The following is a 230686-nucleotide window of genomic DNA, read 5'->3' on the forward strand; positions in this document are numbered from 1 at the left end:
ATGCATGATGCTGCGGTCATCGCCTTGACGGATAAAACAAATTATCGGAGCTCACTCATGAAGTCGATTCGATCTCTTCTGCTCATCGGCCTGCTGCAGGTTGCGACCGCAACCGCCGCGTTTGCGGCGGACGGCCTCGCGCAGGTCAAATCCGCCGGCGTGTTCAAGATCGGCACAGAGGGCACGTACGCGCCGTTCTCGTTTCATGACGCGTCCGGGCAACTGACGGGCTTCGACGTCGAGATCGGCCGCGAAATCGCGAAGCGCATGGGCGTGAAGCCGGAGTTCGTCGAAGGAAAGTGGGACGGCCTGATTGCCGGTCTCGACGTGAACCGCTACGACGCGGTGATCAACGAAGTCGCGATTACCGACGCGCGCAAGGTCAAATACGACTTCTCCGACCCGTATATCGTGTCGCACGCGGCGCTGATCGTCCGTTCGGACAATACGACGATCAAATCGTTCGACGACCTGAAGGGCAAGAAGTCGGCCAATACGCTCACGAGCAATTTCGGCAAACTCGCGGCCGCGCACGGCGCGGAAGTCGTGCCGGTGCAGGGTTTCAACGAGTCGATCGATCTGCTGACCTCGGGGCGCGTCGATGCAACCGTCAACGATTCGCTGTCGTTCCTCGACTTCAAGAAGCACAAGCCGGACGCGAAGGTGAAGATTGCCGCGATCGACACGGGCGAGCAAAGCGACAAGTCCGCCGTGCTGATCCGCAAGGGCAATCCTGAACTGAAAGCCGCCATCGACAAGGCACTGCGCGATATGAAGGCCGACGGCACATATGCGAAGATCTCCGACAAGTACTTCGGCAAAGACGTCTCGCAATGAGCGCGACTGCGTACACGCCTGATCGCTTTGACGCCGCATTGACAACACGAATCACGCGAGCCTGAATCATGCCTGCCTGGCTGCATCTGATGGGGCAGTCCTTGTGGCCCCTCCTGTACGCGGGCCTCGTCTTCACCGTGCCGCTGACGCTTGTTTCGTTCGCGCTCGGGTTGACGCTCGCGTTTATCGTCGCGCTGGTGCGACTGTTCGGGCCGCCGTGGGCCGTCGCCATCGTGCGCTTCTACGTCTGGCTGATCCGCGGGTCGCCGCTGCTCGTGCAACTGTTCGTGATTTTCTACGGCTTGCCGAACGTCGGCATCGTGCTCGATCCGTTGACGGCGGCGATTATCGGCTTTTCGCTCAATGTCGGCGCGTACAATTCGGAAGTGATCCGCGGCGTCATCGAGTCGATTCCGAAAGGGCAGTGGGAAGCGTCGTATTCGATCGGTATGACGCGCGGCCAGGCATTATGGCGCGTGATCCTGCCGCAGGCGGCGCGCGTTGCGCTGCCGCCGCTGTCGAACTCGTTTATCTCGCTTGTCAAAGATACGTCGCTCGCGGCCGTGCTGACGGTGCCGGAGATCTTCCAGGCAGCGCAACGGATCGCGTCCGTCACCTATGAACCGCTGATCCTCTATACGGAAGCCGCGCTGATCTATCTCGTGTTCAGTTCGGTGCTGTCTTCCGCGCAGGTGCACCTCGAACGCAGGTTCGCGCGGCATGCGCTTTTCCAGTCGAGCAGCTGATGATCCGTCTCGAGAAAATCGACAAGTATTTTGGCAGCCATCGTGTGCTTTCCGCTGTCGACCTCGCGCTCGAACCGGGCAGCGTCACGGCGCTGATCGGTCCGTCGGGCAGCGGCAAGAGCACTTTGCTGCGCTGCGTGAACCTGCTTGAAATTCCGGAGGCAGGCACGCTCGAGCTCGGCGATCTGCGCGTCGAATTCAGCCGCGCGACGAAGCCGCCGCGCGACACCGTGCTTGCGATTCGCCGTCGCACGGGCATGGTGTTTCAGAATTTCCAGCTGTTTCCGCACCGGACCGTGCTCGAGAACGTGATGGAAGGGCTCGTCACTGTGCAGAAGTGGGACGTCGAACGCGCGCGTGCGCGGGCGCAGGAACTGCTCGCGAAAGTCGGGATCGCGCACAAGGCGGACGCGTGGCCAACCACGTTATCGGGCGGCCAGCAGCAGCGTGTCGCGATTGCGCGCGCGCTTGCGCCGTCGCCCGACGTACTGTTGTGCGACGAGCCGACCTCGGCGCTCGATCCTGGTCTTGCGGCGGAAGTCGTCGAGGTGCTGCGCCAGCTCGCGCAGGAAGGGATGACGATGCTGATGGCGACGCACGACCTGCGCCTTGCGGCATCGATCTCGCGCGATGTGCTATTTCTCAGCAACGGCGTCGTCGTGGAGGCGGGTCCGTCGCGCGAGATCTTCACGCGGCCGCGCGAGAAGGAGACGGCGAACTTTGTCTCGACGCTGACGCAAAGCTTGCCCGACGCGTGGGCAAATTGATGGGGGGAGTGCGCGGTCGACTGTGCGGCTGCTTGCGGCGGTCGCCGGCCGCCGGCCGCCGGTTACCGACGGCCGGCGTCGCGAAGGTCCGGCCGGCTCCAGGCTACAATGCCCCGCAGATCAAGAACGGACGAGTTATGAACACCCGCGTTTTCACCGTTGTATCGTCTGCTGCGGCGCTTGCGCTGTTCGCCGGTTGCACCGTCTACAAGAACACTGCGGCCTGCGAAGACACGATGCGCAGCGCGGCCGCCGATCGGGCGGCCTCGGAAACGCTGAAGATCAGCCATGCAGGCGCCGGTATTCACGGCAGCCGGGTGGTGGTCGAAGGTGCGTTCGAAAGCATGGTGCCGGCCTCGTCGGTCGCGGCGATCACGGCGGCGTGGGCAAGGCCGCCTGCGTCGGACGCAGCGGAGGCTTCCGGGCCCTCCGCTGCGTGGCAGCCTTCGGCTGTGGCAACGCGTCCGGGTGCTTCTGCGACGGCATCGGCGCAGAGGTCGACCGCCGGGGCCGCGCCGCGGACATCGGCCGATGTGCAACCGTCCACATCGACGCCCACGTCGGCCGGCATGGCCGGCGTTCTTGCGCCGACGTTCGCGTCCTCGCAGGAGCAGACAGCGGCGGCCAGTCAGAAGCCGACCTCGCGTGCGTCGAAGAAACCGGTCAAGCTCGCCATTCCCGCAGCGATCGAATGCAGATTCGATGGCCAGAATCTCACGTCGTTCAAATGGCTCTCGCCGGGTAGACTCGTCAGTCATACCGATGGCGACAAGGCCCAGTCGGACTGAGTACCGGGCCGCACGGGACGCGCTCCTTTACCCTTACCCGCCTCAATCGTTTCGCGGCAGACGCCAACGCACTTGCAGCTCCATTCATCGTCAGCCGTTGCTATCGCATTGCAACATGCGTATTGGCATGATTTGCGTGCGCGCGTGCGGTCCAGTGCTACGATTTCCAGTGTCGCAAAGCGGGGGGTCATTATGGACGGCTATATCAGGCACCAGATCGAAGGCGCATCGGTCGACATCGATGTTGTACCCGTCGCGCCGCATGGCTTCTGCGCACGCTTCCGGATTTTCCGCGATGCGTCCGACGAGCCCGAATGGCATCAGGTGCATGTGTCGGGCTCGGTGTTCAATACAGCCGCAGCGGCTGAAGAGGCGGCGCGGTCGATGGCGCTCGAGAAGGTGCTGGCGCGTGGCAATGGGTAGCGTAGCGCTGTGTGCCATGCCGCTAAGCCGTTAAGCCGTTAAGCCACGCGACGTTGGCGCTGCTTTTGCCCCGCTAGCGCCGGCTCGCAACGTTTCCATCCGCTGCGCTTCCACCAGTCGCAACACGCGCTCGCCGAATAGCGACGCATCGCCTTCGTAATACCGTTCGACCGCTTTCGTTTCGATCAAGCGTGCGCGCAGCGCTTCGCGCTCGCCATGTCCGTCGATCATCCTGACGGCGGCGTTCACGTAGTCGTCGACGCACGCGGCGACGGTCCACGCCGGCATGTCCGCACGTGCGAAGAGTGCGCCGTCGATGCGCTCGAACACTTCTGTTCCCGTGACGCAGACGCCTGGCACGCCGAGCGTGAACGCGTCGACGATGCCGTTCGTGTTGCCGAACGGGAACGGGCTCAGAAACATATCCGCGCGATGAATGCGCGCAAGATAATCGGCGTACGCGTGAAAGCCGTGCACGATCGCGCCCGGCAGTGCGAGCGCGATGATCCGGCGCATATGTTCGAGCAGCAGACCGTGCCGCGCGCCCGTCATCAGATGAAACTGCACCGGCGTTTGCGCACGCTGTTGAATCCGACGGCATGCTTCGAAGAAGCGCGGATTGAGCTTCATCTGGCTCGCCGTGACAACGATATCGAGCGTGTCGCGCCGCGCGGGCACGGCGGGCGCGACCGGCGGCAGCGCACTCGATGCAACATACGGCTGAGCGTTGCGCGGCAACGTCAGCAGTGTTTCGCTGAAGCAGTGCGGGTCGCCAACAAAGTCCTCCTCCACGCTCACATAGTCGATGCGCGCCGAGTGCGTCGTTGCCGGGTGGCCGAGCGCCGCGATCTGCAGCGGCGCCACGCGTAGATTCGACATGAAAACGGTCAACACGAACATGCCGACGCTCGGCATATAGAGCACGTCGGCCTGTTCCGCTTGCGCGAAATCGCGCACCGTCTTCAGGCATTCGCCGATGTAGTCCGGCTCCCTCAGCTCGATAAAGCGATCGAAGAGCGCGCGGCCGGTTTCGTCGACCGCGTAGCCGAAGCCGAATCCGACGACTTCGAAATACGCGCGTGCGGCAGCGAGCGTGCGCGAATGGGTCCGGTAAATCGAATGCGCGCTGCCGAACCACTCGAGCACGACGATCATGAGCGGCTTTTTTCGCTGCTTGCGTCGAGCGGCGCGGGTGGCGTCCGGTTCGGGCAGGACGCCCGGGAACTCGAGGTCGGCGAGCCCGAGTTCGTCGAGCTTGCGGCGCACGAGCACATTGATCTCCGCCTTGATCGCATGCCGGCGCGGCGTATCGGCGTAGCTGCAATACATGTACGCGTTATGCAGTACGCCCGTGGGTAGCGCATCGAGGTCGCCAATTTGCGCCAGCTTGCCCGGCAACCATTCGAGCAGCGCCTCGCGTTTGCCGTGCGCGCTCGCGGAGCCCTGGAACTCGGCCGCTAGTAATGCGAGCGCAAGACTTGCGGCAGCAATCGGATGGCGCGACCAGACGTCGTCGAGTTCGAGCGTCAGGTCCGATTCGCTCGAATAAAGCAGGCAGAGTTTCTCGAGTGAGCTTCGCGCGGCGCTCGACATGTGCGCGGCAGGACTGCCTTGCCACGCTCGGTAGAGAGAACGCGCGAGATGGTCGGCATTGCCGGGCGGCGTTGCCGCGAAAAGCGAACCGATCCGCGCGTGCGTCGACATCAGCGCCTCGATGACCGGGGCGGGTGGACGAAACGAAGCATCGGCGAAGAGCACGGTAATGGCCGTCGCGGCGCGCGCACAGAAGCGCTGCTGCTGCAACGCTTCCGGTAAATCTGCGAGACCCGACGCGCGGAAATCGTCATCGAGTTCGCCGCGCTTTTGCTGGAGCAGCGCAAGCAGCGCGATCAGTTGTTCGGTTGCCTTGTCGTGATCGTGCGTATAGACGCATTGCTCGAAGTCGTCGAGCAGGAAAGTGGTTCGCATCGGGATCGCCAGAAATTTTGCATCGCTAAATTGTATGGGAACACCGTTGGCGGCTCGTCAGAAAAGTTTGCTACCGACATCATTTTGAGAGTTTTCTTGTATCGAAACATTCCGAATCTTTGTAGGATTCACCTGCTGTCGACGTAAGCGAACGTGTCAGACCACATGGTGGCGCCGTCGGAGCGATCAGGTGTGTTGATCAGGGCGTCGATCCGGTAAGTTGACCGGCTGCGTTGACAGTTCGAAGCGGGGTGGGTGTGACGAAGCAGCGAGGAAAGTAGTTCTTGAAGTTGCCGGTGTCATCAATTTAATTCGACATCCATATTAATAAGCGGGCGTGAATCGAAAATCCTGGCGGTTGAAGCCGGCAGGTCGGCGTTCGCCCGGTTCAGTCGGTCATTTACGAGTATCAGGCTAGAGATGAAGAACAGACGATATGTCACGCGTGCGCGCGACAAATATGCATCGGTGGTGGGTGGCGAGCGCAGTGCGCGGCGTTGGCGGTTGCGACCGCCCGCGGGCAAGGCACGGCTGGCGGTGCTTGCGGTCGGTGTCGGGGCGGCTTCGTTTGCGCATGCGGCGGGGTCGGCCGATGCGGCCGAAGCGCGCGAAGTGGACGGCGTGCCGCTTCAGACGATGCAGCAGCTTTCCGCACCGCAGCCCGCGCTGCCGTTGCGTGCCGCCATGCTCGCCGCGGCGCCGGTCACCAACTACATTTCGGTCAGCGCGAATACCACGCCGGGCGCGCCGACACATGCATCCGACGATCTGAACGCGATGGCGGTCGGCCCGACCTCGGCGGCTTCCGGTATCAACGCGACCGCGTTTGGCGCGGGCGCGTTCGCGGCGCGCAGTTATTCGACGGCGGTCGGTTCGGGCGCGGGTGCATTGGGACTGCGCTCGACCGCGATCGGCACGAGCGCGACCACGGGTTTCGACGCGGACGGCGCGGTCGCGATCGGTTATATGGCGCGCGGCGACGGCGCTGCGACGCTCGCGATGGGCTCGGAGGCGACGGCGTCGGGCGTGCAGTCGGTCGCGCTCGGATCGAGCGCGGTTGCCTTTGCGGACGCGGCGCTCGCGCTAGGCGCCAACACGCTGGCAACCAGCACGGGCAGCGTCGCGCTCGGCGCGAACTCGTTCGCAGACCGGCAGGACGCGGTGTCGGTCGGCAATGCGAAACTGCAGCGGCAAATCGTCAACGTGGCCGCGGGCACGTCCGATACCGATGTCGTCAACATCGCGCAGTTGAAGGGCGTCGTGACGGCGCTCGGCAGCGGCGCCGCGGTGAACGCGGACGGCAGCGTGTCCTTGCCAGCCTACGGCGTCGGCGGCATGGTCTATTACACGGTCGGCGATGCCTTGAAGAATCTCGATGGGCGCGTCAAGGCGAATACGGTCCGTATCGACGATCTGACCAGCGTGGTGAATAACATCACGGGCGGAACCACCACGGCCGTTCGATACTTCCGCGCGAATTCGGCGTCGAGCGATGCAGCGGCAACGGGCGTCGAAGCGGTCGCCATCGGTGGCAATGCACGCGCGACGGCGGATGGGTCGATCGCGCTCGGCGCGAACTCGACTGCGGACCGCGAGAACGTCGTGTCGATCGGTTCGGCCGGGTACGAGCGTCAGATCGCGAACGTGGCGGCGGGTGTCGCCGATACCGACGCGGTCAACGTGGCCCAGCTGAACAGCGCGATCAGCCAGGTCATCATCAACGACCAGCCGCGCGCGGCGAGCCCGTTCGTCGCCGTGAACGGCAATGCGGCGACCGAAGCCGCGCAGGCGAGCGGCACGCGTGCCGCGGCGCTTGGCGCCAACGCGTCGGCAAATGGCGAAGCGGCGCTTGCGTTCGGTGCGAATGCGAGCGCGACCGGCGACACGGCGAGTGCGATCGGCGCTCAAGCGGTCGCGAAAGGCAACGGTGCATCGGCATTCGGCTGGAACAGCGCCGCCTCCGCCGACGGCGCGGTTGCGCTCGGCGCCGGGTCGGTTGCCGATCGTGCGAATGCGGTGTCGGTCGGCAGCGCGGGCGCCGAGCGGCAGATCACGAACGTCGCACCGGGCACGCGCGGCACCGACGCGGTCAATCTCGATCAGTTGAATGCCTCGTTCAACCAGGCGAACCAGGCGCTCAACGACCTTGACCGCAGCACGCGCAAAGGCATCGCTTCGGCGTCCGCGCTGCAGATCGTCACGCCGTATCTGCCCGGGCGCACGACACTCAATGCGGGTGTTGCCGCCTATCGCGGCCAGGCGGCGCTCGCGATCGGCGTGTCGCGCTGGAGCGAGAAGGGCACGTTCAACGTCAACGCGGGCGTTGCTTCGTCAGGCGGCAACAGCACGATTGTCCGCGCGGGAGTCGGCATCGTCATTGGAGACTGACGCGCCGCGCTCAGCCGTCGAAGCAAAACCAGATCAATGAACGAGTGCCGTGCGTGCGGAATTTTGCCGGATGCACGCGCGGCGCGTATGCCTAAGGGAACGAAATGAAGCAATGGGTCGTCGTTGCGGCCGCGCTCGCCGCCTTTTCAGGGTGCACGAGCGAGGTGGCGCGCGAAAAGCTCGCTATTCGCGATCCGTCGGTCGCGCAGGGCGGATTCGGCACGCCGCAAGACGCCGCGGCGGGCGCAGCAGTCAAACAATGGACCGACACGTACACGCCGATCAAGCGCCACGGCGCGACGCTCGATACGTTGCAGACGAGGCTCGACCGGCTCGGGACGAAGAAAGATTCGTACGCAGGCGCGAAGGCGCAATGCTGGATCGACACGGGCAAAGAGGCCTTCGCGGCGCATGACGAATGGGGCTTCGTCGAGGAATCGATCGGCGAAGCCGCGGCGCTGATCGGCGGGCTCGAATCGGGCACAGGCGCGGGCACGGGCATGGGCCATGGCAGGGCAGCCGAAACGCAACATTTGCGCACCTCGGTACCGGTGCGCCCGGATCTATGGGAGCAACTGAATGCGCTAAAGGCCGATAGCCGTTTCGCCGCGTGCATACCGGCGCAGAGGCGGGCCGCGTGTGCGGAAGTCGAATTGACGCGCGCCGGACATGACGCATGGACGCGCGCTTTCGCGACCGCACAGCAGCGTGCCGACCAGCTGCAAACTCCTTTGCGCGAAGCCGGACAGGCGCTCGCCGCGTGTACCGTCGCGCGACCGGTGCCGCACGAGTCCGAAGTCATTTCGCTGTCGGCCGACGCGCTGTTCGACTTCGGCCGCGGCGATCTCGCGGCGATCAGCGACGAAGGGCGCCGGCAACTCGACCGGGTCGCGGTGCGTCTGCGCGCGCTCGACACGATCGAGCGGGTCGTCGTCTCGGGATACACGGACAGGCTCGGCCCGGACGGCTACAACCTGCGTCTGTCGTGGCTGCGCGCCGATACGGTGCGGCGCTATCTGGTCGACAGCGGCGTGGCCGTGCCGATCGATGCGCGTGGTCTCGGCAAAGCACAGCCGGGTACTACGTGCACCATGCGCGATCGCGCGGCGTTGATCGATTGCCTTGCGCGCGACCGGCGTGTGGAGATTCGTGTCGTCGGCGCGCAGTCGAGGGGGCTGCAAGCCGGCTAACCCACGCGCCGCGATTCAGAAGGCGCTTCAGAAGGCGTAATACGGCCCGTCGCCCGCGGCCGTCGCGCGCGCTTCGATCGCGGTATAGACACGCCGTCCGAAGAAGAATGGCAGCCCCCAGTCGAACATCGTGTTCGACGGCCCCGCGAGGTTGTCGAATGCGTTGTTCGTGCTGGCAAGCAGCGCCTGCGCGTTGCCGACCGGAAACGATAGCGTGATTGCGGCGCCGTCGGTGCCGGTCATCGTGGCGCTCAGCGTCGCACCGGACGGCGGGCAGTACCACAGTCCGCATTGGGCCAGCGTCGTAGCGAAGAACATGCCGTTCGAGCCGCTGTCGATGAAGCTGTTCGGCCAGGTCTGTCCGTCCGCGCTGGTGACGATGCGGCCGGTTTGCGTGTTGGTTCGGATGACGGTCGCGCCGCCGAGCGTGTTGTTTGCCTGTGTGCCGATACCGAAAATCAGCTGGCCCGTGACGGACTGCGCACCCGCGTCCGGTATCGCGGGCAACTCGATGATCACGCCGTTATTGTTTTCCGCGAAGTCGGCCACCGGGTTGCCCACTTGCGAGGTGAGCGGTTGCGAGCCTGGCGTGCAGGTGCCGCCGGACACGCAGGTGTAGTACCAGCGCGGCAGCGCGTTGCGCGTGCATGCGCTGCCGCAGTCGGTGCTGAACAGGCCGATGCCGAGAATGCCGTTCACGCGCAGCGTCGCCGGCGACATCATCGGCGGGCCGGAATTCGCGCAGTCGGTGGGAACGGCCGGCAACGTAGGATCGGCGATCACCTGAATCGGCAGCGCGGCGGCGATTTGCCCCGCCATCCGCACGTCCGCGGTTCGCACCGCACCCCACGTATAACCGCTGCCGAACACGCCGCACGAGCCGCTTATCGTGCCGGCGCCCGCCGCACCGCCGGCGCCGGCGACGGCCGGCAAGTCGAGCGAGGCCGGGAGGGCGGACGCCAGGATGCGCAGTCCGCTTGATCCGGTGTCGACCTGCACATTGTCGATCGTCGCGCAGTCGTTGGTCGACGGCGCGCAGACCGTGACGCTCGTCGTCAACATGTTGCGCGTGCGGGTCGGCAACGCGTTGACCGCGATCGGCTGCACGTTCGGCGTGCTCGACTGCGGGATCGCGGGCGGCGACGATGGCGGGGCGGGCGGCGCCGGGTCGGCGGCCGGGTTGCCGTTCCCCGCCGCGACAGGCGGCTGTCCGCTGTCCGCGCCACCACCGCCGCCACATCCGGCTAGCGCGGCCGCCGAAACAACGACCATCGCCATCACGACGCTGTGCGTGGCAAGCCCGGCAACGAGGACCAGTTTCGCGTAACGGACCTGCAAATGGTGGAGGACGAGACCGGGGTAAAGATGAAGAGCATTTCGCGTGTCCACGAGCATTCTCCTTCATTGCAAATCCGAGGGGGAAATGCCGGGGGGGATCACCGCCGGCAGCCATGCACGACCCACGTAACTGCGCATTTGCCCGCCGGAATCGACGATCACGTCGGGCTGCACGACGCGCGACGCATGCAGGCTCGCTCGCGAGCCGGCAAGCTCGGCCGCTTTCGCGCGATAAGATCCGCTGTACCGGCCGAGCAACCCGTCGAGATTCGGCATCGTCGGGCCTTCCCACGTGTAGGCGAAGATCAGTCCGTCGCCGGTTGCGTATTCGTGGATCGTCGTGCCGCCTTCGTCGGTCCACGCGCGTATCCGGATGCTGGCGTCGGCCAGACGATTCGCGACGGCCGCGCTGCCGGCCTGCGCGGTGGCAGGCATCGTGCCGCCGAGTTGCGCGCGGGCGGGCGCCGCGATCAGGAATGCCGTCGAACCAGCCGCGAGCACGACGCCGCGGCGCATGATGCGCAGAGTTATCGCGAAATTCATTTGGCTAGGTTTCCTAACTTTATGGGGACCGTTAATTCAAGATAGCACCGCGGTTGTCCGGCCCATCAACCGCGCGGGATAATGCGCGGCTTCAATCTCAAAATTAGGTATGCGGCGCGCCCGAAATTTCCAGACAAAACAATAGACTTATCTCAAATTCGATGGTTTGCTCGAATGTCGGCGAAAACCTTGCCGAGTGTTAAATTCCGGTGCAAGTGCGCGCCGAACGCGAGCCGGTCAACCCGGTTTTTGCCATCGGGGTCGCCGGACCGGTAAAATAGCGGGTTGATCCACGGATACTGCCGTGGCGTAGCGGAAGGATTCCCCGAACATGACTGATCTTCGTCTCACCAAGCGGTTTGCAGCATTGCTGATGGCAGGCGGTCTGGTCGCCGGCTGCGGCACGTCGTCGCCGACCAAAATCGACTACAAAAGCGACCAGAAATCGAAGGAAGTGTCGCTGGCCGTCCCGCCGAACATGATCGACGAGACCGCCGATCAGCGTTCGCTGCCGCCGCAAAGCGGCCAGACGTCCCTGTCCGCGCTGCAGCAGGTGCAAAGCTCGGCGCCGCCCGATACGGCGGTCGTGCCGGCCGTCTCCAACATGCATATCCAGCGCGACGGCACCGAAAGCTGGCTCGTTGTCGATAACGAATCGCCCGATCAGGTGTGGCCGCAAGTGCGCCGCTTCTGGCAGGAACAGGGCTTTCTGCTGGTCGTCGACGACCGTAAGCGCAACGTGATGGAAACGGACTGGAACGAAACGCATCCGGCGATCAACGACGGTCTGATCCGCAGCACGCTCACGAAAGCGCTCGGCAATTCGTATGTGACCGCCGAGCGCAACAAGTACCGCACGCGTCTCGAGGCGGCGCCGAACGGCGGCACGTATGTATTCGTGAGCCAGAAGGGGCTGCGCGAACAGCTGACCGGCGCGAACAACGATTCGAGCACGTGGGCCGTGAAGCCGAACGATCCGGCGCTCGAAGCCGAATACCTGAAGCGTCTGATGGCGTCGCTCGTGCAGGCACAGGCGCGCGCGAACCCGTCCGGCACGGCGGGCGGCGGCGAGATCCAGAATGTCGCGCTGTCGCCGGCCGGCTCGCAAACCGCGCCCGGCGCCGCGTCGATCGCAAGCCCGACCGGTGCGAACTCCGCTGCTGCGGCCACGGCCGCGCAAAACGTCGCGCTGGCCGCGCAAACGCCGACGGCCGAAGAACGCGCGGCGAACGGCGCCGCCAGTGCCGGTCCGAGCGCGCAGTACTCGAACGCCGAACTGATGCTCGGCGAACCGTACGATCGCGCGTGGTTGCGCGTCGGCCTCGCGCTCGATCGCAGCAACTTCACGGTCGACGATCGCGACCGTACGAAGGGCATCTACTTCGTGCGCTACGTCGATCCGAAAGACATGAGCTCCGCCGAGCAGGGCTTCTGGAGCCAGGTTTTCCATGGCCGCAAGGAGAAAGTCGCAAAGCAATATCGCGTGAACGTGCGTGCGATTACGCCAAACCAGACGCGTGTTGCCGTTATCGACGACAAGGGCACGGTCGACACGTCGTCGCAGGCGAAGCAGATCATGTCGCTGATGGTCGACCAGCTGCACTGATTGCCGCGATTACTTATCGGCACGGGCCGCCGCAATGGCGGTCCGCAGAAAGCACAAAGCCGCGAGACGATATTCGTCTTCGCGGCTTTTTTGTTTGCGGCTCCTCTTTCCCGGCGCCGTATGCGCCGCCGGTGCATCGAATCAATGTTTATCGCCGGCTGCGGCTGCGGCGCCTGCGGCGTTTCTGCCAGCGCGTGCACCTGAACCCGGAATGCGCTTGACGACACCGGTCGCAAGCGCGGTGCCGACGAGTATCACCGCGCAGCCCGCGAGCATGCCGGCCGACACGCGCTCGCCGAGAAAGAGGGCGCCCCACAAGATGCCGAACACCGGAATCACGAACGTCACGGTGATCGCGCGCGCGGGACCGGCGACCGCGATCAGATGGAAGAACAGCATATAGGCGATACCGGTGCAGCCGATGCCGAGCCCGAGTATCGATGCCCACGCGTGCAGCGTAACCGGTGCCGCCGGCCATTGTGCGATTGCGAACGGCAGCAGCACGATGGTCGCGCCGATCATCGTGCCGGCTGCGACGCTCAACGCGTCGACGCCCATCAGATGCCGCTTCGTATAGCTCGCGGCGATGCCGTACAAGAGCGTCGCGCCGAGCGCCGCGGCGGCGGCGAGCGCCGTCGTCGCGGGCGTGGCGGCCGTGCCCGCGCCGGGCGCGACGATCTGATCCCAGACCAGCATCAGCACACCGGCAAAGCCAATCGCGAGGCCGACGCTGCGCAGTACGTCGAGCCGATCCTTGAGCCACGCGAACGCGACGAGCGCGCCCCATAGCGGCGTCGTCGCATTGATGACCGACGTCACGCCGGCGCAGAGCGTGAGCTCGGCATAGGCGAACAGGCAAAACGGCGCGGCTGAATTGAGCACGCCGACCACGGCGAGCGGCCACGCACGCTGCCTGAGCGTATCGATCGACGCACGCAACGGCCGCCGGATAATCAGTACGACGACGAGAAACAATGCACCGATGCCGACGCGCAGCGCCATCAACGGCGCCACGCCGAAATCGGCCACGCCGATGCGAATAAACAGAAACGATGCGCCCCATAGCGCGGCGAGGATCGACAGTTGAACGATATTGACTGGAGTCATGGGCGGGACGTCGCGCGCAGTTGAGTCGAGACGCGCACGCATGGTATCACCGGCTGTAAGCGCGACGGTTCACGACGCAATGAAATAGCAAGAAACAGGAAGGGGAATGGAAGTAAATGACGCGCACTGCGCGCGGCACGGCGCATATGAAAGCGGGCGGCGCTTTGGCGGCGCCGCCCGTCAGGCGATCACTTCGGACAACCGCGCGCGGGGCGCGGTCTGCTGCGATCAATCGATCAATCGATCCAATCGATCAATGCGGAATCATCCCTTGCAGGTAATTCTGCTGCAGCCAGACAAGAATGCCGAGCACGATCGTGAGGACGATGGAGTGCTTGAAGGTCTTCGCGAAGACGACGCCTTCCTTGCCTTTCAGTTCCGTTGTCGCGACACCGGTCGAGATGTTTTGCGGCGAAATCATCTTGCCCATCACGCCGCCCGACGAGTTGGTCGCGGCCATCAGCACCGGATGCAGCCCCAGCTGATTGGCGGCGACGACCTGCAGGTTGCCGAACAGCGCATTGCCTGACGTATCGCTGCCCGACAGGAACACCGCGACCCAGCCGAGGAACGCCGACACGAGCGGGAAGAACGCGCCGACCGACGCAACGCCGAGACCCAGCGTGTAGTTGAGGCCCGAGTAGTTCATCAGATACGCGAGACCGACGATCGTCGCGACCGTGAAGATCGCGATGCGCGTCTGCACCCACGTGTCGACGACTGCGCGGCCGAACTCCGACGGCTTCAGGCCGACGACGAACGACGTGATGATCGCCGCGACGAGAATCGCGGTGCCGGTCGCGAGCGGCTGGAAGTCCCAGATGGCGCCATACGGCTGGTTATACAGCGTGATGTAGACCGCCTTGTCGAGACCCGGCCACGGCACCTTGACGTCGCCGATCAGGAAGACCTTCGCGACGGTCCAGATGATCACGACGGCCGAGACGATCAGCCACGGATACCAGCCCTGAATGCCGCTGATCTCGCTGCGCACTTCGCTCGCGCGATCGACGTTGATCGCGAATTCCGGATCGGGCGCGGGGCGCCAGACACGCAGAAAGAGGATCGTGATGACGAGCGACACGAGCGACGACAACACGTCGGTCAGGCTGTAGTTGATGTAGTTCGACGTGACGAACTGCGTCAGCGCAAAGCTGCCACCGGCCACCAGCAGCACCGGCCAGATCGCGGCCATCTTGCGGAAGCCCGCATACACGGCCATCACATAGAACGGCAGCAGAAACGCGAAGAACGGCAACTGACGGCCGACCATCTTGCCGAGCGTATCGGCAGGCAGGTGCGTGACTGCGCCGAGCACCGTGATCGGTACGCCGAGCGCGCCGAAGGCGACGGGCGCGGTGTTGAAGATCAGCGTGAAGGTCAGCGCTTCGAGCGTCGGGAAGCCCATCATGATGAGCAGCGAGCTGGTGATCGCGATCGGCGTGCCGAAGCCCGAGATGCCTTCGAGCAGCGCGCCGAACGAGAAGCCGATCACGACGAGCACGATGCGCCGGTCGTTGGGCAGGTGATCGATCATCCACATCCGGAAAGCCGCGAAGCGGCCCGAGCGCACCGCGATGTTGTACAGCAGGATCGCGGTGACCACGATCCACATCACGGGCCAGACGGCGAACACGGCGCCCGCGACGACAGAATTGATCGCGAGCCCGACCGGAAACTGCCACACGAAGATCGCGACCACGAGGCCGACGATCAGGCCCGCGAGCGAGGCTTGCCATGCGGGGCGGCGAGCCCAGCCGAGCAGGATGAGTACGACGATGATGGGTAGAGCGGCAACGATGAACGACGGGAACAGCGAATTACCAATAGGCGTCAACAGCTGGTGAAACATCACGTCTCCTTCTTTGTTGTTCGACTCGACATGGCTCTGGCTTTACCGCGCATCGCATGGCGAATCGAGGGCGAGCAGTACGGATGAAGATGGCGCCGCGCGAACGCGGTTCCCCTTTTTTAAGCAGGCGTAGCAGTGGCAACCGCAAGGATAGAGCGCGCGCGAATGCAGTCAATAGGGAAACAACCTCGAAACGCGCGTCGACCTCGCGAAGTTCGCCAGAAGAGGTCAACACTTCACGTCGACCACTATTCCTTCGTAATGAAAATGAATGGTTAACGCGGGGCATTTGGAAGGGTGCGTGCCGTGCCGCCAGCATCGGCTAGTGATGATGGCCATAGTGACCATAGTGGCCGTAATGACCGTAGAAGCCGAAGTTGAGCGACACGCCCGGTCCCCACCAGCCTGGGCCGCCGTAGCCGTACGGCGGATAGTATGCGGGATAAGCAGGATAAACGGGATAGTAGGCGGGTGCAGCCACGACGGGCGCGGGCGCATACGCAGGCGCATAAGCTGCAGCGGGCGGTGCCGCTTGCGGGGCCTCTTGTGCGTTCGGATCGAACTGCGAACTGGCCGCCTGGTCGTCGGGGCCGGCAGGTGCAGCGTATGGGTGATTTGATTGGTCGCCTTGCGCGACGTCCGGTGCGCCTTGCGCCGGCTCTTGCGTTGCATAAGGAGCAGGATAGGGCGCTGCGCCGTAATAACCGTATGGATAGGGGCCGACGTAATAGCAGCCCGATAAGACCGATAAGCCGAAGGCGATAGCAGTGGCGCCGCTCACGCGAGCCGCGGCGGATGAGTGGTTCATGACGTGCTCCTGATACGGCCTCGCGACGCCATGCCGCCATGGCGCGCGTTCGAACGATGCGAGGAGCTTACGCCAGCGATGCAACGCGCGCGTTGCAAAGCGGTTACCGCATATTTCACAGCGTTGCAAAACATCGCGACGCGTCACTTGACGCGTCACTCGCTTCGCACGCTCGCGCAGCGGATTGCGGACCTGCTGGTGGACCGTTGTCGCCGATGTTTACAGGTTACTTGCCCACTTCGTGACCGATCAGGCCGCCAGCCGCAGCACCGCCGACCGTCGACAGACCCGTGCCGCCGATAGCCGCGCCGGCCGCCGCGCCGACACCGGCGCCGACCGCGGTATCGCGACCCTGGCGCGACATGCCGCCGCACGCCGACAGCCCCGCGACGAAAACCGCGATCACCGTACACGCTCCGATTCGCTGCAACGCTTTCATGATCTCTCTCCTTATTCTTGAGCGGGCCGGCTACGAGCCTTCCGTAGCGCTTCAACCCTTACGCATCATGGTATCGCCGCGCGCGGTTTCGATTTGTATGGGCTTGTCAGCAAAGTGTCCGTTCGGTAATCAAATGTTTCGTTGCGGCCCGAATCTTGCAGCGATCCCGAAGCCGGGCCGCATCGGACGCAAAAAACCCGCGCGTGCGCAAAGCACGGCGGGCTTGGCTTCACGCGCATCAGGCAAAGTTTGCGTGATGCGCGAGCGTGATGGCTTACGAGAAGGCGCTTTTACTGCCGCCGATAAATCTCGGCGCCGCTCTTCACGAATTCGACGGCCTTCACTTCCATGCCTTTGCGCAGCGCTTCGTCGTCGCTGACCCCCTGTTGCGCGGCGAACTCGCGCACGTCCTGCGTGATTTTCATCGAGCAGAAGTGAGGGCCGCACATCGAACAGAAGTGCGCGACTTTAGCGGAGTCTTTCGGCAAGGTTTCATCGTGGAATTCGCGCGCCTTGTCCGGATCGAGACCGAGGTTGAACTGATCTTCCCAGCGGAATTCGAAGCGCGCCTTCGAAAGCGCGTTGTCGCGCACCTGCGCGCCCGGATGGCCTTTTGCCAGATCGGCTGCGTGCGCCGCGAGCTTGTACGTGATGATGCCTTCCTTCACGTCGTCCTTGTTCGGCAGGCCCAGGTGTTCCTTCGGCGTGACGTAGCACAGCATCGCGGTGCCGAACCAGCCGATCATCGCCGCGCCGATGCCAGACGTGATGTGGTCGTAGCCCGGTGCGATATCGGTCGTGAGCGGTCCGAGCGTGTAGAACGGCGCTTCCTTGCACCAGTCGAGCTGCAGGTCCATGTTCTCCTTGATCAGCTGCATCGGCACATGGCCCGGACCTTCGATCATCGTCTGCACGTCGTGCTTCCACGCGATCTGCGTGAGTTCGCCGAGCGTCTTCAGCTCGCCGAGCTGGGCTTCGTCGTTCGCGTCGTAGATCGAGCCGGGGCGCAGGCCGTCGCCGAGCGAGAAGCTCACGTCGTACGCTTTCATGATTTCGCAGATGTCCTCGAAGTGCTCATAGAGGAACGACTCGCGATGATGCGCAAGGCACCACTTCGCCATGATCGAGCCGCCGCGCGACACGATGCCGGTCATGCGGTTCGCCGTGAGCGGCACGTATTGCAGGCGCACGCCCGCATGAATCGTGAAGTAGTCGACGCCCTGTTCGGCCTGCTCGATCAGCGTGTCGCGGAAGATTTCCCACGTCAGGTCCTCGGCCTTGCCGTTGACCTTCTCGAGCGCCTGGTAGATCGGCACCGTGCCGATCGGCACCGGGCTATTGCGGATGATCCATTCGCGCGTCTCATGAATGTGCTTGCCGGTCGACAGATCCATGACCGTGTCGCCGCCCCAGCGGATCGCCCACGTCATCTTGTCGACTTCCTCGCCGATCGACGAGGTGACAGCCGAATTGCCGATATTCGCGTTGACCTTCACGAGGAAGTTGCGGCCGATGATCATCGGCTCGCTTTCCGGGTGATTGATGTTGGCCGGAATGATCGCGCGGCCGCGCGCGACTTCTTCGCGCACGAACTCGGGCGTGATTTCATTCAGTGCATTCGCGCCGGACGCCGCTGCGCCGAATGCCGCCGCGCCGAACGCCTGGCCCGGATGCTGGCGGCCCATCATGTCGGCCAGCTTCGCGCCGGTCGGGCCGCTCGTACGCAGGCTCTCGATATATTCGGCGCGCCGCTGGTTCTCGCGAATCGCGATGTATTCCATCTCGGGCGTGACAATGCCTTTCCTTGCATAGTGCATTTGCGACACGTTCGCGCCGGCCGCCGCGCGGCGCGGCGTGCGGTGCAGCCCCGGGAAGCGCAGTTGCGCGGTGGCCGGGTCGGCTGCGCGCTCGCGGCCGTAATCGCTCGACAGACCGTCGAGCGACACGGTGTCGCCGCGCGCTTCGATCCAGCGCTGGCGCAGCGCAGGCAGGCCCGCGCGGATGTCGATGCGCGCGTCGGGGTCCGTGTACGGGCCCGACGTGTCGTAGACGTAGATCGGCGGATTCTTCTCGCCGCCGAAGCCGGTCGGCGTGTCGGCTTGCGTAATTTCGCGCATCGGCACGCGAATATCGGGCTGCGACCCGGTGACGTAGACCTTGCGCGAATTCGGCAGCGGCTCGACGGCAGCTGCATCGACATGCGCTTCGGCGGAAATGAATTTCGGGTTGGCGTTCACGTGGCTCTCCTGTGGCGGACCGCTTCTGGTTGCGCTACACGGGAGACGAGAGGAAGTGGGACGGGTTCGCGAGAGGCTTGCAACTGAGGGGCGAAACCCGAACGCTTCCCTGCGCTGGCATTATCCAGATCAGGTTCAAAGGGTATTTCTCACCCACGCTACGCGATATTGTCTGCGGAACCGGTTAGCGATGCGCTTACTGGGCACTTACTGCGCGATTCACCCGAACAGTTCGCCCCAACAATCAGGCCGGATTCAGCGGACAACGATGCGTAACGCAGGACCCCCGCGTTAGCAGCGGACAAGATAACCTGGCTCGGTGCTGCTTGGCAACCTGTCGATACAGGGGTTAGTCGCCCCATACCTTTGTACGGCTGGCACGCGCCGCGTCGACTACTAAAATCTTGACAGGCACGTCGAAGATACCGGGGCACTTCGCCCTCCCTCCTGATCGGCGTGTTTCATCCCGAAGAAAAAATTTCGTGCGCGGCTGTCATATCGGCGGCGGCGCTTCGACAAACGTCCATCAACTGAATAACGGAGTCTGTCATGCAACCTTTCGCGAAGCTTGCCGCCCGGCCGGGCGATCCGCAAGCCCCCGCCGATGCGGATGCCGCGCCACCGCCCGCCGCGGGTTCGCGCACGATTCACCCGCGCTGGGTCCGCGTCGGGCACTGGCTCAATGCGCTTGCCGCGATTGTCATGATGCTGTCGGGCTGGCGCATCTACGACGCGTCGCCGGTATTTCACGGCTTCGTGATTCCGACGAACCTGACCCTGGGCGGCTGGCTCGGCGGCGCGCTGCAGTGGCACTTCGCGGGCATGTGGCTGCTCGTGTTCAACGGCATCGTCTATCTCGCGCTGAACATTGCGAGCGGACGTCTGCTGCGCAAGTTCTTTCCGCTGTCGCCGCGCGCAATCCTGCGCGACTTCATCGCTGCGCTGACCGGCAAGCTATCGCACGCGGACCTCTCGCATTACAACGCGGTGCAGAAGTTCGCGTATCTGTTCGTGATCTGCGATCTGATCGTGCTCGTGCTGTCGGGGCTCGCAATCTGGAAGTCGGTGCAATTTCCGCTGTTGCGCGATCTGATGGGCGGCTACGACAACGCGCGCGTCGTGCACTTCTGCGCGATGGCGCTGATGGCGGCATTTATCGTCGTGCACCTCGCGATGGTGGCGCTCGTGCCGCGCTCGCTGATCGCCATGCTGCGTGGTCGCTGAGAAGAACAGGAGAAGGTGATGAACGACAAACTCAAACCCGCAAGCAAACTCGACCGCCAGTCCATTTTGCAGGATGCGCAACGCGAACTCACGATGCCGTCGCGGCGCCTCTTCGGCAGGCAGTTGCTGACGTTGGGCGGCCTGTCGATGCTGACCGGCTGTTCGCTGACCGACGACGATTCGGTCAACAAGTTTCTCATGGCGGTGTCGCGGCTCAACGATAGCGCGCAGGCGTTGCTGTTCAGCCCGACGCAGCTTGCGCCGACCTACACGGAGGCGCAGATCACGCGGCCGTTCCCGTTCAATGCGTACTACGGCATCGACCAGGTGCCGCACGTCGACGAAGCGACGTACCGTCTGCAATTGAGCGGCCTCGTCACCGGCAAGCGGACGTGGACGTTGCCCGAACTCGTCGCGCTGCCGCACGAGGAACAGATCACGCGGCATATCTGCGTGGAAGGCTGGAGCGCGATCGGCCGCTGGGGCGGCACCTCGTTCGGCGATTTCCTCAAGCGCGTCGGCGCCGATACGAGCGCGAAGTACGTCGGCTTCAAATGCGCGGACGACTACTACGAAAGCATCGATATGCCGACCGCGCTGCATCCGCAGACGCTGCTCACGTTCGACTACGACGGCGAGCGTCTGCCCGCCAGATACGGCTTCCCGATGAAGCTGCGGATGCCGACCAAGCTCGGCTACAAGAACCCGAAGCACATCGTCGAGATTTTCGTCACGAATAAGTACCCCGGCGGCTACTGGAGCGACCAGGGGTACAACTGGTTCGGAGGCAGCTGATGCGCGTCATTGCTCGCGCGATGGCTTGCAGCAGCAGCCTCGGAAGGCACCCGGCAACGCCGGTTCATGGAAGTACACACACACGGAGTCAAGCATGAAGAAATTCGCAATGGCAGCAATGGCAGCAGCCTTCCTCGTAACGGGCACGGCCGCTTTCGCACAGGCAAGCGGCGCGATGTCGAACGATGCAATGTCGAAGGATTCGATGTCGAAGGATGCAATGTCCCACGACAAGATGTCGAAGGACTCGATGTCGAAGGATGCGATGTCCCACGACAAGATGGCCAAGTCGGGCTCGAAAGACAAAATGAAGCACGACAGCATGAAGAAGGGCGACGCGATGAGCCACGAAGCGTCGGGTGCGATGAGCCAGTAAGCGACCGGGCAACCGGAGGCGGAGCAGCGCGTCGGGGGCGGCACGGCGCGCGAACGTTTCGTTACGATTGCGCCGCCACGATTTCGCCGGCAAGTGGAGCGGTTACTGCATAATTGCGGGGCGTCGTTTTACAGCGCCCATCTACCGCTCCACTGCCATGCGTTTCCGCCCCGTCCGTCTTGCCGCCGCCGCGCCCGTTTGCGCGGCGTGCCCCGCCGTATTGCTGCCCGACCATCGTGGTCCGGAGCGAGCGACGACCGGCAGCGGCAGGCGGCGTCCATGCGCGTAAATCTGCCTGCGCGCTTCCCATTCCGTTTGCCGGGATCGAGAGGCGGCCGCATTGCGCTTGCGCTCGCGGTCGTCTATCTGGTCTGGGGCTCGACCTATCTGTGCGTGCACGTCGCGCTCGGTTCGTTTCCGCCCCTTCTGATGTCGGGCCTGCGAAACTTTTTCGCCGGCATCGGCCTTTTCGTCTTCGCGATCCGTCGGCGCCCGTCGCCGCCGAGCCTCGAGCAGGTGCGCAATGCGGCGCTGGTCGGCACGATGCTCGTCGGGCTGTCGAGCGGCATGCTCGCCTACGGCATGCGCACGGTCGGCACCGGCACGGCGGCCGTGATGGTCGCGACGGTGCCGCTGTTCGCCACCGTGATCGCCGCGGTGGCGGGGCGCCGCATCGCGCGCGGCGAGTGGTTCGCGGTCGGCCTCGGGCTGATCGGCATCATGATCCTCAGTCATGGCGATACGTCGCCGGGCTCGGCGGGCGGCAGCCTCGCGATTCTTTGCGGCGCGCTCTTCTGGGCAGGCGGTGCGCATCTGGCCGGTCGCCTGACGCTGCCGTCCGATCTGTTTCTGTCGACCGCGTTGCAGATCGGTCTGGGCGGGGCGATTTCGACGTTCGTCGCGTGGGTATCCGGCGAGCGGATGCTCGAACTGCACTTCGGCCCGCTGGTCGCGTTCCTCTATCTGATGCTCGTCGGCACGATGGCCGCGTACGTTGCGTACGGTTATCTGATCCGCCACACGAGTCCGATCATCGCGAGCAGCTGCATGTACGTGAATCCGCTCGTCGCGGTCGCGCTCGGCGCGCTGTTGCTGGCCGAGCCCGTCACGCGCTCGACGGTGATTGCGACCGTCGTCATTCTCGCGAGCGTCGGGCTTGCGTTCTGGTTCGACTACCGGCGGCGTCCGCGCGCATGAACGCGCCGCCGCGCACACGCCGTCCCGCACGTCCCGGGTCGTTCCTGCTCGCTCCACTTACTCCGCGCGACGTGACATCCGCTGCCACACGGTAACGGCTGCACATGCGCGTGTAACGTTGGCCATTCCCGGCCGGCGCTGGCGTGGTACGCCGCCTCGCAGCAAACATCTCCGATGAAGACCTCTAAACATCGGATGTCCTTTCTCTGACAGGTCACCTTTGATGTTTGCAGTGCGTATCGCTTTCGCACGGCACACCGTTTGCTGAATGCGCTCCGTCCAAACGACGCGGACAGCGACGAACGACGCAACGGCGTTCGCCGCCGCCCGTGACCAAGGGACAGGAAAGGCATGCCGCTGTTTGGAAGGCCCGCTGCGTCGACAACGACAACCGGAAGCGCAGCGCGTCTGCGGCAAGCCGCATATCAATGGGCGAGGACACGCCCGATATCAGAGAGGTGGCAAATGAAGCTCATCCGTACGATCGCGGCACTGGCTAGTGCGGCATCCTTGTTGACGGCTTGCGGCGGGGGTAGCGACGCGAGCAAGGAACTCGGTTTGACCAATCCCGAGATGCGTTTCGTGCACGCGATCGCGGGCGGTCCGGCGGTCGATTTCCTTGTCAATGGCGCCGCGTTGCAGACGAACATCAACTACAAGGGAGTCACCAATTTTGCAAACGTGAATACCGGCCAGACGGTGGTCGGCTATTCGTTGACGGGAAGCATGACCGCGCTGGCGAGCGGCACCTTCCCCGACGTTGCGAAGGGCCATGAGTACACGGTGCTGGCCGTGCCGGGTTTGACCGCGCCCGACATCGGCCTGATCGACGATCCGTTCGACAAGGGGCTCCTGTCGAATAGCGCGCGCGTGCGTGCGTACAACGCGACGGTCAACGCGCAGAACGTCGACTTCTATATCGTTGCGCAAGGGACGAACATCAACACAGTGGGCCCGACGCTGTCGGCCGTGTCGTTCAAGAACGCCGTTCCTCCGTCCGGCCAGGACTCGGTTTATATCGACGGCGGCACCTATGTGCTGATTGCGACGACGGCCAGCACGAAGACGGTCATCTTCCAGTCGGCTCCGTTCTCGCTGTCGAACAACGCGGACTGGCTCCTGACGACGGTGCCGATCGCCGGCACGCTGAGCCAGCTGCTGCCGAACCAGATCGACGTGCTCGTCGCGCAAGGCGGCAATACATCGCAGCCGGCCGTGCTGCTGACCAACACGTTGACGGGACAATAACGACGCGGCTTCAGGGAGGAGCTGTCGAGGCGGCCCGCGTCACGCGGGCCGCTTTTTTTGAGGACGGGTCAGGAACGTGGCGGCGCACACCCGCTGGCTGCGAGTGGACGCCGCCAGCTACGGAATTACTCCTTCGCCTTGTCGGCGGAGTTGGTGATGGCCTGGCCGCCCTTCGAGATATCCTGGCCGGCGCCGGAGACCGTATTGCATGCAGAGAGCGTGGCCGTGCCTGCCGCCACGAACAGAAGCAAAGCGATGAGTCGAGCCATGAGTCTTCCCCTTATAAGGATGCACGATGGATTCGCGCGCGCCGCTCGACGACCGAGCGAGCGCGCGTTCATTCGACCCGGCTCAGGACAGCAGCCGATCCGGTCTGATTTCACGGCTAGCAAGCGGCGTTCCTGCCCTCGTGAAGATTGTTCGGTGCCTTGTCGCAACGCGGGTCCGATCCGTGCTAACGACCATGATGTCAATCAATTGACCAGAGGAGGGATCCATCATGCTGAAGTGGGCGCTGTTCTTCGCTGTCGTGGCCGTGATTGCCGGGTTGCTGGGATTTACCGGCGTGGCGGCGGGCGCGGCGGCGATCGCGAAGATTCTGTTCATCGTGTTCGTGATTCTGTGCGTTGTGTTTCTCGTACTTGGCTTCGTCGTGACGAAGAAGATCGTCGATTAGCGACGGACGTCGCCGGACAAGCACGCATCGTTGAAAAGGGAGCGTCGCCATGCTGCATTACGCACTCGTATTCTTCGTGATCGCGATCATTGCCGCAGTGTTCGGATTTACCGGCATTGCGGCGGGCGCGGCCGAAATCGCAAAAATTCTGTTCTACATCTTCCTGGTGGTGTTCGTCGTCACGCTGTTGCTCGGCGTGTTCCGAACGTAGCCGAAGCAACTTTCCTATAAACGCGGCGGCACGCATGCGCGTACCGCCACAATCCCCACCCATCGCATAAGGAGCCGATAAATGTCGAACTCATCTGAAGCCCAGGGCAGCGCAGCGAAAGGCCCGTTCGTGATGGACCTCGAAAGAATCCGCGCCCAGGCGCGTCAGGATATGGACGACGGTCCGGTCACGCAAACCTACAAGGCCGATCGCGAAACCGTGCTCAAGCTGTTGAACGGCGCGCTTGCGACGGAAATCGTTTGCACGCTGCGCTACAAGCGCCACTATTTCATGGCGAAGGGCATCAATTCGGAAGGGGTCGCGCAGGAGTTTCTCGAGCACGCCAACGAAGAGCAGCAGCACGCGGACCAGCTCGCCGCGCGCATCGTGCAGCTCGGCGGCGAGCCGGACTTCGCACCCGACAGCCTGACCGCGCGCTCGCACTCGGAATACAAGGAAGGCGCCGACCTCAAGGACATGATTCGCGAGAACCTCGTCGCCGAGCGGATCGCGATCGATACGTATCGCGAGATCGTGCGCTATCTCGGCGACGCCGATACGACGACGCGCCGCATTTTCGAGGAAATTCTCGCGGTCGAGGAAGAGCACGCGGACGATATGGCGGACCTGCTCTCGAGCCGCTGAGCGCGCCGCGGCGGACGCAACGTGCTCGCGCGAGAACAACGCGGCCGCGTTGCGTCTGCACTTGTTGCAGCGATCAACCTTTTTGCAGGCACTTTTTGCAACGTGGCCGCGACGCGATTGCGATGTGATCGCGTGTTGATCTGGTCGTGGTTGCGCGCCGTTATCGCGACGCGGCCGCCACCTTGCGCCCGGTGCGCTGATGATTCCACGCGGCGAGGCCCGTGAAGAGCAGTCCCGCGATGCTCACGCCGACCCAGCCGAAGCGCGGCCACACGAGCGCTGCCGCCAGCGAGCCGAGCGAGCCGCCGATGAAGTACACGACCATATAAACGGTATTCACGCGGCTGCGCGCCTCGGGCTTGAGCGCATAGATGCGCGACTGGTTCGAGATCTGCGCGGCCTGCACGCCGATGTCGAGCACGATCACGCCGATCACGAGCCCCACGAGGCTCGAGCCCGACAGTGCGAATACGACGAACGATATCGCGCAAAGCCCGATCGACAGCGTGACGACCGCGCGCGGACCGCGACGGTCCGCCGATTTGCCGGCGAGCGGCGCAGCCAGCGCACCGGCCGCGCCGACGATGCCGAACAGGCCCGCCGCCTGCGGCCCGAGATGGAACGGCGGGCCGGCGAGCAGCAGCGCGAGCGTCGACCAGAATGCGCTGAAGCCCGCGAACAGCGACGCGCCCGTGAGTGCCGCTTCGCGCAGTCCGCGCAGTTCGACGGTCAGATGCCACATCGATGCGAGCAGCTGGCCGTACGGCAGCGTCGAGGTCGGCTTGCTGTGCGGCAGGCGCATGACGATCACGGCCGCGAGCGCGATCAGCACGACGATCGACACGCCGAACACCGTGCGCCAGCCGAAATACTCCGCGATGAAACCCGCTGCCGTACGGGCGAGCAGGATGCCGAGCAGCAGCCCGCTCATCACGATGCCGACCGCCTGGCCGCGCGCCGAGGGTGGCGCGATCTCGGCCGCGAACGGCACGGCCTGCTGCGCGATCGTCGCGAGAATGCCGATTGCGAGACTGGCGGCGACGAGTATCGAAAGCGTCGGCGCGAACGTCGCGCACAGCAGCGCGATGCACATGCCGGCGGTTTGCAGCAGGATCAGCGCACGCCGATCGAAACGGTCGCCGAGCGGCGCGAGCAGCAGCATGCCGGCCGCATAGCCGAGTTGCGTCGAGGCCGGCACGACGCCGACCCATTCGGCGCTATGCGGATACGACTTGCGGAAGTCGTCGAGCAGAGGCTGGTTGTAGTAGATGTTCGCGACCGAGATACCGGCGATGGTCGCGAGAAGCAGCAGCAGGCCGCCTGGCGAACGATCGGACGGTCCGGAGCTTTCGGAAGTGGACATGAGGTGCGGCTGATGGTTGAAACGGCGGAGCGCCTCGTGGCGAGGCGCCTCGATCGCACGTGCCCGATCGGGACGCGCCTGGCGAGGCCGATGATACCCGACAGACGTCGATCGCGCAGCGACGGGAAGGGAGTGAGGAAGCGCCGCGTATCGACGCCGGGCGTGGGGCGTGTCAAGGCCCCGCGCGTGGGCAGCAGTCTTCAGTCGATCAGCGCACCGGCGGGCTCATGGAACGGATACGGGCCGTCGCCCGCATCGACATACGCATGATGCGTGACGAGCCCCGTCGCCGCGTCGTACCGATGCAGCGCGAAAGCCGGCGCTTCCATGCGGAACGCGGACGGCCCGTCGTCGCGCAGATCGAGCGCGACCTGATGCGCAGGCGCCGGCACTGCCGACGCGATCGTGCCGGCAAAGCGCGCGAACATCGGCCGGTGCACATGTCCGCAGATCACGCGTTCGACGTTCGGATGGCGTGCGATCAACGCTTCGAATGCACGGGCGGCCACCGGATCGAGGCGCACACGATCCATATGACCGATGCCGGACACGAACGGCGGATGATGGAGCGCGACGATTACCGCTTTGTCGCGTGCCGCGTCGAGTTGCCGTTCGAGCCACGCGAGGCGCGCCGCGCACAACGTGCCGCCGCTCGCGCCGGGCACGATCGAATCGAGCGCGAGCACACGCAGCGCGCCGACGTCCACCACGTACTGCACGAACTCGCCGCCTTCGAAGAGCTCGCGTCGTTCGCTAAACACCGTGCGCAGCGCGGCGCGGTCGTCGTGATTGCCGACCAGCAGGTAACAGGCAATCTGCAGCGGCGCGAGCAGCGTTTTCAGGTGCTCGTACTGTTCGACGTCGCCTTGGTCGACGAGGTCGCCGGTCACGATCACGGCGTCCGGGCGCGGCTCGAGCGCATTGAGCGCCGCGATGCAGCGGCTGAAATACGCGGCGGTGTCGACGCGGCGGTAAGCGAGCGCGCCGGGGCGTTTGATATGCAGGTCGCTGATCTGGGCTAGCAGCATGAGAGTCTCGGACGGTTCAGAAAAGGGGCGAGGGTCGTCACGGCGGGCGGCGCGTCTCGTTCACGATAGCGCAATCAGCGCATCCTGCGCGATCGAGATGCCGACGGTCGTGCCGCGGGCCAGCTCGACGCGGCCCGCGACATCGACGATCAATGCGTCGGGTGCCGCATCGCGAATCGTGAGCCGCGTGCGTTCGCCGAGAAACGCAGCGTGCTCGACGACGCCGCGCAGCGGCGCGGTCGATGGATCGGCAAGCCATGCGTCTTCGGGGCGAAAGAACACTTCGTGGGTATCGCTATCGCGTGCATCGCCGGGTGCCTGACTGTTTCGCGCAGTCTGCGCAGCGCGCGGCTCGGGCACGCGTAACGCGCCGCCGCGCGTCGTCAGCACACCGTCGCGCCACGCACCGGCCACGCGGTTGATCGTGCCGATAAACTGCGCGACCGCGCGATTGGCCGGACGATAGTAGATGTCGCGCGGCGCGCCGATCTGTTCGATGCGTCCTTCGCTCATCACGACGATGCGGTCGCCGAGTTCCATCGCTTCGGCCTGATCGTGCGTCACGTAGACGGTCGTGATGCCGAGTTCGCGCAACAGCGCATTCATCTCGCCGCGCAGCGCATCGCGCAGCCGCGCATCGAGCGCGGTCAACGGCTCGTCGAGCAGCAGCACGCGCGGTTGCGGCGCGAGCGCGCGGGCGAGGGCGACGCGCTGGCGCTGGCCGCCCGAAAGCTGGTCGACGGGCTTGTCCGCATGGTCGGTGAGCCGCATCATCGCGAGCAGTTCGTCGACGCGGCGCCGCGTTTCGTGAGCGGCGACGCGCCGGATCCTGAGCCCGTAGCCGACATTGCCGCGCACCGTCAGGTTTGGAAACAGCGCGTAGTTCTGAAACACCATGCCGACTGCGCGTTTTTCGATCGGCAGCGCGGTGACGTCGTCGTTGCCGAAGCGGACGCGGCCGCCTGGGTCCGGCGTTTCGAGCCCGGCGATCAGCCTTAGCGTCGTGGTCTTGCCGCAGCCCGACGGGCCGAGCAGCACGAGCGTCTCGCCGGCGCCGATCTGCAATTCGAGCGGCTCGAGCACGCGCGTGCCCCGAAACGTCTTCGCGCAGTTCGACACGGTGATGGAGACAGGGGCGAGCTTCATGATGGGGTTGAGTCGTCTGCGTAATCGGAGCGCGAAGAGCGCGCCGGCGTTGTGGCTGCGACTGCGGTGTTCGCGGTTTGCGTCGCGCGGCGCGGGCCGGTCGCGTCGACGCCGAGCCATTGCATCGCGACGAGCAGCGGCATCGTCATGATGAAAAACAGAATGGTGTACGCACTGCCGATTTCGATGCGCATCGACGCGTAGGTATCGGCGAGGCCGACCGGCAGCGTTTTCGTGTCGGGCGTGTGCAGCATCCACGTGAGGTTGAATTCGCCGATCGACAGCGTGAGCACCGCGAGCGCGCCCGCGACGATGCCCGGTCGGATATTCGGCAGCACGATTGTCACGAAGCGCTGCGTGAAGGTCGCGCCGAGGCTTGCCGCACCTTCTTCGAGCGTGCGCAGTCCGGTGCCCGCACAGACGGCGGCGACCGCGCGCACCATGAACGGCAGCGTGAACACGACATGGCCGACGACGATAAACGCCGCGCTCATGCGAAACGCAGTGAAGCCGCCGTAGACGACGAGCAGCGCGAGCGCCGACGCAAGCCCGGGCAATGCCACGGGCAGGACGAGCAGCTCTTCGACGACGCGCGCAAAGCGCGTGTTGCTGCGCGCGAGCGCATAGCCGGCCGGCACGCCCGTGATCAGCGTGATGGCGAGCGTGGCCGCCGCGACTTCGAGAGACAGGAATACCGACGCGTGATACTGCGTCCACACCTCGCCGAGCCAGCGCAAAGTGAGTCCGCTCGCAATACCGCGAAAGTAATTGACGGTCAGGCCCGCGATCACCGACATCACGATCGGCACGATCAGGAATGCGCACAGCGCGAGCGTGACGAGCCATTGGCCCGCCGCGAGCCAGCCGCGCAGCGATGGCCACGCGAGCACGCGGCGGCGTGGCTGCGCGCATGCCTGCGCGCGTGCCTGTTCGCGTACGTTTTGCGTGCCCGGTTCGGCGTGCTGTCGCAACTCGGGCGCCGTATTCATGGGCGGGCGCTCGTCTTCGTGCGCGCGCGCCATCATGCGGTGGCCGCGACGGCCGAGCCCGTCGCGCTGCGTGCCGCTGCGAGCACCGCCCACGTGACGATGCCGAGCATGATCGACAGGCCCGCGGCCGTGACCATGTTCGCGCTCAGGGTGAACTGCGTGTAGATCGTCATCGGCAGCACGTCGATGTCGGTGGCGAGCGTGAAGGCGGTGCCGAACGCGCCCATCGAGGTCGCGAAGCATACGGCGCCTGCCGCGATCAGCCCTGGCGCAAGCGCGGGCAGCACGATGTCGCACATGATCCGCCACGGCGATGCGCCCAGTGAGCGTGCCGCTTCTTCGAGCGACGCATCGAGCCTGGTTGCCGACGCCATGACGGTGACGATCACGCGCGGAATCGAGAAGTACAGATAGCCGATGAAAAGGCCCGCCATCGAATAGGCGAACACCCAGCGCTCGCCGGTCAGTTTCATCGACAGCGTGCCGATCAGGCCTTGCCGTCCCGCCAGCATGATCACCATAAAGCCGACGACGACGCCCGGAAACGCCAGCGGAAAAGTGAGCAGCGCGAGCAGCGTGCGTTTGCCGGCGAACTCGCGGCGCGCGAGCAGCAGGCCGGCGATGACCGATAGAACGAGCGTGGCGACCGTCACGGCCGCCGACAGCACGACGGTTTCGCCGAGGCTTTGCATATAGCGCGCGTTGGTCAGCAGCGCCTTGTACGTCGCAAACGGCCGGCCGTTGCCGCTCAGCTGCACGAGCGCGGCGATCGGCAGCAGCCAGAATGCGATGAACACCGACAGCGCCGGCGCAACGAATGCCATGCGCCAAAGCCGCGGGAACGTGATGTCGTTCAATGCATCACCTGCAGATATTGCTCGCCGAAGCTTTGCTGCTTGCCGGCCATTTTCGCGAAATCGACGGCTTTGGCGCGCGCGTAGTCGCTTGCGGGCAGGAATCTGCTTGCCGCATCGGCGCTGATTTCGTTCGCCCGCACCGGGCGCAGATAGGCGTTCGCCCACCGCTTCTGCCCTTCGTCGGATAACACGAAGTCGAGCACCTTCTTGCCGTTCGCGTCGTGCGGCGCGCCCTTCACGAGACTCATCACGTACGGCACGGAGATCGTGCCTTCCTGCGGAATGACGAACTCGACGTTCGCATGGTCCTTGTATTTCGCGCGATACGCGTCGAAGTCGTAGTCGAGCAGGATCGGAATTTCGCCCGACAGAACGCGCGCATAGGCGGTTTGCTTCGGCACGATCGGATCGTTGGCCTTGAGCTTGCGGAACCAGTCGAGGCCCGGCTTGAAGTTATCGAAACTGCCGCCGAGCGCCTCGTTCACGGCGACTGCTCCCGCATAGCCGACGAACGCGCTCGACGGATCGAGATAACCGATCATGCCTTTGTATTCGGGTTTCAGCAGATCGGCCCATGAGCGCGGCACGGGCTTGCCTTCGAGCGCGTCCTTGTTGACAAAAAAGCCGAGCGTGCCCGAATGGATCGCGAACCAGTAGCCTTGCGGGTCCTTCATGTTCGCGGGGATGTCGTTCCAGTGCGCGGGTTTGTACGGCTGGATCACGCCCTTGTCTTTCGCCTGGAACGCCGACGATACGCCGAGATAGACGACGTCCGCGACCGGGCTCTTTGCTTCGGCGATCAGTTGCGCGATGGCCTGGCCCGAGTTCTTGTTGTCGAACGGCACGCGGATGCCGGTCGATTGCCGGATCGCCTTGATCTGGCTCGCCCAGTCGGCCCATTCAGGGGGGCAGTTGTAGCAGATGGCGGTTTCTTCCGCGTGCGCGAGCGGAACGGCGCTCAGTGTGCCGAGTATGCCGAACGCGCCGAGTGCGGCGAGTGTCGCAGCGGCTGCACGACGGGACGCAAGACGGGAAGCGAGCGCGGCGGCGGTGCGGCGTCGCCGGGCGAACGGACGCAGCAGCCTGTCGATGATCATGCGGCGATGCGGATTCACAGCGTTTCTCCAAGGCGGTGGAATGGGAGTCGGCGAGTCGGGGGCGTGGCGAAGCGCCAGCGCGGCCTGGTGTTTGACTGCTAGGTCGGGTGAAACGGCGTCACCGGGGCGCCGTATGCGTTGCGTCGAACGCGCGCATCGTCGACACCGTATCGACGCTGTTCGAAATCGCTGCGATCGTTGCGCCTTCGCGCAGCGTGTGCGGCAAGGTCAGCGACAGCGAGGCGTCCGTGTATGTGCCGTCGAGCCGCCCGATCAGACGCCGCCACGCGGAGCAGCCGATCTCGCGATTCGGCGAGCCGATGCTGGCGAGCGGCGGCGCGAGCAGCTCGCCCATTGCGAGGCCGTCGAAGCCGAGAATCGACATGTCGCGCGGCACGTCGAAGCGCGCGCGGCGCAGGCCGCGCATCACGACCATGGCGAGCAGATCGTTGCTGCAGAAGAGGGCGGTCGGGCGGTGCGCGCCGGTCAGATGCGCGAGCACCGACGGCGCGAGTTCGTCGGCGTTGAAGTCGATCTCGAGCGCCGGCGCCGGCGCGAGGCCGGCCTGCTGCATGGCCTGCGTGTAGCCGAGGTGGCGCAGCCGGGCGCGATCCGACGCGGCGAGCGTGCCGGCCAGCATCAGGACGCGCCGATGGCCGTGCGCGATCAGCATGCGCACGCCTTCGAACGCCGCGAGCCGGTTATCGACCGACACCGACGGACGGCGCACCGTATCGTTGTGCATCAGCACGTAGAGCATGCCGGAACGGTCGAGTTCGTCGAGCAGCGGGTGGGTATCGGCGTCCGCGACGGTCAGGATCAGCCCCTCGACGCGCTGCTCGCGCAGCGTCTCGATCGCGTGACGTTCGCGCTCGGCGTCGTACTGCGTGGTCATCAGCATGAGGCGGTAGCCTTGAGCCGCGGCGAGCTCGTCGATGCCTTGCAGACATTCGGCGAAGACCGGATTCGCGAGCGTCGGCAGGACGACGCCGATCAGGCGGTTGCGCTCGCCGCGCAACTGGCGGCCGAGCGGACTCGGGCGAAAGTCGAGCGCCTCGATCGACTGACGGACTTTTTCGAGCGTTACCGGGTTGACGGTGTGCGGCGCGTTGATGGCGCGCGAGACCGTGGCGATCGAAAAGCCCGCATGCGCAGCGACATCCTTGATGGTCGGAGTCATTGTGTCGGCCCGGTTTCGTGTAAACGTTTTCGTCGCGCATTATCGGCAACGAATATGACGGTACCGTGACGTACAAAAGGCCGACACGCCGTTTTGGTGAGGCTCGCCGGGCGGTGGTAGAATCCGGTCCGCCCTTGCCGGGGTGATGAAATTGGTAAACATAGCGGACTTAAATGATTGAGTGCCTGGTCGGAAACGGCCGGTGCAGAACCCCTCAAATTCGGCGAAACCCCTGGACGGCTTATCGAGCATGAGCTTCCGCGGCAACGCCGAGCCAAGCCCGCCGCCGCTCACGAGGCGAACGCGCGGAAGGTGTAGAGACTAGACGGGGGGCGCCTAAGGCGGCACGCAGCTCGATGCTGCGCTTCGCGGCGATGGCGAAGGCATAGTCCAGCGCACGAACGGCAATACCGCCCGGTATGCGCCGGCGTCGAAAGACGTGGTGTGAAGAAAATCCGCCGCTTAACGGCTTGCCGGTTCGAGTCCGGTCCCCGGCACCACCCCATCTCCCAACAGTTCCCAGGATCTACCGGAAAACACGCCAGATAATGGTCCCGTGTACAATGGGCGAAACCGTTGTGTATGAGCATTTGACTTCATTTTGGGGTTGAAATGCCGTTATAGCGGGACTACGTACATCACATTCCACCGGAGAGCAGCTATGAACACCAAGGACACGAAGAAGACTTCCGTCTCTGGTTCCGCTCGTCCGATGATTGCTCCGAAGAATGTCGTTCGCGTTGACACCGAAGCGGATCGTCGTACGGTCGTTGCCGCAGCTCGGGCAGTTATCCAGGAGCATCGGGACGTCATCAAAGCGCTGGCAAAGCGCTGACTTGTGCTCGACGCCGCTTTCGTTCTGCAAATTCACGACGAGATTCTGCTTGAAGAGCCAGGCCTCGCCGGTTTCTCCGGCCGAGGCTTTGACGGCTTGCAAAGCACGTTGGCCCGCATTGACAATTGGGCACAATATGCCGGTTTGAACGATGTGTTTGGCATTGCGGCGATGTATGGCGTCGCGATTGCACGAGGTCACGTTTTCAACGACGCGAACAAACGTACGGCCTTGGTCTCTGCCTTGACCTACCTCAGGCTTCAGGGAATCACTGTCGACCGGGATGCGCGACTTGAGGAAATTATGGTCCGGGTCGCCGAAGGGACGATAGGGTTGGAGCGATTCGCGGAAATACTCTGGTTGATCGCCCTTGGGGACGATGATTTCGATCCCCTCGATTGAGGATGATCCGCGTGCCGTATCTTGGTTTGGGAGGGCCTCCTCCTCACTTGATGCGTCCGACCTGCACCGGGTTTGCGCCCATCGCGCCGAGCCGTATCTTCCCCGTGATGTGACGGCACGTCACGAAACACGAAGCGGTTTCCTCGCGCGCGCGGCACTCGAGGCATTGGCGCACGCGTAGCAGGCCGATGCCGAACCCGGCCCGAGCCCGCTGCGGCGGGCTTTTTCCATTTTGCGCAACCCCCTCAAGCCTCGCCCCCAATCTGCCGATATCGTCAGGCAAGCACCAGCGGTTCGCCCACCGTGGCGGCCCGCGGTATCCGGAAACCACCCCTCCGATCACCTTACATGTCGACTCCTATCAGCGGCAGTACCGTTCCCGGGTTGCTGGGCGCACTCGATCCTCAGGACCAGTCCGCCAACGCAAACCGGACCAAAGCCAGCCAGGCGGGCACGGCGTCCGATGCCGGCTCGCTCGCGGCCGCCGCGCTTGCCGCTGCGATGCAGGCGGCCGCAAGCGTAGGTCAGCTTGCACAGGCCTTCGGACAAGCGGCGCAAGGCGCAACGACGGTCGACCCGTCGACCGGCCTGCGCGAAGTATCGGCGACGTCGAACGCCCAGCTGGGCTCGGCGCTCGACCAGTTTCTCGTGCAAAACGGCTTCAGCCAGCAGCAGGCCGACGCGGCCAGCAAAAGCTTCGTCGAGCAGTTGCAGAAGGGCGGTCCGGTCGACCTGAACGCGAGCTTCGACGAATCGACGACGGTCGCGACGGCAGTCTCGTCGAGCTACGGCTCGACGACGATGTCGGCGTCGTCGGTTGCGGTCAACGAGCGCTCGGGCTCGGTTTCGATCGACTTCGATCCGACAACCGGCAAACTGTCGATTTCGCTGAAGGAGCAACAGATCAGCTCGGTCACGTCGGTCACCGAAATTTCGGGGCCGGGCGCTGCGGCATTGCCGATCCTCGCGCTGCAGGCGCCGACCGGCATCCTGAATCTGCTGCCGGGCCACGCCGGACGCGGCAACGGCGACGGCAATGACGCAACGAACGATCAGAACCCCGCCACGCTGCCCACCGGCGCCAACAACAGCACGGCCAACGAGGCAGCCCAGGTGTTGAGCCAGTTGCTCGCCGCGCTCGCGCGTCCGACGCTGCACGGCACCGAGGACGCGTCGAACCGGCTGAGCCAGGCGAACCGGGACAAGGGCTCGGGAACGGGCAGTGCGGACGGCGCGGACGGTGCGAACGGTGCGGGCGAAACGAACGATGCGCCGTCGTCTGCCGGTCAAGCCGCTGACGAAGCCATCTCGGTGACGATCGGCTTCACGCAGGCCGTGTCGATCTCGCTGCTCGATCTGAACGGTCATGGGACGACGATCTTCCGGCGGCCGGATGGCAACACGGGCGCGATGTCGTTCGAGCCGACGCACGTCGTCGCAAGCTGAGCCCAGCTACGCGCGGCGCGATGCGTTCGCGCCGTGCATCACCACAAATCGCTTCTGCTCGCGGCAGTCGCGCCCGCCCGCAACGTGCGCAATTGCCAGTCGCCAGTTGCTCGCCATTCGTCTAAAGTAGCCGCTCCATCGTGCCGTCGTTCGCACGATCGACCCCAAAAAACAACCCAACAGAGGAGCGCAGACCATGCAACTGATCGGCATGCTCGATTCCCCGTTCGTCCGTCGCGTTGCGATCTCGCTTGCGATGTACGGCATCCCGTACGAGCACCGCGCGCTTTCGGTGTTTCGGCACTTCGACGAATTTGCGAACACGAACCCCGCCGTCAAGGCGCCCACGCTCATCACCGACGACGGCACGACGTTGACCGACTCGACGCTGATCCTCGACTACCTCGAGCGCATGGCCGCGCCCGAGCGGCGGCTGATGCCTGACGACCTCGGCGCGCGCGCGAAAGCACTGCATCTGATCGGCTTCGCGCTCGCCGCATGTGAAAAGACCATGCACTCCGTCTACGAAAACATGCTGCGGCCCGAAGAGAAACGCCATGAGCCGTGGCTCGAGCGCGTGCAGCGGCAGTTGCATGGCGCATATGGTCAGCTGGAAGCGGCGCTCGCCGCGGGCAATGGGGGCAATCACAGCGAGGCTGACCAAAGTGGACCGAAATGCGATGCATGGCTCATCGGCGAGCGGATGATGCAGCCCGACATCACGGTTGCGATCGCGTGGCGGTTCACGCAGTACATGTTGCCGGGCGTCGTCGATCCGGCCCGTTATCCGGCGCTCGCCGCGTTTTCGGCCCGCGCCGAAGCGTTGCCGGTGTTCATCGATACGCCGCTCGAATAGCGGCGTCCACCGAACCGCCACGCTCGATGCCGTAACCCGGTGCGGTGCGGTGCGGTGCGGTGCGGTGCGGCCGCGTGCCGGGATTGTTGTCTCTCATTGACAAGTGACTTCGCCCTGGCGGCATTTATCCACAGGGCGCCCATCTCTAAAATTGCTTCCATGGAAACGTAGCTTGGCGGCGCGCTCGGGGGTGTGAGGGCTCCGCGCTTTGGGAGCAGTCATGAAAACCTTGATCGAGCGGCAGATCTACCATCCGGCAGTGGTGCTGCCGATGTTGTCGCTGATGCAAATGATGGTGTCGACCGACTTCAATCTTGGCCAGGTTGGCGTACTCGTCGCGACCAATGGGGCGCGCGCCGCACTGCAGCGCTCGCGCGAGCTGATGTGTCAGATGGTCTGCCATGGCGACGAAGAACGGGCGCATTGAATCGGCAACGTTCCAGGTAACAGCAGAGGTTTCGCAAAAGTCGCTAATCGAGCCGCAACAAGGGTCGAGACTGGCGAGCGCATGACGCGCCGCCGCCACGCAAACCGGGCGCATGTCGCCCGGTTTGCTTTTTGTTGCACGCTTCTGGCACGGGGCTCTGCCCCGCCGCGGGCGCTGCCATCGCGAGGCTGGCGTAAGATGACCGATCCTCGACCGCGCTTGGGAGATCCGCCATGCCACAGCATTTCGACGCAATCGTGATCGGTACAGGACAAGGCGGTTCGCCGCTTGCGGTACGGCTCGGCAAGAGCGGCCGCAAGACCGCCATTGTCGAGCGCGAACTATTCGGCGGCACCTGCGTGAACGTCGGTTGCACGCCGACCAAGGCTTATGTCGCGAGCGCGCGCGCCGCGCATGTGGCGCGCAACGCCGCTGCATACGGCGTGCACGTGAGCGGCGATGTGACGGTCGATCTCGCCGAGGTGAAGGCGCGCAAGGATCGCATCATCGGCCAGTCGCGCACCGGCGTCGAGAAGTGGCTGCGCTCGACGCAAAACGTGTCGGTGTTCAACGGCCATGCACGGTTTACCGGCCCGCATCGAATCTCGATTGCCGATCATGAAGGCCGCATCGTCGACGCACTCAGTGCGGACGAATTTTTTCTGAACACCGGCACACGTCCGGTCATTCCGCGCATCGACGGGCTCGAGCGGATCCGTTACTTCACGAACTCGTCGCTGCTCGATCTGACCGAGCTGCCCGAGCATCTCGTGATTGTCGGCGCGAGCTATATCGCGCTCGAGTTCGCGCAGGTGTTTCGCCGCTTCGGCAGCCGCGTCACGGTGCTCGCGCGCGGCGAGCGCGTGTTGTCGCGCGAAGATGCGGACTTCTCGGACGCCGTGCAAAAGGTGCTCGCGCGCGAGGGCATCGCGTTTCGTTTTAGTTCGGAGCCTGTGCGCATCGAGCCGCTCGATGGCGACGGTGCGACGGCTGCGCGCGTGTCGTGTGCTTCCGGTATTCCCGTGGAAGGATCGCATCTGCTGTTCGCAACGGGCCGCCGGCCGAACACCGACGATCTCGGCCTCGATGCCGCCGGGGTCCACGTGGACGGGCACGGCACGATTCCGGTCGACGGCCAGTTGCGCACGAATGTGCCCGGCATCTGGGCGATCGGCGACGTCAACGGCCGCGGCGCATTCACGCACACCTCCTACGACGATTTCCAGATCGTCGCGGCGAATCTGCTCGATAACGGCCAGCGCAGCGCCGACGACCGCATCATGGCGTACGCGGTGTTCGTCGACCCGCCGCTCGCGCGTGTCGGTCTATCGGAAACGGAGGTTCGCCGGTCGGGTCGCGCAGCGCTGATCTCGACGATGCCGATGACGCGCGTCGGCCGCGCGCGCGAGCGCGGCGAGACCGACGGCTTCATGAAGGTGCTCGTCGATGCGCAGACGAAACAGATTCTCGGCGCGACGATTCTCGGCATCGAAGGCGACGAGGCGATTCACACGATCATCGACATCATGACGGCGCGCGCGCCGTATCCGACGCTGCAATTCGCGGTGCACATCCACCCGACGATCAGCGAGCTCGTGCCGACGCTGCTCGACGGTTTGAAGTCGCTCGAGTAAGGCGCGCTCGCATGACATCCGCCGCAAAGGAGCCGCTGCCCGCCACCGCAGCGGGCAATCTGTTCGGCGCGGTCGAACCGGGTCCGCTCGAGCATGTCGACGTGCTCGTCGAGCGCGGCGACCTGACGGTCGAGCGCATCGTGTCGATGGCGCATGCGAGTGCACCGGACTTCTGGTACGACAGCCCGCGCGAAGAATGGGTCGTGCTGCTCAGCGGCGCGGCTGCGCTCGAGTTCGAGCATGGCGAAGCACTGCACGAGATGCGGCCCGGCGACTATATCCGCATCGAGGCGCATCGCCGGCATCGCGTCGCGTGGACGCATCCCGCTCAGCCGTCCGTGTGGCTGGCCGTTCACTACGGCGCGGCGGCGTCCATGCTCGAACCCGAGGTCGACAAGTTGCCGGATGATCGCTGATAATCGGCCGCAGCGCGCCTGCTTGCCGCGCATACACCGTCGTCATCGAATCGATCAACAAGGAAACCGGCAGATGGGCAAAGGGCGTATCGAAGCGTTCAGCGACGGCGTGATCGCCATCATCATCACGATCATGGTGCTCGAACTCAAGGTGCCCGAAGGGTTCGATCTCGAGTCGCTGCGCCCCGTCGTGCCGGTGTTCTGCGCGTATGTGCTGAGCTTTATCTACGTCGGCATCTACTGGAACAACCATCACCATATGTTCCATACCGTGCAGAAGGTCAACGGCGCGACGCTATGGGCCAATCTGCATCTGCTGTTCTGGCTGTCGCTGCTGCCTGCGGTCACGCACTGGCTCGGCGAAAGTCATCTGGCCGCGTGGCCGACCGCGTTCTATGGCCTCGTGCTGTTCATGTCGGCGATCGCGTATTTCATTCTTGCGCACGTGATGATTCGCCAGCACGGTCCCGACTCGACGCTTGCCCGTGCGCTCGGCAGCGACAGGAAAGGCAAGCTTTCCGTGGTGCTGTATCTGGCGGGCGTCGTGTTCGCGTTCGTGCTGCCTTCGGTGTCGGCTGCGCTGTACACGCTCACCGCGGCGATCTGGCTCGTACCCGACCGGCGCATCGAACACGTGCTCAAGGAGGAGTGAAGGGCGATGGGTGCGACGTCTTCCGTCGGTTCGAAAGCGGCTCGCATCGGCCTCATTTCCGATACGCATAACCTCGTGCGGCCCGAGGCGCTGCGGCATCTCGAAGGTTGCGACGCCATCGTTCATGCGGGCGACATCTGCGAGCCCGCGGTGCTCGACGCATTGCGCGCAATCGCGCCGCTCACGGCCGTGCGCGGCAACAACGACATCGGCGCATGGGCCGCGGCGTTGCCGACGCACGCAACGCTCACGGTGCAGGACGTGACGATTCTCGTCGTGCACGATATCGCCGATGTCGGCAAGAACGTACAGCGCGACGGCGTGCGCATCGTCGTCACCGGCCATTCTCACAAGCCGCTGATCGACGAGCGCGACGGCGTGTTGTACGTGAACCCCGGTAGCGCCGGACCAAGACGTTTCAAACTGCCCATCTCCGCCGGCCTGCTGCTGATCGATGGTGCACGGGTACGTGCGACGCTGCATACGTTGATTGCCTGACGGCATCGCTTCGCAAGCGCGCGAAGGCGCGTTGATCTCGCGATTGCCCGTCCCCCGTCTCTCTCAGGCGTGCGCAAAGCATTTCGTTCCGCGGCACGACCCTTGCTAAATCTGCTTGTCAGGAAGCATCGGCACGCGCGGCATCCCCGTCGCGCGCGCATGCGCTTTGCAGGTTTCATTTAACAACTGCGCGGCCTGGCAATGCCAGGCGAGGGATAAGCGCAAAGGGAGGAGCCGTGATCCAGCGACCGATTTCCATGTTGATGGCCGGACTCGTCGCGGCAGGCGCGACGATGGGCGCGGCGACGAGCGCGATCGCGCAAGGCGCGCCGCAGTCGGTAACGGAACGGCGCGTCGACGTCGTTCAGACGGGGCAAGGTTTTCGCGCGTCGAAGCTGTCCGGCGCGACCGTGTACAACCGCGACAAGGATCGCATCGGCACGATCGACGACCTGATTCTCTCGCCATCGGATCGCAATGCGTTCGCGATCCTGTCCGTGGGCGGCTTTCTCGGAATGGGCAAGCACTACGTCGCGATACCGTTTAGCAGCCTGCAAATCAGCGACAAACAGGTCATGCTGCCCGATGCGACGAAGCAGTCGATCGAGGCGCTACCCGAATTCAAATACGCGCCGGACTGAACGCCGGCGCGCCTTCGAGCCTTAATCAGGCCCGCACGGCAGCCGTGGCCGCATAGGCTTCGTCGAGTTCTTCGGCCTCGCGCTGGCCGCGCAGCACCGCATGCGCTTCGGCGCGCGTCGCGACGCACGGCGCCGAGCCGAGCAGCGGCTTCTTCGCGGTCTCGCGCAACGCGACCACCGACACGATGCCGATCAGCGACGCGCCCATCAGGTAGTACGCGGGCATCATCAGATTGCCCGTGTGCTCGACGAGCCACGCCGCGACGAGCGGCGTCGTGCCGCCGAACAGCGACACCGACACGTTGAAGCCGATGGCGAGCGCGCCATAGCGGATTCTCGTCGGGAACAGCGCGGGCAGTGCCGACGGCATGACGCCGGTGAACGTCGAGAGCAGCGCGCCGAGAATCAGCAGCCCGGTAAAAACCGGCAGCACCGTACCCACGCGGATCAGCAGCAGCGCGGGCGCCGCCAGCACGAACAGGCCCACGCAGCCGAACAGCATCACGGGCTTGCGGCCGATCGCGTCCGACAGACGGCCGGCGAAGAGCGTCATCGGCATCATCAGCACCATCACGAGCAGCACGAGGAACAGGCCGTGCGTTTCGTTGAAGTGCAGCGTTGCCGACAGATAGCTCGGCAGATAGGACAGCGCCATATAGTCGGTCACGTTGAAGATCAGCACGAGACCCACGCACAGCAGCAGCGGCTTCCATTGCTGCGCGAGCAGCTCGCGCAGCGTCTGTGTCGGACGCGACTTTTCTTCGGCCTCGCGTGCTTCGGCTTCTTTCCTGAACGCCGGCGTTTCTTCGAGCTTCAGACGGATATAGAGGCCGACGAGCCCGAGCGGACCCGCGATCATGAACGGCACGCGCCAGCCCCACGACAGCAACGCGTCCTGCGACAGCGTCGCCGTCAGCACCGCAACGGTGCCCGCGCCGAGGATATAGCCGACCAGCGTGCCGAATTCGAGGAAGCTGCCCATGAAGCCGCGCCGCCGGTCGGTCGAAAACTCGGCGATGAAGGTGGCTGCGCCGCCGTATTCGCCGCCCGTCGAAAAGCCTTGCACGAGGCGCGCGACGAGCAGCAACACGGGCGCCATCACGCCGATCGACGTATAGCTCGGAATCAGGCCGATCGCGAACGTGCCGACCGCCATCATGATCATCGTCATCGCGAGTACGCGCTGGCGCCCGATGCGGTCGCCCAGAGGGCCGAACACCATGCCGCCGATCGGCCGCACGAGAAAGGCGGCTGCGAACGTGCCGAAGGTGGCGATCAGCTGTGCGGACGGGCTGCTGGACGGAAAGAACACTTTGCCGAGCGTGACGGCGATGTAGCTGTACACGCCGAAGTCGAACCATTCCATGGCGTTGCCGAGCGCCATGGCGCCGACGGCACGTTTGAGAAGGCTGTTGTCGACGATCGTGATGTCGTCGAGCGAAAGACGGTTGTCGTTATTGTTGTGTCGCCAGAAGCCGTTGCTGGAAGCGGTCAAGGTGAAAATCTCCAATGACTGCGGCCGAACGCCGATGCGTTGAGCCACGGGTGCTGGGAAAAGTGCGGTTTCGTCGACGGCCTGGTACCGGTTCCCGTGGATCCGGGCCTGATGTGCGGCGGGCGCAAAAAGTAGAACGCCCCGTGCGTCGCGGGTCGTCGCGAAAGTGCACTCGGTTGGGTACTGCTGCAGGTTTGCATCGCGTCGCGGTAAACCGCAGACCCGCGTAGCGGGCGCAGATGCAGGATGGCGTGGGCAATCGGGCGGTTTGCCGCGATTGCTTGCGCCGGTTGAAGGGCTGGCGGCGACGCTCAGCCTTCCGTTGAAAACGATTCGCTACCGGGAGCGGACAGTGCGGCGCGCGTGCGCGAGAAAGATCCGCGCAAAAGATCCGCGCAAAAGATCCGATTAAACCGGTTTGAATGGCGAAATGCAGGTAAGTTGCCGTTAAAACGATGAACATGTTAGCACGATAACAGAGGATCGTGCAAACGCCTTGCCCCATAAGGCCCGTCGGAAGGCGCTCTATCCCTTGCCGGGCGGGGGATACGGCTTATTTTCGAGACCTCGTCCGGAGAGAAGGTCAGCGCACGGCGTGCGGCTAAAAAACAAAAAAAATCCGCGCAAAAAAGCGCGGATTTCGGGGCCTGCAGCGTGTAGTTTTTAGCGTTGATCTTAGCCCTGCGACGGCGGCACGTAGCCCGACGCCTGATCGGCGCCTTCACCGAAAAAGAATTTTTCGGTCTGCTTCATCAGATACTGGCGCGCGCGCGGGTCGGCCATATTGAGGCGATTTTCGTTGATCAGCATCGTCTGCTGCTTGAGCCACGCCTGCCACGCTTCCTTCGACACGTTCTCATAGATCCGCTTGCCGAGTTCGCCGGGTAGCGGCGGGAAATCGAGGCCTTCGGCTTCCTTGCCGAGCTTCGTGCATTGAACCATGCGAGCCATACTGTGCTTCTCCTGAAAAATAGGGGGCGGTCGCGGTTGCGCTCACAGCTGCTTCATCAGCACGAGCGACTTGCGTTGCCAGTTGTAGAGACGGCGACGGTCTTCGGGCAGGTCGTCCACCGTGGCCTTCACGAAGCCGCGCTTCAGGAACCAGTGTTCGGTGCGCGTGGTGAGCACGAAGATGCGCGTCAGTCCGCGCGCCCGCGCGCGTTGCTCGATGCGGCGCAACAGCCGTTCCCCGTCGCCGGAATTTTGCGCTTCGGGCGCGACCGTCAGGCACGCCATCTCGCCGATGCGTTCCTGCGTGTACGGGTAGAGCGCCGCGCATCCGAACAGCACGCCATCGTGCTCGATCACCGAGAAGTGGTCGATGTCGCGCTCGATCTGATGCCGGCCGCGCCGCACGAGCGTGCCGTCGGTCTCGAGCGGCTCGATCAGCGTGAGGATGCCGCCCACGTCGTCAGGGCTCGCTTCGCGCAGGCTCTCGAGGTTCTCGTACGAGATCATCGTGCCGACGCCGTCGTGCAGGAACAGTTCGAGCAGCAGGCTGCCGTCGAGCGCGTACGGAATGATGTGCGCGCGCACGACGCCGCCGCGGCACGCACGAATCGAGTGCTTCAGATAGAAGCCCGCATCGCCTTGCACCTGGCCGCTTTCCTGCAGCTTGTACGCGTCGTCGAGCGACAGTTCGCGGATCAGTTCGCCGCCTTCGAACAGGCCATCGGTTTCGGTCAGGAACACGAGCTTGTCGGCGCGTAGCGCAATGGCCGCGGCCGAGGCGACGTCTTCCATCGCGAGGTTGAACGCCTCGCCGGTCGGCGAGAAGCCGAGCGGCGACAGCAGCACGAGCTTGCGGCTTGCAAGCGAATGGCGGATCGACTCGGCATCGATCTTGCGCACGACGCCCGTATGCTGGAAATCGACACCGTCGAGAATGCCGACCGGCCGCGCGGTCACGAAATTGCCCGACACGACGCTAATGTGCGCATGCGCCATCGGCGTATTCGGCAAGCCCTGGCTGATCGCGGCTTCGATATCGAGGCGTACTTCGCCAGCCGCTTCCTTCGCCGATTCGAGGGCGCGCGCATCGGTAATGCGCATACCCTGCGAGAATTCGGATTGCACGCCGTGCAGGCTCATTTGCTCTTCGACCTGCGGGCGCGAACCGTGCACGAGCACGATCTGAATGCCCATCGCCTGCAGCAGCGCGATATCGGACACCAGCGCGTTGAGCAGCCCCTGATGCACCACCTCGCCGCCGAAGCCGACCACGAACGTCTTGTTGTGGAACGCGTGGATGTACGGGGCGACCGAGCGCATCCAGTCGACGAATTGCGCGTGCTGCACGGGACTTGCGATCGCGCCGCCGGTGGCGACCGGTGCGCTCGCGGAGGCGGGGAGAAGGTCGGTTTGGGAATTCATGCCCGGGATTATAATGCGCCCCCATGTCGAATGTACCCAAAAGTCCTGCCGCGGATGACGTGAAAACCACGCCTGAGCGAGGGCCCGAGAAGTTGCCTGACACACCGGGCAAAAACGTTGGCGAAAGCGTTGGCAGAAGCGCTGGCGACAGCGCTGGCACAAGCACTGGCAACAGCGCTGGCGAAAGCGATCGCGACAGCGTGGCCCAACCCGCTGGCAAACCCGGCAGCGCAGCGGCGCATGCCGGCGGCGCCGGGCGGGAAGGCGCGCGGCGCGACGATGCGCGCCCGCAGCAGCAGCGGCGCACGCCCGAACAGCAGCAACGCCGCGCAGCGCAGCCGCCGCGCTCGCCCGACGGCTCGCGCGAGTCGGAACAGTCGGGCGAGTCGCGCGCAGCGCGTCCTGCACGTCCGCCGCGCGCGCCGCGCGTCGTCGAACCGAATCCGATCCCGCCGGTTACGTTCCCCGAAGCCTTGCCCGTATCGGGCCGGCGCGACGAGATCGCGCGTGCGATCGCCGGCCATCAGGTCGTGATCGTGAGCGGCGAAACGGGCTCGGGCAAGACGACCCAGTTGCCGAAAATCTGCCTCGCGCTCGGGCGCGGGCTCGGCGCCGGCGGCAGCGGTCTGATCGGCCACACGCAGCCGCGCCGGATCGCGGCGTCGGCGACGGGCCGGCGCATTGCCGAGGAACTCGGCACGCCGTTCGGCGAAGTGGTCGGCTACAAGGTGCGTTTCACCGACAATCTCGCGCCGGGCGCGTCGGTCAAACTGATGACGGACGGCATCCTGCTTGCCGAAACGCAGACCGACCCGCTGCTCAAGGCCTACGACACGCTGATCATCGACGAGGCCCACGAGCGCAGCCTCAACATCGACTTTCTGCTCGGCTATCTGAAGGAGATCCTGCCGAAGCGGCCGGATCTGAAACTGATCGTCACGTCCGCCACGATCGATGCGGAGCGCTTCGCGCGTCACTTCGGCAGCGACGCGAAGCCCGCGCCGGTGATCGAGGTCAGCGGGCGCCTCTATCCGGTCGAGCTCCGTTATCGGCCGGTCGTCGAGGAAAGCGCGGCGGTGAAGTCCGCGCAAGGCACGCCGTTGCGCGGCGACCGCCCGGAGCGCCCGAAGTCCCAGCGCGAGACCGATCGCGATCTGATCGACGCGATTGTCGATGCGGCCGACGAACTGTGTCGCGAAGGCCCGGGCGACGTGCTCGTGTTCCTGCCCGGCGAGCGCGAGATTCGCGACGCGGCCGAGGCGCTGCGCAAGCATCATCCGCCGCATACGGAAATCCTGCCGTTGTTCGCGCGGCTGTCCGCGGCCGAGCAGGAGCGCGTGTTCCGGCCGTCGAACGCGCGCCGCATCGTGCTCGCGACCAACGTCGCCGAAACTTCGCTGACGGTGCCCGGCATCCGCTACGTGATCGATACGGGTCTTGCGCGCGTGAAGCGCTATTCGTATCGCAACAAGGTCGAGCAGCTGCAGGTCGAGCCGATTTCGCAGGCGGCCGCGAATCAGCGCGCGGGCCGCTGCGGGCGCGTCGCGGACGGCATCTGCATACGTCTTTACGACGAAGCCGACTTCGCCGCGCGCCCGCGTTTCACCGACCCGGAAATCCTGCGGTCGTCGCTTGCGGCAGTGATCTTGCGGATGAAGTCGCTGCATCTGACCGCGATCGAGACGTTTCCGTTTATCGAGCCGCCGCCCGGACGCGCGATCGCCGACGGCTATCAGTTGCTCAACGAACTCGGCGCCGTCGACGACGACAATGCGCTGACGCCTCTTGGCCGCGAGCTTGCGCGGCTGCCGCTCGACCCGCGCGTCGGCCGCATGATTCTTGCCGCGCGCGACCAGCAGGCGCTGCGCGAAGTGCTGATCATCGCGAGCGCGCTGTCGGTGCAGGACCCGCGCGACCGGCCGATCGAGGCGCAGGAGCAGGCCGACCAGGCGCATCGGCGCTTTGCCGACGAGCGTTCGGAGTTTCTGCAGTGGCCGAAGATCTGGGCGTGGTTCGACGAAGCGATCGCGCACAAGAAATCGAACCGGCAACTGGCCGACGCGTGCCGCGCGAACTTCCTGTCGCATCTGCGGCTGCGCGAGTGGCGCGACGTACACTCGCAATTGCTGACCGTCGTGCGCGAGCATGGCTGGCGGTTGAACGAATCGGACGCGACATTCGAGCAGATCCACCTTGCGTTGCTGACAGGCCTGCTCGGCAATATCGGCCTGAAGGCCGACGACGAACCGTATTACCTCGGCGCGCGCGGCATCAAGTTCTATCTGTGGCCGGGGTCTGCGCTCGCGAAGAAAGCGGGGCGCTGGGTGATGGCCGCGGAGCTGGTCGAGACGAGCCGGCTCTTCGCGCGCGGCATCGCGAAGATCGAGCCCGAGTGGGTCGAAAAAATCGGCGCGCATCTGCTGAAGAAGTCGCTGTCCGAGCCGCATTGGGAGAAGCGCGCGGCGCAGGTCAGCGCGTTCGAGCGCGCGATGCTGTATGGGCTGACGATCTACCATCGGCGGCGCGTGAGCTTCGGCAGGCAGGATCCGGCGCGCGCGCGGGAGCTGTTTATTCGCGGCGCGTTCGTCGAAGGCGAGTTCGATACGAAGCTTGCGTTCTTTGCGCATAACCGCAAGCTGTTGGCCGAGATCGAGCAGCTCGAACACAAGTCGCGCCGCCAGGATGTGCTCGTCGACGACGAACTGATCTTCGGGTTCTACGACGAGGTGATTCCGCAGGGTATCTATACGGGCGCCGCATTCGAGCGCTGGTATCGCGACGAGGTCAGGAAAAGCGGCCAGGCAGAAGACAGGCTGCGGCTGCTGTATCTGTCGCGCGACGATCTGATGCGCCATGAAGCGGCCGGCGTGACAACCGACCTGTTCCCGAAGCGGTTGACGATGGCCGGCATCGAAATGGCGCTTACGTATCACTTCGAGCCCGGCTCGCCGCGCGACGGCGTGACGCTCGCGGTGCCGCTTTATGCATTGAATCAGGTCGATGCGCGACGTGCCGAATGGCTCGTACGCGGTATGGTGAAAGAGAAGGCGCAACTGCTGCTGAAGTCGCTGCCGCAGAAGCTGCGGCGTCATGTCGTGCCGTTGCCGCACTACGCGGCCGGCTTCGCGGAGCGCACGAGCGACGGCGCGCGCTTCGGCGCGGGTAGCCTGATCGACGCGCTGATTGCCGACGTGCGCGGCGAGACGCAGGTCGCGTTGAAGCAGTCGGACTTCAAGCTCGAGACCTTGCCCGCGCATCTGTTCATGAACTTCAAGGTGATCGACGAGCACGGGCGGCAGCTCGCGATGGGGCGCAATCTCGCGCAACTGCGCGCCGAGCTTGGCGGCGAGGCGCAGCAGCAGTTCCAGAAGCTGGCGGCGAGCGCGACGCTTGTCGATCAGGCGGGCGATGCGTTGGGGCGAGGCGCTGACGTGCATGGAGCGCGTGGGGCGAGCGCTGGTGCTGGCGTTCGTGCCGGTTCAGGCGCTTCGGGCGCTGCGGGCGTTGGCGCGGGTGCGTCGGCCGCGGCACGCGGCGGCGCTGGCAGTGCTGCGCATACAGTGCCGCCGGGCGCGGTCGCTGCGCCTGCCACCGCGCTCTACGAAAACCTCACAACGTGGAATTTCGGCAAGCTGCCCGAACTGCTCGAGATACGCCGTCGCGGACAGACGCTGTTCGGCTATCCGGCGCTCGTCGATCGCGGCACGCATTGCGACGTCGAAGTGTTCGATTCGCCCGACGAAGCGGCGCGGATTCATCGCGCGGGCTTACGGCGCCTGTTCGCGCTGCAATTGCGCGAGCCGATCAAATACCTCGAAAAGAATCTGCCGGGCCTGCGCGAAATGGCGATGCAGTTTATGGCGCGCGCGACGCAGGAAGAGCTGCGCGATCAACTGGTCGATACCGCGCTCGACCGCGCGTGTCTGCAAGACCCGCTTCCCGACGACGACGCGAGCTTTCACGCGCGACGCGACGAGGGCCGCAGCCGCCTTACGTTGCTCGCTCAGGAAATCTCGCGGCTCGTCGGGCAAATTCTCGGCGAATACACGACGGTGCTGAAAAAGCTCGCGCAGGCGAAGCCGTTTGCGGCCGCGTATGCGGACATGCAGAGCCAGCTCGATGCGCTGATCGGCAAGCGATTCGTGGTCGACACGCCGTACACGCAGTTGACGCATTTCCCGCGTTATCTGAAAGGAATCGGCTTGCGCATCGACAAGCTGAAAGCCGACCCGGCGCGCGATGCGCGTCAGTTCGCGGAATTCGCGCCGCTCGCGCAGCACTATCAGCGCGCGCTTGCGCAACGCGGCGGCGTCATGGACGCGCGGCTCGCCGAGTTTCGCTGGCTGCTCGAAGAACTACGCGTGTCGCTATTCGCTCAGGAATTGCGTACGCCGATGCCGGTTTCGGTGAAGCGGCTGTATAAGGTGTGGGAGTCGATGCAGCGGTGATAGGGCCGCTTGTGTATCGTACGAAACAGGCGAACCGGGCGGGCGCGCTGCGGCGAGCGAGTCGCTGGATGTAGATGCGCACCACGAGGCGCGCGAAGCGAAGCGCGGGAGGGTCATGCATGCTCAAGCGCAAAAAGGACGCGACACCGATGGATCCCGACATCGGCATCGCGCCAAAAGATGCAGGCACATGGGGACATGCCTGCATCCGTCCCACTAGTTCAGAGAGAGGCGCGCGCTTAAAAATGCGCGCCCGCGCCGAGCGCCGCACCGACTTCGCCACGCGAACTTGCGGTGCCTTGCACGCTGTACGCCCATTGGCCCGTTTCCGATAACTGCGACACGCCGAACGCCAATGCGGACTGCCCGCCGTATGAACCGCCTGCCATTGCCACCATGCCGCGACCCGGCAGTACGGCGCGCGGCAAGGCGGCGACCGCGAGCGCGGCCGCTGCGCCGCCGTACGCGTCGCGCCGTACCGAGCGAAGCTTGTCGTCGGTATAGCGGTTGGCTGCCGCGAGAGAGCCGCTCGTTGTCTGATTCAACTGGTTCAGGTTGACGGCGTCGGTGCCCTCCGTTGCGGGCGCGACGTGCGTGATGTGCCGCTCGTTGCCATCCGTGCCGATCGATACGCTGTTCGCGCGGTCCGCGACCGAACCGTAGCCGAGTGCGATCGCGTTGTCGGCGCTCGCCTGAGACGTCGCACCGAGTGCGAGCGCGTGGTTGCCGGTTGCGAGCGCACTTGCGCCGAGCGCGATGGATTGCGCGGCTGCGGCGTGCGCGCTCGCTCCGACAGCGACCGAATGCGCGCCGCCGGCTCGGGCTGTTTCGCTTGCGGCGTCGCCCGCGGCGTCGAAGAGCGGGTTGCTTCCCGCGCTGCCGCCATTCACCGACGCATTGCCGATCGCATCGGCGAGCATCGTCGAAAGCTGGCCGAGGTTGACCGCGTCGTGCGCGTCGCGCGCGTCGGCGACGTTGTGGATCTGCGTGCCGCCGCCGTCGGGACTGCCGGCGAGCGCGACGCCGCTGCGGTCGACGGAGCCGTCCGCGTTGGAACTGTAGCTGAGCGTGTTCGCGAGTTGCGCGGCCGTGGCGTCGATCTTGCCGTCTAGCGCCCTGAGTTGCGCGACGTTGACCGCGTCGAGATCCGCCGCGCCGGCAGCGACTCCGCTGATCGTGCGTGTGCCGACGTTGAGTTCGCCTGCCGACGTCTGCGGCGCGGACAGCCCATACGCCAGATAGCCTGCGCGTGCCCCGATCGTCGTCCCCGAGCCCGCGCCGAGTGCGATGCTGTTCTCGTGCATCGCGATCGCGTTGTGGCCGACGGCCAGCGACGCGCGCGCACTGGCGCTGGCATAAGCGCCGATCGCGACCGCCTGGTTGGCTGCATGAGAGAGCGCGCCGACGGCGACGCCGTCGGCATCCGGGGCACCCGCGAAATTGCCGAGCGCCGTCGCGTGCGTGCCGTTCGCGGCGGCATTCATGCCGAAAGCCGTCGCGCCCGCTTGCGTGGCGCTCGCGGACGTGCCGACCGCGGTGGCGTCTTCGCCGGCATTGGCCGACGCGCCAGCTGCCAGCGCGCGCTCGCCGATGGCCTGCGCCTCGCTGCCGAACGCGACTGCCCGTTCGCCCGAAGCCGCGGCGCGGCCGCCGAGCGCGATTGCTTCGCGCCCCGATGCGTTCGACAGGTGGCCCGCGGCCAGCGCATCTCGATTCGTCGCGCCCGCACCGCTACCGAGCGCAACGGCGCCCATGCCGTCGGCCCTCGATGACGCGCCGAATGCCGATGACGTATCGCCGGTCGCGGCCGAGTACGCACCGATGGCGGTTGACAACAGCCCGGCATGAGCCTGCAGGCCGCCGGCGAATGCGCCCGTGGCGGTTGCCAGTGTCTGGTTGCCAAGTGCGATCGCGTCGGTGCCGAATGTACTGCTGCCGCTGCCGACCGCGATGCCGCCGCTAGCCGCGACGCCGGCGCCGTAACCGAGCGCGATCGATTGCACGCCGAGCGCATGCGCGCCTGCGCCGGCCGCGAGCGCCTTCGTGCCGAACAGCACGGTGACCGCGTCGCTCGGGTTTTGCAGCCCGTCGGCATCGAAGTAGTACTGCGCGGCCGGAATGCTGGCGCGCGCAATGGGCGCCGCGGTCACGGCGACGAGACTCGCGAGCGCAAGCTGAGCAAAGATGAGAATGCGCGGCGCACACCGATGCGCGTGTGCGATTTCCGATGATGGGATTAAAGAACGGTGCAGGCTCTTTATCAAGTCGTTCAACTCTGATTTACGCATATCGCTCATGCCTCCAGAAACGCCAGGATGGGCTCGGCCAGCACGCAGACCGTTTGTGCCGTGCGTGTGCCTTGTGCCTGAACTGGCGGGTGATTCGGAAGAGCGATTTTCGAGTAATCCGCGTGGCTCGGGATATGAGTAAACTCTTAAAACCGCACTGGCCAAAAGTAATAGGACAGTCCTTTTAATTCGAAGATTACGGCCGCGCATTTAGGACGATTATCGATCGATTGACGGCGGCTAAATAAAATCCGATTTAAAGGGCGGAAAATTGCGGTATCGAGCGGATTCGCTTCGGAAAACCAGCAGGCGAAACTCAATACTTCTGTGTTCCAGCTGCTGCGCGCAAGGTGTTGCGGCGGTGCGCCGCAATCGGAAATTCCTGCGCTCCGTCAACCGTTTCAACGCGCAAACGTTCTACAATGGCGGCTGTCTTCAGTAGTGAGTCTTCATGCGCAAATTTTCCTTCTCCGGCTTGATCGGCACGTTCCCGGCGAGCGCGGCATTGGCCGCGGCGGCAGTTTTCTTCTCCCCGGGGGTTCACGCGAATAACGTCATCGTGCTCAATTCCGGCGAAGCGACGCTGAGCCTGATCGACGAGGCGACGCACCAGGTCGTCGAAACGGTGCCGACCGGCAAGGAACCGCACCACCTGATGGCGACGCCGGACAATACGTCGCTGATCGTCGCGAACTCGGTCTCGAATAATCTGCTGTTCGTCGATCCGAAGTCGGGCAAGGTGCAGCGCTGGGTCGAGGGCATCGAGGATCCTTACCAGATTGGCTTCTCTCCGAACCGCAAGTGGCTCGTCACGACGGGCCTGCGTCTGGACCGGCTCGATATCTATCACTACGACGGCCATAACCTCGCGCTCGCGCAGCGTCTGCCGCTCGCGGTCATGCCGAGCCATATTGCGTTCTCGGCCGACAGCAAGACGGTGTTCGTCACGCTGCAGGTGTCCGGCGAACTCGCCGCGGTCGATCTGGCCACGCAGACCGTGAAGTGGAAAATGAAAGTCGGCAAGGTGCCGGCGGGCCTCTGGATGACGCCCGGCGACAAATACCTGCTCGTCGGCATGACCGGCGCCGATTACGTTGCCGTGGTCGACTGGAAGAACCAGAAGGTCGTGAAGACCATTCCCACGGGCAAGGGCGCGCACAACTTCCGCTCGCTTGCGGACGGCCGGCACGTCGCGGTGTCGAACCGTGTCGCGAACACGATCAGCATCATCGACGAAGAATCGCTCACGAACGTCGGCGACATCACCGGCCTGCTGCCGGGTCCCGACGACATGGAACTTTCCTCGGATAAACGCTATCTCTGGGTAACGTTCCGCTTTGCGAAGCACGTCGGCATTATCGATCTGACGCAGCGTAAGCTGATTCAGACGATCGCCGTCGGTCGTTCTCCGCACGGCATCTATTTCTACGACCGCGCGCCGGTCACCGCACCGAACGGCGCGTAATGCGGCATACGGCAACGTGCGGCGCAGGTCACGGCAACGGCACAACGGGTTCGACGAACAGCGGGCATCATGTTCCATCTGATCTTCTCCACGCTCGATAACGCAGTGTCCACGCTGCAGACCGCGCTGTACGAAAGCGTCGTGCAGCCGCTGCTGTTTCACTTCGGCCTGATGGATTACGACGAAGACACGTACGACAGCCTGTACTGGGTCATCGTCGGCGTGTTCGAGGTGCTCGCGATGTATGCGGTGCTGCGGCCGCTCGAAGCGTTGCGCCCGGTCGAGCAGTGGGAAAACCGCAAGGCGGTGCGCGTCGATGTGCTGTACACATGGATCGCGAAGCTCGGCATCCTGAACCTGTTTTTCTTCTTCGCGCTGCAGCCATGGTTCGACGCAGTGCAAGGCTGGCTGCGGCTGCACAACATCGCGAACATCGAAATCGACAATCTGTGGCCGGGCGTCACGACCATTCCGATCGTCACGTTCGTCATTTATCTGCTGGTGCTCGATTTCGCGGGCTACTGGTATCACCGCTGGGAACATCGGTTCGGCGTCTGGTGGGAACTGCATGCAGTGCATCACAGCCAGCGCCAGATGTCGCTATGGTCCGACGACCGCAACCATCTGCTCGACGATCTGCTGCAGGCGTGTTTTTTCGCACTGATCGCGCTGTTTATCGGCGTGCCGCCGTCGCAATTCGTCGTGCTCGTCGCAATCACGAATCTCGCGCAAAGCGTGCAGCACGCGAACATTCGCCTGTACTTCGGCTGGCTCGGCGAGCGCCTGCTCGTCAGCCCGACGTTCCATCGCCGTCATCACGCGATCGGCTACGGCCACGAAGGCCTCAAGTACGGATGCAACTTCGGTGTGCTGTTCCCGTGGTGGGACATGATGTTCGGCAGTGCGTCGTGGAACCGCGAGATGGAGCCGACCGGCATTCGCGATCAGCTCGACGGCCACCGCTACGGCGATGGTTTCGTCACGCAGCATTGGCTTGCATTCGTGCGCATCGCAAGACGCCTCGCGCCGAAGCGGCGTGCGTCGCCGGGTAATGACGCTGCGGCGCTCTGAGCGTCCCGTTTTTCCTTCTGAAGCAGGCAGCGGGGAGCCGCCAGTAGCTCCCGCACGCGCCAACCGCCGCCGTACGAGGGCGGCATCGCCGAATGCGTTCCGGCACCGGCAGTTTCCGCCAGTCTGCCGCGTGGTTTATCCTGTCTACGTTTCGCACCGCTCGCTGGACTGCTTTGCACCGTTTGCCGTCCCGCTTGTTACAGCGTTCATTCCCAACATTTCTTTCACCGGCACCCGCTCGCATGAATGACCTGTTGCGCTCGTTCGGACGCGCGCTCGCAAGCGTGCTCCACCCGCGCATGCTCTGGCTGACTCTGGCGCCGTTCCTCGCGGCGGCCGTGGTCTGGGGCGCGATCCTGTGGTTTTCGTGGCAGACGCTGATCGGCGCAACGCGCGGTTGGCTCGACAGCTGGTCGTTTACGACCACGCTCTACCATCTGTTCGACTGGGCCGGCTTTTCCTCGCTGCACGCGGTCGTCGCGCCGTTTATCGTGGTCGCGATCGCGATTCCGCTGATCGTCGTCACCGTGCTGCTGCTGATCGCAACGCTATCGATGCCGGCCGTCATCAAGCATCTGGCCGCGCGGCAGTTCGCGGGCCTCGAAATGCGGCATGGCGGCACCTGGTACGGCAGTCTCGCGCATTCGCTGTGGACTACGTTCGTCTGTCTCGTCGTGCTGATCGTCACGCTGCCGCTGTGGCTCATCCCGCCGTTTTTCGCGTTGATTCCGCCGCTGTTGTGGGGCTGGCTCACGTATCGCGTGATGACCTACGATGCGCTCGCATTGCATGCGAGCCGCGACGAAAGGCGTATTCTCGTGCGGCGGCACCGGCTTCCGCTGCTGCTGATCGGCGTCGCGAGCGGTCTGCTCGGTTCGCTGCCGACGCTGCTGTGGGCATCGTCGGTATGGCTGATCGTGCTGTTTCCGGTGATGACCGCGGCGACGATCTGGATCTACGCGTTCATCCTCGTTTTTTCGGCGCTGTGGTTCGGCTACTACTGTTTGCGCGCGCTGCAGCGTCTGCGTGCGGAAGAGCAGGGGCCGCGCGGCACCGCGCCGGTTCCTTACTGATGCGGCAATTCAATTCGTGCATTTCATCCTGGCGAGGCGGCAATGGCATTTGGCGTGATCATCATCGGCGACGAAATCCTGTCGGGCAGACGGATCGATAAACATCTGCCGAAGGTCATCGAACTTCTGAAGGCGCGCGGTCTGTCGCTCGACTGGGCCGAATATGTCGGCGACGACCCCGCGCGCATTACGGCGACGCTGCGCCGTACCTTTGCGAGCGGCGACATCGTTTTCTCGACGGGCGGCATCGGCGCGACGCCTGACGACCATACGCGTCAGTGCGCGGCCGCCGCACTCGCCGTGCCGCTCGAACTGCATCCGCAGGCCGCCGACCTGATACGCGAGCGGATTCGCGAGATGCATCCTGCCGATGCGCCGCAGCCCGTCGATTACACATCGCCCGAGAACCTGCACCGGTTGAACATGGGCACCTATCCGCGCGGCGCGTCGATCATTCCAAACGGCTACAACAAGATTCCGGGCTTCTCGATTCGCGACCATCATTTCGTGCCCGGCTTCCCGGTGATGGCGTGGCCGATGATCGAATGGGTGCTCGACACGAAATACGCGCATCTGCATCACGCGACGCCGCATGCGGAGAAATCGCTGCTTGTGTTCGAGTTGCCGGAGTCGACCGTAACGCCGTTGATGGAGAAGATCGAGCGCGACTTCCCCGGCGTGCGCGTGTTCAGCCTGCCGAGCGTCGGCGATGCGGAGCGCGGCGGCGTCTATGCGCGGCGCCATATCGATCTGGGCGTGAAGGGGGAGCCTGAGGCGGTCGCGGCGGCCTTCGTCAAATTGCGCGAAGGCGTGCATCTGCTAGGCGGCGATATTGTCGAACCGGACGCGGCTACGGTGTCGGCGAAGCCGCAACGTTGAGCTTTAACGCAGGCGTGTGCGGCGATTGAACCCACACGCCTGCGATGCGCTTCCGAAGAAGCGCACCGGCTTCAGTTCGTGGAACCGATCGAAGCTCAAGCGCCGATCCACGGCAGGCCGCGGAAGCACCAGCCCGACACGGTTTTTCTGTGCCCCTGGCTGTCCTTGTCGCCTTCGAAACCCTCCAGCAGGTCCATCGCCTTCGTGAAGCCGGCCTGCGTAGCAGCAACGGCCGCGAGCTTCGAGCGCGCGGCACTGCGGCACAGCAGCAGCACGGGCGTATCGGGCGTTGCGACCTGACGCAACTGATCGAGAAATTCGGCGTTCGGCACGCCACCGGGATAGCGCGTCCATTCGACATGCGCATACTGGCCGTCGCCAACGAGCGGCCTGCCGACCCAGTCGAGCTCCGCGCGCGTACGCACGTCGACGAGACGTGTGCGCGGATCCAGTTCGAGGAGCTCGAAAGCCTCGGCCGGCGACAGCGCGCCCGCGTAGGGCAACTGATTATCGATGCGGCGCTTTTCGGCCTGTACGTATAACTGCTCGAGCGTGGTCATGACAGCGAGTCTCCTTTGGACCAAAGGATCATTCTAGCGCGCGACGCATCGGACGCGGGTAGTTGCCCGTTGTCGATCCTGAGGGGCGGACGTTGTCTGGGGTGTTGTCATGGTCACTGCATCGCTATTCAGGGAAATCGCGACGAGTGCTCCATAGAGGTGCAAAATTGCACCATTGCACCAAATAAAGGCTCTCATGGAAGGGTGATATCGATATTGCACGTAATTGGTGCATACGCCGAAGCGAAGCGTCATCGCAGTTCCCGCAAAACGTGCGACGATTCACGGCGGCGAGACGGGGCAACCGCGTTCCGCGCGCCACTGGAACGACGGTGGCATGGAAGCTGCTTTTATCCGGCCCGTTCGACCCGAAGCACGTCGAATTAAAGCGACTAACCCTGTAGACGCGGGGCAGCGGGTCAGCTAGATTGGGCGGCGGCTAAAACCGCCGAATTCGTTAATCAGGAGATAGGTTATGAGTAAATCCGTGGCCGACGTCATGCAACTCGTCAAGGACGAGGACGTCAAGTTTGTCGACTTCCGTTTCACCGACACGCGCGGCAAGGAACAGCACGTCTCGGTGCCGGTGTCGGCATTCGACGACGACAAGTTCGAAAGCGGCCATGCGTTCGACGGTTCCTCGATTGCCGGCTGGAAGGGGATCGAAGCATCGGACATGCTGCTCGTGCCGGATCCGGACACGGCGTTCGTCGACCCGTTCTACGAAGAATCGACGCTGGTGCTGACCTGCGACGTGATCGAGCCGTCGGACGGCAAGGGCTATGAACGCGACCCGCGCTCGCTGGCCAAGCGCGCTGAAGCCTATCTGAAGAGCACGGGCCTCGGCGACACGGCGTTCTTCGGTCCGGAACCCGAGTTCTTTATTTTCGACTCGGTGCAGTGGAGCTCCGATATGTCGGGCTGCTTCGTGAAGATCGGCTCGGAAGAAGCGCCGTGGTCGTCGGCGAAGGAATTCGAAGGCGGCAACACCGGTCACCGTCCGGGCCCGAAGGGCGGCTACTTCCCGGTCGCGCCGGTCGACACGTTCCAGGACATGCGCTCGGAAATGTGTCTGCTGCTCGAGCAGATCGGCATTCCGGTCGAAGTGCACCACCACGAAGTGGCGGGGCAGGGCCAGAACGAAATCGGCACGAAGTTCTCGACGCTCGTGCAGCGCGCCGACTGGACGCAGAAGCTCAAGTACATCGTGCACAACGTCGCGCACACGTACGGCAAGACGGCGACCTTCATGCCGAAGCCGGTGGTCGGCGACAACGGCTCGGGCATGCACGTGCACCAGTCGATCTGGAAGGACGGCCAGAACCTGTTCGCAGGCAACGGCTATGCGGGCCTGTCGGAGTTCGCGCTGTTCTACATCGGCGGCGTCATCAAGCACGCCCGCGCGCTGAACGCGATCTCGAACCCGACGACGAACTCGTACAAGCGTCTCGTGCCGCACTTCGAAGCACCGGTGAAGCTCGCCTACTCGGCGCGTAACCGTTCGGCCTCGATCCGCATTCCGCACGTGAGCAATCCGAAGGGCCGCCGTATCGAAACGCGTTTCCCGGATCCGATGGCGAACCCGTACCTGCTGTTCTCGGCGCTGATGATGGCGGGTCTCGACGGCGTGCAGAACAAGATTCACCCGGGCGAAGCGGCTGACAAGAACCTGTACGACCTGCCGCCGGAAGAGGATGCAAAGATCCCGACGGTGTGTGCCGGCCTCGACCAGGCGCTCGAAGCGCTCGACAAGGACCGCGAGTTCCTGACGCGCGGCGGTGTGTTCACGGATGCGATGCTCGACGCTTACATGGAACTGAAGGAAGCGGAACTGCAGCGCGTGCGCATGACCACGCACCCGGTCGAATTCGAACTGTACTACTCGCTGTAAGCGGCGATGCGCTTCGCCGCGGCTGGCGAAGCGCGCGTCCCTCGTTCGCGATTCGAAGGACCCAAGGGACGGCACCGCCGTCCCTTTTTTGTTGGACCATGCGTAACGTTTGCGGCGCACGAGGCGTGCGCTTGTTCATCGTCTCATCACCGCTGGACTGCAAGATGGTACTGAAGAATCTGATCAAGGCAAGGAAAGGGCACGGCCAGGGCGAGCCGCTGTCGGACGACGTGCAGCTTGTCGAGTCCGGACTGCTGCCGGGCTTCGAAGCATTGCCGACGGTCGTGCTGGTGCTGGAAAAACGCACGCTGCGCGTGGCGTTTGCCAACCCCTCGGCCGAATCGATGCTCGAGATGTCGCGCCGGCAGCTCACGCAGATGGCATGGCACGACGTGTTTTCGAATGCCGACGAATTGATGGAGACGATCGCGGCCATCGCCGACCATCGCTTCAATGCGACGCATCTCGACGCCGTGCTCGAGCGGCCCGGTCGCGAGCCGCTGCATGTGCATGCGGTCGTCGGCTTTCTCGAAAGCGCGCAGGAGTACGTGCTGCTCGAGCTGTTCGAAAACGAGCGGCATTTGCGCACCGACCGTGAAGAGCGCATTCACGATCTGACGTCGGTGAACAAGCAGCTGATCCGCAATCTCGCGCATGAGATCAAGAATCCGCTCGGCGGCATTCGCGGTGCCGCGCAACTGCTCGAATTCGAGCTCGGCGCGCGCGAGCGCGACGAATTGCGCGAGTACACGCAGGTCGTGATCAAGGAGTCGGACCGGCTGCAGACGCTCGTCGACAGGTTGCTCGAGCCGCACCGGCATCCGCATATCGTCGGCGATGTCAATATCCACGAGGTATGCGAGCGCGTGCGCGCGGTGATTCTGGCCGAGTTTCCGCGTGGCCTGACGGTGGTGCGCGACTACGACGTGAGCGTGCCGGACCTGCGCGGCGACAAGGAGCAGTTGATCCAGGCCGTGCTGAACATCGTGCGCAATGCGGCGCAGGCGCTGCATGAACGCATCTCGCAAGGCGACGCGCGCATTGAATTGTGCACGCGCATCGCGCGCAAGGTAACGATTGCGAAACGGCTGTGCAAGTTGGCACTGGACTTGCATATCGTTGATAACGGGCCGGGCATTCCCGAAGACATCCGTGACCGCATTTTCTATCCGCTCGTGTCGGGGCGCGAGGACGGCAGCGGTCTTGGATTGACACTCGCGCAGACTTTCGTGCAACAGCACGAAGGGCTGATCGAAGTGGAAAGCCGCCCGGGCCATACCGAGTTTCAGATTTTGCTGCCGCTCGACTGCTAACCCTTAATGTGCCACACACGCGGCGCCACAGGCAGCGCCACAAGCGCACCGCGCGTCGACGCCGGATGTGGCGCGCATCACGAGACTTCTGACGACCTATATGAAGCCGATCTGGATAGTAGACGACGACCAATCGATCCGCTGGGTACTTGAAAAAGCGCTCGCGCGCGAAAACTTCGCGACGCGCAGCTTTGCGAATGTGCGCGAGGCGGCGGGCGCACTCGATCACGACAGTCCGCAGGTGCTCGTCTCCGATATCCGGATGCCGGGCGGCTCCGGGCTCGAGTTGCTGCAGACCGTGCGCGATCGCGTGCCCGGCCTGCCGGTCATCATCATGACTGCGTTTTCCGATCTCGATAGCGCCGTGGCCGCGTTTCAGGGCGGTGCGTTCGAGTATCTCGCGAAGCCGTTCGACGTCGACAAGGCGGTCGAGCTGATCCGGCGCGCCGTCGACGAAAGCATGCGCGGCGAGCAGACGTGGGACGAACGCGTCGCGGAAGCGCCGGAGATGCTGGGTCAGGCGCCGGCGATGCAGGATATGTTCCGCGCGATCGGCCGACTGTCGCATTCGGCGGCGACCGTGCTCATTACCGGCGAATCAGGCACCGGTAAGGAACTCGTTGCGCGTGCGTTGCACCGGCATAGCCCACGCGCGAGCGGACCGTTTATCGCGTTGAACACCGCGGCGATTCCAAAAGATCTGCTGGAATCCGAACTATTCGGCCACGAGCGCGGCGCGTTCACGGGCGCGCAGGCGATGCGCCAGGGACGCTTCGAGCAGGCCGAGAACGGCACGCTGTTTCTCGACGAAATCGGCGATATGCCGTTCGATTTGCAAACGCGCCTGTTGCGCGTACTGTCCGATGGGCAGTTCTATCGCGTCGGTGGGCATAACCCGTTGCGCGCGAACGTGCGCGTGATTGCGGCGACCCATCAGAATCTCGAAGCGCGCGTGCGGCAAGGGTTGTTCCGCGAGGACTTGTATCATCGGCTCAATGTGATCCGGTTGCGGCTGCCGGCATTGCGCGAGCGCAGCGAGGACATTCCGCTTCTGACGCGCCATTTCCTGCAGAAGAGCGCGCGCGATCTCGGTGTGGAGCCCAAGCGCGTATCGGACGAGGCGCTTGCTTATCTGACCTCGCTGCCTTTTCCGGGCAACGTACGGCAACTCGAGAATCTCGCGAACTGGCTGACCGTGATGGCGCCGGCGCAGACCATCGAGATCAAGGATTTGCCGCCCGATCTCGTGTCGACGCAACAGATGCCCGTCGATGCCGCGAGTGTCATCGCGGCAGGCGCCGGCGGTGTGGATATGGCGGCGGTCAATGGCGCGGGTTCGACGGGCGCTGCGTTGGCGGCTGGCGGCGTGGTGCTTGCGCCGGGCGTCGCATCGGCCGCCGTGCCGTCGACGGCGAGCGCATGGGAAGGCGGCTTGCGGACCGAAGTCGCCCGGCTGCTGCGCGAGAACTCGCCCGATGTGATGGACGAATTGTCGCGCCGCTTCGAGGCCGCGGTGATTCGCGAAGCGCTCGATTTCACGCGTGGGCGGAAAGTGGAAGCGGCGGAGCGCTTGGGCATCGGCCGCAATACGATTACGCGCAAGATTCAGGAGTTGAATCTCGAACCTTGATGGTTGTTGGACTCTTGGGTTCGCGAGAGACTTGGCAGTTCGATGAAAACGGCTCGACGGCTGATTGCCGCCGGGCCGTTTTTCATTCGGTGAGCGCGACGACCGGTGCGTGATCGGACGGCTGGTCCCATTTGCGCGGCGTCTTGTCGACGTCGCAGTGCGTGCAGCTTTCGGCGAGCGGCTTCGACAGCAGGATATGGTCGATGCGCAAGCCCGCGTTGCGCCGGAACGCGAGCATCCGGTAGTCCCACCACGTGAAGGTCTTTTCAGGCTGATCGAACAGGCGGAACGAATCGACGAGGCCGAGTTCGATCAGACGCGCGAAGCCGGCGCGTTCCTCGGGCGACACGAGGTTCTGGCCTTCCCACGCTTTCGGGTCGTGCACGTCGCGGTCTTCGGGCGCGATGTTGTAGTCGCCGAGCAGCGCGAGCTTCGGATACTGCGCGAGCTCATTCGCAAGCCAGCTGTGCATCGCTTCGAGCCAGCGCAGCTTGTACGCGAATTTCTCGGTGCCCGGCGCCTGGCCATTCGGGAAATACGCGCTGATCACGCGGATGCCTTCGATCGTCGCGGCGATCACGCGCTGCTGCGGATCTTCGAAACCGGGGATATTGCGCACGACGCTGACATCGTCCACCTGCAGACCGTTTCGCACGAGAATGCCGACGCCGTTGTACGTCTTCTGGCCGGCGAACCAGCTGCGATAGCCCTTTTCCTCGAGTTCGGCGCGCGGAAATTTTTCGTCGGGGAGCTTCAGTTCCTGAAGACAGAGCACGTCGGTCTGGCTCAGTTCGAGCCAGTCGATGACGTGCTGCTGGCGGACCTTCAAGGAGTTCACGTTCCAGGTGGCAATCTTCATGAGATGTCCAAGGTGTTGATGCGTAGACGATGTGGCATTTTACTTGGCAGGCGTATACGGATCGGTATTTCGATTCTACGAGAGATACTTGCGGGTTTAGCTCTTAGCTGCTTGCACGCTCATGCGAGCTCAGCAATGGGATAGTCAGTCCAGATCTGCATCACGTGGTCTCGAGCAGGTCGACGCATTCGAGCGGAGAGGTTCTATCAATGACCGCGAGGGCCATATTTGCCTTTGCGACAAGTTCGAGCGGCCTGAGTCCCTGTTCGTAGTGGCCGTGGGTAATTCGGTCCATGCCTGCTCCAGCGAGCTTGGCGACCGTGCGCAGGCTCGCGTGCAGGGCAACACTGTCCAGCCGGCCGCCATGGAGGATGAGGTTGCGTTGTCGGTACAGGCGGTGAAACGATTCCGCGATCAGGTCTTTGATCGTCTGTAATTCTGGATATGGGTTCAGCAGCAACTTTTTCATCCGTGCAACGGCCGCTTGATCCGCGACAGAGGGCATCCGGGGCATCCGATTTTCAAGGATCATTCTGGCCAACACGCGCGACCGTTCCCGGTTTGCCTCGATGCCAGCCAGTTCTGCACACTCGGCGGGGAAGATTCGCTCTGCGCGTCGCGATAGTGCCGTGAGCTCGGCGCGCGGGAAGGAGCAGGTTACGAGCGTTGCCAGATTGTCCGCTGCCGAAGCCCTGTCGTTGGGATCGGCAAGCAGGCCTTCGATCGCACCCCAACCTCCCGCTATCGCGGCAGGCGGAGAACTGTCTTCCAGGTGGGCGAGCAGTTCCAGGGCAGCGTCAACGTCCTGGCTCACATCGCTGGCGAAAATACGGTCGCTTCGAAATAGCTCGCTCACCGCGACGCCGCGCGAATTGGCTTTCGTGGAGAACTCCCCTGTACTACCCCGCACCCAGACACTGGGGAGGAGGTCGAGCGGTTTGCCCGTGGCGAGCAGGGCTCGGGCCGAATACCGGTCGGATTCATTGCGCGCAGCGTTCGCTGCTCCGATTTCATCTCTGGCCGTCACCGTAAGGATCATCGCCGCCGCTGCTCGCACGCCGGTCGTGTCGAAACCATTCTGTCTTAACCATTCGGTTACAGCCGCCGCTCTCAACCATGGCGTGCGCGCGACATCGTTCAATCTCGGCATGCTTTTGACGGCGATCAGCACTTCAAACGCGCGAGGCGGGCTCGATCGGATCAGTCCTTGGAGTTCTTCGCAGAGCTCTGCGAGGGTGATGGGCTGAGGTGCGTCGCGTCGGCTCGCGATCCAGTCGTGCAAAAATCGAGCGGAGAATCCGACATCGAGCAAATGGGCGCCAGCGTGACGGGCAAAGTGTTCGGGTCGGAAATCATCGCTTGCGACGGCGCCTGCCCAGCGGGACAGGTAATTCGAAGATACACGCTGGCACAGCTCGCGGATGGTGAAATGAGCGACACCCTCCGGCCGCGGAACCTGCCGAACTTGCTCCGTGAGCAGTTGCTTTTCGGCAGCCGCAAAGGCCGGATGTGTGCCAACGCGCTTCTGCAATGAGGAGGCGATACGCTTGACGGATCCCTCGCTCAGATGCCCCTGCTTCATGACCGTGCATGCTTCGAACAGTTCGTCCATGGCTAGCACCGTGCCGATTCCCCAAAGTGACCGGTACCAGTGTTTTTGCTCGGAGAAGAACTCGTGCAAGCGTGCAAATGCGATCTGCTGAGCTGGATTGACAAGGTTGAGCATGCAATTTAAGATGATGGCTCGGTCAACAGAAGTGTTGATCCATCGTCTAGTGGGGCGCGACCCGATCGAAAGCGACAATCATAGATTGTTTAATGCGAACGGCTCAAGCCCCCAGTTGTTGAAAGCCCCGCTATTGGCGGGGCTTTTTTTTGCCTCATCGAATTTGCGCTGACATCACCTGGTGACTGACTGGCGTCGCTCGCGTGTTGATGATGAGAGCATGGCGATGTCTCCGTACGCTGACGGGGCGATGTGGAGCGTGTGCGTCCGACTGCTGTCGCGGCCTGGTCTGGGGGCCGCAACCAGAAGGGCGGTTAGGCGGAGCCCCATATTGGGTGGGCCTCTGGTGGCCGGGATTTTCTACCGGGGTTGATGTGTCTTGCGCTCGAAGGTCCGCATAGCGCACGAGACGTGCTTATCACTTTGATCGTTACGACGTTGACCGCTGCGGCAGTTCGCGAGGCCGGTTCTTTGCCGCTTACAATCCCGTGCGCGGCTCGAACGGACGCGCCGCATGATGCGCGACTTCCTCGAGATATGGCCTGAGCGCGGCGCTGAAGATCGTCTTCTGCTGGTCGGAGAGTCCGCTATAGAACGTGAGCCATGCTTTTGCCGATTGCTCGGGTAACGGCGCGTCTTGCGCGACGACGTTTTCGTGCGCCGCATGTAAAGCGGAAAGATCGAGAATCGGCTGCTGCAGGAGCGTTTCTTCGCGAGCCTGCATTTGATCGGCGTTCATGCGTTCGGCGGCGTGCGTTTCGCGCATCGCGTCGACGGCGGTCTGCCACTGAACTTCCTGGGTTGCGCTCAGGTTTAACTGGTCGTGCAATTGCCGCAGATTAAACGGGGCGACTGCAGGCTGTTGGCTGATCGCGCAGCCGGTGGGTTCGGCTTGCGCGTAAGCCTGGCCGACGCTGAACACGAATGCTGTGGCGGCGACCGCAAGAAAGCGCATGGTTTGCTTGAACATGATCGAGTCCCTTGTCATTGAAGTTATGGTGCCGGTGGGTGTGCGCGCCGTACGCAGCAGTGTTCGAGTGGATTGGCTGCAGCGCGTAATGGCATTCTTATCGCGCGGAGTTAGCCGAAAATTAGGCGGCCGGGGCAGGGCGGAGAGGGATGTTGTCGACACGCTGACGCCTGCTGTCTGTCACGCCTACGCGAAAACTCTGAAATAAATTTGACGGATTGCAGACGCGTTCAGTACAATCCGTTTCCTCTGACGCGGGGTGGAGCAGTCTGGCAGCTCGTCGGGCTCATAACCCGAAGGTCACAGGTTCAAATCCTGTCCCCGCAACCAACACCTGGTAAGGCGCTTCGTCGGTTTGCGCATCTGTCGAAGATGCCAAATTTTGTTGTTAGGACAAACCGAGGACAATCGCGGCGCGTTTGACGCAAAGCTACACCGAATCTGGAACCCGCTACGGCGGGTTTTTTGTTGTCCGTTCGTTTCGTGTAGTCGTTTGTTGTGCCCGTTAACCATCGGGTATCCTGAACAAGTCCGCGGCGTAAGAGATGTCCTATGGGAGTAATCGATCGTGCGGGATTCTTCGGGACGGCCTCGAATCCGTCTGTAGGGGGATTCATCAAAATGGGTAGGTATTTTCTGAAAAGATATTTGCCCTCGCGTTTTGCCTGCACAAGTGAACACTCCCGAGCGTGCCGCTCGTATACTCCAGACGCCGCCGAAACATTGGGCGGCGCAGGCTTGGCGGCCTGACTGTGTACCCGCACGCCTGCGCACGCAGGCTGTGCGCTTGCCTCTGCGCGTCCGCTTTTCCAACGGGCGGGCCGTGGTGGGGAGACCTTCGGGTCTGCCGGTTTGGTACACACTGGTCCGCCAACCCCGTCATCGTGCCCGCTCACCAATCTCGCCGAATGGTCGCGGGCTTCCCTTTGACAGCGGAGGACGCACCATGAGCGAACCCATCAAGAACCTATCCATCGCCGAGCTTTTGACGCGCAACGCGTCCCTGCACGAAGCGGGAAAATCGGCGCTCGAAGCAATCCAGCGTCACCAGAGCGACCTCCGAATTCTCGGCGCACTCGGGCGCGCGATCGCATGCGAAGCAACGAACGCGCTCGACCGGCCGCTATTGGCGATTGCGCTCAACGACGCGATCGCTCGCGCAGAAATGGACATTGATAGCGAAGTCACGGTACTCGAAAGCTGTCTTGGACATGAGGCCGTCGGTGTCGAACGAATCGACGTGTATGCAACCACCCGTCACTGAGCGAACACGAAGACAGCAATGAAGAAAACGCAATCCTTGAAGAGAGCCTGCAAGCAGTCGCGTACACGTGAACGCTACGCACGGCTCGCAATCTCATCGTTGAATCGCTGCAACCGCTCAGTCGAACAGTTCCGCGCGATTTCCGCGCTGGTCGCGACGGTCGTGCGTCACCCTGCCGTCACTGACGACGAGCGCCGCGCCGAACATACCGTCCTGTCTTTGCTGATGGAGACGGTAGAGGCATACGAGCGCGAGGCCGAAATGTATCGCGAACGGGTCGCTGACGTGGCGACGGACGCGCGCAATCTGCCCGGCGCGCGCGTGAGCGCGGATCAGGCATTGCTGCAAATGGAGACGGCTGAGTTGCCCGTGCGACGCGAGCTGCGCGAAGCGACATCGTGTAAGCGTTCTGCCTGCAATTCGCGCTCTCAAACCCGCAAATCAGTCAAAATCCGCTCTGCCAGAAAATCGACGGGCGGCCTTGCCGACCGCGCACTGCGCGCGAGGATGACTTCGAGTTCCGGGAGCGGCGGCAGACCTTCTGCCTCTCCGGGTTGCACGAGGTGATTCGGCACGCTGCACCTTGCGAGCGGCGCAACCGCGAGACCCGCTTCGACCATGCTGAACAATCCGAGCAAACTCGGACTCTCGTAGGACATCCGGTAGCGAATGCCAGCCTGCTGCAAGGCCGCGGTTGCATGCGCGCGGGCAGCGCTGCCTTGCTCGAATACCGCGATCGGCAGCGGGCGTTCCTTCCACACCTGCTGCTTGCCGCGTGCCGCCGCGGCCCAGACCATCGGCTCAAAGCGAATGAATTCACCGGATACGCCTCGCGCTTTCGTAAAGCAGGCGAGATCTAGCGTATTGTCCTTGAGCAGCGGAACAAGCCCGCTGCTCGGCAGACCGATCACACGGATTTCCACCCGCGGATGCGCAATCGCGAACTTCCGCAAAACGCTGGGCAGCAGCGACGACGCATAGTCATCGGGCACGCCGATCGTGACGCGCCCGCGCACCTCCGGACGAACCACGGACGCCCACGCTTCCTCGCGCATAGCGAGCATTTGCCGGCCATAGTCGGCGAGCGTGCGGCCCTCCTGCGTCATGACGACATCGCGCGTGGTGCGCGTGAAAAGCGGCTTGCCGAGCGTTTGCTCGATTGCCTTGATCTGCATGCTGACCGCCGACGGCGATCGATGCACCGATTGCGCCGCGCCGACGAACGAGCCCGTATCCGCCACCGCCACGACCATTTCCAGCACATCGAGATCGAGCTTTTTCATCATTCAGAAAATCTGAGGAATGTGCTCAGTTTAATCCGTTTTACTTGGGTGTCGATTGGCCGGATACTCACATCGCGATCGATCGCAGTATGGAGAAGCAAAATGGGAACGATGACCGAATTCCTGACCGTCGGCGGCATGCTGGCTGTGACGCCCGGCCCGAATATGGTCTACGTGATGTCGCGCTCAGTCGGACAAGGCCCGAGGGCAGGGCTGATATCGCTTGGCGGCGTCATGCTTGGCTATCTGTTCTATATGTTCGGCGCGGCGTTTGGGATTACCGCGCTGTTCGTCGCCATTCCCGGTGCGTGTCGTGTCCTTGCTGCCTGCGGCGCGCTTTACCTGCTTTATCTCGCGTGGCAGGCTCTGAGGCCAGGTGGCCGCTCGCCATTGCAGATCGCTGAAGTTCAGATTGAAGGACCGCATCGCCTGTTTGCGATGGGCGCGGCTACTAGTTTGCTGAATCCGAAACTCGCGCTGATTTTTCTGTCGTTGCTGCCGCAATTTATCGATTACCAGACAGGTAGTGTGCTGCGGCAGTCGCTGGTGCTCGGTGGCGCGCTGATTACCGCATTTGCTTCGGTTAACGCATTGGTTGCCGTGTCGTCGGGCAGCGTCGCGGGATTGATCGCGAGCCGGCCGCGATGGCTGCTTGCGCAGCGTTGGGTAATGGGCATCATGCTCGGGCTGCTCGGTGCGAAGATGGGTATCGATGCGTGGCATTGGGCTGCGCCGGTGTAAGCGACGCCGTCTCTTCACAGCGCTGCGATCAATGTTTCGTGACTCCTGTGTCCGCCGCATTCTGCGCAGTGCCTTTCCGGGCCGCCATCCGAACCATTCTTCCAATCACCTGGCCCGCACGGACACCTCCGAAAAATTCCACGTCCAGCGTCGCATCTAGTTCAGCATGATGGGCAATATTCTCTAAGAGTCCGATAAGCGTCATACGGTCTTCAGAAGAGATATGTTCGTCCGCGATTGCGCGAGCCAATGCGGCGAGCCGCGTAAACTGCTCGACATGCCGATGTCCGGCAATGAGCGCGCTATCGACGATGCGTTCGAGAAGCACAACGCGCGTGTCCTGCTGCGATTGCGTGGCGGTCTGTGGCGATGTGTCGATCGTCATCGGCTGATCTCCTTGGGCTAAATACAGGTACTCACCGCCTGGCGATGGGTGTGGGGCACATGCTTCAACATGCCGACGCAGTATATCTCATCGATACGTGATCCTTATCAACCGGTCGATGCAAAAGTAGAAGCCCTGGCTGCCGACGAGTCTACCGGTTTTGTATCGCCCAATCCACCGCCGCTTGCGCATGCAGGGCAGTCGTGTCGAAGACCGGCAACGACGAGTCTTCCTGTTTGATCAGGAGCGTGATCTCCGTGCACCCGAGAATCACGGCCTGGGCGCCTCGTGCGGCCATCGCGTCGATCGCATGCTGATAGATGCCGCGTGACGGTGCACCGATCACGCCGTGGCACAGTTCGTCATAGATGATTCGATGGACCTCGCGTCGTCCATCGTCATCGGGAACGAGCGTATCGAGGCCGAACCGCTCGCGTAATCGCCCTGCGTAGAACGGCTGCTCCATCGTGTATCGCGTGCCAAGCAGGCCGACGCGTTCGATGCCTGCCGCGCGCAGCGCGGCCGCCGTCGGATCGGCGATATGCAGGAAAGGCACGTCGATCGCGCGTTCGATGGACTCGTACACGCGATGCATCGTATTCGTCGCAAGTATCACGATGTCGGCGCCGCCGCGCGCGAGGCGTTGCGCGGCATCGGCCATCTGTTCGCCGAGCCTGTCCCAGGCGCCCGCGCGCTGATCGGCTTCGATCGAAGCGAAATCCACGCTCAGCATCAGGCTGCGGGCGTTGTGATGGCCGCCAAGCCTTGCCTTCGCATGGCGGTTCAGCAGCCGGTAGTATTCAGCCGATGACTCCCAGCTCATGCCACCGATCACGCCAATTGTCTTCATCGTCGTTGTGAGCGCCAGTGCGCGTCGTAGTGGTGATCAGCGGCGAGTATAGGCCGCGGCAGTGCGGTCGCAGCGGTACGGATCGAACGCTTTTCGCCGGTACGCCGGGCGAAAAATTCGTCGTACGTCGCTTGATTAAACTACTGTGGTTTTGTACAGTATCAACACTTTGAACCCGCCCGATGCCTCGCTGCCGCCCGCGTCGCCTGCTCGCAAAATCATCCATTGCGATTGCGACTGCTTTTACGCGTCGGTCGAGATGCGGGACGATCCATCGCTGCGCGGTCGCCCGCTCGCGGTAGGCGGCCGTCCCGAACAGCGCGGCGTCGTCGCCACGTGCAACTACGAAGCGCGGCGTTTCGGTGTGCATTCAGCGATGTCCTCGGCGCTCGCATTGCGCAAGTGCCCGGATCTGCTGATCCTGCCGACGGCGATGGAGAAGTACCGCGTCGCGTCGCGGCAGATCATGGCGATCTATCGCGATTACACCGCCGATGTCGAACCGCTGTCGCTCGACGAAGCGTATCTCGACGTCACGCGCACCGATCGGTGCAAGGGCAGCGCCACGCTGATGGCCGAAGAAATCCGCGAACGCGTGCGCGAGACGGTTGGCGTCACCGTGTCGGCGGGCGTTGCGCCGAACAAGTTCGTCGCAAAGATCGCGTCGGACTGGAACAAGCCCGACGGCTTGTATGTCGTGCGCCCGTCGGAAGTGGACGCGTTCGTCGCCGCGCTGCCGGTGCGCAAGATTTTCGGCGTGGGCAAGGTCACGGCTGCGAAGCTCGAAAAGCTTGGCCTGACCACGTGCGCGCAGTTGCGCGATTGGCCGCTCGTCGATCTGCATCGGCATTTCGGCGTGTTCGGCAAGCGTCTGTACGAACTGTCGCGCGGCATCGACGACCGCCCGGTGCGCGCGCATCAGGAGCGCAAGTCGATCAGCGTCGAAACCACGTACGTGACCGATCTGCGCACGCTCGATGAATGCATGAACGAACTGCGTGACCTGGCCGGGCAACTCGATGCGCGCATCGAGCGAGCCAGCGCAGCGGCGGCGGTGCGCAAGCTGTTCGTGAAGATTCGCTTTGCCGATTTCCAGCGCACGACAGTCGAGTGCGTCGGCAATGTCACGCATCTGCCTACGTTGCTCGCGTTGCTCGAAAAAGGCTTCGCACGGCGCAGCAGGCCGGTGCGGCTGCTCGGCGTTGGCGTCCGGTTGGAGGAGGCTACGCTGCAGAAGCGTGGCCAGTTCGATCTCTTCGATGTCGATATGGCCGACGAACCGACCGACGACCTGGACCACGATCCGGCCGACGAAATTCTCGAAGCCGATATGCATTCCGATTCACTGCCCGACACTTGATCCATCCTCGTTATCGGCACGCTCGGGCTGAATCTCTCCCCATGCTTTTTTGCCGCCGATAGAATCGATGAACACCAGAAGTGCAATCGCGTCACTCGCATCGGAGACCGTATGGACCTGATCATTCGTCGCGCGGTATTGCCGCGCAGCGCGGCACGCAGTGCGCAAAGCACAGCACCGGTCGATATCGGCATCGAAGGGGAGCGGATCGTTGCAGTCGAACCGCACATCGGCGCGCAGGCGCGCGAGGAAATCGATGCAGACGGTTCGCTCGTCACGCCACCGTTCGTCGACGCGCACTTCCATATGGACGCGACGTTGTCGTACGGCTTGCCGCGCGTCAATGCGTCCGGCACTTTGCTCGAAGGCATCGCGCTATGGGGCGAACTGAAGCCGCAGCTTACGCAGGAGGCGCTTGTCGAGCGCGCGTTGCAGTACTGCGATTGGGCCGTCGCGCGTGGCCTGCTTGCGATCCGCACGCATGTCGATGTTTGCGACGAGCGTCTGCTGGCAGTCGAGGCGTTGCTCGAAGTCAGGCGCCGCGTCGCGCCGTACATGCAGTTGCAGCTGGTTGCGTTCCCGCAGGACGGCTTGCTGCGCAGCCCGCGCGCCTTCGACAACATGAAGCGTGCGATCGGCCTTGGCGTCGACGTCGTCGGCGGCATCCCGCACTTCGAGCGGACCATGGCCGATGGCGCCGAATCGGTCCGCATGCTGTGCGAGTTCGCCGCGCAACAGGGCTTACGCGTCGACATGCATTGCGACGAGTCCGACGATCCGCTGTCGCGTCATATCGAAACGCTTGCGGCACAGACGCATCGTCTCGGGCTGCACGGCCGTGTCGCCGGCTCGCATCTGACTTCGATGCATTCGATGGACAACTACTACGTCAGCAAACTGCTGCCGTTGATGCGCGAAGCGGGTGTCGCCGCGATCGCGAATCCGCTGATCAATATCACGCTCCAGGGACGCGCCGATACGTATCCGAAGCGGCGCGGCATGACGCGCGTGCCGGAGATGCTGGCCGCGGGCATCGACGTGGCGTTCGGTCACGACTGCGTGATGGACCCGTGGTACAGCCTCGGCTCGGGCGATATGCTCGAAGTCGCGCATATGGGACTGCACGTCGCGCAAATGACCGGGCTCGATGCGATGCGCGCATGCTTTGACGCGGTGACGTTCAACGCCGCCCGCATTCTCGGTCTGGACGGCTACGGCATCGCACCGGGCTGCGCCGCGAATTGTGTGATGCTCGACGCGCGTGACGAAGTCGAGGCGATACGCTTGCGTGCCGCGCGTCTTGCGGTGGTGAGCCGCGGCAAGGTGGTGAGCCGCGCTCCGGCGGCGCGTGCGGCACTGGCGCTTGAAGGGCGTCCGCAGCAGGTCGATTTCAAACTGTATCGCCGATAAGAAACCGGGGCATTGCAGAACACTGCAATGCCCCGGTTTCCACTGCTCGAACAGTCGTGCCGGGCGTCAGATCCCGACGCGAACTCACGGAATCAACGCGCCGCAGGCTGCTCGGTCATCCCGTTATGACGCAACAGCGCATCGATATTCGGCTCGCGTCCGCGGAACGCCTTGAACGATTCCATCGCGGGCCGGCTGCCGCCCACTTCGAGAATCTCGCGCCGATAGCGCGTGCCGGTATCGGCGTCGAGCACGCTGCTGTCGGACGCTTGCGCGGCTTCTTCGAACGCCGCATACGCATCGGCCGACAGCACTTCGGCCCACTTGTAGCTGTAGTACCCGGCCGCGTAACCGCCCGCGAAGATATGGCTGAACGTGTTCGGCCAGCGCGAGAACGACGCCTGTGGAATGACATGGAACTGCTCGTTGATCTCGCGTGCGAGATCGTTCGCGCTCTTGGGACCGGCCGGGTCGAAGTCCACGTGCAGCTTCATGTCGAACATCGAGAACACGATCTGCCGCAGCGTGCCCAAGCCGCTCTGGAAATTCTTCGCGGCGAGCATCTTGTCGAACAGCGCGCGCGGCAGCGATGCGGCGGTATCGACGTGAGACGTCATGTCGTTGAGCACGTCCCATTCCCAGCAAAAGTTTTCCATGAACTGCGACGGCAGTTCGACGGCATCCCACTCGACACCGTTGATACCCGACACGCCCAGTTCGTCGACGCGCGTCAGCATGTGATGCAGGCCGTGGCCGAACTCGTGGAACAGCGTGATCACCTCGTCGTGCGTGAAGCAGGCAGGCTTGCCGCCGACCGGCGCCGAGAAATTGCAGGTGAGGTAAGCGACCGGCGTTTGCACGGGACCGCGCACCGGCTTGCGGCGCGTGCGCGCATCGTCCATCCATGCGCCGCCGCGCTTGCCTTCGCGCGCATACAGATCGAGATAGAACTGCGCGACGAGTCCGCCATCCGAATTTTCGACGCGGAAGAAGCGCACGTCCGGATGCCACGTCGTCGCCTCGTCGCGCCGGATGCGCACGCCGAACAAGGTCTCGGTGACCTTGAACAGACCTTTGAGCACCGCGTCTTCAGGGAAGTATTGTTTGACCTCGTTTTCCGAGAACGAGTAGCGCTTCTGCCGTAGCCGTTCCGATGCGAAGGCCATGTCCCACGGTTGCATGTCGGCGAGGCCGAGTTCGCTGGCCGCGAATTCGCGCAGCTCTTTCCAGTCCTGTTCCGCATGCGGACGCGCGCGTTTCGCGAGGTCTTCGAGGAAGGCCATGACCTGCGCCGGCGATTCCGCCATTTTCGGCGCAAGCGACACTTCCGCGAAGTTGCGATAGCCGAGCATCTTCGCTTCTTCGGCGCGCAGCTTCAGGTGCTCGGCGACGTTGGCCGTGTTGTCCCAGTCCGGGTTGCCGTTGCCGTACTGCGGACCGAGCTCGGACGCGCGCGTCACGTACGCGCGGTACATCGCTTCGCGCATCGGCCGGTGCTCCGCATATTGCATGACCGGAAAGTACGACGGGAAGTGCAGCGTGAACTTCCAGCCGGTCTTGCCGTCGCGCTCAGCGGCTTCGCGTGCGGCGGCAATCGTGTCTTCGGGCAGACCCGCGAGTTCCTCCGCAGACTCCGCGAGATACGCGTATGCGTTGGTCGCGTCGAGCACGTGGTCGGAAAACGCCTTCGACAATGCCGCCTGCCGTTCCTGCAACTCCGCGAAACGCGGCTTCTGGTCTTCGGGCAACTCGGCGCCGGACAAACGGAAATCGCGCAGTGCGTTCTCGAGAATCTTTTTGCGCTCGCTGGTCAGCACCGCATAGTCGCCGCTCGTGGCGATCGCCTTGTACTTCTCGTACAGCGCAAGGTTCTGTCCGACGCTCGACCAGAATTCGGTCACGCGCGGCAGGTTTTCGCCATAGACGGCGCGCAGTTCCGGCGTATCCGCAACCGCGTTCAGATGGCCGATCACCCCCCATGCGCGCGATAACGGTTCGGTTGCGCGTTCGACCGGTTCGACGATGTCGGCCCACGATGCCGGTGTCGCGGGTTCGCTCGCACGGTCGACGGCGGCCGTTGCGTTGGCAAGCAGCACGTCGAGCGCGGGCGTCACGTGTTCAGGGCGGATCTCGCCGAAACGCGGCAGATCGGTGAAATCGAGGAGCGGATTGTCGGATGTCGATTGGGTAGTGGACATGGTGCTTCCTGTCTGTCGCGTGATGTTGAAGAGGCTCAAACCTTGACGCTTGCAGGGCGCAGTCGCGCCCCGTTATTCGACTATGGGGGCGACGCCTGCCGTTTCCAGTCCGCGGCTGCCGGACGTAGCAGAAAGATTCGAAAGCGCGGCGAGCGGGCACAGGGCGCCTTCGGACCAAACTCAAGGATACGCATATTTGCACTGCAACGTGACGGAACGGCCTCGATCCTGCGTGCGCTGCTGCACGATGCCGCGGTGAATGGCATGGTGATATCCGCGTGCGCCGCGCAGGCTGGCCGGGGCTGTGCGAGCTTTGCGAGGGGGCTGCGACCGATGCGCCCCGACGCGCCCCGCCCACATTGGCGTTACTGCTTGCCCGCCGCGCGCTCGGCTGCTTCGATCGTATTGACGAGCAGCATCGTGATCGTCATCGGCCCGACGCCGCCCGGCACCGGCGTCAGGTAGCCGGCCACTTCCTTGACGCCGGCGAAATCGACGTCGCCGCAGAGTTTGCCCGCGTCATCGCGATTCATGCCGACGTCGATCACGGCTGCGCCCGGCTTCACCATATCGGCGGTCAGAATATTGCGGATACCGGTCGCGACGACTACGACATCGGCTTCGCGCGTATGCGCGCCGATATCGCGCGTCTTGCTGTGGCAGATCGTCACGGTGGCGCCCGCGTCGAGCAGCAAAAGCGCCATCGGCTTGCCGACGATATTCGAGCGGCCGATCACGACCGCATTCGCGCCCTTCAGCGAAATGCCGTACGCGTCGAACATTTTCATGATGCCGTATGGCGTGCACGGCCTGAACAGCGGTTTGCCCGTCATCAAAGCGCCCGCGTTCGCAACGTGAAAACCGTCGACGTCTTTTTCCGGCGCGATCGCTTCGATCACCTTGTGGCTGTCGATATGCGAGGGCAACGGCAGTTGCACGAGAATGCCGTGAATCTTCGGGTCGCGGTTCAGTTCGTCGATGCGCGCGAGCAGGTCGGCTTCGGACATCGTCGATGGATAGCGGTCGTACGACGAGTGAAAGCCGTTGTCCTGGCAAGCCTTCACCTTGTTGCGAACATAGACCTCGCTGGCCGGATTGTCGCCGACGAGCACGACCGCGAGGCCCGGTTGATGGCCTCGCGCAGTCAGCGCGGCGGCGCGCGATGCGACATCGGCGCGCAGAGTCTTCGAAAGGGCGGTGCCGTCGATCAGGGTGGCTGTCATGGTCGTTGGGAATGGGCAGTTTGGAAAGCGGGTGCGGCTGATGGACCGACTCGGCCAGCCGGCGCTTGCGGCCGCGAGCGAGGCGCATCGTGTGATTCGCTCGCGGCGCGTCGATCATTGTCGCGGCCGACCGCCATCGTCGCCGCATTGTCGACGTGGGGATGTATGCCTGAACCCGTCGCTGGCGGCATCGCCTGACGGCATCGCGAAAGAGCGCCGAAGCAGTCGCACGAAAACATACGCGGCGCAGAAAACTGCGCCGCGATTTCACTTCGCCATTATACCGTCGCTGCTTTATGCCGCCCTGGAGACGGCGCTCGAGGCGCCGCTCGAGGAACGTCGACGCGCGTTCAGGGCTGCGCCGGCTGCCACGACGGATCGGGATCGTACGTGCGGATCGCTTCGACCGCACTCGCCGTGCGCGGTCCGAGATCCTTCTGGTACACCTGTCCGTCCTGGTTGACGATAAAGCTCATCACGCCGGTCTTGCCATACTCGGCGGGCCACGCAACGAGCGCGAAGCCCTTCTTCAGCACACCGTCCTGCAGATAGCTCTGGGCACCGTCGTTCGCATGCGCGCCCTGGGCGCTGAGAATGCGGAAGTGGTAGCCGTGATAGGCCTCGCCTGGTGCGATATGCCGCTGCATCGTGGCGGCGAGCGGACCAAGCGGGCTTTCCGTTTCGCCGGGAGCCGTGTCCCAGTACAACCCGTCGTGCTGGCCCGGCGAGCTGATGAACTTCTGCGCGTAGTGCTGCGTGAGGTTCCGGTAGTCGTTCTGCGCATCGACGTAGGCGAGCGACGTCAGAATCGCCGAGCGCTCGTCGCGGCCGATCCGGCGCGTGAGCATTTCGTCGGTTGCGGCGGGCGTGTTGAAGCGCCAGCCGCCTGCGACTTTCTCGAGCGGAATCGGCAGCGTCCAGCCGCCGTCGCCGACTTCGACGTGCGCGCTCGGGCGGCCGTTGCGCGAGGCCGGATCGGCGACGATCCTATGGCCTTTCGCCCACTGGCCGAGAAACGCGTAGACATCGTCTTCGCCGATGTCGGTGGTCGGAATGAAGCGCGGATAGTTATTCCCGAGCACATGCTTCATCGCCGTGTGATCGTTCGTCGCGAGCGCATTGGCGAATGCCTCGGCGGCTGCTTCAGCGGTCGGATAAACGGCCTGAGCACGCACGGCAGGCGAGAGGCACAGCAGTGTGGCCGCGACGATCAGCGTGGCGGCCGCGCCGCGCGCGACATGTGCAACGGCGTGACGGTGCGATGCCGCGCGCGGCGCGAGGCTTGATGCGCGTTGCGAGCGTGATACGTGAGAGCGGGTCATATTGGGCTCCTTGTCGAATGATCAGCGGCCACGGCCGAAGTGGCGTCCACCGCCGCCTCCGAAACCGCCTTGTCTTCCGCCACCATTAAATCCGCCGCCTCCTTCGAAGCCCCCTTCGAAGCCGCCACGCGACGCGCCGCCGCCCTGGAAGCCGCGTGCACCGCCGCCATTCGCGCCGGGGCGATTCGCGTTGGCCTGCTGACCCGCGCCGCCGGCGCCCATGCGTGCGCCGCTGTTATTCGCGAGCGATGCGCGGCTTGCCTGCCCGCGTTGCATGTCCGAGCGCGCGGTGCCCGCGTCGCCGGCGCCGCGCAGCGCGTTATCGCGATTCACGTTCTGCGCGCTGTTGCGAATGTTGCCGGTGCTCTCGCCGCCGCTGCGGATGTTGTTGACGCGTTGGCTCGCCGTTCCGCTGAGGTTTTGGCCAGTGCGGTTCTGTAATGTCTGCTCGGCCTGCTGGCGCGATGCGTCGCGGCCGCGATAGGCATCGCGCTGCGCGGCCAGATTCGAGTTGTTGAGGTTCGCGCTGTTGAAATTCGCGCTGCGGTTGATATTCGCGTTCGTGCGATTGATGCTCTCGTTGCGATTCCAGTTCGCCGTCGTCGTGTTCGCGTTGATCCGGTTATTGACGTTGATGTTGTTGTACCGATTGACGTTGATGTTCACGTCATGGTTGTTCCAGTTGAAACCGCCCCAAAGCGAATTCGCGACCGCGACGCCGGCGCCGAACGCGAGGCCCGTCGCGAAGCCCGTCGCGATCGCGTAGCCGGGCGGTGGCGGCACGTAGACGGGCGGATAGGCAGGGTAGGGCCACGCGCCGTAGACGACGGTCGGGTTATACGTCGGCACGTAAACCACTTGCGGATTGGCCGGCACGATCTGAATCGTGCTTTGCTCGACGATCACCTTCTGCTGCTCGGTCGTTTTCAGATTGCCCGCTTGCTGCGCCTGTTTGCGCAGGCGCTGGACCGAATCCATCACATCGTTCGGCTGTGCGAGAAACGCATTGCCCAGTTGCGTGACCCAGTCGGGTTTCGATGCCATCGTCGCGAGCACCTGAGGGAATGCAACGAGCGATTGCACGCTCGGGTCCCACGGTTCCGACGCGACCGCCTTGACGGCGTTGTCGCCATGTTCCTGCGAATTGGCCTTCGACCATTGCGCGGCATCCTGAATCTGCTGCGGGAAGGTGGCGGCCATCAGTACCTGGGCGAGCAGTGCATCGGGGTAGAGCGCGATCGGCGCAGTCAGCGAATCGAGTTGCTGGTTCGAGATTTTTGCCGCCGTTTGCGCGAGCGCAGCGCCGGATATCGCCATGCCGGCGATGCCGGTCATGAGCGGTGCGCCGGCGAGCGCGGCGCACATGAGCAGTTCGCATTGACGTGTTCGGGAACGTTTCATGTTCATGTCCTCCTTGCGTGATCACGAAGAAGCGGACGTTGAAGCGGAAAGCGACGCTGTGTATATGAGCCAGATGCTGCGGAGCAAGATACTGTAGAGCGAGGTGCTGCGGCGTGATGCCGGTCGATCATGAGGCATTCCTGACGATGAGGGAACATTTAAAAGTAGGGCCCAAAGGCAGCACTGTCAATGAATACGGCACCATGTTTTACGTTCCGCGTGTCGAATCGCAGTGGCGTTCGTCCATGCTGCTCGTATCCGTTGCGCATCTGTCAAACAACGTGTCGATGCGATGCGCACTATGTTTGGATAGCTAATGAATTGGCGCGCATCTGACGAAAAGAGGCGGCGCAAAAGAAAAGCGGGCTCATGGCCCGCTTCGTTACCGCGAAAAAGTGTGGAACGACTAACGCATCGGCATGCGTTACTGCGCCTGCTGCGGCTTGTTCGACAGCGCGAGACGCAGCAGGTCCGCGACGGTATTCACATTGAGCTTTTCCATGATGTTCGCCCGGTGCGCTTCGACCGTCTTGATGCTGATGCCGAGATCGTCGGCGATCTGCTTGTTGAGACGCCCGGCGATGATCCGCTCGAGCACCTGATGCTCGCGCGCGGTGAGCTTGCCGAGGCGCTCGGCGGCCGCGCGCTGCTGCTGCACGCTGGTGCTTTCGCTGCGCGCCTTGTCGAGCATCCGCTCGACGAGCTTGCGCAGTTCCGCTTCGTCGAACGGTTTCTCGATGAAGTCCATCGCGCCTTTTTTCATTGTCGAGACGGCCATCGGGACGTCGCCATGACCCGTCACGAAGATGATCGGCAGCAACGTGTTGTCTGCGATCAGCCGCTCCTGCAGTTCAAGCCCGCTCATGCCCGACATCCGCACGTCGAGAATCAGACACGCGATTTGCCCCGGGTGCTGGTGCGGCTGCCACGCCTCGATGAACTGTTCTGCGCTCGAAAAACACTGCACGCGATAACCGTTCGCTTCCAGCAGCCAGCGCAGCGAGTCTCGCACCGCCTCGTCGTCGTCGACGACAAAAACGGTTTCCTGTGTGGTGACTGGGGTGTTCATAGCTCTCCCGTAACGGTTTGTGGTGTCGGCGCCTCGCGCCCGCCGTTGCTCGGGCCGTCGGGTTCGCCGATGGGCAGACTGCAGTGGAAAGTGGCACCGGTGATGTGGCCGTCCGCTTCGACGTTGTTCACCACCCACAGGCGGCCGCGGTGAGACTCGATAATCGAGCGGCAGATATTGAGGCCCATGCCCATGCCGTCCGACTTCGTGCTGTAAAACGGTTCGAACAGATGCTCGGCGGTCGCTTCGTCGACGCCGGGACCCTGGTCGACGACGCTGATGCACACATTGCCCGCCTCGAGCCGCGCGATCACGCGAATCACGGGATCGACGGCATCGGGCCGCGCATCGTGCATCGCTTCGGCGCCGTTCTTCAGCAGGTTCACGAGCACCTGCTCGATCAGCACCGGATCGACATAGATGACAGGCAGTCGCGAGCGGATATCGGTAACGATGCGAATGCGGCGCTTGCGTGCCTCGAGTTCGGCCAGCCCGACCGCATCCGCGACGATATCGGCGACGCGGGTCGCCTGGCGCTTCGGTTCGCTGCGTTTCACGAATTCACGGATCCGCTTGATGATCATGCCGGCCCGTACGGCCTGCTGCGCCGTCTTTTCGAGCACCGGCAGCAGATTGTCGGGAGTTGTCCGCCCCGATTTAACCAGCGCAACCGCGCCAGAGCAATAGTTGTTGATCGCGGCGAGCGGCTGGTTCAACTCGTGCGCGAGCGACGATGCCATTTCGCCCATCGTCATCAGGCGGCTCGTGAACTGCAGTTTCTCGTCCTGCTGGCGCGCGAGTTCCTGCGCCTGCTTGCGCGTGGTGATGTCGGTGGCGATCTGCATCTGCGCAAGGTGGCCGTCGACCCACTGAATATACTGGCGCCGCACTTCGAACCACTTCTGTATGCCCTGCACATACACTTCCTGCGCATCGGCCGTGCTTTCGGTCAGCGCGGCGGCGGGCAGCCCCGCGTAGGTGTCTACCATATCGATCGAATCGGACGACGCCTGCGAACTGTCGAAACCGCCGCCGCCGGCCAGCTCGAGGTGACCGTCGGGGCGAATGCCGAACAGGTGCCGGTAATAGCGGTTCGCGAACAGCAGTTCGGCTTCGTCGGCGGCGAGCACGGACACCGCGGCATCGAGGCTTTCGAGCACCGTCGTGAAGCGTTCGTGCGCGGCGGCCAGTTCCTCGCGCGCGCGCTTCGGTTCGGTGATGTCGGTCATCGACGACATCCAGCCGGTCTGCCGCCCGGAGCTGTCGATCAGCGGCGAGACGTACAGCCGTGCATGAAACAGCGATCCGTCCTTGCGCCGCACGCGCAATTCGAAACCCGACGACGGCGCCTTGCCGCGCAAGGTCATGTCGAGCTGGCGCTGCATCTCCGGATACGAATCGCGCGGCCAGTACGGGAATGGCGCGGTCTTGCCGACCAGATCGATCTCGTCCCAGCCTGTCATCCGGCAGAACGCCGGATTCACGTGCGTGATGCGGCCGTGCATATCGAGCACGCGCATGCCGATCAGCACCGAGTTTTCCATCGCGCGCCGGAAGAACGCTTCCGCGTAGAGCGCCTGTTGCGCCTCGAAGCGCTGCCGCGTGTGTTTCCACAAGCTCCACAGGCTCCACAACACGAAGCACGACAGGCCCGCGACGAGCCACACGAGCGTGTTGTTCGTGAAGTTCGTCATCTGCGGGTACGCGTAGACGCGCACCGAGATACCCTGGCCCGGCGGATCGAGCGGCAGATCGTAGTACGCGTCGCGCGGCAGGCGCGGGCGCGTCGAGGTCGTGGCGAGCTCGCGGTTGTTGACGTCGATGATCGAGATCTTGTACTTCGCGGACAGCTCGGGCGGGATGTCGCGCTTCAACATGCCTTCGACCGAGAACACCGCGGCGATGCTGCCGAGAAACTCGCGGTCGCGGTAAACAGGCGTCTGCAGCGTGATATAGCCATTGCCGAGATCGTCGTAGAGCAGCGGCGAATACACCTGGCGGCGCGTCGTGCGTGCTTCGTTGAACGCGGCTTTGACGGCCTCGTCCATCTGCTGCTCGTTCGGTTTGGCGAGGCGCTGGCCGAGCACCGGCAGCGGCGTGTTGGGCCAGCGCGGCTGCGATTCGGACGTGTACCAGTTCATGTAGAGGATCTCGGGATGCCCCTGCATGATGTCGGCGGTGGAAACCTGGAACGAGTGCGGGTCCGCGCGACCCGTGACGAGGTCGCGCGCGAGCGCCTGAATCTGCTCCTGCGCGCCCGTCATCGACAGGCGGATCTGCTGCTGTGCCCACGCCACGTTGCGGTACAGCGTGTCTTCCTGCTGCTGCTGCTCGCGCCGGTTGAGACTCCACAAAATGAGGCTCATCACCACGAGGAACACGAGGATCGACAGCAGCGGCGTCAGCAAATAGGAATTCGACCACCACGGTCCGTGGTGCCAGCGGGACGGCGACGTATCCGCCGGCGAACCGGACGGCCGCGCCGAGCGTGCGAAAAGCCGATCGGTCAACATGGACCGCATTGTAGCGCAGCAGGTCCGTACGAAATCGCGCAGAAAAGCGGCGAAAGTCACATTAACGGGAGCAAACTAGATCACGTACCAGCAGATGGGCAGTCAAATCAGGGTGCGCCGCAACAATTTTCCGCATTATGAGAAAGCATCTCGCAATTCGAAAATTTTGTTGCGTGGACCTCGTGGGCATCATTAAAATCGGCCGAAACTGCCGCGGCCGTGCCTCGTCCGCGTCGTCCACTCACACGAGCGTTCCTCTATATCCAGGAGACGAGCATGTCCGCTGTACCCGATGAAGTACTGAAATATGTTGCTGCCTCGCAGGACGACAACGATCCGCAAGAAACGGCTGAATGGCTCGAAGCGCTCGATGGCGTGATTTCTGCTGTGGGCCCGAACCGTGCTCACTATTTGATCGAAAAGCAGATCGAATTCGCGCGCGTGCACGGCGAACATCTGCCGTTTTCGGCCAACACCCCCTACATCAACACGATCCCGGTTGCGAATCAGGCGAAGATTCCCGGCGACCAGGACATCGAACACCGGATCCGCTCGTACACGCGCTGGAACGCGATGGCGATGGTGCTGCGCGCGGGCAAGGACACCAACGTCGGCGGCCATATCGCTTCATTCGCCTCGGCGGCCACGCTGTACGACGTCGGCTTCAACCATTTCTGGCATGCGCCGTCCGCCGATCACGGCGGCGACCTCGTGTTCGTGCAAGGCCATTCGTCGCCGGGCGTCTATGCGCGCGCGTTCCTGCTGGGCCGGCTATCGGAGAAGCAGGTCGACAACTTCCGCCAGGAAGTAGGCGGCGAGGGCATCTCGTCGTATCCGCACCCGTGGCTGATGCCGGACTTCTGGCAATTCCCGACCGTGTCGATGGGCCTCGGTCCGATCATGGCGATCTATCAGGCGCGCTTCATGAAGTACCTGCAGGCGCGCGGCATCGCGAAGACCGAAGGCCGCAAGGTCTGGGCGTTCCTCGGCGACGGCGAAACCGATGAGCCGGAATCGCTCGGCGCAATCGGCATGGCCGGCCGCGAGCGGCTCGACAACCTCGTATTCGTGATCAACTGCAATCTGCAGCGTTTGGACGGCCCGGTGCGCGGCAATGGCAAGATCATCCAGGAACTCGAAAGCGAATTCCGCGGCGCGGGCTGGAACGTGATCAAGGTCGTCTGGGGCAGCCGTTGGGATGCGCTGTTCGCACGCGACAAGTCGGGCGCGCTGATGCGCCGGATGATGGAAGTCGTCGACGGCGAATATCAGACGTATAAGTCGGAGTCGGGCGCCTTCGTGCGCGAGCACTTCTTCAACACGCCGGAACTGAAGGCGCTCGTCGCGGACTGGTCCGACGACGACATCTGGAATCTGAACCGCGGCGGCCACGACCCGCACAAGATCTTCGCGGCCTACAAGGCGGCGACCGAGGCGAAGAACCAGCCGACCGTGATCCTCGCGAAGACGATCAAGGGCTACGGGATGGGCGAAGCCGGCCAGGCGATGAACATCACGCACCAGCAGAAGAAGATGCAGGTGGAAGCGCTGAAGCAGTTCCGCGACCAGTTCCGCCTGCCGATCCCGGACGAAGAGATCGCGCACATTCCGTATCTGACGTTCGAAGAAGGCTCGAAGGAACTCGAGTACATGCGCGCGCGCCGCCAGGAGCTCGGCGGTTATCTGCCGGCGCGCCGCCAGAAGGCGGAGTCGCTGCCGGTGCCGGAACTGTCGGTGTTCGAGCCGCTGCTGAAGGGCACCGGCGAAGGCCGCGAGATCTCGACGACGATGGCGTTCGTGCGGATCCTGAACATCCTGCTGAAGGACAAGACGCTCGGCAAGCGCGTCGTGCCGATCGTGCCGGACGAGTCGCGCACCTTCGGCATGGAGGGTCTGTTCCGCCAGATCGGCATCTGGAATCAGGACGGTCAGAAGTATGTGCCGGAAGACTCCGACCAGCTGATGTTCTACAAGGAATCGGAAACCGGCCAGATCCTGCAGGAAGGGATCAACGAAGCAGGCGGCATGTCGGACTGGATCGCGGCGGCGACGTCGTACTCGACGCACAACGAGATCATGATCCCGTTCTACATCTACTATTCGATGTTCGGCTTCCAGCGCATCGGCGATCTCGCATGGGCCGCCGGCGACATGCGCTCGCGCGGTTTCCTGCTCGGCGGCACGGCGGGCCGCACGACGCTGAACGGCGAAGGTCTGCAACACGAAGACGGGCACTCGCTGCTGTGGGCGTCGTCGATTCCGAACTGCATCAGCTACGATCCGACCTTCGGCTACGAGCTCGCGGTGATCATTCAGGACGGCCTGCGCCGGATGGTGCAGGAGCAGGAGGACGTGTTCTATTACCTGACGGTGATGAACGAGAACTACGAGCATCCTGCGATTCCGCAGGGTGACGCCGTGGCGTCGGACATCATCAAGGGCATGTACGCGTTCCGCAAGGCCGACGGTGACGCCGCATCGGGCAAGAATGCGCCGCGCGTGCAACTGATGGGCGCGGGCACGATCTTCAACGAAGTGATCGCCGCCGCCGACCTGCTGAAGAACGACTGGGGCGTCGCGGCCGACCTGTGGAGCGTGCCGAGCTTCACAGAACTCGCGCGCGAAGGCCATGAAGTGCAGCGCTGGAACCTGCTGCATCCGACCGAAGAGAAGAAGCTCTCGCACGTCGAGAAGCTGCTCAAGGATGCGAAGGGCCCGGTGATCGCATCGACCGATTACGTGCGCGCGCTGAGCGAGCAGATCCGCGCCTTCGTACCGCAACGCTACGTCGTGCTCGGCACCGACGGCTTCGGCCGTTCGGACACGCGCGAGCAACTGCGCCACTTCTTCGAAGTCGACCGCTACTGGGTGACCGTGGCCGCGCTGAATGCGCTTGCCGATGAGGGTACGATTGAGCGCAAGGTCGTGGCCGACGCGCTGAAGAAGTACAACCTCGACCCGTCCAAACCCAATCCGATGACCGTCTAACTCGTCGCCCCCCCGGCGACGTCGTGCGCACTCCGCTTTCGATGCCGGGCGGAGTGCGCTCGGCCCTGGAGACACAAAACAAATGAGCCAAGCGATCGAAGTCAAGGTGCCGGACATCGGCGATTACAAGGACGTTCCTGTAATCGAGGTGCTGGTGAAGGCGGGTGATACCGTCGAGAAAGAGCAGTCGTTGGTGACGCTGGAATCCGACAAGGCGACGATGGATGTGCCGAGTCCGGTGTCCGGCGTCGTCAAGGAAATCAAGGTCAAGGTCGGCGATAACGTATCGGAAGGTACGCTGATCGTCGTGGTCGACGGTGAAGGCGCGGGCGCTGCGCCGTCGAAGGCTCCTGCGCAAGCTCAGGCTAACGGCGCGGCCGCGCCTGCTGCGCAAGCCGCTGCTGCGGCTGCCGCACCCGCCGCTGCGCCTGCTGCTGCACCGGCCGCTGCAAGCGGTGGCGGCGTGCAGGAAGTGAAGGTGCCCGATATCGGCGACTACAAGGATGTGCCGGTCATCGAAATTGCCGTCAAGGTCGGCGATCGCGTCGAGAAGGAACAGTCGCTGATCACGCTGGAATCGGACAAGGCGACGATGGATGTGCCGAGCCCCGCTGCCGGTGTCGTCAAGGAAGTCAAGGTCAAGGTCGGCGATAACGTGTCCGAAGGCACGGTCATCGTGCTGATCGAAGGCGCTGGCGGGGCGGCTCCTGCGCCTGCTGCCGCCGCGCCGCAGAAACCGGTCGAAGCGCCGTCCGACGCGCCGCAAAAGCCGGCCGCCGCACCTGCTGCCGCGCAGCCGTCCGCGCTGGCGCAGGCGCCGGTGATTCCGGCCGGCGAGGGCGGTGCGTACCGGCCGAGCCATGCGTCGCCGTCGGTGCGCAAATTCGCGCGAGAACTCGGCGTCGACGTCGCGCGCGTGCAGGGCACCGGCCCCAAAGGGCGCGTCACGCAGGATGACGTGACCGCGTTCGTGAAGGGCGTGATGACGGGCGAGCGCGCCGCGCCGGCTGCTGCCGCCGGCGCACCGGCAGGCGGCGGTGAGCTGAACCTGCTGCCGTGGCCGAAGATCGATTTCACGAAGTTCGGCCCGATCGACCCGAAGCCGCTGTCGCGCATCAAGAAGATTTCGGGCGCGAACCTGCATCGCAACTGGGTCATGATTCCGCACGTCACGAACAACGACGAAGCGGATATTACGGAGCTCGAAGCGTTGCGCGTGCAACTGAACAAGGAAAACGAAAAGGCGGGCGTGAAGTTCACGATGCTCGCGTTCGTGATCAAGGCAGTCGTCGCCGCGCTGAAGAAATTCCCGACCTTCAATACGAGCCTCGACGGCGACAACCTCGTCTACAAGCAGTATTTCCATATCGGCTTTGCGGCCGATACGCCGAACGGTCTCGTCGTGCCGGTGATCCGCGATGCGGACAAGAAGGGTCTTGTCGATATCGCGAAGGAAATGACGGAACTGTCGAAGCTCGCGCGCGACGGCAAGCTCAAGCCCGAGCAGATGCAGGGCGGCTCGTTCTCGATTTCGTCGCTGGGCGGCATCGGCGGCACGCATTTCACGCCGATCATCAACGCACCCGAAGTCGCGATTCTCGGTTTGTCGCGCAGCTTCATGAAGCCGGTGTGGGACGGCAAGCAGTTCGTGCCGCGTCTGACGCTGCCGCTGTCGCTGTCGTACGACCATCGCGTGATCGACGGCGCGGAAGCGGCGCGCTTTAACGCGTATCTGAGTTCGATCCTCGGCGACTTCCGGCGGGTCATTCTTTGATTTTTGCGGCGCGCGGCGTGAGCCTGATTATCGGGCTCATGCCGATGCCGTTGAACCTGGTCTGCGCACCCTATCGATCGGACAAGCGTCGTTCCAGCGTTGGGCGGCGCCTGTTTTTTCGTTGACTGATCGCCACCGGTTCATCGGCTGTGCCGCAATCCCTCATCAACACGGCAACAAGAGAAGGGGACACTCATGAGTCTCGTCGAAGTTAAGGTGCCGGACATCGGCGATTTCAAGGACGTCGATGTCATTGAAGTCAATATCAAGCCGGGCGACGTCATCGAAAAAGAACAGGCGCTGATGACGCTCGAGTCCGACAAGGCATCGATCGAGGTGCCGAGCGACACCGCGGGCACCGTCAAGGAAGTACGCGTGAAGGCGGGCGACAAGGTGTCGGAAGGCACGGTGATCGCGACCGTCGAAACGTCGGGCGAAGCGGCACCCGCAAAAGAAGAAGCCAAGCCTGCGAAGGAATCCGCGAAAGAGCCTGCCAAAGCGGCGGCGCCTGCCGCCGCGGCACAACCGGCCGCGCAGCCCGCGGCGCAATCGGCCCCGAAACAACCGGCGGCGGCTCCGCAAGCGGGCAGCTTCTCCGGCACGGCCGATATCGAATGCGATATGGTCGTGCTCGGCTCGGGCCCCGGCGGTTACTCCGCTGCGTTCCGCGCGGCCGATCTCGGCATGAAAACCGTGCTCGTCGAGCGTTACGCGACGCTTGGCGGCGTCTGTCTGAACGTCGGCTGCATTCCGTCGAAGGCGCTGCTGCATACCGCGCTCGTGATCGACGAGGCCGCGGCGCTCGGCGCACATGGCATCACGTTCGCGAAGCCGCAAGTCGATCTCGACAAGCTGCGCGAGTTCAAATCGGGCGTCGTCAAGAAGCTGACCGGCGGTCTCGGCGGCATGGCGAAGGCGCGCAAGGTCGAAGTGGTGACGGGCGTCGGCGCCTTCGTCGATCCGCATCATATGGAAGTGCAGACCGAAGGCGGCAAGAAGGTCGTCAAGTTCAAGAACGCGATTATTGCGGCCGGTTCGCAGGCCGTGAAGCTGCCGTTCATTCCCGGAGATCCGCGCGTCATCGATTCGACCGGCGCACTCGAACTGCGCCAGATTCCGCAACGCATGCTCGTGATCGGCGGCGGTATTATCGGCCTCGAAATGGCGACCGTGTATTCGACGCTCGGCGCGCAGATCGATGTCGTCGAAATGCTCGACGGTCTCATGATGGGCGCGGACCGCGATCTCGTGAAGGTGTGGGAGAAGTTCAACAGCAAGCGTTTCGCAAACGTGATGCTGAAGACGAAAACCACCGCGGCCGAGGCGAAACAGGACGGCATCTACGTGACGTTCGAAGGCGAGAAGGCGCCGGCCGAGCCGCAGCGTTACGACCTCGTGCTCGTCGCGGTCGGCCGCAGCCCGAACGGCAAGAAGATCGGCGCCGACAAGGCTGGCGTTGCGGTAACGGATCGCGGCTTTATTGAGGTCGACAAGCAGATGCGCACGAATGTGCCGCACATCTACGCGATCGGCGACATCGTCGGTCAGCCGATGCTCGCGCACAAGGCGGTGCATGAAGGTCACGTGGCGGCCGAAGCCGCGCACGGCGAAAAGGCCTACTTCGACGCGTTGCAGATTCCGTCGGTCGCCTATACGGACCCGGAAGTCGCATGGGCCGGCAAGACCGAAGACCAGTGCAAGGCCGAAGGCATCAAGTACGGCAAGGCCGTGTTCCCGTGGGCGGCGTCGGGCCGCGCGATCGCCAATGGCCGCGACGAAGGCTTTACGAAGCTGATCTTCGACGAGCAAACGCATCGTGTGATCGGCGGCGGTATCGTCGGTCTGAATGCAGGCGACCTGATCAGCGAAGTGTGTCTCGCCGTCGAGATGGGTGCCGACGCAACCGATATCGGCAAGACGATTCATCCGCACCCGACGCTCGGCGAGTCGATCGGTATGGCGGCCGAGTTGTACGAAGGCGTTTGCACGGATTTGCCGCCGCAGCGCAAGAAGTAACAGGGCAAGCGGGCGTGCGTCGCCGTTTGGCGGCGCACGGGCGCGACAAATCTACGCGAGTAAAAACAGATCGGCGCGCTCCTGCGAAAGCAGGGCGCGCCGACTTTTTGCGTTGGCAGCCGCGAAGGACGGGACTCAAACGCGGGACGACCCCAGCGCGCGACCCAACTGCGCAAAAAAATCCCGGCCGGAGCCGGGGATAACGATACGCTGTTTCACGTATCGGAGCGTCTCGCCGCGACAACGGAGTCTGCGCGGCGCTGATGCCTGCCGATCAACGAACCCTTCGTTGACTCGCAGCCGCGCTGGGCCGTCTGTGTTCGTTTCGCTGAACCTTGATGGACCGGCGCGTCGTTCGAAGCCCGATGCGTTGAAACCGAAACTGAATCTGCTGACGCGTGCTGCGCCTCCAAGCTTCAGGCGCAGCAGTCCTGCCTGCGATGCGCTCGAAGAGCGTCTTAAGCAGCAGCTGCCTTCTTCGTCGCCGAAGCCTGACGCGACACTTGCGCGGCAGCTTGCGAAGCGGCCTTCGATGCAGCGGTAGCGGCCGCATTGAAGTTGCTTTCCGCGATTTCGACCGCTTGCTTCGTGGCCTTGTGGACCGTTTCGTACGTCGTGTTCGCGGCAGTGATTGCCGACTTGATCACGGCGACGGCAGTTTCCGAACCGGCCGGCGCGTTCTTCGCAACGTTGTCGACGAGTGCCTGCACCTTGCGGTTCTGCTCTTCGTATTGCGCTTCAGCGACGCGGGCGAACTCGGCCTGCGTAGCCGATGCGATTTCATACAGATGACGGCCGTACGACAGCACCTTTTCGGCGACCGGCTGCGTGAGGCTTGCTTGCAGCGCGAGCAGTTCTTGCGCGTCCTTCACCGACAGCGCGCGCTGTGCATTTTCCTGATTTTCCGCAAGCGTCGACTTGACGACTTGCAGGTTCAGTTCGACCAGCTTCTCGACGCCTTCGAATGCCTTGTTCGTGAGGCCGAAGAGGGTTTCGAGATTGGCTTTCTGGGCTGCAGCGAATTGCTCAGGGGTCAGCAGAGTCATGTTTACGCTCCTGAAGTACCGGTCCGTCTGGCGCGGACCGAGTTGGGTTAATCATTTCCGGGATCGGACCTTCCGCAAGACATATGGGCCGATCGAAGCGTTGCGCCGCGCCGCTCAAAGAAACGAGGCATTGTGCGCCGCAACAATGGTTCCCATTTTAGGACAGTGCCTAACCTTGTCAAGTATTTTTTGTGCATCGCACAATGCTGATAATTTATCGAGAAAACAATACGTTATGAAGCATTTATGGAGTTGCGAAATCGCATGCTTATTGAGTCGATGCACCGTAATGGCGTTCCTTTCTTGTGATGTTTAACGCAAACCTGTGAGGTTTCGTGAGCTACCTAACAAACTTCGGTAGCCGCGCTAGAATCGCGGCGTAAACTAAAACTGTCGCGGAACGTTAAATCGCTATCCCGGTCGAACGCGCGATGCGCCGGTCTGCAGTCGTTGCTGAAGAGCGGGTTTGACGGCCTGACAGGGCGCTCGCGCGCCGCCGGTTGCACACAAGGCGCTTTGCGTTGATGCGCCGCGTGCGGGCTTCGCGACCGTCATTCCCTGATCAAGTCCCTGCGTGAACCTGCCGTTATGCGAGGAAATCGTTTTCAGCATGACGGCGCCGATCGTTCGCCCCGGTGATTGATGTTTTCGATGAAGATCGTGTCAACCATTGGTTAATAGCAATCGAGGCTTACAACTCGGTTTAAAGAGTGTCGATAAGTGCTTAAATTTGCTAATTTTTCGTTGATTCACTACACTGGCGGACAATTCCCTGCCGCCTTACCCCCAGAACACTAATGAAAACCGACATGTTTTCGTCACTGAAAGTGATGCACGGCGCGGCGCTGACTACTGCGCTGTCGGTGGCCGCGTCGATGGTTATCGCAGCGGCATCGGCATTGCCGGTCGACGCCTTTGCTGCGTCGACCACCGCGTCGGCGAAGTCCGAGAAGTCCGCAAAAGCCACGAAGAAATCGAAGAAGCCGGCACAGCCGGCCGCGAAGGTTTCGAGCCGCGAATCGGCGAAGGGCGCCAAAGTCGCCGCCGCGAAGCGCGGCGGCGAGGGCGACGCGCCGCGCGCTGTCTCGAAGAAAAAGCGCGTGAGCTACACGATGAACGGCCGTCATCACTCGGTGGTCCGCCGCGTCGCATTCGAACCGCGCTCGCCGACGGCGGGTCAGGCGTTCGGCCTGCATGAATCGCCCGAAGGCGTCGCGTTGCGCTCGACGGTCGCGTATGTGGTCGACCAGAACTCGTCCGAGCCGCTCTTCGACAAGAACTCGCGCGCGGTCGTGCCGATCGCGTCGATCACGAAGCTGATGACCGCGATGGTCGTGCTCGATTCGAAAGAGCCGATGACCGAACAGATCGAAGTCACCGACGAAGATCGCGATTACGAGAAGAACACGGGCTCGCGCCTGTCCGTGGGTTCGGTGCTGTCGCGTGAGGACATGCTGCATATCGCGCTGATGGCGTCGGAAAACCGCGCGGCTGCCGCGTTGTCGCGCTACTACCCGGGCGGCCGTCCCGCGTTCATGGCGGCGATGAATGCGAAGGCGAAGCAGCTCGGCATGGTCGATACGCACTTCGAAAATCCGACCGGGCTCACGAGCCAGAACGTGTCGACTGCGCGCGATCTCGTGAAGATGGTCAATGCCGCGTATCAGTACCCGTTGATCCGCCGCTTCTCGACCGACCGCAGCTACGAGGTCTATACGGGCAAGCGCACGCTCGCGTACAACAGCACGAACGCGCTCATACGCAACCCGTCGTGGGATATCGGTTTGCAGAAGACGGGCTTTATCAACGAAGCGGGTGAATGCCTCGTGATGCAGGCGACGATCGACAATCGCCCGATGATCATGGTGTTGCTCGACTCGGCCGGCAAGTATTCGCGCTTTGCCGATGCGACGCGTTTGCGCACGTGGATCGACAACGGCGGCGAGCAGCGCGTGACGAGCGCGGATGCAAACGGCGCAGGGACCTGATCGGACGCCTGGTACGCGCGACAGGTAGTGGACACCGCAAGCAAAAAGCCCCGCTGAAATGCCGCGGGGCTTTTTTACATTGGTACGGCGGCGATCAGCGATACAGTGGCGATAGAGAGGCGTCGTTTTGCCGCATGGACCGAGACGCCGGCGTTCAGGCGTCTGGACGCTCCTGCGCCCGAACCTCTTTTACGCCGATCGCGCAGCCGCGTCCGGTTGCGCTGCTTCCGGTTGATAGCCGAGCGACTCGGAGATCACGAGCGCGGTCTTGCTGACCTGATTCAGCCACGAATCCTGCAGCCGGTCTGCCGGCGCGGACAGCGACAACCCGGCAACCAGCCTGCCTGTGTCGTCATAAATGCCGGCCGCGATGCAGCGCACGCCGAGTTCGAGTTCCTCGTTATCTCGCGCGCACGACTGCTGCCGCACGTGCGTGAGTTCGCGTTCGAGCTTCGCGAGGTCGGTGATGCTGTTTTGCGTATGGCCCGAAAGTCCGGTGCGCGTCGCATAGGCGCGCACGCGTGCCGCTTCGTCGGCGGCGAGAAACAGCTTGCCGACCGATGTCAGATGCAACGGCGCGCGGCCGCCGATTGCGCGGACCACCTGCATGCCCGAGCGCTCCGAATAGGCACGCTCGATATAGACGATTTCATCGCCCTGGCGTACCGACAGGTTGACCGTCTGGCCAGTCAGCCGATGCAGCTCGCGCATCGGCATCAGCGCCGCGTCGCGTACCGACAGCCGCGCCTTCACGAGGTTGCCGAGCTCGAGCAGCCGCATGCCGAGCCGGTAGGTACCGGGATCGGAACGGTCGACGAGGCGGCACGTGACCATATCGTTGAGAATACGGTGCGCAGTCGACGGGTGCAGCTCGGTGCGTTGCGCGAGTTCTTTCAGGCTGACCGGGTCGCTGTGCGCGGCGAGCGCGTCCAGCAGGCGCATCATGCGCTCGATCACCTGGATCGAGGTTTTGGGATCCGGGTTCGTATCGCTCATGGGGGACAAATCGATGACACGTCACACGACGGAAAATCGATTGTATCTCGTATGGTGAAAAAAGCGAACGGCGTCTGCGGTTTCGCGCGGACCGGTTTTTGCGTCGACCAGGGGCGTCACGCGTTGGTATCGTTTCGGAAACGTCGCATAATCGGGGACGTTTCCCCGGAGGAGGACTCATGCGAGTCGGATTTTTCGTCACCTGCCTGATCGACCTGATGCGCCCGGAAATCGGTTTCTCGGCGATCAAGCTGATCGAGCGTGCCGGTTTTGAAGTCGTCGTGCCGCCCGCGCAAACCTGCTGCGGACAGCCGGCGTACAACTCGGGCGAGCGCGGCATCGCGCGCGACCTCGCCGAGAAGATGCTGCGCGAGTTCGAACAGTTCGATTATGTCGTCGTGCCGTCGGGTTCGTGCGGCGGCATGATTCGCGCGCACTATGGCGATCTGTTCGGCAATGACCCCGAATTGATGGGACGTTTCGCGCGTCTGCGCGCGAAGGTGTACGAGCTGACCGATTTCCTCGTGACTGTCGCGAAAGTCGAGCTCGGTCCCGGCGAATTCACGGGACCGGTGACGTACCACGATTCATGTGCGGGGCTGCGCGAACTCGGCGTCAAAGCCCAGCCGCGTGCGCTGCTCGCGCAGGCCGGCGTGCAGGTTGCCGAGATGAAGGGTTGCGAGCACTGCTGCGGCTTCGGCGGCACGTTCGCGGTCAAGTACGGCGATATTTCGACGGCGATCGTCGACGAGAAGTGCGACAACATCCATGCGAGCGGGACCAATGCAGTCGTGCTCGGCGACCTCGGCTGCATGCTGAACATCGAAGGGCGCTTGCGCCGCACCGGCGATACGACGACGCGTGTGCTGCACATCGCCCAGGTGCTCGCCGGCGACGCGTAATTCACGCGCGGCGAGGCGCGGCGACGCGCGGCCCGCACGCGCTCCGACACGCGACGCGTGCTACTTTCATTCAGGATCCGGATCCAACACACCGCCATGCAAGTTCAATCGATGCACTTCAAGGCGCGCGCGGGCCAAAAGCTCGCCGACCAGCGCCTGCAGCAGAATCTGACGAAGCTCTCGACGAGAATCGTCGCGGCGCGCGCGCAGGTGATGACCGAGATCGACTTTCAGGCGACGCGCACGTCGCTGAAGGAGCGCCGCAATCGCGCGCTCGACAATCTCGATGTCTGGCTCGACACCTTCGAGCGCGAAGCGACGCGGCGCGGCGTGACCGTGCTGTACGCGGAGACCACACAGGACGCGGCGAAGCTCGTTGCCGACATCGCGCGCAAGCACGACGTGAAGAAGGTGATCAAGTCGAAGTCGATGGTCTCCGAAGAAATGCGCCTGAACGAAGTGCTCGGCAAGATGGGCGTGCAGTCGGTTGAAACCGATCTTGGCGAATACATCCTGCAGATCAATAACAACGAGCCGCCGAGCCACATCATCATGCCGGTGATCCACAAGGATAAGGAGGAGATCGCGGACCTGTTTGCGAAGACGCACAACAAGCCGCGGCTCACCGAAATCCCGCAGATGACGCGCGAGGCGCGCGAAACGCTGCGTCCGCATTTCATGTCGGCGGACATGGGCGTGACCGGCGCGAATTTCGTGATCGCCGAAACCGGCTCGATCGCCGTCGTGACGAACGAGGGCAACGAAGGGATGTGCACGGTGATGCCGCGCGTGCACGTTGCCGTGACCGGCATCGAGAAGGTGCTGCCGACGCTCGAGGATCTGGCCACCGCGCTGCGTCTGCTGCCGCGCTCGGCAACGGCCCAGTCGATGACGAACTACGTTTCGCTGCTGACGGGTCCGCGTCGTCCCGGCGACCAGGACGGGCCGGAGCATATGTATGTGGTGCTCGTCGACGGCGGGCGCACGGGGCTCATCGGCGGCGACTTCCAGGAGATGCTGCGCTGCATTCGCTGCGGCGCGTGCATGAATCACTGCCCCGTCTATCAGAAGGTGGGCGGCCATGCGTACGGCTGGGTTTATCCGGGGCCGATGGGGTCGGTGCTGACGCCAAGCTATGTCGGCATCGACAAGGCGCTCGATTTGCCGCAGGCGGCCACACTGTGCGGCGAGTGCAATAGCGTGTGCCCGGTCGGCATTCCGCTGTCCGACTTGCTGCGCAAGCTGCGCGAGAGACAGGTCGAGCGCCATTTGCGCCCGTGGCGCGAACGGTTTGGACTCGCCCTGTGGGGCTACTTCGCGCTGCATCCGGCCGCTTACGCGCTATTGACGAAGCTCGCCGTGCGCGTACTCGAGAAGGTCGGCGGCGAGCAGCGTTCGATCGGTCGACTGCCGTTTGGCGGCGGCTGGACCAATACGCGCGACATGCCCGCGCCGGTCGGCAGAACGTTTCGCGAACTGTACGCAGCGCAGCGCAGCCATCGGGGGTGAAGCCCGGTCGCGCGCCGGCCACCGGTCAGTGATTGGTCATGCGCGAGCCGTTGTTCGGCGAGACATTGACAGCCGGTGCGGCAGGCGCGCGCCCACCGCCGCGCGGCCCCTGCGGCGGCGGATGTCCGCCGCCGCCTCCCGCAGCAGGACCGCCGCCTCCGCCCGCATGTGGCGGCGGTGGGTTATTCGGCGGCGGACGTCCGCCGCCGCCGTGCCAGTTCCGTCCGTTATTCCAGTCGCCGCGATAGCCGCGCCCCCAGTACGGATCGCGCGATCCCGAATACCCGCCGAAGCCCAGATAAACGTTCGGCGGCGGGGCCGGCGCATAGCCGTAGCCATATGGAGGGTAGCCGCCGTAGCCATCGTAGCCGTCGTATACGCCGCCGTCGTAGCCATAGCCGCTGTAGCCGACCGGTGCGTTCGACGGATAGACCGCGCAGCCGCCGCATAGAGCGGCAACGGCAATGGCCGGGAGCAGGTAAAGGGAGGTGCGCGGTTTCATCGGATCAGTTCGCTTAACGATGCAGGGCAGATGCAAGTAAAGCTATCCTCCCACTTTGCATCGTTACCTTTGTATGTGTTTGTAAGGATTCCTTTCGCTGCTGGACTCAACGTGGAACATTCTCTTTACGTTGACATATCGCGCCGCATTGTTCGCGCCAGCAGAACGGTCTATTCCGCAGGGGTGGGTTTTTCCTGATGGTGGCCTTATCTATAATCTCAATCGGGCGAAGTGGGCTAATAGCCTGCAGCCTTGATCCATGGAGAGAACGCCATCATGAAAAAGACAATATCGATGTACTGGCCCCTGGCGATCGTTTTGCCGCTCGCAGCGGCCGCATTCCTGCACCTGTGCAGCAGTGCCGTGAAGCACGCGAGCACGGCGCCGCTTGCCGCAAGCGAAGTAACCGCCGAACTGGCGCGCACGGTGTCGTACGGATTCGTCGGCGACGACGAGGCGGCGTCGGCGCAGCCGATGCGCGCGAACGTCACGCTGCAGTCCCAGCCGCTGTAAGCCGTTCCGGCGCGACAACCCGATGAAAACGATCTCCGTATGCTTCGTCTGTCTCGGCAATATCTGCCGCTCGCCGACTGCAGAGGGCGTCATGCGATACGAGCTGGCCGAGGCGAAGCTGTCGGACCGCGTGACGGTCGATTCGGCCGGCACCGGGAACTGGCACATCGGCGAAGCACCGGACGAGCGCGCCCAGCTGGCGGCGCGCGGGCGTGGTTACGATCTGTCGCAATTGCGCGGCCGCCAGATCGCGGCCGCCGACTTCGAGCGTTTCGACCTGCTGATTGCGATGGACGATGCAAATGTCGCGGCATTGAACCGGATCTGTCCCCCGGCCTATCGCGACAAGATTCGTTTGCTGATGGAATTTGCGCCGCAAGGCGACGCGCGTGAAGTCGCCGATCCCTATTTCGGTGGGGCGAACGGCTTCGAGACCGTGCTGGATCAGTGCGAGTCGGCGTGCCGAGGGCTCGTCGCGGCGCTGCGCGTCCAGCTGCAGGTCGTCTGAGCGTCTGAGCGCCATCCGGCCGAACTTTGAAGCGCGCCCGAAAGCCGGAAGCCCGCCGCGGCGGCGGAACACGGCGCTTCGGCCCCAAAATTTTTAAGTAATTGGACAAAATTGAGACGGGATACTTGACTAAATAGCTCATGTATTTATACTTGAGCAAACTTGTCGAGAATTGCGGTTCCCACACATCATGAGACTCACCACGAAAGGCCGTTTCGCCGTTACGGCGATGATTGACCTGGCGCTGCGCCAGGAGCAGGGCCCGGTGACGCTTGCAGGTATTAGCCAGCGCCAGCACATTTCCCTGTCGTATCTCGAGCAGTTGTTCGGGAAGCTGCGCCGTCACGAGATCGTCGAATCCGTGCGCGGTCCCGGCGGCGGTTACAACCTCGCGCGGCGCGCGGAAGACGTCACGGTGGCGGACATCATCATCGCCGTCGACGAGCCGCTCGATGCCACGCAATGCGGCGGCAAGGGCACGTGCGAAGGCACGAAGCAGCGCGACGGCCACTGCATGACGCACGAGCTGTGGTCCACGCTGAACCAGAAGATGGTCGAATACCTCGATTCGGTGTCGCTGAAAGATCTGGTCGATCAGCAGCGCGCGCGCGAAGCAACGCCGGCCACCGTGCTGCGCGACAGGCGTTCGGAGGCCGCTGCGGTCGAGCCGACGCGGGTCCTGCCGAAAGGTCCGAATTCTGTTTTCAATATGGCTGGTTCCTGAGCGTGACGCAGGGCACCGCGACAAGGACGCATGAATAGCGTCCCGCGGCGTCCTCGCGCAAGAACCCAGTAGCCAAAAGCAACGATGTCCCCGGAGCGATTGATGAAAAACGACATTCCCCACCTGCCCATTTACATGGACTACAGCGCGACGACGCCCGTCGATCCGCGTGTGGTGGACAAGATGATCCCGTATCTGCGCGAGCAGTTCGGCAACCCTGCATCGCGCAGCCACGCATACGGCTGGGACGCGGAGCATGCAGTCGAGGAAGCGCGCGAGAACGTCGCCGCGCTCGTCAACGCGGACCCGCGCGAAATCATCTGGACGTCGGGCGCGACCGAATCGGACAACCTCGCGATCAAGGGTGCCGCGCACTTCTGCAAGGGCAAGGGCAAGCACATCATCACGGTGAAGACCGAGCACAAGGCCGTGCTCGACACGTGCCGCGAGCTCGAGCGCGAAGGTTATGAAGTCACCTATCTGGACGTGAAGGACGACGGCCTGATCGACATCGAAGTTTTCAAGGCTGCGCTGCGCCCCGACACGATTCTCGTGTCGGTGATGCACGTGAACAACGAGATCGGCGTGATTCAGGATATCGCGACGATCGGCGAAATCTGCCGCGAAAAAGGCATCATTTTCCACGTCGATGCCGCGCAGGCTACGGGCAAGGTCGAAATCGACCTGCAGAAGCTGAAGGTGGACCTGATGTCGTTTTCGGCGCACAAGACGTACGGCCCGAAGGGCATCGGCGCGCTGTACGTGCGCCGCAAGCCGCGCGTGCGCATCGAAGCGCAGATGCACGGCGGCGGCCACGAACGCGGCATGCGCTCGGGCACGCTGGCAACGCACCAGATCGTCGGCATGGGCGAGGCGTTCCGTATCGCGCGCGAAGAAATGGCGACGGAGAACGAGCGCATTCGCATGCTGCGCGACCGTCTGCTGCGCGGCCTGTCGCAAATCGAGGAAGTGTATGTGAACGGCGACATGGAAAGCCGTGTGCCGCACAACCTGAACATCAGCTTCAACTTCGTCGAAGGCGAGTCGCTGATCATGGCGGTGAAGGATGTGGCAGTGTCGTCGGGTTCGGCGTGCACGTCCGCGTCGCTCGAACCGTCGTACGTGCTGCGCGCCCTGGGCCGCAACGACGAGCTCGCGCATAGCTCGATCCGTTTCACGGTTGGCCGTTTCACGACCGAGCAGGACGTCGATTACGTGATCAACCTGCTCAATACGAAGATCGCGAAACTGCGCGACCTGTCGCCGCTGTGGGAAATGCATAAGGACGGCGTCGATCTGTCGACGATTCAGTGGGCTGCGCACTGAGGTGCGGCAAACGCGCGCCCGAAACGCGTGTCGGAAAAATAAACGCCGGAACGATCGCTGCGAGCGCACGCGAAACCGGCGGCTTGAAACGAATCAAGGAGTGTAAACATGGCTTATAGCGACAAGGTTCTGGACCACTACGAAAACCCGCGCAACGTCGGCTCCTTCTCGAAGGACGACGATGCGGTCGGCACCGGCATGGTTGGCGCGCCGGCATGCGGCGATGTGATGAAGCTGCAGATTCGCGTCGGCGCGGATGGCGTGATCGAGGACGCGAAGTTCAAGACCTATGGTTGCGGCTCCGCGATCGCATCGAGTTCGCTCGTTACCGAATGGGTGAAGGGCAAGACGCTCGACCAGGCGCTCGAGATCAAGAACACGCAGATTGCCGAAGAGCTGGCGCTGCCGCCGGTCAAGATTCACTGCTCGATTCTCGCGGAAGACGCGATCAAGGCGGCCGTCGCCGACTACAAGCACCGTCATGGCGGCGAAGCCGGCGAAAGCGCGGCGCCCGCGGGCGACAAGCAGGCGGCTTGAGATTCGGGATCAAGACTCAAGGTTTGAATGCAGGCAGGTCGCAGCGCGTCGCCTGGCAAGGTCAGGTTAACGCGGCAGGTAACGTCGCAAGCAACGCGCTGCGCAAAGAGAAACGCTATGGCAATTACGTTGACCGAAAAAGCAGCACAACATGTGCAGAAGTATCTTAGCCGGCGCGGCAAGGGCGTCGGGCTGCGAGTCGGCGTGCGCACGACCGGCTGCTCGGGCCTTGCGTACAAGCTCGAGTACGTCGATGAACTCGCGCCCGAAGACGAAGTGTTCGAATGCAACGGCGTGAAGGTCGTCGTGGATCCGAAGAGCCTCGCGTATATCGACGGCACCGAGCTCGACTTCGCGCGCGAAGGGTTGAACGAAGGCTTCAAGTTCAACAATCCGAACGCCAAGGACGAGTGCGGCTGCGGCGAATCGTTCCGCGTGTAAGCGGACCGGTAGGATCGAAAAGGCGGCCTGTGCCGCCTTTTTTCAATTCGACGGACAAAGTATTTTGATGGCATCGCTCAACGACAGTCACTTCGATCTGTTCCATTTGCCTGCGCAATTTGCACTCGACACGCAGGCGCTCGACGACGCGTACCGCACCGTGCAGGCGCAGGTGCATCCTGACCGCTTCGCCGCGGCCGGCGACGCGCAAAAGCGCATCGCGATGCAATGGGCCACGCGTGCGAACGAGGCGTACCGGACGCTGCGCGATCCGTTGAAGCGCGCGACCTACCTGTTGTCGTTGCGCGGCATCGATGTCGGCGCCGAAAACAACACGGCCATGGAGCCGGCGTTCCTGATGCAGCAAATGGAATGGCGCGAGCGCATCGAAGACGCGGCAGCCGCGAAGAACGTCGACGAACTCGATGCCTTGCTTGCCGAACTGCGCGACGAAGAGCGCGTGCGCTTCACGAAACTCGCCGCGCTGCTCGACAGCGGCTCCGACCAGGCGGCGAGCGAAGCGGTGCGGCAGTTGATGTTTATCGAGCGCGTCGCGTCGGAAATCGACTCACAGATCGGCAAGCTCGAAGATTGAGCGTGGCCGCGCAGCGATGAACCGAACTCGCGTACTGAAATGATCGACTCAAGTGACGAAGCGGCAGGCGCAACAAATAACCCTTAAGCCCATCGTCTCGACATCCCGCAAACACCAATAATCGAGCACGGGGCGCAACGTTCCCCGAAGAAGACACCAGATGGCTTTACTGCAAATCTCTGAACCCGGCATGGCGCCCGCGCCGCACCAGCGGCGTCTCGCGGTCGGTATCGATCTTGGCACGACCAATTCTCTCGTCGCCGCTGTGCGCAGTGGTGTGCCCGATGTATTGCCCGATGAGGAAGGCCACGCGCTGTTGCCTTCGGTGGTCCGTTATCTGCAGAACGGCGGCCGCCGGATCGGCCGCGCGGCGAAGGCCGAAGCGGCGACCGATCCGCGCAACACGATCGTGTCGGTGAAGCGCTTCATGGGGCGCGGCAAGAGCGAAGTAGAGGGCGCCGAGAACGCGCCGTACGACTTCGTCGACGCGCCCGGCATGGTGCAGATCCGTACGATCGATGGCGTGAAGAGCCCGGTCGAGGTGTCGGCCGAGATTCTCGCGACGCTGCGTCAGCGCGCCGAGGATACGCTCGGCGACGAACTCGTCGGCGCGGTGATCACCGTGCCCGCGTATTTCGACGAGGCGCAGCGCCAGGCCACGAAGGACGCCGCGCGCCTCGCCGGCCTCAATGTGCTGCGCCTGCTCAACGAACCGACCGCCGCGGCGATCGCATACGGGCTCGATAACGGCGCCGAAGGGCTTTACGCCGTGTTCGATCTTGGCGGCGGCACGTTCGACCTGTCGATCCTGAAGCTGACCAAGGGCGTGTTCGAAGTGCTCGCCGCTGGCGGCGATTCCGCATTGGGCGGCGACGACTTCGACCATGCGTTGTTCCGTCACGTGCTCGCGCAAGCGGGCGTCGCGCGCGACACGCTCACGCCCGAGGACGTCCGCCTGTTACTCGACACCGTGCGTTCGACGAAGGAAGCGCTGTCGGGCGCGGCGCAGGCGAAAGTCGACGTCGCGTTGGCGAGCGGCGTGCGCATCGATCAGACGATCGAAGAATCGACGTTTGCTGCAATCACCGAATCTCTCGTGCAGCGCACGCTCGGTCCGACACGCAAAGCGCTGCGCGACGCGAAAGTGACGCCGGCCGACATCAAGGGCGTCGTGCTCGTCGGCGGCGCAACGCGCATGCCGGTGATCCGCCGCGCGGTCGAATCGTTCTTCGGCCAGCCGCCGCTCATCAATCTCGATCCGGATCAGGTCGTCGCGCTCGGCGCCGCGATCCAGGCCGATCTGCTCGCCGGCAACCGCGGCGCCGATGGCGACGAATGGCTGTTGCTCGATGTGATTCCGCTGTCGCTCGGCGTCGAAACGATGGGCGGCCTGACCGAAAAGATCATTCCGCGCAATTCGACGATTCCGGTCGCGCGCGCGCAGGACTTCACGACGTTCAAGGACGGCCAGACCGCGATGGCGATTCATGTCGTACAAGGCGAGCGCGAGCTCGTCTCGGATTGCCGGTCGCTCGCGCGCTTCGAGCTGCGCGGCATTCCGCCGATGGCGGCGGGCGCGGCGCGGATTCGCGTGACCTATCAGGTCGACGCGGACGGGCTGTTGTCGGTATTCGCGCGCGAGCAGCATTCGGGCGTCGAGGCGTCGGTTGTCGTCAAGCCGTCGTACGGTCTCGCCGACGATGACATCGCGCGCATGCTCGAAGACAGCTTCAGCGCCGCCGAAGTCGATATGCGCGCCCGTGCGCTGCGTGAAGCACAAGTGGAGGCGCAGCGTCTGGTCGAAGCGACCGACGCGGCGCTGGCCGCCGACGCCGATCTGCTCGACGCAGACGAGCGCGGCGCTCTCGATACGCTGCTCGCCGCGCTGCGCAACGTCGCGCCAGGCAACGACGCGGACGCGATCGAAGCGGCGACCAAAGCGCTGGCCGCCGGCACCGATGAATTCGCGGCGCGCCGGATGGACAAGGGCATTCGCCGGGCGCTCGCGGGCCGCAAGCTCGACGAGATCTGAACCTCGCGCGACATCACGAGGCGCGTGCGAAAATCGCCCGCGCTGTCAGTAAAATAACGAAGCTGCTGCCGGGCGGCATCCGGGTGCGAAGCTCGCTGAGCACGCAAAGCCGAACGGCGTCAAACGGAATCTCTATGCCTCAAATCGTTGTATTGCCTCACGTCGAACTGTGCCCCGAGGGCGCGGTCATCGACGCCGTGCCCGGCAAAAGCATTTGCGACACGCTGCTCGAGAACGGCATCGAAATCGAGCATGCGTGCGAGAAGTCATGCGCGTGCACGACATGTCATGTGATCGTGCGCGAGGGCTTCGATGCGCTCGAGCCGTCGGAGGAAGCCGAAGACGACCTGCTCGACAAGGCGTGGGGGCTCGAACGCGAGTCGCGGCTGTCGTGTCAGGCGATCGTGCCGGAAAACGACGACCTCGTCGTCGAGATTCCGCGCTACTCGATCAATCACGCGAAGGAAAATCACTAACAGGAGCATGCAGCCATGAAGTGGACCGATACGCAGGACATCGCGATGGCGTTGACGGACAAGCACCCGGATATCGATCCGCAGCAGGTGCGGTTCACGGATCTGCATCGCTGGGTGATGGAACTCGACGGTTTCGACGACGACCCGAACCGCTCGAACGAGAAGATTCTCGAAGCGATTCAGGCGGCGTGGATCGAGGACGCCGATTACTGACCGGCGCCCCGGTCCGCGCCGGTAAGACGTAACGCGCCGACACGCGCGAGGCAAATAAAAAGGCGATTCCCATGGGAATCGCCTTTTTGCATGGAGGCGGCTTGACCGGCTAACCCGCGACCAGCGTACCGTTCTCGATTCGTACGCGCTCGCCTTGCTGGAACGGCGGCGGCTGATGATACGTGAAGTAGCGGATATGGCCGTTTTCCATGCGCACCCGTACCGAGTAGCTCGTGGTCGTGCGCAGATGCTTTTCGACCGAGTTGCCGGCGAAACCACCGCCAAGCGCGCCGAGCACGGTCATCGCGGTCCGTCCGCCGCCGCTGCCGAACTGGTTGCCGATCACGCCGCCCGCGACTGCGCCGCCGACCGCGCCGATACCCGTGCCGTGGCCTTCCTGGCGGACTTCCGAAATGGCGATCACCGTGCCGCAACTCGAACACACGGCGGGGCGGGGCGCCGGTTGCGGCGGTGCGTACTGTTGCGGCTGCGGCTGCGTTTGTGGCTGAGGCACCGGTTGCTGCCCGTATTGAGGCTGAGCTGGCGGCTGGGCCGGAGCAGGCGCCGGCTCGGCTTGTTGCGCGGCCTGCTGTTGCTGCTGCGCATACTGCGCCGGATTGGCCTGCTGCGCGGTATCGACGACGGGTTGCGAAGCGATTTGCGCGGATTGCGTCTGATTCGATTGCGCGCTGTCGCCCGACGCTTTCGGGAACAGGCCCGTGATGGCGGCCGTGGCCGCGAGGCTGGCGACGATAACCGCGCCCGCTGCGGTAGCGATCAGCGGATGCAAGCGGCGCGGTGACGAAGATGGTGTGTTGTTCGGGTTGTCCATGTTTGTCCTCCGTCTTGGGCAGAGTCGACCATTGATGATGCGTACAGTGTCCGACAACCGCCCGCAGGCATGGTTTCAATTTGTAACGTGTTCTGTATCGAATGAACGGCCGCATAGCGTGCATCCAATGCAGCGTCTGCCGCGTCGCCGCACTTCTTACCGATAGTTACAATCGATCAGCAAGCGATGCACAAAAGACAACGCCCGCCCAGGCGTCAAAGCCACAGGCGGGCGTTTCGCTATGCCGCAGTCGTGCCGCAGTCGTGAAAGCGCGCGTTCAGTCTTCGCGCCGCAGATGCGGGAAGAGAATCACGTCGCGAATGCTCGGGCTGTCGGTGATCAGCATCACGAGCCGGTCGATGCCGATGCCGCAGCCGCCGGTCGGCGGCATGCCGTATTCGAGCGCGCGAATATAGTCGGCATCGTAGTACATCGCTTCCTCGTCGCCGGCGTCCTTCTGATCGACCTGTTTGCGAAAACGCGCCGCCTGGTCCTCGGGGTCGTTGAGCTCCGAGAAACCGTTGGCGATTTCGCGGCCGGTGATGAACAGCTCGAAGCGCTCCGTAATGCCTTCGACCGAATCCGACGCGCGCGCAAGCGGCGATACTTCGATCGGATAGTCGATGATGTACGTCGGCTCCCACAACTGCGCTTCCGCCGTTTCTTCGAAGAGCGCGAGCTGCAGCGAGCCAAGCCCCGCGTTCAGAAACTTCGGCTCGTTCGTGTCGACGCCGAATTTCTTCACTTCCGCGCGCAGGAATGCCGCATCCGACAGTTGCGCCTCGGTGTATTGCGGTGCGTGTTTCAGAATGGCCTGCGTGATCGTCAGCCGGTGGAACGGCCGGGACAGATCGAGCTCGCGCCCCTGATAGCTGATCGTCGCAGTGCCGAGCGCATCGATCGCGGCCTGACGAATCAATTGTTCGGTGAAGTCCATGAGCCACGTGTAGTTCGTGTACGCGGCGTAGAACTCCATCATCGTGAATTCCGGATTGTGGCGCGGCGACACGCCCTCGTTACGGAAATTCCGGTTGATTTCGAACACCCGCTCGAAGCCGCCGACGATAAGCCGCTTCAGATACAGTTCCGGCGCGATGCGCATGAACATCTGCATATCGAGCGCGTTGTGATGCGTGACGAACGGCTTTGCCGCAGCGCCGCCCGGAATTGGGTGCAGCATCGGCGTTTCGACTTCCATGAAGTTCGCGTCCGACATGAAGCGGCGGATCGACGAGATGGTCTTCGTGCGCGCGGTAAAGGTCTTGCGTGTTTCCGGCGTGACGATCAGGTCGACGTAGCGCTGGCGGTAGCGCATTTCCTGATCGGCGAGGCCGTGGAATTTGTCGGGTAGCGGCCGCAGTGCCTTCGACAGCAGCCGCAGTTCCGTGCAGCGCACCGACAGCTCGCCTTTGTTCGTGCGAAACAGCACGCCGCGCGCGGCGACGATGTCGCCGAGGTCCCATTTCTTGAAGGCTTCGTACGTCGCTTCGCCGACGTCGGCGGGCGTGATGAAGAACTGGATCTGGCCCGACCCGTCCTGCACCGTCGCGAAGCTCGCCTTGCCCATCACGCGTTTGAGCATCATCCGGCCGGCGAGCGCGACACCGAGTGCCTGCGCTTCGAGCGCTTCCTTGTCGGTGTCCGCGAACTGCGTCTGCAGTTCGGCGGCGTGGTGGGTCGGCTGGAAATCGTTCGGATAGGCGACGCCTTGCTCGCGCAGCGCACGCAGCTTGTCGCGGCGTTCGGCGATGATCTGGTTGTCGTCGTCGGCCGCGGCGGTCGTCTGGGTCGTCGGTTCGGTCATGATGTTGGTCGGTATGCGGGGAAGCTGGCGGGCGCGCCGTGAAATCATTCGATTGCACCCGCGATCGAAACACGCGGCACGGTTTTCATGCCGTGCCGTGAATGCTGCAATTCAAATACCCTGTTTCAGGCTCGCGCTGATAAACGCATCGAGGTCGCCGTCGAGCACGCTCTTCGTGTTGCTGATTTCGACGTTCGTGCGCAGATCCTTGATGCGGCTGTTGTCGAGCACGTACGAGCGGATCTGGTGACCCCAGCCCACGTCCGATTTGCCCGCTTCGAGCTTGTCCTGCTCGGACTGGCGCTTGCGCATTTCCGCTTCGTAGAGCCGCGATTTCAGCATGGCCATCGCTTCGGCGCGGTTGCGGTGCTGCGAGCGGTCGTTCTGGCACTGCACGACGATGCCGCTCGGCATGTGCGTGATGCGCACCGCCGAATCGGTCTTGTTGATGTGCTGACCGCCGGCGCCCGATGCGCGGAATGTGTCGATGCGCAGATCGGCCGGATTGATGTCGATTTCGAACGAGTCGTCGATTTCCGGATACACGAATACCGACGAAAACGACGTATGGCGGCCACCCGACGAATCGAACGGCGACTTGCGCACGAGGCGATGGATGCCCGTTTCGGTGCGCAGGAAGCCGTACGCGTATTCGCCTTCGACCTTGATCGTCGCGCTCTTGATGCCGGCGACGTCGCCTTCCGATTCTTCGAGCACTTCGGTCTTGAAGCCCTTGCGCTCGCAGTAGCGCAGATACTGGCGCAGCAGCATCGATGCCCAGTCGCACGCTTCGGTGCCGCCGGCGCCGGCCTGGATGTCGATGAACGCGTTGTTCGGGTCGGCCGGGTTCGAGAACATCCGGCGGAATTCGAGGTCTTCGATGCGCGCGGTGAGCTTCGCGACATCTTCGTCGCACGAGACGAGCGTCGCTTCGTCGTTTTCTTCGCGCGCCATGTCGAACAGGTCTTGCGTGTCGCGCAAGTCGTTGTCGAGCGACGAAAGGACGTCGACCACGCCTTCGAGCAGCTTCTTTTCCTTACCGAGCGCCTGCGCGTGCTGCGAGTCGTTCCAGACGTTCGGGTCTTCGAGTTCCCGGTTGACTTCGACGAGCCTTACTGCTTTGGCATCGTAGTCAAAGATACCCCCGTAGCTCGCCTGCGCGCGTGCGCAGGTCGGCCAGAGAGGCTTCGATCGCGTTGAGACGTTCCGCTTCCATGTCGAGCTTTTGATTCGCCAAAAGGTGAAATTATAGCCGATCGACGGCCCGATCCGGCCTGCGCGACGTGGAATCGGGCCGGATTTTCAGCGGATTTCGCGTGTCCGTCACGCGAGGTGGCTGGGCTTTGGCGCGGCGCGTTGGGGCTGCGCGTTGGGGTTGCGCGTTGGGGCCGCGCGTTAGGGCCGCAATTATCCGAGCGCGTGCTCGACGATCAGCTGCACGCGCGACACGCCGTTCCAGGTGTCGCGCGTGAGCCGGTAGGCAACGGTCGCGCGCGCCGGCAGCGTATCGGTGTGGTTGAACCAGATCGCGTTGAAGCGCTGGCGGCCGCGCATCAGTTGCAGCTTCAGATGCTTGTCTTTCACGAGTGCCTGCGACATCACCTCGAATTCGCCGGAAAAAAGCGGTGCCGGAAAGCCCTGTCCCCAGACCGCCGCTTCGAGCATCTCGACGAATTGCGGCGTGAAGTAGGCATCTTCGAGGTCGCCGTCGGTCTCGACCGTGCGCGCGAGCGCGTCGTCGGAGAGCCACTCGCGGCCGACCGCTTCGAAGGCGGCTGCAAAGCGCGGCAGGTCGGCGGACGCAAGCGTCATGCCGGCCGCCATCGCGTGACCGCCGAAGCGCACGATCAGATCGGGCTCGCGCTTCGAGATCAGATCGAGCGCATCGCGCAGATGAAAGCCCGCGATCGAACGGCCCGAGCCTTTGATCATCGTGCCGCTGTCGTCGGCGAGCGCGAACGTGAAGGACGGACGGTGGAATTTCTCCTTGAGGCGCCCGGCGACGATGCCGATCACGCCCTGATGCCAGCTCGCATTGAACAGTGTGATGGTCGTGGCGCCGGCCGGATCGATCGCCGCCAGATCGTCGAGCGCCTGTTGCTGCATGCCGGCCTCGATTTCGCGGCGCTCGCGGTTCATCGTGTCGAGCTGCTGGGCAAGTTGCCAGGCGCGGCCGACGTCGTCGGTAATCAGGCATTCGATGCCAAGCGACATGTCCGCAAGGCGTCCCGCCGCATTGAGCCGCGGGCCGAGCGCGAAGCCGAGATCGAAGCCCGATGCGCTGCGCGCTTCGCGGCCGGCCGCGCGAAACAGCGCGGCGATGCCGGGCTGCATGCGGCCGTTGCGGATCCGTTGCAGGCCTTGCGCGACGAGCACGCGATTATTGCCGTCGAGTTTCACGACGTCGGCGACCGTGCCGAGCGCGACCAGATCGAGCAGTCCGTCGAGGCGCGGCTCGGGGCGCGCGTCGTTGAAGGCGCCGCGCTTGCGCAGTTCGGCGCGCAACGCGAGCAGCACGTAGAACATCACGCCGACGCCTGCCAGGCTTTTGCTCGGAAACGCGCAGCCGGGCTGGTTCGGATTGACGATCGCGCGCGCGGCGGGCAACGCGTCGCCGGGCAGGTGATGGTCGGTGACGAGCACGTCGATGCCGAGCGCGTTCGCCGCGGCGACGCCGTCGACGCTCGCAATGCCGTTGTCGACCGTGATCAGCAGATCGGGCTTGCCGCCCGCGCGCGCAGCGGCGAGCGCGACGATCTCGGGCGTGAGGCCGTAGCCGTATTCGAAGCGGTTCGGCACGAGGTACTCGATCTGCGCGCCGAACATGCGCAAGCCGCGCACGGCAACGGCGCAGGCGGTCGCGCCATCGCAGTCGTAGTCGGCGACGACGAGCATGCGGCGGCCTGCTTCGAGCGCCTCGGCGAGCAGCGCGGCGGCCTTGTCGCAGCCGTGCAGCGCGGCCGGCGGCACGAGGCGCGCGAGACCCGTTTCGATTTCATCGGGCAGGCACACGCCGCGTGCGGCGTACAGCCGCGCCAGCACCGGATGCAGACCGTGACGGGTGAGGGCTTCGGCGTCGGCGGGCGGGCACGCGCGGGTAACGATGCGGATCATGCGGTGACGGCGAGGCCGGCGCGGCCTGCGAATAGAAGGGTGATCATTCGAAGGGCGATCATTCGATGAAAAGCGAGGCGAACAGGCGCCGCCGCCAGAACTTGCGCAGATCGCCGCGCGTCACGGCGAGCGTGACCGAGCCCGTGTCGCCACACAGCGTGAGACCGAGTTCGGCGAGTTCGCCTGCTTCGAGCGCGGCGAGCGCGGGGGCGAACCAGTCGCGCTCGAGCGCGGCGAAGGCGGTGTTCCAGCTGGCCCAGTCCTGCGAGAGGTAGGGCGTCGAAAACGGATCGAGTTCGACGAGCGTGGCGGATCTGGCATCGGTCGACGCACCGGCTGCATGCGCTTGCGCCTGCAGCATTTGCGCGAACGATTGCGCGGGCGCGCCGACGGCCGCATGCGCGGCGAGCGCGAGACCGCGCGTCGCCACGGCATCGGACAGCACACGCGCGAACGGACTCGTTACCGCGCGCGCGACGCCCTGCGCGTGAAACCAGATCGAGTTGACCGCGGGCAGTCCGCGCGCTTCGCGTGCTTCGTTGACCGGATGTTCGAACCAGGCCATCTGCACTTCGTTCTGCAGCTTCATCCATGCGCGCGAGCGTTCGCCGCTGTGCGCTTCGTGCGGCAGCCAGATCTCGATGTTGCGGCCGCTCGCGCGCAGCGGCGATGCGCCGGCGAGCGTGCTGAATTCGTTGCTCGACAGATACCAGCGCGACGGTTGCGGCGCTTCGATGCGTACGCCGAGCTCTTCGATCAGCGGACGGGCGAGGGCGAGCAGCGTCGCCGCATCGTCGTCGGAAAGCTCGAGCGATGCGGGGTCGATCAGCACGAGGTGGTCGTGCGCGATGCGCACGTGGACCGGCTGCACGCAGGCCCAGCTTGCCGTGCCCGGATCGCCGCCGTCGGCGAGCAACATGTAGGGGGCGAGCGGGGCTTCGTCGTCGGCGGAGCCGGCCGCGCTTGAACGCTCGCTTGTACCCGCGCTTGAATCCGTGCTTGAACCCGTGCTTGAACCCGTGCTTGAACCCGCGCTTGAACCCGCGCTTGAACCCGCTAATGCGCCGAACTGGCGCGCCACCCATCGCTCATGCGGCAACGTTCGCTGGAAGTCCTCGCCGATCACGCGCTCGACGAGGGTCGCGCGGGCGACGAGCTTGTCGAAGGCGGGCGTCTGAAGGTCGTGCAGGGCGGTGGAGGCGTCGGCTGCGGACGGCAGCGCGAAAGGGATGAGCAGATGAAGGCGGGTGACGGGCATGATGGTGCGCATTGTAGGGCAATCTGCGGCACCGATCGACGCTTTGGCATCCCGCTGCTGCGCAGAGCGCTGCTTCGGAGGGAGGGCGAAACGGCTTCCTCGGTTGAAGGAAGCGCAACGGGCGCCCACTTGAGAGGCGCTGCGCATGCCACCTGCAGTCGAGCGAAAATCCCGACGCGGAGCGCCGTACGGCACACCTCGCGCGTCTTACCGGCTCCTCATCTCGAAATAGCTCGCCAAGCGTCTCTTCGGCCGATTCGGCGGCAATGTATGGCAAACTTCGCCGTCGCTTTGTCGTCGATTCGAGGGCGCAAGGCTGAAGATTGGTCGGCGTGGCGTGCGCGATCCACCGCGACGCTGAACCATCCGTCATAATTCGCGCCAAACCACTACGCAGTAGGGCGTGGCCTGCACACCGTAAGGAATCTTCGGTTTCCGTGAATCGCGATAACCGGACGCAGCCGGAAGGAAGCAGCCGGAATCGAATAGTTCCTCGCCCACGGCATTGGCGCGCAGCCGAACCCCGCAGTTGCATAACCCGCAGACAAGGACTCGCTTGAAACTTCCGTACGAATGGCAGATCGGCTGGCGTTACACCCGCGCCGGCAAACGCACGACCGGCAACGGCTTTATATCGTTCATCGCGCTCGTGTCGATGTCGGGCATTGCGCTCGGCGTCGCGGCGCTGATCGTCGTGCTGTCCGTGATGAACGGCTTTCAGAAAGAGGTGCGCGACCGCATGCTGTCCGTGCTCGCCCACGTCGAAATCTTCTCGCCGGCCGGGTCGATGCCCGACTGGCAACTGACCGCGAAAGAAGCGCGCCAGAACAAGGAAGTGATTGGCGCCGCGCCATATGTCGAAGCGCAGGCGCTGCTCACGCGCCAGGATGCCGTCAGCGGCGTCGCATTGCGCGGCGTCGATCCGTCGCTCGAACCGGAGGTGTCCGACATCGGCAAGGAGATGCGCGCGGGCCGCCTCGCGGACCTGATCCCCGGCGACTTCGGCATCGTGCTTGGCGCGGACCTCGCGGCGAGCCTCGGCGTGACGGCCGGCGACAAGATCACGCTCGTTGCGCCCGAAGGCACGATCACGCCGGCCGGCATGCTGCCGCGCTTGAAGCAGTTCACCGTGGTCGGCGTGTTCGAGTCCGGGCATTACGAATTCGACAGCACGCTTGCGCTCATCAACATTCGCGATGCCGAAGCGCTGTTCCGACTACCCGCGCCAACGGGCGTGCGCTTGAGGCTCAAGGATATGCAACGCGCGCCGCAGGTCGCGCATGAACTCGCGCGCACGCTCTCGGGCGACCTGTACATTCGTGACTGGACGCAGCAGAACAAGACATGGTTCTCCGCCGTGCAGATCGAAAAGCGCATGATGTTCATCATCCTCACGCTGATTATCGCGGTTGCGGCGTTCAATCTCGTGTCATCGCTCGTCATGACGGTGACCAACAAGCAGGCCGACATCGCCATCCTGCGCACGCTCGGCGCGCAGCCGGGCTCGATCATGAAAATCTTCGTCGTGCAGGGTGTGACGATCGGGTTCGTCGGCACGGCGATCGGCGTCGCGCTCGGCTGTCTGATCGCGTGGAGCATTCCGTGGCTCGTGCCGATGATCGAGCACCTGTTCGGCATCCAGTTTCTGCCGCCGTCGGTGTACTTCATCAGCGAGCTGCCGTCCGAACTCGTGGCCGGCGACGTGATCAGGATCGGCGTGATTGCCTTCGTGCTGTCGTCGCTTGCGACGCTCTATCCGAGCTGGCGCGGTGCGAAGGTGCGCCCGGCGGAGGCGCTGCGCTATGAATGATCGTCCGAACCCACAAGCCATGCTCAACTCCGGCAATACCACCGATCGTTATCCTTACGTACTCGAAGCGAACAGCATCTCGAAGGCGTTCGTGCAAGGCGGCCTCAATGTGCCCGTGCTCAGCAATACGCGGCTCTCGGTGCGGCGCGGCGAGAAGCTCGCGATCGTCGGCGCGTCCGGTTCCGGCAAGAGCACGCTGCTGCACGTGCTAGGCGGCCTCGACGATCCGAGCGCCGGCGAAGTGTCGCTGCTCGGCAAGCCGTTCACGAAGCTGTCCGAGCGCGAGCGCAACGATCTGCGCAACCGCGCGCTTGGCTTCGTCTACCAGTTCCATCATCTGCTGCCGGAATTCAGCGCGCTCGACAACGTCGCGATGCCGCTGCGCATTCGCCGCATGACCACTGAAGACGCGCGTCGCGAAGCGCTCGCGATGCTCGAGCGCGTCAACCTCGCGCATCGCGCGAGGCACCGGCCCGGCGAGCTGTCGGGCGGCGAGCGGCAACGCGTCGCGATCGCGCGCGCGCTCGTCACGAAGCCCGCCTGCGTGCTCGCCGACGAGCCGACCGGGAACCTCGACAGCGGCACGGCAGACACGGTGTTCAATCTGATGCTCGAACTGTCGGGCACGTTCGAGACAAGCTTCGTGATCGTCACGCACGACCAGGATCTGGCCGCGCGTTGCGACCGGGTACTGCGTTTGCGCGAAGGCGTGCTGTACGAGGAGCCGCCGGTTCCGCTCTGAGCGCCAACGCCAACGCCAACGCCAACGCTCGCGAGGCTTTCCGCATGTGGATCGACACGCACTGCCATCTCGACGCATCCGAGTTCGACGCCGACCGCGATGCGGTCGCATCCGCCGCGCGCGACGCCGGGGTCGCGCGCATCGTGATTCCGGGCGTATCGCGCGCGTGGTGCGCACGCGTACGCGAGCTCGCTCATCGCATCGTCGGCGGCGCATACGCGCTCGGCATTCATCCGCTTTTTACCCCGCAGGCGCAGGAAGCCGATCTCGATGCATTGCGGATGGAGATCGAGGCGAGCCTCGACGATCCGCGCTTTGTCGGCATCGGCGAGATCGGCCTCGACTATTTCGTGCCGGGCCTTGACGATGCGCGTCAGCAATTCTTCTACAACGAGCAACTGAAGCTCGCGCATGAATTCGACTTGCCGGTGATCTGCCATGTACGCAAATCGCAGGACCAGGTGCTGAAAGGGCTGCGCCGGCAGCAGGTGCATCGCGGCATCGCGCATGCGTTCAACGGCAGCTTCCAGCAGGCGCAGGCCTTTATCGATCACGGCATGCATCTTGGCTTCGGCGGCAATCTGACGTTCGAGCGGGCGCTGCAGATCCGGCGTCTGGCCGCGCAATTGCCGCTCGACGCGATCGTCGTCGAGACCGATGCGCCCGATATTCCTCCCGCGTGGCTTTATCGGCAGCGCAATACGCCCGATCAGATTCCGGCGATCGGCGCGAGCCTCGCGCAACAGCGCAACATCGACGCACACGAGCTTGCACTATGCACAACGGCCAACGCGCATGCCGCGTTGCCGCGGCTCGCACTTTCCTCTGCATAATCGCTGGCGGTGATGCGCGGCGGGCGCCGGACGCCGGCGGCCGCGTGTGCTGACGCGGCTTGTTTTCGCTTGCCCCGCGCGCGCCATTCGATGGTGGCGGAGGGGGCATGCGGGCGGTGTGGTGCGGATTTGCATTGGGTGTCGTGTGGTTGCAGCAGCAGGCAGCGTTGCCGGAAAGATTCGGCGCGGCGCTGCTGGCGCTAGCGGCATGCGGTGCGCTTGGCGTCGCGATCTGGGGGCTGCGTCGCCGCGGCAGTGCGTGCATGACGTGTCGGCGCGCGGCATGGTGCGCGATATGGCTCGCGGCGTTTTGCGTTGGCTTCGGGTACGCGGCGTGGCGCGCGCACGCGCGGCTCGCGTATGCGCTGCCCGTCGAATGGGAAGGCCGCGACGTCGAAGTGCGCGGATATATCGAAGGGCTGCCGACGTTGCTGGCCGACAGCGCGGGTAGTCGCGCACGCAATGCCGGCGGCAAGAACGGCCGCAACGTCGAGGACGCGCGCGAAGACGCCGGTGCGCGCGATAAGGACGGCGGCAAGGACGGCCGCAAGGACGGCGGCAAGGCCGGCGACGAAGCGGCTAACAGCGCTGGCAAGGGCGCTGCCGATGGCGCCGGCCGCCGCGCCGGCAACATCGGCGACACGGGCTTGCGTTTCATCTTCAACGTCGAGGCGACCGATACGCCGGTTCCACACTTTCCGCGCAGGTTGCAGTTGTCGTGGATCGCGCAGGACGCGCCATTGCCGCAAGGCCTCGGGCCTGGCGCGCGCTGGCGTCTGTTCGTGCGCCTCAAGCGTGCGCATGGCAACGCGAACTTCGGCGTGCGCGATGCGGAAGCGACACTGTTCGCCCGCAACATCCGCGCAACCGGCTATGTGACGCATCCTGCCTCCGCGCAGCGCCTGCCGGGCGACGCGCGCGGTATCGGCATGACCGTGGACCGCTGGCGCGCCGCGCTGCGCGCGCGGATCGACGGCGTGCTTGCGGATGCGCCGCATCGGGGTATCGTCGTCGCGCTCGCGATCGGCGCGCAGGATGCGGTCAGCGCCGCGGACTGGCAACTGATGCGTGCGACCGGCACGAGTCACCTCGTCGCGATATCGGGGTTGCACATCGGCTTCGTCGCGGGGCTTGCCGCGTGGCTCGCGGGTGCGATCTGGCGGCGCTCGGGGTTTGTCGGCGCGCGTATCGGCATCGACTGGCCGCTCGTGCTGCCCGCGCAGAAGGTCGCGGCGCCGTGCGGCGCGTTGTTTGCCGCGTTTCACGCGGCGCTTGCCGGGTTCAATGTGCCGGCGCAGCGCGCGCTCTGGATGCTCGCGGTCGTCGCGCTTGCATTCGTCAGCGGCCGTGCGGTCGCGCCATCGGTCGTGCTCGCGTGGGCGCTCGGGCTCGTCCTGCTGATCGACCCGTGGGCTGTGCTCGCGGCCGGCTTCTGGCTATCGTTCTGCGCGGTGGCGGCGATCCTGTTTGCGATGTCGGGTCGCGCCGCAGTGCGCGCCGACGACAATGGACGGCCCAGGTACGGGAGCCTTGACGACGAAGACGGGCTCAACGCGGGCGCACCGCACGAGGATCGACGCCTTGGCGATGCGCATGAACGGCTCACCCGCAGAGCGTTCCGCACGCGCTTGCTCAGCCTCGCGACCGCATTGCGTTTGAGGGCACGCACGCTAACGCATGCTTTCGTCGAGCGCATGCGAAGCGGCGCATACGTGCAGTTCGCAGTCACGGTCGCGCTCGCTCCGCTCACCGCATACTGGTTCGCGCAAATTCCGCTGATCGGCCCGCTTGCAAACGCCTTTGCGATTCCGTGGGTCAGCGTGCTGGTTACGCCGCTCGTGCTGGCGGGGGTCGCGTTGCCGGCACCGCTCGACGCATTCGCGTTCAGCGTCGCGCACCGGCTACTCGGCGTGTTGACCGCGGGCCTGCATCTCGTATCGGGGCACGCGTGGGCGCTCTGGCGGCTGCCGCAGCCGGATGCGTGGGCGCTCGCGGCGGCGGCGGCCGGTGTCATCTGGTGTCTTGCGCCGCGCGGCTGGCCGATGCGCTGGGCCGCGCCGATCGCATGGCTGCCGTTGCTGATGCCGCCGCCTTCGGCGCCGCCGCACGGCACGTTCCGCTTGACCGCACTCGATATCGGTCAGGGCTCGGCGATCGTCGTCGAGACCGCCCATCACGCCTTGCTGTTCGACGCGGGGCCGGGGCCCGAGTCGACGCATGCGGGCGAACGCGTCGTCGTGCCGTATTTGCAGGCTGCTGGCGTACAGACGCTCGATACCCTCGTGATCAGCCACGCCGACTCCGATCATTCGGGCGGAGCGGCGGCCGTGCTCGACGGCGTCGCGGTGCGCCAGTTGCTGGCCGCGCTGCCGCCCGACCACATGCTTTGGCACAGCGCTCGTGCCGCGGGTGCGGGCACCGTGCCGTGCGCGGCAGGGCAGCGGTGGCAATGGGACGGCGTGGAGTTCGCGATGCTATGGCCGGACGCGGGTCCGCTGCGCGGCAAACCGAATGCGCATTGCTGCGTGTTGCGCGTGAGTGCGAGCGCAAGCACAGATTACGATGCGGCAGAGCGTGCTGTCGATGACGCCGCGCGCGCTCACGCCAACCTCGGCGCTGGCATCGACGCTCATGCCGACGCGCGCCCGCGCGCCACCGCGTTGCTCACGGCCGACATCGAAGCGGCCGTCGAACGCACCTTGCTCGCCCGCGATCGCGATGCGCTACGTGCGCAAGTTCTGCTGGCGCCTCACCACGGCAGCAAGACGTCGTCGACCGAGCCTTTCCTCGACGCGATCGATCCGCTTATCGCGATATTTCAGGTAGGCTACCGCAACCGGTTCCATCACCCGCACCCGGGCGTCTTTGCCCGATATGTGGCACGGCATATCGAGTTGCCGCGCAGCGACGAAGATGGGGCGGTGCGCATCGAAGCGAGCGCCGATGCGCTCGGCAAAGATCGACTCGTACTGACACTCGAACGGTATCGGAAGACGCACCGCCGATACTGGATGGACTGAATCGGAGCCGCGAGACGATACGGCGCGACATGGCACGACACCGCACAACACCGCACAACACCGCGCGTCAGAGCGTGCCCGATCGCGACCCCGACTCCTTGGATCCGGCGTGTTCACCGGCACATCGTCCGCCCGCAAGCGAAGCACGCCTCATCGCGAAAAACGGAGACAGCACCGCTTGAAACAGGTCATCCACTTTTCGCACGCGAACGGTTTTCCCGCACCGATCTACCGCACGCTGTTCGCCGAACTCGGCGACGCATACGAACTGCGTTATATCGAACGCATCGGCCACGATCCGCGCTATCCGGTCACGCGCGACTGGCCGCATCTCGTCGAACAGCTGCTCGACGACGTGGCGCGCACGTACGAACAGCCGGTCTGGCTCGTTGGGCATTCGCTGGGCGGGTATCTGTCGCTGATGGCCGCACTGAAAAAGCCGCAGTGGGTGCGCGGCGTCGTGATGCTCGATTCGCCGGTCATCGCCGGCTGGCGCAGCGGCATGCTGCGCGTATCGCAGTGGACGGGACTCGACGAGCGCCTGTCGCCCGCGGCCGCGACGCGCACGCGCCGCACGCATTGGGCGGGCCGCGACGAGGCGTGGCGGCACTTCCATGCGAAGGCAGCCTTCGCGCGCTGGGACGAGCGCGTGCTGTCCGACTACGTCGACTTCGGCATCCCGCAGACGGCGGCCGACGGCACGCGCACGCTCGCGTTCGACCGCCGCACCGAGTACCTGATTTACCGGACGCTGCCGCACACGCTCGGCTCGCGCCTTGCGCACGGCGCGCCGGTGCCGGTCGGCCTGATCGCCGGTACGCATTCGAAGGAGATTCGCCAGGTCGGGCTTGCGGCGACGCGGCGGGCAACACGCGGTCATCTCGAATGGATCGACGGCAGTCATCTGTTTCCGATGGAGAAGCCGATCGAAACGGCGCGCGCGGTAGAGCGGATGCTGCATGAACTCGAAGCGGGGGAATGGAACGCGAGCGCGTGATCTGGCGACGCAGAAAGCGTTGCCGGGATGGTTTTTGCATGGGCTCGAAGTGAGCACTAAAGCACTCGCTCGCGCCGCTCGCCGCGCCCCGAATCGAGGTTTTATTGCTGGGTCGGGACCCTGCTTTCAGGTATAATCCGTTTTTCCCGCGAGCATCCAGCGATGACCAAATATGTTTTCGTCACCGGCGGCGTAGTGTCTTCCCTCGGCAAGGGTATTGCCGCCGCTTCCCTCGCCGCGATCCTCGAATCGCGCGGTCTCAAAGTCACCCTCCTCAAACTCGATCCCTACATCAACGTCGACCCAGGCACGATGAGCCCGTTTCAGCACGGCGAAGTGTTCGTGACGGAGGACGGGGCGGAGACGGATCTCGATCTCGGCCACTACGAGCGCTTCATCAGCACGAAGATGCGCAAGGCCAATAACTTCACCACCGGCCAGATCTACGAATCGGTGATCCGCAAGGAACGCCGCGGCGATTATCTCGGCAAGACCGTGCAGGTCATCCCGCACATCACGAACGAAATCCAGGCATTCATCGAACGCGGCGCCGCATCGGCAACCTGCGGTGAGCCCGATGTCGCGATCGTCGAAATCGGCGGCACGGTCGGCGACATCGAATCGCTGCCGTTCCTCGAGGCCGCGCGTCAGATGAGCCTGCGCCTCGGCCGCAACAGCGCGTGCTTCGTGCACCTCACGCTCGTGCCGTTCATCGCCACCGCGGGCGAACTGAAAACCAAGCCCACGCAGCACAGCGTGCAGAAGCTGCGCGAAATCGGTATCTATCCGAACGTGCTGCTGTGCCGCGCGGACCGCCGCATCCCCGACGACGAGCGCGCGAAAATTTCGATGTTCTCGAATGTGCCCGAAGACGCCGTGATTTCGGTGTGGGACGTCGACAGCATCTACAAGATCCCGCAGATGCTCAACGACCAGGGCCTCGACGGCATCATCTGCGAAGAACTGAAGCTCACCGCGCAGCCGGCCGATCTGTCGATGTGGGCGCAGCTCGTCGACAAGCTCGAGCACCCGAAACACGAAGTGACGATCGGCATGGTCGGCAAGTACGTCGAGTTGACCGAGTCGTACAAGTCGCTGATCGAAGCATTGCGTCACGCGTCGATTCACACGTCGGCGAAGGTCAATATCGAATACATCGATTCCGAAGAGATCGAAGCGAACGGCGTCGACAGCCTCAAGCATCTCGACGCCGTGCTCGTGCCGGGCGGCTTCGGCCGGCGCGGCACCGAAGGCAAGATCGCCGCGATCCGTTACGCGCGCGAGGCGAAAGTGCCGTATCTCGGCATCTGCCTCGGCATGCAACTCGCAGTGATCGAATTCGCGCGCGACGTCGTCGGCCTCAAGGACGCGAACAGCACCGAGTTCGATGCGTCGACGCCGAACCGTGTCGTCGCGCTGATCACCGAGTGGTACGACCGCGAAGGCAAGGTCGAGAAGCGCAACGAGGAATCGGATCTCGGCGGCACGATGCGTCTCGGTTCGCAGCGCTGCCCGATCAAGCCCGGCACGATGGCCGCCGAAATTTATGGCAAGGACGTGAACGAGCGGCACCGTCACCGCTACGAAGTCAACAACCGCTTCGTGCCGCAACTCGAAGCGGGCGGCCTCATTATCAGCGCGCGTACGCCGAGCGAAGATCTGCCGGAAATGATGGAGTTGCCGCGCGATATGCATCCGTGGTTCGTCGGCGTGCAGTTCCACCCGGAATTCACGTCCACGCCGCGCGACGGGCATCCGCTTTTCAAGGCGTTCGTCGAAGCGGCGCGGCAGCACAGCGAGGCGCATCACCAGCAAGCCGGCGCGGAAGAGAAGAAAGAGGAAAAGGTATGAAGCTCGCCGACTTCGAGATCGGGCTCAATCAACCGTTCTTTCTGATTGCGGGCACCTGCGTTGTCGAATCCGAACAGATGACAATCGACACCGCGGGCAAGCTCAAGGAAATCTGCGCGAAGCTCAAGGTTCCGTTCATCTACAAGTCTTCGTACGACAAGGCGAATCGCAGCAGCGGCAAGTCGTTTCGCGGTCTCGGTATGGACGAAGGCCTGCGTATCCTGTCCGAAGTGAAGCGCCAGCTCGGCGTGCCGGTGCTGACGGATGTGCACGGCATCGAAGAAATCGAACAGGTCGCGGCCGCAGTCGACGTGTTGCAAACGCCGGCGTTTCTGTGCCGGCAAACCGATTTCATCCATGCCTGCGCGCGTTCGGGCAAGCCCGTCAACATCAAGAAGGGGCAGTTCCTCGCGCCGCACGACATGAAGAACGTCATCGACAAGGCGCGCGACGCGGCTCGCGAAGCGGGGCTTTCGGAAGACCGCTTCATGGCGTGCGAGCGCGGCGTGTCGTTTGGCTATAACAACCTCGTATCTGACATGCGCTCGCTCGCGATCATGCGCGAGACCGGCGCGCCGGTCGTGTTCGATGCGACGCACTCGGTGCAATTGCCGGGCGGTCAGGGCACGAGCTCGGGCGGCCAGCGCGAATTCGTGCCGGTGCTCGCGCGTGCGGCCGTCGCGACGGGCGTCGCGGGGCTCTTTATGGAAACGCATCCGAATCCCGCCCAAGCGAAGTCCGATGGACCCAACGCGGTGCCGCTTCACCGCATGGCCGATCTGCTCGAGACGTTGATCACGCTCGACCAGGCCGTGAAGCGCACGCCGTTCCTCGAACACGATTTCAACTGATGCCGCGCGCCGGGCGTCTCCGTATCCGGTCAGTCCCGATGCGGCGCATGCCGGTCGCGCACCCCCCGATGGCCGTCGAACCGTACGGCGCCGAAAAAGTCGCAAGACGGTATGTGCGCCGCGCGGTTCGCCGTAACGAATCCACCGTAACTTCCTGAGGAAACCATGAGTGCTATCGTAGATATCATCGGTCGCGAGATTCTCGATTCGCGAGGCAACCCCACCGTCGAGTGCGACGTGCTGCTGGAGTCGGGCACGATGGGCCGTGCGGCGGTGCCGTCGGGCGCATCGACCGGTTCGCGCGAAGCGATCGAACTGCGCGACGGCGAAACGGGCCGCTACAGCGGCAAGGGCGTGCTGAAGGCGGTCGAGCACATCAATACCGAGATCTCCGAGGCGATCATGGGCCTCGACGCGTCGGAGCAGGCGTTCCTCGACAAGACGCTGCTCGAACTCGACGGCACCGACAACAAGTCGCGTCTGGGCGCCAACGCGTTGCTGGCGGTTTCGATGGCGGTCGCGAAGGCAGCAGCCGAAGAAGCCGGCCTGCCACTCTATCGCTACTTCGGCGGTTCGGGCGCCATGCAACTGCCGGTGCCGATGATGAACATCGTCAACGGCGGCGCGCACGCGAACAACAGCCTCGACATCCAGGAATTCATGATCGTGCCGGTCAGCCAGCCGACGTTCCGCGAAGCGCTGCGTTGCGGCGCCGAGGTGTTCCACGCGCTGAAGAAAATCCTGTCCGATCGCGGCATGAGCACGGCCGTCGGCGACGAAGGCGGCTTCGCACCGAACTTCGGCAGCAACGACGAGTGCCTGTCGACGATCCTGCAGGCCATCGAAAAGGCCGGCTACCGCGCCGGCGAAGACGTGCTGCTCGCGCTCGACTGCGCGGCGAGCGAGTTCTACCACGACGGTAAATACCAGCTGGCGGGCGAAGGCCTGCAACTGTCGTCGGCGGAATTCACCGACTACCTGGCGACGCTCGCCGACAAATTCCCGATCGTGTCGATCGAAGACGGCATGCACGAAAGCGACTGGGAAGGCTGGAAGCTCCTGACCGACAAGCTCGGCAAGAAAATCCAGCTCGTCGGCGACGACCTGTTCGTGACGAACACGCGCATCCTGAAGGAAGGCATCGAGAAGGGCATCGCGAATTCGATTCTGATCAAGATCAACCAGATCGGCACGCTGACCGAAACCTTTGCGGCGATCGAGATGGCCAAGCGCGCCGGCTATACGGCGGTAATCTCGCACCGTTCGGGCGAAACCGAAGATTCGACGATCGCCGATATCGCGGTCGGTTTGAACGCCGGACAGATCAAGACCGGCTCGCTGTCGCGCAGCGACCGCATCTCGAAGTACAACCAGCTGCTGCGTATCGAGGAAGACCTCGGCGATATCGCGAGCTACCCGGGCAAATCGGCGTTCTACAACCTGCGTTGATTCGCCTATTGTGCTTAGCGCTGATTCGATGTTAACTCGCAGCTGAGTGATTGACCCCGCCGCCCTGCGTTCAGCGCAGGGCGGCGCGTATTCAAGATCAAACCTTCATGCGCCTTGTCACTGTCGCTCTGGTTGTCCTGCTGGTGCTGATTCAGTTTCCGCTGTGGTGGGGGCACGGGGGCTGGCTCCGTGTTCACGAACTGCGCGAGGAGCTGGACCAGCAGTTGAAGAAAAACGCCGACGAAAAGGTTCGCAACGAGCGCATCGAAGGCGAAGTGCAGGACTTGCAGAACGGCACCGCCGCAGTCGAGGAGCGCGCCCGTTACGAGATGGGCATGGTCAAGGACAGCGAGGTGTTCGTGCAGTTCGTGTCGCCGAACGCGCCGCTGCCCGCATCGAATTCGCCCGCGGCCGCGACGTCGACGCGCGGACAGATGTCGGCCGCGCCGCTACGCGTCGTGCCGAATCCGGAGTCGCGGGCCAAGCCCGACAGGAAACACGGCGCGAAGAAGCGCGCCAACGAAGACGCGAAGAAGAAGGCAGGCTAGTTGCCGGGTTCTTTCCGCCTGTTCGCTGCCCGTTCGCCGTCTTCTGTGCGATCGATCACCACCCCCATCCCCAGCCCGGGTAGCCGTAGCCGATTCCACCGCCCCAGCCATGTCCCCAGCCGCCGCTCGAGTAGCTGCCGAAAACGGTGACCGGCGGCGGCGCGTAGTATCGCGACCACGCTTGCGCCGCGGCATCGGCCGCCATCGCCTGGTCCTGTTCCGCTAGCACCTGTTTGTCGATCGCGTCATAGCGCGCGCGCTGTTCCGGCGTGAGCGGATGCGCGGCGGCCGTCGCTTCGAGCTGGTCGGCCGGCAGGCGGCTATAGATCGGCGACGGCCCGGGCGGGTCCATCATGCATCCGGCCAGCATCATCGTCGCGCTACCGGCGGCAAGCAGTGTCGCGGCGCTTCGCATCCGCATGCCTCGCATCCGCATGTTCATGTCGGCCTCCATCGGTGCGGGTCGGATACCTAAGTAAAAGCGCGCGGACGCCTGTCTGTCAATGCCGCTGATCGGCCGCCGGCGCGACGCCCTCGGACAGGCCGCTTGCAACGAACAGTTGCGCGACGTCGACCGGGTCGAACTCATAGCGCTGATTGCAGAACTCGCAGTGAATCTCGACGTGACCGCGTTCCTCGATCACGCTTTCGACTTCCTCGCGGCCTAGCATCTTCAGCATTCCACCGACCTTTTCGCGTGAGCACGTGCATTCGAAGCGCGTATTCGCCGGCTCGAAATGGTGCACGTTCTCCTGCCAGAAGAGGCGCCGGAACAGCGTGGCCGGCTCTTCGCTGAGCAGTTCGTCGTGCTTGAGCGTGCCGCCGAGCGTGCAGACGCGTTCCCACGTATCGGCGTCGAGCTCGCCCGGGTGCGGGACGATGCCGCCGTCGCCGGGCAGCTTCTGCAGCAGCATGCCGACCGCACGGTCGCTGTTTGCGGCCAGCCACAGCCGCGTATCGAGCTGTTCCGAATGATGCATGTAATGCTCGAGCACCTGCGCGATCGTCTCGAACGGGCCGTCGTCGCCCGACAGCGGCACGATGCCTTGATACGGTTGCTGGCCCGGTTGTTTGTTGTGCGGATCGAGCGTGATCACGCAGCGGCCGTGGCCGCTTGCGTTGATCAGTTCGGGCAGCGACGACTCGTCGCTGATGTGCCGCGCCGCGTCGCCCGAGAATTGCGCGGAAAATTTCGCCGTCGCGCGCAGCGACAGGTTCGAATTGCACTGCACGACGAGCATCTTCACCGGACCGTCGCCGTAGATCTGCATGATCAGCGTGCCGTCGAACTTCAGATTGGCCGACAGCAGCGCGCACGCGGCCATCATTTCGCCGAGTATCGTGCGCACCGGTGCCGGGTAATCGCGGCGCGTCAGCACTTCCTGCCACGTATTACGCAGCGAGACGATTTCGCCGCGAACGGGCGCCGTGCTGAACATGAATTTTTGCAACTGGTCACTCACAACGTTCCCTCGATAATGCCGTGCAGCGGGCAACTGCCGGTCCGCGGACCGGCGGATTCACCCGATCCGCACGAGCTGCTCCTTGTAGAATTCGCGGCGCGTGATGTAGCTCTCTGCGGCGCGCCGCATATTGGCGATATCGGCCTCGGTCAGTTCGCGCACGACTTTCGCCGGCGCGCCGAGAATCAGCGAGTTGTCCGGAAACTGCTTGCCCTCGGTCACCACCGCGCCCGCGCCGACCAGACAGTTGCGGCCGATCACCGCTCCATTCAAGACAATGGCCTGAATGCCGATCAATGCGCCTTCGCGGATCGTGCAGCCGTGCAGCATCGCCTGATGGCCGACCGTCACGTTCGCTTCGATCGTCAGCGGGTAGCCCGGGTCCGTATGCAGTACCGCGTTCTCCTGAACGTTGCTGCCGGTACCGACGACGATCGGCTCGTTGTCCGCGCGCAGCGATGCGCCGAACCAGATGCTCGCATTCTCTTCGACGGTGACTTTGCCGATCAGCGTCGCGGTGTCCGCGACGAACACGCTTTCATGAACGGTGGGGGCTGCATCGCCAAGCTTGTAGATTGCCACTGTGGCTCCCGGGTGATCTGGGTGGGCGTCGGCCGCTTCCGGAAACGTCGCGCGCGGCGATTGACCGCGGCGATATCATGCCGGAGGGTTGAAGCGGGTATTGTAAACGTTTGTGCACATTGTCCGCGCGACGGTTGGCGGTCGGCATCGGGTACCATCTGGCGCTTTTCCAATGGGCGCCGTTTGGCCGATCCGCGCGTGCCGGGTCGCTCGCTGTGCCCGATCCGTGAGCCTGGCTCCGTGCGATTGATCCGGCGAGCCTCGTCCCGTGCGTTTGTTGCTGTGCGCTTGGTGCCGTGCGCTTAGTCGTGTGTGCTTAGTCCTGTGCGTTCGATCCGTGCTGTTCGATCCGTGCATTTGCCCCTCTATCGCAATGCGTGCTGCCGTTCCCGTTACCACCGACTCGACCATCCGCATCCGCTGCGCGCGGTCTGAAGCACTCGACATCCTGCGTGAAACCGATCCGGCCGCGAAGGCACGGGCCGCGCGGGCACTGCCTGGGCGCGTGGCCGACGGCACCGCGCACTGCGACATGCAGCGCCGGTTCGAGGAGCCGACGGGTCTGCCCGGCCGGCCGGCGCGCCCCGAACTCGTCGAGCCGCGCAGGCTCGGGCGGCGCAGCATGCAGTCGGAAGAGGGGCGCGCGGTGCTGCTGCACGCGCTCGCACATATCGAATTCAACGCGATCAACCTCGCGCTCGACGCAGTCTGGCGTTTTGCGGGCATGCCGGCCGCGTTCTACGTCGACTGGCTGCAAGTCGCATCGGAAGAAGCGCACCACTTTTCGCTGTTGAGCGCGCGTCTGGCGGAATTGGGCCACGCGTACGGCGACTATCCCGCGCACGATGGGCTATGGGAGATGTGCGATCGCACGCGCGGCGACGTGCTCGCGCGAATGGCGCTCGTGCCGCGTACGCTCGAAGCGCGCGGCCTCGACGCGTCGCCGCCGATTCGCGCACGGCTGCAGCAAGCGGGCGATCACGCGTCGGCGGCGATTCTCGATGTAATCCTGCGCGACGAGATCGGCCACGTGCTGATCGGCAACCGCTGGTTCCGGTATCTGTGCGAGCTTGCGCAGCTCGATGCGCATCGGACGTATCTGCGGCTTGCCGACGAATATCGCGCGCCGAAGCTGCGCGGCCCGTTCAATTTCGACGCGCGCCGCGCCGCGGGTTTCGACGAGGCCGAACTGGCTGCGCTGGCAGGGCTCGATGTGCCGCCGGCGATGCAACCGGCGGGATCGGCAGAATCGGCGGAATCGGCGGAATCGACGGAACCCCCGGCCGGAAACTGAACCGTCCCTCGATCACGATAAGCAGACGCAGGTCGCCCATCTCAATATAATCGAACGATCATTCTTTTTCTGCCAGGGTCGACGATGACCGAATCCCGTTCAGACTTCGTTTCCGTTCGCGGCGTGCGTTTGCACGTGCGCCGCTGGGGCCGCGCGGACGCACCGGCGCTCTTCATGCTGCACGGCTGGATGGACGTTGCCGCATCGTTCCAGTTCGTCGTCGAAGCGCTGGTCGACAGTGTGGGCGACAAATGGCAGGTCATCGCGCCCGATGCGCGCGGTTTCGGCCTGTCGGACTGGCCCGTCGCGGCGAACGGCGGCGGCCACTACTGGTTTCACGAATACCTTGCGGACCTCGACGCCTTGCTCGACCACTATGCGCCGGCCGGTGCGGTGAACCTCGTCGGCCACAGCATGGGCGCGAACGTGGTGTGTCTGTATGCGGGCGTGCGGCCCGAACGCGTGCGGCGCGTCGTCGATCTCGAGGGCTTCGGTCTCGCGCCCGCGCGCGCCGAGCAGGCGCCGCGGCGTCTGCGCGGTTGGCTCGACGAACTGCGCGAGCCGCCGCGGCTGCGCCGCTATGCGTCGCTCGACGACGTGGCGGCGCGCCTCGTCGCGAACAATCCGCGCCTCGAGCCTGCTCGCGCGCGCTTTCTCGCGCAGCACTGGTCGAAGCCGGACGGCGAGGGCGGTTACATGCTGCTTGCCGATCCCGCGCACAAGATCCGCAGCCCGCAGCTGTACCGCATCGACGAGGTGATGGCCGTGTGGGAGCAGGTCAGCGCGAAAGTGCTGCATGTCGAAGCGTTTGCCTCGCCGACGCTCGCGAGCATCGCCGGCGAGATTCCGCTCGACGCATTCAAGGCCCGTTTTCGCGCATTTCCGGACTGGCGGGAAGCCATCGTCGACAATGCCGGCCACATGGTCCATCACGATCAACCCGAGCGGATCGCGGCGCTGATCGATGCATTCTGCGCATGACTTTTTGCGCATAAAAATCGATGTTCGACGCGTGCGCGCAGCGCGCTTCGGCGTGAGCTCGATAGTCCTTCGCCGCGCGTTCGGTGGGGCACGACGCGACGTTCACAAATCCTCTGCGTCTGCTTAGTGCATTGCAGTAAAATGGTCGGACAAGCTTTTGAGATAGTGATTTCACGAGAGTCATGAGCGCCGTTGTGAACGCCGATCTGCATTGCCATTCCACCATCTCCGATGGCGCATTCGCGCCTGTCGACGTGGCGCGCCGCGCGCATGAGCATGGTGTGACCCTCTGGGCGCTCACCGACCACGACGAGATCGGCGGTCAGGTCGAAGCGCGCAACACGGCGCAGGCACTGGGTATGGATTATCTGTGCGGCGTCGAGATTTCCGTGACGTGGGCGGCGCGTACCGTGCATATCGTCGGCCTCAATATCGATCCGGCATGCGAGGCGCTCGTCGAGGGTCTCGAGCGCACGCGCAACGGCCGTCAGGCGCGCGCCGAGGCGATGAGCGAGCAACTGGACGCACTTGGCATTCCGGGCACGTACGAAGCCGCACTGAAGCTCGCGTCGAATGCGGACATGATTTCGCGTACGCATTTCGCGCGCTGTCTCGTCGAAAACGGGCATTGCAAGTCGACGCAGGACGCGTTCGATCGCTACCTCGCGGACGGCAAGCCCGGTTACGTCGCGCATCGCTGGTCGAAGCTCGCGGACGCGGTGAAGTGGATTCAGCTTGCGGGCGGCGAGGCGATCATCGCGCATCCGGGCCGTTACGACTACACGCCGCTCGAATTCGATGCGCTCTTCGGCGAATTCATCGATCTCGGCGGCAAGGCGATCGAAGTGATCACGGGCAGCCATACGCCGGACCAGTACCGCGAATATGCGGACGTCGCGCGCCGCTTCGGTTTCGAGGCGTCGCGCGGCTCGGATTTCCACGCGGCCGGCGAGGGCCGCGTCGAGCTCGGCAGCCTGCCGCCGCTGCCGTCCGACCTGAAGCCGGTCTGGGAACGCTGGTTGTGACGCGCGCGCCGCATGGGCACGCACGCACCATGCGTGATCCATCGGTACTTCCGCTCACCGAACCGCCGTCATCATGTCCCAATACTTCCGGATCCATCCTGACAATCCGCAACCGCGCCTCATCAAGCAGGCCGCGCAGATCGTCTGCGGCGGCGGTCTGGTCGCGCTGCCGACCGATTCGAGCTACGCGCTCGCCTGCCGGCTCGACGACAAGCAGGCGGCCGAGCGTCTGCGGCGCATCCGCGGGCTCGACGACAAGGCGCTGCTCGCCTTGCTCGTGCGCGACCTGTCCGAGCTCGCGAGCTTCGCGATGGTCGACAACCGCCAGTACCGGCTCATCAAATCCGTGACGCCGGGTCCGTATGTGTTCGTGCTCGAGGCGACCAAAGAAGTGCCGCGGCGCCTGTCGCATCCGTCCCGCAAGACGATCGGGCTGCGCGTGCCCGATCACGCAATCACGCTCGCGTTACTCGAGGAGCTCGGCCAGCCGCTGCTCGGCACGACGCTGATCATGCCGGGCGAGACGCGGCCGCTCAACGATCCGGAAGAGATCCGCGCGCGCCTCGAAAAACAGGTCGATCTCGTGATAGACGGCGGCGCGTGTGCGTGCGAACCGTCGACGGTGATCGACCTGACGGGCGACGAGCCGGTGCTCGTGCGGGCCGGCCGCGGCAGTCTCGCGCCGTTCGGCCTCGAACAGCCGGCCTAGCGAACGGCCGACCTTTGCGCGACGACAGCGGCGACGACAAGCGGGGACCAACGGCAACGGGGACCGACGGCACGAACACGAACACGACCAACGGCAACGACCACGGCGTTATTTCGAACGTGATCACGCAAACCGGACAGACGCGGCAGGCCGCGTTGTTACAATAGCCGCGCTATGGAATCTTCCCTGATACAAACAATCGTCGTCTATGCGCTGCCGGTCGTGTTCGCGATCACGCTGCATGAGGCCGCCCACGGTTACGTCGCCCGCATGCTCGGCGACAACACCGCCTATGTGCTTGGCCGCGTTTCCTTCAACCCGATGCGTCATATCGATCCGCTCGGCACGATCGCGATCCCGCTGCTGCTGTATTTCGCGACGAGCGGCGCGTTCATGTTCGGCTACGCGAAGCCGGTGCCGGTCGCATTCGGCAATCTGCGCAATCCGCGCTGGGGCTCGCTGTGGGTCGCGCTTGCCGGACCGCTGTGCAATTTCATCCAGGCGCTCGTGTGGGGCGTATTCGGCGTCGCGCTCGCCGCGATGAATATCGAAGAACCATTTTTCACGCGGATGGCATCGGCCGGCGTCGGCATCAATCTCGTGCTCGGCGTGTTGAACCTGTTTCCGCTACCGCCGCTCGACGGCGGCCGCGTGCTGGCCGCGCTGTTGCCGCCGCGACCGTCGATCATGCTGTCGCGCATCGAGCCGTACGGCTTTTTCATCGTGATGGCGCTCGTGCTGACCGGCACGCTGACGAAATTCTGGCTGCGGCCGCTCGTCGGTCTCGGCTACGATGCCGTGACCGCCATCCTGACCCCTCTCGTCTCGCTTCTTTGATCAGACCATGTACCCAGACCGAATTTTCTCCGGTATGCGACCTACGGGCTCGCTGCATCTCGGCCACTACCACGGCGTACTGAAAAACTGGGTGCGGCTGCAGTCCGAGTATCCGTGTTTCTTCTGCGTCGTCGACTGGCACGCGCTGACGACGCACTATGAAACGCCCGAGGTGATCGAAAAAAACGTCTGGGAAGTGCTGATCGACTGGCTCGCTTCGGGCATCGACCCGGCGCAGGCCACGCTGTTTATCCAGAGCCGCGTGCCCGAGCATGCGGAACTGGCGCTGCTGCTCGGCATGAGCACGCCGCTTGGCTGGCTCGAACGCGTGCCGACGTACAAGGAGCAGATGGAGAAGCTGAAAGACAAGGACCTGTCCACTTACGGCTTCCTGGGCTATCCGGTGCTGATGGCGGCCGACATTCTGCTTTATCGCGGCTCGCTCGTGCCGGTCGGCGAAGACCAGGTGCCGCACGTCGAGATGACGCGCGAAATCGCGCGGCGCTTCAATTACCTGTACGGCCGCGAGCCGGGCTTCGAGGAGAAGGCGCTGGAAGCCGCGAAGAAGCTCGGCGGCAAACGCGCGAAGCTGTACCACGAGCTGCGCAATTCGTATCAGCAGGAGGGCGACGACGAAGCGCTCGAAAAAGCGCGCGCGATGCTGCAGGAGTCGCAGAGTCTTTCCATGAGCGATCGCGAGCGGCTGTTCGGCTACCTCGAAGGCTCGCGCAAGATCATTCTCGTCGAGCCGCAGGCAATGTTGACCGAGGCGTCGCGCATGCCGGGCCTCGATGGGCAGAAGATGTCGAAGTCGTACGGCAACACGATCGGCTTGCGTGAAGACGCCGAGACGATCACGAAGAAAGTGCGCACGATGCCGACCGATCCGGCGCGCGTGCGCCGCACCGACCCGGGCGATCCCGACAAGTGCCCGGTGTGGCAGCTGCATCAGGTCTATACCGATGAGGCAACGCACGAATGGGTGCAAAAGGGTTGCCGTTCGGCCGGCATCGGTTGCCTCGAGTGCAAGCAGCCCGTTATCGAAGGCATTCTGCGCGAGCAGCAGCCGATGCTCGAGCGCGCGCAGAAGTACATGGACGATCCGTCGCTGTTGCGTGCCATCGTCGCCGACGGTTGCGACAAGGCGCGCCGTTTCGCGACCGAGACGATGCGCGACGTGCGCGAGGCGATGGGGCTGTCGTACAACTGATGCGCGCGTGTTCCTGGCGGGCGGGGCTCGCATGAGCGGATTGAACGACGAATCTTCAGACGCGGCGGCGTCGGGAGCGGCATCTGCGCCGACGCCGCACGGGCTCGGCGAGCCGTCGCGCTGGGTGCGTCGCTGGACGCATCTGGTCGCGCCGGGCGGCGCGGTGCTCGACGTTGCGTCGGGCGCGGGGCGGCATGCGCGCTGGTTTGCCGCGCACGGGCATCGGGTGACCGCAGTCGACCGCGACGTCGCCGCACTCGCGACGATGCGCGACGAGCCCGATATCGCCACCGTTGCCGCCGATATCGAAAACGCTGCATGGCCGCTTGCCGCCGATGCGGCATTCGCGGCGGTGGTCGTGACGAATTATCTGCATCGGCCGCTTTTTCCGCAGCTGCTGCGCGCGTTGGCGCCAGGCGGCGTGCTGATCTACGAAACCTTCGCGCAGGGAAACGAGTCGGTCGGCAAGCCATCGACCCCCGCTTTCCTGCTCAAATCGGGCGAACTGCTCGACGCGGTGCGCGGACAGCTTCGCGTGATCGCGTTTCAGGACGGTTTCCTGGCCGAACCGCGGCCCGCGTTCATTCAGCGCATCTGCGCGGTCAAGGAAACGTGCGGGAAGCAGCCAGGCGATGCGGAAAGTGTTGCTTTTCCACCCGGATTGCTGGTTCCCCCGCGTTACGATTTGGCCGGTTAATCCGCTACAATTCCGGTTTATTCAGTAAATTCATCGAGTTCAATGGCACACGAGACCCAGGGCGGCGCCGGCAGCACGCACGGCGCGCGCAACGACAGTATTTGGATTCGCGGCAGCATTCCTGCCATCGTCACCCCCATGCACGAAGACGGCAGTCTCGATCTGCCGGCGTTCCGAAAACTGATCGACTGGCATATCGAAGAGGGCACGAGCGGTCTCGTTGTGGTTGGTACGAGCGGCGAGTCGGCCACGCTGTCGGTTGAAGAGCACATCCTGATGGTGAAGACCGCAGTCGAGCATGCGGCTGGCCGCATTCCGGTCATCGCCGGCGCGGGCGGCAATTCGACTGCCGAAGCGATCGAACTCTCCGCGCAGGCGAAGGAAGTCGGCGCCGATGCGACACTGCAGGTCGTGCCGTACTACAACAAGCCGACGCAGGAAGGCATCTATCGCCATTTCGCGAAAATTGCGGAAACCGTCGACCTGCCGGTGATCCTTTACAATGTGCCCGGCCGCACCGTTGCGGACATGTCGAACGAGACGATTCTGCGTCTTGCGCAGGTGCCGGGCATCGTCGGCGTGAAGGAAGCGACGGGCAATATCGATCGCGCCGCGCACCTGATCAAGGCGGCGCCGCGGCACTTCGGGATTTACAGCGGCGACGACCCGACTGCGATCGCGCTGATCCTGCTTGGCGGCCACGGCAATATTTCGGTCACCGCGAACGTCGCGCCGCGCGCGATGGCGCAGTTGTGCGCAGCGGCGCTCGCCGCCGATGCGAAAACAGCTCGGGAGATTCATCTGAAACTCCTGTCGCTGCATAAGAACCTATTTATCGAGTCGAACCCGATTCCGGTGAAATGGGTACTGCAGCAAATGGGCCGTATGGAAGGCGGCATCCGTTTGCCTCTTACGCCGCTCGACGCGCGCTATCACGAGGTGGTGCGTACGGCGATGCGCGAAGCGGGACTGCCGGGCTAGAACGGACCGTATCGCGAGCCATGCCGTGCAATGCGCATGCTCGCGTGACCGGCCGCACCGGCGCTTTTGTTTAACCATAACGATCACGCCTCGTTCGGGATCCGAACCTGGCACGCGTTCTAGCGTCACGAAGGACCACATGAAACGTTCCGCCCTCTACATCCACGCAACGCGCGCCATCGCGCTGGCGCTTGCGGTCTCTGCGCTTGCTGGTTGCGACACGCTGAACGACGTGCTCGCAACGGACAGGGTCAACTACAAGGACACGCCGACGGCGCCGCCGCTCGCCGTGCCGAACGATTTGACGGCCGCGCAGATCGACCAGCGCTATGAGGCGCCGCCGGTCGGCACCGCGCTCGGCGGTGCGCCGCAGCGCGCGAAGACCGAAGCCGGCAACCTGACCGAGGGTGTGCCGACCGCGCAGGATCCGCTCGGCATGCACATCGAGCGCGACGGCGATCGCCGCTGGCTCGTCGTCGACGGCCGCACGCCGGACCAATTGTGGCCGCAACTGCAGGAGTTCTGGACCGAGAACGGCTTCTCGTTGAAAACGAACGCGCCGTCCACCGGCATCATGACCACGGACTGGGCCGAAAACCGCGCGAACATTCCCGACGACTGGTTCCGCCGCACGATTGGCCGCGTGATCGATTTCGCGTATTCGTCGGGAACGCGCGACAGCTTCCGCACGCTCGTTTCGCGCGACGCGACCGGCGCGACCGATATCTCGATCACGCACAGCTCGATGGAAGAGGTGCTGACGGGCATGGACAAGACGTCGTCGAAATGGGTCGAACGTCCGCGCGATCCCGCGCTCGAAGCGGCCTTCCTGTCGAAGCTGATGCAGAAGTTCGGGCTGACCGACGCGCAATCGAAGCAACTGATCACCGATGCGCGTCCGGCGGCGGCAAGCGCCAAGCTGGCCGGCGAAACCACGCTCGACCTGCCTGAGTCTTTTGACCGGGCGTGGCTGCGCGTCGGCCTTGCGCTCGACCGCACCAACTTCACGGTCGACAATCGCGATCGCGAGAAGGGCATTTATTACGTCCGCTATGCCGACTCCTTGCAGGAAGTGAAGCGCGAGGGGCTCTTCGGCAAGCTCTTCACCAGTGATCCGAAGAAATCGAAAAGTCCCGAGTACCTCGTCAATGTGCGTCCGACCAGCGACACCATGACGCAGGTCGCCGTGGTCGACTCGAACGGGCAGATCGATACGTCTTCGGACGCGCAGCGCATCGTGTCGCTGCTGCATGCACAGCTGAACTAACGCGGCCGTGCGGTTCGCCAGTCTGGGAAGCGGCAGCGAAGGCAATGCACTGGTCGTCGAAGCCCAAAGCGGAACGACGACCACACGCGTGCTGCTCGATTGCGGTTTCTCGGCGACGGAAGTCGAACGGCGGCTCGCGCGCATCGGTCTCGATGCTGCGCCGTTTGCCGCCATTCTCATCACCCACGAACACAGCGACCATATCGGTAGCGCGTTGACGCTCGCCCGTCGGTGGTCGGTTCCGTTGTATATGAGCTGGGGTACGGCCCGCGCCGTCGGCGCCGACGAAGCGGACGTCGATTTGCGCGTGCTGTGGGGCGACGAAGCGGTCGCGGTCGGCGACCTTGGCGTGCTGCCTTATACGGTGCCACATGACGCCCGCGAACCATTGCAATACGTGTTCTCGGACGGCGCGTCGCGGCTCGGCGTACTCACCGACGTCGGCACGTCGACGCCGCATATCAACGCGGTGCTAAGCGGCTGCGACGCGCTCGTGCTCGAATGCAACCACGACCTCGGCATGCTGGCGACGAGCCGTTATCCCGCGTCGCTGAAAGCGCGCATCGGCGGCAACCATGGTCATCTGAACAATGACGCAGCCGCTGCGATACTTGCTTCGCTTGACCGGTCGCGGTTGCGTCATCTGGTCGCGGCGCATTTGAGTCAGCAGAATAATCTGCCGGAACTGGCGCAGGCTGCGATGGCCGCCGTGATGAACGCCGCGGCAGCGGACGTCGTGGTCGCGTCGCAGGACAGCGGTTTCGACTGGCTGACGCTCTAATTTCGTTCTGATTGCCCGTCAGGGCGGTTCGACAAAAATCCAGCGCTGAAAGCAAAACGCCCGTGACGATATGTCACGGGCGTTTTTCCGACTGAAGCCGGCCGATGCTACGAGGATGCGCTCGCGGCCGGCTTCGTTTTCATGACGTCAGTTGCGGTTGCCGCCGAAGATGCCGAGCAGCGCAAGCAGATTGACGAACACGTTGTACAGGTCGAGGTAAATCGCGAGCGTTGCCGTAATGTAGTTCGTTTCACCGCCGTTCACGACGCGCTGCACGTCGAACAGCATGTACGCCGAGAAAATCACGATGGCGAGCACCGAAATGGTGAGCATCAGCGCCGGCAGTTGCAGGAACAGATTCGCGACCATCGCGAGCAGCAGCACGATCACGCCGACGAAGAGCCACTTGCCGAGGCCGGAGAAATCGCGCTTGCTGACCGTGGCAACCGTCGCCATCGCGGCGAAGATCACACCGGTGCCACCGAACGCGAGCATGATCAGCGACGGGCCGTTCGAGAAGCCGAGAATGAAGCTCAGCAGACGCGACAGCATCAGGCCCATGAAGAACGTGAAGCCTAGCAGCACGAATACGCCCGCTGCGCTGTCCTTCGTCTTCTGGATGGCGAACATGAAGCCGAACGCAATCGCGAAGAACGCCAGCATGCTCATCGCGGGGCTGGTGGCGGCGAACAGCGAGAAGCCCGTGACGACGCCCACCCACGCGCCCAGCACCGTCGGCACCATCGACAGCGCGAGCAGCCAGTAGGTGTTGCGCAGTACGCGGTTGCGTGTTTCGGCCGAGGTGACGACGCCGCCGCGGCCAAAGTTATAGGGGGATTCGTTCATGGTTTCTCCTTGCGTAAGACGCAGTGTTACCCGGTGGTTGCACTATCTGTTCTACGGTGCCGGCGAGCGGATTGCCGCCGGTCACTCGACCCACCAATCCTAAGATAAGCCCGGCGCACAGGAGTTTCAATGCGCTTCGCGTCGATTGCAACCCCAAACGCGAGGCTTTTCCCTGGATTCTGTAAAGCGCGGCGGGTGTTCTGCTGCATTCCGCTTTGATTCTTTCAATGTGTAAGGGTTCAATCGCAATCATACACTGGAACATGCTACAATAGCGGATTCATTTGAATTTGTAACTTCTTAATTTTTTGGAGTTTTTATGGCGATCGAACGCACTCTGTCGATTATCAAGCCGGACGCTGTGGCCAAGAACGTGATTGGTCAAATCTACACGCGTTTCGAAAACGCGGGCCTGAAGATCGTCGCGTCGCGCATGGTGCAACTGTCGCGTGCCGACGCAGAGAAGTTCTATGCCGTGCACCGTGAGCGTCCTTTCTTCAAGGATCTCGTCGAATTCATGATTTCGGGCCCGGTCGTCGTGCAGGCGCTCGAAGGCGAAAACGCCATTCTGAAGCACCGCGAACTGATGGGCGCGACGGACCCGAAGAAGGCCGAAAAGGGCACGATCCGTGCAGATTTCGCCGACAGCATCGACGCCAACGCAGTGCACGGTTCCGATGCCGCCGAAACGGCGCGCGTCGAAATCGCGTTTTTCTTCCCGGAAGTCAATGTCTACTCGCGCTAGGTCGCGGTAGCGTAGAAACAATGCAGGAGCGGGCGCGAAAGGCAATGCGTTCATGTGGCTTGCTGGGTGAACGCAGTCTCGCACTGAAATGGCAGGATTCGATATGACGAGCAGTCCCACCGTCAACCTTCTCGATCTCGACGCCGAAGGGCTCGTCGCATACTGCGGCAGCCTCGGCGAGAAGCCGTTTCGCGCCAGGCAATTGCAGCGCTGGATTCACCAGTACAACGCGGCGGACTTCGACGGCATGACCGATCTCGCGAAGTCGCTGCGCGAAAAGCTGAAAAGCCGTGCATCGATCACGATGCCCGGCATCGTCAGCGACCATATTTCTGCCGACGGCACCCGGAAGTGGCTCATCGACGTCGGCAATGGCAATGCGGTCGAAACCGTATTCATTCCCGAAGAAGGGCGCGGCACGCTGTGCGTGTCGTCGCAGGCCGGATGTGCGGTCAACTGCCGGTTCTGCTCGACCGGCAAGCAGGGTTTCTCGCGCAATCTGAGTACCGGCGAGATCATCGGCCAGTTGCGCATGGCCGAATTCGCGCTGCGCGCGTCGCTCGGTGTCGCCGGTGGCCGTGCAACGGGCGGCGACGGCAAGGGCGAGCGCGTCGTCACCAACGTCGTGATGATGGGTATGGGCGAGCCGCTGCTGAACTACGACGCGGTCGTGCCGGCCATGCGGCTGATGCTCGACGATAACGCCTACGGCCTGTCGCGCCGGCGTGTCACGCTGTCCACGTCCGGCGTCGTGCCGATGATGGACCGGCTCGGCGCCGATCTGCCCGTCGCGCTCGCGGTGTCGCTGCACGCGCCCACCGACGATCTGCGCGACATGCTCGTGCCGCTCAACAAAAAGTATCCGCTGCGTGAACTGATGGCCGCGTGCGAGCGGTATCTGAAAGTCGCGCCGCGAGACTTCATTACTTTCGAATATTGCATGCTGGACGGCGTGAACGATAGCGAAGCGCAAGCGCGCGAGCTGCTCGCAGTGACGCGCGACATTCCATGCAAATTCAACCTGATTCCGTTTAATCCGTTTCCGGAGTCCGGGCTTATCCGCTCGAAACAGGAGCAGATCAAACGGTTCGCGCACGTACTGATCGACGCAGGGGTCGTCACGACGGTGCGCAAAACACGCGGCGACGACATCGATGCCGCCTGCGGCCAACTGGCTGGTGCAATCAAGGATCGCACGCGGCTTGCTGAACGTACGGGGAAGGCGGCCAAGGTAATCGAGGTTCGCGCAGTGTAGCCGCGCCGGGCCGGGCGCAGCGCCGGTTCGGGCGCGCGAGCGGCGCGCAGAAAAGCTGCACATAGGGTCGCACATTTTGTTATAAACGGTCTGCGATTGCGGCTCGAGCCTCCGGCACGGGCCGATCGCACAAGAAGAATCGACGCGAAAGGATTTGGGATGAGTGAGCCGCAGCACCCGCAACCGCACGACACCGATAGACATGCCGGGCGTCCGGCGCCGGTCGCCGCACCTGCTGCGCTGCAGCCGGCCGCGCAGGCGGGTAACGAGTCGCTCGCAGCGGTCGGGGCGCGTCTTGCTCAGTTGCGCGAATCGAAGGGCTGGTCCATCGAGGATGTGTCCGCGCGCCTGAAAGTATCCGTCACCAAATTGCGCGCGCTCGAGGCAGGCGATCTGAGCCATTTGCCCGATACGACCTTTGCGCTCGGTGTCGTGCGCAGCTACGCGAAAATGCTCGGCGCCGATCCGGCACCTTACACGCAGGCGCTGCGCCGCGAACGCGGCGTGCCGGCGCCGGATCTGACGATGCCGGCATCGGCGGGCGCCGATTTGCCGCGCGGCAAGGTCTCTCTGTCGCTTGGCAGCAACGCGCCGCGGCGCCGGTCGTGGCTGTGGGGCGTCGCGGCGGTCGTCGTCGCGCTGATCGCGCTGGCGATGTGGCACACGAACGGCGGGGACTCGAGCGCATGGCTCGCGCGCCTGAAGGCGACGGCTAGCGGCGCCGGCTCGGCGAGCGCGGCGAGCGGCGCAGCGGCCGATGTGGCGCAGGGTTCCACGACGGCGCAACCGGCCGGTAACGCCGAAGCGTCGGATGCGCAGACGGCAGGTGTTGCGCAATCGGCGTCGCAGCCCGAGGCACAGCAGGCGCACCCGGCCGCGGCCGCGCCAGATGCGGCTGCGCCGAACGTCGCGGCGAGTTCGGCGCAGCCGGCTGCGGCGACCGCCAACGCTGCCGTGCAGGCTAGCGCGGCGACGGGCACCGGGGCAGCTGCGAACGCGGCCTCGGCGAGCACGGCGCAGGCCGCCTTGGCGGGTGGATCGACGGTCGCGATCAAGGTGACGCAAGACAGCTGGTTCAGCATCCGTCAGAAGGACGGCAAGGAAGTGTTCTCGGGCCTCGTGCACGCGGGCGACAGCAAGGAAGTGAGCGGCGAGCCGCCGTTCAGGGTGACGGTCGGCAACAAGGCCGGTCTCGATTCGATGACGCTCGACGGTCAGCCCGTCGATCCGGCCAAATATGCATCGGCGAAGGGGAATGTGGCACGCTTCGCATTGCCCTGACGACGCGGCGCGGCGGACGGTCTGTCCGCCGTGTTTCGCTTGGCGCCGCTCATCGCAACGCGCGCGGGTGGTAGCGAACCGGCGCCACGCTTGCGGGCCAATGCGTACGGCATAGTTATGCGACACGAGCACGACATGAGCGCGCGACCCACGCGAGTCACCGAGGGCCGCGCTGCTCAAAAGATGGTTCATAGCGGGTTCCAACAGCAGATTTCAATAGCCGGCTCGCTGCAGAAGGCTTCAGCGCCAGACTGCGGCAAATTGCGGTAGCAGAGCCGGCTTCAAAGACATACTTCAAGGCGCAGCCTTCAATGGCGGGTTTATCGATGCACTCCGATCCCATGCAATCCACCACCAGTCAAATTTGTTCGTCCGAGCCGATTTTCGGCGGCCACGCGCCGCGCCGCGCATCGAACGCGGTCGACGTCCGTTGGGGCGGCAACCTCGTCACGATCGGCGGCGACGCGCCCGTGCGCGTGCAGTCGATGACCAACACCGATACGGCGGACGCGATCGGCACCGCGATCCAGATCAAGGAGCTTGCGCAGGCAGGTTCGGAACTCGTGCGCATCACGGTCAACACGGCGGAAGCCGCGGCAGCCGTGCCGGCTATCCGCGAGCAGCTGGACCGCATGGGCGTTTCGGTTCCGCTCGTCGGCGACTTCCACTACAACGGTCACCTGTTGCTGCGCGACCACCCGGCATGCGCCGAATCGCTGTCGAAGTACCGCATCAACCCGGGCAACGTCGGCCAGGGCGCCAAGCGCGATACGCAATTCGCCCAGATGATCGAGGCGGCCATCAAATACGACAAGCCTGTGCGTATCGGCGTGAACTGGGGCAGTCTCGATCAGGATCTGCTCGCGAAGATGATGGATCAAAACGCGGCGCGCGCCGAACCGTGGGAAGCGCAAAGCGTGATGTACGAAGCGCTGATCCAGTCGGCGATCGGCTCGGCCGAACGCGCGGTCGAACTCGGGCTCGCGCGCAACAAGATCATCCTGTCGTGCAAGGTGAGCGGCGTGCAGGACCTGATCGCCGTCTATCGCGAGCTTGCGCGCCGTTGCCAGTTCGCGCTGCACCTTGGGCTGACCGAAGCCGGCATGGGGTCGAAGGGCATCGTCGCGTCGACGGCGGCGCTTTCCGTGCTGCTGCAGCAGGGTATCGGCGACACGATCCGCATTTCGCTGACGCCGGAACCGGGCGCATCGCGTACCGGTGAAGTCGTCGTCGGCCAGGAAATCCTGCAGACGATGGGCCTGCGCTCGTTCACGCCGATGGTGATCGCGTGCCCCGGTTGCGGCCGCACGACGAGCACGCTGTTCCAGGAGCTCGCCTCGCAAATTCAGACGTATCTGCGTCAGCAAATGCCGGTGTGGCGCGATCAGTACCCTGGCGTCGAAAAGATGCACGTCGCGGTGATGGGCTGCATCGTCAACGGGCCGGGTGAATCGAAGCAGGCGAATATCGGCATCAGCCTGCCCGGTTCGGGCGAGAACCCGGCCGCGCCGGTGTTTATCGACGGCGAAAAGGTGAAGACGCTGCGCGGCGAGCGCATCGCCGAAGAGTTCCAGCAAATCGTGAGCGACTATGTCGAGCGCCGCTATGGCCGCGCCGAAGCGCTCAGCTAAATATCCGCAATCGAAATTCAGATGACTGAACAGAAGAAAAAGCTCGAGAAGCTGTCCGGCGTGAAAGGCATGAACGATGTGCTGCCGCAGGACGCCCAGCTATGGGAATTTTTCGAATCGACCGTCAAGTCGATGCTTCGTTCTTACGGATACCAGAATATTCGTACGCCGATCGTCGAACATACGCAGTTGTTCACGCGCGGTATCGGCGAGGTGACCGATATCGTCGAGAAGGAAATGTACAGCTTCACCGACGCGCTGAACGGCGAGAATCTGACGCTGCGCCCTGAAAACACGGCAGCGGTCGTGCGTTCGGCGATCGAGCACAACCTGCTGTACGACGGGCCGAAACGCCTGTGGTACGTCGGGCCGATGTTCCGTCACGAGCGGCCGCAGCGCGGGCGCTATCGTCAGTTTCACCAGGTCGGTGTCGAGGCGCTCGGCTTTGCGGGCCCCGACGCGGACGCGGAGATCATCCTGATGTGCCAGCGTCTGTGGGATGACCTCGGTCTGACCGGCATCAAGCTCGAAATCAATTCGCTCGGTCTTGCGCAGGAGCGTGCGGCGCACCGCGTCGAGCTCATTGCGTACCTCGAACAGCACCAGGACGTGCTCGACGAGGACGCCAAGCGCCGTCTCTACACGAACCCGCTGCGCGTGCTGGACACGAAGAATCCGGCGCTGCAGGACATCGCACGCAATGCGCCGAAGCTGATCGACTTCCTCGGCGACGAATCGCTTGCGCACTTCGAAGGGCTGCAGCGCATCCTGAAGGCGAACAACATCCCGTTCACGATCAATCCGCGGCTCGTGCGCGGTCTTGATTATTACAATCTGACCGTGTTCGAATGGATTACCGACAAGCTTGGCGCGCAAGGCACGGTTGCCGCCGGCGGCCGTTACGATCCGCTGATCGAGCAGTTGGGCGGCAAGCCGACGGCGGCGTGCGGCTGGGCGATGGGCGTCGAGCGCATTCTCGAACTGCTGAAGGAAGAGCAACTGGTGCCGGAGGGCGAGGGCTGCGACGTCTACGTCGTGCATCAGGGCGACGCCGCGCGCGACCAGGCGTTTATCATCGCCGAGCGGCTGCGCGACACGGGACTCGACGTGATCCTGCACTGCAGTGCGGACGGCGCGCCGTCCAGCTTCAAGTCGCAGATGAAGCGCGCCGACGCGAGCGGTGCGGCCTACGCGGTCATTCTCGGCGACGACGAAATCGCAAACGGCACGGTCGGCGTGAAGCCGCTGCGCGAGGTCGGCGCGGCCGGCGCAAAAAGCGAACAGCAGACGGTCCCGGCCGAAGACTTGACCGAATTTCTAATCAATGCGATGGTTGCGTCCTCTGACGACGACGCCGACTGATTTCAGCGTTTTTCGCCGCTTTTCGCGCGCAAAACAGTTGAAAACATTTGAAAACGGATAAAGCATCAATAGGGAAGGAATCGCTTCGCGATGAGTTACCACGACGAACAGGAAACATTAGAAAGCGTGAAGGCATGGTGGGAGCGTTGGGGTAACGCGACCACGTGGATTCTGCTGGTGGCGGTTGTCGCGGCGGCGGCCTGGAACGGCTGGAACTACTGGCAGCGCCATCAGGCGGGCGAAGCGGCGGTGCTGTACGACCGGCTGCAGCAGGCGAGCGCGGCCGGCGACAAGGCCGACAAGGCAACCGTCACACGCATCGCCACCGATATGGAAGACAAGTTCAGCGGCACCGCTTACGCCCAGATGTCCGCGCTTGCCGCAGCCAAGGCGCTGTATCAGGCGGGCGACGAACCCGGCGCGAAAGCACAGCTGCAATGGGCGGCGGACCATGCGAAAGATCCCGAATTCAGGCAGATCGCGAAGCTGCGGCTCGCTTCGCTGCTGCTCGATGAAAAGTCGTACGACGCGGGGCTCGCGCTGCTCGAGCAACCGGAATCGGACGCTTTCAAAGGTGTTGTCGCCGACAGCCGCGGCGACCTGCTCGCCGCGCAAGGCAAGCGCGACGACGCACGCGCGGCCTACAAGGTCGCGCTCGATGCGTTGCCGAAAAACGATACTTCGACGCGTCAGCTGATTCAGTTCAAGCTCGACGCGCTGGGCGGTTAACGTCATCGGCTGCCGATGCATCTGCGCCGCGTCCCGCCTTCACTTCAATGAATAAACCAGACATGCTTCGTTCACCGATGAATCTGCTGAAACGTTACGCCGTGCCCGTCGCATGCACGCTCGCGGTGCTCACGATGGCCGCGTGCTCGTCGTCGAAAGACGAGCGCCGCGTGCCGACGCCGCTGACCGAATTCAAGTCCCAGCTCGACGTGCAGCAGACGTGGAAGGCGAGCGTGGGCAAGGCGGGCCGCTATATGTTCGCGCCGGTCGCGGTCGGCGATGCCGTCTATGCGGCGGGCGCAAACGGCTCGGTCGCGAAGATCGATGCAAAGACCGGCAACGATATCTGGCGCGTGAAACTGAAGGACGATCTGTCTGCAGGCGTCGGCACCGACGGCAATCTGACGGCGGTCGGCGGACTGAAGGGTGCGGTGGACGTGCTTGGACCCGACGGCAAGCTGCTGTGGCGGGGCTCGGTGCAGGGCGAGATCCTGTCGCCGCCGCTCGTCGGCAACGGTCTCGTGATCGTGCGCACGATCGATGGGCAGATCATCGCGTTCAATGGGCAAACGGGCGAACAGCGCTGGGTGTTCCGCAACCGCGCCGTGCCGCTGAACCTGCGCGTGACCGCCGGCATGACGTTCGCCGGCGATGCGGCGGTGCTCGCCGGCTTCCCGGGTGGCCAGTTCGCGGCGATCAATCTGCAGAACGGCGATGCGTACTGGCAAACGCCGGTCTCGTATCCGAAGGGCGTGACCGAAGTCGAGCGCATCAACGACGTGACCGGGCCGCCGACGCTCGTCGGCGCCGAAACCTGCGCGGTGACGTTCCAGGGCCAACTCGGCTGCTTCGATGCGAACTCGGGCCGCGCGCTGTGGGAAAAGCCGTTTTCGAGCACAAGCGGTATTGCGCAGGACGAGCAGGTGGTCGTCGGCGGCGATGACTGGTCGATCGTGACCGCGTTCGATGCGACGACCGGCAAGCAGTTGTGGCGCAACGAACAATTGAAGAGCCGCGACGTCAGCGTGCCGACGCTGCTCGGCCACGCGGCGGTGGTCGGCGACTACAAGGGCTTCGTGCATTTCCTGTCGCGCGATGACGGCTCCTTCGTTGCGCGCATGAAAACCGATGGCAGCGAAATTACCGCTGCGCCGGTGCTGGCAGGCGATACGCTCGTCGTGCAGACGCACGACGGCGATCTGTATGGGTTCCGGCCGCGCTAAGCATGTGGCGGTGGCGCAATCGCCGGGCCGCCGTCGCTGAGCGCACCGTCTTGCGCCGTGGCACGGCTGCCATCCGCGCGATATGAAGGCAGGGAAGCGGCGCAACCCGGCCTACCGCCAGAAGGCGTCAAGGATGCGGTAGCTGGCCCACATAGCCGAACCGAGCGCTATTGAACGACTGCCAGCATCGTCGCCACGGGCGCCGGCTCGTTTCCGGCGCGATCAGGTGCAGGTGCGCATGTCCTTCAGGAAGCATGCGCGCATGCATGGACTGTGCGAGCCAACGCACCGCGTTTTCGCAAGCGTGTTGCACCGGTGCAAGCTGCACCCATGGCCCTGTACGCTCACGCCGTCCACGCATCCGGAGCGAGCCAGATTCGTGCTAATTTGCGACACATGAAATAGCGGCGACTGAATGCCGCCCAATCGTTGCGCGGGCCGCGCAAAGCCGCGATTCCGCGGGCCTGATCGGCGGCGTCGCCACACTGGCGCTGAACGACCGTAATCGGCAAGCCCGCGCCTCACAGTGAACAACATCAGATGAAACCCGTTATTGCCCTCGTCGGGCGCCCCAATGTGGGGAAATCCACACTGTTCAACCGTCTCACGCGCTCACGCGACGCGCTCGTCGCGGACCTGCCCGGGCTCACGCGCGACCGCCACTACGGCGAGGGGCGCGTCGCCGGCGAGCGGCCGTATCTCGTCGTCGACACGGGCGGTTTCGAGCCGGTCGCGAAAGAGGGCATCCTTTACCAGATGGCCCGCCAGACGCGCCAGGCGGTCGAGGAATCGGACATCATCGTGTTCATCGTCGACGGCCGCAACGGCCTTGCGCCGCAGGACAAATCGATTGCCGACTATCTGCGCAAGACGGGCCGGCCGATCTTCCTCGTGATCAACAAGGCCGAAGGGATGAAGTACACGACGGTCGCCGCCGAATTTTACGAACTCGGTCTAGGCGACCCGCGAGCGATTTCGGCCGCGCACGGCGACGGCGTCGCCGAAATGATCGGCGAAGCGCTCGACGTCGCCTATGCGGGCCAACCGGAAGAATCCGAAGAAGAAAAAGCGCAGCACGGCGTGAAGATCGCGATTGTCGGGCGCCCGAACGTCGGCAAGTCGACGCTCGTCAACACGCTGATCGGCGAGGAACGCGTGATCGCGTTCGATATGCCAGGCACGACGCGCGACTCGATTTACGTCGACTTCGAACGTCAGGGGAAAAAGTACACGCTGATCGACACGGCGGGCTTGCGCCGCCGCGGCAAGGTGTTCGAGGCGATCGAGAAATTTTCGGTCGTGAAGACGCTGCAGTCGATCTCCGATGCGAACGTCGTCATCCTGCTGCTCGATGCGCAGCAGGATATTTCCGATCAGGACGCGCATATCGCTGGCTTTGTCGTCGAGCAGGGGCGCGCGCTCGTGGTGGGCGTGAACAAATGGGACGGGCTCGATGCGCACGTGCGTGAGCGCACAAAAGCCGACTTGGAGCGCAAGCTAAAATTTCTCGACTTCGCGAAGTTCCATTTCATTTCGGCTGCGGAAAAGACCGGCATTGGCCCGTTGATGCGCTCGGTCGATGCCGCGTATGCAGCCGCGATGGCGAAGCTGCCGACGCCGAAGCTCACGCGCGCGCTGATCGACGCCGTCGAATTCCAGCAGCCGCGCCGCAAGGGGCCGGTGCGTCCGAAGCTGCGCTACGCGCACCAGGGAGGACAAAACCCGCCGATCATCGTCATTCACGGCAATGCGCTCGATGCAGTGACGGACACCTATAAGCGCTACCTCGAAAACCGCTTCAGGGAAACTTTCGCGCTGACTGGGACTCCATTGCGAATAGAGTTCCGATCGTCGACGAACCCTTATGCGGACAAAGGCTGAGAGGCCCGTGTACGTTGGGTTTGGCAGCTTTGCCCTGAATCTCGAGGCAAAGCGCGCATAAAGGAAAATCGGCTATAGTGTAGCGATTGACGGCGGATTTCTTTTTCTTCGTCGTCAATTAAGTCAACCTGCAAAAAAACACGGAGTTTGCTATGAGCAACAAAGGGCAATTGTTACAAGACCCGTTTTTGAACGCGCTGCGTAAAGAGCACGTGCCGGTCTCGATCTATCTGGTGAACGGCATCAAGCTTCAAGGGAACATCGAATCGTTCGACCAGTACGTTGTGTTGCTCCGTAACACGGTTACCCAGATGGTTTACAAGCACGCTATCTCGACGGTCGTGCCCGCGCGTCCGGTGAATTTCCACCCGGATTCCGAATCGTCCTAAACCTCGTCGCGGCCGGTCGACGCATGCCGCCTGACGGCGTTGCGCACCGGCCGCTTCAACAGCGCCCTGTGCGGCCGCTTCCACTTTGACACCCGCCAATTTGACCCACGCAGCACTCGTCGGCATCGATTTCGGCAAGATCGACTTCGTCGCCAGCCTCGAAGAACTTAGCCTGCTCGCACAAAGCGCGGGCGCCCATCCCGCCGTCACGCTGACGGGCCGCCGTTCAAGTCCGGATGCCGCGCTTTTCGTCGGCAGCGGCAAGGCGGAAGAATTGCGCGTCGCATGCGAGGCGAACGGCATCGATCTCGTCATCTTCAATCACGCGCTGTCGCCGGCGCAGCAGCGCAATCTGGAGCGCTTGCTTAACAGGCGTGTCGTCGATCGCACGAGCCTGATTCTCGACATCTTCGCGCAGCGTGCGCGCAGCCACGAAGGCAAGCTGCAGGTCGAGCTCGCGCAACTGCAATATCTGTCCACGCGCCTCGTGCGCGCGTGGACTCACCTTGAGCGCCAGAAGGGCGGTATCGGCCTGCGCGGCCCCGGCGAGTCCCAGCTCGAAACCGACCGTCGCCTGATCGGCGATCGCATCAAGATGCTGAAGTCGCGCCTCGAGCGTCTGCGGCGCCAGCACGGCACGCAACGCCGTGCGCGCGAGCGCAACCGTACGATGTCGGTGTCGCTCGTCGGCTATACGAACGCGGGCAAGTCGACCCTTTTCAACGCGCTGACGAAAGCGCAGGCCTACGCGGCCGACCAGCTGTTCGCGACTCTCGACACCACTTCGCGGCGCGTGTATCTCGGCGGCGAGATCGGGCAGGTGGTCGTGTCGGACACGGTCGGCTTCATTCGTGAGTTGCCGCACCAACTGGTGGCCGCGTTCCGTGCGACGCTCGAAGAAACGATTCACGCCGATCTGTTGCTGCATGTGGTCGATGCGTCGAGTGCCGTGCGCCTCGATCAGATCGATCAGGTGAACGAGGTGCTTGCCGGCATCGGTGCGGACACGATCCGGCAGGTGCTCGTGTTCAACAAGATCGATGCGGTGCCTGAACTCGCGGCCCGCGGCGAGGCGGTCGAGCGGGATGAGTATGGTAATATTTCGCGCGTCTTTTTGAGCGCGCGCACCGGGCAGGGGCTCGACGCATTGCGCGCTGCCATCGCCGAAATCGCCACTGCTGAACATCTTTCGGGTGCTGACGTCTGGGCGCAAGATGAAGGGTCGCAAGATGAAGGGGCGCAAGACGAAGGGATGCAACACCAACGGATGCAAGACGAAGGAGTGCCGGACGAACGGGCGCCCGACCAGCGTCCCCGGCCTGAAGCATTGCACGTCGATCGCCACGAAGACCACGCAGAATTTCACGAAGAGCACGAAGACCATCGCGCGCACCGTGGGGTCACCGAGCACGGACATTGATGCCGCGTCCGTTGACTGCCGACGGACTCGCGCTGTGACCCCGCAGCGAACCATAAGCGGGCTCGACGCGTTGAGCCGCGACGGACTTCCCGAATGAGATTGGCCTTTTTCAGAATTGCATCGACCCGCTGTCTACTCTGGTGAACGAACACAGGTGAATCAATACAACCCACGGAGTACCTGGCTGCGTCTGCGCGCCATGATGTCGCTGAACGACCCGCGCTGGGGCCGGGGAGACGGCAACGGCAACGGCGGCAATGGCGACCGGCAACGTTCGAATGATTCGAAGCGCCCGCAGAACGGCAAAGGCGGTGATGGCCCGCCGGACCTCGACGAAATGTGGCGCGATTTCAACCGGCGCCTGTCGCGCTTCTTCGGCCGCAAGGGCGGCGGCGACCGCCGTCCCGACAACGGCCGCAGTGCGCGCATCGGCGTGGGCATCGTCATCGGCGTGCTGATCGCGATCTATCTTGGCAGCGGCGTGTTCGTCGTCCAGGAAGGGCAGGCGGGCGTCGTGCTGCAATTCGGCAAGTATCGCGGCACCGTGGAACAGGGGGTGCACTGGCGCTTGCCGTATCCGTTCGAGTCGAACGAAATCGTCAACGTCGGGCAGATCCATTCGGTCGAAGTCGGCCGCAGCAATGTGGTGCGGCTCGCGAACGTGAAGGACGCATCGATGCTCACGCACGACGCCGATATCGTCGACGTGCGCTTTGCCGTGCAGTTCCAGATTCGCAAGCCGGTCGACTATCTGTTTCGCAGCGTCGACCCGGAACAGAGCGTCGCGCAGGCCGCGCAGGCCGCGATTCGCCAGATCGTCGGTTCGCGCAGCACGAGCGATGTGCTTTATCAGGACCGCGAAGCCATCCGTCAGCAACTGACCGATGCGATCCAGCATTCGCTCGACGAATTCAAAACCGGTCTCGCCGTGACGGGCGTGACGATCCAGAGCGCGCAGGTACCCGAGCAAGTACAACCGGCCTTCGAAGACGAAGCGAAGGCGCGTCAGGACCGCGAGCGCGCGAGGCGCGACGCGCAGGCTTACGCAAACGACCTGCTGCCGCGCGCCGAGGCGCAAGCCGCGAATCTCATCGACGAAGCGAAGAGCTACAGCGATCGCGTCGTCGCTCAGGCGCAAGGCGATGCGGAACGCTTCAAGGAAGTCTATGCACAGTACTCGAAGGCGCCCGCGGTGATTCGCGAACGGATGTATCTCGACACGATGCAGTACATCTACTCGAACACGACGAAGGTGTTCGTCGACAGCAAGGCCGGCAATAACGTGCTGTATTTGCCGCTCGACAAACTCGTCGCCGACACCCAGCGCGCCGCGGCGGCTGCCGCTGCGAATGCGGCCTCGGCAGGCGGTGCAGGTTCGACGGCGCAGGCAGCAGGCGCACCGGGCGCGCAAACGTCGCCGGGTACGATCATCGCCACCCCGCCGACCCCGCAAGCGGTCCCGCAATTTCAGGGGCAACAGGCAGGTCAACAAGCCGGCCAGCAAGCAGGTCAACAGACGCCGCAAGCCGCATCGGGCGCGGCGTCCGCGACACCGGCAAGCCAGCCCGCCGGCGCCAGCGACCCACTGCGCTCGCGCGATGCGTTCCGCAGCCGCGGCCGCGAAGACGATCTGCAATAAGGAGCGCGATCATGAACCGAATCATTGCGCTCGTCATTGCAGTCGTGATCGTGCTGTTCGTCGGATCGTCGATGGTGTTCACCGTCGATCAGCGGCATATGGCCGTGTTGTCGCCGCGCGGCGACGGCGAGCCGACGCTCGTCGGTCCGGGCCTGCACGTGAAGCTGCCGCCGCCGCTGCAAACGGTCACGCCGGTCGACACGCGCATCCAGACGCTCGACACGCCTGACGAAGATCACTACGCGGCGGCGGACAAGACCGATCTGCTCGTGAACCCCGTCATCAAGTTCCGCGTGACCGACCCCGTCAGGCTCGTGACCGAAACGAAGGGCGACGTGCAGAGCCTGCCGGACCGCCTCGCGCTGATTTCGCGCGGCGCGCTGACCGACGCGTTCTCGAAGTACAAGCTCGCGGACCTGCTCTCGAAGCTGCAGACGGTCGGCGACGATGCGCGCGCAGGCATGGAGAAAGCGGCCGGGTCGCTCGGCGTGGAAGTGGTCGACGTACAACTGACGCGCGTCGATTTCCCTGCCTCGATGGCCAATACCGTCTACAAGCGGATGATCGCGGCGCGCGAACAGATCGCGAATCAGGAGCGCGCGCAGGGGGCGGCCGAAGCCGACAAGATCAAGGATGCCGCTGCGCAGCAACAGCAGGCGCTGCTCGCAGACGCCTACAAGCAGGCGCAGGAAATCAAGGGCGACGGCGACGGCAAGGCCGCGGCGATCGCCGCCGACGCGTACGGCCGCGACCCGCAGTTCTATCAGTTCTATCAGAGCATGCAAGCGTACCGGAACAGCTTCAAGCCGAACGACGTCGTCGTGGTCGATTCGAGCAGTGACTTCTTCCGCTTCATGCGCGGCCCGAACGGCGGGGAGACGACGCCGAACGACGCCGCGGCGCCACGCAAAAATCATCAATAAAGGAAACGCCGCGGCAACCGGATCGCGGCAGCCTCATTCGCATGGACATAGCCGGATCGTTATTGCTCGCGATCGCCCTGATGCTGATCATCGAGGGGATGTTCCCCTTCGTGTTTCCAGTCGCGTGGCGCGATACCTTTCGTAGAATAGCGGAGCGCCCGCCGCACCATATCCGGATCGGCGGGTTGATCGTGATGGGGCTCGGCCTCGTGCTGCTGCTGATCGCGACCTGATGCGCGCGGCGCATGGGCCGGCGCGCTTCGATCTCACCTCGAGCCTGATCCGATTCTTTGGCGCGCAGCGCGCCTTGCACAACGTCGCAGGATTTATCGATGTCGACCTGGTTACTTCCCGAGAACATTGCCGACGTATTGCCGTCGGAAGCGCGCAAGATCGAAGAGTTGCGCCGGCGCCTGCTCGATCGCTTTCGCGCATACGGCTATGAAATGGTCATGCCGCCGATGCTCGAATATATCGAGTCGTTGCTGACGAGCGGCGGCAGCGATCTGAATCTGCGTACCTTCAAGCTCGTCGATCAGTTGTCGGGCCGCACGCTGGGCTTGCGCGCCGACATCACGCCGCAGGTCGCGCGCATCGACGCGCATCTGCTGAACCGTCAGGGCGTGACGCGCCTCTGCTACGCGGGCGTCGTGCTCCATACGCGGCCGCGCGGCCTGCACGCGACGCGCGAACAGATCCAGATCGGCGCCGAAATCTACGGTCATGCGGGCCTCGAGGCGGACCTCGAAATCCAGCAACTGATGCTCGATGCACTGCGTCTCGCGGGGCTCGCGAAGGTGCGGCTCGACCTCTGCCATGCGGGCGTGCTGGCCGCGCTGATCGACATGGAACCGGCCGCTGCGGCGCTCGGCGAAGCGCTGTACGGCGCGCTCGCGGGCAAGGACGTGCCGCGCCTCGTCGAACTCACCGCAAACCTCACGCCTGTGGTGCGCGACGCGCTGCGCGCGTTGCCGACGCTCTATGGTCAAGCGGACGTGATCGACGAAGCGCGCGCGCGCCTGCCGAATGCGCCCGATATCGCGCGTGCGCTCGAAGATCTGACCTTCCTCGCGGCTCAGGTCGACGGCGCCGAAGTGATGATCGATCTCGCTGATCTGCGCGGCTACGCGTACCACAGCGGCGTGATGTTCTCCGCCTATGTCGACGGCGTGCCGAACGCGGTTGCGCGCGGCGGCCGCTACGACCACGTCGGTCAGGCGTACGGTCGTGCGCGTGCCGCCACGGGCTTTTCGCTGGACCTGCGCGAAGTGGCGCGCATTTCGCCGGTCGAAGCGCGCAGCAGCGCGATTCTCGCGCCGTGGCAGCACGACGATGCGCTGCGCGCGAGCGTTGCCGCGCTGCGCGACGCGGGCGAGGTCGTGATCCAGGCGCTGCCGGGCCACGACCATGGCGTCGACGAATTCGCGTTCGACCGCGTGCTCGTCGAAGAGGGCGGCGCGTGGGTCGTGCGAGCGCGGTGAAGTGCGCCCATGCCCTTGAGTGCAAAGGGAAATTTTGTGACAAAAAACCAGAACCAGGTCGCTAACCCCTGCGAACCCAGGTAAAATACGTTTTTAACCAGCTCAAGAAACAACATGTCTGCCAGCGCAGTGAATGTGAACCCCGGGCGCAATGTCGTGGTGGTTGGGACCCAGTGGGGCGACGAGGGCAAGGGCAAGATCGTCGACTGGTTGACGGATCACGCACAAGGCGTCGTCCGTTTTCAGGGCGGTCACAATGCCGGCCATACGCTCATCATCGGCGGCAAGAAAACCATCTTGCGCCTGATTCCGTCGGGCATCATGCGGCCCGAAGTCGCGTGCTACATCGGCAATGGCGTCGTGTTGTCGCCGGAGGCACTCTTCAAGGAAATCGAAGAGCTCGAAGCCGCTGGTATCGACGTGCAAAAGCGTCTTTTCATCTCCGAAGCCGCCACGCTGATTCTCCCGTATCACGTTGCTATCGATCAGGCGCGCGAAGCAAAAAGCGGTGCGGGCAAAATCGGCACGACGGGCCGCGGCATCGGTCCCGCGTACGAAGACAAGGTCGCGCGCCGCGGGTTGCGCGTGCAGGACCTGTTCGAGCCGCAAGCCTTCGCCGAACGTCTGCGCGTCAATCTCGACTTCCACAACTTCGTGCTCACGCAGTATCTCGGCGCGGCAGCGGTCGACTATCAGCAAACCCTCGATTCGATGCTCGGCTTCGCCGATCGTCTGAAGCCGATGGTCACGGACGTTTCGCGCCGTCTCTACGACGAAAACCACGGCGGCCACAACCTGCTGTTCGAAGGCGCGCAAGGCACGCTGCTCGATATCGATCACGGCACCTATCCGTTCGTCACGTCGAGCAACTGCGTCGCGGGTGCGGCATCGGCAGGCGCGGGCGTCGGTCCGCAGAAGCTCGACTACATCCTCGGCATCACGAAGGCGTATTGCACGCGCGTCGGCTCGGGCCCGTTTCCGAGCGAGCTGTACGATGCGGACAACACCGCGCGCCAGGCGCCGATCGGCCTGACGCTCGCCACCGTCGGCAAGGAGTTCGGCTCGGTCACCGGCCGTCCGCGCCGCACCGGCTGGCTCGATGCGGCCGCGCTGCGCCGCTCGATCCAGATCAACGGCGTGTCGGGGCTGTGCATCACGAAGCTCGACGTGCTCGACGGTCTCGACGAAGTGAACCTCTGTATCGGCTACAAGATCGACGGCAAGGATTCGGACATCCTGCCGCGCGGCGCGTCCGAAGTCGCGCGCTGCGAGCCCGTGTACGAGACCTTCGCGGGCTGGAAGGAGAGCACGATCGGCATCCGGGAATGGGACAGGCTGCCGGCCAATGCGCGCGCATACCTCTCACGCGTGCAGGAAGTCGCGGGCGTGCCGATCGACATGGTGTCGACGGGCCCTGACCGCGACGAAACGATCCTGCTGCGTCACCCGTTCAAGGTGTAATCGATGGTCGAAGGTGTACCGATGATCGCGATGAAGGATCCGCGCAACGATGACAAGAACCTTTGGGTCGGCTGGGACGAGTACCACCGGCTCATCGAACTGCTTGCGCTCACGGTTCACGAATCGGGCTGGAAGTTCGACAAGATCCTGTGCCTCGCGCGCGGCGGCCTGCGTGTGGGCGACCAGCTGTCACGCATCTACGATCTGCCGCTCGCGATTCTCGCGACAAGTTCGTATCGCGAAGCAGCCGGCACGCAGCAAGGCGAGCTCGATATTGCCCAGTACATCACCATGACGCGTGGCGAGCTGTCGGGCAACGTGCTGCTCGTCGACGACCTCGTTGATTCCGGCGTCACGCTTGCGCGTGTGCAGCAGCATCTCAAAGACCGCTATCCGGCGGTCACGGCGGTGCGCTCCGCGGTGCTGTGGTATAAGGCGTGCTCGAAGGTCAAGCCCGACTATCACGTGCAGCATCTGCCGACGAATCCATGGATTCACCAGCCGTTCGAAGAGTGGGACACGGTGCGCCCGCACAATCTCGGCGCATGGATCAAGCGCGGCACGCCGCATGAAGCATGACAAATCCTCGCCCGCCTGACGCGACGATACGAACACGGTCGTTCAGGAACGTATCGCCGCGTGCGCAGTGAGAGCAGCGGAGCCCGGCACGGGCTCCGTTTTTGTATCCGCGAATCACGCACGCTGACGATGCGACCGGGCGCAAGCACCGCGCGGCGCGGCATTGATGCACGAATGCATAACAGGAACATTTAAAAGACGATGCTCGCGGCAGACTTCGCCAAAGTGCGATGCTAAACTTCGGACGTTCCAGACCCACGTAGCGTTTGCACAACATGCCGAACGGCCGCCTTTTGAGCCCGGTTTAGAATACCGCTCATTTTTGCCGCCGTGGAACGGCTTCTTTTCGCGCTTATGACAGACAACCATCACGCGCCGAGGCAACCCATGCCCGCGCTCGCGATCGCTGCGATCGGGGTCGTGTTCGGAGACATCGGCACGAGCCCGCTGTATGCGCTGAAAGAAGCGTTCAGCCCTTCGCATGGCATTCCCCTTACTCAGGATTCGATACTCGGCGTGATTTCGCTGCTGTTCTGGGCAATCGTCGTGGTCGTCAGTATCAAGTATGTGCTGTTCGTGATGCGCGCGTCGAACAACGGCGAGGGCGGCGTGCTCGCGTTGATGGCACTGGCGCTGCGCTCATTCGATACGCGCACCAAGGCGGCAGGGCTCATTACGATGCTCGGCATCTTTGGCGCATGCATGTTCTACGGCGACGCCGTCATCACGCCGGCCATTTCGGTGATGTCTGCAGTCGAAGGTCTCGAGATCGCCGCGCCAACGCTCGCGCATCTCGTGTTGCCGCTGACGATGATCATCCTGCTCCTGCTGTTCTGGATCCAGCGGCACGGCACGGCGGCGGTAGGGCGGCTCTTCGGGCCGATCATGGTGCTGTGGTTCGTCACGCTCGCGGTGCTCGGGCTGTCGCACATCGTGCAGTCGCCCGAAGTGATCGCGGCGCTCAATCCTTACTACGCAGTGACGTTCATGTCCGAGCATTTGCTGCAAGCGTACGTGGTGCTCGGTTCGGTCGTGCTGGTCCTGACCGGCGCCGAAGCGCTTTATGCGGATATGGGCCACTTCGGCGCGAAGCCGATCCGCGTGGCCTGGTATGCGCTCGTGATGCCGTCGCTCGTGCTCAACTACTTCGGGCAGGGCGCACTGTTGATGCACAATCCGAAGGCGATCGAAAACCCGTTCTATCTGCTGGCGCCCGAGTGGGCGTTGCTGCCGCTCGTGGTGCTCTCGACGGTCGCGACCGTGATTGCTTCGCAAGCGGTGATCTCGGGCGCCTATTCGCTGACGAGCCAGGCGATCCAGCTCGGCTATGTACCGCGCATGAAGATCTTGCACACATCGGAACTGGCGATCGGGCAGATCTACGTGCCGGTCGTCAACTGGATGCTGCTCTTCATCATCCTGTGCATCGTGATCGGCTTCAAGAGCTCCGATAACCTCGCGGCCGCGTACGGCATCGCCGTGACCGCGACAATGGTGATCACCACCATTCTCGCGTGCGTCGTGATGGTGAAGGTGTGGAACTGGAACAAGCTGATCGTCGCGCTGATCATCAGCGGGCTGCTGATCGTCGACCTCGGTTTCTTCGGCGCGAACCTGCTGAAGGTGGCCGATGGCGGCTGGCTGCCGCTTGGTATCGGCGCGCTGCTGTTCTTCCTGCTCATGACGTGGTTCAAAGGCAGGATGATCGTCAAGGAACGCACGGCGGCCGACGGTATTCCACTCATGCCGTTCGTGCAGGGGCTGCTCGCGCATCCGCCGCATCGCGTGTCGGGCACCGCGATCTATCTCACGGGCAATTCGACGCTCGTGCCGGTGAGCCTGCTGCATAACCTCAAGCACAACAAGGTGCTGCACGAGCGCACGATTTTTCTGACATTCGTTACACGCGATATTCCGTACGTCGAAGAATCCGACCGGTTGACGGTCAAGGATGTCGGCGATGGGCTCTTTCTCGTGAAAGCCGTGTATGGTTTTAACGAAACACCTGATGTGAAGGCCGTGCTCGAGGCCGTGGGGCGTACGAACGACATGACGTTCGAACTGATGGACACATCATTCTTTCTTGCGCGTGAGACGGTGGTGCCGACTCAGTTGCCGGGCATGTCCGTGTGGCGCGAGCGAGTGTTTGCGTGGATGCATCAGAATGCCGCGAAGCCGACGGACTTCTTTAGTATTCCGGCAAATCGCGTCGTCGAACTCGGGACGAAGATCGAGATCTGACGATGGCACGGCACGGCGCGCGTGTTGTGCATGCGCTGCGGCCGGATCGCACGGTGGATCAAAACAAAAGCCCATGCAGAACTTCTTCTGCATGGGCTTTTTTTGTCGACTGCTGCCGGCCCCGGACGCTAGCGTTGCTTGAGCTTCGCGAATGCGGCGGCCATTGCGTTGACCGGTTCCGGATCGCGCGAACGGTGCGGCCCGCGCCCATTTCCACCCGAGCCACCCGAGCCAGCACTACCGGAGCGGCCCGCGCCGCCACGATCGCCGTGCGCGCCGCCGTTGCCGCTGCCTGCTGCCGCGAAATCGTCGTCGAGGCGCATCGTCAGCGAAATGCGCTGCCGCTTCACATCGACCTCGAGCACCTTGACCTTGACGATCTGGCCGGCTTTCACGACCTCGTGCGGGTCCTTGATGAACTTCGTCGACATCGCCGATACGTGCACGAGACCGTCCTGATGCACGCCGACGTCGATAAACGCGCCGAACGCCGCGACGTTCGTGACGACGCCTTCGAGCACCATGCCCGGCGACAGATCCGAAATCTTCTCGACGCCTTCGCGGAACGTCGCGGTCTTGAATTCGGGGCGCGGATCGCGGCCGGGCTTTTCGAGTTCCGAAAGAATATCGCGCACGGTCGGCAGGCCGAAGCGCTCGTCGACGAATTCGGTCGGCACGAGACGCGATAGCGCTTCGCGATTGCCGAGCACGTCGCCGACGTGCTTGCTGATTTTCGCGAGCATCCGCTCGACGAGCGGATAAGCCTCCGGGTGCACCGACGAGCGGTCGAGCGGGTTTTCGCCCCCGTTGATGCGCAGAAAGCCCGCGGCCTGCTCGAAGGTCTTGTCGCCGAGGCGCGGCACCTTGCGCAGATGCTCGCGCGACGGGAACGGCCCGTTCGCATCGCGATAGTCGACGATATTGCGTGCGAGCGTCGCGTTGAGGCCCGACACGCGCGCGAGCAGCGCGACCGACGCGGTGTTCGCATCGACGCCGACCGCATTCACGCAATCTTCGACAACCGCGTCAAGCGAACGCGCGAGTTCGCGCTGGTTCACATCGTGCTGATACTGGCCGACGCCGATCGCCTTCGGCTCGATCTTGACGAGTTCGGCGAGCGGGTCCTGCAGACGACGGGCAATCGATACCGCGCCACGCAGCGACACATCGAGTTCCGGAAACTCTTTGGCCGCCAGTTCGGATGCCGAATAAACCGATGCGCCTGCTTCGGACACGACGATTTTCTGCAGCTTGAGTTCCGGATGGCGCGCGATCAGTTCGCTCGCGAGCTTGTCTGTTTCGCGCGACGCGGTGCCGTTGCCGATGCTGATCAGCTCCGCCTGGGTTTGTGCGGCAATGCGCGCGAGTTTTGCAAGCGAGCCGTCCCAGTCGCGGCGCGGCTCATGCGGATAAATCGTATCGGTCGCGAGCAGTTTGCCCGTGCGATCGACGACTGCAACTTTCACACCGGTCCGCAGGCCCGGATCGAGGCCGATCACTGCCTTCGGGCCGGCCGGCGCCGCGAGCAGCAGGTCCTTCAGGTTGCGCGCGAACACGCGGATCGCTTCGTGCTCGGCTGCTTCGCGCAGGTTCGTGAGCAACTCGTTTTCGATATGGGGCTGCACCTTGACGCGCCAGCACCAGCGGCAGACGTCGGCGAGCCATTTGTCGGCAGGACGCGCCTGATTCGCGATGCCGAAGTGGCGCGCGATCATCGCTTCGCCGGGATGCGGCACCTGCGCGTCGAGCTCTTCGCCAAGACCGAGCTTGACGAGCAGCACGCCCGCGTTGCGGCCGCGCAAGAGCGCCAGCGCGCGATGCGACGGCACGGTTTTGATCGTTTCGGCGTAGTCGTAGTAGTCGCGGAATTTCTCGCCTTCTTCGCCTTCCTTGCCCTCGATCACCGACGACGAGACGACGCCCTGGTTGAACAGGTAATCGCGCAACCTGCCGAGCAGCTCGGCCGTTTCGCCAAACTGTTCGGACAGGATATCGCGTGCGCCGTCGAGCGCCGCTTTCACGTCGGCCACGCCCTTGTCGGCGTTCACGTACTGCGCGGCCTCGCTTTGCGGATCGAGCAGCGGATTGGCAAGCAGCGCCTGCGCAAGCGGCTCGAGACCTGCCTCGCGGGCGATCTGCGCGCGCGTGCGGCGTTTCGGCTTGTAAGGCAGATAAAGATCTTCGAGCACCTGTTTGCTGTCGGCGGCTTCGATCGACGCGCGCAACTCGGCGGTGAGCTTGCCCTGTTCGTCGATGCTCGCGATGATGGCCGCGCGCCGGTCCTCGAGTTCGCGCAGATAGAGCAGGCGTTCTTCGAGATTGCGCAGTTGCGTGTCGTCGAGGTTGCCGGTCACTTCCTTGCGGTATCGGGCGATGAACGGAACGGTGGAACCTTCATCGAGGAGTTGCACTGCCGCTGCCACCTGGCGAGGCTGGACAGACAGTTCGGTGGCAATGCGCTGGACGATCTTGAGTGCTACGGTTTCCGTCATAAGAGCTTGATGTTCGTGCCGGATCGATCAGGGGCCGCCTCGCGGCGTGCCGTGGAATTTTGTGTCGCATTCCATCGGCGCGCGGCGGCCGGGGTTGCTGAGACTGCCGGTAGAGCAGGGCGAAACGGGTCAAAACGGGATAATGCAACGAATGGAGCAGCGGGGCATTTTGCCATAAATGCCGGGCCGCTCAAGCACAGGATGTTAGAATTTCGGGCATGTTCCGTTGCCCATCTACGACGTTGCTCACCTTCCGTTTTCCACGCTTTGCGCGTGTGCCGACCATCCCGTCACCGTCGTTCGCGCGGGTTTTCGCTTCGTGGTTTCGTGCCTCGCCCGCGCTTGCGACGCCCGCCGCCAAGCGCGGTTCCGGCGCGCGTGCGATCGCGGCCTGCTCGCTGTGCGCGGCGCTTGTCATGCCGCTGCCGGGCCACGCACAGGAGCGGCCGCTCGCGGGGGCGGGCGCCGCGGTGTCAGGTACGACGTCCGGCAGCGGCGACGCCGTGCAGGGCGCCGGCGCAACAGATTCCACGGATGCCGCCGATGCCATGGCTCCGGCTGCTTCGGGCGAGGGATCTTCCGCGGACCAGGCGTTTGCCGCGCGCCAGAAGGAGCTCGACGATCGCAGCGCGGAGAACAACTACCAGTACGCGGTCGAGCGGCACGACTGCTACGACACGTTCTTCGTCAATCATTGCGTGAACAAGGCGCGCGACAAGATGCGCGCGATCCAGGCCGACATTCGCAGCCAGCAGCTTGCGCTCGACGACGAAAAGCGTGCCGAGCACGCGCGCCAGCGCGACCAGCAGCAGGCGCTCAGACAGGCGCAGGACGAGGCGAACGCGCCGCAACGTGCCGCGCAGGACGCACGCAACCAGCAGGCGTTCGCAGACAAGCAGCGCCAGCACGCGCTCGACGAGGCGCAGCGCCAGTCCGAAGCGCCGCAGCGTGCGGCCAACGAGCAGGCGTACGAGCAGAAACAGCGCCAGTATGCGATCGATCAGGCGCAGCGCGGCATCAGCCCGAGCGAGGCGGCGGCCAATCAGAAAGCGTACGATCAGAAGCAGGCGGATTTCCAGCGTCAGCTCGACGAGGCGCATCGGCAGGCCGCGCAGAAGGCGCAGGAACGTGTCGAGAAACAGCAGCGCTTCGAGCAGAAGCAGGTCGACGCCGCGCAGCACAAGAAAGATGTTGAAGCCCGCCAGAAGCAGGCGGCGGAGAAAGCGCAGCAGAAGCAACAGGATGAACTCAAGCAGCAACAGCAGCTCGAGCAACAACAGCAGCAACAACAGCAACAGCGAAAGCAATAACCGTAGCAGCGACAGCAGTAACGCGTTTCAGGCCGGACAGCAACCTCGAGCGGGACGCGTGTGACAGTGGACTTCGGCAGATGCGCCGGCACCTCTATCGCCGGAACACGCCGCCCGCGTTCACGATGCCGCGCGCGCTTCGCCCATTCTGGAGAGGAGGCGAGCATGCGCGCTCATCACGTCAACGCAGAAACACTTCGCGACCGCATTCTGCAACTGGAATCGGAGCATAGTGGGCTTGATCGGCTGATCGACAGGATGTCGGAAGAGCCCGGCGTCGACGACCTCGCGCTGCAGCGCCTTAAAAAACGCAAGCTCAAGCTGAAGGACACCATCATCCTGCTGCAATTGCAGCTCGAACCGGACGCGCACGGTTGAGTGTGGAACCTGGCAGGCGCCTCGGTCGACCACGCATTCGCGACGCTGACACCCGACTTTGCAGGAACCGCTTGCCTTGAACGCACCACTCGATTCTTCATCCCGCAATACGCCGGATGGGGCCGCTCATGGGACTGCTGATGCTCCCGGACATGCGCTCGCTCATGCAGCCGCTGATCCATCCGCTCATGCTCCCGATAAGCCGTCCGCCAACGCAGCGCCTGACACGGGCGCCAAAGACGTCGCGCGCGCCGAGCGCAATGCCGCGGGAACCGCACTGGCGTCGTCGCTTTCCGCGCGGCGCGCCGCCGAACTCGGCGACATCTTCGCCGCCGACGGTCTGCTCGCCAGACAGATCGACGGCTATCGGTCGCGTGCATCGCAAATCGAAATGGCGCGCGCCGTGGCGGCGGCGCTCGAAGCGTCGGGCCGCGCCATGCCCGAGCCCGCAATGTTCGACGTGCAGCAGCGTCCTGCACGGCGCTTGCAGTCGTCCGCCTCATCAGCTTCGTCAGCCTCGCCGGTTCTGTCTGCTCAGCAGCGTGGTGCGAAGGACGGCGGCCTGGCGAGCGCCGACGCCGACGCGAAAAACGAAGACACCGGCGAAAACACGCTGATCGTCGAAGCGGGCACCGGCACCGGCAAGACCTATGCGTATCTCGTGCCGGCGATGCTGTGGGGCGGCAAGGTCATCGTTTCCACCGGCACCAAGCATCTGCAGGACCAGCTGTTTCAGCGCGATATCCCGACCGTGCGCGACGCGCTCGCGGTGCCTGTCTCCGTTGCGATGCTGAAGGGCCGCGCGAACTATCTGTGCCACTACTATCTGCAGCGCACGGCCGACAATGGCCGCTTGCCTTCGCGTCAGGAGACGTCGTATTTGCAGGAGATCGTGCGTTTCGCGAAGATCACGCGCACCGGCGACAAAGCCGAGCTCGCGAGCGTGCCGGAAACGGCTGCGGTGTGGTCGATGGTGACGTCGACCCGCGATAATTGCCTCGGCCAGGAGTGTCCGCATTACAAGGAATGCTTCGTGATGCAGGCACGCCGCGAAGCGCAGCAGGCCGACCTCGTCGTCGTCAATCATCATCTGTTTTTCGCCGACATCATGCTGCGCGATACCGGCATGGCGGAACTGTTGCCGACCGCGAATACGATCGTTTTCGACGAAGCGCATCAACTGCCCGAAACGGCAACGCTTTTTTTCGGCGAGACCTTGTCCACTGCGCAGTTGCTCGAACTCGCGCGCGATTCGGTTGCGGAGGGCCTCTCGAACGCGCGCGACGCGCTCGACTGGGTCAAGCTCGGCGCCGCGCTCGAACGCGCCGCGCGCGATGTGCGGCTGACGTTCAAGGAAGACTCGCTGCGTGTGTCGGTGGGTCAACTGGCCGACGATCATCCGCTCTTTGCTGCGCTCGCAGCGGTGCAGGTCGAACTCGATGCGCTGACCGATGCGTTGGCCGGGCAATCGGAGCGCGCGGAATCGATCGGCGCGTGCCTGCGGCGCGCGAGGGAATTGCAGGATCTGCTGGCCGGATGGACCACGCTGCCCGCCGAAGCGCCCGAACGTTCGTCGCGCGATGCCGGGACGGGCCGCGACTCGCGCGCGACCAGCACCGGCGAAGGCGCTGCTCATGTCACGCAGGCCACGCAAGCGTCACGCGCCGACGCGGAGTCGAACGAAAAGGTACGGTGGATCGAAGTCTTTTCGCATACGGTGCAATTGCACGAGACGCCGCTCTCGGTGGCGCCGATTTTCGCGAAGCAGCGCGCGGGCGTGCCGCGCGCCTGGGTGTTCACGTCGGCGACGCTCTCGGTGCGCGGCGACTTTACGCACTATGCGGCGCAAATGGGCCTGAACGCGCGCCGCTCGATGACCTTGCCGAGTCCGTTCGATTACGAAACACAAGGCTTGCTGTATGTGCCGCGCAATTTGCCGCAGCCATCGTCGCCGGTCTTCACCGATGCGGTATTCGATGCCGCGCTCCCGGCCATCGAAGCTTCGGGCGGCGGCGTATTCATGCTATGCACGACGCTGCGCGCCGTCGACCGGATCGCGACGAAGCTGCGCGATACGATCGAATCGCGCGGCTGGGAGATGCCCTTGCTCGTGCAGGGCGACGCAAGCCGCACCGAACTGCTCGAGCGCTTTCGCGCGTATGGCAATGCGATTCTGGTCGGCAGCCAGAGCTTCTGGGAAGGCGTCGATGTGCGCGGCGATGCGCTGTCGCTCGTCGTGATCGACAAGCTGCCGTTCGCGCCGCCCGACGATCCCGTGTTGTCCGCGCGCCTCGATGCGTTGACGAAGAAGGGGCTCAGTCCGTTTGCCGTGCACCAGTTGCCGCAGGCGGTGATCACGCTGAAGCAGGGTGCAGGGCGTCTGATTCGCGCCGAGACCGATCGCGGCGTGCTGATGATCTGCGATACGCGTCTTGTGGACAAACCATATGGCCGGCGAATCTGGCAGAGCTTGCCGCCGTTCAAGCGTACGCGCGAGATCGACGTCGTGCGCGAATTCTTCGCCGATCGAACGCCTGGCGTTTAATATGCCGCGTGCATCGGTGTGCGTTGCGTGAGTCTTGCGGCGCGACGGTCATCGATGCGCGTCGATGCGCCGCGTACTGTTTGTGACGCGACGCGTCAAGCCATTCGATGAGCGCCTGAAGCGCCGCTCGCAAACGCGCTTAATCCTTGATCGGCCCTGAAAAGCAAAACGCCACGGAGATGATCCGTGGCGTTCTGACTATTCGCCTTCTGTGCGGCAGAACTGTGCGGCTTGCCCACACAGTCGCCTTCCGGCGACCCTTCGCTACAGCTTACTGGCTTGCGCCCGAAGCCGGAGCGGCTGCCGAAGCGTCCGAAGCGGCAGCGCCTGCGTCCGAAGCGGCCATCGAAGCCGAAGCAGCAGCGTCGCTCGCAGCAGCAGCAGCGCCCGAAGCGGCAGCAGCCGAATCCGAAGCGGCAGCGCCAGCGTCCGAAGCAGCCATCGGTGACGATGCAGCGGAGGTATCGCTAGCCGGGGCAGCAGCGCTCTGGTCGCTGCTCTTGCTGCATGCAGCAAGTGCCATAGCCGCCAGCAGAGATGCTACGAGGAGGGATTTCTTCATGATCACGTCCTTTTATGGTTAAAGGTAAGCAACAGCGCAAATTTACCGGTAATGTGCTCTAACACCGACCCGGGCCGCTGGTGGAGACGCACTTCATGAGCGTGAATCTTTCCCGTACGGCTTGGGCGGAAATTATATGCACTTTCGTATCGACCGTCGACAAATCCGGGGCCAATACGTTGTAGTTCCCAGACAAAATCCCATGATAAAGGTATATCAAGCGGCGAAATCTTATCCCAGTTCGCCTACCTGTATCCAGCCCGCACAATACCATTCGTGAAGTCGTGCTGTCATCGACGGATGCCGCGAGAGTGTTACAAAGCGTTTCCCGCTCAAACGGCGTCTATCGGCGAGTTCCGGCACCCATGTTTTAACCGCCGCAAGCGCGTTTTCTTCGCCATTCAGGTAATACGCACGCTGATCGTATAGCAGCACACTTTTACGATCCAGACGAATACCGGCTTTAGACGCTTGCTTCGCGAAACGCATCTCGTCGAGCGGCCGACGTGGCGCATCGAATACGACGCTCGGTTTAGGCTCGCTCAGATACGTGCCGAGAAACGACGCGACGTCTGCGTCGTTCCATCGGACTTTAGCAAGGATCGAGCCCACCTTCTGGACGAATGCGGCCGGCAGTTGCGCGGGCTGCGTGACGGCCGGCTGCTGCGGATCGCGGTAGCGCCCATCTAAAACGTTTGCGGCCCGTCTTGCGCCGGTCCTTTCAGCAGGCCTTTCGACGAGCTTCTCTGCAAGGTGATACAGGAATTGCGAGGTCAGTTCGGTCGCCGTCGGCGCGCGAAAGCCGATCGAACAGGTCATGCATTCGCCTTCTGCGACACCGTCGTGTGCGATATGCGGAGGCAGGTACAACATGTCGCCGGGTTCCAGCAGCCATTCGGCGTCCGGTTCAAAGTGTTGTAGAACTTTCAACGGCAGGCCGGGCTCGAGCGTGAGATCGCGCTGCGCTCCGATGCGCCACCGGCGCTTGCCATGTACCTGCAGCAAAAACACATCGTATGAGTCGAAGTGCGGGCCGACGCCGCCGCCATCGGTCGCGAATGAAATCATCAGGTCGTCGAGCCGCGCATCGGGAACGAAGCGAAAGCGCTCGAGCAGCATGCGCGCGCGTTCGTCGTGCAGGTCGACGCCCTGCACGAGCAGCGTCCATGCGCGCCGTCTTAACGACGGCAACTCGTCGCGCGCAAACGGACCGTGCTCGAGCGTCCACTTGTTGCGCGCATGCACGATGAGTCGGCTTTCGACCTCGTCGCGATCGGCGAGCGCGAACAGCTCATCGCGCGTGAGCGGCAAGGCAGGAGCCGGTATCGCGCCGCGGATCAACAGCGGTTTTTTCTGCCAGTAGCGGCGCATGAACTGCGCGGGGCTGAGGTTGCCTAATAGCGCTGCCGGCACGTTCGGCGCGGGTGCCGCGAAGCTGTCGGAAGCCTGCGGATGGAACGTTTGATGCGAAGGAATCCGGTCTGAACCTGGGCTCGCCGGTTGGGCATTGGGCCGCTTGGGCATCGTATAATGAGAGCGGTAATCTTGGAGAGACGAATGAAGATCGCAAAGAACACCGTCGTATCGGTCGCGTACAAGCTATCGGATGCGCAAGGCAATCTGATCGAGGAGAGCGACGAGCCGATGGTCTATCTGCACGGCGGCTATGATGGCACGTTCCCCAAGATCGAGGAAGAGTTGGACGGGCAGGAGCCCGGCTTTCAGACGCAGATCCAGCTCGAACCGCAGGACGCATTCGGTGAATACGATCCTGAACTCGTGAAGATCGAACCGCGCGATCGCTTCCCCGAGCCGCTCGAAGTCGGCATGCAATTCGAAGGCACACCCGAAGAAGGCGATGAAGATCTCGATACGATGATCTACACGGTTACCGATGTGGCCGAAGACAAAGTCGTGCTCGACGGCAATCATCCGCTCGCGGGCATGGCGCTGCGTTTCGCGTTGACGGTCAAGGAAGTGCGCGAAGCAACCGAAGACGAGATCCAGCACGAACACGCGCATGGCGCCGATGGCCTCGAGGTCTTCGACGACGAGGACGACGACGATCTCGAACCGAAGTCAGGGCCGACTCTGCACTGAACCTGCCGGCGCAGTCGTTCCCGGCGAAGGGGACGAAGGGGACGATCCGGGCGCACGCCCGATACCATCGGCCGCTTCGTCCCCTTTGCTTTGGGCGGCGCCTTGCGGCGCCCCGATCATTCCAGATGTCTGTGGAAACGCGCCTGGCGGGGTTTGCAACTGCGGTTGTATCCGAGGCTGCAACTGCATTTGAGGCTGAGGTTGAGGCTGCGGCTCCGGCAGAATCGGTGGCAATTCCGAAGCCGGCGAAAACTCGGGTACCGCGGGCATCGGCTCGGGTAGCGGATTGTAGTCGTCGCGCGCCGGCAGCGACGGCGTGGGCAACAGCGGCATGTCTTTCGGCACGTCGCGCACGCTGACGCGAAACGGCACGCGCCGTGCAAAATTGGCCTCGACCTGAATCCACTGCATGAGCCGGTTGTGCGGCGCGATGGCCACGCGCGTGAGGTTCGTGACGAGCGCGCCCTTGTCGTTGCGCAACGGCTGGTCGATCGTAAAACCGCCGTGCAATTTCTCGTCGTCCTGATGAATCACGAGCACGGGTCCGTGAAACGATTCGGCAAGCTTCACGAGGCTGCGCTTGAATTCCATATAGCCGTCGCGCGGCTTGTGTTCGAAACGCAGCCAGGCGAAACGCTCGCGCCGCTCATAGCGCTCCGGATCGAAATCTCCCTGCACGAACACGACCACTGCCTTTGCATCGCGCCGTTTCGCGAATTCGGCTGCATGATCGAGCCAGAACGCGTTCGCGATCACGCGGTCCTCGAACTCGCCGTTACGGCCGCCCGCGGTCAGATAGTGGTTGTTGGGGCTCGGCACGTTGAGTCCGACGAATACCGTGTCGCCGAGTTGCCAGCGCACGTTTTCGCGATACGTGCGAAAGCGCGACACCTCGCTCTCGCGCGTGAGCGGCAGCGGGTTCTGGCCCATCGACGATTCGTCGATAAAAAGCGTCTGACGCAACTGGTCGAGACGTTCGACTGGATCGAAACCGCCGGCCGTCGCCGTGCCGCAGTCTGCCCAGTCGTGCTGTCCGGGAATAAAGACGAGCGCCGGTTTCGATGCCTGCAGCAAGGCCTCGCGCGCTTCGAACAGCGAGTCGCGGCACGGTTCGCTGCCGCTCCTCAGGTTGCCGTCGTAGACGATGAAAGCGATTTGCGGATCGCGGCCGATCGCGTCGATCAGCCTTTGCGTTGGCGCTTCGTCGGCATTGCTTTGCAGCGTGCTGCCAATGACCGCGAACGCGTAGCGCGTGTCGCCGCCGTGGGTCGCATCGGCGGCGCAGGCGTTCACGGGCAGCCAGCCTGCGCAGACGAGCGTGGCTGCGCTCAGCGTGACGCGCGCGGCATGTATGGATCGCGCGAGCCATGCCGCTCGTGGCGCGAGCGCGGAGTGCATCGACCGCGAGGTCGATGCAGCATGCGCGGACCGCATCGACTGCGCGGCCCGCGCCGAACATGGGACCGATGCGCGTTCAGCGCTGCGTGTCCGGCGCCGCGGCCAGCTCATGTAACTCGTAAAGCAGATCGAGCGCCTCGCGCGGACGCAGCTCGTTCGGATCGATCGCGCGCAAGCGCTCGACGAGCGCATCGGCGAGCGGGTCGGCCGGTACGGGCGCGGCATTGCCGTGACGGTCGTCGCGATAGCCGTCGTAAGCGTCGTCGTCCGCATCCTCGACCATCGATGGCGGCGCGAACAGATCGAGCTGCGGCGCGGGCTGCGCGGCCGACTGCTGTTCGAGATGCGCAAGATGTTTGCGCGCCGCGCGAATGACCGCCGACGGAACGCCCGCGAGTTGCGCAACCTGCAAGCCGTAGCTCTGGTTCGCCGGCCCCTCGTTGACCGCATGCAGGAACACGATGCCGTGCCCATGCTCGACCGCCGACAGATGCACGTTGGCTGCCTGGGGGAACTCCGCGGGCAGTTGCGTGAGCTCGAAGTAGTGCGTTGCGAAAAGCGTATGGCAGCCGTTATGCGCAAGCAGATGCCGTGCGATCGCCCATGCGAGCGCGAGGCCGTCGAAGGTCGACGTGCCGCGGCCGATTTCATCCATCAGCACGAGGCTTTGCGGCGTTGCGTCGTTGAGGATCGCGGCCGCTTCGGTCATCTCGACCATAAACGTCGAGCGGCCGCCGGCGAGATCGTCGGCCGCGCCGATGCGCGTGAAGATGCGGTCGATCGGGCCGAACGATGCGCGCCGCGCGGGCACGTAGCTGCCCACATAGGCCATCAGCGCGATCAACGCGGTTTGCCGCATGAACGTCGACTTGCCGCCCATGTTCGGACCGGTGATGAGCAGCAGCTTGCGCTCGGCGCTCAATCGACAGTCGTTGGCGATGAACTGCTCGACCTGCGCTTCGACGACCGGATGCCGGCCTTGCTCGATCTCGATGCCGCCTGCCGGCGTGAACAACGGCGCGACCCAGTCGAGCTCGCGGGCGCGCTCCGCGAAGGCGACGAGCAGATCGAGTTCGGCGAGCGCGCCGGCGACGCGCTGGCAATCGGCGATAAACGGCAGCAGCGCTTGCAGCAGTGCGTCGTAGAGCGACTTCTCGCGTGCGAGCGCGCGTTCCTGCGCGGATAGCGCCTTGTCTTCGAATGTTTTGAGCTCGGGCGTGATGTAGCGCTCGGCGTTTTTCAGCGTCTGACGGCGGCGATAGTCGTCAGGCACCTTGTCGGTCTGGCCGCGCGTGACTTCGATATAGAAGCCGTGCACCTTGTTGTACTCGACGCGCAGGTTGCCGATGCCCGTGCGCGCGCGTTCGCGCGTTTCGAGGTCGATCAGGAACTGGCCGCAGTTCTCCGAAATATCGCGCAATTCGTCGAGTTCCGCATCGTAGCCGCGCGCGATCACGCCGCCGTCGCGAATCATGGCCGCGGGTTCCGCTGCGACCGCGCGCGACAGCAGTTCGACGCATTGAGCCGGCGGTTCGAGCGACGCATCGAGGCGCGCGAGCGAATCCGCATGGGCGGCGACAGCGGCGAGTTGCGTGCGCAGTTCGGGCAGCGCGATAAACGTATCGCGCAGGCTCGACAGATCGCGCGGCCGCGCCGACAGCAACGCGAGCCGCCCGGTGATGCGTTCGATGTCGGAGATCTGCCGTAACGCGCCGCGCAACGTATCGATGCTGGTCGAAGGGTTCAGCTGCGCGGATGCATCGAGCAGTGCGCCGATCGCCTGCTGACGCCCCTGCGCATACGACGCGTCGCGCGGCGGGTGATGGATCCAGTGCCGCAGCAGGCGGCTGCCCATCGTCGTGCAGCAGGTGTCGAGCAATGAACAGAGCGTCGGCGATTCGGTGCCGCGCAGCGTTTCGGTCAGTTCGAGGTTGCGCCGCGTCGCCGGATCGAGACCGATGTATTCGGATTCGAGCTCGACCTTGAGGCTGCGCACATGCCGAAGCTGCTGGCCTTGCGTAGCCGCCGCGTAAAGCAGCAAGGCGCCGGCTGCGCCACACGCGCAGGTCAGCGTCTGCGCACCGAAGCCGTCGAGGCTCGCGACGTCGAGCTGATCGCACAGACGCTGCTTGCCCGATGCGATATCGAAATGCCAGCCCGGCACGCGCGTGAGCGCGCCGCTGCCGCTGCCGCTTGCGGGCGGTGTCCAGGCGTTGGCGTCCGGCGTCGACACGTCGGCGACGAGAATCTCGGCCGGGCGGATGCGTTCGAGCGCGGCCGCGACGCCGTCGGGCGGAATCTCGGCGAGACGCAGCGCGCCACTCGCGAGATTGAGCCACGCGAGGCCGACCGATGTCACGACGCCGCGCCGGTTGTGCGCGACGCAGGTGGCCATCAGGTAGACATCGCTCTTGTCCGACAGCAGCGCCGCGTCGGTCAGCGTGCCGGGCGTGACGACGCGCACGACTTTGCGCTCGACCGGCCCCTTCGACGTGGCCGGGTCGCCGATCTGCTCGCAGATCGCGACCGATTCGCCGAGCTTGACGAGCTTCGCGAGATATTGTTCGACCGCGTGATGCGGTACGCCCGCCATCTTGATCGGCGTGCCGGCCGATGCGCCGCGCTGCGTAAGCGTGAGGTCGAGCAGTCGCGCCGCTTTTTCGGCGTCGTCGAAGAAGAGCTCGTAGAAGTCGCCCATCCGGTAGAACACGAGCGTGCCCGGGTGCTCGCCTTTGATGCGCAGGTACTGCTGCATCATCGGCGTATGCGCCGCGTCCGGCGCGCGAGCGGCGGCCGCCGCGGCGGTCACGGTGGCCGCGGTGTCGTCAACGCCTCCAGGCGCTGCGGATGCGCGAGGTGCTTCGTCGGCTGCGATTTGAATGCCCATCCTTGATGTCTTGAATGCGTTGCGGTTCAGGCCGAGAGTTTAACCCTTCGGCAGCGCGTGCGAACCCTGGCCGGACGGCCAGTTCATCCGCACCGCCGCGTCACTTGCGAATCATCGCGCCGAGATCGGCCTTTTTCGCACTGGCGGCGGTATGCCGCATGGCGAGCCACATCAGCACCGTAATGAAAGCGCCGAACGTTGCGATGATCCACGGCACCGGCATTCCGGCCGTCAGCAGCAACGCGTACGCGCCAAGCATCAGCAGCACGGCGAGATTCTGGTTGAAGTTCTGTACGGCAATCGAGTGCCCGGCGGAGAGCAGCGTCGCGCCGCGATGCTGAAGCAACGCGTTCATCGGCACGATGAAGAAGCCCGACAACGCGCCCAGCAGAATCATCAACGGATAGGCAAGGATGATGTAAACCGGTGCGAAGATCGAGCCGACGCGCAAGCCGGCTCCGGGCGGAAAAAGCCCCTTGCTGTAGAACGCCATCGCCACCGCGACGACGCCCGCGACGATGCCTACCGGCAGCACGCGCAGCGATCCGCGCAACGGAATCCACGCGGCGGCGGCCGCGGCGCCAAGCGCGATGCCGATGCCGGCGACGCCCTGAATCACCGCGCCTTTCGATAGCGACAGGCCGAGATTCACGTCGGCCCACTTCAGCACGAGCAATTGCAGCGTAACCGCGCTGCCCCACATCAGCGTCGTGACCCAGAGTGCAATGCGGGCGAGCCGGTCGAGCCACAGCACGTTGAAGCAGCGGACGAATTCGCCGACCAGCTTGCCCGGCTCGTGCAGCCTGTTTGCGTAGCGCGCGCCGGTGTCGGGAATGCCGACGTTGAGCGCCGCCGCGCTCGCATAGGTCAGCATGACGACGAGCATCGCGAGGTTCGCGGCGGTGTCGATGAACGGCAGATGCGCGTGCGCGACAAAATGCGCCGCATAGGTGCTGATCAGCGCGCCGCCGATCACCGTGCCGACGATGGTCGACAGCACGGTAGCCGATTCGAGCCATGCATTCGCCACGACGAGCCGTTCGGCCGGCAGCAGCTCGGTCAGAATGCCGTACTTCGCCGGCGAATACGCGGCGGCGCCGAGGCCGACGACCGCATACGCGACCATCGGATGGACGCTGAAAATCATCAGCAGACAGCCGGCGGCTTTCAATGCGTTTGCGATGAACATCACGTAGCGCTTTTGCAGCGCGTCGGCGAACGCGCCGACGAACGGCGCGAGCAGCACGTACGACACCGTGAAGAGGATCTGCAGCAGCGGCGTGACCCAGGCCGGCGAACGGATGATCGTGAGCCGCTCGATCGCCGCGATCAGAATCGCATTGTCCGCGAGCGACGAAACGAATTGCGCGGCGATGATCGTGTAGAAGCCTTTTTTCATGGACTCGACTGAACGTCAGCGCAGAAACGACAAGGCGGCCGAAGCCGCCTTTCCGTTGACCGGCGTTACGCCGCCTGCTGTCTCGTGCGGCTGTAGCGCGACAGGATCGGCACCATCTGCGCGTAGATCTTCGGATTCGCCGCGACGATCTCGTGCACGTGCAGGAAATCGGAATCGCCGGTGTAGTTACCGACGAGGCCGCCCGCTTCGGTCACGAGCAGGCTGCCCGCCGCCATGTCCCACGCATTGATGCCCTGCTCGAAGAAGCCGTCCATGCGGCCAGCCGCGACGTTCGCGAGATCGAGCGCCGCGGCGCCCGGACGGCGCAGGCCCGCGCAGGCTTCGGTCATTTCGCCGAACAGCGTCGTGTAGGCGCCGAGGCCGTTCTTGTCGCGAAACGGAAAGCCGGTGCCGATCAGCCCGTCGGCGAGGCGGTCGCGCCGGCCGACGCGGATGCGCCGGTCGTTCAGATAGGCGCCGCGGCCGCGCGATGCGGTGAAGAGATCGTTGCGCGTCGGGTCGTAGACGACGGCCTGCGTGACGATGCCTTTATGCGCGAGCGCAATCGACACGCAGTAGTACTGGAAACCGTGAATGAAATTCGTCGTGCCGTCGAGCGGATCGATGATCCACTGATACTCGGATTCGTTTTCGGATTGGCCCGATTCTTCGGCGAGGATCGCGTGATCGGGGTAGGCGGTGGTCAGCGTTTCGATGATCGCCGCTTCGGACGCTTTGTCGACTTCCGTGACGAAATCATTGTGCTGCTTCTTCGAAACCTGGATCAGATCGAGATCGAGCGAGGCGCGATTGATGATCTGTCCGGCGCGGCGGGCGGCTTTGACCGCAATGTTGAGCATGGGATGCATGAGTCGGGATCCTTTTGCCGATGATGAATACGGCGAGCCAGGCACGGCGGCAGCGGACTGCCGCGCAACGGTCACCGCAGGTAGGGCAGAGCCGTTTTGCGAATGTTCCGTCGACGAAAACGAATTGGATAAGAGCGAGGCGCCGGGTTGCACCACGGCGCGCGAGTAGCGTGATTTTACCCGAGTCTTCCGCTTTCCGGCGTGCCGCAGCGGGCGCACGGCGGCGCAAGCGCATCGGCACCCACGCAGCCGGTCAGGCCGCGGCGAACGGGCGCGCGACGCAAGCGTGGAAAGAGGGCGCGAGTTGGCGCTACCATAGCTCTTCTTTCGTCTTCCGCTTCTTATCGTGGTCCGACCGCACGCCCCTTCGAACGCCCCGTCGAACGCCGCGGCGCACGCATCCCGTTCGCCAACCGCTTCTTGCGCAGCCGACGACGCCGCCAGCCCCATGTGCGGCGGCTTCACGTCCACGCGCTTCGTGCTCGTCGAGCCGAGCCATCCGGGCAACGTCGGCGCCGCGGCACGCGCGCTGAAAACGATGGGCTTCTCGCGGCTCGTGCTCGTCGCGCCGCGCGTCGCGAATGTGCAGAACGATCCGGAAGCGATCGCGATGGCAAGCGGCGCCGACGACGTGCTGGCGAGCGCGCACGTCGTGCCGACGCTTGCCGATGCGTTGTCGGGCGCGCAATGGTCGCTCGCCTTGACCGCGCGCTCGCGCGAATACGGGCCGCCTCAACTCGCGCCGCGCACCGCGGCGGCGCACGCGCGCGAACACGCGGCGCACGGCGATATTGCGCTCGTGTTCGGCAACGAGCGCACGGGCCTGTTGAACGAAGACGTCGAACGCTGCAGCGCGCTCGCGCATATTCCCGCAAACCCCGCGTACAGTTCGTTGAATCTCGCGCAGGCCGTGCAGGTGCTGTCGTACGAACTGCGCATCGCGTATCAGGACGCGTCCGACAGCCCGTTGTCGGCCGGCGCTTCGACTTTCGCCGCAGGCAGTGCGGACGCGAGCGCGCGCGCGGCGAGCGATGAAGTCGAGCGTATGTTCGTGCATCTCGAGAATGCGTTGATCGCACTCGACTTCCTCGATCCCGCCAACCCGAAAAAGCTGATGTCGCGTCTGCGGCGGCTCTTTGCGCGCGCGGGGCTCGAGCGCGAGGAAGTCAACATCGTGCGCGGCATCGCGAAACATATCCTGCTGAAAGCTAAAGGAAGGGATAACGAAACGCCTTGAGCGGCGCGCCGCAGGCGGGCCGCGCGTGCCGCGCGTGCCGACTGCAGGCAACGATGCGGTTCGACCTTGACGGCGGGATGGGCATCGGCAGATTCGCGCGAATCGACCTACAATCGCCGAAAGCGTCATAAGCAAAGCAGCCAGCGCGATATGTCGCGCGCCGCGGGTTATGCATCGCTTGTGCATGTTTAGCAGAACCATCCCCCGACACTTCCAGGACGGCGCCAGCCATGTTCACGAGACTTCGCGAAGACATCGCCACGATCCGCGAGCGCGATCCCGCCGCGCGTAGCGCGTGGGAAGTGCTCACGTGCTACCCGGGCTTGCATGCGCTTCTACTGCATCGCTTGTCGCACGCGTGCTGGCGCGCGAAGCGCTACTGGATCGCGCGCGTCGTCTCGCAGATCGGGCGCTTTCTGACCGGCATCGAGATCCACCCGGGCGCGACGGTCGGCCGGCGTGTGTTCATCGATCACGGCATGGGCGTGGTGGTCGGCGAAACCGCGGTGATCGGCGACGACTGCACGATCTACCAGGGCGTGACGCTCGGCGGCACGTCGCTCACACGCGGCGCGAAGCGGCATCCGACGCTCGAACGCGGCGTGATCGTCGGCGCGGGCGCGAAGGTGCTCGGCGGTTTCACGATCGGTGCCGATGCGAAGATCGGCTCGAATGCGGTCGTCGTGAAGCCGGTGCCGGCGGGCGCGACCGCGGTCGGCAATCCCGCGCGCGTGATCGTGCCCGCGTCTGCTACGCGTGGGGCCGCCGACGCAGCGCAACCCGCGGCCGCGCGTTCGGAGTTCTGCGCATACGGCATCACGCCGAATGCGGACGATCCGGTCTCGCTCGCGATTCACGGGCTCATCAATCACGCGGCAAATCAGTCGCTGCGCATCGACGAAATCGTCGCCGCGCTCGAACGGCTCGGCGCGAGTCTCGAGGCGCTGCAGGGCGCCGATGCGGCGCTGTTCGATCTGAAGCGTTTGTCGGCGGCACTGGAGGGGAAGGTCGAGCCGGGTACGGAGCCGCACTGACTGCATTGAAGCGACCCCACGCACCACGGCACGCGACGCGGGGCGAGACGGCTCAATCGAGCGGCAGCGCCCGAATTCCTTCCGCGTCGATGCGCAGATAACCGCCACGGCGTTCGCCGTGGTCGAGGTCCCAATCCGGCAGCACCCAGCGCGTGCCGCCCGCTTCGCGATGGCGGGCGGGACGGTGCGTATGGCCGTGGATGATCGTCGCCGTGCCGGTTTTCTTGAAGAGCGCCGCAATTCCCTGCCGGGTCACGTCGTAGCGCGGTGAAACGGGCCGCGCGCGGTTTTCGTCGCCCGTGCGGCGCATGCGCTCGGCGAGCGCCTTGCGCCATCGGTATGGCCACAACAGAAAGAGCCACTGCGCAAAACGGTTGCGCGCGATGCGGCGAAAGCGCAGATAGCCGCGATCGTCGGTGCATTGGCCATCGCCATGCGCGAGCGCGATGCGCGTGCCGAACGACGTGATCACGAACGGGTCTGGCAGCCAGATCGCGCCGGCCGCTTTCATGAAGCGCTTGCCCAGCAGGAAGTCGCGGTTGCCGTGCATCACGTAGAGCGCGATGCCGCGCTCCGACAGCGTATGCATCAGCGCGGCCATGCGTGCGGGAAACGGTTCGGCGAGCATGTCGTCGCCAATCCAGTATTCGAACAGATCGCCGAGAATAAACACCGAATCGGCCTGCTCGGCGTTGACGCGGATGAAATGCTCGAACGCGGCCACCGTGCGCGGCATCGCCTCGGACAGGTGCAGATCCGACAGGAAATAAAACGGACGTGCGGCGTGCGGACGCTTGCCCTCGCCGGGCACGCCCGCGGCGACGCTTCGCAGCGGCGTTTCTTGCAGCATCGACGGTATTTTCTGTTGATTGCTCGTTTTGCGATTATGGAATAGCTGCAGCCGCCCGGCGGATCATGACGACAGGCGTATCGCCGTTATCGAACGGCGATACGCCTCGTACGGCTATTCGACCACGACGGCCTTCTCGATGACTACGTCGTCGACGGGCACGTCCTGGTGAAAGCCCTTCGAACCCGTTTTCACCTTGCGGATGTTGTCGATGACATCGAGGCCATCGACGACCTTGCCGAACACCGCATAGCCCCAGCCTTGCGGCGTCGGCGACGAATGGTTGAGGAAGTCGTTGTCGTTGACGTTGATGAAGAACTGCGCGGTGGCCGAATGCGGGTCGTTCGTGCGGGCCATCGCAACCGAGCCCTTCACGTTCTTGAGGCCATTGTTCGCTTCGTTGTCGATCGGCGCCTGCGTTGTCTTCTGCTTCATGCCGGGTTCGAAACCGCCGCCCTGGATCATGAAGCCGTCGATCACACGATGAAACACCGTGTTGTCGTAGTGGCCGGCCTTCACGTAGTTGAGGAAATTCTCGACCGTCTTCGGCGCTTTGTCCGCGTCGAGTTCGAGCTTGATGACGCCGTGGTTCGTATGCAGTTCAACCATGATGGATTCCTTGATCTGAGCGGGTGAATGAGCGGGTGAATGAGCGGGTGAATGAGCGGGTGAATGAGCGGGTGGGCAGCGACAGGCCCGCAAGAAGCGCGCCCTCCCAGATTACTACTTGCTGACCACCGTCGCCGACTCGATCACGATCGGCTTTTGCGGCACATCGCTCATGGGGCCGCGCGTGGTGGTCGGGGTGCCTTCGATTTTCTTCACGACGTCCATGCCCGACGTGACCTTGCCGAACACGGCGTAGCCGTTGCCGTCGGGATTCGGATAGTCGAGATTCGCGTTGTCGACGGTGTTGATGAAGAATTGCGCGGTGGCCGAATTCGGATCGCCCGTGCGCGCCATCGCGATGGTGCCGGTCACGTTCTTGAGACCATTGCGGCTTTCGAGCGGAATCGGCGCGCGCGTCGGTTTTTCGGCGAAGCTCGTCGTGTAGCCGCCGCCCTGGATCATGAAGCCCGGAATCACACGATGGAAAATCGTGCCGTTGTACTGGCCGGACTTCACGTAGTCGAGGAAATTGGCGACCGTCTTCGGCGCTTTCTCGGGATACAGTTCGACGCGAATATCGCCATCCGAGGTCTTGAAGAGGACAGACGGATGCGCGGTTTGCGCTGCGGACTGTGCGAACGCGGGTGCGTTCGCGACGAGGGCGGCGCTGCCGAGCGCCAGCAACAAGCGTTTCATGGAGTTCCTCGGGTTAGGGGAAAAACGCGGGATGAACGCGCAAAGGAGGCACGAAAAAGTGCACGAAAAACGCGTACGAAAGAGCGTGGAAAGAGCGCAGCACAGGCGCGCCCATCAGTCGACGCGCATCGCTCACCGCGGCGGCGCGACGTACGGCGGAATGGCAAGCGAACCGCTCGTCGGGCCGCCGAACTGGAACGAGGGCGTCTCCACGATGTTCGATGTGGCGCGCGTCGTGTAATCCGATTCGGACGGCGTGGCGCGCGTCGCCGCGCGCTTCGGCGGCGACACGATCTTCTCGATGTCCGCAAGACGCTGTTGCGTCGTGCCGGTCGCCGCGCCGAGGCTCTGCGCGCGTCGATAGGCCTGGTCGGCCATACGCAGATAGAGGTCGCCGAGATTCGCGTATGCGAGGCCGTAGCCGGGATTCGCCTTGGTTGCCGTTTCGAGCGCGGCGCGCGCGTCGCCGTAGCGGCCCTGCTTCGCATAGAGCGCGGCAAGATTGTTGTACGGCTCGGGCAATTCGGGGTACATCTCGGTCAGTTCGGTGAACGCGGCGATCGCGTCGTCGATGCGATTCATGCGCGCGAGCACGGTGGCCCGCTTGAACTTCGCCTGCGCGTCACGCGGATTCTGCGCGATGCGCGCATTGAGTTCCGCGAGCGCTGCGCTCCAGTTCTTTTGCGTGATCGATGCGTCGGCTTCCGGTGTTGCGTCGCGTGTGGCCGGAGCGTGCGATACGACATCGCTTTTTTGTGCATACGCGCTCGTGCCGGGCGCGATCAGCAACGCCAATGCAAAGAGTGCCGCAATGTGCGCGACGCCTCGTGCGCGGCCGCTGGAAGATTTCATAAGGAAGAGGTCTGGATGTTATACTCCGACCCATTCTAACAAAAGGTCTGCGCGTTTTCGTCGCGTGTTTCGTCGAACCACAGACTGTCTTTCGCCACTCGTGGTCGTCTCCGCTTTGATGGCAGTGTGATCGCCGCACCAGGTGCGCGATCGGTTTCCGAAGAATCCGTGCCGGGCGAGTGTTGTGTCGTGGAGGCTTGCCCGCCTGCTTTCATCCGGTCTCCGGTCACACCGCCGATCATGTCGTCGCACCATGTGTCCGCTACCGCCATAATCAGTCGCATGTGCGGTTCATCGCATGGGTTCATCGCCTTCTGGCGCGGCATGAACGAGCACAACGCGGATTTCTTTCGGCCCACGCATCGTTCTCTATGGAATCACTGCGCATCTACAACACGCTCGCGCGTGACAAGCAAACTTTCGTGCCACTGCAGGACGGCGTGGTGCGCATGTACGTGTGCGGGATGACCGTGTACGACTACTGCCACATCGGCCATGCCCGCGTGATGGTCGTGTTCGACATCGTTCAGCGGTGGCTGCGCACGCTCGGTTACAACGTAACGTACGTGCGTAACATCACCGACATCGACGACAAGATCATTCGCCGCGCCGTCGAGAATGGCGAGACGATCAAATCGCTGACCGACCGTTTCATTCAGGCGCTGCACGAAGATGCGGATGCGCTCGGCGTGCAGCGTCCGGACCTCGAGCCGCGCGCGACCGATTTCATTCCGCAGATGCTCGGCATGATCGAAACGCTCGAGGCGAAGGGCTTCGCGTATCAGGCGGCCGACGGCGACGTCAACTACGCCGTGCGCAAATTCGCCGGCTACGGCAAGCTCTCGGGCAAGTCGCTCGAAGATCTGCGCGCGGGCGAACGCGTCGCGGCGAACGATGCGAAGCAGGATCCGCTCGACTTCGTTCTGTGGAAGCAGTCGAAACCCGACGAGCCCGCCGACACCGGCTGGGAATCGAAGTACGGGCGCGGCCGTCCCGGTTGGCATATCGAATGCTCGGCGATGGGCTGCACGCTGCTCGGCGAACACTTCGACATTCACGGCGGCGGACAGGACCTGCAGTTTCCGCACCACGAGAATGAGATTGCGCAGAGCGAGGCTGCAACCGGGCAAACGTTTGTGAATACCTGGATGCATAACGGCTACGTGCAGATCGACAACGAGAAGATGTCGAAATCGCTCGGCAACTTCTTTACGATCCGCGAGGTGCTCGCGCAATACGATGCCGAGGTTGTGCGGTTCTTCATCGCGCGTGCACACTATCGGTCGCCGCTCAACTACAGCGACGCGCACCTCGACGATGCACGCAACGCACTCACGCGTCTTTACACGGCTTTGAAAGACGCGAGCGGCGACGGTGCGCCGCTCGACTGGAACGAAGCGCATGCCGCGCGCTTTCGCGAGGCGATGAACGACGACTTCAATACGCCGGTGGCGGTTGCCGTGCTGTTCGAACTCGCAAGCGAAGTAAACCGTACGCGCGACGCGGCGTTAGCACGGCAATTGCGTGAGCTTGCGCATGTAATCGGTTTCCTTGACCGTGAGCCGCGCGAGTTTTTGCAGCAGGCGGCGGGCAGTGTGAAAGAGGGTGGGCTCGAGGCGGCGCAGATCGAAGCGAAGATCGCTGCACGCGTTGCCGCGAAGCAGGCAAAAAACTATGCCGAGGCAGACCGGATTCGCGCGGAGTTGCTCGAAGCCGGGGTTGCACTTGAAGACAAACCCGGTGGGTTGACCGAGTGGCGGCGCGTGTAAGCGCACCTCGTTTTTCACTCTGATCGACTCACCAGGCAGGAGGCAGGATGGCAACGGCCACGAAGACGCCGGCTAAACGTGCCGCGTCTCAAACCAGAACGGCATCTGCAGTCAAACGTGCGCGCGCGGACAACGCGCCGCAAAGCGCGGCGAAGGGCACAGCCAGGGGCGCGACGCAAACGGTGCCGCGCAAGGCAGGTGCAAAGCGCGTGCTGAACGGTGCGGCGGGTCCGGCTGACGCAGTGACGGTCAAGGCGCCGCGCTCGCGCGCGAAGGCCGCGGCGAGCGGCAATGGCGAATTGCCGGCCGAACTGGCGGGCACGCAGCAGACCTTCGAAGCGGATACGCTCCATGAGGGCGAAGTCGTTCGCAAGACGCGTGCATCCGTCGATACCGAGGTGGCCGTGCCGGTGCAGATCGGCGGTCTTGCGCCTGAAATCACGCGGCCTGCGTATTGGGACAAGGCATGTGCCGATCTCGTCAAGCGCGACCGCATTCTGAAGAAGCTGATTCCGAAATTCGGACCTGTGCATCTGCTAAGCCGCGGCGATTCGTTCGTCACGCTGGCGCGCTCGGTCGTTGGTCAGCAGATTTCGGTTGCGAGTGCGCAAGCCGTTTGGGAACGCATCGAAAGCGCATGTCCGAAGCTCGTGCCGCAGCAGATCATCAAGCTCGGCGCCGCGAAACTGATCGCGTGCGGACTGTCGAAGCGTAAAACCGAGTACATTCTCGATCTCGCGCAACACTTCGTGTCGGGCGCGTTGCACGTCGGCAAGTGGACCTCGATGGACGACGAAGCGGTGATCGCCGAACTCACGCAGATTCGCGGTATCGGCCGCTGGACTGCGGAGATGTTCCTGATCTTCAACCTGTCGCGCCCCGATGTATTGCCGCTCGACGACCTCGGGCTGATTCGCGCGATCAGCGTGAATTATTTCAGCGGCGAGCCGGTTACGCGCAGTGAAGCGCGCGAAGTCGCAGCGAACTGGGAACCGTGGCGCACGGTCGCGACGTGGTACATGTGGCGCAGTCTCGATCCGCTGCCGTCGGACGAATAAAGCCGCGCAGCGTGCATGCGGCACGCGGCCGCAGTCGCCGCGTCCGGTTGCATTCGCTCGTCGCATCCGCTTGTTGCATCCGCTTGTTGCATCCGAGTGTGCGGCGGGCCACACGGCGGCCTGCATGGCGGCCGCGACAAAAGGCACCATAACGACTGTTGCAGGCGGCGTCCCCCACGAGCGAGGCGGGAGTCGCCAGGAGCATGCATGAGCGGGTGCTATCGAATTTTGGGATTTAATAGTTTTGGGACGGTTTGGACAGCGGCGGGCGCGGTTAGAATACGCGCTGCCGGTAAGTCGAAGGATTAAAAACCAATGAAGACCACCTTTCTGGATTTCGAGCAGCCCATCGCCGAGCTCGAAGCGAAAATTGAAGAATTGCGCTTCGTGCAGGACGATTCGGCCGTCGATATTTCGGAAGAGATCGAGCGGCTGTCGAAGAAAAGCCAGCAGCTCACGAAGGATCTTTATGCGAATCTGTCGCCGTGGCAGGTGTCGCAAATCGCACGTCATCCGCAGCGCCCGTACACGCTCGACTACGTGAACGAACTGTTCACGGACTTCCACGAACTGCATGGCGACCGTTCCTATGCGGACGATCTGTCGATCGTCGGCGGCCTCGCGCGATTCAATGGCCAGCCGTGCATGGTGATTGGTCATCAGAAAGGGCGCGATACGAAAGAGCGCGCGCTGCGCAATTTCGGCATGCCGCGCCCCGAGGGCTATCGCAAGGCCGAGCGTCTCATGCGTCTTGCCGAGAAATTCGGCCTGCCGCTGTTCACGTTTATCGACACGCCGGGCGCGTATCCCGGTATCGGCGCCGAAGAACGCGGGCAGTCGGAAGCGATCGGCCGCAACCTGTACGTGATGGCCGAGCTCAAAACGCCGATCATTTCGACGATCATCGGCGAGGGCGGTTCCGGTGGCGCGCTGGCCATCGCGGTTGGCGACAGCGTGCTGATGCTGCAATTCTCCACCTACTCGGTGATCTCGCCGGAAGGCTGCGCATCGATTCTGTGGAAGAGCGCAGCGAAAGCGCCGGAAGCGGCCGAAGCGCTCGGTTTGACCGCGCATCGTCTGAAGGCGCTCTCGCTGATTGACAAGATTGTCAATGAACCGCTCGGCGGCGCGCACCGCGATCCGAAGGGCATGGCCGCATTGCTGCGCCGCGCGCTCGCCGATTCGCTGCGCCAGTTCCAGGGCATGAGCGTGAGCGACCTGCGTCAGCGCCGTTTCGACCGGCTCATGGCGTACGGCAAATTCAAGGAAACGACGCCGGGCGCGTAAGTGCGGAGAAGCGCCAGCGCTTTTTTTTGCGAGCTGATTGCGTGCTTCTCGCGTGCTGATCCGGTGCTGATTGGGTGCTTGTCGCGAGTTCATTGGGCACGTGCTGCACGTATCATGAGCCTGTGGTGCAGATGCGCGCTTTACTGCGCCTTTGCCGTCTGTGACTCGTATCGTGACTGCCTGTCGTGAACACTTCCTCTGATCCCGCAGCCGATCGCATCGTGCTCGATGCGATCGAAGCAGCGCTGATTCACGAGCCCGCCGATACACGCATCGCCATTGCCTACAGCGGCGGTCTCGATTCGACCGTGCTGCTCGATGCGGCGGTACGCGTGGCCGGCGCGGCGCGCTGCCTTGCATTCCATATTCATCATGGCTTGAGTCCGAATGCCGACCGCTGGCTCGCGCACGGCGAAGAGCAGGCGGCTGCGCTCGGCGTGTCGTTTGCGGCGCGTCATGTCGAAGTGCGTCGCGACGCGGGTGCCGGTGTCGAAGCCGCGGCGCGCGAGGCGCGTTATCGCGCGCTCGACGCGTTGTGCGACATCGAGCACGTGCGGCGCATCTGGCTCGCGCAGCACGCGGACGATCAGGCCGAAACGGTGCTGCTGCAATTGCTGCGCGGCGCGGGGCTCGCAGGACTGGCGGCAATGGCGGCCGAATATCGCCCCGCCGGCGCGGCGGTCACACGGGTGCGACCGTTCCTGCATCTGCTGCGCGCGCAGCTCGAAGACTATGCGCGCGGTCGCGCGCTGCGCTGGGTCGACGACGAATCGAATACCGAGACACGCTTTGCGCGCAACGCGCTGCGTCATCATGTGCTGCCGCAGCTTGCCGTGCACTTTCCAGGCTTTCGCGATGCGCTCGCGCGCACGGCCGCGCATGCGGGCGCCGCGCAGCGCCTCGTCGACGAACTCGCGCGTATCGATATGCAAAACGTCGCGAGCGACGACGACACGCACGCGCTGTCGCGCACCGCATTACTCGAACTCGACGACGAGCGCGCGCTGAATCTGCTGCGTTACTGGATGCGCACGCTCGGTCTGCCGGCCGCATCGACGGCGCGGCTCACCGATGCGCTGCGGCAGCTGCGCGATGTGCGCGACGATCATGGCTTGCGCGTCGATCATGCGGGGCAGACGCTACGCAGCTACCGCGGCCAGATCTACTGGGAAGCGGGCGACAGCGGCGATGCCGCCGACGAGACTGCGTTCGCCGCGCGGCCTGTCAGCGAATTGACGTGGCACGGCGAGGCGGTCTGGCGCCTGCCGGCGTGGCGCGGCACGTTTGTGTTTGCGCAGGAGGCGGGCGGTGAGCCGGCAGACCCGGCAGCGCGCGACTTGTCGGCGATTCCCGCGGCGCTGTTGCTGCACGGACCGTTGTCGGCGCGCGCCCGCAGCGGCGGCGAGCGTATGCGCTGCGACGCGCATGGCCCGAGCCGCACGCTGAAAAATCTGTTTCAGGAGCGGGGCGTGCCGTCGTGGAAGCGCGATGTGCCGCTGCTTTATGCGGGCGATATGTTGCTGTACGTGCCGCTGCTCGGCGTGAACCTCGCAGCGCTGGATGCGTGGTATGCCGACCATGCAAGCCGCGCGGACCATGCAAAAGAGCCGCGAAAACCGGAAGACACGCAACACGCACCGCACGCGAGCGAGGAGGGTGCTGCCGCTGCCGCGCCGTTTGCCGATCGCTGCATCCGGATCGACTGGCGCGAAGATCTGCTGATCGCCTGATCCGCGCAGCCGGATCGTGCCGCCGAACCAGCCGCCGAACCAGCCGCCGAATCAGCCGCCGAGAGGGCTGACAAACCAGACGATGTCCGTCAAGAAACCCTTTACCCACAAGCCTTTGCGGCGCTTATGACTTGTCAAGTCGCGTCGCTTCAGGTAGGGTAGCTTGTTTGTCCGACCTGCTTTACACGCGTTTTCCGGCGTTTGGGGTCGATTCTCGGTCAGCGCAAAGTCCCGAAGTCAAGGCCAGATTCAAGCTTGAATTCAGGGCCGATTTCACGATCCCACGGTCGATCAACATCGATTGAGATCGAGCAGCGAGCGGCGCATCGTCCGCACGCGAGCCGCCGCACCGCCGCCACGGGCCCTACAGGGCGCGTATTCGGAGCAGGATTGCGGAGCAGGATTGCGGTGACCGGACCGGTTTCGATCCTCGTCCTGTTGAAGAGCAGGATCGGAAGGGCAAATTCGAAGGGCAAATCGCGCGTCACGCGCACGCCAACTTCGCGCCGCACACCTCGCCGTCGTTCCAGAACGTTGTGCTTCCAGCTGTGTGGCGCGTCCTCGACGTGCGGGCGCGGCGCGCATCGAGCGTCTGAAGCATCTCCAGCTTTTCCTACGGTTTGAAAACGACAATGGCACTCATCGTACACAAATACGGCGGCACCTCGATGGGCTCGGTCGAGCGCATCAAGAACGTCGCGAAGCGCGTCGCGAAATGGCACAAGGCCGGCCACCGGATGGTCGTCGTGCCGTCCGCGATGTCCGGCGAAACGAACCGCCTCATCGGTCTCGCGAAAGAAATCTCCGGTCAGCCGAGCCCGCGCGAACTCGACATGATCGCGTCGACGGGCGAGCAGGTCAGCGTCGGTTTGCTGTCGATCGCACTGCATGACGCGGGCGTGGACGCCGTCAGCTACACGGGCTGGCAAGTGCCCGTCAAAACCGACAGCGCATTCACGAAAGCGCGCATCAACGACATCGACGGCGAACGTGTGCTGCGCGACCTCGATGCGGGCAAGGTGGTCGTGATTACCGGCTTCCAGGGCATCGATCCCGAAGGTCACATCACGACGCTCGGCCGCGGCGGTTCGGATACGTCGGCCGTCGCGGTGGCCGCGGCGCTCAAGGCGGACGAGTGCCTGATCTATACCGACGTCGACGGTGTCTACACGACGGACCCGCGCGTCGTCGAAGAGGCGCGCCGGCTCGATCGCGTGACCTTCGAGGAGATGCTGGAAATGGCGAGCCTCGGCTCGAAGGTCCTGCAGATCCGCTCGGTGGAATTCGCGGGCAAATATCAGGTGAAGACGCGCGTGCTGTCGAGCCTGACCGACCCGCTGATGCCGCTCGAAACCGAGATGTCCTCGGGCACCCTGATTACTTTTGAAGAAGACGAGACCATGGAAAAAGCAGTCATTTCCGGCATTGCGTTTCAGCGGGACGAAGCCCGCATCGCCGTGATGGGTGTGCCCGACAAGCCGGGCATCGCGTATCAGATTCTCGGTCCGATCGCCGAAGCGAACATCGACGTCGACATGATCATCCAGAATCAGAGCGTCGAGGGCAAGACGGCATTCACGTTCACGGTCGGCCGTGGCGACTATCAGCGCGCGATGGACATCCTCACGAATCAGGTGAAGGGTCATATCTCGGCCGAGCAGGTGCTCGGCGACCCGAAGGTGTCGAAGGTGTCGGTAGTTGGCGTCGGCATGCGCTCGCATGTGGGCATCGCGAGCACGATGTTTCGCACGCTGTCGGAAGAAGGCATCAACATCCAGATGATTTCGACGTCCGAAATCAAGATCTCGGTGCTGATCGACGAGAAGTACATGGAGCTCGCCGTGCGCGCGCTGCATAAGGCGTTCGAACTCGATCAGGCCTGATCGCGCGATCGGGCTGCCGATTCGGCACGCTTGCGCCGGGCGGCGTCGCGGGTTGCGTCGCCAGATTGTCGAGGGTGGTTTCGTGGCTCTGCGGCAACTCGCGCAGCCGCGCCACGGCGATGACAGCGCGGTGACATCGCTGGCATAAAAATCGTGCCGGGGAAATTGACCTGTCTTCCTGAACCCGCTATTATCTTGGCTTCGTCGCGCTGCCTCCCTGGCGCGAGCGAAGGTTTGGGAGACGTGGCCGAGAGGTCGAAGGCACTCCCCTGCTAAGGGAGCATCTGGGCCAAAACCTGGATCGAGGGTTCGAATCCCTCCGTCTCCGCCAGTACGTCAGTATATGGCGGTGAAACCCCGTAAGTTCTCGGACTTACGGGGTTTTGTTTTGTGGGCGTCCCATTTCATTCGCCAACGTGCGAGTCTGCGCGTCGCGAAATTCAGAAATGAAATTACCTGGGATACCCAGGCGATACCAGGCGATAGCGCGAGACCCCGTGAAAGGGTGGATCGGAACCGAGGTGCGGGTCTCCGCGCAGTATGGCGATCGACGCAGACGACCTCCGCGCGCAAGCCGCAAGACAGACATCGCGAGCATCTGCGCATCGTGCACCGTCAAGTTTTCCACCGTGGTGCCGATAAGACACGCAACGTCAATACGCGACGCTTGCGGAGTTCTGTTGCGTCACGAAACCCTGTCGCGTGTAACTGCGCGTTACAGGCGGGGGTAGGACGCGATTTTGTGCATCAGTTATTACAAAGTTGAAATATGCTGGCCGCCGACGTTTGTTATATTGAGATGCAGGTAGTCGACAACACGAACACACACACTCGCAAAATAGGTGAACACATGAAGACCACGCGTCTTGTTACGTTACTGGTCGGCGCGCTCGCGATCGGCGCGTCGAGTGCCGCGATGGCTGGAGGAGTGCATCTCGGTATCAACCTCGGCATCCCCGCACCGGTCTATGCCCCGGCGCCCGTGTACGCAGCTCCGCCGCCCCCGCCGCCGGTCGTGTATGCCCCGGCTCCGGTGTATGCAGCGCCGCCGGCGATCGTCATCGGCTGGCATGGCAACCGATATTGGGACGGCCGCCGCTACTGGGGCCGCGACGAGTGGTATCGCCATCATGGCGGATACCATGGTGGTTATCACGGCGGTGGTCACGGCCACGGTCGCTGGCATTGAGCCTCGCGTGCGCAGTTCGATATTGCGCACCGCGAACACGAGTCGACTAGCAAAAAAACCGCCCTTAAAGGGCGGTTTTTCATATCGGTTGTGGATGCAACGAGATGTACGAAGCCCGGCCGCGCAGCGCGCCTTAACGCAGCGCCGCGGGTCAACCGCATGCAACCGGGCTGACGTTACTCAGCCGCGGCTGCCGCCATCCCGCCGACCACCGCATTGAAGCCGCTGTCGACATGCACGATCTCCGCCGTCACGCCAGCTGCGAGATCGGACAGCAGGAATGCCGCCGTATTGCCGACCTGTTCGATCGTTACGTTGCGCTTGAGCGGCGCATTGTCTTCGACGAAATCGAGAATCTTGCCGAAGCCCTTGATGCCGCTTGCCGCGAGCGTCTTGATCGGACCCGCTGAAATACCGTTGACGCGCACGCCCTTGTTGCCGAGCGACACGGCGAGATATCGGACGCTCGCTTCGAGCGATGCCTTTGCGAGGCCCATCGTGTTGTAGTTCGGAATCGCGCGCTCGGAGCCGAGGTAGGTCAGCGTGAGCAGCGCCGCATCGTTCGACAGCATCGGCTGAGCGGCTTTCGCGAGTGCCGCGAAGCTATAGGCGGAAATGTCGTGCGCGATGCGGAAGTTTTCGCGCGTCATGCCGTCGAGGAAGTCGCCCGCGATCGCTTCGCGCGGCGCAAAGCCGATCGAGTGCACGAGGCCGTCGAGGCTATTCCAGTGTTGCCCGAGCGAGGCAAAGAGTGCATCGATCTGCGCATCGTCGCCGACGTCGCACGGGAAGACGAGGTTGCTGCCGAACTCGGTGGCGAACTCGGTAATGCGATCCTTGAAGCGATCGCCGACATACGTGAATGCGAGTTCGGCGCCTTCGCGCTTGCAAGCCTGCGCGATGCCGTAAGCGATGGAACGATTCGACAGCAAGCCGGTCAGCAGGATACGTTTACCAGCGAGGAAGCCCATGGATTCTCCTAATGAGGTCGGTGCACTGCATGCCCAGTCGGATGGGCGCGCGCGGATTTTGAGTAGAATTCTCTCACATTGCAACAAGGCGGCCTTCGCAGTCCGCGTGATCGGGGTTTGATCCTGGCTTGATCCACGCCGGATACGACGCCGGATACCGCGCGGGCACCAAGCCCGGTGCCGCGCTTTGCACGTCCAGCACTCTCTTCGAACAAGGCACCATGACGCTCGACTCACGATGGCTTGAACCCGTTCGCGCGCCGGTGCGCATCGTGTTGCGTTTGCTATTCGAGGAGAAGGGCATTGCGCGGTTCGCGAAGCAGCAGGGCGCATTGCTGTTGTTCGCTTTGCTGCTCTTCACCCCATCGGCATTCGCGGCCTACGCGATCGCGCAATACGGCCAGCCGAAATACCCGCCGGACTTCAAACACTTCGATTATGTGAACCCCGATGCGCCGAAAGGCGGCACGCTGGTGCTCGCGAATCCGGGCCGGCAGACGAGCTTCGACAAGTTCAATCCGTTCACGCTGCGCGGCAATGCGGCGCCCGGCATCGACGTGCTGTTCGAGAGCCTGACCACGGGCAGTTCAGACGAAGTCGCCTCCGCCTACGGCCTGCTCGCCGACGATATCGCCGTCGCGCCCGATGGACTGTCGACCACGTTCCACATCAATCCTCACGCGCACTTTTCGAATGGCGACCCGGTGACCGCCGACGATGTGAAGTATTCGTTCGATACGTTGAAGAGCCCCAAGGCGGCGCCGCAATACGCCGCGTATTTCGCCGGAATCGCGCGTGCGGTGGTGGTCGACCCGGCCACGATCCGCTTCGAGTTCAAGCAGCACGACCGCGAATTGCCGCTTCTGGCGGGCAGCATGCCGGTGTTTTCGCACAAGTGGGGCGTGAAACCCGACGGCAGCCGCGTGGCGTTCGATCAGCTTGCGTTCGAAAAGCCGATCGGCAGCGGGCCGTATCTGATCGAGCAGTACGACAATGGCCGCAACATCACCTACAAACGCGATCCGAACTACTGGGGCGCGAAGTTGCCGGTGCGGGTCGGCATGTTCAATTTCGATCGCATCCAGTACAAGCTGTACGGCGACCCGACCGCGCGGCTCGAAGCGTTCAAGGCCGGCGAGTACGATGCGCTCGTCGAATACGTCGCGCGCAGCTGGGTGCGGCGTGACGTCGGCAAGAAGTTCGACGACGGCGAACTGATCAAGCGCGAGTTTGTGCAGCACAACGGCACCGGCATGCAGGGTTTTATCCTGAACCAGCGGCGGCCGCTCTTTCAGGACGTGCGCGTGCGCGAGGCACTCGATCTCGCACTCGACTTCCAGTGGCTCAACCGGCAACTGTTCTACAGCCAGTACAAGCGCATCGACAGCTTTTTCGTCAACACCGACTGGCAGGCCAAAGGATTGCCGTCGCCAGGCGAGCTGAAGCTGCTCGACCCGTACCGCGCGCAACTCGAGCCTTCGGTATTCGGTTTGCCGCCCGTGCAACCCGATACCGATCCGCCCGGTTCGCTGCGCGCGAACCTGCTGAAGGCGCGCGAGCTGCTCGCGCAAGCGGGCTGGACCTACCGGGACGGCGCGTTGCGTAATGCGAAGGGCGAGCCGTTCGAATTCGAGATTCTCGACGACTCCGGTTCCGCGCAGAGCTTCGAACCCGTCATTGCAACGTATATCCGTAACCTGCAAAAGCTCGGTATCAACGTGCGCATGCGTGTGGCGGACTTCGCCGTTTATCAGAAGCGCCTCGACGCATTCGACTTCGACGTGACGACACTGCGTTATCCCGATACGCAGGTGCCCGGTTCCGATATGGTCGACCGCTTCGGCAGCAAGGCCGCCATGGAGCCCGGCTCGGGCAACCTGATCGGCCTCAGGTCGCCGGCCGTCGATGCGATTCTGCGCGCGCTGGTCGGCGCGCAGACGCTCGAGCAACTGAGCGACGCGACGCATGCGCTCGACCGCGTGCTCATGCATGGTTACTATGTCGTGCCGCAGTGGTATAGCGCGACGCATCGTGTTGCGTTCAAGCGCGGGCTCGCGTGGCCGAAGACCTTGCCGCTGTACTATTCGGCGGAAGGCTGGATCGTGTCGATGTGGTGGTTCGCGCCGCCGCAAGCGGCGCAACAGCCCGTGCAGCAAACGGTGGAACAAGCGCCGGAACAAGCGGTGGCACAAGCGGCGCGAGCCTCGCACTAACGCAGCGCGACGCCTGCCTTTCGCCACAGCGTCGCAACGCCTTTCGATCGACTGCCTCACCACACCGGATCGCCGCCATGTGGAGCTACATCCTCAAACGCCTGTTGCTGATGATCCCGACACTGATCGGCGTGCTAACCGTTACGTTTATCGTGATCCAGTTCGTGCCGGGCGGCCCGGTCGAACAGGCCGTGCACGAACTGCGCCGCAGCAGCGCGGAAGGCGGCACGCCGTTCGGGCTGCGCGCGCATAGCGGTGTCGATGCGCAGCAGATTGCGCAACTGAAGGCGCTGTACGGTTTCGACAAGCCGCCGCTCGAACGCTACTGGCTCATGCTCAAGCGCTTCTCGCGTTTCGATCTCGGGCAAAGCTATTTCCGCCATCAGAGCGTGTGGTCGCTGATCGTGCAGAAGCTGCCCGTGTCGATCAGCATCGGCCTCTGGACGTTCTTTCTGACCTATCTGATATCGATTCCGCTCGGCATCGCCAAGGCCGTGCGCAACGGCTCGCATTTCGACGTCGCGACGAGCTTTATCGTGCTGATCGGTTACGCGATCCCCGGTTTCGTGCTCGGCGTGCTGCTGCTCGTGCTGTTCGGCGGCGGCAGCTTTCTGCAACTGTTTCCCTTGCGCAATCTGACCTCGGACAACTGGGACCAGCTGAGCCTCGTCGGCAAGATTCTCGATTATCTGTGGCATATCACGCTGCCGATCGTCGCTTCGGTGGTCGGCAGTTTCGCCGTCGTCACGATGCTCACGAAGAACTCGTTTCTCGACGAGATCCGCAAGCAGTATGTGCTGACCGCGCGCGCGAAGGGCTTGTCCGAGCGGCGCGTGCTGTGGAAGCATGTGTTCCGCAATGCGCTGCTGCCGCTGATCGTCGGTTTCCCCGCCGCGTTCATCGGCGCGTTCTTTACCGGCAGTCTGCTGATCGAAACGCTGTTCTCGCTCGACGGGCTCGGCCTGCTCTCGTACGAGTCGGTAACGAGGCGCGACTATCCGGTCGTGCTCGGCACGCTGTACCTGTTCACCCTGATCGGTCTCGTCACGAAGCTGATTTCGGATCTCTGCTACGTGTGGGTCGACCCGCGCATTCAATTCGAACAACTGGAGCGCTGACTTGAGCCGCGTCCGTACCGATGCCGAACCGATTTCGCGCGACACGCCGGTGCGCGCATTCGTCTCGCCGACGCCCGCGCGCCGTGTGTGGGCGCGCTTCAGGAAGCAGCGGCTCGGCTACTGGAGTCTCGTCGTCTTTATCGTCGCGTTTGCGGCGAGCCTCGCGGCGCCGCTGTGGTGCAACGACAAGCCGCTCGTGGTCCGCTACGACGGCCACCTGTATTTCCCGCTTTTCGAGACGTATCCGGAAACCACGTTCGGCGGCGACTTTCCGACGCCCGCCGATTATCTCGACCCGTATATCCGGCACCGCTTCGAGCTGAACGGCAACTTTGCGGTCTATCCGCCGAATCCGTACTACTACGACACGCTGAACTATTTCTCGAAGGTGCCGAACCCGGCGCCGCCGTCGCGCGACAACTGGCTCGGCACCGACGCGCAGGGCCGCGATCTGGTCGCGAGGCTCGTGTACGGCTTTCGCGTGTCGGTCGAGTTCGCGCTCGTGCTGACGCTGATCGGCACCGTGCTCGGCGTGCTGGCGGGCGCCGTGCAGGGTTTTTTCGGCGGCAAGACCGATATTGTCGGCCAGCGGCTGATCGAAATCTGGAGCGCGCTGCCGGAACTGTATTTGCTGATCATTTTCGCGTCGATCTTCGAGCCGGGCTTTGTTCTGCTGATCGTGCTGCTGTCGCTGTTCGGCTGGATCGGTCTGTCCGATTACGTGCGCGCGGAGTTTCTGCGCAATCGCCAGCAGGACTACGTGCGCGCCGCGCGTGCGATGGGGCTGTCGAACTGGCAGATCATCTGGCGCCATGTGTTGCCCAACAGCCTGACGCCCGTCATTACGTTCCTGCCGTTCCGCATGAGCGGTGCGATCCTCGCGCTGACGAGCCTCGATTTTCTTGGCCTCGGCGTTCCGCCGCCGACGCCGAGTCTCGGCGAACTGCTCTCGCAGGGCAAGGCGAACCTCGACGCATGGTGGATCTCGATGTCGACGTTCTGCGTGCTCGTCCTCACGCTGATGCTTCTGACGTTCATGGGCGACGCGCTGCGCAATGCGCTCGATACGCGTCTCTCGGACGCGATGCGCGCCGGAGGCAACCAGTGAGCGACGCGATGCGAAACCCGCGCGGGCCGCTCGAGCGGCATGAGCATGATGAGCATGATGAGCGCCATGAGACCGACGCGCCGCTGCTGGAAATCGAACACCTGAACGTGCGCTTCGGCGATACCGTCGCGGTCAGCGACGTCTCGCTGTCGATCGCGCGTGGCGAACGCGTCGCGCTGGTCGGCGAATCGGGCTCGGGCAAAACCGTGACGGCGCTGTCCATCCTGCGTTTGCTGCAGGATGCGCAGACGAGCGGTGCGATCCGCTTCGACGGCGAAGACCTGCTCGCGAAAAGCGAGCGCGCGATGCGCGGCCTGCGCGGCTCCGACATCGCGATGATCTTCCAGGAACCGATGACGGCGTTAAACCCGCTCTATTCGGTCGGCGAGCAGATCGCGGAAACCATCGTGCTGCACGACGGCGTGTCGGCCGCCGAGGCGCGCAAGCGCGCGGTCGAACTGCTCGGGCGTACCGGCATTGCCGAGCCCGGCAAGCGCGTCAACAGCTACCCGCATCAGTTGTCGGGCGGGCAGCGGCAGCGCGCGATGATCGCTATGGCGCTCGCATGCCGGCCGCGCCTGTTGCTTGCGGACGAACCGACCACCGCGCTCGACGTGACGATTCGCGCGCAGATCGTCGAACTGCTGCTCGAACTGCAGCGCGAGGAAGCGCAAAAGCGCGGGATGGCCGTGCTGCTGATCACGCACGACCTGAACCTCGTGCGTGATTTCGCGCAACGCATCGCGGTGATGGAGAAGGGTGTGCTCGTCGAAAGCGGGCCCGTCGCGCAGGTGTTCGGCTCGCCGCAGCACCCGTACACGCAGCGGTTGCTCGAAAGCCGCCCGCAGCGCACGGTGGTGCCGGTGCTGCCGATCGCGCCGGTGCTGCTCGATGCGCGCGAGGTGTCGGTCGACTTCAGGACGAAGCTGCCGGGCATGGCCGGCTGGTTCCGGTCGGGCCGCTTTCGCGCGGTCGACGACGCGACGATCACGGTGCGCCAGGGCGAGACGCTTGGCATCGTCGGCGAATCGGGCTCGGGCAAGTCGACGCTTGCGATGGCGCTGCTCGGTCTGCAGCGCGTCACGCGCGGCGCGATCGAGTTTCAGGGCAGGGCGCTCGCGAGCTACCGCGGTCGCGAAAAGACCGCGCTGCGCTCGAACCTGCAGGTCGTGTTTCAGGACCCGTTCAGCTCGCTGTCGCCGCGCTATACGATCGAGCGGATCGTCGGCGAAGGGTTGGCGCTGCATCAGCCGCAGCTCGACGCGGCGTCGCGCCGCGAGAAGGTCGTGTCGGTGCTGCGCGAGGTCGGCATCGACCGCACCGCGCTGCACCGGTATCCGCACGAGTTTTCGGGCGGTCAGCGGCAGCGCATCGCGATCGCGCGGGCGCTCGTGGTCGAGCCGCGCATTCTGATCCTCGACGAACCGACGAGCGCGCTCGACGTGTCGATCCAGCAGCAGGTATTAAAGCTTCTGGCCGGGTTGCAGAAGAAATATAACCTCGGCTTTATATTCATCAGCCACGATCTGGCCGTGATCGGCGCAATGGCGCATCGCGTCGCGGTCATGAAAAACGGATCGATAGTCGAGAGCGGCGACGTTGAGAAAATTTTTGCGTCGCCGTCGCACCCTTACACCCGAAAGCTGCTGAACGCCGCGTCTGGTGGTGAAAATTCACTGTTGTAACCAATTGTATGTCTTTCTCAATTGTTTTTTTCTATTCCTTTTGACACTTGAATACTTACTGGCTAGTATCGACCAAACTTTTTTCCTAGTTCTCTGATTTTTAGGCAAAAACTACCGACCAATGCAGCACCGATCTCTACCCCAGGCTTGTACGCGCGTCGTCGCCGGGATGTTCATTGGCGTACTGATGGTGGCAGCTTCCGGCACGTTTGCCGACGCATTTGCCGACGAAGTAAGCAGCTTTAACCAGAATGCCGCATTTTCGACGCCCACCAGTTTTTCGGGCGCCGGCTCGAACTTCCTGATCCCCTCCGTTCCTTCCAGCAGTTCGTCGAGCAACGCGCCGGCCGCATCGGCTTCCTCGTCCTCGTCTGCTTCGTCTGACACGCCGTCGAGCACGAGCGGTGCACGCTCGTTCCTGTCGGGCGTCGCCGGCAAGGCCGGTGACGTCGTCGTGGGCGCGTTGAACCTGATCGGCGTGCGCTACCGCTGGGGCGGCTCGTCGCCGGACTCCGGGCTCGATTGCAGCGGTTTCGTGCGCTACGTGTTCCAGGACACGCTTGGTCTCGCGCTGCCGCGCCGCGCCGAGGAAATGAGCCGCGTCGGCGAAAAGGTTCGCGTGGCCGATCTGAAGCCCGGCGATCTGGTGTTCTTCAACACGATGCGCCGCACGTTCTCGCACGTGGGCATCTATATCGGCGACAACAAGTTCGTGCACTCGCCGTCGACGGGCAGCACGATCCGCGTCGACGACATGGACGACGCGTACTGGGAAAAGCGCTTTACCGGCGCGCGCCGCGTCGAGACGTCGTTCTCGCCCGACCAGCAGCAGGATTTTCGTCAGCGCGTGAGCGCGACGATCGGCGGCAGCAACTAATTGCGGGTTGACGGCTGTCGGTGCTCCGGCAGCCGTGGTTGGAATGGCCGTCCGAATGACGAAAGGCCCGCTTGACCGGAATCGACCGGCAGCGGGCCTTTCGTTTTGATGCGGCGTTTGGCGCTTATTCGAAACACATCCCTGGGCGCGCCTCTGGCCGCCTCATACCGCCGCGCGGCTCGCCGCAAGCTTGCGCTGCAGCTCCGGCATGATCTTCGCAACCGCTTCCTCGCCGGCGAGAATCGCCGCATTGCGCTGCCCGAAGTCGCTGCTGCTCATCGCCGCGAGATTCGGGCGAATCACGATATCCGCGTACTTGTCGAGCTCGTAGGCCTTGATGGTCTGGCCCATGATCGTGAAAGTCTGCATCAGCACGTCGAACGAGCTGTCCGTGAGGCCCGTTTCGGGGCGCGCCGAGATATCGACCGCGATCACGAAGTCCGCGCCCATCCTGCGCGCGAACGACGCCGGCACAGGGCTCACGAGGCCGCCGTCGACGTACTCGTGCGCGCCGATCTTCACCGGCTCGAACAGCGACGGCACGCTGCACGATGCGCGCACCGCAACGCCGGTATTGCCGCGCTGAAACAGGATGGGCTGGCCGGTTTTCAGATCGGTCGCGACGACACCGAGCGGCTTCGCCATCTTTTCGATCGGCCGGTTTTCGAGCGTCGTGTTCAGGTAGTTCTGCAGCGCGACGCCTTGCAGAAAGCCGCGCGTGCGAAACGGCATGGCCCAGTCGCTGATCGACGCTTCATCCATTTTCAACGCGAGGCGATTGAGCGCGAAGCCGTTCATCCCCGACGCGTACAGCGCGCCGACCACCGAGCCCGCGCTCGTGCCGCATACGAGATCGACCTCGATGTTGCGCGCTTCGAGCGCCTTGATCACGCCGATATGCGCAAAGCCGCGCGCCGCGCCGCCGCCGAGCGCGAGCCCGACGCGCAGCGGCCGCGGCCTGACGACAGGCCGCGGTGTGATCGGTGACGGATTCGCCGCGGTGCTGTCGGACGGTTTGACGGGTTCGGGTTGCTTGCTGCCGGGCAGCGCGCAGGCGCTCAGGACGGCCGAAGCCGCCGCCAGCGAAAAGTGGCGGCGCGAAAGACGGGGCGAGGACTGTTTCAACGAATTCTCCAGCCGCGACATGCGTGCGGGCCGCGGCGCGCACATCATAAAGCAAAGCGTTCGGCGTGCGGCAGATCGGCGAGACACGTATCCAATCGTGATCGAATGGCAAAGGTATAATTCGCGTCTTCGCATTTCATTCGCTTCTCCGCGAGCTCCACCGTGACTGCCCTCATGAACACCCCCGCCGATACCGCCGCCAGTACCTCCGCCAACACGACGGTCCGCACCCGGTTCGCGCCGAGCCCGACCGGTTTCATCCACCTCGGCAATATCCGCTCCGCGTTGTATCCGTGGGCGTTTGCGCGCAAATCGAAGGGCGTGTTCATTCTGCGTATCGAAGACACCGACCTCGAACGTTCGACCGAGGCCTCGGTGGACGCGATCCTCGAAGGGATGGCGTGGCTCGACCTCGATATCGACGAGGGCCCGTTCTATCAGATGCAGCGCATGGATCGCTATCGCGAAGTGCTGCAGCAGATGGTGGAGAAGGGGCTTGCGTACCCGTGCTACATGTCGACCGAAGAACTCGATGCGTTGCGCGAGCGGCAGCGTCTCGCGGGCCTGAAGCCGCGCTACGACGGCACGTGGCGTCCAGAACCGGGCAAGGTGCTGCCCACGCCGCCCGAAGGCGTGAAGCCCGTGCTGCGCTTCCGTAATCCGCTGACGGGCACCGTCGCGTGGGACGATGCGGTGAAGGGGCGCGTCGAGATCTCGAACGAGGAACTCGACGACCTCGTGATCGCGCGTCCGGACGGCACGCCGACGTACAACTTCTGCGTGGTCGTCGACGATCTCGACATGCGCATCACGCACGTGATTCGCGGCGACGACCACGTGAACAACACGCCGCGCCAGATCAATATCCTGCGCGCGCTCGGCGGCGAAGTGCCGGTCTACGCGCACCTGCCCACCGTGCTCAACGAGCAGGGCGAGAAGATGAGCAAGCGCCACGGCGCGATGAGCGTGATGGGCTACCGCGATGCCGGCTATCTGCCGGAAGCGGTGCTCAACTATCTCGCGCGCCTCGGCTGGTCGCATGGCGACGCCGAGATCTTTTCGCGCGAGCAGTTCATCGAATGGTTCGACCTCGAGCATCTGGGTAAGTCGCCGGCGCAATACGATCACGACAAGCTCAACTGGTTGAATAACCACTACATCAAGGAAGCGGACAATGCGCGCCTTGCCGACCTCGCGAAGCCGTTCTTCGCGGAACTCGGCATCGATGAAGCGACGCTTGCCGACGGCGCAGATCTTCCTGCCGTGATCGGTCTGATGAAGGACCGCGCGTCGACGGTGAAGGAAATCGCGGCCAACGCGGCGATGTTCTATCGCGAGCCGAATCCGGAACCCGAAGCGCTCGCGCAGCATGTGACCGATGCGGTGCGCCCGGCGCTGGCCGAACTCGCCGACGCGCTGCAGACCGTCGAGTGGACCAGGGAAGCGATTGCGGCGGCAATGAAGGCCGTGCTCGCGTCGCAGAAGCTCAAGATGCCGCAGCTCGCGATGCCGGTGCGCCTGCTCGTGGCCGGCACGACGCATACGCCGTCGATCGACAGCGTGCTGATGCTGTTCGGCCGCGAGACGGTGGTGAGCCGGATCGGCAAGGCGCGCGGTTGACGCGCCGCTACTGTCGATACAAAAGGTATTTACAAAGCGGGATTTGATGTCTAAAATCTCGCTTCTGTTCTGCAAGGGGGGTATAGCTCAGCTGGGAGAGCGCTTGCATGGCATGCAAGAGGTCAGCGGTTCGATCCCGCTTACCTCCACCACTACAGGTCAGCAGACAGAGTCAAAGAAGTACCGCTTCAAAGGCACGGCTTTAAAGCAAGACAAGCCCCGAACGAATTCGTCGGGGCTTTGTTTTTTGTCGGGGCTTTATTTTTTCCATCGCCGCTTTTTTGCCGCACGTTCGTCGCGAACGACCATTACGGCGCAAGCCGCGTAAACACAAAATCGTGGTTCCTCACGCGCGCCTGATGGCAAGCGAAGCAGGTCTGGTGTTGCGCGAGATCGGCCGGCTGCCCGTTGATGAAGCGGCCGAAACCCCAACCGCCTGAATCGCGATAGCGCTTCGAATCCTTGACCATGACCTGCACGGTCGTCGCGGCGCCGGGTACCGAAGCCGGGCCAAACTCGGTAGAGGGCACACGCTTCCACGCGAGCTTTACGAATATCGATCCGTCCGGAAACGGCAGCGTGTTCTTCTCGAGCGCCTTCATCACGGTCGGATTGCCGAGCACGATGCGCAGTTCGTCGAGCGGATCGGCCTCCTCGGCGGGTGCGACGAACTGCCATGTGCGGTAGCCGTGCGGAATCGTCACGCCGTAGATCGGCGACGCCGCTTGCGCAGGCGCATCGCGAGTCTCGTTTGCAGCGAACGATGGCGTCGCCGACGCAAGCGACAGCAGCAATGTGGCGGCGAGGCCACTTCGGGAACATTTCACTTAAGCTCCTTGTTCTTGTGTCGATGTCCTGAAGTTGCATAGGCGAGCCATCGATGTGGATTGCCAGGTAACAGTTAGACTCGAGTGAGACCCGAGTCAAACCCGAGTCACAGCGAGTCAAACCCAGAACCGCAGGCCAGGCGAAACGCAGACGAAACGCGCGCGATGCTGCGAAGCGTCGATCTCTATCGTACCGGGTCAGCGTTTTCGGCGCGGGCCGCGCCGTTCGCGCCGCCACCAGCGGGGCCTGCGCTATTTGCGGTCGCTGCGATTTCACCGCCCTCATCGCAGCGAGGCAAGTCGGCGACCTGCAGCACTCGCCCGTCGACGCGCGCTCGACGAACGCGACCGCGTCTTGCTTCACCGGCGGCGCCATCGCGTCGCTGCCCGTGAGCCGCGCATGGCCGCCGACGACCGGCACCGGCCCAAACCAGCTGCGCGTCACGCGATCGTGGTGCAGAAGCGCGCTCGCGTATCCGTATTGCGACCGGATACATTGCGACACAAAAAAGAAGGGCGCGCTTCGTCGTGAAGCGCGCCCCGCAGGAGGCACAGTGAGCCGAAACGCCGCTTACATGTTGGGTCACCGCGTCGGAGCGCCTGAATGAAACGCGCCTGAAACGCGGTCGAAACACGCCTTAGGCCGAGTGCTTCTTCGCCTCGTCGCGCCAGTAATGTTGCTGCTTCCAGCCAAGCAGGCGCTTCAGCTTTTCATTGCTGAGCAGCGTTTCGAACTCGCCCAGCTTCTTTTTGACCGGCACGTCCGGATAGTAGCGTTTGATCAGCTCGGCGCTCGGCACATCGGACGACACATCGTCGGCGGCGATGTTCATGATCTCGAAGCCGAGCCCGTCCTTCTCGATGGCAAGGCGGCATGCGTTCGCGAGATCGCGCCCGTCGATGTAGCTCCACGCGATGCGCTTGCGCATGCCCGGGTCCTTGAGCCATTCCTTGTTGAACTTCGCGTAGTCCTCGGGATCGAGCACATTGCCGATGCGGAAGCAGTAGATGTCGGAGCCCGTGCGCGCGTGAAACGCCTTCGCGGTCACTTCGTTGATGACCTTCGAGGTCGCGTAGCTGTCCATCGGGTCGACCGGATAGTCCTCGTCGAGCGGAAAATACTGCGGGTTGCGATGCCGGTGCGCGAACACGACGCCGTACGTCGTTTCGCTCGACGCGACGATCACCTTGCGGATGCCGAGCTTCGACGCCGCATCGAGAATGTTGTACGTGCCCATCACGTTGATGCGGAACACTTCGTTGTCGGGCGTCACCATGATGCGCGGAATCGCCGCGAAGTGGACGATCGCGTCGATCGGCTTCGGCTCGAGGTCGTCGACGAATTCCGCCGGCGCGGTGCTCGACGCGAGCGCGTTGAACACCTGGCCCGCGTCGGTGATGTCGGTGATCAGCGTGCGCGCCGTGCGCTTCGCCATCGGCACGCGGTCGAGGTTCATCACTTCGTAGCCGTGCTCGACGAGATTCTCGACGACCCACTTGCCGGCGAGGCCGCTGCCGCCGGTCACTACCACTCGCTTCGTCATGCGGTTTGCTCCTTGTAAGGATGTTGACGGGGCCGGACCCGCTGTTCGCCTGTATTTTCGCGCGCACCTCGCGGTCCGGACCTTACCAGAAGCTTAGCGAGTTCCTGGCGAACCGGCTGTGACGGACGTCATAGTCGGCCCCGGGACAACCCCAATGGGTTTGTATGACGCCCGTCACAGTTTCCTGGCGCGGTATGCACCTAAGATCGTCGCGGTGTCGAGGCATGGCGCAGACCTCAGAGCCGACCTCGAAGCCGATACCGAAGCGCCGGACCGCACAAGTCCGAGCGACAGCGAGGAGACATCCGTTGAGAGCCATCCCGTCGAAAACCGAAGCGCCCGCCGTGCCGGCGCCGCTTGCGATGCTGCGCGCGGGCCTGCGCATCCGCGAGCTCAACATTCTCGCGGTGCTGATCCTCGTCGGTGTGCTGATCAGCCTGTTCTCGCCGTATTTCCTGACGACCAACAATCTGATGGGCGTGTTCCGCTCGTTCTCGCTGACCGCGATCATGGCCGTCGGCATGATGCTCGTCATCATCACGGGCGGCATCGACCTGTCGGTCGGCTCGGTGATGGGCCTCTCGTCGCTCGTGACGGCGCTGTCGTTCCAGCATGGCCTCGGCGCCTTCGCGGCGGTCGCGGCGGGCCTGTCGACCGGCGTGATCGTCGGCGCGTTCAACGGCTTTCTCGTGACGCGTATCCAGTTGCCGCCGTTCATCGCGACGCTCGGCACCCTCAGCATCGGCCGCGGCCTCATGTACATCATCACGAAAGGCGTGCCGGTCACGCCCGATGTACCCGACAGTTTCACGTATCTCGGTCAGGGCTATATCGGCTTCGTGCCGTTTCCGGTCGTCGTGATGGCGGTGCTGGCCGTGTGCTTTTCGATCGTGATGCGGCGCACGCGCTTTGGCCGGCATGTCTATGCGACGGGCGGCAATGAAACGGCGGCGCTGCTGAGCGGCGTACGGACCGCGCGCGTGAAGTTCATCGTCTATGCGCTGTCCGGCGCAATCGCGGCGCTTGCCGGCGTGATCAGTTTTTCGCGCTTCGTGTCGGCGGAACCGGCGGCCGGCTTCGGCGCGGAACTCGACGTGATCGCGGCCGCCGCGATCGGCGGCGCGAGCCTGTCGGGCGGCGCCGGCAGCGTCGAGGGCGCGATCATCGGCGCGGCGCTGGCCGGCATCATCACGAACGGCGTGGTGCTGCTCAATATCGACACCTATGCGCAGCAGACCATCACGGGCTGCGTGATCCTGATCGCGGTGAGCATCGACATCTGGAGGCTGCGCCGCAAAGGGCGATAAGCAGACGAACCGGGCGAGCTCGCGCGTGCCGTGCGCCCGAGAGACGAGCAAAGAGCAACTGTTGAAGGACCCATGATTGACCCATGACCGACCAATGATTCATCAATAAGCGACCGACAAAAACCGGAGACGACATCATGCAACCGAAACTGCTACGCGCGGCACTCGCGCAGAGCCTGCTGGCATTTCTCGCGCTCGGCACGAGCGCAGCCCATGCGAAAGACGCGAAAGACATATCGATCGCGGTGATCCCGAAAGTCGCCGTGCCTTTCTTCGACGACTGCAACAACGGTGCGCAAGCCGAAGCGAAGAAGCTCGGCGTCAAGTATCAATGGGTCGTGCCGCAGAACACACAGGGCTCGACGCAGGTGCAGATCATCGAAGATCTGATGTCGAAGCACGTCGACGGCATTGCGATCTCGGTCAACGAGCCGAAGTCGGTCGAAAGCGTGATGAAGCGCGCGGAAAAGAGCGGCATCAAGGTGCTGACCTACGATTCGGATTCGCCGAAAAGCGGCCGGTCGATGTATATCGGCACGAGTAATGTATCGGCCGGTGAAACGATGGCCGAAACGATGGCCAAGGCGCTTAACGGCAAAGGCGACGTCGCGATCGTCACAGGACAACTCGGTGCGGTCAACCTCAACGAACGGATTGCCGGCATCAAGCAGGGGCTCGCGAAATATCCGGGCATCAAGATCGTCGAAACGCAGGGCACCGACGACGATCTCGCGAAAGGCGTGTCGGTCGTCGAAACGACGTTGCGCGCGCATCCGCAATTGAAGGGCATTTTCGGCGTGAGCCAGGTCGGCGGCCCGGCGGTCGCGAAAGTGCTCGATACGCGCGAATTCGGTTCGATGAAGGGCAAACTCGAAGTGCTCGCGTTCGACGATCTGCCCGATACCGTGAAGGGTGTTCGCGACGGCACGATTCAGGGCATCATGGTGCAGCGGCCGGTGACGATGGGCAAGCTCGCGGTCGACCACCTCGTGGCGCAGATTCAGGGCAAGGAGACACAGGCCAAGGATATCGACACCGGCGTGACTGTCGTGACGAAGGACAATCTCGGCAGTTACACCAAGTAACCGCGCGAAGCAACCGCGCGAAGCAACTGCGCGAGCTAACCGCGCAAACTGACTGCGCCGGGTAATCCGGCGCAGTCGCTCGCCGAAACAGGGGCATCCGATGACGCCGTTCCTCGAAGTCCGCGATATCTCGAAGACGTTTCCCGGCGTGCGCGCGCTCAACCGCGTCACGCTCGAGGTCGCGCGCGGTGAAGTGCTCGCGCTCGCCGGAGAGAACGGCGCGGGCAAGAGCACGCTGATGAAAATCCTGACCGGCGTGCTCGCGCCCGATGCGGGTGGCGACGCAGCTGGCGAAATCCGCATCGAAGGCGAGCCCGTGACGCTGCGCGACGGCAATCACGCGCGCGAACTCGGGATCGGTATCATCTATCAGGAGCTGTCGGTCGTCGACAACCTGAACATTGCGGAAAACATCTTTCTCGCGCGCGAGCCGCTCAATCGCCTCGGTCTGATCGACCGCGCGAAGATGAACGACGCGGCGCGCGCACTGCTCGATACGATCGGCATGGCGCTCGATCCGCGCACGCCGGTCAGCGAACTCAGCGTCGGCCAGAAGCAGATGGTCGAGATTGCGAAGGCAATTTCCTGCGATTCGAAGATCATCATCATGGATGAGCCGACCGCGTCGCTGAGCCATCACGAGACGCGCATTCTGCTCGACCTGATCAAGCGGCTGCGCACGCAGAATATCGGCATCGTCTATATTTCGCATCGGCTCGACGAACTGTTCGAACTGGCCGATCGCGTCACCGTGCTGCGCGACGGCTCGACGGTCGGCAGTGCGCCGATCGCCGAGGTTACGCGCGAGTGGCTCGTGCGCAAGATGGTCGATCGCGAGCTGAGCGACTTGTATGCAGTGTCGCAATCGCATGCGACGCGCGAGGTCGTGCTCGAAGTGCGCGATCTGTCGCTGCGCACGCGCGACAGATCGCCGGCGCGGATTCGCGAGATCAGCTTTGCCGTGCATCGCGGCGAAATTCTCGGCATCGCGGGCCTCGTCGGTTCGGGGCGCACCGAGATCATGGAGATGATCTTCGGCATGCGGCCGTGCACGGGCGAGATCCTGATCGAAGGCACGAAAGTGTCGATCGCGCGGCCGCACGACGCGATCATGCACGGCATCGGTTTCGTGACGGAAGACCGCAAAGGGCAGGGGCTCGTCGCCGGCATGAGCATTCGCGAGAATTTCAGCCTCACGCATCTCGAAACGTACGCGCCGTTCCAGTTCGTGCGGCGCGCGGCCGAAGACGAGCGTTGCCGCCAGTTCGTGCGCACGCTCGGCGTGAAGACGCCGACGATCGAGCAGAAGGTGATCAATCTGAGCGGCGGCAATCAGCAGAAGGTCGTGCTCGCGAAGTGGGTCGCGCGCGAGCCGCGCGTGCTGATCGTCGACGAGCCGACGCGCGGCATCGATATCGGCGCGAAAGCGGAAGTGCATGCGCTGCTCGGGCGGCTAGCCGCGCAAGGGATTGCGATTATCGCGATCTCGTCGGATTTGCAGGAAGTGCTCGCCATCAGCGACCGGATTCTCGTCGTGCGCGAAGGGCGGTTGAACGGCGTGTTCGAGCGCGCAGAGGCGTCGCAGGAGCGCGTCATGGCGGCGGCAACGGCCTAGCGCGATCGACGGTCGCGCGACGCGTAGCGAGCGCCGCCACGCAATGGATTTTCAAACGGAGACGGAACGAAGATGACCACGATTGTCGTAGTGCATACGGGCCCGGTGACGGTGCAGCCGCTCAAGGACCAATTCAAGGATCAGCTGCCCGACGCGCGCGTGATCAATATCGTCGACGACAGCCTGCTGAACGACGTGCGTGCAGCCGGCCATCTGACGCCTGAAGTGACGCAGCGCATGTACTCGTACATGTCGAACGCGCAGGCGATGAACGCCGACTACATCCTGAACGCGTGCTCGTCGGTCGGCGAGGCGGTCGATCAACTGCGCGGCATCATCCGCACGCCGATCGTCAAGGTCGACGAAGCGATGGCGCTCGAAGCGAGCCGCATCGGCAAGCGCATCGGCGTGGTGGCGACCGTGAAGACGACGCTCGAACCGACCGTGCGGCTGATTCGCAAGAAGGCGGCTGAGCACAAGCGCGAGGTGACGGTAATCGAGCGCGTCGCGGAAGAGGCGTTCGAGGCGCTGCTCGCGGGCGACACGGCGCGGCACGACGAGATTCTCAAGCAGACCATCGTCGGGCTTGCGGATGAAGTCGACGTGGTGGTGCTCGCGCAGGTGTCGATGGCGCGGCTCGTTCCTTCGCTTGGCAATACGCGCGTGCCGGTGCTGTCGAGCCCGCAAAGCGGCGTGAAGATGCTGATCGAAGCGTTGCAGCACACGCGCTAAGGCGTGCCGGCCGGCGAGCGGGACCGGGCGAGGCGCGTCGGCAAACGCGGCCTCAGGCCCGCACCAGCGGCGCCTTGTACGCGTGGTCCTGATTGGCCGGTGTCGCCGCGATCCCGGCCGTTGCCGCTGCTCCCACGACGCTTGCACCATGCGCGGTCGTGACGGCGGCGGCAGCCGGCACCGCCAACCCCGGCAGGAACTGCGCGACGAACGCCGGCGTCAGCACGATCTTGCGCTCATGCGTATCGACGAGGCCCTCGGCCTTCAGATCGCTGAAGTGCCGGTTCACCGATTCGCGCGACGTGCCGATAAATTCCGCGAGCTTGTCCTGCGCGATGGACAGGTCGATCAGCACTGCGCCCGCGCGTCCGCCGTGCGCGAACGATGTGCCGATCTGCGTCGCGAACATCGACAGGATATTGACAAGGCGTTTGCGCACGTCGTGCAGCGACAGGTTTTCGATCAGCTTTTGCGCTTCCTGCCAGCGCTGGTGGTGGCTTCTGAGCACGAACTGGTTGATCGCGTCGTAGCGCGTGAGCAGGTCTTTGAAATCCGCCTTGCGGATATAGCAGATGCGGCTTTCGGCGAGCGTTTGCGCGTAGTGCGAGTAGTTCGCTTCGTTGAGCACGTCGCCATCGCCGAAAATCATGCCGGCCTTGATGAACGACAGCGTGATTTCCTGACCGTCTTCGGTCAGGCGATAGAGCCGCACATGCCCGACCTTCAGCAGATACACGTATTCGCTGCGCTCCTCGGGCCGATAGACGAGCGCGTTCTTGCGCAGGCTGCGGTGATCGCTGAAAGCCGGCATCACCTCTTCGAGGCAATTGCGTTCGATCAGCGAGAGAAGCTCGCTTTTTCCGACGAACCACATCGCATGTCTCCTTATATTCGACTGGCACGGCGCACCGCCTGCGTTCAGGCTGTGCGCCGTGCCGTTCGGGCTGGGCGCCCGGTTGCCGGTTATTCTAACCAGCGAGCCGGGAATGCGCTGTCGAAATGCGAAGTGGTTCCGAAGTGGTTCGGTCAAGTGACGTAAGAAGAATGTAGGGATGCGGCGAATGCCTGCTGGACGCGCCGGGCGCGCCGCCGCCGCCACCTCGATCGACTGCGCTCCGGCCCCGCATCAGCTCGGCTCAACCCGGCTTCAACCCGCGTAGCGCGGCTCCGGCAAGCCTTTCACGCCGAGCCCGGTCACGGCGAACAGCCCGCCGCGCTCGCGTTCCTTTTGCGGAATGCCCCACATCGGGCGGCCCATCGAGGTCACGTAGAGCACGTCGAGATCCGGGCCGCCGAACATCACGCTCGTCAGATTGCGCACCGGAACCGGCACGATGCGGTCGATCGAGCCATCAGGCGCAAAGCGCAGAATCCGTCCGCCGAAAACGAGCGCGCTCCAGACATAGCCTTGCGCATCGACGGTCGCGCCGTCGAACGTGCCCGCCATGTTGCGCGCCGACGCGAACACGCGGCGGTTTGTCGCCGCGCCGGTTTCGATATCGTAGTCATAGGCGTACATGAGCCGGTCGTAAGTATCGGTGAAGTACAGCGTGCGGTTATCGGGACTCCAGCATGGACCGTTCGAGCAGCTGATGCCGCGATCGAGACACGTGAGCTTGCCATTCGCGCCGAGCTGATAAAGCCCGCCGCTGCGCGTCGGACGCTGGCCGCGATCGGCGTCGTAACGGTCGAAGTCGTAGGCCATCGTGCCCGCGACGAAGCGGCCGCGCCGGTCGACCTTGCCGTCGTTGAAGCGCGTTTCCGGATCGTCGCTTTCGGGGTCGGCGATGAGCCGCACCGTCTGCGCGTCGAAATCGTAGAAGTGCAGACCGTTCGCGAGCGCGACGACCGCGCCGCCATGTTCGCAAAGCGCCATCGAACCGATATGCGTCGGCACGAAGAAGCGCTCGACCTCGCTGCCGTCCGCACGGCAGCGGTAGATTTCGGCGGCTGTGCTGTCGATCCAGTACAGCCGCTGCTCCCTGACGTCCCACAGCGGACCTTCTCCCAGATGGTTGTTGGCGTCAACCAGCAGGCGGGTTTCGATCATCAGTGTCTCCATCGTTCGGTGTTGGCGGGCGGGTTTGCCTCGATTGTTTCCGGCTTGTGGCGGGTTATCGCCGGGTTATCGCCGGTGGTTGCCGGGCGGTTGCCAGGTCATTGCCGGCGCTTCGGTTAACGACCTTCGTCCCGATCATCCTTGCGCCGGTGCGCGAGCAGCGCCATCAGGCGCCGGTCGCGCCAGCGGCTGCGCGCTTCGATATCCGAACGCGGCAAAAGCGCTTCGCGCTCGGCTTCGAGTTTCGCGATCGTTTCCGGCGACCAGTCGAACGGCATCCGTTCGCGCGCGAGGCCTTTGTAAAGGCCGCCGTAGCGGCGCGCGTAATCGGCGACGCCGCCGGGCGCGTTCAGATCGATCGTCTCGAACGGGCCCATGAACGACCAGCGCAAGCCGAGGCCGTCGCGCATCACGGTGTCGAGATCGGCCGCGTTCGCATAGCCCTGTTCGTAGAGGCTCAACGCTTCGTCGAGCAGCGCGCCTTGCAGGCGGTTCAGCAGAAAGCCCGCGATCTCGCCTTCGACGAATACCGGTTTCTGCCCGACTGCTTCATACAGCGCGCGGGCGCGCGTCAGCGTGTCGGCCGATGTCCACGGCGCGCCGCAAAGCTCGACGAGCGGCACGAGCGACGGCGGATTGACCGGGTGCGCGACGAAGCAGCGTGCGCGGCCCGCCAGCGATTCGGTGAAGGTCGATGCGGGCAGGGCGGAGGTCGAACTGGCGAGCAGGGCATCGGGGCGCGTCAGGCGGTCGAGTTCCGCGAACATCGCGCGCTTCGCGTCGAGCCGTTCGGGAATGTTTTCCTGCACGAGATCGGCGTCGCGCACGGCGTCGGATAGCGTCGCGCACGGCGCAATGCGCGCGACGACGGCGTCGGGTGTGTCATCGATCAGCTCGAAGCGTGCGAGGTCCGCGAGACTGTCGCGAATCGCGGGCACCGCGTTGTCGAGCATCGCGCGATCCGCGTCGTGCAGCGTGACGCTCAAGCCCGCGCGCGCGAAGACGATTGCCCATGCGCGGCCGATCCGGCCCGTGCCGATGATCGCAATGGGACCGGCGGGCTTGCCGCCGCCGTGTCCGGCCGTTCCATTCGATTGCTTCGGATTTGCCATCGATCGCCTCGTCGTCGTGAGTGGCTTGGTTGTGTTTTCTCGCGCGTTACCCCTTCCGGTCGCGCAAGGTAATCACCGCCGCGAGCACGACCAGCCCGTTGATGATGTCGCGCACCGCGGGCGGCACCGTGGTGCCCGCGAGCAGCGTGCCGAGCGCCGTGAGCAGCAGCGCGCCGCCGAACACGCCGAGATAGTGACCGCGGCCGCCGGTAATCAGTGCGCCGCCCACCACCACCACGGCGATCGACGGCAGCAGATACGGGTCGCCCATGCCGAGAAACGCCTGGCTGCTGAAGCCCGCGAGCAGCACGCCGACGATCGCCGAGCACAGCGCCGAGAGGCAGTACACGGAAACGAGCGTCGCGCCGACACGCACGCCCGACAGCTTCGCCGCCACGGGCGAATTGCCGACCGCGTAGACGCGCCGGCCGAAGGCGGTGCGATGCAACAGCAGCAGCGCGACCGCGAGCACGAGCGGCACGCTCCATGCGGCGAGCGACAGCGGCCCTGCGCGGTCGTTGGTGAAGCTGCTGATCGCGGACGGCGCCCAGCCTTGCGGCGAGCCGTTGCAGTAGATCAGCGTGATGCCTTGCAGCAGGCCGTTCGCCGCGAGCGTGACGACGATCGGCGGCAAGCCGAGCACGACGACACCGATGCCGTTGAAAAGGCCCACCACGAGACCGACGGCCAGCACGGCCGGCACGGCCCACAATGCGGCTTCGTTGACGCCATGCGTGAAGCCCGTGAGCAGCACGCCCGACATCGTGATCAGCCACGGCACCGACAGATCGAGACCGCCGGTCAGAATCACCGCGCCTTGGCCCAAACCGAGAATCGCGAGGAACAACGTGAGCGTGAGCAGGCTGCTGTAGAAGTTCGAACTGACGAGCACGCCTGGTCCGTACACAAAGCCCGTCACCACCACGACGCCGAAAAACAGCAGATACGCGGGCACGATGTACTTCGCCCATTCGCGATTGCGTTCGATCCAGTCGGTCAGCCAGCGCCCGGACAGTTCGGTGTTCGCGATCGGCTTGAAGTCTGCCACTTCGAACGCGACGCGGCGCGCGCCGCCTTGTCCGTCGCGTCCATTGCTCGCGCGTGTGCTGGTGCGCCACGCCTTGAACCATTGCAGCGCGTGCCGTGCGCATTCGTGCGCGGCCGACTGTTTGCCGATCGACGAGCCGAGTACCGCGAAAATCAGGATCAGCGCTTCGGCGATGGTCGTGAAAAACGCGGACACGTTGAGCACGAGCAGGATGTTGACCGTCACCATCAGCGTCATGGCCGCGAACACGGTGCCGACGCAGCCGCCGCGTCCGCCGCCGAGCCACGTGCCGCCGAGCACGACCGCGGTGAACATCGACAGCAGCAGCGGGCGTCCGACGAGCGGATCGGCCGAGCCCGTTTGCGCGGACACGTACAGGCCGGCAAGCGCGTAGAACATGCCGGCGATCACGTAGGTCGTGATGCGATAGCGTGTGACCGGCGCGCCGTTCGCGTACGCGCTATCGGGTTCGCTGCCGATCGCATAGAGGCCGACGCCGAACCGCGTGCGCCGGATAAATCCCCACACGAGCAGCGCAGCGATCAGAATGCCCGCCGACATCGGCAGCTTGTCCGGAATCAGATCGGACGTGACGAAGCCCGAAAACTGGTCGCCGACACTGCCGCCCGGCTTGTTCTGGATCAGCAGCGTGAGGCCTTGCACCATGAACATCGTCGCGAGCGTGACGACGATCGATTGCAGCCGGAACCACGCGATCAGCGCGCCGTTGATGAAACCGACGCCGCCGCCGATCGCGACGACCAGCGCGGCGCCCGCCCACTGCTCGACCGGCGTGCCGTGCACGAAGCGCACCGCGAGCACGTTCGCGAGCGACAGCACGGCCGAGGCGGACAGATCGAAGCCGCCGCTCAACACGACGATGGTCTGCCCGATCGCAACGAGCGCGAGCGTGGCTGCGCTCGAAATCAGCGAGCCGATGTCGTACAGGCCGACCGGCGTCGCGGACAGCGCGACCCACGCGATCAGCATCGCGACGAGCGCACCGATCGCGATGATCAGGCCGCGGTAGTGATCGATGCGGGCGCCGATGCCGATGCGCGCGCCGGGCCGCACGACTTCGCTATCGGGAGAGGCGATTGCATTGCTCATGATGTTTCCTTGTTACCTGAAGGGCGGGCTGCGATTTGGTTCAGCTAGCCAGCATCCTGCGCATCACGTTTTCTTCGGTCAGCAGGTCGCCGTCGAGCTCGGCGACGTTGCGTCCGCGGTACATCACCGACACGCGGTCGCAGACGTTGACGAGTTCGGGCACGTCGGTCGAATAGAACAGCACCGCGCCGCCGGCCGCCGCGAACGCGCGCATCAGCACGAAAATCTGATGCTTGGTGCCGACGTCGATGCCGCGCGTCGGGTCGAACATCAGCCATACGCGGCTTTGCGTCAGCAGCCACTTGGCCATCGCGATCTTCTGCTGGTTGCCGCCGGAAAACGACAGGCACGGCTTGTAGAACGCGCGCGGATTCACTTCCATCTGCGCGAGCACGCGTTCGATCGCCGCGCGTTCGCGCTTGCGGTCGATCAGGCCGAAGCGCGTATAGCGCCTGATCACCGGCAACGAGATGTTTTCGCCGCCCGGCAGGCGCAGAAACAGGCCTTCGGTTTTGCGATCCTCGGGTAGCAGGCTCGTCGCAACGCCGGCTTTCAGCGAATCGGCCGTCGACGTCAACGTGACGGGCTTGCCGTCGACGAACATTTGTCCTTGATCGATATACTCGGCGCCGAACAGCGCCTCGAACAGCTCGCGCTGTCCCATGCCTTGCAGCGCCGCGATGCCGTGCACTTCGCCGGCTTTCAGCGTGAGATTGAAGTCTTCGACGACGCCGTCGACGCGCACGTTGCGCAGCTCGAGCGCGGGCGAGGGCGCGCTGAACACGGGCGGCGCTTTCGGCGGATACTTCGCTTCCATCGAGCGGCCGATCACGAGACGGATCACCTCGTCGTCTGAAATGTCCCGGGTTTCGAACGCGCCGACGTCGCGGCCGTTGCGATAGATCGTCAGGCTGTCGCAGAACTCGCGTACTTCCTGCATGCGGTGCGAAATAAACACGAAGGTGACGCCGCGCGCCTTCATTTCTTCGATACGGCGCACGAGCCACGCGACGTCGCGGCCCGACAGCGCCGAGGTCGGCTCGTCGAGCAGCAGCACCTGCGGATCGCGCACCATGGCCTTCGCGATTTCGATCTTTTGCCGCACCGGCAGCGCAAGATCGCGTACGTATGCGCCGGGGCGGACGTCGGTCAGTTCGAGTTTGTCGAGCCACTGCGTCACGCGGCGCTGCGCTTCTGCACGCTTGATATAGCCAAACGGTCCGGACGGCTCGGCGCCGAGCATCAGGTTCTGCGCGACCGTGAGATCGCGCACGAGCGTCATCTCCTGAAACGCGGTCTGCACGCCGGCGCGATGCGCGTCCTTCGGTTCGCGCATCTGCACGTCGCGGCCGAGAATCGCGATGCGGCCTTCGTCGGGCCGGATCAGGCCCGACAGCAGCTTGACCGTGGTCGACTTGCCCGCGCCGTTCTCGCCGAGCAGCGCATGCACCGCGCCGCGCCGCACGCGAAACGATGCATCGTTGAGCGCGACCGTCGCGCCGAAGCGTTTCGTGACGTTCGCGACGTCGATCGCCCAGTGATCCGCGTGGGCTTCGCGAGATTCGGTCATGACCGTCATCGTTTGGACTCCGTGACTGCCTGGTGCGCGCGGCGCGCATCCAGGCCTTGCGAGGTTTTGCGTCTTCATGCCCGCTTGCGCGGGCATGCCGCGATCGTGGTGCCGGGGTCAGTCGGGCTTGCCGTGCAGCGCCGCATTGAAGCCGACTTCGCGCGTCTCTTCCGAGTAGATGTCCGCGAACCAGCCCGGCGGCACCTTGTCCGGCGGGAATGCCGTACAGCCCGCGCGCAATTCGTCGATCGAGCCGCTCTGGCACAGCTTCGATTGCGCGGTTTCGACAAGCGGCAGCTTCAGCGTGACGCGTGCGGGGAAGTCCTTGCCGTCGAGCTTTTGCACCGCGAGCTTGAGCGCCATGGCGCCGGAGTAGGGCGGTGCGCCGTACGAGATCGAGCGGTAGCCGATCGCGCGATACGCCCCTTCGCCCTTCACGCTGCCAGGCGGCAGCATCTGCACGCGGTGGCCGTTCGACGATTCGCCCGCGCACGGCTTGATCCTGTCGTCGGCGATGCCGGCGTCGAGCTGCATCGAAGCGGCCGTGAAGCAGCCGACCTGCATCCACAGTCCGTCGATCTTGTCCCAGCTGTTCGTCGCGAGAATTTTCGACAGCTCGGTTTTCGCAGTTGCCTGGCTCCACATGCCGGTGCCTTCGGCGATGACCTTGATGCCCGGATACTTCGCGAATACCTGCTTCGCGGCCTCGGTGCGTTCGCGGTCCACCGACGTGCCCGGCACGCCCGTGATCATCACGATATTGCCCTTGCCGTTCAGCGTCTTCGCGAGCCACTCGGCCGTAACGGTGCCGGCCTGATGCTGGTCGATCGCGACGTTGTGCGCGCACGGCTCGGTCACTTCGCCGTCGTAGGCGACGACCACGACGCCCTTCGAGCATGCGTTCCTGATCGCGCGATTAAGCGCAGTGGGCGAGATCGGGTAGATGACGATCGCCTTCGCGCCGGCCTGCACCATCGAATTGATCTGCTGGATCTGCTTTTGCGCATCGGTGCCGGCGACCTGCACTTCGAGGTCGACCTTGTCCTTCAGCGCCGGTGTCGCGGCCATCGCCTTGACCATGTTGGCCGCTTCGGTCTGCCAATCGTTGCCGACGTAGCTCATCGACAGGAAGATCTTGTACTTGCCGGCGGCCGTGGCGCTCTGCGAGAGCGTGAGCGCGCCGATACACGCGACGGTGAGCGTCGCTCCGAGCGCGGCGCCGCGTAGCAGCCGCCCCGCGCGACCAAGGATGTGCGTCAAAACGTTCATGTCTGCCTCCAGATCCTGCAAAGGTTGTGGTTCTTACGTTGTGTTTTCTTCGGTTGTGGTTGTTTGCCGTGCTTGCCTCTCGTGCTGCCTGCTGCTGCGTTTACTGCTGCGATGATCGACGTTCCGTCCGGCTAGCCCGACGTGTTCCCGACATGCGGCACGCGCGCCGAAGGCGGCAGGCGCAGGCCGGCCGAGCCGGGCACGACGTCCGGGTCATGCCCGGGAATCACGATGTCGGCGATCTGCCGGATGCGCTTGAGCGACGCGAGCTCGGCCGCGGTTTCGGACACGATGCCGACCGGCACGCCGTCGACGATGTTCTCCATGCAGTTCGCGCAATCGCCGGCGATCACCACGACGCCTTCCGCCGTGTTCACCGCAATCGACTGGTGGCCAGGCGTATGGCCGGGCGTCGGGATCACGCGCACGCCGGGCACGATGTCGGCGATGCCGTTGACGAACTGCCAGCGAAACCACGCGAGCGGCTCGCGGCCGATCAGGAATTCCTGGTAGAACGACGCTTGCGTTGGCAGCGGCCGTCCCGCGTATTCCCATTCGATCTGCTGGACGATGAAGCGCGCATTGCGGAACAGCGTGTTGCCGCCCGAGTGGTCGTAGTGCAGATGCGTGTTGATCACGATATCGACATCGTCTGCGCGCCAGCCGACGTATTCCTTCAACGCGCGCTCGAGCCGCTCTTCGGGTGCCTGGTCGCACGGGCAGATAAAGCTGCTGACCCAGGCCGGATCGTGAATGCCGGTATCGACGACGATCTTTTTCTCCGCTCCGACGATCGCGGTCGACCATACGGGAATGCGAATCTGCTGGCCGTAATGGCGCGCATAGACCAGCGACGAGTGATCGACCGTGAGCCAGCCGGTCGGCATCGCGACGACCTTGAGTTCGGGAGTAGCCACGCTCGTCTCCGCCATCAGAAGTTGACTTCGTTCGCGCCTTTCAGCTTCAGCATCTCGCGCGCCTCGGCCGGTGTCGCGACTTCGAGCGACAGGCCTTCGATCACCTGACGGATTTTCAGCACCTGCGCGGCGCTCGATTCGGCGAGCTTGCCGGGTTCGATCCACAGCGAGTCTTCGAGGCCGACGCGTGCATGCGAGCCCTGCGCGACCCCCATCGACGCGAGCGGGATCTGATTGCGGCCGGCGCCGAGAATCGACCATACATAGTCGTTGCCGAACAGGCGGTCGGCGGTGCGGCGCATATGCGCGAGGTCTTCCGGATGGGCGCCGATGCCGCCCAGCAGGCCGAACACGCTTTGCACGAAGAACGGCGGTTTGACGAGCCCGCGGTCGACGAAATGCGCGAGGTTGTACAGGTGCGAAATGTCGTAGCACTCGTGCTCGAAGCGCGTGCCGTTGTCGGTACACGAAGTCAGGATGTATTCGATGTCGGCGAACGTGTTCTTGAACACGAGGTCGCGGCTCTTTTCGAGGTGCTGGCGTTCCCAGTCGTGCTTGAGATCCTTGTAGCGCGCAAGCATCGGGTACAGGCCGAAATTCATCGAACCCATGTTCAGCGATGCGACCTCGGGCTTGAAATGGTGCGCGGGACGCAGCCGTTCGGCGACCGTCATATGCGGGCTGCCGCCCGTCGTGAGATTGATCACCGCGTCGGTTTCGGCCTTGATGCGCGGCAGGAATTCCTGGAACACGGCCGGATCTTGCGTCGGATGGCCGTCTTGCGGGTCGCGCGCATGCAGGTGCAGAATCGCCGCGCCTTCTTTTGCCGCGGCAAGCGCGGCATCGGCGATTTCGTTCGGCGTCACCGGCAGATACGGCGACATCGACGGCGTGTGGATTGCGCCGGTCGGCGCGCAGGTAATGATGACTTTACGCTTGGATGCCATGTTGTCCTCGTGTTTCGTCGGGCTGCGATGCTGTGTGTCGTGGGCGTTTTCGCGGCGGCGTTCGCCGCGGATGCGGCATGCGAAAGAGAAACGGGCGTTACAGGACTTCGACGTTGCCGCAGACCGAAATCGCCTGGCCGGAAATGCCCTTGCCGGCGGGCGAACATAAAAAGAGCGCGGTGGCGGCGACTTCCTCGGAGGTCGTCATCTGACGCAGCGAGATCTTGTCGAGGTAGCGCCGCTCCATTTCTTCGTACGACAGATTGAGCTGCTGCGCGCGCGCGGCGATCACGCGCTCGATGCGCGGCCCTTTGACGATGCCGGGCTGGATCGTATTGACGCGGATGCCGGACGGGCCGAGTTCGATGGCAAGGCTTTTCGTGAGGCCGACGATCGCCCATTTGGTGGCGGAGTAGGGCGTGCGATACGCGTAGCCAAGCCGTCCGGCCACCGACGAAAGCGCGACGATCGAACCGCCTTCGGGCGCCTCGCGCAGCAGCGGCACCGCGCGGCGCGCGAAGTAGAACTGCGCGTTCAGGTTGATATCGACGGTCTGTTCCCATTCGCCGACGTCGATCTCGTCGACGCCGCCGGTCGGGCCGGCGATGCCCGCGTTGTTGACGAGCACGTCGAGGCCGCCGAGCTGTTGCGCGACGTCGTCGAAGACGCGTTCGACGGCGTCGCGGTCCGCGACGTCCGCGAGTGTGGCGGTAATAGGTGTGCGGTTGCTGCTGCCGGACGCCTGTTCCTGCGAACGGCGCAGCGCGTCGATCGTCTGCTCGCTTGCATCGCACACATGCACGCGCGCGCCGGTTTCGACGAATGCCTGCGCAATGGCGAGGCCGATGCCCGATGCGCCTCCGGTCACCAGCACGCGCAGGCCTGCGCGCGGCGTCAACATTGATAGAACGGTCATGCTGTCGTCTCCGTCGTTATTCGTATGAGTGATGAGCCCGTTGCTTTTCCGCCGTAGCACGTTCGTGTACAGCGGTTCCTTACAACGATTTGGGCTACTACGCGATACTTCGACTTCGGTACGAACGTGCTGCGAACCAGTGCGGCGGCGCTTTCAGTTCACGCCGCCGTGCGCGCCATCCGTCAGGCGCTTGCCTCCTGCTGTTCGATCAGCCGCTCGCGCAGATCGTCGGCCGCTTCGCCGATGTCCTGCACGATGCCCGCGCGCGCGCCTTCGCCATCGCCGTGCCACAGCGCTTCGACGATCTTGCGGTGTGCCTCCATCGAGCGCCGCATATGCGGAATGTCGGGCGCGACGAGATTGAGGAACGGGCCGATGCGCATCCACAGGTTCTGGATCGTCGCGAGCGTCACTTCGCTCGCGCCATGCGTGTAGATCGCCACGTGAAATTCGAAATTGCTGCTGAGGTAGGCGGCGACGTCGCCGGCTTCGACATGCGCGTCCATTGCGTCGAATACGTTCTGCAGCGCGGCGAGATGTGCCTTCGACATGCGCGTCGCGGCGCGTGCGGCGACGCAGCCTTCGAGCGCGATGCGCACGTCGCGCAGCTCTTCGAGCAGATCGAGCGTCATTGGCGGCACCATCAGCGCGCGGCCGGGGCCGTCGATCAGCGCGCCTTCCGCTTGCAGACGCGTGAGCGCGGCGCGTACCGGCATCGTCGACGAACCGACCGCGTCGGCGACGCCGCGCAGGCTCAGCAACTGGCCCGGCGCAAAGCGGCCGGTCATGATTGCTTCGCGCAATTGCGCGTAGACGCGGCCCGCCATCGTGTCTCTCGCCACGAGCTCGAGCGGCGGCAGTTCTTTCGTCGCTACGCGGGTTGTCATGGCTTCCTCCGGCGCATCCTATGCGGATCAGTTGCGATGTGTGACCTGTGATCACACTTGTTGAGACGCAGTTTGCGCGGCTCGATCGGGTGCGTCAACTGAGGGAAAACGCGGAGCGCATCACGCGGCGTGCTGCTATGACGGCACGATCGCGCCACTGCCACGGGCCATATTGCGGCACTGCCGTGGCAGAGTATCTCGGATTACGAAGGCGGGCTCAGCCGGTTCGATATCAATTTCGCGCGGCGCGGGCTGTCGCCGATCGTTTCGCATTGCTCGGCCGAAAGTCCGAACGATACGTGAAAGCCGTCTTCGGTACGCAGCGTCAGGATGAAGGTCCGCTGGTCGCTCGCGAGTTCGACCGTGCACGCGTGCGCGGGGTAGACGATGCGCAGGGTGTCATCGTTGTGTTGCGCGCGCAATGCCTTCAACGCGAGGTTCGGCAGCGTGAGAACCAGCTGCTGCAGACAGTCGCTCGGCAGATGCAGCGCCCAGCCGGCGCCGCTGTCGTCGACGCCTTGCAGCGCAAAGCAGGCGCCGTCTTTTGCAAGCTCGAGGCCGGTGAGCTGGCGGGCGTCGATCCGGTGTGCGGTCGCTTTGTCCACCTTCGCCGGTTGGGTCGATTCCGTCGGTCCGTTTGTCATTGCTGTTCCGCGCAAGTCACCGCCGGCCCCAATTGCGCCGGCTTCAATGCTGATTGAATCGAAGCTTACCGAGGTGCAGCGGCGGTCAGTGTTCCTAGTTTGTCAGGTTAATTGACTGGCGATGGCATCGCGGCAGAAACTGCGCTCTTTACGACGGGCGTGCGGGTCGGCGTGTAACGTTGAGGATGCCGTCAAAAACGCTTGCCTGACGGCGAGTCAGCTGCGTATAATCGCAGGCTTCGCTGATGCAGCAGAACTTTGTGAAATCAAAGCGCGCTCCGCCGGTAAAAGTCGCTTGAATATCGCGGAACTTGTAGTAAAAAGCGCTTCACAAAGCATTCCGAGCCAGTTAGAATGGCGTTCTTCGCTGGTTTGCAGTCGGAAATTATCCGGAAGTTAGCAGCAAATGCGCGTTGAAAGCCGGCGGTAGCAGTCAAGCCGCCGCAGTTTGCAGCAGATGGTGTGCGAAAAATCTGCAAAGATTATGTCCCCTTCGTCTAGAGGCCTAGGACATCACCCTTTCACGGTGAGTACAGGGGTTCGAATCCCCTAGGGGACGCCAGAATATCGGCGTGGTTTGCGGTAGGGGCGGTGCAGCGCCTATATTGCAGGCAGCGCAACTTGCGGGAATTAACCGACGCCCGCAGGCAGGATAGAAAGATTGGAGTGGTAGTTCAGTCGGTTAGAATACCGGCCTGTCACGCCGGGGGTCGCGGGTTCGAGTCCCGTCCACTCCGCCAGCTTAAAGCCGTGTGGGTTTAGGCAAAGGTGAAAGCCCATTAGGGTTAGAGCCCGTTAGGGTGCGCGTCGAAGGAGCGCCTCAACGGGCTTTTTCATTAAAGGTGTAAGCGTAGTAGCAGTACGAGCATGTCCCCTTCGTCTAGAGGCCTAGGACATCACCCTTTCACGGTGAGTACAGGGGTTCGAATCCCCTAGGGGACGCCAGACATCGACCGCGGAAGTCATCACTTTCGCGGGGCAAAGAGCAGTACTGGAGCGGTAGTTCAGTTGGTTAGAATACCGGCCTGTCACGCCGGGGGTCGCGGGTTCGAGTCCCGTCCGCTCCGCCAGACAAGTGAAAGCCCGCTGATCCGTCAGCGGGCTTTTTGCTTTGCGGCATCGATTTCTATTTGTGCCCTGCGGCCCGAGCGCCGGGCGTGCGTCGGGCAATCAGCCATTGTCAGCCGGGCCGGCGTATCTTAACGTGATCGCTTAACGTGATCGCACCCTGCCGAATCCACCCGATTGCCGCGAGAATGCTCGACCCCACCGAAGAACCGTGCCCGTTCCAGTTGCGCGAGGCCAGCATGGACGACTTCCCGTTCGCGGAGGCCTTGACGCGCAACAACATGGGTGGCTACTACCGTCGTCATCATCTGGTCTGGCGCGGCGATCTGTTTCTCGCAAGCTGGCGCGAATCGGAAAATTTCATTCTCGAAGCCGACGGCGAACGCATCGGCGTGCTGCGTATCACCGAAGAGGGCGATTCGCTGCATATCCGCGACGTGCAGATCGCGGAAGGGCATCGCCGGCGCGGCGCGGGGACGTATCTGCTGAATGTCTCGCATCGCTGGGCTCGCGCGCGCGGCTTGCGCGAGTTGCAGCTGCGCGTGTTCGTCGATAATCCGGCCGCGCGACTCTATCAGCGGATGGGCTATCGGCTGGCTGGGCCACGCCTCGCGCAGCTCGGGTCGATTCGCCATATGGCGCGCCGCGTCTGATCAGTGTTGCGCGCGATCCTGCGACGCAGCGCCATCCGTTTCATCGTCCGCAAACATCCGCTGCGTGTCCGACTCTTCGTCGCCGTTCGCATTGCGATGCTCGGCGCCGCGCACGATGAACGCGCGCGGGCTTTCGCCGAACTGCCGCCGGAACATCGCCGAAAACGCGCTTTGACTCTGATAGCCGAGCGCCTGCGCGACCTGCGCCAACGGCCGCCCCTGGCTCAACAGCGGGATCGCGCGCGCAAGCACGGCCTGCTGGCGCCATTGCGAAAAGCTCACGCCGAGCTCCTGCCGAAAAAGCCGCGCGATCGTGCGTGTGCTCGCGCCCACGGCCGAGGCGGAACGTTCGAGCGAATCGGTGGCGGCCGGGTCGGCGAGCACCGCTTCGCATAGCGCGCGCAAGCGCTTTTCAGCCGGCATCGGCACCGCGAGCGGCAAGGGCTCCGAGCGAATGATCTCGTCGAGTGCGAGCGAGCCGAGTAGCTGTTCGCGCGCGGGCGCGAGCCCCGGTGTGTCGAGCGCCGCGATCACCTCGCGCAGCAGTCCCGACACTTCGACCACACGGCACGTATCGAGCGCGGGCGGCACCGCATCTTCGTAGACATAGAGCGTGCGCAGAAACGCCTCTTCGACGATCGTCACTTCGTGCAGCACATGCGGCGGAACCCAGATCGCGCGCGACGGCGGCACCATCCATGTCGTACCGACCGTCGTCATGCGCAGCACGCCGCGCGATGCGTAGGCGACTTGCGCCCACGCATGCGTATGGCGCGCGACGCGCACGCCGGCCGGCATCGGCCGCGATCGCACGCGGATCGGATGCTGCCGCGTCGGCGCGAATTCGGGCGGGATATCGGCGAAGTCGACGCGATTCGACAGGGCAGGCTGGATGGGCTCGATCATGGTGAACGCAATGCGATAGGCACGAGCGAAAGGCGTAGGCCGCCTCGTCGTAGCGCACATTGTAGTGGCTCGATATGCCGAGCCTGAAATACCGCGGCGATGGCAGATGCAAGGACACGGCCCGTATCGCCGATGTCGATGCGCGCGGCGAGGCATAATGGCTGCCGGTTCGTCGATCGCCGGGCAGCCAATGAGTTGCTAACGAGTCGCCCACCTCGGCGCCGCATTGCCCGGCCATTCATTGCAGCGTTGATCTGATGACGAAGGAATCTGAGTCCATGCGATACGTGTTCGTGTACGGCACCTTGCGCGCCGGAGAAGTCAACGATATCGGCAAGGCCGCGGCGAGCAGCGCGCTGGCGACGCCGATTCTGGTCGGCGAGGCATCGGTGCGTGGCCGGCTGTTCGACTTCGGCAGCTATCCGGGCCTCGTGCCCGACGATGACGGCATTCACGTAAAGGGCGACGTCTATCAGATCGACGAGCGTCTCATATCGGTGCTCGACGAGATCGAGCAGGTCTATCCGGGCGAGACGGGCCTCTTCATGCCCCACGAGGTGACGATCGACGTCAACGGCGCCACGCTGCCTTGCCTCTACTATCCGGTGCAACGGCATGCGGTAGAAGGGCTGCCGGAAATCGGTTCGGGCGATTGGGTTGCGTACCGGCGCGCACGGAAATAAGCCGCGCCGATATCGACACCGACGACAAAGACAAAGACAAACGGCGCCGCGGGCAGTGAGTACCCGCGACGCCGCTTATTCAACGCGCTTATTCAACGCGCTTATTCAACGCGCTGACGCGACGTCGATTCAACGTCGATTCGAAGCCGCCCGTGCCTCAAAGCTCCTCATAGAGCGGCAGCGTCAAGAACTCGGTGAAGTTCGCCGAGGTCGACATCTCGCCGAAAATCTGCGCCGCGCGATCGTATGTCTTCGTATCGCCGCCGACCACCTGTTTGACCTTCTCGAGTTCCTGCACCGTCAGATCGCGCACCAGTTGCGCGGTCACCTTGCGTCCATCGTCGAGCACGCCCTTCGACGAGCGGATCCACTGCCACACCTGCGAACGCGAAATCTCGGCCGTCGCCGCATCTTCCATCAGATTGTGAATCGGCACGCAGCCGTTCCCGGCGAGCCACGATCCGAGGTAGTGAATGCCGACGTTGATGTTGTTGCGCAACCCGGCTTCGGTGATCGGCGCTTCGGGGCGGAAGTCGAGCAGGTCGGTCGCCGTCACGTTGACGTCCGGGCGCTGTTTGCCGATCTGGTTCGGCCGGTCGCCGAGCACCTTGACGAATTCTTCCATTGCGATCGGTACGAGCCCCGGATGAGCGACCCAGCCGCCGTCGTAGCCGTCGGTCGCGTCGCGCGCCTTGTCCGACCGTACGCCGGCCATGGCTTTCTCATTGGCTGCCGTGTCGTTTTTGATCGGGATCAGTGCGCTCATGCCGCCGATCGCCGGCGCATTGCGGCGGTGACAGGTCTTCAGCAATTCGAGCGCATAGGCGCGCATGAACGGCACGGTCATCGTGATCTGCGCGCGGTCGGCCAGACAGAAGTCCTGATCGTTCCTGAACTTCTTGATTGCCGAAAAGATGTAGTCCCAGCGGCCCGCGTTGAGGCCCGAACTGTGCTCGCGCAGCTCATACAGGATCTCGTCCATTTCGAACGCCGCGAGAATCGTCTCGACCAGCACGGTGGCGCGGATCGAACCGCGCTGCACGCCGACTGCTTCCTGCGCGGCGACGAAGATATCGTTCCACAGCCGCGCCTCGAGATGGTTCTCGAGCTTCGGCAAGTAGAAATACGGGCCGCTTCCGCGTGCGAGCAATTCCTTCGCGTTATGGAACAGGAACAGCGCGAAATCGAAGATGCCGCCCGACACGCGCTCGCCGTCGACGCTCACGTGTTTCTCGTCGAGATGCCAGCCGCGCGGACGCACGATCAGCGTCGCCACCTTGTCGTTGAGCCGATACGTCTTGCCGTTCTGCTCGAGCGTGATCGTACGGCGCACCGCGTCCTTCAGATTGATGTGGCCGGTGAGCAGGTTGTCCCAGCTCGGCGCGTTCGAATCTTCGAAGTCGGTCATGTACGAATCGGCGCCCGAATTCAGCGCGTTGATGACCATCTTGCGTTCGACGGGACCGGTGATTTCGACGCGACGGCATGCGAGATCTTTCGGCAGCGGTGCGATCGTCCAGTCCGCGTCGCGGATCGATTTCGTTTGCGCGAGAAAGTCGGGGCGCTCGCCGGCGTCGAGCCGCTTGACGCGTTCGGCGCGCGCCTTCAGCAAGTCGCGGCGGCGCGGTTCGAACGCACGATGCAGTTGCGCGACGAGTTCGAGCGCTTCAGGTGTCAGAACCGTTTCGAAACCGGCTTTGATGTCTGCCGATATCTTCATCCCGTGCGGGAGCTGCAGCGGGTTCGCCATGGTTTTCTCCTTGGGTCGGTCGGGCTTCGAATTCAGAAAATAATTTTATTAATGACTGTATCGGATTGAAAAGATGGCAATCGTCACTTGATCTTTTACTTTCATCCACCTAATCTGGTGGCGATCATCGTTTCTGGACGCCTCTTCGTCCAGGCGCGCGTGCCGCCGCGTCACAGTCCGCCTCGAACTCCGTTCCACATCGCCATGGACCGCTTCAAGCAGATCGAAACTTTTGCGACTGTCGCCGCGCGCGGCAGCCTGTCGGCGGCTGCGCAGGCCGAAGGCGTGGCGCCCGCCATCATCGGCCGCCGCATCGATGCGCTCGAGGAGCGGCTTGGCGTCAAGCTGCTGGTGCGTACGACGCGCCGCATTACCTTGACGTTCGAAGGAACGGCGTTTCTCGAAGACTGTCAGCGCATCCTCAACGATATGAACAACGCGGAAGCGAGCGTGTCCGCGGGCGGCGTGAAAGCGAGCGGTCATCTGCGCGTCTCGGCGCCCGCGGGTTTCGGCCGGCTGCACGTCGCACCGCTCGTCGCCGCGTTTACGGCGGCGCATGCCGATGTCACGGTCACGCTCGATCTGTCCGACCGGCTCGTCGACCTCGTCAACGAAGGGTTCGACTGCGCGGTGCGCCTCGGCGAGCTGCCCGATTCGTCGCTCGTATCGCTGCGCCTCGGAGAGAACCGGCGCGTCTGCGTCGCGGCGCCGTTGTATCTGACGCGGCGCGGTACCCCGCAGACGCTTGCCGACCTTGCGCATCACAACTGTCTTGCGCTCGCGGCAAGCGCGAACCAGCAGCGCGGCTGGATGTTCGAGCACGACGGCAAGATCGCCACGATCAAGGTGTCGGGCACGATGGAATGTTCGGATGGCGCCGTGCTGCACGAGTGGTGTCTCGCCGGCTACGGGCTCGCGTGGCGCTCGTGGTGGGAGGTCGGCGCCGATCTCGCAGCGGGGCGTCTCGTCACCGTGCTCGATGCGTTCGCCGCGCCGCCGATCGGCATTCACGCGGTGTTCGCGCAGCGCCGCCATTTGCCGCTGCGGGTGCGCCTCTTTCTCGACTTGCTCAAGCAGACCTACGCTGAACCGAACTACTGGCAGTAACGCGCAACGAAACGCGCAGGTTCGCTGTCCTGCGCAATTGTGCGCCATGCATCGGCGCATACGCCGCGCGGGTTTCCGATAATCGGACTGACCCTCAAACGCCGCGTGCGGACAATTCCGGCGCACTACAATCGTCTCAGCAGGCCTGCCGCCGCCGCTCCGGTGCGGGCGCCGTTCGTATCGTGGCGCGCGAGGCCCCGCGTGCACCCGCAGTCGACGACGGAGAGCAACATGTTCAAGCATATCCTCGTACCGACCGATGGCTCGGAACTGTCGAAGAAAGCGATCGACGGCGCGATCGATCTTGCGCAAGCGGTCGGCGCGCGCGTCACCGCTTACGCGTGTCTGCCGCAGTATCCGTATTCGCCGTTTTCCGAAGTCGTGGTCGAGCCGCCGGTCGAGTTCCAGGACCGCAGCGAGCGCGAGGCGCGCGACCATCTGCGCGAAGTCGAAGAGGCGGCGCGCGGCGCGGGCGTCGCGTGCACGAGCCACACGAGCGTGCATCCGTCGCCGTACCTCGGCATTATCGAAGCGGCCGAGCAGGGCGGCTGCGATGTGATCTTCATGGCATCGCATGGACGGCGCGGCCTCGGTAGCTTGCTGATCGGCAGCGAGACGCAACGCGTGCTCACGCATACGAAGATCCCGGTGATCGTTTATCGGTGAAGGCGTTGATGGTTTGGCGCGGCCGCTCGCGCGGCGCGCTGCGTGCCGGTGCGTTGCCGCTGCGTTGCCGCGGTGCTTTGCCGGCGCGTTCCCGGCGCGTTCCCGGCGTTTTTCCAGTGTGTTCCGAGTGTGTTCCCGGTGCGTTTCCGGCGCGTTTCCGATTGTGTTCCGGTCGCGCATGGGCCTCTGGCGCGCCCGGCCTCGCGCGGCGCGTATCGCCGCGCGGGCGGCCCGGGCCGGGCGGGGCCACATGAGCGTGCCCGACCCGTTCGCGCGACCCGCGGCGCGACGATGCGCCAAGCCGACAGCCTCGTTAGGCGACCTTTTTGTCGAGCGTGGCCGGCTTCTCGAAGAACTGTTCGTCTTCGGTCGATCCATGCAGTGCGGTCGTCGATGCTTCGCGCTCGACCGTTTGCGTGACCGCATCGAAATAGCCTGTACCGACTTCGCGCTGATGCTTGACGGCCGTAAAGCCCTGTTCGGCGGCGGCGAATTCAGCCTGCTGCATTTCGACGAACGCGCTCATCTGCGTGCGTGCATATCCGTGCGCGAGATGGAACATCGAGTAGTTGAGCGCGTGGAAGCCCGCGAGCGTGATGAACTGGAACTTGTAGCCCATCGCGCCGAGCTCCTTCTGGAACTTCGCGATCGTTGCGTCGTCGAGGTTCTTCTTCCAGTTGAACGATGGCGAGCAGTTGTACGACAGCATCTTGTCCGGGAACTGCTTGTGAATCGCTTCGGCGAATCTCTTCGCGAATTCGAGATCGGGCTTGCCGGTCTCGCACCAGATCAGGTCCGCATATGGCGCATACGCAAGCCCGCGCGACACGGCTTGCGCAAGTCCGGGCTTCGTGCGGAAAAAGCCTTCGACGGTGCGCTCGCCGGTCAGGAACGGCTTGTCGTTTTCGTCGATGTCGGAGGTGATGAGGTCGGCGGCTTCGGCGTCGGTGCGCGCAAGCAGAATGGTCGGCGTGCCGCAGATATCGGCTGCAAGACGCGCGGCGGTCAGCTTGGCGACGTTTTCGCGTGTCGGCACGAGCACTTTGCCGCCCATGTGGCCGCATTTCTTCACCGACGCGAGCTGGTCTTCGAAGTGCACGCCGGCCGCGCCCGCTTCGATCATCGACTTCATCAGTTCGAACGCGTTCAGCACGCCGCCGAAGCCCGCTTCCGCATCGGCCACGATCGGCGCGAAGTAGTCGAGATAGCCCTCGTCGCCCGGATTCTTGCCTTCCGACCACTGGATCTGGTCGGCGCGCATCAGCGTGTTGTTGATGCGCTTGACGACGAGCGGCACCGAGTTGGCCGGATACAGCGACTGGTCCGGATACATTTCGCCGGCCACGTTCGCATCGCCCGCGACTTGCCATCCGGACAGGTAGATCGCCTTGAGGCCGGCCTTGACCTGCTGCATCGCCTGGTTGCCGGTCAGCGCGCCGAGCGCGTTGACGAACGGCTCCGATTGCATCGCGGCCCATAGTTTTTCCGCGCCGCGCCTCGCGAGCGTGTGCTCGAGCGCGACCGAACCGCGCAGCCGCACGACGTCCTCGGCGGTGTAGCTGCGCTTGATGCCTTTCCAGCGCGCGTCGGTGTTCCATTGCTGCTGCAGCTGTTGAACCTGTTGTTCGCGTGACATGGTGTGCTCCCTTTCGATAAAGACCGGTTTTGAACAGTGGAATAGCGGGACTCGGTAGGCGGAAGACAGGCTTGCGATGTCTCCGGAGCGCGAAGTCTTATATAAGAGTCTAGGCGCGCGGCGGAAGCGGCAACAGGCGGTAGCGAACGTTTTTTCTGGTAATTTAATTTATTAAAATCAATGGATTGGAGAATACTTTTCGCATCATGGAAATCCTTTTCCCATGTTGCAATGTCGTCGGTTGTGCCTTGCAGCACGATTTTTTACGACTCAAAAAATTTTTCCATATTGTGAAATCTGCGGATGGGCGAAAAAAAGCCCGCCGAGGCGGGCTTTGCGAGATTGCGTATGCTGCTCTAACGCTTCGCTTGTTTGTGGCGAGGTCGGGCAGTTAGCTGCCGCGACGCGGATTGCGCGGACCGTCGCCGCGGCGTGCGCCAAAGCCTCCGTCGCGCGAACCGGCATAGCTGCTGCCGCCTTCGCCGCGCGATGCGCCGTAGCCGTCGCGACCGCCGCTGGACGACTTGCCGCTCCAGCCGCGACCGCCGCTGCCATTGCCACCACCGTAGCCGCCGCCTTCGCGCGAGCCGCCATAGCTGCCGCTGCCGCCCGGCTTGCCGCCGCCGAAGCGCCGGCCGCCGCCGTTGCCGCCAGGACGTCCACGTCCGCCGCCAAAACCGCCGCGGCCGCCTGCGGGCGGTGCCCTGCGCGGTTCGAAGCCTTCGATGACGTTGACAGGCAGCGGTGCCCGCACGAAACGTTCGATGCGCTTCAACGCACCCTGTTCCGCGTGATGCACGAGACTCACCGCGATACCCGAGCGACCCGCGCGGCCCGTGCGGCCGATACGGTGCACGTAGTCTTCCGCGAACTTCGGCAGATCGTAGTTGAACACGTGCGTGATGCCGGGGATATCGATGCCGCGCGCCGCGACATCGGTGGCGACGAGCACGCGCACGCGGCGCTCGCGCAGCGCGCGAATCGTACGGTTGCGCGCGCCTTGCGGCAGGTCGCCGTGCAACGCGGCGGACTGGAAGCCCGCGTCCGCAAGACGGCCGGCAAGCTGGTCCGCGTCGCTCTTCGTTGCCGTGAAGACGATGGCCTGATCGAGGCCCGCGTCGCGCAACAGATGATCGAGCAGGCGATCCTTATGGTCGCGGTCGTCGACGTAATGCACGGTTTGCGCGATATTGGCGCGCTGCTCGATGCGTTGCGTGATTTCGATGCGCTCGGGGTTATTCAGCAGGCGGCTCGTCAGCGAGCCGATCTTGCCGTCGAGCGTTGCCGAGAACAGCATGGTCTGGCGCGAAGCGGGCGTTGCGGCGACGATCGTTTCGATGTCGTCGATAAAGCCCATATCGAGCATGCGATCGGCTTCGTCGAGCACGAGCATCTGCAGTTCCGACAGATCGATCCGGCCGCGCTCGAGATGGTCGAGCAGACGACCCGGCGTCGCGACGAGAACTTCAGGGTTCTTCGCGAGCAGCATCAACTGCTGACCGTAGGCGACGCCGCCCAGAATGCTGACGGTGCGCAGCCGGCGCAGGTGCTTGCCGTAGGTCGACGCGGCCGTGGTGACCTGCATCGCGAGTTCGCGCGTCGGCGTGAGCACGAGCAGACCCGGGCGCGCGACCGGCTGCGGACGGCGCGTGCGGCGATCGGCGCTGCGCGGATCGCCCGACGGGCGCGGTTGCTGGGCCTGGGTTTTTTGCAACTGGGCGAAACGCTCGATGGCCGGCAGCATGAATGCGGCCGTCTTGCCCGAACCGGTCGGGCTCGAGACGAGCAGATCGCGCCCGGCGATGCCCGCCGGAATGGCGCGCTGCTGAACCGGCGTCGGCGCTTTGTAGCCCGCCGCGGTCAGTGCGGAAAGAATCTCTTCCGAAAGCCCGAGCGAGGCGAAGGTCGGTCCTTGATCGGCGCCGGCTGCGTCCGCTGCATTCGCCGCATTCGTTGCGTCGACCGGTGCGTCGGCACGCGCCGCCGTTGCTTCGGCGATGGAGGGCGTGTCAAGACCGAGGGCGGCATCGGCGATTGCGTTCAACGGGCTGGTGGTGTTGCTCGAAGTCATGAAAATCCTTGAAGCATGGGAACGAACCCCTTGGATGAAACCAGGGGATGAAACGTCGGCGCCAATCGGCATTACCCAAGTTGTCGGATTCAGCGAGCAGACAGCAGCGAGCAAACCGTAAAACGGGGGCAGCTCGCGACAATGAAGGCGAGCTTTTCGTTAGAAGCTGTATCGGATGCGGTGCGCCGGGAGGGCTTACCGCCAGCCTTACGTGGTGGCCCGTAGAAAAGCAGGGCACGTGGCAGGGAGGTGACAGGTTCTAAACTGGATTGGAGCAAAACGCTTTACTGCACCGGCGTTTGCAAGTGCAGCGGCAATTATAGCTAACTTTGCTGCACTGCGCCACTTATTTGACATGAAACGGTCATGGCCCAGACCAATGGCACGCGCGGATGTGTTCCGGACCGTCCGAAACCTGCACGGCCCGTGCAGTCATGCGAATCAAGCGCCGCTTTTCAGCGATTCGACGAGTTCGACGTATTCCTGCCTGGCGGTTTCGGGCGCGAGGCCTTTCAACGCCGCCCATGCGTCGTGTTTGTATTTGCCGGCGATGTCCGCGAAGCCTGGCCGTTCGTCGGGCGCGTCGCCGGCGGTTGCCTGCTTGTAGAGTCCGTAAAGACGCAGCAACGTGAGGTCGCCCGGTCGTTCAGACAACTGCTTTACGTCGTTGACTGCCTGGTTGAAGCGTGAATCGACGTCGCTCATCGATGACTCCGCGAAAGGTCGGATCGGCTGACGATCATAACAAGCGCAGCGGCACAAGTGCGAACCGCAGATGTGTGGCGCCGGGTCGGCTTCGCGACCGACGCGCGAAGGTCGCGCATTACAATATCGGCCATGACCGACACTGTGCTGCTTGCCCTCGATACATCGACCGAATTCTGCTCGGTCGCGTTGCTTGCCGTTGCGAATCCGCCTGCGGGTTCGTCCTTGCGTTCGCTGGCCGATGATTCGCTGGCCGGTGATTCGCCGGGACGTGGTTCGTCGGCCCGTGGTTTGGCCGGCGGTTCGCCGGTCGACGGTTTATCGGCCGGCGCGTCTGATGAACCGCGGGTCTGGTCGCGCCACGAGTCGACCGGCGCGGTGTCCAGCACGCGCCTCCTGCCCGCCATTCGCGAGCTGTTCGACGAAGCTGGTTACGCGCTGCGCGCGTGCAACGCAATCGCGTTCGGCGCGGGTCCAGGCTCGTTCACGGGCTTGCGTACGGCAACCGGTGCCGCGCAAGGGCTCGCGTTTGGGCTCGGCTGCCCCGTCGTGCCGATCGGCACGCTTGCCGCGTGTGCGGAAAGCGCACGCCGGCGCGATCCGTCGGCGACGCGCGTGCTCGCCGCACTCGATGCGCGGATGGACGAAGTCTATTGGGCCGACTACGCATGGGACGATGCGCTGCAAGACTGGCACGCGGTGCGCGCCGCGGCGCTCGATGCGCCCGAACGGATTGTCGCGCCCGACGTGCCGTACACGCTTGCCGGCAACGCGGCCGCAGTGTTCGGCGCGCGGCTCGCGATTGCTGCGGGCGCGCGCGCGATCGACGGCGAGGCGCTGCCGCATGCGCTGCCAATCGCGTTTGCCGCGTTGCGCGCATGGCGCGCGGGGCGCACGGTGCCGGCCGATCAGGCGGCACCCGAATACGTGCGCGACAAGGTTGCACTGACCACGGCCGAACGGCTTGCCGTGAAAGCCGCGCAAGGCCAGGCGGGCGACCCGTCGCGCAGCCACGCCAGCGAGCCTCCCCAATGAGCGGCGTATTGCTCGCGGACCGCTACATGTCGCCGATGACCGAGGGCGACCTCGACGAAGTCGCCATCGTCGAACGGCTCGCCTACGAGTTTCCGTGGTCGCGCGGCAATTTCGAAGACTCGCTGCGCAACGGCTATTTCGGCATCTGTCTGCGGCACGTAACGGGGACGCTGATCGGTTACTGCGTGCTGATGCCGGTCGTCGACGAGATGCATCTGCTGAATCTATGCGTCGCACCGCCGGCGCAGCATGCGGGCGCGGGGCTCGCGCTGCTGCGCGAAGCGGTGCGCATCACGCATGCGGAAAAGCTGACGGGTCTGCTGCTCGAAGTGCGGCCGTCGAACCATCGCGCGATCCGGCTATACGAGCGCTTCGGCTTTGCGTCGATCGGCCGGCGCAAGAACTACTATCCGGCGCGGCACCGCAGCCGGGAAGACGCAATCGTGATGCGATTTTCTTTTGAGAAGGAGGGCGCCGATGGCGTTGCATGAGTCCGCGCTGGAAGAACTCGGCCTCGCGCCGCTGTGGGTGAGGCGCGGTAGCGCGAATGCACTGGCGGCGCCCGGGGACGCAGAAGGCCGCGCGCGCGCCGATGTCGCGCACGCGCGAGGCGCCGTAGCGGCGCATGCGCAGGCGAACGCATTGCCCGATGTGCCCGATGCCGCGCGTGGAGGGCAGACACCCGATGCCGCGGCGATCGCGCGCGGTGAGGCGGGCGCCGGCATCGGCTCCGAGTCCGGCGCAGCGACGAGGCGCGCCGACGTTCCGTTGTCCGATGTTGCCGCGCCCGCGCAGCGCGCCGCGCCGAGTGAATCGACGTCGCGAAGCGAGTCGCCGGACGCGGGACGCAGACCCGTCGCAGCGCGTCCGGAACCCACTGCGCCGGCACAACCAGCGGCGCGATCAATGGCGCAATCAACACCGCCCGACGACGACTTCGCATGGTTCGACGAGCTTCCCGCGCAGCCGTCGTCGCGCGCGCGCGCGCTGGCGCCCGATCATCCTGCTGGCTTCCCGAGCGACGATCCCGGCACTGAATCGTCGTCGCCGCCGCTCGCCTCGCTCGACTGGGACGCGCTCGCGCAGCGCGTGGCCGGTTGCGAACGCTGCCGCCTCTGCGAGAAGCGCACGCAGACGGTCTTCGGGGTCGGCGACCGCGAAGCGGACTGGATGCTGATCGGCGAAGCGCCGGGCGAGAACGAGGACCGTCAGGGTGAGCCGTTCGTCGGCCAGGCTGGCAAGCTGCTCGACAACATGCTGCATTCGTTGTCGCTGGCGCGCGGCGCGAATGTTTATATCGCGAACGTGCTCAAGTGCCGGCCGCCGGGTAACCGCAATCCCGAGCCCGAGGAGGTTGCGCGCTGCGAACCGTATCTGCAGCGCCAGGTCGCGCTCGTCAAACCGAAGCTGATCGTCGCGCTCGGCCGCTTCGCCGCGCAAAGCCTGCTGAAGACCGATGCGAGCATTTCGTCGCTGCGTGGACGCGTGCATACGTACGAAGGTGTGCCCGTGATCGTCACGTATCACCCCGCGTATCTGCTGCGCAGTCTGCACGACAAAGCCAAGGCGTGGCAGGACCTGTGTCTTGCGCGCGAGACGTGGCGCAAGGCGGGTGCGAACGCGGGTTCCGTTGCCGATGCCGCAACCCGTCCCGTGGCCGACTGATGGCCGCCGACGGCCCGTCTGCCGGATTGGCGCCGCGCGATGCCGCGCGACTCGAGCGTCTGTCCGACCCGGCGGTGCGCGATCTCGCGTGGCTGCTGTTCAGTCCGGACCTGTTGCGCGCGCAACCGCCTGCCGGCGTGCTGGCCGAGCCGTTCGAGTCGGCCGACGAAGCAGCCGCGACGCTCGACTGGCTCGCCGCCGAAGATGCCGACTCCGCTGCGCTGCATCGTCACATCGCCGCCGCGCATGTGACGCGCCTTGGCCGTTACGCGGAGTGCCTGCTCGCGTGGTCGTTGCAGCATGGGCCGGCCGCGCGCCTCGTGGCCGCGAACGTGGCGTTGCGGCGCAATGGCCTCACGCTCGGCGAATGCGACTTCCTCGTTCAAACGCGGACGAGCCGGCGGCTGCATTGGGAGCTCGCGGTCAAATGCTATCTGCACGCAGGCGAAAGCCGCGCTCAGCTCGCGGACTATGTCGGACCGAATCTGCAGGATCGTTTCGACGTGAAGCTACGCCGTTTGCTCGATCATCAACTGCCGTTGAGCGCGCGCGCCGAATTCGCATCGCTTGGTCACGTTGGACCATGGGACGCGCAAATGTTCGTCAAGGGCTGGTTGTTCTATCGCGATGGCGGCACGCCCGCCGAACCGTCCGAGATCGAACCGGACCATGCGCGTGGCTGGTGGACGACACGAGCGGAGTGGCCGTCGTTTGCCGCGCCGCTGGGCGACGCGTGGTCCGTTCTGCCGCGACTTCAATGGCTATCGCGGCGGCGCCGCAGCGGCGATGCAAGCGCCGCGGGCCTTTTCGACATACGGGCGTTGAGCGCACAACTCGCGCAGCATAGCGGCCCCACGATGGTCGCGACGTTTGCCGCCGATGACGAACAGCGCGGCTGGCGCGAGACGTCGCGCGGTTTCGTCGTGCCGGATGCGTGGCCCACGCAGGCGCTCGCGTTTGCGCGTGCTTAGGCGCAGGGCGGGGTGCTGACTGGTTGGCCGTTTCGCTGGTGGCCGCGTGGCCGGCTTGACCGATTAGTCGCGGTTGATCGATCAGACCCGCCCGCGCTCACCACCACCGATGAAAATGGTGCACAGGACCGACGCCGCGACCGACGTCGAGTCGCGCACTCTGCTCGAGCGCGCCGGTCAGATATTGCTTCGCATCGACGACCGCGCTGGCGAGGTCGCGCCGCTGCGGCAATAACGCTGCAACCGCCGAGGACAACGTGCATCCGGTGCCATGTGTATTGCGCAC

At 63.9% G+C, this 230686-nt stretch carries 197 protein-coding genes and 7 tRNA genes (1 of these 204 running past the window's edge); 126 read left to right on the plus strand and 78 right to left on the minus strand.

Translation table 11 applies throughout. The features are described from left to right. The first annotated feature begins 57 nt into the window (after positions 1 to 57). From BTO02_RS08645 to BTO02_RS08665, 5 genes are all read left to right on the plus strand, one after another. A complete protein-coding gene (locus BTO02_RS08645) occupies positions 58 to 837 on the plus strand; it encodes an amino acid ABC transporter substrate-binding protein (RefSeq protein WP_075156686.1) in 780 nt (259 codons plus the stop codon). A gap of 68 nt (positions 838 to 905) precedes the next feature. Next, positions 906 to 1583, plus strand: coding sequence for an amino acid ABC transporter permease (locus BTO02_RS08650; protein WP_075156687.1), 678 nt, complete (start codon positions 906 to 908; stop codon positions 1581 to 1583). Beyond that, positions 1583 to 2350, plus strand: coding sequence for an amino acid ABC transporter ATP-binding protein (locus tag BTO02_RS08655; protein WP_075156688.1), 768 nt, complete (start codon positions 1583 to 1585; stop codon positions 2348 to 2350). The genes BTO02_RS08650 and BTO02_RS08655 overlap by 1 nt, the downstream gene beginning before the upstream one ends. Positions 2351 to 2487: 137 nt before the next feature. Next, entirely contained in the window at positions 2488 to 3138 is a 651-nt protein-coding gene (locus tag BTO02_RS08660; RefSeq protein WP_075156689.1) for a hypothetical protein, read from the plus strand. A 192-nt stretch (positions 3139 to 3330) separates the two neighbouring features. Beyond that, positions 3331 to 3561, plus strand: a complete 231-nt coding sequence (locus BTO02_RS08665) for a hypothetical protein (RefSeq protein WP_075156690.1) — start codon at positions 3331 to 3333, stop codon at positions 3559 to 3561. Between the two features lie 30 nt (positions 3562 to 3591). On the opposite strand, the gene BTO02_RS08670 is transcribed toward BTO02_RS08665, so the two are convergent. Next, positions 3592 to 5529 carry a glycosyl transferase family 1 gene (locus BTO02_RS08670; RefSeq protein WP_075156691.1) on the minus strand — a complete coding sequence of 646 codons (1938 nt, stop codon included), beginning with the start codon at positions 5527 to 5529 and terminating at the stop codon, positions 3592 to 3594. 420 nt (positions 5530 to 5949) lie between these two features. Between BTO02_RS08670 and BTO02_RS08675 the strand changes: the two genes are divergently transcribed. Further along, the gene (locus tag BTO02_RS08675; RefSeq protein WP_232243487.1) at positions 5950 to 7917 is read left to right on the plus strand and encodes a YadA family autotransporter adhesin; all 1968 of its coding nucleotides are present in this window, start codon (positions 5950 to 5952) and stop codon (positions 7915 to 7917) included. 104 nt (positions 7918 to 8021) lie between these two features. Then, a complete protein-coding gene (locus BTO02_RS08680) occupies positions 8022 to 9107 on the plus strand; it encodes an OmpA family protein (protein ID WP_075156692.1) in 1086 nt (361 codons plus the stop codon). Positions 9108 to 9134: 27 nt separating this feature from the next. Here the strand turns inward: BTO02_RS08680 and BTO02_RS08685 are convergent, their stop codons facing one another. Next, complete coding sequence (locus tag BTO02_RS08685) at positions 9135 to 10385, minus strand: DUF3443 domain-containing protein (RefSeq protein ID WP_075158718.1); 1251 nt, start codon at positions 10383 to 10385, stop codon at positions 9135 to 9137. 123 nt (positions 10386 to 10508) lie between these two features. Next, complete coding sequence (locus BTO02_RS08690) at positions 10509 to 10988, minus strand: DUF2844 domain-containing protein (RefSeq protein WP_075156693.1); 480 nt, start codon at positions 10986 to 10988, stop codon at positions 10509 to 10511. Between the two features lie 331 nt (positions 10989 to 11319). On the opposite strand from BTO02_RS08690, the gene bamC (BTO02_RS08695) reads away from it, so the two are divergent. Continuing rightward, on the plus strand, positions 11320 to 12594 hold the full coding sequence (bamC, locus tag BTO02_RS08695) for an outer membrane protein assembly factor BamC (protein WP_075156694.1): 1275 nt from the start codon (positions 11320 to 11322) through the stop codon (positions 12592 to 12594). A gap of 141 nt (positions 12595 to 12735) precedes the next feature. Here the strand turns inward: bamC (BTO02_RS08695) and BTO02_RS08700 are convergent, their stop codons facing one another. The 5 genes from BTO02_RS08700 to thiC all read right to left on the minus strand — a co-directional run bounded on the left by BTO02_RS08700 (position 12736) and on the right by thiC (position 19037). Beyond that, positions 12736 to 13743, minus strand: coding sequence for a DMT family transporter (locus BTO02_RS08700; protein WP_075156695.1), 1008 nt, complete (start codon positions 13741 to 13743; stop codon positions 12736 to 12738). A 211-nt stretch (positions 13744 to 13954) separates the two neighbouring features. Then, complete coding sequence (locus BTO02_RS08705) at positions 13955 to 15553, minus strand: L-lactate permease (protein ID WP_075156696.1); 1599 nt, start codon at positions 15551 to 15553, stop codon at positions 13955 to 13957. Positions 15554 to 15875: 322 nt separating this feature from the next. Beyond that, the gene (locus BTO02_RS08710; RefSeq protein ID WP_156883782.1) at positions 15876 to 16361 is read right to left on the minus strand and encodes a hypothetical protein; all 486 of its coding nucleotides are present in this window, start codon (positions 16359 to 16361) and stop codon (positions 15876 to 15878) included. Positions 16362 to 16587: 226 nt separating this feature from the next. Then, positions 16588 to 16800 carry a glycine zipper 2TM domain-containing protein gene (locus BTO02_RS08715; RefSeq protein WP_075156697.1) on the minus strand — a complete coding sequence of 71 codons (213 nt, stop codon included), beginning with the start codon at positions 16798 to 16800 and terminating at the stop codon, positions 16588 to 16590. A gap of 290 nt (positions 16801 to 17090) precedes the next feature. Next, positions 17091 to 19037, minus strand: coding sequence for a phosphomethylpyrimidine synthase ThiC (gene thiC, locus BTO02_RS08720; protein WP_075156698.1), 1947 nt, complete (start codon positions 19035 to 19037; stop codon positions 17091 to 17093). 549 nt (positions 19038 to 19586) lie between these two features. Between thiC and BTO02_RS08725 the strand changes: the two genes are divergently transcribed. The 5 genes from BTO02_RS08725 to BTO02_RS08745 all read left to right on the plus strand — a co-directional run bounded on the left by BTO02_RS08725 (position 19587) and on the right by BTO02_RS08745 (position 23877). Then, complete coding sequence (locus BTO02_RS08725; protein ID WP_083615046.1) at positions 19587 to 20261, plus strand: cytochrome b/b6 domain-containing protein; 675 nt, start codon at positions 19587 to 19589, stop codon at positions 20259 to 20261. A gap of 18 nt (positions 20262 to 20279) precedes the next feature. Further along, positions 20280 to 21056: a molybdopterin-dependent oxidoreductase gene (locus tag BTO02_RS08730; protein ID WP_075156699.1), complete on the plus strand. Its 777-nt coding sequence runs from the start codon at positions 20280 to 20282 to the stop codon at positions 21054 to 21056. 94 nt (positions 21057 to 21150) lie between these two features. Beyond that, complete coding sequence (locus BTO02_RS08735) at positions 21151 to 21432, plus strand: pentapeptide MXKDX repeat protein (RefSeq protein ID WP_075156700.1); 282 nt, start codon at positions 21151 to 21153, stop codon at positions 21430 to 21432. A 279-nt stretch (positions 21433 to 21711) separates the two neighbouring features. After that, positions 21712 to 22629, plus strand: coding sequence for an EamA family transporter (locus BTO02_RS08740; RefSeq protein ID WP_075156701.1), 918 nt, complete (start codon positions 21712 to 21714; stop codon positions 22627 to 22629). A 465-nt stretch (positions 22630 to 23094) separates the two neighbouring features. Then, positions 23095 to 23877 (plus strand): DUF4397 domain-containing protein, encoded by a 783-nt coding sequence (locus tag BTO02_RS08745; RefSeq protein ID WP_075156702.1) that lies wholly within the window; start codon positions 23095 to 23097, stop codon positions 23875 to 23877. Between the two features lie 125 nt (positions 23878 to 24002). On the opposite strand, the gene BTO02_RS08750 is transcribed toward BTO02_RS08745, so the two are convergent. Continuing rightward, positions 24003 to 24146: an entericidin A/B family lipoprotein gene (locus BTO02_RS08750; protein WP_075156703.1), complete on the minus strand. Its 144-nt coding sequence runs from the start codon at positions 24144 to 24146 to the stop codon at positions 24003 to 24005. A gap of 230 nt (positions 24147 to 24376) precedes the next feature. Between BTO02_RS08750 and BTO02_RS08755 the strand changes: the two genes are divergently transcribed. The 3 genes from BTO02_RS08755 to BTO02_RS08765 all read left to right on the plus strand — a co-directional run bounded on the left by BTO02_RS08755 (position 24377) and on the right by BTO02_RS08765 (position 25409). After that, a complete protein-coding gene (locus tag BTO02_RS08755) occupies positions 24377 to 24553 on the plus strand; it encodes a DUF1328 domain-containing protein (protein ID WP_075156704.1) in 177 nt (58 codons plus the stop codon). Positions 24554 to 24602: 49 nt separating this feature from the next. Further along, on the plus strand, positions 24603 to 24764 hold the full coding sequence (locus BTO02_RS08760) for a DUF1328 domain-containing protein (protein WP_012400904.1): 162 nt from the start codon (positions 24603 to 24605) through the stop codon (positions 24762 to 24764). Positions 24765 to 24845: 81 nt separating this feature from the next. Next, on the plus strand, positions 24846 to 25409 hold the full coding sequence (locus BTO02_RS08765) for a ferritin-like domain-containing protein (protein WP_075156705.1): 564 nt from the start codon (positions 24846 to 24848) through the stop codon (positions 25407 to 25409). Positions 25410 to 25569: 160 nt separating this feature from the next. Here BTO02_RS08765 and BTO02_RS08770 read toward each other — a convergent pair whose 3' ends face one another. The 7 genes from BTO02_RS08770 to BTO02_RS08800 all read right to left on the minus strand — a co-directional run bounded on the left by BTO02_RS08770 (position 25570) and on the right by BTO02_RS08800 (position 33069). Further along, the gene (locus tag BTO02_RS08770) at positions 25570 to 26772 is read right to left on the minus strand and encodes an MFS transporter (RefSeq protein WP_075156706.1); all 1203 of its coding nucleotides are present in this window, start codon (positions 26770 to 26772) and stop codon (positions 25570 to 25572) included. Positions 26773 to 26972: 200 nt separating this feature from the next. Next, on the minus strand, positions 26973 to 27800 hold the full coding sequence (locus tag BTO02_RS08775; RefSeq protein WP_075156707.1) for a phosphodiesterase: 828 nt from the start codon (positions 27798 to 27800) through the stop codon (positions 26973 to 26975). A 60-nt stretch (positions 27801 to 27860) separates the two neighbouring features. Beyond that, entirely contained in the window at positions 27861 to 28946 is a 1086-nt protein-coding gene (locus BTO02_RS08780) for an ABC transporter ATP-binding protein (RefSeq protein ID WP_075156708.1), read from the minus strand. Then, positions 28943 to 29935, minus strand: a complete 993-nt coding sequence (locus BTO02_RS08785; RefSeq protein ID WP_232243488.1) for an ABC transporter permease — start codon at positions 29933 to 29935, stop codon at positions 28943 to 28945. The genes BTO02_RS08780 and BTO02_RS08785 overlap by 4 nt, the downstream gene beginning before the upstream one ends. Positions 29936 to 29967: 32 nt before the next feature. Further along, positions 29968 to 30792 (minus strand): ABC transporter permease, encoded by an 825-nt coding sequence (locus BTO02_RS08790; RefSeq protein WP_075156710.1) that lies wholly within the window; start codon positions 30790 to 30792, stop codon positions 29968 to 29970. Beyond that, positions 30789 to 31889, minus strand: a complete 1101-nt coding sequence (locus BTO02_RS08795; protein ID WP_075158721.1) for an ABC transporter substrate-binding protein — start codon at positions 31887 to 31889, stop codon at positions 30789 to 30791. The genes BTO02_RS08790 and BTO02_RS08795 overlap by 4 nt, the downstream gene beginning before the upstream one ends. Before the next feature lie 118 nt (positions 31890 to 32007). After that, the gene (locus BTO02_RS08800; protein WP_075156711.1) at positions 32008 to 33069 is read right to left on the minus strand and encodes a substrate-binding domain-containing protein; all 1062 of its coding nucleotides are present in this window, start codon (positions 33067 to 33069) and stop codon (positions 32008 to 32010) included. 661 nt (positions 33070 to 33730) lie between these two features. On the opposite strand from BTO02_RS08800, the gene BTO02_RS34210 reads away from it, so the two are divergent. The 10 genes from BTO02_RS34210 (at position 33731) to BTO02_RS08850 (ending at position 40876) form a co-directional block, all read left to right on the plus strand. Beyond that, the gene (locus BTO02_RS34210) at positions 33731 to 33904 is read left to right on the plus strand and encodes a hypothetical protein (protein WP_156883783.1); all 174 of its coding nucleotides are present in this window, start codon (positions 33731 to 33733) and stop codon (positions 33902 to 33904) included. A gap of 3 nt (positions 33905 to 33907) precedes the next feature. Further along, positions 33908 to 34306, plus strand: a complete 399-nt coding sequence (locus BTO02_RS08810; protein WP_075156712.1) for a type II toxin-antitoxin system death-on-curing family toxin — start codon at positions 33908 to 33910, stop codon at positions 34304 to 34306. A 348-nt stretch (positions 34307 to 34654) separates the two neighbouring features. Continuing rightward, positions 34655 to 35752, plus strand: a complete 1098-nt coding sequence (locus BTO02_RS08815; protein ID WP_156883784.1) for a hypothetical protein — start codon at positions 34655 to 34657, stop codon at positions 35750 to 35752. A 196-nt stretch (positions 35753 to 35948) separates the two neighbouring features. Continuing rightward, positions 35949 to 36608, plus strand: a complete 660-nt coding sequence (locus tag BTO02_RS08820; protein ID WP_075156714.1) for a glutathione S-transferase family protein — start codon at positions 35949 to 35951, stop codon at positions 36606 to 36608. Between the two features lie 220 nt (positions 36609 to 36828). Beyond that, positions 36829 to 37035, plus strand: a complete 207-nt coding sequence (locus tag BTO02_RS08825; protein ID WP_075156715.1) for a hypothetical protein — start codon at positions 36829 to 36831, stop codon at positions 37033 to 37035. A gap of 233 nt (positions 37036 to 37268) precedes the next feature. Then, entirely contained in the window at positions 37269 to 38669 is a 1401-nt protein-coding gene (locus BTO02_RS08830; protein WP_075156716.1) for an FAD-containing oxidoreductase, read from the plus strand. 11 nt (positions 38670 to 38680) lie between these two features. Beyond that, positions 38681 to 39085, plus strand: a complete 405-nt coding sequence (locus tag BTO02_RS08835) for a cupin domain-containing protein (RefSeq protein WP_075156717.1) — start codon at positions 38681 to 38683, stop codon at positions 39083 to 39085. 73 nt (positions 39086 to 39158) lie between these two features. Beyond that, a complete protein-coding gene (locus tag BTO02_RS08840) occupies positions 39159 to 39737 on the plus strand; it encodes a TMEM175 family protein (protein ID WP_075156718.1) in 579 nt (192 codons plus the stop codon). A gap of 6 nt (positions 39738 to 39743) precedes the next feature. After that, a complete protein-coding gene (locus tag BTO02_RS08845; RefSeq protein WP_075156719.1) occupies positions 39744 to 40235 on the plus strand; it encodes a metallophosphoesterase family protein in 492 nt (163 codons plus the stop codon). A gap of 257 nt (positions 40236 to 40492) precedes the next feature. After that, positions 40493 to 40876: a PRC-barrel domain-containing protein gene (locus BTO02_RS08850; protein ID WP_075156720.1), complete on the plus strand. Its 384-nt coding sequence runs from the start codon at positions 40493 to 40495 to the stop codon at positions 40874 to 40876. Between the two features lie 25 nt (positions 40877 to 40901). Here BTO02_RS08850 and proP read toward each other — a convergent pair whose 3' ends face one another. The 3 genes from proP to argA form a co-directional block, all read right to left on the minus strand. After that, positions 40902 to 42371: a glycine betaine/L-proline transporter ProP gene (gene proP, locus BTO02_RS08855; protein ID WP_075158722.1), complete on the minus strand. Its 1470-nt coding sequence runs from the start codon at positions 42369 to 42371 to the stop codon at positions 40902 to 40904. 675 nt (positions 42372 to 43046) lie between these two features. Next, on the minus strand, positions 43047 to 43322 hold the full coding sequence (locus tag BTO02_RS08860; RefSeq protein WP_075156721.1) for an oxidative damage protection protein: 276 nt from the start codon (positions 43320 to 43322) through the stop codon (positions 43047 to 43049). A gap of 42 nt (positions 43323 to 43364) precedes the next feature. Then, a complete protein-coding gene (argA, locus tag BTO02_RS08865) occupies positions 43365 to 44744 on the minus strand; it encodes an amino-acid N-acetyltransferase (protein ID WP_075156722.1) in 1380 nt (459 codons plus the stop codon). 200 nt (positions 44745 to 44944) lie between these two features. Here argA and hrpA point away from each other — a divergent pair, with 200 nt between their 5' ends. Beyond that, the gene (gene hrpA, locus BTO02_RS08870) at positions 44945 to 49192 is read left to right on the plus strand and encodes an ATP-dependent RNA helicase HrpA (RefSeq protein ID WP_442953442.1); all 4248 of its coding nucleotides are present in this window, start codon (positions 44945 to 44947) and stop codon (positions 49190 to 49192) included. 239 nt (positions 49193 to 49431) lie between these two features. Here hrpA and BTO02_RS08875 read toward each other — a convergent pair whose 3' ends face one another. After that, positions 49432 to 51342: a YadA family autotransporter adhesin gene (locus BTO02_RS08875; protein WP_198039215.1), complete on the minus strand. Its 1911-nt coding sequence runs from the start codon at positions 51340 to 51342 to the stop codon at positions 49432 to 49434. Between the two features lie 589 nt (positions 51343 to 51931). Between BTO02_RS08875 and BTO02_RS08880 the strand changes: the two genes are divergently transcribed. The 4 genes from BTO02_RS08880 to BTO02_RS08895 all read left to right on the plus strand — a co-directional run bounded on the left by BTO02_RS08880 (position 51932) and on the right by BTO02_RS08895 (position 55968). Further along, positions 51932 to 52945, plus strand: coding sequence for a YVTN family beta-propeller repeat protein (locus BTO02_RS08880; RefSeq protein WP_075156725.1), 1014 nt, complete (start codon positions 51932 to 51934; stop codon positions 52943 to 52945). Positions 52946 to 53014: 69 nt separating this feature from the next. Continuing rightward, positions 53015 to 54016, plus strand: coding sequence for a sterol desaturase family protein (locus tag BTO02_RS08885; RefSeq protein ID WP_075156726.1), 1002 nt, complete (start codon positions 53015 to 53017; stop codon positions 54014 to 54016). Between the two features lie 242 nt (positions 54017 to 54258). Beyond that, positions 54259 to 55089 carry an EI24 domain-containing protein gene (locus BTO02_RS08890; RefSeq protein ID WP_075156727.1) on the plus strand — a complete coding sequence of 277 codons (831 nt, stop codon included), beginning with the start codon at positions 54259 to 54261 and terminating at the stop codon, positions 55087 to 55089. A gap of 42 nt (positions 55090 to 55131) precedes the next feature. Then, positions 55132 to 55968 (plus strand): competence/damage-inducible protein A, encoded by an 837-nt coding sequence (locus BTO02_RS08895; protein WP_075156728.1) that lies wholly within the window; start codon positions 55132 to 55134, stop codon positions 55966 to 55968. 95 nt (positions 55969 to 56063) lie between these two features. On the opposite strand, the gene BTO02_RS08900 is transcribed toward BTO02_RS08895, so the two are convergent. Then, a complete protein-coding gene (locus BTO02_RS08900) occupies positions 56064 to 56528 on the minus strand; it encodes a rhodanese-like domain-containing protein (protein ID WP_075156729.1) in 465 nt (154 codons plus the stop codon). Between the two features lie 475 nt (positions 56529 to 57003). Between BTO02_RS08900 and glnA the strand changes: the two genes are divergently transcribed. From glnA to ntrC, 3 genes are all read left to right on the plus strand, one after another. Beyond that, a complete protein-coding gene (glnA, locus tag BTO02_RS08905; protein ID WP_075156730.1) occupies positions 57004 to 58419 on the plus strand; it encodes a type I glutamate--ammonia ligase in 1416 nt (471 codons plus the stop codon). Positions 58420 to 58583: 164 nt separating this feature from the next. Then, positions 58584 to 59732 (plus strand): nitrogen regulation protein NR(II), encoded by a 1149-nt coding sequence (gene glnL / locus BTO02_RS08910; RefSeq protein WP_075156731.1) that lies wholly within the window; start codon positions 58584 to 58586, stop codon positions 59730 to 59732. 100 nt (positions 59733 to 59832) lie between these two features. Next, on the plus strand, positions 59833 to 61362 hold the full coding sequence (gene ntrC / locus BTO02_RS08915) for a nitrogen regulation protein NR(I) (protein WP_075158723.1): 1530 nt from the start codon (positions 59833 to 59835) through the stop codon (positions 61360 to 61362). A gap of 82 nt (positions 61363 to 61444) precedes the next feature. Here ntrC and xth read toward each other — a convergent pair whose 3' ends face one another. From xth to BTO02_RS08930, 3 genes are all read right to left on the minus strand, one after another. Continuing rightward, positions 61445 to 62221, minus strand: a complete 777-nt coding sequence (xth, locus tag BTO02_RS08920) for an exodeoxyribonuclease III (protein ID WP_075156732.1) — start codon at positions 62219 to 62221, stop codon at positions 61445 to 61447. Between the two features lie 160 nt (positions 62222 to 62381). Next, positions 62382 to 63947 carry an integrase gene (locus BTO02_RS08925; RefSeq protein ID WP_075156733.1) on the minus strand — a complete coding sequence of 522 codons (1566 nt, stop codon included), beginning with the start codon at positions 63945 to 63947 and terminating at the stop codon, positions 62382 to 62384. A 478-nt stretch (positions 63948 to 64425) separates the two neighbouring features. Further along, on the minus strand, positions 64426 to 64917 hold the full coding sequence (locus BTO02_RS08930; RefSeq protein ID WP_075156734.1) for a periplasmic heavy metal sensor: 492 nt from the start codon (positions 64915 to 64917) through the stop codon (positions 64426 to 64428). Positions 64918 to 65170: 253 nt separating this feature from the next. Here BTO02_RS08930 and BTO02_RS08935 point away from each other — a divergent pair. Both BTO02_RS08935 and BTO02_RS08940 read left to right on the plus strand, forming a co-directional pair. Beyond that, positions 65171 to 65247, plus strand: a tRNA-Met gene (locus BTO02_RS08935). Between the two features lie 616 nt (positions 65248 to 65863). After that, entirely contained in the window at positions 65864 to 66181 is a 318-nt protein-coding gene (locus BTO02_RS08940) for a hypothetical protein (protein WP_075156735.1), read from the plus strand. Positions 66182 to 66609: 428 nt separating this feature from the next. Here the strand turns inward: BTO02_RS08940 and BTO02_RS08950 are convergent, their stop codons facing one another. Then, positions 66610 to 67464 carry a LysR substrate-binding domain-containing protein gene (locus tag BTO02_RS08950; protein WP_075158724.1) on the minus strand — a complete coding sequence of 285 codons (855 nt, stop codon included), beginning with the start codon at positions 67462 to 67464 and terminating at the stop codon, positions 66610 to 66612. Positions 67465 to 67566: 102 nt separating this feature from the next. Between BTO02_RS08950 and BTO02_RS08955 the strand changes: the two genes are divergently transcribed. Beyond that, positions 67567 to 68205, plus strand: a complete 639-nt coding sequence (locus tag BTO02_RS08955) for a LysE family translocator (protein WP_075156737.1) — start codon at positions 67567 to 67569, stop codon at positions 68203 to 68205. Positions 68206 to 68233: 28 nt separating this feature from the next. On the opposite strand, the gene BTO02_RS08960 is transcribed toward BTO02_RS08955, so the two are convergent. Both BTO02_RS08960 and BTO02_RS08965 read right to left on the minus strand, forming a co-directional pair. Continuing rightward, the gene (locus tag BTO02_RS08960; RefSeq protein ID WP_075156738.1) at positions 68234 to 68590 is read right to left on the minus strand and encodes a hypothetical protein; all 357 of its coding nucleotides are present in this window, start codon (positions 68588 to 68590) and stop codon (positions 68234 to 68236) included. Between the two features lie 151 nt (positions 68591 to 68741). Continuing rightward, the gene (locus tag BTO02_RS08965) at positions 68742 to 69440 is read right to left on the minus strand and encodes an aspartate/glutamate racemase family protein (protein ID WP_075156739.1); all 699 of its coding nucleotides are present in this window, start codon (positions 69438 to 69440) and stop codon (positions 68742 to 68744) included. Between the two features lie 145 nt (positions 69441 to 69585). Here BTO02_RS08965 and dinB point away from each other — a divergent pair, with 145 nt between their 5' ends. Together dinB and BTO02_RS08975 are read left to right on the plus strand one after the other, a co-directional pair. Further along, positions 69586 to 70800: a DNA polymerase IV gene (gene dinB / locus BTO02_RS08970; RefSeq protein WP_083615049.1), complete on the plus strand. Its 1215-nt coding sequence runs from the start codon at positions 69586 to 69588 to the stop codon at positions 70798 to 70800. Between the two features lie 111 nt (positions 70801 to 70911). Next, on the plus strand, positions 70912 to 72210 hold the full coding sequence (locus tag BTO02_RS08975; protein WP_075156740.1) for an amidohydrolase family protein: 1299 nt from the start codon (positions 70912 to 70914) through the stop codon (positions 72208 to 72210). A gap of 92 nt (positions 72211 to 72302) precedes the next feature. Here the strand turns inward: BTO02_RS08975 and BTO02_RS08980 are convergent, their stop codons facing one another. The 6 genes from BTO02_RS08980 to fixL form a co-directional block, all read right to left on the minus strand. Then, entirely contained in the window at positions 72303 to 74408 is a 2106-nt protein-coding gene (locus tag BTO02_RS08980) for a M3 family metallopeptidase (protein ID WP_075156741.1), read from the minus strand. A gap of 365 nt (positions 74409 to 74773) precedes the next feature. Next, the gene (gene folD / locus BTO02_RS08985; protein ID WP_075156742.1) at positions 74774 to 75631 is read right to left on the minus strand and encodes a bifunctional methylenetetrahydrofolate dehydrogenase/methenyltetrahydrofolate cyclohydrolase FolD; all 858 of its coding nucleotides are present in this window, start codon (positions 75629 to 75631) and stop codon (positions 74774 to 74776) included. 350 nt (positions 75632 to 75981) lie between these two features. Next, on the minus strand, positions 75982 to 76953 hold the full coding sequence (locus BTO02_RS08990) for a DUF2950 domain-containing protein (protein WP_198039216.1): 972 nt from the start codon (positions 76951 to 76953) through the stop codon (positions 75982 to 75984). 21 nt (positions 76954 to 76974) lie between these two features. Continuing rightward, complete coding sequence (locus tag BTO02_RS08995) at positions 76975 to 78354, minus strand: DUF3300 domain-containing protein (protein ID WP_075156743.1); 1380 nt, start codon at positions 78352 to 78354, stop codon at positions 76975 to 76977. 424 nt (positions 78355 to 78778) lie between these two features. Further along, on the minus strand, positions 78779 to 79423 hold the full coding sequence (fixJ, locus tag BTO02_RS09000; protein ID WP_075156744.1) for an oxygen response regulator transcription factor FixJ: 645 nt from the start codon (positions 79421 to 79423) through the stop codon (positions 78779 to 78781). Continuing rightward, the gene (fixL, locus tag BTO02_RS09005; RefSeq protein ID WP_075156745.1) at positions 79420 to 81936 is read right to left on the minus strand and encodes an oxygen sensor histidine kinase FixL; all 2517 of its coding nucleotides are present in this window, start codon (positions 81934 to 81936) and stop codon (positions 79420 to 79422) included. Before fixL ends, fixJ begins: the two co-directional genes overlap by 4 nt. A 276-nt stretch (positions 81937 to 82212) precedes the next feature. Here fixL and aceE point away from each other — a divergent pair, with 276 nt between their 5' ends. The 3 genes from aceE to lpdA all read left to right on the plus strand — a co-directional run bounded on the left by aceE (position 82213) and on the right by lpdA (position 88714). Continuing rightward, positions 82213 to 84924: a pyruvate dehydrogenase (acetyl-transferring), homodimeric type gene (gene aceE / locus BTO02_RS09010; protein ID WP_075156746.1), complete on the plus strand. Its 2712-nt coding sequence runs from the start codon at positions 82213 to 82215 to the stop codon at positions 84922 to 84924. A gap of 82 nt (positions 84925 to 85006) precedes the next feature. Then, positions 85007 to 86698, plus strand: coding sequence for a dihydrolipoyllysine-residue acetyltransferase (aceF, locus tag BTO02_RS09015; protein ID WP_075156747.1), 1692 nt, complete (start codon positions 85007 to 85009; stop codon positions 86696 to 86698). 195 nt (positions 86699 to 86893) lie between these two features. Further along, the gene (lpdA, locus tag BTO02_RS09020; RefSeq protein WP_075156748.1) at positions 86894 to 88714 is read left to right on the plus strand and encodes a dihydrolipoyl dehydrogenase; all 1821 of its coding nucleotides are present in this window, start codon (positions 86894 to 86896) and stop codon (positions 88712 to 88714) included. A 458-nt stretch (positions 88715 to 89172) separates the two neighbouring features. On the opposite strand, the gene BTO02_RS09025 is transcribed toward lpdA, so the two are convergent. After that, a complete protein-coding gene (locus BTO02_RS09025) occupies positions 89173 to 89760 on the minus strand; it encodes a phasin family protein (RefSeq protein WP_075156749.1) in 588 nt (195 codons plus the stop codon). 797 nt (positions 89761 to 90557) lie between these two features. Between BTO02_RS09025 and pbpG the strand changes: the two genes are divergently transcribed. After that, a complete protein-coding gene (pbpG, locus tag BTO02_RS09030; protein WP_075156750.1) occupies positions 90558 to 91748 on the plus strand; it encodes a D-alanyl-D-alanine endopeptidase in 1191 nt (396 codons plus the stop codon). Between the two features lie 189 nt (positions 91749 to 91937). Here the strand turns inward: pbpG and BTO02_RS09035 are convergent, their stop codons facing one another. Then, a complete protein-coding gene (locus BTO02_RS09035; RefSeq protein ID WP_075156751.1) occupies positions 91938 to 92744 on the minus strand; it encodes an IclR family transcriptional regulator in 807 nt (268 codons plus the stop codon). Between the two features lie 179 nt (positions 92745 to 92923). On the opposite strand from BTO02_RS09035, the gene BTO02_RS09040 reads away from it, so the two are divergent. Together BTO02_RS09040 and BTO02_RS09045 are read left to right on the plus strand one after the other, a co-directional pair. Beyond that, the gene (locus tag BTO02_RS09040; RefSeq protein ID WP_075156752.1) at positions 92924 to 93646 is read left to right on the plus strand and encodes a (Fe-S)-binding protein; all 723 of its coding nucleotides are present in this window, start codon (positions 92924 to 92926) and stop codon (positions 93644 to 93646) included. A 96-nt stretch (positions 93647 to 93742) separates the two neighbouring features. Then, a complete protein-coding gene (locus tag BTO02_RS09045; protein WP_075156753.1) occupies positions 93743 to 95155 on the plus strand; it encodes a LutB/LldF family L-lactate oxidation iron-sulfur protein in 1413 nt (470 codons plus the stop codon). A 25-nt stretch (positions 95156 to 95180) separates the two neighbouring features. On the opposite strand, the gene BTO02_RS34215 is transcribed toward BTO02_RS09045, so the two are convergent. Continuing rightward, entirely contained in the window at positions 95181 to 95657 is a 477-nt protein-coding gene (locus tag BTO02_RS34215; RefSeq protein WP_075156754.1) for a hypothetical protein, read from the minus strand. Positions 95658 to 95933: 276 nt separating this feature from the next. Between BTO02_RS34215 and BTO02_RS09055 the strand changes: the two genes are divergently transcribed. From BTO02_RS09055 to iscX, 10 genes are all read left to right on the plus strand, one after another. Then, a complete protein-coding gene (locus BTO02_RS09055) occupies positions 95934 to 96170 on the plus strand; it encodes a hypothetical protein (RefSeq protein WP_075156755.1) in 237 nt (78 codons plus the stop codon). A gap of 22 nt (positions 96171 to 96192) precedes the next feature. Continuing rightward, the gene (locus tag BTO02_RS09060; RefSeq protein ID WP_075156756.1) at positions 96193 to 96678 is read left to right on the plus strand and encodes a low molecular weight protein-tyrosine-phosphatase; all 486 of its coding nucleotides are present in this window, start codon (positions 96193 to 96195) and stop codon (positions 96676 to 96678) included. A 190-nt stretch (positions 96679 to 96868) separates the two neighbouring features. Then, positions 96869 to 97402, plus strand: a complete 534-nt coding sequence (gene iscR / locus BTO02_RS09065; RefSeq protein WP_075156757.1) for a Fe-S cluster assembly transcriptional regulator IscR — start codon at positions 96869 to 96871, stop codon at positions 97400 to 97402. A 102-nt stretch (positions 97403 to 97504) separates the two neighbouring features. Then, positions 97505 to 98728: an IscS subfamily cysteine desulfurase gene (locus BTO02_RS09070; RefSeq protein ID WP_075156758.1), complete on the plus strand. Its 1224-nt coding sequence runs from the start codon at positions 97505 to 97507 to the stop codon at positions 98726 to 98728. Positions 98729 to 98836: 108 nt separating this feature from the next. Next, entirely contained in the window at positions 98837 to 99265 is a 429-nt protein-coding gene (gene iscU / locus BTO02_RS09075; protein WP_075156759.1) for a Fe-S cluster assembly scaffold IscU, read from the plus strand. A 117-nt stretch (positions 99266 to 99382) separates the two neighbouring features. Beyond that, on the plus strand, positions 99383 to 99706 hold the full coding sequence (iscA, locus tag BTO02_RS09080; RefSeq protein ID WP_075156760.1) for an iron-sulfur cluster assembly protein IscA: 324 nt from the start codon (positions 99383 to 99385) through the stop codon (positions 99704 to 99706). Positions 99707 to 99773: 67 nt separating this feature from the next. Next, the gene (gene hscB / locus BTO02_RS09085; protein ID WP_075156761.1) at positions 99774 to 100301 is read left to right on the plus strand and encodes a Fe-S protein assembly co-chaperone HscB; all 528 of its coding nucleotides are present in this window, start codon (positions 99774 to 99776) and stop codon (positions 100299 to 100301) included. Between the two features lie 160 nt (positions 100302 to 100461). Beyond that, entirely contained in the window at positions 100462 to 102333 is a 1872-nt protein-coding gene (gene hscA / locus BTO02_RS09090) for a Fe-S protein assembly chaperone HscA (protein WP_075156762.1), read from the plus strand. Positions 102334 to 102467: 134 nt separating this feature from the next. After that, on the plus strand, positions 102468 to 102809 hold the full coding sequence (fdx, locus tag BTO02_RS09095; RefSeq protein ID WP_075156763.1) for an ISC system 2Fe-2S type ferredoxin: 342 nt from the start codon (positions 102468 to 102470) through the stop codon (positions 102807 to 102809). A gap of 15 nt (positions 102810 to 102824) precedes the next feature. Continuing rightward, positions 102825 to 103022, plus strand: coding sequence for a Fe-S cluster assembly protein IscX (gene iscX / locus BTO02_RS09100; protein WP_075156764.1), 198 nt, complete (start codon positions 102825 to 102827; stop codon positions 103020 to 103022). 109 nt (positions 103023 to 103131) lie between these two features. On the opposite strand, the gene BTO02_RS09105 is transcribed toward iscX, so the two are convergent. The 5 genes from BTO02_RS09105 to BTO02_RS09125 form a co-directional block, all read right to left on the minus strand. Next, positions 103132 to 103854, minus strand: a complete 723-nt coding sequence (locus BTO02_RS09105) for a glycine zipper 2TM domain-containing protein (RefSeq protein ID WP_075156765.1) — start codon at positions 103852 to 103854, stop codon at positions 103132 to 103134. Between the two features lie 277 nt (positions 103855 to 104131). Continuing rightward, on the minus strand, positions 104132 to 105658 hold the full coding sequence (gene lysS / locus BTO02_RS09110; RefSeq protein WP_075156766.1) for a lysine--tRNA ligase: 1527 nt from the start codon (positions 105656 to 105658) through the stop codon (positions 104132 to 104134). 111 nt (positions 105659 to 105769) lie between these two features. Beyond that, a protein-coding gene (gene prfB, locus BTO02_RS09115; protein WP_156883785.1) for a peptide chain release factor 2 occupies positions 105770 to 106874 on the minus strand; the annotation gives its coding sequence in 2 pieces (ribosomal slippage) (positions 105770 to 106792 and positions 106794 to 106874; 1104 coding nt in all). A 191-nt stretch (positions 106875 to 107065) separates the two neighbouring features. After that, a complete protein-coding gene (gene recJ / locus BTO02_RS09120; protein WP_075156767.1) occupies positions 107066 to 108772 on the minus strand; it encodes a single-stranded-DNA-specific exonuclease RecJ in 1707 nt (568 codons plus the stop codon). A gap of 58 nt (positions 108773 to 108830) precedes the next feature. Beyond that, the gene (locus BTO02_RS09125; protein ID WP_075156768.1) at positions 108831 to 110042 is read right to left on the minus strand and encodes a regulator; all 1212 of its coding nucleotides are present in this window, start codon (positions 110040 to 110042) and stop codon (positions 108831 to 108833) included. Positions 110043 to 110586: 544 nt separating this feature from the next. On the opposite strand from BTO02_RS09125, the gene BTO02_RS09130 reads away from it, so the two are divergent. The 9 genes from BTO02_RS09130 to ftsB all read left to right on the plus strand — a co-directional run bounded on the left by BTO02_RS09130 (position 110587) and on the right by ftsB (position 122131). Then, positions 110587 to 111840, plus strand: coding sequence for a lipoprotein-releasing ABC transporter permease subunit (locus BTO02_RS09130; RefSeq protein WP_075156769.1), 1254 nt, complete (start codon positions 110587 to 110589; stop codon positions 111838 to 111840). After that, positions 111833 to 112582: a lipoprotein-releasing ABC transporter ATP-binding protein LolD gene (gene lolD, locus BTO02_RS09135; RefSeq protein WP_075156770.1), complete on the plus strand. Its 750-nt coding sequence runs from the start codon at positions 111833 to 111835 to the stop codon at positions 112580 to 112582. The genes BTO02_RS09130 and lolD overlap by 8 nt, the downstream gene beginning before the upstream one ends. Positions 112583 to 112626: 44 nt before the next feature. After that, positions 112627 to 113415 (plus strand): TatD family hydrolase, encoded by a 789-nt coding sequence (locus BTO02_RS09140; RefSeq protein WP_075156771.1) that lies wholly within the window; start codon positions 112627 to 112629, stop codon positions 113413 to 113415. Between the two features lie 107 nt (positions 113416 to 113522). Continuing rightward, the gene (locus tag BTO02_RS09145; protein ID WP_075156772.1) at positions 113523 to 116435 is read left to right on the plus strand and encodes a ComEC/Rec2 family competence protein; all 2913 of its coding nucleotides are present in this window, start codon (positions 113523 to 113525) and stop codon (positions 116433 to 116435) included. Positions 116436 to 116613: 178 nt separating this feature from the next. Continuing rightward, entirely contained in the window at positions 116614 to 117432 is an 819-nt protein-coding gene (locus BTO02_RS09150; RefSeq protein ID WP_075156773.1) for an alpha/beta fold hydrolase, read from the plus strand. A gap of 162 nt (positions 117433 to 117594) precedes the next feature. Then, the gene (locus BTO02_RS09155) at positions 117595 to 119283 is read left to right on the plus strand and encodes a CTP synthase (RefSeq protein ID WP_075156774.1); all 1689 of its coding nucleotides are present in this window, start codon (positions 117595 to 117597) and stop codon (positions 119281 to 119283) included. Then, positions 119280 to 120134: a 3-deoxy-8-phosphooctulonate synthase gene (gene kdsA, locus BTO02_RS09160; protein ID WP_075156775.1), complete on the plus strand. Its 855-nt coding sequence runs from the start codon at positions 119280 to 119282 to the stop codon at positions 120132 to 120134. Before BTO02_RS09155 ends, kdsA begins: the two co-directional genes overlap by 4 nt. A 165-nt stretch (positions 120135 to 120299) precedes the next feature. Then, positions 120300 to 121583, plus strand: a complete 1284-nt coding sequence (eno, locus tag BTO02_RS09165) for a phosphopyruvate hydratase (protein ID WP_075156776.1) — start codon at positions 120300 to 120302, stop codon at positions 121581 to 121583. Between the two features lie 107 nt (positions 121584 to 121690). After that, entirely contained in the window at positions 121691 to 122131 is a 441-nt protein-coding gene (ftsB, locus tag BTO02_RS09170; RefSeq protein WP_075156777.1) for a cell division protein FtsB, read from the plus strand. Between the two features lie 55 nt (positions 122132 to 122186). Here the strand turns inward: ftsB and BTO02_RS09175 are convergent, their stop codons facing one another. The 3 genes from BTO02_RS09175 to BTO02_RS09185 form a co-directional block, all read right to left on the minus strand. Then, positions 122187 to 122552 (minus strand): hypothetical protein, encoded by a 366-nt coding sequence (locus BTO02_RS09175; protein WP_232243524.1) that lies wholly within the window; start codon positions 122550 to 122552, stop codon positions 122187 to 122189. Between the two features lie 79 nt (positions 122553 to 122631). Then, positions 122632 to 123594, minus strand: coding sequence for an Hsp33 family molecular chaperone HslO (gene hslO, locus BTO02_RS09180; RefSeq protein ID WP_075156778.1), 963 nt, complete (start codon positions 123592 to 123594; stop codon positions 122632 to 122634). 57 nt (positions 123595 to 123651) lie between these two features. Then, positions 123652 to 124176, minus strand: coding sequence for a gamma carbonic anhydrase family protein (locus BTO02_RS09185; RefSeq protein ID WP_075156779.1), 525 nt, complete (start codon positions 124174 to 124176; stop codon positions 123652 to 123654). Positions 124177 to 124549: 373 nt separating this feature from the next. Between BTO02_RS09185 and BTO02_RS09190 the strand changes: the two genes are divergently transcribed. The 10 genes from BTO02_RS09190 (at position 124550) to BTO02_RS09235 (ending at position 133958) form a co-directional block, all read left to right on the plus strand. Then, a complete protein-coding gene (locus BTO02_RS09190; protein ID WP_075156780.1) occupies positions 124550 to 125470 on the plus strand; it encodes a ferritin-like domain-containing protein in 921 nt (306 codons plus the stop codon). Between the two features lie 84 nt (positions 125471 to 125554). After that, positions 125555 to 126451 carry an alpha/beta fold hydrolase gene (locus tag BTO02_RS09195; RefSeq protein ID WP_075156781.1) on the plus strand — a complete coding sequence of 299 codons (897 nt, stop codon included), beginning with the start codon at positions 125555 to 125557 and terminating at the stop codon, positions 126449 to 126451. A 194-nt stretch (positions 126452 to 126645) separates the two neighbouring features. Continuing rightward, entirely contained in the window at positions 126646 to 127476 is an 831-nt protein-coding gene (locus tag BTO02_RS09200) for a 3',5'-nucleoside bisphosphate phosphatase (RefSeq protein ID WP_075158727.1), read from the plus strand. A gap of 73 nt (positions 127477 to 127549) precedes the next feature. Beyond that, positions 127550 to 128185, plus strand: a complete 636-nt coding sequence (locus BTO02_RS09205) for an L-threonylcarbamoyladenylate synthase (RefSeq protein ID WP_075156782.1) — start codon at positions 127550 to 127552, stop codon at positions 128183 to 128185. A gap of 174 nt (positions 128186 to 128359) precedes the next feature. Beyond that, a complete protein-coding gene (locus BTO02_RS09210) occupies positions 128360 to 129022 on the plus strand; it encodes a site-2 protease family protein (RefSeq protein WP_075156783.1) in 663 nt (220 codons plus the stop codon). A 7-nt stretch (positions 129023 to 129029) separates the two neighbouring features. Next, positions 129030 to 130232, plus strand: a complete 1203-nt coding sequence (locus BTO02_RS09215) for a tryptophan--tRNA ligase (protein ID WP_075156784.1) — start codon at positions 129030 to 129032, stop codon at positions 130230 to 130232. A 31-nt stretch (positions 130233 to 130263) separates the two neighbouring features. Next, positions 130264 to 130929 (plus strand): class I SAM-dependent methyltransferase, encoded by a 666-nt coding sequence (locus BTO02_RS09220; RefSeq protein WP_083615051.1) that lies wholly within the window; start codon positions 130264 to 130266, stop codon positions 130927 to 130929. A gap of 42 nt (positions 130930 to 130971) precedes the next feature. Beyond that, complete coding sequence (dapA, locus tag BTO02_RS09225) at positions 130972 to 131910, plus strand: 4-hydroxy-tetrahydrodipicolinate synthase (RefSeq protein WP_075156785.1); 939 nt, start codon at positions 130972 to 130974, stop codon at positions 131908 to 131910. 139 nt (positions 131911 to 132049) lie between these two features. After that, positions 132050 to 133177, plus strand: a complete 1128-nt coding sequence (gene bamC, locus BTO02_RS09230; protein WP_075156786.1) for an outer membrane protein assembly factor BamC — start codon at positions 132050 to 132052, stop codon at positions 133175 to 133177. Positions 133178 to 133184: 7 nt separating this feature from the next. Further along, positions 133185 to 133958: an MBL fold metallo-hydrolase gene (locus BTO02_RS09235; protein WP_075156787.1), complete on the plus strand. Its 774-nt coding sequence runs from the start codon at positions 133185 to 133187 to the stop codon at positions 133956 to 133958. 147 nt (positions 133959 to 134105) lie between these two features. Here BTO02_RS09235 and BTO02_RS09240 read toward each other — a convergent pair whose 3' ends face one another. Then, a complete protein-coding gene (locus BTO02_RS09240; protein ID WP_075156788.1) occupies positions 134106 to 134804 on the minus strand; it encodes a Bax inhibitor-1/YccA family protein in 699 nt (232 codons plus the stop codon). A gap of 319 nt (positions 134805 to 135123) precedes the next feature. On the opposite strand from BTO02_RS09240, the gene ndk reads away from it, so the two are divergent. From ndk to BTO02_RS09325, 17 genes are all read left to right on the plus strand, one after another. Then, a complete protein-coding gene (gene ndk, locus BTO02_RS09245) occupies positions 135124 to 135549 on the plus strand; it encodes a nucleoside-diphosphate kinase (protein WP_075156789.1) in 426 nt (141 codons plus the stop codon). Between the two features lie 103 nt (positions 135550 to 135652). Further along, entirely contained in the window at positions 135653 to 136804 is a 1152-nt protein-coding gene (rlmN, locus tag BTO02_RS09250; RefSeq protein ID WP_075156790.1) for a 23S rRNA (adenine(2503)-C(2))-methyltransferase RlmN, read from the plus strand. A 159-nt stretch (positions 136805 to 136963) separates the two neighbouring features. Then, positions 136964 to 138085, plus strand: a complete 1122-nt coding sequence (locus BTO02_RS09255) for a helix-turn-helix domain-containing protein (RefSeq protein ID WP_075156791.1) — start codon at positions 136964 to 136966, stop codon at positions 138083 to 138085. Positions 138086 to 138426: 341 nt separating this feature from the next. Beyond that, positions 138427 to 139716 carry a flavodoxin-dependent (E)-4-hydroxy-3-methylbut-2-enyl-diphosphate synthase gene (gene ispG, locus BTO02_RS09260; RefSeq protein WP_442953443.1) on the plus strand — a complete coding sequence of 430 codons (1290 nt, stop codon included), beginning with the start codon at positions 138427 to 138429 and terminating at the stop codon, positions 139714 to 139716. A gap of 21 nt (positions 139717 to 139737) precedes the next feature. After that, the gene (hisS, locus tag BTO02_RS09265) at positions 139738 to 141078 is read left to right on the plus strand and encodes a histidine--tRNA ligase (RefSeq protein WP_075156793.1); all 1341 of its coding nucleotides are present in this window, start codon (positions 139738 to 139740) and stop codon (positions 141076 to 141078) included. Between the two features lie 90 nt (positions 141079 to 141168). Then, positions 141169 to 141807 (plus strand): tetratricopeptide repeat protein, encoded by a 639-nt coding sequence (locus tag BTO02_RS09270; protein ID WP_075156794.1) that lies wholly within the window; start codon positions 141169 to 141171, stop codon positions 141805 to 141807. Positions 141808 to 141884: 77 nt separating this feature from the next. Then, positions 141885 to 143030, plus strand: coding sequence for an outer membrane protein assembly factor BamB (gene bamB / locus BTO02_RS09275; protein ID WP_075156795.1), 1146 nt, complete (start codon positions 141885 to 141887; stop codon positions 143028 to 143030). A 540-nt stretch (positions 143031 to 143570) separates the two neighbouring features. Further along, the gene (gene der, locus BTO02_RS09280) at positions 143571 to 144911 is read left to right on the plus strand and encodes a ribosome biogenesis GTPase Der (protein ID WP_075156796.1); all 1341 of its coding nucleotides are present in this window, start codon (positions 143571 to 143573) and stop codon (positions 144909 to 144911) included. 152 nt (positions 144912 to 145063) lie between these two features. Further along, positions 145064 to 145300, plus strand: a complete 237-nt coding sequence (gene hfq, locus BTO02_RS09285; protein WP_007580427.1) for an RNA chaperone Hfq — start codon at positions 145064 to 145066, stop codon at positions 145298 to 145300. Positions 145301 to 145385: 85 nt separating this feature from the next. Then, positions 145386 to 146720, plus strand: a complete 1335-nt coding sequence (gene hflX / locus BTO02_RS09290; RefSeq protein WP_442953444.1) for a GTPase HflX — start codon at positions 145386 to 145388, stop codon at positions 146718 to 146720. Between the two features lie 154 nt (positions 146721 to 146874). After that, complete coding sequence (gene hflK, locus BTO02_RS09295; RefSeq protein ID WP_075156797.1) at positions 146875 to 148359, plus strand: FtsH protease activity modulator HflK; 1485 nt, start codon at positions 146875 to 146877, stop codon at positions 148357 to 148359. Between the two features lie 11 nt (positions 148360 to 148370). Continuing rightward, positions 148371 to 149282: a protease modulator HflC gene (gene hflC / locus BTO02_RS09300; RefSeq protein WP_075156798.1), complete on the plus strand. Its 912-nt coding sequence runs from the start codon at positions 148371 to 148373 to the stop codon at positions 149280 to 149282. Between the two features lie 41 nt (positions 149283 to 149323). Further along, entirely contained in the window at positions 149324 to 149515 is a 192-nt protein-coding gene (locus tag BTO02_RS09305) for a DUF2065 domain-containing protein (protein WP_075156799.1), read from the plus strand. 99 nt (positions 149516 to 149614) lie between these two features. After that, complete coding sequence (locus BTO02_RS09310) at positions 149615 to 150763, plus strand: ATP phosphoribosyltransferase regulatory subunit (protein WP_075156800.1); 1149 nt, start codon at positions 149615 to 149617, stop codon at positions 150761 to 150763. A 114-nt stretch (positions 150764 to 150877) separates the two neighbouring features. Continuing rightward, entirely contained in the window at positions 150878 to 152224 is a 1347-nt protein-coding gene (locus BTO02_RS09315) for an adenylosuccinate synthase (protein ID WP_075156801.1), read from the plus strand. Between the two features lie 3 nt (positions 152225 to 152227). Next, on the plus strand, positions 152228 to 152803 hold the full coding sequence (locus tag BTO02_RS09320; protein ID WP_075156802.1) for a phosphoribosyltransferase: 576 nt from the start codon (positions 152228 to 152230) through the stop codon (positions 152801 to 152803). Positions 152804 to 153157: 354 nt separating this feature from the next. After that, complete coding sequence (locus tag BTO02_RS09325) at positions 153158 to 155044, plus strand: potassium transporter Kup (RefSeq protein ID WP_075158729.1); 1887 nt, start codon at positions 153158 to 153160, stop codon at positions 155042 to 155044. A gap of 128 nt (positions 155045 to 155172) precedes the next feature. Here the strand turns inward: BTO02_RS09325 and BTO02_RS09330 are convergent, their stop codons facing one another. Both BTO02_RS09330 and BTO02_RS35630 read right to left on the minus strand, forming a co-directional pair. Next, positions 155173 to 157536, minus strand: coding sequence for a Tex family protein (locus tag BTO02_RS09330; RefSeq protein WP_075156803.1), 2364 nt, complete (start codon positions 157534 to 157536; stop codon positions 155173 to 155175). A 473-nt stretch (positions 157537 to 158009) separates the two neighbouring features. Next, entirely contained in the window at positions 158010 to 158843 is an 834-nt protein-coding gene (locus BTO02_RS35630) for a hypothetical protein (RefSeq protein WP_156883787.1), read from the minus strand. A 168-nt stretch (positions 158844 to 159011) separates the two neighbouring features. Between BTO02_RS35630 and BTO02_RS09340 the strand changes: the two genes are divergently transcribed. Beyond that, the gene (locus BTO02_RS09340) at positions 159012 to 159224 is read left to right on the plus strand and encodes a DUF465 domain-containing protein (RefSeq protein WP_075156804.1); all 213 of its coding nucleotides are present in this window, start codon (positions 159012 to 159014) and stop codon (positions 159222 to 159224) included. 277 nt (positions 159225 to 159501) lie between these two features. Then, positions 159502 to 161769, plus strand: a complete 2268-nt coding sequence (locus BTO02_RS09345) for an ATP-dependent DNA helicase (RefSeq protein ID WP_083615229.1) — start codon at positions 159502 to 159504, stop codon at positions 161767 to 161769. A gap of 271 nt (positions 161770 to 162040) precedes the next feature. Here BTO02_RS09345 and BTO02_RS35055 read toward each other — a convergent pair whose 3' ends face one another. Both BTO02_RS35055 and BTO02_RS09360 read right to left on the minus strand, forming a co-directional pair. Beyond that, positions 162041 to 162331 carry a hypothetical protein gene (locus tag BTO02_RS35055; RefSeq protein ID WP_075156805.1) on the minus strand — a complete coding sequence of 97 codons (291 nt, stop codon included), beginning with the start codon at positions 162329 to 162331 and terminating at the stop codon, positions 162041 to 162043. 231 nt (positions 162332 to 162562) lie between these two features. Next, the gene (locus tag BTO02_RS09360) at positions 162563 to 163855 is read right to left on the minus strand and encodes a cupin domain-containing protein (RefSeq protein WP_075156806.1); all 1293 of its coding nucleotides are present in this window, start codon (positions 163853 to 163855) and stop codon (positions 162563 to 162565) included. A 33-nt stretch (positions 163856 to 163888) separates the two neighbouring features. On the opposite strand from BTO02_RS09360, the gene BTO02_RS09365 reads away from it, so the two are divergent. Further along, the gene (locus tag BTO02_RS09365; protein ID WP_075156807.1) at positions 163889 to 164431 is read left to right on the plus strand and encodes an FKBP-type peptidyl-prolyl cis-trans isomerase; all 543 of its coding nucleotides are present in this window, start codon (positions 163889 to 163891) and stop codon (positions 164429 to 164431) included. Here the strand turns inward: BTO02_RS09365 and BTO02_RS09370 are convergent. From BTO02_RS09370 to BTO02_RS09385, 4 genes are all read right to left on the minus strand, one after another. Then, entirely contained in the window at positions 164411 to 165829 is a 1419-nt protein-coding gene (locus BTO02_RS09370; protein WP_232243490.1) for a hypothetical protein, read from the minus strand. The genes BTO02_RS09365 and BTO02_RS09370 overlap by 21 nt on opposite strands. A 76-nt stretch (positions 165830 to 165905) precedes the next feature. Further along, on the minus strand, positions 165906 to 168587 hold the full coding sequence (gene mutS / locus BTO02_RS09375; protein WP_075158731.1) for a DNA mismatch repair protein MutS: 2682 nt from the start codon (positions 168585 to 168587) through the stop codon (positions 165906 to 165908). 229 nt (positions 168588 to 168816) lie between these two features. Further along, complete coding sequence (lplT, locus tag BTO02_RS09380; protein ID WP_075156808.1) at positions 168817 to 170115, minus strand: lysophospholipid transporter LplT; 1299 nt, start codon at positions 170113 to 170115, stop codon at positions 168817 to 168819. Positions 170116 to 170180: 65 nt separating this feature from the next. Then, positions 170181 to 170984, minus strand: coding sequence for an inositol monophosphatase family protein (locus BTO02_RS09385; RefSeq protein ID WP_075156809.1), 804 nt, complete (start codon positions 170982 to 170984; stop codon positions 170181 to 170183). Between the two features lie 448 nt (positions 170985 to 171432). On the opposite strand from BTO02_RS09385, the gene BTO02_RS09390 reads away from it, so the two are divergent. Further along, positions 171433 to 172221, plus strand: a complete 789-nt coding sequence (locus BTO02_RS09390) for an RNA methyltransferase (RefSeq protein WP_075156810.1) — start codon at positions 171433 to 171435, stop codon at positions 172219 to 172221. A gap of 230 nt (positions 172222 to 172451) precedes the next feature. Continuing rightward, positions 172452 to 173255: a serine O-acetyltransferase gene (gene cysE / locus BTO02_RS09395; RefSeq protein WP_075156811.1), complete on the plus strand. Its 804-nt coding sequence runs from the start codon at positions 172452 to 172454 to the stop codon at positions 173253 to 173255. Positions 173256 to 173307: 52 nt separating this feature from the next. Here the strand turns inward: cysE and BTO02_RS09400 are convergent, their stop codons facing one another. The 4 genes from BTO02_RS09400 to BTO02_RS09415 all read right to left on the minus strand — a co-directional run bounded on the left by BTO02_RS09400 (position 173308) and on the right by BTO02_RS09415 (position 176262). Then, positions 173308 to 174105 carry a UDP-2,3-diacylglucosamine diphosphatase gene (locus BTO02_RS09400; RefSeq protein ID WP_075156812.1) on the minus strand — a complete coding sequence of 266 codons (798 nt, stop codon included), beginning with the start codon at positions 174103 to 174105 and terminating at the stop codon, positions 173308 to 173310. Positions 174106 to 174219: 114 nt separating this feature from the next. Further along, positions 174220 to 174714: a peptidylprolyl isomerase gene (locus BTO02_RS09405; RefSeq protein WP_075156813.1), complete on the minus strand. Its 495-nt coding sequence runs from the start codon at positions 174712 to 174714 to the stop codon at positions 174220 to 174222. Positions 174715 to 174828: 114 nt separating this feature from the next. After that, complete coding sequence (locus tag BTO02_RS09410; RefSeq protein ID WP_075156814.1) at positions 174829 to 175410, minus strand: peptidylprolyl isomerase; 582 nt, start codon at positions 175408 to 175410, stop codon at positions 174829 to 174831. A gap of 132 nt (positions 175411 to 175542) precedes the next feature. Next, entirely contained in the window at positions 175543 to 176262 is a 720-nt protein-coding gene (locus BTO02_RS09415) for a tetratricopeptide repeat protein (protein ID WP_075156815.1), read from the minus strand. Between the two features lie 371 nt (positions 176263 to 176633). On the opposite strand from BTO02_RS09415, the gene cysS reads away from it, so the two are divergent. From cysS to BTO02_RS09450, 7 genes are all read left to right on the plus strand, one after another. Next, the gene (gene cysS / locus BTO02_RS09420; RefSeq protein ID WP_075156816.1) at positions 176634 to 178031 is read left to right on the plus strand and encodes a cysteine--tRNA ligase; all 1398 of its coding nucleotides are present in this window, start codon (positions 176634 to 176636) and stop codon (positions 178029 to 178031) included. A gap of 47 nt (positions 178032 to 178078) precedes the next feature. Next, positions 178079 to 179089: a DNA-3-methyladenine glycosylase family protein gene (locus BTO02_RS09425; RefSeq protein WP_075156817.1), complete on the plus strand. Its 1011-nt coding sequence runs from the start codon at positions 178079 to 178081 to the stop codon at positions 179087 to 179089. Positions 179090 to 179404: 315 nt separating this feature from the next. Beyond that, a complete protein-coding gene (locus BTO02_RS09430; protein WP_075156818.1) occupies positions 179405 to 180376 on the plus strand; it encodes an acetyl-CoA carboxylase carboxyltransferase subunit alpha in 972 nt (323 codons plus the stop codon). A 185-nt stretch (positions 180377 to 180561) separates the two neighbouring features. Next, entirely contained in the window at positions 180562 to 182106 is a 1545-nt protein-coding gene (tilS, locus tag BTO02_RS09435; protein ID WP_075156819.1) for a tRNA lysidine(34) synthetase TilS, read from the plus strand. Positions 182107 to 182738: 632 nt separating this feature from the next. Next, complete coding sequence (locus BTO02_RS09440; protein ID WP_075156820.1) at positions 182739 to 183989, plus strand: aspartate kinase; 1251 nt, start codon at positions 182739 to 182741, stop codon at positions 183987 to 183989. Positions 183990 to 184226: 237 nt separating this feature from the next. After that, a tRNA-Ser gene (locus BTO02_RS09445) sits at positions 184227 to 184320 on the plus strand. 519 nt (positions 184321 to 184839) lie between these two features. Then, positions 184840 to 185178, plus strand: coding sequence for a hypothetical protein (locus tag BTO02_RS09450; protein ID WP_075158732.1), 339 nt, complete (start codon positions 184840 to 184842; stop codon positions 185176 to 185178). Positions 185179 to 185354: 176 nt separating this feature from the next. On the opposite strand, the gene fabI is transcribed toward BTO02_RS09450, so the two are convergent. Further along, positions 185355 to 186149: an enoyl-ACP reductase FabI gene (gene fabI, locus BTO02_RS09455; protein ID WP_075156821.1), complete on the minus strand. Its 795-nt coding sequence runs from the start codon at positions 186147 to 186149 to the stop codon at positions 185355 to 185357. A 221-nt stretch (positions 186150 to 186370) separates the two neighbouring features. Here fabI and BTO02_RS09460 point away from each other — a divergent pair, with 221 nt between their 5' ends. The 5 genes from BTO02_RS09460 (at position 186371) to BTO02_RS09480 (ending at position 193150) form a co-directional block, all read left to right on the plus strand. Beyond that, positions 186371 to 188362, plus strand: coding sequence for an extracellular solute-binding protein (locus BTO02_RS09460; protein WP_083615230.1), 1992 nt, complete (start codon positions 186371 to 186373; stop codon positions 188360 to 188362). A 77-nt stretch (positions 188363 to 188439) separates the two neighbouring features. Then, on the plus strand, positions 188440 to 189480 hold the full coding sequence (locus BTO02_RS09465; protein ID WP_075156822.1) for a microcin C ABC transporter permease YejB: 1041 nt from the start codon (positions 188440 to 188442) through the stop codon (positions 189478 to 189480). A 1-nt stretch (position 189481) separates the two neighbouring features. Continuing rightward, positions 189482 to 190588: an ABC transporter permease gene (locus BTO02_RS09470; RefSeq protein WP_075156823.1), complete on the plus strand. Its 1107-nt coding sequence runs from the start codon at positions 189482 to 189484 to the stop codon at positions 190586 to 190588. Then, positions 190585 to 192273 (plus strand): ABC transporter ATP-binding protein, encoded by a 1689-nt coding sequence (locus BTO02_RS09475; RefSeq protein WP_442953445.1) that lies wholly within the window; start codon positions 190585 to 190587, stop codon positions 192271 to 192273. Before BTO02_RS09470 ends, BTO02_RS09475 begins: the two co-directional genes overlap by 4 nt. Before the next feature lie 121 nt (positions 192274 to 192394). Continuing rightward, entirely contained in the window at positions 192395 to 193150 is a 756-nt protein-coding gene (locus tag BTO02_RS09480) for a C40 family peptidase (protein ID WP_075156824.1), read from the plus strand. A 162-nt stretch (positions 193151 to 193312) separates the two neighbouring features. On the opposite strand, the gene BTO02_RS09485 is transcribed toward BTO02_RS09480, so the two are convergent. Beyond that, positions 193313 to 194323, minus strand: coding sequence for a patatin-like phospholipase family protein (locus tag BTO02_RS09485; RefSeq protein ID WP_075156825.1), 1011 nt, complete (start codon positions 194321 to 194323; stop codon positions 193313 to 193315). Positions 194324 to 194449: 126 nt separating this feature from the next. Here BTO02_RS09485 and gltX point away from each other — a divergent pair, with 126 nt between their 5' ends. Both gltX and BTO02_RS09495 read left to right on the plus strand, forming a co-directional pair. After that, positions 194450 to 195895 carry a glutamate--tRNA ligase gene (gltX, locus tag BTO02_RS09490; RefSeq protein ID WP_075156826.1) on the plus strand — a complete coding sequence of 482 codons (1446 nt, stop codon included), beginning with the start codon at positions 194450 to 194452 and terminating at the stop codon, positions 195893 to 195895. 76 nt (positions 195896 to 195971) lie between these two features. Then, positions 195972 to 196047, plus strand: a tRNA-Ala gene (locus BTO02_RS09495). A gap of 156 nt (positions 196048 to 196203) precedes the next feature. Here the strand turns inward: BTO02_RS09495 and BTO02_RS09500 are convergent. Continuing rightward, positions 196204 to 196683 carry a cytochrome P460 family protein gene (locus BTO02_RS09500; protein ID WP_232243527.1) on the minus strand — a complete coding sequence of 160 codons (480 nt, stop codon included), beginning with the start codon at positions 196681 to 196683 and terminating at the stop codon, positions 196204 to 196206. Positions 196684 to 197360: 677 nt separating this feature from the next. Beyond that, positions 197361 to 198266: an NAD-dependent epimerase/dehydratase family protein gene (locus BTO02_RS09505; protein ID WP_075156828.1), complete on the minus strand. Its 906-nt coding sequence runs from the start codon at positions 198264 to 198266 to the stop codon at positions 197361 to 197363. Positions 198267 to 198574: 308 nt separating this feature from the next. Here BTO02_RS09505 and BTO02_RS09510 point away from each other — a divergent pair, with 308 nt between their 5' ends. The 4 genes from BTO02_RS09510 (at position 198575) to BTO02_RS09525 (ending at position 203005) form a co-directional block, all read left to right on the plus strand. Then, a complete protein-coding gene (locus BTO02_RS09510; RefSeq protein ID WP_075156829.1) occupies positions 198575 to 199573 on the plus strand; it encodes an ABC transporter permease in 999 nt (332 codons plus the stop codon). Positions 199574 to 199710: 137 nt separating this feature from the next. After that, positions 199711 to 200658: a sugar-binding protein gene (locus BTO02_RS09515; RefSeq protein WP_075156830.1), complete on the plus strand. Its 948-nt coding sequence runs from the start codon at positions 199711 to 199713 to the stop codon at positions 200656 to 200658. A 100-nt stretch (positions 200659 to 200758) separates the two neighbouring features. Beyond that, positions 200759 to 202273, plus strand: coding sequence for a sugar ABC transporter ATP-binding protein (locus BTO02_RS09520; RefSeq protein ID WP_075156831.1), 1515 nt, complete (start codon positions 200759 to 200761; stop codon positions 202271 to 202273). Between the two features lie 72 nt (positions 202274 to 202345). After that, a complete protein-coding gene (locus BTO02_RS09525; RefSeq protein WP_075156832.1) occupies positions 202346 to 203005 on the plus strand; it encodes an aspartate/glutamate racemase family protein in 660 nt (219 codons plus the stop codon). Between the two features lie 52 nt (positions 203006 to 203057). On the opposite strand, the gene BTO02_RS09530 is transcribed toward BTO02_RS09525, so the two are convergent. From BTO02_RS09530 to BTO02_RS09580, 11 genes are all read right to left on the minus strand, one after another. After that, the gene (locus BTO02_RS09530; protein ID WP_075156833.1) at positions 203058 to 203879 is read right to left on the minus strand and encodes a Crp/Fnr family transcriptional regulator; all 822 of its coding nucleotides are present in this window, start codon (positions 203877 to 203879) and stop codon (positions 203058 to 203060) included. Between the two features lie 273 nt (positions 203880 to 204152). After that, positions 204153 to 205055 (minus strand): SMP-30/gluconolactonase/LRE family protein, encoded by a 903-nt coding sequence (locus BTO02_RS09535; protein ID WP_075158734.1) that lies wholly within the window; start codon positions 205053 to 205055, stop codon positions 204153 to 204155. A 125-nt stretch (positions 205056 to 205180) separates the two neighbouring features. Then, positions 205181 to 206176, minus strand: coding sequence for a 3-hydroxyacyl-CoA dehydrogenase (locus BTO02_RS09540; RefSeq protein WP_083615053.1), 996 nt, complete (start codon positions 206174 to 206176; stop codon positions 205181 to 205183). A gap of 46 nt (positions 206177 to 206222) precedes the next feature. Then, entirely contained in the window at positions 206223 to 208334 is a 2112-nt protein-coding gene (locus tag BTO02_RS09545; RefSeq protein WP_075156834.1) for an ABC transporter permease, read from the minus strand. Between the two features lie 40 nt (positions 208335 to 208374). Then, positions 208375 to 209904, minus strand: coding sequence for a sugar ABC transporter ATP-binding protein (locus tag BTO02_RS09550; RefSeq protein WP_075158736.1), 1530 nt, complete (start codon positions 209902 to 209904; stop codon positions 208375 to 208377). 117 nt (positions 209905 to 210021) lie between these two features. After that, the gene (locus tag BTO02_RS09555) at positions 210022 to 211173 is read right to left on the minus strand and encodes a sugar ABC transporter substrate-binding protein (protein ID WP_075156835.1); all 1152 of its coding nucleotides are present in this window, start codon (positions 211171 to 211173) and stop codon (positions 210022 to 210024) included. 131 nt (positions 211174 to 211304) lie between these two features. Continuing rightward, a complete protein-coding gene (locus BTO02_RS09560; RefSeq protein ID WP_075158737.1) occupies positions 211305 to 212060 on the minus strand; it encodes an N-acyl homoserine lactonase family protein in 756 nt (251 codons plus the stop codon). Positions 212061 to 212104: 44 nt separating this feature from the next. Next, complete coding sequence (locus tag BTO02_RS09565) at positions 212105 to 213037, minus strand: 3-keto-5-aminohexanoate cleavage protein (RefSeq protein WP_075156836.1); 933 nt, start codon at positions 213035 to 213037, stop codon at positions 212105 to 212107. A gap of 97 nt (positions 213038 to 213134) precedes the next feature. After that, complete coding sequence (locus BTO02_RS09570) at positions 213135 to 213953, minus strand: SDR family oxidoreductase (protein WP_075156837.1); 819 nt, start codon at positions 213951 to 213953, stop codon at positions 213135 to 213137. A gap of 182 nt (positions 213954 to 214135) precedes the next feature. Continuing rightward, entirely contained in the window at positions 214136 to 214840 is a 705-nt protein-coding gene (locus tag BTO02_RS09575) for a GntR family transcriptional regulator (protein ID WP_075156838.1), read from the minus strand. A gap of 203 nt (positions 214841 to 215043) precedes the next feature. Next, positions 215044 to 215484: a hypothetical protein gene (locus BTO02_RS09580; protein ID WP_083615054.1), complete on the minus strand. Its 441-nt coding sequence runs from the start codon at positions 215482 to 215484 to the stop codon at positions 215044 to 215046. Between the two features lie 486 nt (positions 215485 to 215970). Here BTO02_RS09580 and BTO02_RS09585 point away from each other — a divergent pair. From BTO02_RS09585 to BTO02_RS09605, 5 genes are all read left to right on the plus strand, one after another. Next, positions 215971 to 216046 (plus strand) — tRNA-Glu (locus BTO02_RS09585). Positions 216047 to 216147: 101 nt separating this feature from the next. Further along, positions 216148 to 216224 (plus strand) — tRNA-Asp (locus BTO02_RS09590). 129 nt (positions 216225 to 216353) lie between these two features. Then, a tRNA-Glu gene (locus BTO02_RS09595) sits at positions 216354 to 216429 on the plus strand. A 48-nt stretch (positions 216430 to 216477) separates the two neighbouring features. Then, positions 216478 to 216554, plus strand: a tRNA-Asp gene (locus BTO02_RS09600). Between the two features lie 186 nt (positions 216555 to 216740). Continuing rightward, positions 216741 to 217205, plus strand: coding sequence for a GNAT family N-acetyltransferase (locus BTO02_RS09605; protein WP_075156839.1), 465 nt, complete (start codon positions 216741 to 216743; stop codon positions 217203 to 217205). On the opposite strand, the gene BTO02_RS09610 is transcribed toward BTO02_RS09605, so the two are convergent. Beyond that, positions 217206 to 218111 carry an AraC family transcriptional regulator gene (locus tag BTO02_RS09610; RefSeq protein WP_075156840.1) on the minus strand — a complete coding sequence of 302 codons (906 nt, stop codon included), beginning with the start codon at positions 218109 to 218111 and terminating at the stop codon, positions 217206 to 217208. Positions 218112 to 218389: 278 nt separating this feature from the next. Between BTO02_RS09610 and BTO02_RS09615 the strand changes: the two genes are divergently transcribed. Then, positions 218390 to 218794, plus strand: a complete 405-nt coding sequence (locus BTO02_RS09615; RefSeq protein WP_075158739.1) for a gamma-glutamylcyclotransferase family protein — start codon at positions 218390 to 218392, stop codon at positions 218792 to 218794. Between the two features lie 157 nt (positions 218795 to 218951). Here the strand turns inward: BTO02_RS09615 and aceB are convergent, their stop codons facing one another. After that, complete coding sequence (aceB, locus tag BTO02_RS09620; protein WP_075156841.1) at positions 218952 to 220544, minus strand: malate synthase A; 1593 nt, start codon at positions 220542 to 220544, stop codon at positions 218952 to 218954. A gap of 204 nt (positions 220545 to 220748) precedes the next feature. Here aceB and BTO02_RS09625 point away from each other — a divergent pair, with 204 nt between their 5' ends. After that, positions 220749 to 221651 (plus strand): LysR family transcriptional regulator, encoded by a 903-nt coding sequence (locus BTO02_RS09625; protein WP_075156842.1) that lies wholly within the window; start codon positions 220749 to 220751, stop codon positions 221649 to 221651. Positions 221652 to 221882: 231 nt separating this feature from the next. Further along, positions 221883 to 222317, plus strand: coding sequence for a universal stress protein (locus BTO02_RS09630; RefSeq protein ID WP_075158740.1), 435 nt, complete (start codon positions 221883 to 221885; stop codon positions 222315 to 222317). Between the two features lie 313 nt (positions 222318 to 222630). Here the strand turns inward: BTO02_RS09630 and aceA are convergent, their stop codons facing one another. From aceA to BTO02_RS09645, 3 genes are all read right to left on the minus strand, one after another. Then, entirely contained in the window at positions 222631 to 223953 is a 1323-nt protein-coding gene (gene aceA / locus BTO02_RS09635; RefSeq protein ID WP_075156843.1) for an isocitrate lyase, read from the minus strand. A 391-nt stretch (positions 223954 to 224344) separates the two neighbouring features. After that, positions 224345 to 226024: a DEAD/DEAH box helicase gene (locus tag BTO02_RS09640; protein ID WP_075156844.1), complete on the minus strand. Its 1680-nt coding sequence runs from the start codon at positions 226022 to 226024 to the stop codon at positions 224345 to 224347. A gap of 441 nt (positions 226025 to 226465) precedes the next feature. After that, positions 226466 to 226729: an acyl-CoA-binding protein gene (locus BTO02_RS09645; RefSeq protein ID WP_075156845.1), complete on the minus strand. Its 264-nt coding sequence runs from the start codon at positions 226727 to 226729 to the stop codon at positions 226466 to 226468. Positions 226730 to 226861: 132 nt separating this feature from the next. Between BTO02_RS09645 and tsaB the strand changes: the two genes are divergently transcribed. Genes tsaB through BTO02_RS09665 form a run of 4 tightly spaced genes read left to right on the plus strand, consistent with a single transcriptional unit; the run spans position 226862 to position 230400 of the window. Further along, positions 226862 to 227764: a tRNA (adenosine(37)-N6)-threonylcarbamoyltransferase complex dimerization subunit type 1 TsaB gene (gene tsaB / locus BTO02_RS09650; protein WP_075156846.1), complete on the plus strand. Its 903-nt coding sequence runs from the start codon at positions 226862 to 226864 to the stop codon at positions 227762 to 227764. Continuing rightward, positions 227761 to 228255, plus strand: a complete 495-nt coding sequence (rimI, locus tag BTO02_RS09655; RefSeq protein ID WP_075156847.1) for a ribosomal protein S18-alanine N-acetyltransferase — start codon at positions 227761 to 227763, stop codon at positions 228253 to 228255. The genes tsaB and rimI overlap by 4 nt, the downstream gene beginning before the upstream one ends. After that, entirely contained in the window at positions 228242 to 229429 is a 1188-nt protein-coding gene (locus tag BTO02_RS09660; RefSeq protein ID WP_075156848.1) for a uracil-DNA glycosylase family protein, read from the plus strand. The genes rimI and BTO02_RS09660 overlap by 14 nt, the downstream gene beginning before the upstream one ends. Next, positions 229429 to 230400, plus strand: coding sequence for a DUF1853 family protein (locus BTO02_RS09665; protein WP_075156849.1), 972 nt, complete (start codon positions 229429 to 229431; stop codon positions 230398 to 230400). The genes BTO02_RS09660 and BTO02_RS09665 overlap by 1 nt, the downstream gene beginning before the upstream one ends. A gap of 97 nt (positions 230401 to 230497) precedes the next feature. Here BTO02_RS09665 and thiD read toward each other — a convergent pair whose 3' ends face one another. Then, on the minus strand, positions 230498 to 230686 hold the 3' end of the coding sequence (thiD, locus tag BTO02_RS09670) for a bifunctional hydroxymethylpyrimidine kinase/phosphomethylpyrimidine kinase (RefSeq protein ID WP_075156850.1). The gene runs 618 nt beyond the window's last position; only the last 189 of its 807 coding nucleotides appear in the window; the start codon falls outside the window, past its right edge; the stop codon is at positions 230498 to 230500.

Source organism: Paraburkholderia sp. SOS3 (assembly GCF_001922345.1).
In the GTDB taxonomy this organism is placed as follows: Bacteria; Pseudomonadota; Gammaproteobacteria; order Burkholderiales; family Burkholderiaceae; genus Paraburkholderia.

Coding starts and splice junctions, on each gene's coding strand:
- BTO02_RS08780 (WP_075156708.1), bottom strand. CDS start 28,946: ATGAAGCTCGCCCCTGTCTCCATCACCGTGTCGAACTGCGCGAAGACG.
- BTO02_RS09040 (WP_075156752.1), top strand. CDS start 92,924: ATGCGAGTCGGATTTTTCGTCACCTGCCTGATCGACCTGATGCGCCCG.
- BTO02_RS09305 (WP_075156799.1), top strand. CDS start 149,324: ATGGACATAGCCGGATCGTTATTGCTCGCGATCGCCCTGATGCTGATC.
- aceE (WP_075156746.1), top strand. CDS start 82,213: ATGTCCGCTGTACCCGATGAAGTACTGAAATATGTTGCTGCCTCGCAG.
- BTO02_RS08990 (WP_198039216.1), bottom strand. CDS start 76,953: ATGACCCGCTCTCACGTATCACGCTCGCAACGCGCATCAAGCCTCGCG.
- BTO02_RS09480 (WP_075156824.1), top strand. CDS start 192,395: ATGCAGCACCGATCTCTACCCCAGGCTTGTACGCGCGTCGTCGCCGGG.
- BTO02_RS09365 (WP_075156807.1), top strand. CDS start 163,889: ATGAAGATCGCAAAGAACACCGTCGTATCGGTCGCGTACAAGCTATCG.
- lpdA (WP_075156748.1), top strand. CDS start 86,894: ATGAGTCTCGTCGAAGTTAAGGTGCCGGACATCGGCGATTTCAAGGAC.
- BTO02_RS09400 (WP_075156812.1), bottom strand. CDS start 174,105: ATGCTGCAAGAAACGCCGCTGCGAAGCGTCGCCGCGGGCGTGCCCGGC.
- bamB (WP_075156795.1), top strand. CDS start 141,885: ATGAATCTGCTGAAACGTTACGCCGTGCCCGTCGCATGCACGCTCGCG.
- BTO02_RS09440 (WP_075156820.1), top strand. CDS start 182,739: ATGGCACTCATCGTACACAAATACGGCGGCACCTCGATGGGCTCGGTC.
- BTO02_RS08860 (WP_075156721.1), bottom strand. CDS start 43,322: ATGGCTCGCATGGTTCAATGCACGAAGCTCGGCAAGGAAGCCGAAGGC.
- ispG (WP_442953443.1), top strand. CDS start 138,427: ATGCAATCCACCACCAGTCAAATTTGTTCGTCCGAGCCGATTTTCGGC.
- BTO02_RS09310 (WP_075156800.1), top strand. CDS start 149,615: ATGTCGACCTGGTTACTTCCCGAGAACATTGCCGACGTATTGCCGTCG.
- aceF (WP_075156747.1), top strand. CDS start 85,007: ATGAGCCAAGCGATCGAAGTCAAGGTGCCGGACATCGGCGATTACAAG.
- BTO02_RS09425 (WP_075156817.1), top strand. CDS start 178,079: ATGGCAACGGCCACGAAGACGCCGGCTAAACGTGCCGCGTCTCAAACC.
- lysS (WP_075156766.1), bottom strand. CDS start 105,658: ATGACCGAACCGACGACCCAGACGACCGCCGCGGCCGACGACGACAAC.
- BTO02_RS08890 (WP_075156727.1), top strand. CDS start 54,259: ATGAATGACCTGTTGCGCTCGTTCGGACGCGCGCTCGCAAGCGTGCTC.
- BTO02_RS09560 (WP_075158737.1), bottom strand. CDS start 212,060: ATGCCGACCGGCTGGCTCACGGTCGATCACTCGTCGCTGGTCTATGCG.
- BTO02_RS09520 (WP_075156831.1), top strand. CDS start 200,759: ATGACGCCGTTCCTCGAAGTCCGCGATATCTCGAAGACGTTTCCCGGC.
- hfq (WP_007580427.1), top strand. CDS start 145,064: ATGAGCAACAAAGGGCAATTGTTACAAGACCCGTTTTTGAACGCGCTG.
- BTO02_RS09190 (WP_075156780.1), top strand. CDS start 124,550: ATGCGTGCTGCCGTTCCCGTTACCACCGACTCGACCATCCGCATCCGC.
- BTO02_RS08660 (WP_075156689.1), top strand. CDS start 2,488: ATGAACACCCGCGTTTTCACCGTTGTATCGTCTGCTGCGGCGCTTGCG.
- iscA (WP_075156760.1), top strand. CDS start 99,383: ATGGCAATTACGTTGACCGAAAAAGCAGCACAACATGTGCAGAAGTAT.
- BTO02_RS09545 (WP_075156834.1), bottom strand. CDS start 208,334: ATGAGCAATGCAATCGCCTCTCCCGATAGCGAAGTCGTGCGGCCCGGC.
- lplT (WP_075156808.1), bottom strand. CDS start 170,115: ATGAAAAAAGGCTTCTACACGATCATCGCCGCGCAATTCGTTTCGTCG.
- BTO02_RS08645 (WP_075156686.1), top strand. CDS start 58: ATGAAGTCGATTCGATCTCTTCTGCTCATCGGCCTGCTGCAGGTTGCG.
- BTO02_RS09580 (WP_083615054.1), bottom strand. CDS start 215,484: ATGACAAACGGACCGACGGAATCGACCCAACCGGCGAAGGTGGACAAA.
- BTO02_RS09640 (WP_075156844.1), bottom strand. CDS start 226,024: ATGACTTCGAGCAACACCACCAGCCCGTTGAACGCAATCGCCGATGCC.
- ntrC (WP_075158723.1), top strand. CDS start 59,833: ATGAAGCCGATCTGGATAGTAGACGACGACCAATCGATCCGCTGGGTA.
- BTO02_RS09390 (WP_075156810.1), top strand. CDS start 171,433: ATGTGCGGCGGCTTCACGTCCACGCGCTTCGTGCTCGTCGAGCCGAGC.
- gltX (WP_075156826.1), top strand. CDS start 194,450: ATGAACACCCCCGCCGATACCGCCGCCAGTACCTCCGCCAACACGACG.
- BTO02_RS08830 (WP_075156716.1), top strand. CDS start 37,269: ATGCCACAGCATTTCGACGCAATCGTGATCGGTACAGGACAAGGCGGT.
- BTO02_RS09465 (WP_075156822.1), top strand. CDS start 188,440: ATGTGGAGCTACATCCTCAAACGCCTGTTGCTGATGATCCCGACACTG.
- BTO02_RS09055 (WP_075156755.1), top strand. CDS start 95,934: ATGAAAAAGACAATATCGATGTACTGGCCCCTGGCGATCGTTTTGCCG.
- hflC (WP_075156798.1), top strand. CDS start 148,371: ATGAACCGAATCATTGCGCTCGTCATTGCAGTCGTGATCGTGCTGTTC.
- BTO02_RS09125 (WP_075156768.1), bottom strand. CDS start 110,042: ATGCGCACCATCATGCCCGTCACCCGCCTTCATCTGCTCATCCCTTTC.
- BTO02_RS08715 (WP_075156697.1), bottom strand. CDS start 16,800: ATGAAAGCGTTGCAGCGAATCGGAGCGTGTACGGTGATCGCGGTTTTC.
- BTO02_RS08785 (WP_232243488.1), bottom strand. CDS start 29,935: ATGAATACGGCGCCCGAGTTGCGACAGCACGCCGAACCGGGCACGCAA.
- BTO02_RS09255 (WP_075156791.1), top strand. CDS start 136,964: ATGAGTGAGCCGCAGCACCCGCAACCGCACGACACCGATAGACATGCC.
- BTO02_RS09405 (WP_075156813.1), bottom strand. CDS start 174,714: ATGGTTGAACTGCATACGAACCACGGCGTCATCAAGCTCGAACTCGAC.
- BTO02_RS09665 (WP_075156849.1), top strand. CDS start 229,429: ATGGCCGCCGACGGCCCGTCTGCCGGATTGGCGCCGCGCGATGCCGCG.
- BTO02_RS09645 (WP_075156845.1), bottom strand. CDS start 226,729: ATGAGCGACGTCGATTCACGCTTCAACCAGGCAGTCAACGACGTAAAG.
- BTO02_RS08795 (WP_075158721.1), bottom strand. CDS start 31,889: ATGATCATCGACAGGCTGCTGCGTCCGTTCGCCCGGCGACGCCGCACC.
- BTO02_RS09605 (WP_075156839.1), top strand. CDS start 216,741: ATGCTCGACCCCACCGAAGAACCGTGCCCGTTCCAGTTGCGCGAGGCC.
- BTO02_RS09240 (WP_075156788.1), bottom strand. CDS start 134,804: ATGAACGAATCCCCCTATAACTTTGGCCGCGGCGGCGTCGTCACCTCG.
- cysS (WP_075156816.1), top strand. CDS start 176,634: ATGGAATCACTGCGCATCTACAACACGCTCGCGCGTGACAAGCAAACT.
- BTO02_RS09450 (WP_075158732.1), top strand. CDS start 184,840: ATGAAGACCACGCGTCTTGTTACGTTACTGGTCGGCGCGCTCGCGATC.
- recJ (WP_075156767.1), bottom strand. CDS start 108,772: ATGATCCGCATCGTTACCCGCGCGTGCCCGCCCGCCGACGCCGAAGCC.
- BTO02_RS09025 (WP_075156749.1), bottom strand. CDS start 89,760: ATGACTCTGCTGACCCCTGAGCAATTCGCTGCAGCCCAGAAAGCCAAT.
- iscR (WP_075156757.1), top strand. CDS start 96,869: ATGAGACTCACCACGAAAGGCCGTTTCGCCGTTACGGCGATGATTGAC.
- BTO02_RS09610 (WP_075156840.1), bottom strand. CDS start 218,111: ATGATCGAGCCCATCCAGCCTGCCCTGTCGAATCGCGTCGACTTCGCC.
- BTO02_RS09505 (WP_075156828.1), bottom strand. CDS start 198,266: ATGACGAAGCGAGTGGTAGTGACCGGCGGCAGCGGCCTCGCCGGCAAG.
- BTO02_RS08745 (WP_075156702.1), top strand. CDS start 23,095: ATGAAGCTCATCCGTACGATCGCGGCACTGGCTAGTGCGGCATCCTTG.
- BTO02_RS08710 (WP_156883782.1), bottom strand. CDS start 16,361: ATGAACCACTCATCCGCCGCGGCTCGCGTGAGCGGCGCCACTGCTATC.
- glnL (WP_075156731.1), top strand. CDS start 58,584: ATGGTACTGAAGAATCTGATCAAGGCAAGGAAAGGGCACGGCCAGGGC.
- tsaB (WP_075156846.1), top strand. CDS start 226,862: ATGACCGACACTGTGCTGCTTGCCCTCGATACATCGACCGAATTCTGC.
- BTO02_RS08960 (WP_075156738.1), bottom strand. CDS start 68,590: ATGACGATCGACACATCGCCACAGACCGCCACGCAATCGCAGCAGGAC.
- BTO02_RS08650 (WP_075156687.1), top strand. CDS start 906: ATGCCTGCCTGGCTGCATCTGATGGGGCAGTCCTTGTGGCCCCTCCTG.
- BTO02_RS34210 (WP_156883783.1), top strand. CDS start 33,731: ATGAACACCAAGGACACGAAGAAGACTTCCGTCTCTGGTTCCGCTCGT.
- BTO02_RS09330 (WP_075156803.1), bottom strand. CDS start 157,536: ATGACGGAAACCGTAGCACTCAAGATCGTCCAGCGCATTGCCACCGAA.
- BTO02_RS08770 (WP_075156706.1), bottom strand. CDS start 26,772: ATGTCCACTTCCGAAAGCTCCGGACCGTCCGATCGTTCGCCAGGCGGC.
- ftsB (WP_075156777.1), top strand. CDS start 121,691: ATGCGCCTTGTCACTGTCGCTCTGGTTGTCCTGCTGGTGCTGATTCAG.
- BTO02_RS08765 (WP_075156705.1), top strand. CDS start 24,846: ATGTCGAACTCATCTGAAGCCCAGGGCAGCGCAGCGAAAGGCCCGTTC.
- iscU (WP_075156759.1), top strand. CDS start 98,837: ATGGCTTATAGCGACAAGGTTCTGGACCACTACGAAAACCCGCGCAAC.
- BTO02_RS09105 (WP_075156765.1), bottom strand. CDS start 103,854: ATGGACAACCCGAACAACACACCATCTTCGTCACCGCGCCGCTTGCAT.
- BTO02_RS09550 (WP_075158736.1), bottom strand. CDS start 209,904: ATGACCGAATCTCGCGAAGCCCACGCGGATCACTGGGCGATCGACGTC.
- BTO02_RS08755 (WP_075156704.1), top strand. CDS start 24,377: ATGCTGAAGTGGGCGCTGTTCTTCGCTGTCGTGGCCGTGATTGCCGGG.
- BTO02_RS08975 (WP_075156740.1), top strand. CDS start 70,912: ATGGACCTGATCATTCGTCGCGCGGTATTGCCGCGCAGCGCGGCACGC.
- BTO02_RS09140 (WP_075156771.1), top strand. CDS start 112,627: ATGTGGATCGACACGCACTGCCATCTCGACGCATCCGAGTTCGACGCC.
- BTO02_RS09525 (WP_075156832.1), top strand. CDS start 202,346: ATGACCACGATTGTCGTAGTGCATACGGGCCCGGTGACGGTGCAGCCG.
- aceA (WP_075156843.1), bottom strand. CDS start 223,953: ATGTCACGCGAACAACAGGTTCAACAGCTGCAGCAGCAATGGAACACC.
- BTO02_RS08730 (WP_075156699.1), top strand. CDS start 20,280: ATGAACGACAAACTCAAACCCGCAAGCAAACTCGACCGCCAGTCCATT.
- BTO02_RS09540 (WP_083615053.1), bottom strand. CDS start 206,176: ATGGCAAATCCGAAGCAATCGAATGGAACGGCCGGACACGGCGGCGGC.
- BTO02_RS08775 (WP_075156707.1), bottom strand. CDS start 27,800: ATGCTGCTAGCCCAGATCAGCGACCTGCATATCAAACGCCCCGGCGCG.
- glnA (WP_075156730.1), top strand. CDS start 57,004: ATGAGTAAATCCGTGGCCGACGTCATGCAACTCGTCAAGGACGAGGAC.
- mutS (WP_075158731.1), bottom strand. CDS start 168,587: ATGATGCAGCAGTACCTGCGCATCAAAGGCGAGCACCCGGGCACGCTC.
- BTO02_RS08955 (WP_075156737.1), top strand. CDS start 67,567: ATGGGAACGATGACCGAATTCCTGACCGTCGGCGGCATGCTGGCTGTG.
- BTO02_RS08995 (WP_075156743.1), bottom strand. CDS start 78,354: ATGAAACGTTCCCGAACACGTCAATGCGAACTGCTCATGTGCGCCGCG.
- BTO02_RS09315 (WP_075156801.1), top strand. CDS start 150,878: ATGTCTGCCAGCGCAGTGAATGTGAACCCCGGGCGCAATGTCGTGGTG.
- fixL (WP_075156745.1), bottom strand. CDS start 81,936: ATGTTGACCGATCGGCTTTTCGCACGCTCGGCGCGGCCGTCCGGTTCG.
- BTO02_RS08665 (WP_075156690.1), top strand. CDS start 3,331: ATGGACGGCTATATCAGGCACCAGATCGAAGGCGCATCGGTCGACATC.
- der (WP_075156796.1), top strand. CDS start 143,571: ATGAAACCCGTTATTGCCCTCGTCGGGCGCCCCAATGTGGGGAAATCC.
- BTO02_RS08750 (WP_075156703.1), bottom strand. CDS start 24,146: ATGGCTCGACTCATCGCTTTGCTTCTGTTCGTGGCGGCAGGCACGGCC.
- BTO02_RS09415 (WP_075156815.1), bottom strand. CDS start 176,262: ATGAAATCTTCCAGCGGCCGCGCACGAGGCGTCGCGCACATTGCGGCA.
- BTO02_RS09430 (WP_075156818.1), top strand. CDS start 179,405: ATGAAGACCACCTTTCTGGATTTCGAGCAGCCCATCGCCGAGCTCGAA.
- lolD (WP_075156770.1), top strand. CDS start 111,833: ATGAATGATCGTCCGAACCCACAAGCCATGCTCAACTCCGGCAATACC.
- dapA (WP_075156785.1), top strand. CDS start 130,972: ATGGCACACGAGACCCAGGGCGGCGCCGGCAGCACGCACGGCGCGCGC.
- rimI (WP_075156847.1), top strand. CDS start 227,761: ATGAGCGGCGTATTGCTCGCGGACCGCTACATGTCGCCGATGACCGAG.
- BTO02_RS08880 (WP_075156725.1), top strand. CDS start 51,932: ATGCGCAAATTTTCCTTCTCCGGCTTGATCGGCACGTTCCCGGCGAGC.
- BTO02_RS09660 (WP_075156848.1), top strand. CDS start 228,242: ATGGCGTTGCATGAGTCCGCGCTGGAAGAACTCGGCCTCGCGCCGCTG.
- hisS (WP_075156793.1), top strand. CDS start 139,738: ATGACTGAACAGAAGAAAAAGCTCGAGAAGCTGTCCGGCGTGAAAGGC.
- BTO02_RS08675 (WP_232243487.1), top strand. CDS start 5,950: ATGAAGAACAGACGATATGTCACGCGTGCGCGCGACAAATATGCATCG.
- BTO02_RS09370 (WP_232243490.1), bottom strand. CDS start 165,829: ATGCACTCCGCGCTCGCGCCACGAGCGGCATGGCTCGCGCGATCCATA.
- BTO02_RS08815 (WP_156883784.1), top strand. CDS start 34,655: ATGTCGACTCCTATCAGCGGCAGTACCGTTCCCGGGTTGCTGGGCGCA.
- BTO02_RS08845 (WP_075156719.1), top strand. CDS start 39,744: ATGGGTGCGACGTCTTCCGTCGGTTCGAAAGCGGCTCGCATCGGCCTC.
- BTO02_RS09175 (WP_232243524.1), bottom strand. CDS start 122,552: ATGCGGATGCGAAGCGCCGCGACACTGCTTGCCGCCGGTAGCGCGACG.
- BTO02_RS08825 (WP_075156715.1), top strand. CDS start 36,829: ATGAAAACCTTGATCGAGCGGCAGATCTACCATCCGGCAGTGGTGCTG.
- BTO02_RS09195 (WP_075156781.1), top strand. CDS start 125,555: ATGACCGAATCCCGTTCAGACTTCGTTTCCGTTCGCGGCGTGCGTTTG.
- bamC (WP_075156786.1), top strand. CDS start 132,050: ATGAAACGTTCCGCCCTCTACATCCACGCAACGCGCGCCATCGCGCTG.
- BTO02_RS09340 (WP_075156804.1), top strand. CDS start 159,012: ATGCGCGCTCATCACGTCAACGCAGAAACACTTCGCGACCGCATTCTG.
- BTO02_RS09485 (WP_075156825.1), bottom strand. CDS start 194,323: ATGATGTGCGCGCCGCGGCCCGCACGCATGTCGCGGCTGGAGAATTCG.
- BTO02_RS09060 (WP_075156756.1), top strand. CDS start 96,193: ATGAAAACGATCTCCGTATGCTTCGTCTGTCTCGGCAATATCTGCCGC.
- BTO02_RS09215 (WP_075156784.1), top strand. CDS start 129,030: ATGTACCCAGACCGAATTTTCTCCGGTATGCGACCTACGGGCTCGCTG.
- bamC (WP_075156694.1), top strand. CDS start 11,320: ATGACTGATCTTCGTCTCACCAAGCGGTTTGCAGCATTGCTGATGGCA.
- hscB (WP_075156761.1), top strand. CDS start 99,774: ATGGCATCGCTCAACGACAGTCACTTCGATCTGTTCCATTTGCCTGCG.
- BTO02_RS09630 (WP_075158740.1), top strand. CDS start 221,883: ATGTTCAAGCATATCCTCGTACCGACCGATGGCTCGGAACTGTCGAAG.
- BTO02_RS09220 (WP_083615051.1), top strand. CDS start 130,264: ATGAGCGGATTGAACGACGAATCTTCAGACGCGGCGGCGTCGGGAGCG.
- BTO02_RS09360 (WP_075156806.1), bottom strand. CDS start 163,855: ATGCCCAAGCGGCCCAATGCCCAACCGGCGAGCCCAGGTTCAGACCGG.
- rlmN (WP_075156790.1), top strand. CDS start 135,653: ATGACGAGCAGTCCCACCGTCAACCTTCTCGATCTCGACGCCGAAGGG.
- BTO02_RS08800 (WP_075156711.1), bottom strand. CDS start 33,069: ATGACTCCGACCATCAAGGATGTCGCTGCGCATGCGGGCTTTTCGATC.
- BTO02_RS09565 (WP_075156836.1), bottom strand. CDS start 213,037: ATGGCATCCAAGCGTAAAGTCATCATTACCTGCGCGCCGACCGGCGCA.
- folD (WP_075156742.1), bottom strand. CDS start 75,631: ATGACAGCCACCCTGATCGACGGCACCGCCCTTTCGAAGACTCTGCGC.
- BTO02_RS08900 (WP_075156729.1), bottom strand. CDS start 56,528: ATGACCACGCTCGAGCAGTTATACGTACAGGCCGAAAAGCGCCGCATC.
- BTO02_RS08980 (WP_075156741.1), bottom strand. CDS start 74,408: ATGTCCACTACCCAATCGACATCCGACAATCCGCTCCTCGATTTCACC.
- BTO02_RS09320 (WP_075156802.1), top strand. CDS start 152,228: ATGGTCGAAGGTGTACCGATGATCGCGATGAAGGATCCGCGCAACGAT.
- BTO02_RS09210 (WP_075156783.1), top strand. CDS start 128,360: ATGGAATCTTCCCTGATACAAACAATCGTCGTCTATGCGCTGCCGGTC.
- BTO02_RS08760 (WP_012400904.1), top strand. CDS start 24,603: ATGCTGCATTACGCACTCGTATTCTTCGTGATCGCGATCATTGCCGCA.
- BTO02_RS08840 (WP_075156718.1), top strand. CDS start 39,159: ATGGGCAAAGGGCGTATCGAAGCGTTCAGCGACGGCGTGATCGCCATC.
- BTO02_RS09515 (WP_075156830.1), top strand. CDS start 199,711: ATGCAACCGAAACTGCTACGCGCGGCACTCGCGCAGAGCCTGCTGGCA.
- BTO02_RS09535 (WP_075158734.1), bottom strand. CDS start 205,055: ATGATCGAAACCCGCCTGCTGGTTGACGCCAACAACCATCTGGGAGAA.
- BTO02_RS09205 (WP_075156782.1), top strand. CDS start 127,550: ATGTCCCAATACTTCCGGATCCATCCTGACAATCCGCAACCGCGCCTC.
- BTO02_RS09045 (WP_075156753.1), top strand. CDS start 93,743: ATGCAAGTTCAATCGATGCACTTCAAGGCGCGCGCGGGCCAAAAGCTC.
- BTO02_RS08930 (WP_075156734.1), bottom strand. CDS start 64,917: ATGTTCAAGCAAACCATGCGCTTTCTTGCGGTCGCCGCCACAGCATTC.
- ndk (WP_075156789.1), top strand. CDS start 135,124: ATGGCGATCGAACGCACTCTGTCGATTATCAAGCCGGACGCTGTGGCC.
- aceB (WP_075156841.1), bottom strand. CDS start 220,544: ATGGCGAACCCGCTGCAGCTCCCGCACGGGATGAAGATATCGGCAGAC.
- fdx (WP_075156763.1), top strand. CDS start 102,468: ATGCCTCAAATCGTTGTATTGCCTCACGTCGAACTGTGCCCCGAGGGC.
- BTO02_RS09460 (WP_083615230.1), top strand. CDS start 186,371: ATGACGCTCGACTCACGATGGCTTGAACCCGTTCGCGCGCCGGTGCGC.
- BTO02_RS09625 (WP_075156842.1), top strand. CDS start 220,749: ATGGACCGCTTCAAGCAGATCGAAACTTTTGCGACTGTCGCCGCGCGC.
- BTO02_RS09570 (WP_075156837.1), bottom strand. CDS start 213,953: ATGACCGTTCTATCAATGTTGACGCCGCGCGCAGGCCTGCGCGTGCTG.
- BTO02_RS08685 (WP_075158718.1), bottom strand. CDS start 10,385: ATGGCGATGGTCGTTGTTTCGGCGGCCGCGCTAGCCGGATGTGGCGGC.
- pbpG (WP_075156750.1), top strand. CDS start 90,558: ATGAAAACCGACATGTTTTCGTCACTGAAAGTGATGCACGGCGCGGCG.
- argA (WP_075156722.1), bottom strand. CDS start 44,744: ATGAATTCCCAAACCGACCTTCTCCCCGCCTCCGCGAGCGCACCGGTC.
- BTO02_RS09270 (WP_075156794.1), top strand. CDS start 141,169: ATGAGTTACCACGACGAACAGGAAACATTAGAAAGCGTGAAGGCATGG.
- hscA (WP_075156762.1), top strand. CDS start 100,462: ATGGCTTTACTGCAAATCTCTGAACCCGGCATGGCGCCCGCGCCGCAC.
- BTO02_RS09615 (WP_075158739.1), top strand. CDS start 218,390: ATGCGATACGTGTTCGTGTACGGCACCTTGCGCGCCGGAGAAGTCAAC.
- BTO02_RS08925 (WP_075156733.1), bottom strand. CDS start 63,947: ATGCTCAACCTTGTCAATCCAGCTCAGCAGATCGCATTTGCACGCTTG.
- BTO02_RS08700 (WP_075156695.1), bottom strand. CDS start 13,743: ATGCGTGCGCGTCTCGACTCAACTGCGCGCGACGTCCCGCCCATGACT.
- xth (WP_075156732.1), bottom strand. CDS start 62,221: ATGAAGATTGCCACCTGGAACGTGAACTCCTTGAAGGTCCGCCAGCAG.
- BTO02_RS09530 (WP_075156833.1), bottom strand. CDS start 203,879: ATGTGGTTCGTCGGAAAAAGCGAGCTTCTCTCGCTGATCGAACGCAAT.
- BTO02_RS08950 (WP_075158724.1), bottom strand. CDS start 67,464: ATGAAAAAGCTCGATCTCGATGTGCTGGAAATGGTCGTGGCGGTGGCG.
- eno (WP_075156776.1), top strand. CDS start 120,300: ATGAGTGCTATCGTAGATATCATCGGTCGCGAGATTCTCGATTCGCGA.
- BTO02_RS08820 (WP_075156714.1), top strand. CDS start 35,949: ATGCAACTGATCGGCATGCTCGATTCCCCGTTCGTCCGTCGCGTTGCG.
- BTO02_RS08965 (WP_075156739.1), bottom strand. CDS start 69,440: ATGAAGACAATTGGCGTGATCGGTGGCATGAGCTGGGAGTCATCGGCT.
- BTO02_RS09575 (WP_075156838.1), bottom strand. CDS start 214,840: ATGACAACCCGCGTAGCGACGAAAGAACTGCCGCCGCTCGAGCTCGTG.
- cysE (WP_075156811.1), top strand. CDS start 172,452: ATGTTCACGAGACTTCGCGAAGACATCGCCACGATCCGCGAGCGCGAT.
- BTO02_RS08680 (WP_075156692.1), top strand. CDS start 8,022: ATGAAGCAATGGGTCGTCGTTGCGGCCGCGCTCGCCGCCTTTTCAGGG.
- BTO02_RS08895 (WP_075156728.1), top strand. CDS start 55,132: ATGGCATTTGGCGTGATCATCATCGGCGACGAAATCCTGTCGGGCAGA.
- BTO02_RS09555 (WP_075156835.1), bottom strand. CDS start 211,173: ATGAACGTTTTGACGCACATCCTTGGTCGCGCGGGGCGGCTGCTACGC.
- BTO02_RS09155 (WP_075156774.1), top strand. CDS start 117,595: ATGACCAAATATGTTTTCGTCACCGGCGGCGTAGTGTCTTCCCTCGGC.
- BTO02_RS09385 (WP_075156809.1), bottom strand. CDS start 170,984: ATGCATCCCATGCTCAACATTGCGGTCAAAGCCGCCCGCCGCGCCGGA.
- BTO02_RS08725 (WP_083615046.1), top strand. CDS start 19,587: ATGCAACCTTTCGCGAAGCTTGCCGCCCGGCCGGGCGATCCGCAAGCC.
- BTO02_RS08940 (WP_075156735.1), top strand. CDS start 65,864: ATGAGCGAACCCATCAAGAACCTATCCATCGCCGAGCTTTTGACGCGC.
- BTO02_RS09035 (WP_075156751.1), bottom strand. CDS start 92,744: ATGAGCGATACGAACCCGGATCCCAAAACCTCGATCCAGGTGATCGAG.
- BTO02_RS08670 (WP_075156691.1), bottom strand. CDS start 5,529: ATGCGAACCACTTTCCTGCTCGACGACTTCGAGCAATGCGTCTATACG.
- BTO02_RS09070 (WP_075156758.1), top strand. CDS start 97,505: ATGAAAAACGACATTCCCCACCTGCCCATTTACATGGACTACAGCGCG.
- BTO02_RS08740 (WP_075156701.1), top strand. CDS start 21,712: ATGCGCGTAAATCTGCCTGCGCGCTTCCCATTCCGTTTGCCGGGATCG.
- BTO02_RS08835 (WP_075156717.1), top strand. CDS start 38,681: ATGACATCCGCCGCAAAGGAGCCGCTGCCCGCCACCGCAGCGGGCAAT.
- BTO02_RS08705 (WP_075156696.1), bottom strand. CDS start 15,553: ATGTTTCACCAGCTGTTGACGCCTATTGGTAATTCGCTGTTCCCGTCG.
- BTO02_RS08735 (WP_075156700.1), top strand. CDS start 21,151: ATGAAGAAATTCGCAATGGCAGCAATGGCAGCAGCCTTCCTCGTAACG.
- iscX (WP_075156764.1), top strand. CDS start 102,825: ATGAAGTGGACCGATACGCAGGACATCGCGATGGCGTTGACGGACAAG.
- BTO02_RS08655 (WP_075156688.1), top strand. CDS start 1,583: ATGATCCGTCTCGAGAAAATCGACAAGTATTTTGGCAGCCATCGTGTG.
- fixJ (WP_075156744.1), bottom strand. CDS start 79,423: ATGAACACCCCAGTCACCACACAGGAAACCGTTTTTGTCGTCGACGAC.
- BTO02_RS08850 (WP_075156720.1), top strand. CDS start 40,493: ATGTTGATGGCCGGACTCGTCGCGGCAGGCGCGACGATGGGCGCGGCG.
- BTO02_RS09145 (WP_075156772.1), top strand. CDS start 113,523: ATGCGGGCGGTGTGGTGCGGATTTGCATTGGGTGTCGTGTGGTTGCAG.
- kdsA (WP_075156775.1), top strand. CDS start 119,280: ATGAAGCTCGCCGACTTCGAGATCGGGCTCAATCAACCGTTCTTTCTG.
- BTO02_RS34215 (WP_075156754.1), bottom strand. CDS start 95,657: ATGAAACCGCGCACCTCCCTTTACCTGCTCCCGGCCATTGCCGTTGCC.
- BTO02_RS35055 (WP_075156805.1), bottom strand. CDS start 162,331: ATGAAGAAATCCCTCCTCGTAGCATCTCTGCTGGCGGCTATGGCACTT.
- BTO02_RS09410 (WP_075156814.1), bottom strand. CDS start 175,410: ATGAAACGCTTGTTGCTGGCGCTCGGCAGCGCCGCCCTCGTCGCGAAC.
- fabI (WP_075156821.1), bottom strand. CDS start 186,149: ATGGGCTTCCTCGCTGGTAAACGTATCCTGCTGACCGGCTTGCTGTCG.
- BTO02_RS08690 (WP_075156693.1), bottom strand. CDS start 10,988: ATGAATTTCGCGATAACTCTGCGCATCATGCGCCGCGGCGTCGTGCTC.
- BTO02_RS09325 (WP_075158729.1), top strand. CDS start 153,158: ATGACAGACAACCATCACGCGCCGAGGCAACCCATGCCCGCGCTCGCG.
- BTO02_RS08885 (WP_075156726.1), top strand. CDS start 53,015: ATGTTCCATCTGATCTTCTCCACGCTCGATAACGCAGTGTCCACGCTG.